The organism is Methylobacterium sp. BTF04 (genome assembly GCF_010692745.1).
Taxonomy (GTDB): Bacteria; Pseudomonadota; Alphaproteobacteria; order Rhizobiales; family Beijerinckiaceae; genus Methylobacterium.
The window spans coordinates 114,323-317,738 of the sequence record NZ_JAAHTB010000001.1; the positions used below are offsets into that span (position 1 = coordinate 114,323).

The 203,416-nt window shown below is 68.7% G+C and carries 194 protein-coding genes; 108 read left to right on the forward strand and 86 right to left on the reverse strand.

Features of this window, described 5'->3' with window-relative positions; genetic code table 11:
- The first annotated feature begins 138 nt into the window (after positions 1-138).
- From zapE to G3T14_RS00540, 4 genes are all read left to right on the forward strand, one after another.
- Complete coding sequence (gene zapE, locus G3T14_RS00525; protein WP_163639070.1) at positions 139-1,374, forward strand: cell division protein ZapE; 1,236 nt, start codon at positions 139-141, stop codon at positions 1,372-1,374.
- 428 nt (positions 1,375-1,802) lie between these two features.
- Positions 1,803-2,282, forward strand: coding sequence for a (2Fe-2S)-binding protein (locus G3T14_RS00530; protein WP_163639071.1), 480 nt, complete (start codon positions 1,803-1,805; stop codon positions 2,280-2,282).
- A gap of 17 nt (positions 2,283-2,299) precedes the next feature.
- Positions 2,300-4,636 carry a xanthine dehydrogenase family protein molybdopterin-binding subunit gene (locus G3T14_RS00535; RefSeq protein WP_163639278.1) on the forward strand — a complete coding sequence of 779 codons (2,337 nt, stop codon included), beginning with the start codon at positions 2,300-2,302 and terminating at the stop codon, positions 4,634-4,636.
- A gap of 205 nt (positions 4,637-4,841) precedes the next feature.
- Positions 4,842-5,222, forward strand: a complete 381-nt coding sequence (locus G3T14_RS00540) for a hypothetical protein (protein WP_163639072.1) — start codon at positions 4,842-4,844, stop codon at positions 5,220-5,222.
- Positions 5,223-5,305: 83 nt separating this feature from the next.
- On the opposite strand, the gene G3T14_RS00545 is transcribed toward G3T14_RS00540, so the two are convergent.
- Both G3T14_RS00545 and G3T14_RS00550 read right to left on the reverse strand, forming a co-directional pair.
- Positions 5,306-5,539, reverse strand: coding sequence for a hypothetical protein (locus G3T14_RS00545; RefSeq protein WP_163639073.1), 234 nt, complete (start codon positions 5,537-5,539; stop codon positions 5,306-5,308).
- A gap of 256 nt (positions 5,540-5,795) precedes the next feature.
- Positions 5,796-6,017 carry a hypothetical protein gene (locus G3T14_RS00550; RefSeq protein WP_163639280.1) on the reverse strand — a complete coding sequence of 74 codons (222 nt, stop codon included), beginning with the start codon at positions 6,015-6,017 and terminating at the stop codon, positions 5,796-5,798.
- Positions 6,018-6,450: 433 nt separating this feature from the next.
- Between G3T14_RS00550 and G3T14_RS00555 the strand changes: the two genes are divergently transcribed.
- The 5 genes from G3T14_RS00555 (at position 6,451) to G3T14_RS00575 (ending at position 11,334) form a co-directional block, all read left to right on the forward strand.
- The gene (locus G3T14_RS00555; protein ID WP_163638975.1) at positions 6,451-6,588 is read left to right on the forward strand and encodes a hypothetical protein; all 138 of its coding nucleotides are present in this window, start codon (positions 6,451-6,453) and stop codon (positions 6,586-6,588) included.
- A gap of 931 nt (positions 6,589-7,519) precedes the next feature.
- Complete coding sequence (locus tag G3T14_RS00560) at positions 7,520-8,488, forward strand: sulfate ABC transporter substrate-binding protein (RefSeq protein ID WP_204262549.1); 969 nt, start codon at positions 7,520-7,522, stop codon at positions 8,486-8,488.
- Between the two features lie 69 nt (positions 8,489-8,557).
- Positions 8,558-9,412 (forward strand): sulfate ABC transporter permease subunit CysT, encoded by an 855-nt coding sequence (gene cysT / locus G3T14_RS00565; RefSeq protein ID WP_163639074.1) that lies wholly within the window; start codon positions 8,558-8,560, stop codon positions 9,410-9,412.
- A complete protein-coding gene (gene cysW / locus G3T14_RS00570) occupies positions 9,405-10,283 on the forward strand; it encodes a sulfate ABC transporter permease subunit CysW (protein WP_163639075.1) in 879 nt (292 codons plus the stop codon). The genes cysT and cysW overlap by 8 nt, the downstream gene beginning before the upstream one ends.
- Before the next feature lie 4 nt (positions 10,284-10,287).
- On the forward strand, positions 10,288-11,334 hold the full coding sequence (locus G3T14_RS00575) for a sulfate/molybdate ABC transporter ATP-binding protein (protein ID WP_163639076.1): 1,047 nt from the start codon (positions 10,288-10,290) through the stop codon (positions 11,332-11,334).
- A 73-nt stretch (positions 11,335-11,407) separates the two neighbouring features.
- Here G3T14_RS00575 and G3T14_RS00580 read toward each other — a convergent pair whose 3' ends face one another.
- From G3T14_RS00580 to G3T14_RS00590, 3 genes are all read right to left on the reverse strand, one after another.
- Complete coding sequence (locus G3T14_RS00580) at positions 11,408-11,926, reverse strand: hypothetical protein (protein ID WP_163639077.1); 519 nt, start codon at positions 11,924-11,926, stop codon at positions 11,408-11,410.
- Positions 11,927-12,079: 153 nt separating this feature from the next.
- Positions 12,080-12,520, reverse strand: a complete 441-nt coding sequence (locus G3T14_RS00585; RefSeq protein WP_163639078.1) for a hypothetical protein — start codon at positions 12,518-12,520, stop codon at positions 12,080-12,082.
- A gap of 87 nt (positions 12,521-12,607) precedes the next feature.
- Positions 12,608-14,002: a chromosome partitioning protein ParA gene (locus G3T14_RS00590; RefSeq protein WP_163639079.1), complete on the reverse strand. Its 1,395-nt coding sequence runs from the start codon at positions 14,000-14,002 to the stop codon at positions 12,608-12,610.
- Positions 14,003-14,413: 411 nt separating this feature from the next.
- Here G3T14_RS00590 and G3T14_RS00595 point away from each other — a divergent pair, with 411 nt between their 5' ends.
- Together G3T14_RS00595 and G3T14_RS00600 are read left to right on the forward strand one after the other, a co-directional pair.
- Complete coding sequence (locus G3T14_RS00595; protein WP_163639080.1) at positions 14,414-14,974, forward strand: DUF4337 domain-containing protein; 561 nt, start codon at positions 14,414-14,416, stop codon at positions 14,972-14,974.
- A gap of 68 nt (positions 14,975-15,042) precedes the next feature.
- The gene (locus G3T14_RS00600) at positions 15,043-15,549 is read left to right on the forward strand and encodes a phosphate-starvation-inducible PsiE family protein (protein ID WP_163639081.1); all 507 of its coding nucleotides are present in this window, start codon (positions 15,043-15,045) and stop codon (positions 15,547-15,549) included.
- A gap of 44 nt (positions 15,550-15,593) precedes the next feature.
- Here the strand turns inward: G3T14_RS00600 and G3T14_RS00605 are convergent, their stop codons facing one another.
- The gene (locus tag G3T14_RS00605; protein ID WP_163639082.1) at positions 15,594-17,081 is read right to left on the reverse strand and encodes a discoidin domain-containing protein; all 1,488 of its coding nucleotides are present in this window, start codon (positions 17,079-17,081) and stop codon (positions 15,594-15,596) included.
- 371 nt (positions 17,082-17,452) lie between these two features.
- Complete coding sequence (locus tag G3T14_RS00610) at positions 17,453-18,928, reverse strand: glucan biosynthesis protein (protein WP_163639284.1); 1,476 nt, start codon at positions 18,926-18,928, stop codon at positions 17,453-17,455.
- A gap of 224 nt (positions 18,929-19,152) precedes the next feature.
- Here G3T14_RS00610 and mdoH point away from each other — a divergent pair, with 224 nt between their 5' ends.
- On the forward strand, positions 19,153-21,072 hold the full coding sequence (gene mdoH, locus G3T14_RS00615; RefSeq protein ID WP_163639083.1) for a glucans biosynthesis glucosyltransferase MdoH: 1,920 nt from the start codon (positions 19,153-19,155) through the stop codon (positions 21,070-21,072).
- A 25-nt stretch (positions 21,073-21,097) separates the two neighbouring features.
- Here the strand turns inward: mdoH and G3T14_RS00620 are convergent, their stop codons facing one another.
- Both G3T14_RS00620 and G3T14_RS00625 read right to left on the reverse strand, forming a co-directional pair.
- Positions 21,098-21,523, reverse strand: a complete 426-nt coding sequence (locus tag G3T14_RS00620; protein WP_163639084.1) for a hypothetical protein — start codon at positions 21,521-21,523, stop codon at positions 21,098-21,100.
- Between the two features lie 108 nt (positions 21,524-21,631).
- Complete coding sequence (locus G3T14_RS00625; protein ID WP_163639085.1) at positions 21,632-22,795, reverse strand: aminotransferase class V-fold PLP-dependent enzyme; 1,164 nt, start codon at positions 22,793-22,795, stop codon at positions 21,632-21,634.
- 161 nt (positions 22,796-22,956) lie between these two features.
- On the opposite strand from G3T14_RS00625, the gene G3T14_RS00630 reads away from it, so the two are divergent.
- Entirely contained in the window at positions 22,957-23,475 is a 519-nt protein-coding gene (locus G3T14_RS00630; protein WP_163639086.1) for a TspO/MBR family protein, read from the forward strand.
- A gap of 4 nt (positions 23,476-23,479) precedes the next feature.
- Here G3T14_RS00630 and hemA read toward each other — a convergent pair whose 3' ends face one another.
- Positions 23,480-24,778 carry a 5-aminolevulinate synthase gene (gene hemA / locus G3T14_RS00635; protein WP_163639286.1) on the reverse strand — a complete coding sequence of 433 codons (1,299 nt, stop codon included), beginning with the start codon at positions 24,776-24,778 and terminating at the stop codon, positions 23,480-23,482.
- Between the two features lie 326 nt (positions 24,779-25,104).
- On the opposite strand from hemA, the gene G3T14_RS00640 reads away from it, so the two are divergent.
- Both G3T14_RS00640 and murA read left to right on the forward strand, forming a co-directional pair.
- The gene (locus G3T14_RS00640) at positions 25,105-25,341 is read left to right on the forward strand and encodes a hypothetical protein (protein ID WP_163638976.1); all 237 of its coding nucleotides are present in this window, start codon (positions 25,105-25,107) and stop codon (positions 25,339-25,341) included.
- 166 nt (positions 25,342-25,507) lie between these two features.
- Positions 25,508-26,797, forward strand: a complete 1,290-nt coding sequence (gene murA, locus G3T14_RS00645; RefSeq protein WP_163639087.1) for a UDP-N-acetylglucosamine 1-carboxyvinyltransferase — start codon at positions 25,508-25,510, stop codon at positions 26,795-26,797.
- Between the two features lie 39 nt (positions 26,798-26,836).
- On the opposite strand, the gene G3T14_RS00650 is transcribed toward murA, so the two are convergent.
- Positions 26,837-27,142, reverse strand: a complete 306-nt coding sequence (locus tag G3T14_RS00650; RefSeq protein ID WP_163639288.1) for a hypothetical protein — start codon at positions 27,140-27,142, stop codon at positions 26,837-26,839.
- Positions 27,143-27,505: 363 nt separating this feature from the next.
- Here G3T14_RS00650 and G3T14_RS00655 point away from each other — a divergent pair, with 363 nt between their 5' ends.
- From G3T14_RS00655 to G3T14_RS00670, 4 genes are read left to right on the forward strand one after another with little or no spacing between them, the layout of a single operon-like run.
- A complete protein-coding gene (locus G3T14_RS00655) occupies positions 27,506-27,970 on the forward strand; it encodes a DUF2948 family protein (RefSeq protein ID WP_163639088.1) in 465 nt (154 codons plus the stop codon).
- A complete protein-coding gene (hisD, locus tag G3T14_RS00660) occupies positions 27,970-29,265 on the forward strand; it encodes a histidinol dehydrogenase (RefSeq protein ID WP_163639089.1) in 1,296 nt (431 codons plus the stop codon). Before G3T14_RS00655 ends, hisD begins: the two co-directional genes overlap by 1 nt.
- A 7-nt stretch (positions 29,266-29,272) precedes the next feature.
- Positions 29,273-29,755 (forward strand): UPF0262 family protein, encoded by a 483-nt coding sequence (locus G3T14_RS00665; protein WP_163639290.1) that lies wholly within the window; start codon positions 29,273-29,275, stop codon positions 29,753-29,755.
- 34 nt (positions 29,756-29,789) lie between these two features.
- The gene (locus G3T14_RS00670) at positions 29,790-30,254 is read left to right on the forward strand and encodes a low molecular weight phosphatase family protein (protein WP_163639090.1); all 465 of its coding nucleotides are present in this window, start codon (positions 29,790-29,792) and stop codon (positions 30,252-30,254) included.
- Here G3T14_RS00670 and G3T14_RS00675 read toward each other — a convergent pair.
- Positions 30,232-31,098 (reverse strand): C40 family peptidase, encoded by an 867-nt coding sequence (locus G3T14_RS00675; RefSeq protein WP_163639292.1) that lies wholly within the window; start codon positions 31,096-31,098, stop codon positions 30,232-30,234. The two genes, G3T14_RS00670 and G3T14_RS00675, sit on opposite strands and share 23 nt — an antisense overlap.
- A gap of 239 nt (positions 31,099-31,337) precedes the next feature.
- Here G3T14_RS00675 and G3T14_RS00680 point away from each other — a divergent pair, with 239 nt between their 5' ends.
- A complete protein-coding gene (locus G3T14_RS00680) occupies positions 31,338-31,667 on the forward strand; it encodes a hypothetical protein (protein ID WP_348645179.1) in 330 nt (109 codons plus the stop codon).
- A 48-nt stretch (positions 31,668-31,715) separates the two neighbouring features.
- On the opposite strand, the gene G3T14_RS00685 is transcribed toward G3T14_RS00680, so the two are convergent.
- From G3T14_RS00685 to G3T14_RS00695, 3 genes are all read right to left on the reverse strand, one after another.
- On the reverse strand, positions 31,716-32,399 hold the full coding sequence (locus G3T14_RS00685; RefSeq protein WP_163639092.1) for an SDR family oxidoreductase: 684 nt from the start codon (positions 32,397-32,399) through the stop codon (positions 31,716-31,718).
- 170 nt (positions 32,400-32,569) lie between these two features.
- Positions 32,570-33,280 (reverse strand): MgtC/SapB family protein, encoded by a 711-nt coding sequence (locus G3T14_RS00690; protein WP_163639093.1) that lies wholly within the window; start codon positions 33,278-33,280, stop codon positions 32,570-32,572.
- Positions 33,281-33,326: 46 nt separating this feature from the next.
- Positions 33,327-34,226: an alpha/beta hydrolase gene (locus G3T14_RS00695; protein WP_163639094.1), complete on the reverse strand. Its 900-nt coding sequence runs from the start codon at positions 34,224-34,226 to the stop codon at positions 33,327-33,329.
- 279 nt (positions 34,227-34,505) lie between these two features.
- Between G3T14_RS00695 and G3T14_RS00700 the strand changes: the two genes are divergently transcribed.
- The 10 genes from G3T14_RS00700 to panC all read left to right on the forward strand — a co-directional run bounded on the left by G3T14_RS00700 (position 34,506) and on the right by panC (position 43,594).
- Positions 34,506-35,519, forward strand: coding sequence for an AAA family ATPase (locus G3T14_RS00700; RefSeq protein ID WP_246732823.1), 1,014 nt, complete (start codon positions 34,506-34,508; stop codon positions 35,517-35,519).
- Positions 35,520-35,527: 8 nt separating this feature from the next.
- Entirely contained in the window at positions 35,528-36,460 is a 933-nt protein-coding gene (locus tag G3T14_RS00705; protein WP_163639095.1) for a DUF58 domain-containing protein, read from the forward strand.
- Positions 36,461-36,526: 66 nt separating this feature from the next.
- Positions 36,527-37,021 carry a DUF4381 domain-containing protein gene (locus G3T14_RS00710; protein WP_163639096.1) on the forward strand — a complete coding sequence of 165 codons (495 nt, stop codon included), beginning with the start codon at positions 36,527-36,529 and terminating at the stop codon, positions 37,019-37,021.
- A gap of 4 nt (positions 37,022-37,025) precedes the next feature.
- Positions 37,026-38,054: a VWA domain-containing protein gene (locus G3T14_RS00715; RefSeq protein WP_163639097.1), complete on the forward strand. Its 1,029-nt coding sequence runs from the start codon at positions 37,026-37,028 to the stop codon at positions 38,052-38,054.
- Positions 38,051-38,980 (forward strand): VWA domain-containing protein, encoded by a 930-nt coding sequence (locus G3T14_RS00720; RefSeq protein WP_163639098.1) that lies wholly within the window; start codon positions 38,051-38,053, stop codon positions 38,978-38,980. The genes G3T14_RS00715 and G3T14_RS00720 overlap by 4 nt, the downstream gene beginning before the upstream one ends.
- Entirely contained in the window at positions 38,980-39,873 is an 894-nt protein-coding gene (locus tag G3T14_RS00725; RefSeq protein ID WP_163639099.1) for a tetratricopeptide repeat protein, read from the forward strand. Before G3T14_RS00720 ends, G3T14_RS00725 begins: the two co-directional genes overlap by 1 nt.
- 83 nt (positions 39,874-39,956) lie before the next feature.
- Positions 39,957-41,201, forward strand: a complete 1,245-nt coding sequence (locus tag G3T14_RS00730; protein WP_163639100.1) for a BatD family protein — start codon at positions 39,957-39,959, stop codon at positions 41,199-41,201.
- Positions 41,202-41,253: 52 nt separating this feature from the next.
- The gene (gene bla / locus G3T14_RS00735) at positions 41,254-42,150 is read left to right on the forward strand and encodes a class A beta-lactamase (protein WP_163639101.1); all 897 of its coding nucleotides are present in this window, start codon (positions 41,254-41,256) and stop codon (positions 42,148-42,150) included.
- 80 nt (positions 42,151-42,230) lie between these two features.
- Positions 42,231-42,644, forward strand: a complete 414-nt coding sequence (locus G3T14_RS00740) for a hypothetical protein (RefSeq protein WP_246732824.1) — start codon at positions 42,231-42,233, stop codon at positions 42,642-42,644.
- An 89-nt stretch (positions 42,645-42,733) separates the two neighbouring features.
- Positions 42,734-43,594: a pantoate--beta-alanine ligase gene (panC, locus tag G3T14_RS00745; protein ID WP_163639102.1), complete on the forward strand. Its 861-nt coding sequence runs from the start codon at positions 42,734-42,736 to the stop codon at positions 43,592-43,594.
- A gap of 13 nt (positions 43,595-43,607) precedes the next feature.
- Here panC and G3T14_RS00750 read toward each other — a convergent pair whose 3' ends face one another.
- From G3T14_RS00750 to G3T14_RS00790, 9 genes are all read right to left on the reverse strand, one after another.
- Complete coding sequence (locus tag G3T14_RS00750; RefSeq protein ID WP_163639103.1) at positions 43,608-44,957, reverse strand: PHB depolymerase family esterase; 1,350 nt, start codon at positions 44,955-44,957, stop codon at positions 43,608-43,610.
- A 69-nt stretch (positions 44,958-45,026) separates the two neighbouring features.
- On the reverse strand, positions 45,027-45,452 hold the full coding sequence (locus tag G3T14_RS00755) for a CopG family transcriptional regulator (protein WP_163639104.1): 426 nt from the start codon (positions 45,450-45,452) through the stop codon (positions 45,027-45,029).
- A gap of 115 nt (positions 45,453-45,567) precedes the next feature.
- The gene (gene dnaQ, locus G3T14_RS00760; protein WP_163639298.1) at positions 45,568-46,296 is read right to left on the reverse strand and encodes a DNA polymerase III subunit epsilon; all 729 of its coding nucleotides are present in this window, start codon (positions 46,294-46,296) and stop codon (positions 45,568-45,570) included.
- A gap of 61 nt (positions 46,297-46,357) precedes the next feature.
- Positions 46,358-46,966 (reverse strand): dephospho-CoA kinase, encoded by a 609-nt coding sequence (gene coaE, locus G3T14_RS00765; RefSeq protein WP_163639105.1) that lies wholly within the window; start codon positions 46,964-46,966, stop codon positions 46,358-46,360.
- Entirely contained in the window at positions 46,963-47,817 is an 855-nt protein-coding gene (locus G3T14_RS00770; RefSeq protein ID WP_163639106.1) for a shikimate dehydrogenase, read from the reverse strand. Before G3T14_RS00770 ends, coaE begins: the two co-directional genes overlap by 4 nt.
- Entirely contained in the window at positions 47,814-48,788 is a 975-nt protein-coding gene (locus G3T14_RS00775) for a cation diffusion facilitator family transporter (protein WP_163639107.1), read from the reverse strand. Before G3T14_RS00775 ends, G3T14_RS00770 begins: the two co-directional genes overlap by 4 nt.
- Before the next feature lie 113 nt (positions 48,789-48,901).
- Positions 48,902-49,519: a Maf family nucleotide pyrophosphatase gene (locus tag G3T14_RS00780; RefSeq protein WP_163639108.1), complete on the reverse strand. Its 618-nt coding sequence runs from the start codon at positions 49,517-49,519 to the stop codon at positions 48,902-48,904.
- Between the two features lie 60 nt (positions 49,520-49,579).
- The gene (locus G3T14_RS00785) at positions 49,580-49,759 is read right to left on the reverse strand and encodes a hypothetical protein (RefSeq protein WP_246732841.1); all 180 of its coding nucleotides are present in this window, start codon (positions 49,757-49,759) and stop codon (positions 49,580-49,582) included.
- 134 nt (positions 49,760-49,893) lie between these two features.
- Positions 49,894-50,724 (reverse strand): pyruvate, water dikinase regulatory protein, encoded by an 831-nt coding sequence (locus tag G3T14_RS00790; protein WP_163639110.1) that lies wholly within the window; start codon positions 50,722-50,724, stop codon positions 49,894-49,896.
- Between the two features lie 518 nt (positions 50,725-51,242).
- On the opposite strand from G3T14_RS00790, the gene hemE reads away from it, so the two are divergent.
- The 3 genes from hemE (at position 51,243) to G3T14_RS00805 (ending at position 53,243) form a co-directional block, all read left to right on the forward strand.
- A complete protein-coding gene (gene hemE / locus G3T14_RS00795) occupies positions 51,243-52,340 on the forward strand; it encodes a uroporphyrinogen decarboxylase (RefSeq protein WP_163639111.1) in 1,098 nt (365 codons plus the stop codon).
- The gene (hemJ, locus tag G3T14_RS00800) at positions 52,340-52,780 is read left to right on the forward strand and encodes a protoporphyrinogen oxidase HemJ (protein WP_163639112.1); all 441 of its coding nucleotides are present in this window, start codon (positions 52,340-52,342) and stop codon (positions 52,778-52,780) included. Before hemE ends, hemJ begins: the two co-directional genes overlap by 1 nt.
- Before the next feature lie 112 nt (positions 52,781-52,892).
- Entirely contained in the window at positions 52,893-53,243 is a 351-nt protein-coding gene (locus tag G3T14_RS00805) for a lysozyme inhibitor LprI family protein (protein ID WP_163639113.1), read from the forward strand.
- Between the two features lie 7 nt (positions 53,244-53,250).
- Here the strand turns inward: G3T14_RS00805 and hisG are convergent, their stop codons facing one another.
- The 3 genes from hisG to hemH all read right to left on the reverse strand — a co-directional run bounded on the left by hisG (position 53,251) and on the right by hemH (position 56,584).
- Positions 53,251-54,234, reverse strand: a complete 984-nt coding sequence (gene hisG, locus G3T14_RS00810; protein ID WP_163639114.1) for an ATP phosphoribosyltransferase — start codon at positions 54,232-54,234, stop codon at positions 53,251-53,253.
- Positions 54,227-55,399, reverse strand: coding sequence for an ATP phosphoribosyltransferase regulatory subunit (locus tag G3T14_RS00815; RefSeq protein WP_163639115.1), 1,173 nt, complete (start codon positions 55,397-55,399; stop codon positions 54,227-54,229). Before G3T14_RS00815 ends, hisG begins: the two co-directional genes overlap by 8 nt.
- Positions 55,400-55,504: 105 nt before the next feature.
- Positions 55,505-56,584, reverse strand: coding sequence for a ferrochelatase (gene hemH / locus G3T14_RS00820; protein ID WP_163639116.1), 1,080 nt, complete (start codon positions 56,582-56,584; stop codon positions 55,505-55,507).
- A gap of 113 nt (positions 56,585-56,697) precedes the next feature.
- On the opposite strand from hemH, the gene G3T14_RS00825 reads away from it, so the two are divergent.
- From G3T14_RS00825 to G3T14_RS00840, 4 genes are all read left to right on the forward strand, one after another.
- Positions 56,698-57,651 carry a class I SAM-dependent methyltransferase gene (locus G3T14_RS00825; RefSeq protein WP_163639117.1) on the forward strand — a complete coding sequence of 318 codons (954 nt, stop codon included), beginning with the start codon at positions 56,698-56,700 and terminating at the stop codon, positions 57,649-57,651.
- Positions 57,652-57,794: 143 nt separating this feature from the next.
- Complete coding sequence (locus G3T14_RS00830) at positions 57,795-59,327, forward strand: bifunctional UDP-sugar hydrolase/5'-nucleotidase (protein ID WP_163639118.1); 1,533 nt, start codon at positions 57,795-57,797, stop codon at positions 59,325-59,327.
- Entirely contained in the window at positions 59,327-60,025 is a 699-nt protein-coding gene (locus tag G3T14_RS00835) for a uracil-DNA glycosylase (protein WP_163639119.1), read from the forward strand. The genes G3T14_RS00830 and G3T14_RS00835 overlap by 1 nt, the downstream gene beginning before the upstream one ends.
- A gap of 146 nt (positions 60,026-60,171) precedes the next feature.
- The gene (locus tag G3T14_RS00840) at positions 60,172-60,567 is read left to right on the forward strand and encodes a hypothetical protein (protein ID WP_163639300.1); all 396 of its coding nucleotides are present in this window, start codon (positions 60,172-60,174) and stop codon (positions 60,565-60,567) included.
- A gap of 25 nt (positions 60,568-60,592) precedes the next feature.
- Here the strand turns inward: G3T14_RS00840 and G3T14_RS00845 are convergent, their stop codons facing one another.
- The 5 genes from G3T14_RS00845 to G3T14_RS00865 form a co-directional block, all read right to left on the reverse strand.
- On the reverse strand, positions 60,593-62,314 hold the full coding sequence (locus tag G3T14_RS00845; RefSeq protein WP_163639302.1) for an HWE histidine kinase domain-containing protein: 1,722 nt from the start codon (positions 62,312-62,314) through the stop codon (positions 60,593-60,595).
- A 229-nt stretch (positions 62,315-62,543) separates the two neighbouring features.
- Positions 62,544-63,242 (reverse strand): tRNA (guanosine(46)-N7)-methyltransferase TrmB, encoded by a 699-nt coding sequence (trmB, locus tag G3T14_RS00850; protein ID WP_348645190.1) that lies wholly within the window; start codon positions 63,240-63,242, stop codon positions 62,544-62,546.
- A 94-nt stretch (positions 63,243-63,336) separates the two neighbouring features.
- Positions 63,337-64,515, reverse strand: coding sequence for a methionine adenosyltransferase (metK, locus tag G3T14_RS00855; RefSeq protein ID WP_163639121.1), 1,179 nt, complete (start codon positions 64,513-64,515; stop codon positions 63,337-63,339).
- 143 nt (positions 64,516-64,658) lie between these two features.
- Entirely contained in the window at positions 64,659-65,069 is a 411-nt protein-coding gene (locus G3T14_RS00860) for a helix-turn-helix transcriptional regulator (protein WP_163639122.1), read from the reverse strand.
- 123 nt (positions 65,070-65,192) lie between these two features.
- Positions 65,193-65,447, reverse strand: a complete 255-nt coding sequence (locus tag G3T14_RS00865) for a hypothetical protein (protein WP_163639123.1) — start codon at positions 65,445-65,447, stop codon at positions 65,193-65,195.
- 677 nt (positions 65,448-66,124) lie between these two features.
- Here G3T14_RS00865 and G3T14_RS00870 point away from each other — a divergent pair.
- The 7 genes from G3T14_RS00870 to G3T14_RS00900 all read left to right on the forward strand — a co-directional run bounded on the left by G3T14_RS00870 (position 66,125) and on the right by G3T14_RS00900 (position 77,116).
- Entirely contained in the window at positions 66,125-66,886 is a 762-nt protein-coding gene (locus G3T14_RS00870) for a DNA-binding protein (RefSeq protein ID WP_348645180.1), read from the forward strand.
- Positions 66,887-66,891: 5 nt separating this feature from the next.
- A complete protein-coding gene (locus G3T14_RS00875; RefSeq protein WP_163639124.1) occupies positions 66,892-68,400 on the forward strand; it encodes a M48 family metalloprotease in 1,509 nt (502 codons plus the stop codon).
- Positions 68,401-68,843: 443 nt separating this feature from the next.
- On the forward strand, positions 68,844-72,710 hold the full coding sequence (locus G3T14_RS00880) for a rhamnan synthesis F family protein (RefSeq protein ID WP_163639125.1): 3,867 nt from the start codon (positions 68,844-68,846) through the stop codon (positions 72,708-72,710).
- A gap of 365 nt (positions 72,711-73,075) precedes the next feature.
- Positions 73,076-74,344 carry an ATP-binding protein gene (locus G3T14_RS00885; protein ID WP_163639126.1) on the forward strand — a complete coding sequence of 423 codons (1,269 nt, stop codon included), beginning with the start codon at positions 73,076-73,078 and terminating at the stop codon, positions 74,342-74,344.
- 18 nt (positions 74,345-74,362) lie between these two features.
- A complete protein-coding gene (locus tag G3T14_RS00890) occupies positions 74,363-74,740 on the forward strand; it encodes a response regulator (protein ID WP_163639127.1) in 378 nt (125 codons plus the stop codon).
- Between the two features lie 19 nt (positions 74,741-74,759).
- Entirely contained in the window at positions 74,760-75,530 is a 771-nt protein-coding gene (locus tag G3T14_RS00895) for a DJ-1/PfpI family protein (RefSeq protein ID WP_204262528.1), read from the forward strand.
- 101 nt (positions 75,531-75,631) lie between these two features.
- The gene (locus G3T14_RS00900; RefSeq protein WP_163639128.1) at positions 75,632-77,116 is read left to right on the forward strand and encodes an amino acid permease; all 1,485 of its coding nucleotides are present in this window, start codon (positions 75,632-75,634) and stop codon (positions 77,114-77,116) included.
- Between the two features lie 10 nt (positions 77,117-77,126).
- On the opposite strand, the gene G3T14_RS00905 is transcribed toward G3T14_RS00900, so the two are convergent.
- The 4 genes from G3T14_RS00905 to G3T14_RS00920 form a co-directional block, all read right to left on the reverse strand.
- Complete coding sequence (locus G3T14_RS00905; protein WP_163639129.1) at positions 77,127-77,486, reverse strand: hypothetical protein; 360 nt, start codon at positions 77,484-77,486, stop codon at positions 77,127-77,129.
- A 330-nt stretch (positions 77,487-77,816) separates the two neighbouring features.
- A complete protein-coding gene (locus tag G3T14_RS00910) occupies positions 77,817-78,725 on the reverse strand; it encodes an MBL fold metallo-hydrolase (RefSeq protein WP_163639130.1) in 909 nt (302 codons plus the stop codon).
- Positions 78,726-78,987: 262 nt separating this feature from the next.
- Complete coding sequence (locus G3T14_RS00915; RefSeq protein ID WP_246732844.1) at positions 78,988-80,115, reverse strand: murein L,D-transpeptidase family protein; 1,128 nt, start codon at positions 80,113-80,115, stop codon at positions 78,988-78,990.
- A 306-nt stretch (positions 80,116-80,421) separates the two neighbouring features.
- Positions 80,422-82,968 carry an ABC transporter ATP-binding protein gene (locus G3T14_RS00920; RefSeq protein WP_163639132.1) on the reverse strand — a complete coding sequence of 849 codons (2,547 nt, stop codon included), beginning with the start codon at positions 82,966-82,968 and terminating at the stop codon, positions 80,422-80,424.
- 385 nt (positions 82,969-83,353) lie between these two features.
- Between G3T14_RS00920 and G3T14_RS00925 the strand changes: the two genes are divergently transcribed.
- From G3T14_RS00925 to G3T14_RS00940, 4 genes are all read left to right on the forward strand, one after another.
- On the forward strand, positions 83,354-84,169 hold the full coding sequence (locus G3T14_RS00925; RefSeq protein ID WP_163639133.1) for a class II glutamine amidotransferase: 816 nt from the start codon (positions 83,354-83,356) through the stop codon (positions 84,167-84,169).
- Positions 84,170-84,331: 162 nt separating this feature from the next.
- Complete coding sequence (locus G3T14_RS00930; RefSeq protein WP_163639134.1) at positions 84,332-85,069, forward strand: sigma-70 family RNA polymerase sigma factor; 738 nt, start codon at positions 84,332-84,334, stop codon at positions 85,067-85,069.
- Positions 85,070-85,305: 236 nt separating this feature from the next.
- Complete coding sequence (locus G3T14_RS00935) at positions 85,306-85,716, forward strand: DUF1236 domain-containing protein (protein ID WP_163639135.1); 411 nt, start codon at positions 85,306-85,308, stop codon at positions 85,714-85,716.
- A gap of 213 nt (positions 85,717-85,929) precedes the next feature.
- The gene (locus tag G3T14_RS00940; RefSeq protein ID WP_163639136.1) at positions 85,930-86,184 is read left to right on the forward strand and encodes a hypothetical protein; all 255 of its coding nucleotides are present in this window, start codon (positions 85,930-85,932) and stop codon (positions 86,182-86,184) included.
- Positions 86,185-86,209: 25 nt separating this feature from the next.
- On the opposite strand, the gene mscL is transcribed toward G3T14_RS00940, so the two are convergent.
- The 4 genes from mscL to G3T14_RS00960 all read right to left on the reverse strand — a co-directional run bounded on the left by mscL (position 86,210) and on the right by G3T14_RS00960 (position 88,899).
- Positions 86,210-86,638, reverse strand: coding sequence for a large conductance mechanosensitive channel protein MscL (gene mscL / locus G3T14_RS00945; protein ID WP_163639137.1), 429 nt, complete (start codon positions 86,636-86,638; stop codon positions 86,210-86,212).
- Between the two features lie 80 nt (positions 86,639-86,718).
- Positions 86,719-87,588: a CDP-diacylglycerol--serine O-phosphatidyltransferase gene (pssA, locus tag G3T14_RS00950; RefSeq protein ID WP_163639138.1), complete on the reverse strand. Its 870-nt coding sequence runs from the start codon at positions 87,586-87,588 to the stop codon at positions 86,719-86,721.
- Positions 87,589-87,601: 13 nt separating this feature from the next.
- On the reverse strand, positions 87,602-88,312 hold the full coding sequence (locus tag G3T14_RS00955; protein WP_163639139.1) for a phosphatidylserine decarboxylase: 711 nt from the start codon (positions 88,310-88,312) through the stop codon (positions 87,602-87,604).
- A 164-nt stretch (positions 88,313-88,476) separates the two neighbouring features.
- Positions 88,477-88,899: an organic hydroperoxide resistance protein gene (locus G3T14_RS00960; RefSeq protein WP_163639140.1), complete on the reverse strand. Its 423-nt coding sequence runs from the start codon at positions 88,897-88,899 to the stop codon at positions 88,477-88,479.
- Positions 88,900-89,115: 216 nt separating this feature from the next.
- Between G3T14_RS00960 and G3T14_RS00965 the strand changes: the two genes are divergently transcribed.
- Positions 89,116-89,733 carry a MarR family winged helix-turn-helix transcriptional regulator gene (locus G3T14_RS00965; RefSeq protein ID WP_163639141.1) on the forward strand — a complete coding sequence of 206 codons (618 nt, stop codon included), beginning with the start codon at positions 89,116-89,118 and terminating at the stop codon, positions 89,731-89,733.
- A gap of 60 nt (positions 89,734-89,793) precedes the next feature.
- Here G3T14_RS00965 and G3T14_RS00970 read toward each other — a convergent pair whose 3' ends face one another.
- A complete protein-coding gene (locus G3T14_RS00970) occupies positions 89,794-90,156 on the reverse strand; it encodes a cytochrome c family protein (protein WP_163639142.1) in 363 nt (120 codons plus the stop codon).
- Positions 90,157-90,463: 307 nt separating this feature from the next.
- Between G3T14_RS00970 and G3T14_RS00975 the strand changes: the two genes are divergently transcribed.
- Positions 90,464-91,897, forward strand: coding sequence for an FAD-linked oxidase C-terminal domain-containing protein (locus tag G3T14_RS00975; protein WP_163639143.1), 1,434 nt, complete (start codon positions 90,464-90,466; stop codon positions 91,895-91,897).
- A gap of 127 nt (positions 91,898-92,024) precedes the next feature.
- On the opposite strand, the gene G3T14_RS24610 is transcribed toward G3T14_RS00975, so the two are convergent.
- The 7 genes from G3T14_RS24610 to G3T14_RS01010 form a co-directional block, all read right to left on the reverse strand.
- Entirely contained in the window at positions 92,025-92,345 is a 321-nt protein-coding gene (locus G3T14_RS24610) for a hypothetical protein (protein ID WP_204262529.1), read from the reverse strand.
- Between the two features lie 36 nt (positions 92,346-92,381).
- Positions 92,382-93,176, reverse strand: a complete 795-nt coding sequence (locus G3T14_RS00985) for a peptidoglycan-binding protein (protein ID WP_163639144.1) — start codon at positions 93,174-93,176, stop codon at positions 92,382-92,384.
- Between the two features lie 172 nt (positions 93,177-93,348).
- Positions 93,349-94,047, reverse strand: a complete 699-nt coding sequence (locus tag G3T14_RS00990; protein ID WP_163639145.1) for a hypothetical protein — start codon at positions 94,045-94,047, stop codon at positions 93,349-93,351.
- Between the two features lie 31 nt (positions 94,048-94,078).
- The gene (gene rlmJ, locus G3T14_RS00995) at positions 94,079-94,924 is read right to left on the reverse strand and encodes a 23S rRNA (adenine(2030)-N(6))-methyltransferase RlmJ (protein WP_163639146.1); all 846 of its coding nucleotides are present in this window, start codon (positions 94,922-94,924) and stop codon (positions 94,079-94,081) included.
- A 10-nt stretch (positions 94,925-94,934) separates the two neighbouring features.
- Positions 94,935-95,579, reverse strand: a complete 645-nt coding sequence (locus G3T14_RS01000; protein WP_246732845.1) for a ribonuclease T2 — start codon at positions 95,577-95,579, stop codon at positions 94,935-94,937.
- Positions 95,580-95,599: 20 nt separating this feature from the next.
- Positions 95,600-96,067: a hypothetical protein gene (locus tag G3T14_RS01005; protein ID WP_163639148.1), complete on the reverse strand. Its 468-nt coding sequence runs from the start codon at positions 96,065-96,067 to the stop codon at positions 95,600-95,602.
- 132 nt (positions 96,068-96,199) lie between these two features.
- Complete coding sequence (locus G3T14_RS01010; RefSeq protein ID WP_163639149.1) at positions 96,200-97,225, reverse strand: extensin family protein; 1,026 nt, start codon at positions 97,223-97,225, stop codon at positions 96,200-96,202.
- A gap of 112 nt (positions 97,226-97,337) precedes the next feature.
- Here G3T14_RS01010 and G3T14_RS01015 point away from each other — a divergent pair, with 112 nt between their 5' ends.
- Both G3T14_RS01015 and G3T14_RS01020 read left to right on the forward strand, forming a co-directional pair.
- A complete protein-coding gene (locus G3T14_RS01015; protein ID WP_163639150.1) occupies positions 97,338-98,573 on the forward strand; it encodes an amidase in 1,236 nt (411 codons plus the stop codon).
- A 190-nt stretch (positions 98,574-98,763) separates the two neighbouring features.
- Positions 98,764-99,516 carry a methyltransferase domain-containing protein gene (locus tag G3T14_RS01020; protein WP_163639151.1) on the forward strand — a complete coding sequence of 251 codons (753 nt, stop codon included), beginning with the start codon at positions 98,764-98,766 and terminating at the stop codon, positions 99,514-99,516.
- A 40-nt stretch (positions 99,517-99,556) separates the two neighbouring features.
- Here the strand turns inward: G3T14_RS01020 and metW are convergent, their stop codons facing one another.
- Positions 99,557-100,237, reverse strand: a complete 681-nt coding sequence (metW, locus tag G3T14_RS01025; protein ID WP_246732846.1) for a methionine biosynthesis protein MetW — start codon at positions 100,235-100,237, stop codon at positions 99,557-99,559.
- 14 nt (positions 100,238-100,251) lie between these two features.
- The gene (locus tag G3T14_RS01030) at positions 100,252-101,463 is read right to left on the reverse strand and encodes a homoserine O-acetyltransferase (RefSeq protein WP_281409778.1); all 1,212 of its coding nucleotides are present in this window, start codon (positions 101,461-101,463) and stop codon (positions 100,252-100,254) included.
- Between the two features lie 263 nt (positions 101,464-101,726).
- Here G3T14_RS01030 and G3T14_RS01035 point away from each other — a divergent pair, with 263 nt between their 5' ends.
- The 4 genes from G3T14_RS01035 to G3T14_RS01050 all read left to right on the forward strand — a co-directional run bounded on the left by G3T14_RS01035 (position 101,727) and on the right by G3T14_RS01050 (position 104,632).
- Positions 101,727-102,575: a chorismate mutase gene (locus G3T14_RS01035; RefSeq protein WP_163639153.1), complete on the forward strand. Its 849-nt coding sequence runs from the start codon at positions 101,727-101,729 to the stop codon at positions 102,573-102,575.
- A 103-nt stretch (positions 102,576-102,678) separates the two neighbouring features.
- On the forward strand, positions 102,679-103,689 hold the full coding sequence (gene rsgA, locus G3T14_RS01040; RefSeq protein WP_348645181.1) for a ribosome small subunit-dependent GTPase A: 1,011 nt from the start codon (positions 102,679-102,681) through the stop codon (positions 103,687-103,689).
- Between the two features lie 13 nt (positions 103,690-103,702).
- Complete coding sequence (locus G3T14_RS01045; RefSeq protein WP_348645182.1) at positions 103,703-104,131, forward strand: hypothetical protein; 429 nt, start codon at positions 103,703-103,705, stop codon at positions 104,129-104,131.
- A gap of 51 nt (positions 104,132-104,182) precedes the next feature.
- Positions 104,183-104,632: a GNAT family N-acetyltransferase gene (locus G3T14_RS01050; protein ID WP_163639155.1), complete on the forward strand. Its 450-nt coding sequence runs from the start codon at positions 104,183-104,185 to the stop codon at positions 104,630-104,632.
- Positions 104,633-104,658: 26 nt separating this feature from the next.
- On the opposite strand, the gene G3T14_RS01055 is transcribed toward G3T14_RS01050, so the two are convergent.
- The gene (locus tag G3T14_RS01055; RefSeq protein ID WP_163639156.1) at positions 104,659-106,143 is read right to left on the reverse strand and encodes a diguanylate cyclase; all 1,485 of its coding nucleotides are present in this window, start codon (positions 106,141-106,143) and stop codon (positions 104,659-104,661) included.
- Between the two features lie 175 nt (positions 106,144-106,318).
- On the opposite strand from G3T14_RS01055, the gene G3T14_RS01060 reads away from it, so the two are divergent.
- Together G3T14_RS01060 and G3T14_RS01065 are read left to right on the forward strand one after the other, a co-directional pair.
- A complete protein-coding gene (locus tag G3T14_RS01060; protein ID WP_163639157.1) occupies positions 106,319-107,443 on the forward strand; it encodes a histidinol-phosphate transaminase in 1,125 nt (374 codons plus the stop codon).
- Positions 107,436-108,374 (forward strand): prephenate/arogenate dehydrogenase family protein, encoded by a 939-nt coding sequence (locus G3T14_RS01065; protein WP_348645183.1) that lies wholly within the window; start codon positions 107,436-107,438, stop codon positions 108,372-108,374. The genes G3T14_RS01060 and G3T14_RS01065 overlap by 8 nt, the downstream gene beginning before the upstream one ends.
- Before the next feature lie 96 nt (positions 108,375-108,470).
- On the opposite strand, the gene G3T14_RS01070 is transcribed toward G3T14_RS01065, so the two are convergent.
- The 6 genes from G3T14_RS01070 to G3T14_RS01090 form a co-directional block, all read right to left on the reverse strand.
- Entirely contained in the window at positions 108,471-109,559 is a 1,089-nt protein-coding gene (locus tag G3T14_RS01070) for a DUF2125 domain-containing protein (protein WP_163639159.1), read from the reverse strand.
- A gap of 221 nt (positions 109,560-109,780) precedes the next feature.
- Entirely contained in the window at positions 109,781-110,995 is a 1,215-nt protein-coding gene (locus tag G3T14_RS01075; RefSeq protein WP_163639160.1) for an MFS transporter, read from the reverse strand.
- A gap of 219 nt (positions 110,996-111,214) precedes the next feature.
- A complete protein-coding gene (locus tag G3T14_RS01080) occupies positions 111,215-112,879 on the reverse strand; it encodes a methyl-accepting chemotaxis protein (protein ID WP_163639161.1) in 1,665 nt (554 codons plus the stop codon).
- A gap of 385 nt (positions 112,880-113,264) precedes the next feature.
- On the reverse strand, positions 113,265-114,854 hold the full coding sequence (locus tag G3T14_RS01085) for an OmpA family protein (RefSeq protein WP_348645184.1): 1,590 nt from the start codon (positions 114,852-114,854) through the stop codon (positions 113,265-113,267).
- Positions 114,851-115,357 (reverse strand): hypothetical protein, encoded by a 507-nt coding sequence (locus G3T14_RS25520; RefSeq protein WP_348645185.1) that lies wholly within the window; start codon positions 115,355-115,357, stop codon positions 114,851-114,853. The genes G3T14_RS01085 and G3T14_RS25520 overlap by 4 nt, the downstream gene beginning before the upstream one ends.
- A 251-nt stretch (positions 115,358-115,608) precedes the next feature.
- Positions 115,609-116,655, reverse strand: a complete 1,047-nt coding sequence (locus G3T14_RS01090; protein ID WP_348645186.1) for a DUF2865 domain-containing protein — start codon at positions 116,653-116,655, stop codon at positions 115,609-115,611.
- 190 nt (positions 116,656-116,845) lie between these two features.
- Here G3T14_RS01090 and G3T14_RS01095 point away from each other — a divergent pair, with 190 nt between their 5' ends.
- Positions 116,846-117,337, forward strand: a complete 492-nt coding sequence (locus tag G3T14_RS01095; protein WP_246732849.1) for a CreA family protein — start codon at positions 116,846-116,848, stop codon at positions 117,335-117,337.
- Positions 117,338-117,376: 39 nt separating this feature from the next.
- Here the strand turns inward: G3T14_RS01095 and G3T14_RS01100 are convergent, their stop codons facing one another.
- Positions 117,377-117,742: a hypothetical protein gene (locus G3T14_RS01100; protein ID WP_163639164.1), complete on the reverse strand. Its 366-nt coding sequence runs from the start codon at positions 117,740-117,742 to the stop codon at positions 117,377-117,379.
- A gap of 310 nt (positions 117,743-118,052) precedes the next feature.
- Between G3T14_RS01100 and cysS the strand changes: the two genes are divergently transcribed.
- Complete coding sequence (cysS, locus tag G3T14_RS01105) at positions 118,053-119,432, forward strand: cysteine--tRNA ligase (protein WP_163639165.1); 1,380 nt, start codon at positions 118,053-118,055, stop codon at positions 119,430-119,432.
- Between the two features lie 138 nt (positions 119,433-119,570).
- Here cysS and G3T14_RS01110 read toward each other — a convergent pair whose 3' ends face one another.
- A complete protein-coding gene (locus G3T14_RS01110) occupies positions 119,571-120,173 on the reverse strand; it encodes a TIGR00730 family Rossman fold protein (RefSeq protein ID WP_163639166.1) in 603 nt (200 codons plus the stop codon).
- Positions 120,174-120,415: 242 nt separating this feature from the next.
- Between G3T14_RS01110 and G3T14_RS01115 the strand changes: the two genes are divergently transcribed.
- Both G3T14_RS01115 and G3T14_RS01120 read left to right on the forward strand, forming a co-directional pair.
- Positions 120,416-121,921, forward strand: a complete 1,506-nt coding sequence (locus G3T14_RS01115) for a LysM peptidoglycan-binding domain-containing protein (protein WP_163639167.1) — start codon at positions 120,416-120,418, stop codon at positions 121,919-121,921.
- Between the two features lie 97 nt (positions 121,922-122,018).
- Positions 122,019-123,956, forward strand: a complete 1,938-nt coding sequence (locus G3T14_RS01120) for an ABC transporter ATP-binding protein/permease (protein WP_163639168.1) — start codon at positions 122,019-122,021, stop codon at positions 123,954-123,956.
- A 55-nt stretch (positions 123,957-124,011) separates the two neighbouring features.
- Here the strand turns inward: G3T14_RS01120 and hisS are convergent, their stop codons facing one another.
- The 3 genes from hisS to secB all read right to left on the reverse strand — a co-directional run bounded on the left by hisS (position 124,012) and on the right by secB (position 126,758).
- On the reverse strand, positions 124,012-125,550 hold the full coding sequence (gene hisS / locus G3T14_RS01125; RefSeq protein ID WP_163639169.1) for a histidine--tRNA ligase: 1,539 nt from the start codon (positions 125,548-125,550) through the stop codon (positions 124,012-124,014).
- A gap of 87 nt (positions 125,551-125,637) precedes the next feature.
- A complete protein-coding gene (locus G3T14_RS01130; protein WP_163639170.1) occupies positions 125,638-126,120 on the reverse strand; it encodes a DUF3429 domain-containing protein in 483 nt (160 codons plus the stop codon).
- Between the two features lie 125 nt (positions 126,121-126,245).
- Complete coding sequence (gene secB, locus G3T14_RS01135) at positions 126,246-126,758, reverse strand: protein-export chaperone SecB (protein WP_163639171.1); 513 nt, start codon at positions 126,756-126,758, stop codon at positions 126,246-126,248.
- A gap of 450 nt (positions 126,759-127,208) precedes the next feature.
- On the opposite strand from secB, the gene G3T14_RS01140 reads away from it, so the two are divergent.
- From G3T14_RS01140 to G3T14_RS01180, 9 genes are all read left to right on the forward strand, one after another.
- Positions 127,209-127,928 (forward strand): Tim44/TimA family putative adaptor protein, encoded by a 720-nt coding sequence (locus G3T14_RS01140; RefSeq protein WP_163639316.1) that lies wholly within the window; start codon positions 127,209-127,211, stop codon positions 127,926-127,928.
- 13 nt (positions 127,929-127,941) lie between these two features.
- The gene (locus G3T14_RS01145; protein WP_163639172.1) at positions 127,942-129,135 is read left to right on the forward strand and encodes an MltA domain-containing protein; all 1,194 of its coding nucleotides are present in this window, start codon (positions 127,942-127,944) and stop codon (positions 129,133-129,135) included.
- A complete protein-coding gene (locus G3T14_RS01150) occupies positions 129,132-129,770 on the forward strand; it encodes a Smr/MutS family protein (protein ID WP_163639173.1) in 639 nt (212 codons plus the stop codon). The genes G3T14_RS01145 and G3T14_RS01150 overlap by 4 nt, the downstream gene beginning before the upstream one ends.
- A 232-nt stretch (positions 129,771-130,002) precedes the next feature.
- Positions 130,003-131,346, forward strand: coding sequence for a transcription termination factor Rho (rho, locus tag G3T14_RS01155; RefSeq protein WP_163639174.1), 1,344 nt, complete (start codon positions 130,003-130,005; stop codon positions 131,344-131,346).
- A 329-nt stretch (positions 131,347-131,675) separates the two neighbouring features.
- Positions 131,676-132,980 carry a tRNA uridine-5-carboxymethylaminomethyl(34) synthesis GTPase MnmE gene (mnmE, locus tag G3T14_RS01160; RefSeq protein ID WP_163639175.1) on the forward strand — a complete coding sequence of 435 codons (1,305 nt, stop codon included), beginning with the start codon at positions 131,676-131,678 and terminating at the stop codon, positions 132,978-132,980.
- A 104-nt stretch (positions 132,981-133,084) separates the two neighbouring features.
- The gene (gene mnmG, locus G3T14_RS01165) at positions 133,085-134,968 is read left to right on the forward strand and encodes a tRNA uridine-5-carboxymethylaminomethyl(34) synthesis enzyme MnmG (protein WP_163639176.1); all 1,884 of its coding nucleotides are present in this window, start codon (positions 133,085-133,087) and stop codon (positions 134,966-134,968) included.
- Positions 134,958-135,596 (forward strand): 16S rRNA (guanine(527)-N(7))-methyltransferase RsmG, encoded by a 639-nt coding sequence (gene rsmG / locus G3T14_RS01170; RefSeq protein WP_163639177.1) that lies wholly within the window; start codon positions 134,958-134,960, stop codon positions 135,594-135,596. Before mnmG ends, rsmG begins: the two co-directional genes overlap by 11 nt.
- Positions 135,593-136,441, forward strand: coding sequence for a ParA family protein (locus G3T14_RS01175; RefSeq protein ID WP_163639178.1), 849 nt, complete (start codon positions 135,593-135,595; stop codon positions 136,439-136,441). The genes rsmG and G3T14_RS01175 overlap by 4 nt, the downstream gene beginning before the upstream one ends.
- A 79-nt stretch (positions 136,442-136,520) precedes the next feature.
- Positions 136,521-137,417, forward strand: coding sequence for a ParB/RepB/Spo0J family partition protein (locus G3T14_RS01180; RefSeq protein ID WP_163639179.1), 897 nt, complete (start codon positions 136,521-136,523; stop codon positions 137,415-137,417).
- A gap of 109 nt (positions 137,418-137,526) precedes the next feature.
- On the opposite strand, the gene holA is transcribed toward G3T14_RS01180, so the two are convergent.
- The 3 genes from holA to leuS form a co-directional block, all read right to left on the reverse strand.
- On the reverse strand, positions 137,527-138,555 hold the full coding sequence (gene holA, locus G3T14_RS01185) for a DNA polymerase III subunit delta (protein ID WP_163639180.1): 1,029 nt from the start codon (positions 138,553-138,555) through the stop codon (positions 137,527-137,529).
- A 19-nt stretch (positions 138,556-138,574) separates the two neighbouring features.
- On the reverse strand, positions 138,575-139,084 hold the full coding sequence (gene lptE, locus G3T14_RS01190; RefSeq protein WP_348645191.1) for an LPS assembly lipoprotein LptE: 510 nt from the start codon (positions 139,082-139,084) through the stop codon (positions 138,575-138,577).
- Between the two features lie 185 nt (positions 139,085-139,269).
- A complete protein-coding gene (gene leuS / locus G3T14_RS01195) occupies positions 139,270-141,873 on the reverse strand; it encodes a leucine--tRNA ligase (protein WP_163639181.1) in 2,604 nt (867 codons plus the stop codon).
- A 270-nt stretch (positions 141,874-142,143) separates the two neighbouring features.
- On the opposite strand from leuS, the gene G3T14_RS01200 reads away from it, so the two are divergent.
- On the forward strand, positions 142,144-142,854 hold the full coding sequence (locus tag G3T14_RS01200) for a YggS family pyridoxal phosphate-dependent enzyme (protein ID WP_163639182.1): 711 nt from the start codon (positions 142,144-142,146) through the stop codon (positions 142,852-142,854).
- Positions 142,855-142,867: 13 nt separating this feature from the next.
- Here the strand turns inward: G3T14_RS01200 and G3T14_RS01205 are convergent, their stop codons facing one another.
- Positions 142,868-143,299, reverse strand: a complete 432-nt coding sequence (locus G3T14_RS01205; RefSeq protein WP_163639183.1) for a MarR family winged helix-turn-helix transcriptional regulator — start codon at positions 143,297-143,299, stop codon at positions 142,868-142,870.
- Between the two features lie 106 nt (positions 143,300-143,405).
- On the opposite strand from G3T14_RS01205, the gene G3T14_RS01210 reads away from it, so the two are divergent.
- Positions 143,406-144,716, forward strand: coding sequence for an MFS transporter (locus G3T14_RS01210; protein ID WP_163639320.1), 1,311 nt, complete (start codon positions 143,406-143,408; stop codon positions 144,714-144,716).
- A 16-nt stretch (positions 144,717-144,732) separates the two neighbouring features.
- On the opposite strand, the gene G3T14_RS01215 is transcribed toward G3T14_RS01210, so the two are convergent.
- Positions 144,733-145,269 carry a L,D-transpeptidase family protein gene (locus G3T14_RS01215; RefSeq protein WP_163639184.1) on the reverse strand — a complete coding sequence of 179 codons (537 nt, stop codon included), beginning with the start codon at positions 145,267-145,269 and terminating at the stop codon, positions 144,733-144,735.
- A 277-nt stretch (positions 145,270-145,546) separates the two neighbouring features.
- Between G3T14_RS01215 and G3T14_RS01220 the strand changes: the two genes are divergently transcribed.
- From G3T14_RS01220 to G3T14_RS01240, 5 genes are all read left to right on the forward strand, one after another.
- Positions 145,547-146,233: a response regulator transcription factor gene (locus G3T14_RS01220; protein ID WP_163639185.1), complete on the forward strand. Its 687-nt coding sequence runs from the start codon at positions 145,547-145,549 to the stop codon at positions 146,231-146,233.
- Between the two features lie 75 nt (positions 146,234-146,308).
- Entirely contained in the window at positions 146,309-146,803 is a 495-nt protein-coding gene (locus G3T14_RS01225) for a Crp/Fnr family transcriptional regulator (RefSeq protein WP_163639186.1), read from the forward strand.
- Positions 146,804-146,858: 55 nt separating this feature from the next.
- Complete coding sequence (gene dapD, locus G3T14_RS01230) at positions 146,859-147,704, forward strand: 2,3,4,5-tetrahydropyridine-2,6-dicarboxylate N-succinyltransferase (protein ID WP_163639187.1); 846 nt, start codon at positions 146,859-146,861, stop codon at positions 147,702-147,704.
- Positions 147,705-147,889: 185 nt separating this feature from the next.
- Positions 147,890-148,768: an alpha/beta hydrolase gene (locus G3T14_RS01235; RefSeq protein ID WP_163639188.1), complete on the forward strand. Its 879-nt coding sequence runs from the start codon at positions 147,890-147,892 to the stop codon at positions 148,766-148,768.
- A 132-nt stretch (positions 148,769-148,900) separates the two neighbouring features.
- A complete protein-coding gene (locus G3T14_RS01240) occupies positions 148,901-149,752 on the forward strand; it encodes a phosphatase PAP2 family protein (protein WP_163639189.1) in 852 nt (283 codons plus the stop codon).
- A gap of 184 nt (positions 149,753-149,936) precedes the next feature.
- Here G3T14_RS01240 and G3T14_RS01245 read toward each other — a convergent pair whose 3' ends face one another.
- Positions 149,937-150,689 (reverse strand): TerC family protein, encoded by a 753-nt coding sequence (locus G3T14_RS01245; protein WP_163639190.1) that lies wholly within the window; start codon positions 150,687-150,689, stop codon positions 149,937-149,939.
- A 193-nt stretch (positions 150,690-150,882) separates the two neighbouring features.
- Positions 150,883-151,809: a lipid kinase gene (locus G3T14_RS01250; protein WP_163639191.1), complete on the reverse strand. Its 927-nt coding sequence runs from the start codon at positions 151,807-151,809 to the stop codon at positions 150,883-150,885.
- A 354-nt stretch (positions 151,810-152,163) separates the two neighbouring features.
- Between G3T14_RS01250 and G3T14_RS01255 the strand changes: the two genes are divergently transcribed.
- The 4 genes from G3T14_RS01255 (at position 152,164) to G3T14_RS01270 (ending at position 155,848) form a co-directional block, all read left to right on the forward strand.
- Positions 152,164-153,042 (forward strand): hypothetical protein, encoded by an 879-nt coding sequence (locus G3T14_RS01255; RefSeq protein WP_163639192.1) that lies wholly within the window; start codon positions 152,164-152,166, stop codon positions 153,040-153,042.
- A 43-nt stretch (positions 153,043-153,085) separates the two neighbouring features.
- Positions 153,086-154,330 (forward strand): hypothetical protein, encoded by a 1,245-nt coding sequence (locus G3T14_RS01260; RefSeq protein ID WP_204262531.1) that lies wholly within the window; start codon positions 153,086-153,088, stop codon positions 154,328-154,330.
- A 94-nt stretch (positions 154,331-154,424) separates the two neighbouring features.
- On the forward strand, positions 154,425-155,417 hold the full coding sequence (locus G3T14_RS01265) for an SPFH domain-containing protein (protein ID WP_163639323.1): 993 nt from the start codon (positions 154,425-154,427) through the stop codon (positions 155,415-155,417).
- Positions 155,414-155,848 (forward strand): NfeD family protein, encoded by a 435-nt coding sequence (locus tag G3T14_RS01270; RefSeq protein WP_163639193.1) that lies wholly within the window; start codon positions 155,414-155,416, stop codon positions 155,846-155,848. Before G3T14_RS01265 ends, G3T14_RS01270 begins: the two co-directional genes overlap by 4 nt.
- Positions 155,849-155,942: 94 nt before the next feature.
- Here the strand turns inward: G3T14_RS01270 and G3T14_RS01275 are convergent, their stop codons facing one another.
- Positions 155,943-158,852 carry a phosphoenolpyruvate carboxylase gene (locus tag G3T14_RS01275; protein WP_246732851.1) on the reverse strand — a complete coding sequence of 970 codons (2,910 nt, stop codon included), beginning with the start codon at positions 158,850-158,852 and terminating at the stop codon, positions 155,943-155,945.
- 251 nt (positions 158,853-159,103) lie between these two features.
- Between G3T14_RS01275 and G3T14_RS01280 the strand changes: the two genes are divergently transcribed.
- Genes G3T14_RS01280 through G3T14_RS01290 form a run of 3 tightly spaced genes read left to right on the forward strand, consistent with a single transcriptional unit; the run spans position 159,104 to position 160,687 of the window.
- A complete protein-coding gene (locus G3T14_RS01280) occupies positions 159,104-159,367 on the forward strand; it encodes a hypothetical protein (protein ID WP_163639195.1) in 264 nt (87 codons plus the stop codon).
- Complete coding sequence (locus tag G3T14_RS01285) at positions 159,364-160,191, forward strand: hypothetical protein (protein WP_204262532.1); 828 nt, start codon at positions 159,364-159,366, stop codon at positions 160,189-160,191. The genes G3T14_RS01280 and G3T14_RS01285 overlap by 4 nt, the downstream gene beginning before the upstream one ends.
- A gap of 49 nt (positions 160,192-160,240) precedes the next feature.
- On the forward strand, positions 160,241-160,687 hold the full coding sequence (locus G3T14_RS01290; RefSeq protein WP_163639196.1) for a cupin domain-containing protein: 447 nt from the start codon (positions 160,241-160,243) through the stop codon (positions 160,685-160,687).
- Between the two features lie 46 nt (positions 160,688-160,733).
- Here the strand turns inward: G3T14_RS01290 and phbB are convergent, their stop codons facing one another.
- Together phbB and G3T14_RS01300 are read right to left on the reverse strand one after the other, a co-directional pair.
- Positions 160,734-161,462 carry an acetoacetyl-CoA reductase gene (phbB, locus tag G3T14_RS01295; RefSeq protein WP_163639197.1) on the reverse strand — a complete coding sequence of 243 codons (729 nt, stop codon included), beginning with the start codon at positions 161,460-161,462 and terminating at the stop codon, positions 160,734-160,736.
- 198 nt (positions 161,463-161,660) lie between these two features.
- Positions 161,661-162,842, reverse strand: coding sequence for an acetyl-CoA C-acetyltransferase (locus G3T14_RS01300; RefSeq protein ID WP_163639198.1), 1,182 nt, complete (start codon positions 162,840-162,842; stop codon positions 161,661-161,663).
- A gap of 316 nt (positions 162,843-163,158) precedes the next feature.
- On the opposite strand from G3T14_RS01300, the gene phaR reads away from it, so the two are divergent.
- Both phaR and G3T14_RS01310 read left to right on the forward strand, forming a co-directional pair.
- Positions 163,159-163,770 carry a polyhydroxyalkanoate synthesis repressor PhaR gene (gene phaR / locus G3T14_RS01305; RefSeq protein ID WP_163639200.1) on the forward strand — a complete coding sequence of 204 codons (612 nt, stop codon included), beginning with the start codon at positions 163,159-163,161 and terminating at the stop codon, positions 163,768-163,770.
- Between the two features lie 107 nt (positions 163,771-163,877).
- The gene (locus G3T14_RS01310; protein WP_163638977.1) at positions 163,878-164,120 is read left to right on the forward strand and encodes a hypothetical protein; all 243 of its coding nucleotides are present in this window, start codon (positions 163,878-163,880) and stop codon (positions 164,118-164,120) included.
- Positions 164,121-164,243: 123 nt separating this feature from the next.
- Here G3T14_RS01310 and rpmF read toward each other — a convergent pair whose 3' ends face one another.
- A complete protein-coding gene (gene rpmF / locus G3T14_RS01315; RefSeq protein WP_018046018.1) occupies positions 164,244-164,432 on the reverse strand; it encodes a 50S ribosomal protein L32 in 189 nt (62 codons plus the stop codon).
- 309 nt (positions 164,433-164,741) lie between these two features.
- On the opposite strand from rpmF, the gene G3T14_RS01320 reads away from it, so the two are divergent.
- The 9 genes from G3T14_RS01320 to G3T14_RS01360 all read left to right on the forward strand — a co-directional run bounded on the left by G3T14_RS01320 (position 164,742) and on the right by G3T14_RS01360 (position 172,089).
- Positions 164,742-165,140: a helix-hairpin-helix domain-containing protein gene (locus tag G3T14_RS01320; RefSeq protein ID WP_163639202.1), complete on the forward strand. Its 399-nt coding sequence runs from the start codon at positions 164,742-164,744 to the stop codon at positions 165,138-165,140.
- A gap of 168 nt (positions 165,141-165,308) precedes the next feature.
- Positions 165,309-165,935, forward strand: coding sequence for a ribonuclease D (locus G3T14_RS01325; protein WP_163639204.1), 627 nt, complete (start codon positions 165,309-165,311; stop codon positions 165,933-165,935).
- Between the two features lie 230 nt (positions 165,936-166,165).
- Entirely contained in the window at positions 166,166-166,936 is a 771-nt protein-coding gene (locus G3T14_RS01330) for a lipopolysaccharide-assembly, LptC-related protein (protein ID WP_163639206.1), read from the forward strand.
- A gap of 5 nt (positions 166,937-166,941) precedes the next feature.
- Entirely contained in the window at positions 166,942-167,736 is a 795-nt protein-coding gene (locus tag G3T14_RS01335) for an LptA/OstA family protein (RefSeq protein WP_163639208.1), read from the forward strand.
- Between the two features lie 86 nt (positions 167,737-167,822).
- The gene (gene lptB / locus G3T14_RS01340) at positions 167,823-168,605 is read left to right on the forward strand and encodes an LPS export ABC transporter ATP-binding protein (protein ID WP_246732852.1); all 783 of its coding nucleotides are present in this window, start codon (positions 167,823-167,825) and stop codon (positions 168,603-168,605) included.
- Positions 168,606-168,865: 260 nt separating this feature from the next.
- Complete coding sequence (gene rpoN, locus G3T14_RS01345) at positions 168,866-170,413, forward strand: RNA polymerase factor sigma-54 (protein ID WP_163639212.1); 1,548 nt, start codon at positions 168,866-168,868, stop codon at positions 170,411-170,413.
- A gap of 142 nt (positions 170,414-170,555) precedes the next feature.
- Positions 170,556-171,170 carry a ribosome-associated translation inhibitor RaiA gene (gene raiA / locus G3T14_RS01350; protein ID WP_163639214.1) on the forward strand — a complete coding sequence of 205 codons (615 nt, stop codon included), beginning with the start codon at positions 170,556-170,558 and terminating at the stop codon, positions 171,168-171,170.
- Between the two features lie 116 nt (positions 171,171-171,286).
- Positions 171,287-171,754, forward strand: coding sequence for a PTS IIA-like nitrogen regulatory protein PtsN (ptsN, locus tag G3T14_RS01355; RefSeq protein WP_163639216.1), 468 nt, complete (start codon positions 171,287-171,289; stop codon positions 171,752-171,754).
- 5 nt (positions 171,755-171,759) lie between these two features.
- Positions 171,760-172,089 carry a hypothetical protein gene (locus G3T14_RS01360; protein WP_163639218.1) on the forward strand — a complete coding sequence of 110 codons (330 nt, stop codon included), beginning with the start codon at positions 171,760-171,762 and terminating at the stop codon, positions 172,087-172,089.
- 45 nt (positions 172,090-172,134) lie between these two features.
- On the opposite strand, the gene G3T14_RS01365 is transcribed toward G3T14_RS01360, so the two are convergent.
- The 3 genes from G3T14_RS01365 to ftsE form a co-directional block, all read right to left on the reverse strand.
- Positions 172,135-172,842, reverse strand: coding sequence for a YdcF family protein (locus tag G3T14_RS01365; RefSeq protein WP_246732853.1), 708 nt, complete (start codon positions 172,840-172,842; stop codon positions 172,135-172,137).
- A 230-nt stretch (positions 172,843-173,072) separates the two neighbouring features.
- Positions 173,073-174,044 (reverse strand): ABC transporter permease, encoded by a 972-nt coding sequence (locus G3T14_RS01370; RefSeq protein WP_204262534.1) that lies wholly within the window; start codon positions 174,042-174,044, stop codon positions 173,073-173,075.
- The gene (ftsE, locus tag G3T14_RS01375; RefSeq protein WP_163639220.1) at positions 174,044-174,742 is read right to left on the reverse strand and encodes a cell division ATP-binding protein FtsE; all 699 of its coding nucleotides are present in this window, start codon (positions 174,740-174,742) and stop codon (positions 174,044-174,046) included. Before ftsE ends, G3T14_RS01370 begins: the two co-directional genes overlap by 1 nt.
- Before the next feature lie 161 nt (positions 174,743-174,903).
- On the opposite strand from ftsE, the gene G3T14_RS01380 reads away from it, so the two are divergent.
- The 5 genes from G3T14_RS01380 (at position 174,904) to G3T14_RS01400 (ending at position 178,226) form a co-directional block, all read left to right on the forward strand.
- Positions 174,904-175,749 carry a zinc-ribbon domain-containing protein gene (locus tag G3T14_RS01380; protein ID WP_163639222.1) on the forward strand — a complete coding sequence of 282 codons (846 nt, stop codon included), beginning with the start codon at positions 174,904-174,906 and terminating at the stop codon, positions 175,747-175,749.
- A 13-nt stretch (positions 175,750-175,762) separates the two neighbouring features.
- Positions 175,763-176,347, forward strand: coding sequence for a hypoxanthine phosphoribosyltransferase (hpt, locus tag G3T14_RS01385; RefSeq protein WP_163639224.1), 585 nt, complete (start codon positions 175,763-175,765; stop codon positions 176,345-176,347).
- A 148-nt stretch (positions 176,348-176,495) separates the two neighbouring features.
- On the forward strand, positions 176,496-176,861 hold the full coding sequence (locus tag G3T14_RS01390; RefSeq protein ID WP_163639225.1) for a response regulator: 366 nt from the start codon (positions 176,496-176,498) through the stop codon (positions 176,859-176,861).
- A gap of 53 nt (positions 176,862-176,914) precedes the next feature.
- Complete coding sequence (locus G3T14_RS01395; protein WP_163639226.1) at positions 176,915-177,949, forward strand: cysteine synthase A; 1,035 nt, start codon at positions 176,915-176,917, stop codon at positions 177,947-177,949.
- Positions 177,950-178,070: 121 nt separating this feature from the next.
- On the forward strand, positions 178,071-178,226 hold the full coding sequence (locus G3T14_RS01400; protein WP_163639227.1) for a DUF3309 domain-containing protein: 156 nt from the start codon (positions 178,071-178,073) through the stop codon (positions 178,224-178,226).
- A gap of 20 nt (positions 178,227-178,246) precedes the next feature.
- Here G3T14_RS01400 and G3T14_RS01405 read toward each other — a convergent pair whose 3' ends face one another.
- Positions 178,247-179,671 (reverse strand): serine protease, encoded by a 1,425-nt coding sequence (locus tag G3T14_RS01405; RefSeq protein WP_163639228.1) that lies wholly within the window; start codon positions 179,669-179,671, stop codon positions 178,247-178,249.
- A gap of 174 nt (positions 179,672-179,845) precedes the next feature.
- Here G3T14_RS01405 and G3T14_RS01410 point away from each other — a divergent pair, with 174 nt between their 5' ends.
- Entirely contained in the window at positions 179,846-185,167 is a 5,322-nt protein-coding gene (locus G3T14_RS01410; RefSeq protein WP_163639331.1) for an alpha-2-macroglobulin, read from the forward strand.
- Between the two features lie 64 nt (positions 185,168-185,231).
- On the forward strand, positions 185,232-187,295 hold the full coding sequence (gene pbpC, locus G3T14_RS01415; RefSeq protein ID WP_348645187.1) for a penicillin-binding protein 1C: 2,064 nt from the start codon (positions 185,232-185,234) through the stop codon (positions 187,293-187,295).
- A 7-nt stretch (positions 187,296-187,302) separates the two neighbouring features.
- Here the strand turns inward: pbpC and gltX are convergent, their stop codons facing one another.
- From gltX to G3T14_RS01430, 3 genes are all read right to left on the reverse strand, one after another.
- A complete protein-coding gene (gene gltX, locus G3T14_RS01420) occupies positions 187,303-188,649 on the reverse strand; it encodes a glutamate--tRNA ligase (protein ID WP_163639230.1) in 1,347 nt (448 codons plus the stop codon).
- Between the two features lie 40 nt (positions 188,650-188,689).
- Complete coding sequence (locus G3T14_RS01425) at positions 188,690-189,832, reverse strand: complex I NDUFA9 subunit family protein (RefSeq protein WP_163639232.1); 1,143 nt, start codon at positions 189,830-189,832, stop codon at positions 188,690-188,692.
- 194 nt (positions 189,833-190,026) lie between these two features.
- On the reverse strand, positions 190,027-190,743 hold the full coding sequence (locus G3T14_RS01430; protein WP_163639234.1) for a sulfate transporter family protein: 717 nt from the start codon (positions 190,741-190,743) through the stop codon (positions 190,027-190,029).
- Between the two features lie 217 nt (positions 190,744-190,960).
- Between G3T14_RS01430 and G3T14_RS01435 the strand changes: the two genes are divergently transcribed.
- Positions 190,961-192,274, forward strand: coding sequence for an NAD(P)/FAD-dependent oxidoreductase (locus G3T14_RS01435; RefSeq protein WP_163639333.1), 1,314 nt, complete (start codon positions 190,961-190,963; stop codon positions 192,272-192,274).
- A gap of 36 nt (positions 192,275-192,310) precedes the next feature.
- On the opposite strand, the gene G3T14_RS01440 is transcribed toward G3T14_RS01435, so the two are convergent.
- The 5 genes from G3T14_RS01440 to rlmN form a co-directional block, all read right to left on the reverse strand.
- On the reverse strand, positions 192,311-192,682 hold the full coding sequence (locus G3T14_RS01440; protein ID WP_348645188.1) for a hypothetical protein: 372 nt from the start codon (positions 192,680-192,682) through the stop codon (positions 192,311-192,313).
- Between the two features lie 188 nt (positions 192,683-192,870).
- Positions 192,871-193,656, reverse strand: a complete 786-nt coding sequence (locus G3T14_RS01445) for a lysophospholipid acyltransferase family protein (protein WP_163639236.1) — start codon at positions 193,654-193,656, stop codon at positions 192,871-192,873.
- A gap of 112 nt (positions 193,657-193,768) precedes the next feature.
- Positions 193,769-195,523 (reverse strand): gamma-glutamyltransferase, encoded by a 1,755-nt coding sequence (ggt, locus tag G3T14_RS01450; protein WP_163639238.1) that lies wholly within the window; start codon positions 195,521-195,523, stop codon positions 193,769-193,771.
- Positions 195,524-196,015, reverse strand: a complete 492-nt coding sequence (locus tag G3T14_RS01455; RefSeq protein WP_163639240.1) for a hypothetical protein — start codon at positions 196,013-196,015, stop codon at positions 195,524-195,526. It lies immediately after the preceding gene.
- Between the two features lie 168 nt (positions 196,016-196,183).
- The gene (rlmN, locus tag G3T14_RS01460) at positions 196,184-197,473 is read right to left on the reverse strand and encodes a 23S rRNA (adenine(2503)-C(2))-methyltransferase RlmN (protein WP_163639250.1); all 1,290 of its coding nucleotides are present in this window, start codon (positions 197,471-197,473) and stop codon (positions 196,184-196,186) included.
- 237 nt (positions 197,474-197,710) lie between these two features.
- Here rlmN and G3T14_RS01465 point away from each other — a divergent pair, with 237 nt between their 5' ends.
- Positions 197,711-197,953: a hypothetical protein gene (locus G3T14_RS01465; RefSeq protein ID WP_163639252.1), complete on the forward strand. Its 243-nt coding sequence runs from the start codon at positions 197,711-197,713 to the stop codon at positions 197,951-197,953.
- A gap of 21 nt (positions 197,954-197,974) precedes the next feature.
- Here G3T14_RS01465 and G3T14_RS01470 read toward each other — a convergent pair whose 3' ends face one another.
- A complete protein-coding gene (locus G3T14_RS01470; protein WP_163639337.1) occupies positions 197,975-199,858 on the reverse strand; it encodes a sigma 54-interacting transcriptional regulator in 1,884 nt (627 codons plus the stop codon).
- 262 nt (positions 199,859-200,120) lie between these two features.
- On the opposite strand from G3T14_RS01470, the gene G3T14_RS01475 reads away from it, so the two are divergent.
- The 3 genes from G3T14_RS01475 to G3T14_RS01485 are packed head-to-tail and all read left to right on the forward strand — an operon-like array spanning position 200,121 to position 203,315.
- A complete protein-coding gene (locus G3T14_RS01475; RefSeq protein WP_163639254.1) occupies positions 200,121-201,482 on the forward strand; it encodes a CmpA/NrtA family ABC transporter substrate-binding protein in 1,362 nt (453 codons plus the stop codon).
- Between the two features lie 12 nt (positions 201,483-201,494).
- Positions 201,495-202,337, forward strand: a complete 843-nt coding sequence (gene ntrB, locus G3T14_RS01480; RefSeq protein WP_163639256.1) for a nitrate ABC transporter permease — start codon at positions 201,495-201,497, stop codon at positions 202,335-202,337.
- 18 nt (positions 202,338-202,355) lie between these two features.
- Positions 202,356-203,315: an ABC transporter ATP-binding protein gene (locus G3T14_RS01485; protein ID WP_163639258.1), complete on the forward strand. Its 960-nt coding sequence runs from the start codon at positions 202,356-202,358 to the stop codon at positions 203,313-203,315.
- The last annotated feature ends 101 nt before the right edge of the window (positions 203,316-203,416 follow it).

Sequence of the window (203,416 nt, forward strand, 5' to 3'; positions counted from 1 at the left end):
ATCCCGCACCGGCGGCGCGGCAGACCCGGAACGGCTCCGGCAGGGTCCGGCAAGGTCTCTGGAACGGGGTTGTCGCGCGGCCGGTCTCACAAGCCCGTCCGTGGTCTCACGTCGCCCGTCTCCAAGGTTGTCATCGCCGTGCGCTCGCCCTCGCCTTCCGACTTCCAGCCGTCCGAGACTGCGCGCGCGGGCGCCGTCGCACCCGGCCCGGTCTTCGACCGCTACGAGGCCCTGGTCGGCTCCGGTGCCATCGAGCGCGACCCGGCGCAGATCCACCTGGTGCGGGCGCTCGACCGGCTGGTGCAGGATCTCGACCGCCGCCGCCGCGCCCGGAAGGGCAGCGCGCTCGGCTGGCTGTTCGGCAAGCGCGATGATGCGGCCGCGCCGCTGAAGGGCCTCTACATCTGGGGCTCGGTAGGGCGCGGCAAGACCATGCTGATGGACCTGTTCCACGAGGCCGCGCCCGGCCCCAAGCGCCGGGTCCATTTCCACGGCTTCCTCGCCGATGCGCACGAGCGCATCCACGCCCACCGGCAGGCGCTGAAGGCGGGCACCGCAAAGGGCGACGACCCGATTCCGGTGGTCGCCGACGCGCTCGCCGACGAGGCGACGCTGCTGTGTTTCGACGAGTTCACCGTCACCGACATCGCCGACGCGATGATCCTCGGGCGCCTGTTCGCCGCCCTGTTCAAGCGCGGCGTCATCGTGGTGGCGACCTCGAACGTCGAGCCCGACAGGCTCTACGAGGGCGGCCTGAACCGCGCCCTGTTCCTGCCTTTCGTCGCCGAGTTGCAGAGTCGCGTCGACGTGCTGCGCCTCGATTCGCGCACCGATTTCCGGCTGGAAAAGCTCGGCGGCGCCTCGGTCTACCATGTGCCGGCGGATGAGACGGCGGCCGAGGCCCTGGCGCGGGCCTTCAAGGGGCTCACCGGCAAGGCCAAGGGCAGGCCCGCCACGGTCCGGGTGCATGGCCGCGACGTGGCCGTGCCGGAAGAACTGGCCGGGGTCGCGCGCTTCACTTTCGCAGACCTCTGCGCGCAGCCGCTGGGGGCGTCCGACTACATGGCCGTGGCGAGGGCCTTCCACACGGTGATCCTGTCCGACATCCCGGTGATGGGCGCTGACAACCGCAACGAAGCCAAGCGCTTCATCACCCTGATCGACACCCTCTACGACGCCCACGTGAAGCTGGTCGCCTCGGCCGCGGCCGAACCGCAGGACCTCTACACCGCGACGGAGGGGCGCGAGGCCTTCGAGTTCGACCGCACCGTGTCCCGCCTCATCGAAATGCGCTCGTCGGACTATCTCGGACTTCCGCACGGAGCGGGTGATTCCGGTGCGTCGGGCGCGAGCACCGGTCTCGTCGAGACCTGAGCCGCAAGGCCCGGCAATGCGCGACCGGCGACACCGTCGGGGCGTACCAACCCACGGAATCGCCACCGAGATCACGCCCTTTCGCCAAGCCGTGCGCAACGGCACATCGAGCCCCCGGCCAAGGTCTGACCGACGCGGTCCCGGACGTGATCCTGGTTGCACCGCGGGACCCCGTCCGCTTAGTTGTATTTATTCCGAAGTACGGAGCATGCAGAGGGGCGGGGCAGAGCTTTCGTGCATCGCAACGGTTACCGGACGATGCGAACCGGACCCGCCGCGAAGTGAAGACCCGATCGATGCGGAACCGCGACGCGTTCGCCCGTTCCCAAAAACCCGACATGAGACTGAAGCCGGCCCTTCTCCGATGACGGATCGGCATATCGCCGGTCCCGACCGGCCCATGGCCCGATCCATGACAGGATACACCGATGATCAAACTCACCGTGAACGGAGCTGAACGCAGCTTCGACGGCGATCCCGACATGCCGCTGCTGTGGTACCTGCGCGACGAGGTCGGCCTCACCGGCACCAAGTTCGGGTGTGGGCAGGCCCTGTGCGGCGCCTGCACGATCCATGTGGGCGGCACCGCGATGCGCGGATGCGTCACCCCGGTCTCGGCGGCCGAGGGTCAGGCCGTGGTGACCATCGAGGGCCTGTCCCCCGACGGCAATCATCCGGTCCAGGTCGCGTGGCGCGATCTCAACGTCGCCCAATGCGGCTACTGCCAGTGCGGGCAGATGATGCAGGCGGCCTCCCTGCTCACCGATACGCCGAAGCCCACCGACGCACAGATCGACGAGGCCATGAGCGGCAATCTCTGCCGCTGCGGCACCTACCCGCGCATCCGCGCCGCGATCCATCAGGCCGCCGGCCAGGCTCCTGTCGCCAATACGGGAGAGCGCCTGTGATTCACGAAGCCAAGCTGATGGCCGAGCAGGCCACCCCGAACCGCGAGACCCCCCTTCTCGACACGGTGCCCGGCGCCCTGGCCAATGTCAGCCGCCGCGCCATGCTCGGCGGCATGGGCGCCCTCGTGCTCGCCCTGTCCTGGCGTGATCCGGCCAGTGCCGCGGAGAAGGACGAAGGCCCCAAGAAATACGGCGCCGACGCCATGCCGCATGGCTGGCAGGACGACCCGAAGGTGTTCGTCGCCATCGCTCCCGACGGCACCGTCACGGTGACCTGCCACCGCGCCGAGATGGGCCAGGGGGTTCGCACCTCCATCGCCTTCGTGGTCGCCGACGAGTTGGAGGCGAACTGGGACAAGGTGACAATCGCCCAGGCCTGGGGCGACGAGGCCCGCTTCGGCAACCAGGACACCGACGGTTCGCGCTCGCTGCGGCACTTCTTCCAGCACCTGCGCCACGCGGGTGCCGCCGCCCGGCTGATGCTGGTCCAGGCCGCCGCCAAGCAGTGGAACGTCCCGGTCTCCGAAGTTCGGGCCGAGAACCACGTCGTCACCCACGCCAAGTCGAAGCGCAGCCTGGGCTACGGCGAGATCGCGGCCGCCGCCGCCGAACTGCCGGTGCCGGCCCGCGAGAGCGTGGCGCTGAAGGAGTCGAAGGACTTCAAATACATCGGCAAGGGCAAGATCGGCCTGATCGACAACCGCGACATCACCACCGGCAAGGCGATGTACGGCATCGACACCCGTCTCGACGGGATGCTCTACGCGCTGGTCGCCCGCCCCGCCGTCTATGGCGGCAAGGTGGTGAGCTACGACGACACCGAGGCCCTGAAGGTCCCGGGCGTGGTGAAAATCTTCAAGATCGACGCGCCCGAGATTCCGTCCGAGTTCCAACCGCTCGGCGGCGTCGCCGTCATCGCGAAAAACACCTGGGCGGCGATGAAGGGCCGTGAAGCGCTCAAAATCACGTGGGACGACGGTCCGAACGCCGGCTACGATTCCGTCGCCTTCCGGGGCGAGCTGGAGAAGGCCGCGCGCGCACCCGGCAAGGTGGTGCGCAATCAGGGCGACGTCGACGGCGCCATGGCGAAAGCCAAGACCCGCGTCGAGGCCGAGTATTTCGTGCCGCATCTCGTCCAGGCCCCGATGGAGCCCCCGGCCGCCACCGTGCGGATCAAGGACGGTTTCTGCGAAGCGTGGGCCTGTACCCAGGCGCCCCAGGCGACGCATGATCGCCTCGCCAAGAAGCTCGGCCTCGCCACCGACAAGGTGCGGGTGAACATGACGCTGCTCGGGGGTGGTTTCGGCCGCAAATCGAAGCCCGATTACGTGCTCGAAGCCGCTCTGTGCAGCCAGGCCGTCGGCGGTGCCCCGGTCAAGCTGACTTGGACCCGCGAGGACGACCTCCACCACGGCTATTACCACACCATCTCGGTGGAGCGGATCGAGGCCGGCCTCGACGCCAAGGGCATGCCGGTGGCGTGGCTGCATCGGTCGGCGGCTCCCACCATCGGCTCGATCTTCGCGCCGGACCCCAAGCACGAACTTCCGTTCGAGCTCGGCATGGGCCTGACCAACACGCCGTTCGCGGTGCCCAACATCCGCCTGGAGAACCCGGCCGCGGATGCGCATGTGCGCATCGGCTGGTTCCGCTCGGTCTCGAACATCCCGCACGCCTTCGCGATCCAGTCCTTCGTGGCGGAACTCGCGCATGCGGCGGGGCGCGACCCGAAGGATTACCTCCTCGATCTCATCGGCCCCGATCGCAAGATCGACCCGACGAGCATCGGCGACGTGTGGAACTACGGCGAGGACCCGGCCCGCTATCCCATCGAGACGGGGCGCCTGCGCGGCGTCATCGAGGCGGCAGCCAAGGGCATCGGCTGGGGTCGCACGATGGCCAAGGGCACCGGACTCGGCATCGCGGGGCATTACAGCTTCGTCACCCACACGGCGGTGGCCGCCGAGGTCGAGGTGGGGGCCAAGGGCGAGGTCAAGGTCAAGCGCATCGACATCGCCATCGATTGCGGGCCGCAGGTGAACCCGGAACGCATCCGCTCGCAGATGGAGGGCGCTGTCGTCATGGGCATGGGTCTCGCCCTCTCGGCCGAGATCACGTTCAAGGACGGACGCGCGCAACAAAATAACTTCGACGGCTACGAGATCACCCGCATCGACGCGGCGCCGAAGGAGATCCACGTCCATCTGCTGCCGAACCCGAACTTCTCGGGGCCGCTCGGCGGCGTCGGCGAACCCGGCGTTCCCCCGGTGGCGCCCGCCATCGCCAACGCGGTGTTCGCCGCCACCGGCCGGCGTATCCGTCAGCTGCCGATCCGCGACCAGTTGAGCGTCTGATTCCAGCGGCGCGTCCGTCCCCTCGACGGGATGGACGCGTCTCCTGAACGACAACAGGGGAGCCGCTCCGTGCGGCTCCCCTGTTGTCGTTTGCGGCAACCGATTGCGCTTTTCTCGGAGCCAGCGCCGCCATCGGCGGGTTGAGAGGACGAGCGCCGCGTCGCGGGCGCTTCCTCCAGACGAACGACATTCAGGAACAGCATCGATGACGCGACATGCGTGGCTCGCCGCCGGACTTCTCGCCGCTTTCACCGTCCCTGCGCTGGCCTCCCCATGCGCGGACCGGCTCACGAAGGTCGAGAGTCTGGCGAAGGACAAATCCAAGAACGCCATCTCGGCCTCCACCGGCGGTCAGGCCGGGGCCGGCGCGCGCGGCGGCCAGGGTGTGACCGGAAACAGCGGCGCCGGATCGGCAGAGGCGGCCGCACCTTCCGAGAAATCGGCGGAAGCCGGCAAGGGCGGCGACCTCGCGATCCAGGCCAAGGTCGCCCTCGACGAGGCCCGCACCGCCGACGGCAAGGGCGACGAGACGGCCTGCATGGAGGCGCTCGGTCGGGCCCAGAAGCTCCTCGCCACCGCGCCCTGAACGGCGAAGGGGGCACCCTGTCGGATGCCCCCTTCGTTCATCGCACCAATGGCAGCGCCGCGAGAATGCGACGCCCTGCAATCTTACATGCGGTGCATCATCCGCTTCTTCATCATACGGCGGTGCATCATCCGCTTCTTCATCATGCGGCGCTCCATCATCCGGTCGTGCGTGGACATCATCCGCACCTGGGTGACGGGGGCAGCCCCGGCCTGGATCGCGGCAGGCCCGGCGGGCAGCGCCGAGGCCGAGCCGAGGCCGAGGGTCAGGCCGCCGAGCAGGGTGGCGGCCGCGAGGGCAAGCGTCGTCTTCGTCATGATTTCCGGTCTCCCGTCTCTCCGCTCAGGCATCGCCCTGCGAACGCCGAATCCTGACGATCCGAACCCTGGAGATGCACGTGAGCCGGCACGCATCCCATCGCAGGTGATGACGCGAGCCTGCAACGGCGGCATCGCCGAAGGCGCGAACACGCATCATCCGTCCCCCGCCGATGGAGCGCGGGGATGGGTCGGTTACGGACCGGTCGAGCGGAAAGTTTCAGGCGTCCCAGCCAATGGGGCGCCCCGCGATACGTCAGGCGGCCGCGTCGAGAGCGTGCCGGTTGCCGTTGATGCCGGCGCACAAATCGTCGATCTCCGCAAGATCGAGGGCCTCGCCCGACTCGCTCGCGATGGCATCGATCAAATGATCCTGCCGCGGATTAAAAGGATGGCCCTGTAAACGGTAAAATTGATAATAGCGCAAAGCTGCCAATACAGTGTTACGCTCCCGATCTGTCATTGTAATATTTTGCATATCGTCAGATCTCCCGCGGTCCGATGAAAATTTTCGGAAAACAACCGCTCTGCGACGCATTGAGCTTGGCGTTTGTAACCTCGGTTGGGCGGCTTCGTCCATCGCCGGAAACCCTTCGCTAACCATCCCGGGAAGCCCACGGACGGCGTCCGTGAGTCCAAGTCTTTGGCCGCATGGCATTTCCGCTGTGGCGGACCACCGGGACTTTTTTTTCGACACGGATCGCGGTCGATTGCCTTGACAGCCCTGCGATTTCTGGAAACGCGACCGAGCAGTGAAAAATGTTCTTAACCGTACTGCGGCATTGTTCCGAATGGACCGGCACGCCCATCCTGGGTGCGGCGCGGTCGGCGAGGCCGGAGTAACCGCTCATGCCCAAGATCCAGACGGAACGCGCCTGCGCGGGCGGAGCGGACCGGATCGGATCGGACCGGTGCCGCCACCGCTGAGTGCGAACATCCGTCGCCATCTCGGCTCGAGCCTGCGGAACTTCTATGCCGACACCCTGGTCGAACCGGTGGATGCACGGATCGAAGCGCTCATCGCGCAACTCGATAAACCGAAATCCTGACGGACCCCCGGGCCTTCGCCGCGCTTCCGCATCGCCGGACCCCGCTCTCGGTGGTTTTTGTCTGCTCGCGTTCATCATGACAGCGGTATTCTGGCTTTGGTTCGGGATTCGTCATGCGAAACGCATCGGAATCGCCTAAGAACCGCCAAGCTCAAACCATCAAGCGAAGCCATGACCGTTCTCGCCCTCGTCGTCGCCGGCAACATCCTCCTGGCGGCCGCCTTCTCGCTCGTCGCCGTGGTGGCCGACTGAGCCTGTCCGGATTCCCGCCGATCTGATTCGCCAGCAGGCGGTTCGCGATGACCGGCCAGGGGCTCTCCGGAGCCCGGCCGGGTGCGATGGCGCCATCGGCCCACGGAACCCCGTTTTCGTCGCACGGTTGAAGCGCGCAGTCTCCGGATTGCGGAGCATCGCCTCCCGGCTCTCCTCCTGCCATGGACGCGTCCGGGGCGGGGCCGCGCATGACCTCGCCGGACACGCGCCAGGTTCGAAGGCGAGGCGGCACGTCGATCCGTCCTTCCCAGGAGTATCGCCCGCGGCAGGATCGAAAAACGTTCTCTCTAACGAACGCGCCCACTATAAAACGATTTGCTCATCTGAGATCGGATCGGGGAATTTTGTTTCTATTTCCCGAAAATACCTCGGCTGAGACGTGTCGATCCTGAGAATTCGAACCAGCTTACGCTCTGACGGGTGTCGACCGAGACTTGACATCGTTCTGTAAAAAGAACGACATCGCCACGGGGATTGGCTCTCGCCGGCGGCGGCTCGGCCGCCTCCACGCGATGCACCGTTTCGGAGATGTAGGGTGAGCGACGACACTTTCAGCCAGACCGGGACTTCCCCCAAGGCCGGGTTCGCCCGCCGGACGCCCGGCTCCGCGCGCCCGAAATCCGTCGCCGCCCTGTGCCTGATCGGGTGCCTCGCCGCGATGCCGATGGCCACGACGGCCTTGGCCCAGACCGAATTGCTCAACGTCTCGTACGATCCGACGCGCGAACTCTACAAGGACATCAACGCCGCCTTCGTCGCGGATTGGAAGGCGAAGACCGGTGAGACGGTGGTGGTCCGCGCCGCGCATGGCGGCTCGGGCTCGCAGGCCCGCACGGTGATCGACGGCATCCCCGCCGACGTGGTGACCTTGGGCATCCCCTCCGACATCGACGCCATCGCCCGGCTGTCGAAGAAGATCGCGCCCGACTGGCGCACCAAGCTCCCCAACCAGGGCCTGCCCTACACCTCCACGGTGGTGTTCCTGGTGCGCAAGGGCAACCCGAAGGGCGTCAAGGACTGGGGCGACCTCGTCAAACCCGACATCAAGGTCATCACCCCGAACCCGAAGACCTCGGCCGGCGGACGCTGGAACTTCCTCGCCGCCTGGGGCTACGCCTACGAGAAGGAGGGCAAGGATGCCGACAAGGCCAACGCCTTCGTCGGACAGGTCTACAAGAACGTGCCGGTCCTCGACACCGGCGCGCGCGGCTCCACCGTGACCTTCGCGCAAAGGGGCCTCGGCGACGTGCTGCCGACCTGGGAGAACGAGGCCTACCTGGTGTTCGACGAGTTCGGCCGCGACAAGTTCGACGTGGTGGTGCCCCCGACCTCGATCTACGCCGAGCCGCCGGTGGCCCTGGTCGACGCCAACGTCGACAAGAAGGGAACCCGCAAGCAGGCCGAGGCTTATCTCCAGTTCCTCTACTCGGACGCGGCGCAGGCGATCTTCGCCAAGCATCATTACCGGCCGCTCAAGCGCGAGGCCGCCCGTCCCGAGGACCTCGCCCAATTGCCGGATCTGAAGCTGTTCAAGATCGAGGACCTCCAGGGCAACTGGGACGACATCCAGAAGAAGAATTTCGACAATGGCGGTCTGTTCGATCAGTTGAGCAAGGCCGGGCGCTGAGGCGCTTCCGTCTCTCCCCCGCCGGGGGGAGATGCCCGATCCGAGCATCGTGCCCGTCAGGACACCACCATGGCCCAATCCCTTCGCCCGCGGCGGCGTTTCCGCCAGCCGAGCGTGATTCCCGGTTTCGGACTCACCCTCGGCTACACCCTCACCTGCCTCGGGGTGATCGTGCTGCTGCCGCTGGCCGCCCTGGTGACGCGGGCCTCGGGCCTCGGCCTGTCGGGCATCTGGGATGTCGCCACCGATCCGCGGGTGGCCTCGGCCCTGCGCGTCAGCTTCGGCGTCTCGCTTCTGGCGGCGCTGACCGCCTCGGTGTTCGGGTTCCTGATCGCCTGGGTGCTGACCCGCTACACGTTTCCCGGCCGCAAGATCGTCGACGCGGTGGTCGACCTGCCCTTCGCTCTGCCGACCGCCGTCGCCGGCATCGCCCTCGCCTCGCTCTACGCGCCCAACGGGCTCGTCGGCGCCCAGCTCGCCAAGTTCGGAATCGAGGCCGCCTACACGCCGGTGGGCATCTACATCGCCATGGTGTTCATCGGATTGCCGTTCGCGGTGCGGACCGTGCAGCCGCTCATCGTCGAGATCGACCGGGAGATCGAAGAGGCCTCCGCGACCCTGGGGGCCACCCGCCTCCACACCCTGGTCCGGGTGGTGCTGCCGCCGCTGATCCCGGCGGTGCTCACCGGCTTCGCGCTCGCCTTCGCCCGCGGCGTCGGGGAATACGGCTCGATCATCTTCATCGCCGGCAACCTGCCCTACGTCTCCGAGATCGCGCCGCTGCTCATCGTGATCAAGCTGTCGGAGTTCGACTATGGCGGCGCTTGTGCCATCGCCACGATCATGCTGGGCATCTCGTTCGTGACCCTGCTCGCCATCAACCTGATCCAGGCCTGGAGCCGTCGGAGATTCGGCTATGTCTAAGGCGATCCCACACGGCGACATCGGCCGGCCGGCCAGCGTCGTCACCGAGGGCAGCCGCGTCCGCTGGCTGCTGATCGGAACCGCGATCGCCTTCCTGGCGCTGTTCCTGGTGCTGCCCCTGGTCACGGTGTTCGTGCAGGCCTTCGCCAAGGGCTGGGAAGCCTATCTGGCGGCCTTCACCGAACAGGATGCCCACGCGGCGATCCGGCTGACCCTGATCGTCGCGGCCATCGCGGTGCCGTTCAACGTCGTCTTCGGCATCATGGCGTCCTGGGCCATCGCCAAGTTCGAATTCGCCGGCAAGAACCTGCTGGTGACCCTGATCGACCTGCCATTCTCGGTCTCGCCGGTGGTCTCGGGGCTGATCTACGTGCTGGTCTTCGGCGCGCAGGGGCTGATCGGGCCCTGGCTCATCGAGCACGACATCCAGATCATCTTCGCGGTGCCCGGCATCGTGCTCGCCACGATCTTCGTCACCTTCCCGTTCGTCGCCCGGCAGTTGATCCCGCTGATGCAGGAGCAGGGCACCGCCGAGGAGGAAGCCGCGTTGACCCTCGGAGCGTCCGGTTGGCACGCGTTCCGGACGGTGACGCTGCCCAACATCCGCTGGGGGCTCCTGTACAGCGTGCTCCTCTGCAACGCCCGCGCGATGGGTGAATTCGGCGCGGTCTCGGTGGTCTCGGGCCACATCCGCGGCCTCACCAACACGCTGCCGCTCCACGTGGAGATTCTCTACAATGAGTACAACTTCGTTGCCTCTTTCGCCGTCGCCTCCCTCCTTGCCGGCCTCGCTCTTGTCACCCTCGCCGTCAAATCCGGCCTCGAATGGCGCTACAGCGCCGACATCGCGGCGGGCGCACGGGGGCATTGAGCCCGTGACCGGCTCCACGGCGATCCGCGTCGAGAACCTGTCGAAGACCTTCGACACGGCGGCGGTCCTGCACGACTTCACCCTCGACGTGCGGGCGGGCGAATTGCTGGCCCTGCTCGGCCCCTCGGGCTCGGGCAAGACCACCCTGCTGCGCATCATCGCCGGGCTCGACTTCCCCGATGCCGGCCGCATCGTGTTCGGCGCAGAGGACGCCACGAAGCTCCCGGTGCAGCAGCGCGCCGTGGGCTTCGTGTTCCAGCACTATGCCCTGTTCAAGCACATGAGCGTCGCCGACAACATCGCCTACGGGCTCAACGCGCGGAAACGCTCCGAGCGTCCGGCCAAGGCCGAGATCACGCGCCGCGTCGGCGATCTCCTCGACCTGATCAAGCTCTCCGGGTTCGCAGACCGCTATCCGAGCCAGCTCTCCGGCGGCCAGCGCCAACGCATCGCCCTCGCCCGGGCGCTCGCCGTCGAGCCGCGGGTGCTGCTGCTGGACGAGCCCTTCGGCGCCCTCGACGCCCAGGTGCGCAAGGACCTGCGCCGCTGGCTGCGCGAGATCCACGACCGCACCGGCCAGACCACGATCTTCGTCACCCACGACCAGGATGAGGCGCTCGAACTCTCCGACCGCGTCGCCGTGCTCGACAAGGGCCGCCTCGAACAGGTCGGCACCCCCGACGAGGTCCAGGAGGCGCCGGTCTCCGCCACCGTCCTGAAGTTCCTCGGCGACACCATCGAGGTCGAGGCGATCGCGCAAGCGGGCGAGGTCCGGGTCGACGGACAGCTCACCCCGGTAGTGGCCCCCGCCGGTCTCGTCGGCCCGGTGAAGCTCTATGCGAGGCCTTGGCAGCTCCAATTCGCGGAGGCCGATCGGGCCCATCTCCACGGCACCGTCCGCTCGTCCTACCGGACCCAGGGGCGCCAGCGCATCGAGGTCGACCGGCCCGGGGGCAAGACCGTCGTGGTCGAGGCCTCGGACACCGCCCGTCTCGCAGCCGGCCTCCCGGTCGGCCTGCGGATCGTCGGAGGCCACGTCTTTCCAAACTGAAAAGGCTTTCCGAACTGAAACGGTTTGCCGCGGATCGGCCCCGCGGGACCGTCGCCCCGTCCGAGGGGCGCGGTCAGCCGGCGGCGGACACCAGTCGCGACTGGAGGAAGCCGCCGATCTTCTTCAAGTAGAATTCCAGGCTGCGCGCCCGCCCCTCGGCCTCTTCCGCGCGGGACTGGGCCTCTTGCGCCCGGGTCTGGGCATGCCGTGCCGCCAGTTCCGCTTCCCGGCGGGCGAGACTGATCTCGCGGATCTTGAGAGTGGCGTCCGCGAGCTCACGCTGAGCGTCCCGGGCCTGCAACTCCCAGGTCGCCCTGTCCGCTCGGGCCTGCCGAAGCTCGGCCTGCATCTGCGTTCGCTCGCGATGGGTGAGTTGGATCAGGTCGAGGGCCTGGGCCGAGATCAGGTCCGCGCGCACGCGCAGGTCCTGCATCGATTCCACCGCCCGCTCGACGAGCCGAAGGGTGCGCGCGCCATCGCACTCTTCGGCCGCGTCCGCCGCGTCGGGCTTGTACACCGTCAGGACTTGCGTCTCGCGCACCGCCGGAAGCTGGATGAGATCGACCCTGTCGAATCGGGCACGCGCGGACATCGACGATCGAGGCGAGAGATCCGACACAGGACAGGCTCCGGCGAAACGAAAACGCCCTGGAGCGTTCTTGGGCGAGGTGAACCGGTCTCACCGCGACATCGACCCAGCCGCTTGCGAACGGAGAGCCGATCCGGTGTTCACGGCAGAACGGCGCTAGGGAACCGAGGTTTCGGCCCGCGGTGCCTTGCGGGTGAAGCCGTCCACCACTGCATCGTGCAACCGGCCCAGCCACTCTTCGGCGTCGCTGGCGCGCTTTTCGGCGAGATCGGCCCGGTTCTCGGCGGCCGCCACCTGCGCCTCGAGGAAGCGTGCACGCTCCACCGCCTGGACCACGGTGCGCCTGAGTTCCTCCTCCAGTTCGCTCTGGCGCTCCTCGCTGATGCGGATCGCGGCCGTGGCTTCGTGGATGAGATCGAGGGCCGACGACCAGTCGCGACGGCCCGCCGGGACGACCTCGCCCGTCGTGGGAAATTCGCGGGGGGCTTCCAGCGCGACCAAGGGCTCGCCGCTCGCGCGGCCGGCCTCGGGGCGCCCACGCAGGAGCCAGGCGGCGGCAGCGGAGGTCTCTCTCTCACGCACGGCGTTCTCGGTCATCGTCGGCATTCCTCAGAGTCTGCGTCCGTGTTCCGTCTCGGCGACGGTTCGGGCCTGTCGACCCGGCAGCGTTGTGCGTGCGGGCCGTCAGTTCGATTTGTCCGTCACCGCGAACGGCCTGACGTTGCTCGGCTCCGGCTGGGGGGCCGTCGCGGGCTCAGCGCGGTTGGCCGCTTCGTCACCCGCAAAAGAGCGGGCCGCACGCTTGAGCGCGTCGTGCTGCTTCTGGAGGGCGACGCGGCTCTCGCGCGCGATGTCGAGGGCGCCTTGCGCCATCTTGCGCTCGGAACGCTCGTGCTGGAGCTCCTCGATCAGGCGGTGGTTGACCACCTCGAAATCCGAGCGCTCGACCTCCTGGCGATGCACCAGGTGTTCGATCCGGTCGGACAGGCTCGCGACCCGCCCCGTGGCCTGCTCCAGCGCCGCATCCTTGGCGGCCATGGCCTTGGTGAACATCTCGCAGCGATGGTCCAGCTCGGAGCGCGCGCGCTGCATTTCGAGGAACCGCTCGGTCTGGCGGGCGAGGTCGGATTGGACGCTCTCCAGCCGGCGCTCCAGCGTCACGCGCTCGATGGACGATTCCTTGAGGCCGCGTTCGGCCGCCCGGCCGACCTCGTCGCGCTCCCGAAGCTGGTTGCGGAGCTGCTGGAGCATCTGGTCGGTGGTGGCGAGACGGCTCGTCGTCGCCTCCACCCGCATGGCGAGGCTCGCCCGCTCGGCCCGGTGGGTGGCGACCTCCGCCTCGTACTGGGCCTCGGCCTTCTGGCCGGCGGACGCCTCGTTCGCCAGTTGCTGTTCGAGGGTCCGGATGGTGGCGCGCCCGGCCTCCGCCTGCGTCTCGAACTCCTGGCTCCGGGCCGCGAGGTCGGCGAGCCGGGCCGCCTGGTCCTCGCTCACCACCTGAAGGCGCTGATTGTCCTGCTCCAACACGCTGCGGCTCTCGCGCAGGTCCTGAAGCTCGCTCTCCGCACGGGCCAGGGCCTGATCGAGGGACTTGGCCTCGATGCGCAGGGCCTTGCTTTCGCCCTGGAGCGCACGGGTCTGCTCCGTCTCGGAGAACAGGCGCCGCTCCAGGTTCTCGGCCGACAGGCTCTTGTCGCGCAGCGTGAGGCGCAGATCCTCGGCCGCCGCGTCCCGCTCCTGCAGGCTGGTCTCCAGGTGATTGAGCTGGATCGTGGCGGCGGAGAAGTCGTTCGTCACCGTCGCGAGGCGCCCCGTCATCTCGGCGATGTCGCGCCGCATGGTGGCCGCTCCGGCTTGCTCGAGGGCCAGCAGCGTCTCGACCTCGGAGATGCGGATCTTGGCCTTGGGCAGCTCGTCCGTGATCGCGATGATGGGTTCGAGGATGGCGGAGAAATCGCTCTGGAGCGACTTCAGCTCCTCGAGGCGGTCCGACATCTCGGACACGCGGAACCGTACGATCTCGTTGCGCTGGCCGATGGAATCCAGGGAAAAATCCCGCGTTTCGTTGATCGGGGTCAAATCTTCCGCGTCAGCAAACTTGTTATTGGTCGGAGGTATCTGATCTTTTAAAATAGTACGACCGTTATCAGTATCAGAACGCGCTCCAGCATCCTTCAACTCTCCGGTAGAAAATTTCTTGAAGGATAGCCATGCCATTACTGTGAGCCCACTGCCGCCCCCAACGCGACCTCTCGTCCTAACATGAGAAGTGAAACTCAACTCCATTGTCAACGCTGGGTTACGCTGGATTTTAATAATTTCTTTAAGCGTGCCTGATAAGTCGCCGGCGAATCGCGCCCGGCCCCGGCAGTTCCGACGGGCCACCGCGGGCCGCATTCCATGTGCATGCCATCTGCATGCCGGGCTGCCGCTGTTGCGTCCCCGGCCCCGATCGGGTGTGACTGCCGCCGTCGAATCGGGGGAGTCAGCATGTCGGGTGGTCACGGGTCGAGCGGGAATTCCAACAAGCGGGTCGCGCTGCTGATCTCGGTTCTGGCGCTGTTCCTCGCCCTCGCCGAGACCCTGGCCAAGGGTGCGCAGACCGACGCGCTCGGGGCCAATGTCGAATCCTCGAACCAATGGGCCTATTATCAGGCCCGCACCATCCGCGGCACGATCATCAAGACCGCAGACGAGACCCTGGCGCTGATCCCTCCCGATGCCGTGAGCGCGGAGGCGATCAAGGCCAAGCGGGCGGAATGGGCCAAGACCATGGCCCGCTGGGAATCCGATCCCGCCTCGGGCGATGGCCGCAAGGAACTGCAGGAGAAGGCGCGCCACAGCCAGGAGGTGCGGGATCTCGCCCTGCACCGCTACCACCACTACGAGTTCGGCTCGGCCGCCTTCCAGATCGGCATCGTGCTCGCCTCGGCCGAGGTCATCACCGGCATCGCCGCCCTGGTCTTCGCCGGTGGGTTCCTCGGCCTCGCCGGAATCGCCATGCTGGGCTTCGGGCTGTACGCCCCGCACGTTCTGCCGTTCTTTCACTAATCCGACCCGGGCGGGGCCCGCGTCCTGCCGACGACCGACCGTACCCAGCCGAAGGGGGACCGCGCACCATGGCACAGGATTCCGACAACGAAGGGCGCCTGACCCGATTGTCGACCTTCGTGTTCCTGCACACCGAACACGCGGTCTATGCCGCCCTCGGGCTCCTTCTCGCCACGACGGCGATCCTGGCGCTCATCGACGCCACGGGGCTGCTCATCGGGGCGATCCGAGAGCTCGGCGGTTCGGCCAAGCTCCTCGAGATCGTAGACCGGCTGCTGTTCCTGCTGATGCTGGTGGAGATCCTGCACACGGTCCGGGTCTCGATGCGGTCGGGCAAACTCACCTGCGAGCCGTTCCTCATCGTCGGGCTCATCGCCTCGATCCGGCGGGTGCTGGTGATCACCCTGCAATCCTCGGAGGTGATGCACGGTGTGCTCACCCCCGAGCGCGAGATCCTGTTTCGGGCCTCGATGATCGAGCTCGGCGTGCTGGCCGGGCTGATCCTCACCATGGTGATCTCGATCTTCCTGCTGCACCGCGCCCGCGACGACCAGGGGGTCGCCGGTCAGGAATAGGGGCGTCGCTCGGCATCGCGCCGGTCCGCGCGGCCGGACTGCGCTCAGACCGACTTGACCTGGGTGACGACGAGGTCCTCCGCCGGAAACTCGATCATCCTGCGTCGATGCTCCGGCGTGTTCCGCCATCCGAGGGTCTGATCGAAAGGCTCGCCGTGAACGTACGTTTTCATGTACGTCCCAGAGCCGTCGCGCACGCAATAGACCTCATCGATCGTCTTGATGGCTTCGTAGAGACCACCGATCTGCGGGTGAAGATAATGAAGCGTCTCGATGCGATTTGACAGGCGACAGGCGACGTAAGCAAAAGTTCCATGTCCGAGGACAAGGTGCTGTGCATCGAGCAGAGCCAGAAAATCTTCTTTCAACGATCCATTTTGAACCCGGTAGGGGATGCTCCTACCTTTCAGGTAGTTCTCTATGGCATTGACGCAGGGGTTCCCCCGATCTTCGAAGACGAGGCGAACGCACGTGGCCTTCTTATGCAGGATGAGATTTTCGATACACAGCTTGTAATAGGCGAGCGGCGGCTGCCGATAGCCGTAGGCGACGGGCTGGTCGCCCTCGAAGATATCGCCGGAGCGAAAGTGCACGGTAATTTCATTCGGCCGTTTCTCGTCCAGGCAATTTTCCGTCGACAGGAAATGCGGTCTGATGAACTCCTGCGCCAAGGCGGTGAGTTCCACCTCGTCTTCGGTCCGGAACGACAGGAAGCGCTCGAGGACCGGAGAAAAGTCATCGGAATCGAAATACGAGCCCGCCAGGAAAGTCCCCCTGAGGCGCATGTCGTCATGCGCCATCAAGGTGATGCCGCGCACCGTCACGGGCTGCTTGAGTTCGAACAACTCATGCCGCCCCAGTTGCACCACCTCCATGTTCGTTCTCAGGGCCAGTTGTATGGCGTGCAGATACTGGTGGAACAGATTTCCCAGCCTGCCGGAATACGTGACCCTGAGGCCTACCATCCTGAGATCGGAATCTTGACCGATATTATACTCTTCCAGATTGTATCCGCCAATACTTCGATTATGCGTAAGAAGATTGTAATTCAGACCGTATGTCTGGCAATATTTGCAAAACGTATGGTTTTTTCGAAGAACGTGGACTTGCACCTTTGAGAGATGCAAACACTCTTCCTCTTTCAGAGAAAGACGAATATACCGCGCAAGAATTTTGCTTTGTAGTACTTTCTCAAATGGACGACTCCGATCTCGTGAGTCAAAGTAGGTAAAGCCCGAATGGACGACCGTCCATTGATCCTTCTGTTCGGCAACTTCGATGCACAACGTGCGCGAGCGATCAAAAAAACCACTCTTGCGATTGAAGATCGTTATTCGCTCGATCGGATAAGCGTATCCGAGATCGACCTCCCACCAAGGGTTGGCTTCCACCTCCGTGTGGAACGCAAAATCGCAGTCCATGGCGGATATGACAGCGTCATTGTCGCGTCGGTCCTTCGACCAAACGGCATAGGAGCTTTGCCGACATGCACAGCCTTCAGCGACATTGATCGTCTGGTGATCGTCATTCATCTAAGATCGTCTCCAGCGTATTCGTCTTGCCGATTTTCCCTGGCACGTCGTGCTCCCAACCTATCGTCGCTACGCTCGCTATTCGGATTTTACTTCACACAATATTCTGTGGTCGCTTGACTTGTCATATAAATAAATCGCCTCTAAATTTATTAGGCATTTTATAATACTGATACGACAGACTACAAAAATATTACTGGCGGGCTTTATCAGCGATATAGTGTCATCGATCTCCTAGCAAAAAGACAAATGCGAGCCAAGAGTGCCACCCGGGCATGGTCCGAACGATCGGCCTCATCGAGGCCGGGACTGTGCTCGCGCAGGTTCGGCGCCGGGTCCCTGGAGTCGGCCTCGGCCCATCTCGGCGCCGGTCAGGCCGGCCTGTCCCAGGTCTCGGTGAGCGCCTTGCCGTTCTGGATCAGGCGGGCGCGCAGGATCGTGTCTCCGGCCGGCAACGGCATGGGCGGGCGCCATTCCACATAGAGGCGCCAGCCGCCGGTCTGGGGCACGAACTCCACCACCGGGTCGACCATCGTGCCGGCACTGGCGGACACGTCGGCGATGAGCGTCGCGTTCCGGTCGGTGGGCAGGCTCGGCCCTTCGAAATCGACGACGTAGAGGCGTCGTTCGGGACGCGGCGGCATGGTCGGGCGCAGGCGCTCGGCCGAGCCGACGCGGGTGGAGACCACCCGGGCGAACGCGCCCGGCATCACCGGGACCGGCTCGGCCCCTACCGTGGTCAGCGTGTAGCGCAGAGCCAGTTCCGCCCCGGCCGCGACCGGCGTGGCCGGTACGAAGGCCGCCACGATGTTGTCCATGTATTCTTCGCGCGACGGAATCTCGAAGAGCTGGACCGCACCCACGCCGAAACCCGCCTCCGGCGTGACCCATAAGCCGGGCCGGGCTTCATGCCGAGCCTGCACGTCGAGATAGGCGGCAAAGTTTCGTTCGCGCTGCAGCAGCCCGAATCCCTCCAGCGGATCGACGCCGAAGGCCGAGACCTGCGGCTGCGCCCGTCCGTTGACGAGGGGGCGCCATAGCTTGTCACCGCGGGTGGCGATGCTCAGCCCATCGGAATCGTGGACCTGGGGCCGGACATCGTCGAACGGCTCGGCCTGTCGCGCGCCCGGCCCGTTCTGCCCGTGCAGGAACATGCTGGTCAGCGGTGCGAGCCCGAGCCGCGCAATCGCCTGGCGCGAACACAGAGTGGCCTCCACCGCCATGACCGACGGATCGCCCGGCGTGATCGCGAAGCGATACGCGCCGGTGAGGCTCGGCGAATCGAGCAGTGCCAGCACGGTCAGGGTCCGCGCGTCGGCATGGGGCTCACAGATCCAGAACGCCGTGAAGTCCGGAAACTCCTCGGCGCCCGGGCCACCGGTGCGGATCGCGGCGCCACGCGCCGACAGGCCGTATTCCTGGCCGTTGCCCCGCAAGCGGAAATAGGACGCGCCGAGGAAGACCAGGAATTCTTCCTGGATAGCCGGCTTCGTATCATCGAATCCGTAGTGCACCCGGAAGCCGGCAAAGCCGAGATCCGGGGCGAAGGTCTGTCCCTGCAGCGTCGGCCCGAGGTCGAACAGGTCCGAGCCGTAGGCGATCCGGCGCGGGGGGCCTTCCGGGGGTTGGAGGTAGAGGTCGACGCGCTTGCGCTGAAGGAAGCCGCGATGGAACAGCTGCGCCGAGAAATGCTCCCCGAGGCGGGGGCTCGCCTGTGGACGGAAGGTGATCGCCCGGTAGGCGTCGTAGCTGAGGGCGGCGAGCGGCGCCGGCAGATCGTCGTCATGCGGACGATACGGGCTTGCCGCCAGTGCCTTCGCCTGCGCGACCACGCCGGCAAAGGTCATCGCCGCACCGGAAACGGTGTCCGCAGCCATCGTTCGGGCGGTATTCAGGTCGACGAGACTAGGCATCAGCATGCCCGCAGTCGCGCCCATCGTGGCTTGCAGGGCCGTCCGCCGCGAGATGGGGCCGGTTCCTCCGGATCCATCGAGACCGTCGCCGTCGCTCATCGGTTGCCTTTTCGCAATCGGGCCTCGGTGTCCCGCTACGCTCGAGTGTCACACGCCCCATGTCACAACGGTTGTTGCACGACGCCCCGGCGGTCGAAATCCCTTCCGGCGCGGGTCCGTCCGAAATGCGATCGAGCCCGGAGCGATCCCTGCTCGGCCGCCGGCTGATGCTGGCGCTGCCGCCCTTGGCCATCGCCGCCGCCATCGCCGCCCTGGCGGTGATGGCCTATGGCCGGCCGACCGGGCCCCTGGGCTGGAGCGTCCTCGTCCTGTTCGGCCTGGTGATGGCCTGGCAAGCGTTCGTGGCCTGGCAATACGTCTACGGCCTACTCGCCGTCCGGTTCGGTGACCGGGCGAAATCCGCTCTCGAAATCCGCTCGGCGCGCGTACCGGCCACGGCCTCCGGCCTCAGTCGGACGGCCGCAGTGGTGGCGATCCACGCCGAGGATGCGGTGGCGGTCTTTTCCGCTCTGCGCGTCATGGCCCGCTCGCTCCAGCGCGGCGGCGGCGACGGCTCGGACATCGACCTCTTCGTCCTCTCCGACACCCGTAACGGCGCCATCGCGGCGATGGAGGAGCACGAATTCGCCCGCATCGAAGCCTGGGCCCGGCAGAACGGCCCCGGCTTGCCGCGTCTGCGCTACCGCCGGCGCCAGGACAATGCCGGGCGCAAGGCCGGCAACATCGCCGAGTTCTGCAAGACCTACGGCACCGCGTACGACTTCATGATCGTGCTCGACGCCGACAGCCTGATGACCGGCTCCGCCATGCGCCGCCTGGCCCGGCTGATGGAGGAAAGCCCCAAGGTCGGCCTGATCCAGACCGTCAGCTACGCCACCGGCCGCGACACCCTGTTCGCCCGCATCCAGCAATTCGCCGTGCGCCTCTACGCGCCGCTGTCGATCCGGTGCCTGGAGACGTGGCAGGGGCCGGACGGAAGCTACTGGGGCCACAACGCCATCCTGCGGGTGGCGGCCTTCGCCGACAATGCGGAGCTTCCCGTGCTGCCCGGCAAGGCGCCGCTCGGCGGCGAGATCCTGTGCCACGACATCGTCGAAGGCGCCTTGCTGCGCCGCGCTGGCTGGGAGGTCTGCCTTCTGCCGGAGATGGGCGGCACCTGGGAGGAGATGCCGACGAACCTCGTCGACCTGCTCGGGCGCGAACGGCGCTGGTGCCAGGGCAACATGCAGCACCTGCGGGTGGTGCCGATGCCCGGCCTGAAGGCCGCCAGCCGCTGGCATCTGGCGGTCGGCATCCTGTCCTACATGGCCTGCCCGCTCTGGGTGGCATTCCTGGCGCTGGCCACGATCCAGGCTGCCGGCACCGGCGATCTCGGGCTGCTCGCCTATGGGCTCACGGGTTCGGGCGCCGCCGCCCATGCGCTGGCCGCTCTCGTCGTCACGGTGCTGGCGCTGCCGAAACTCCTCAGCCTCGGCCATGTCCTCGCCTCGTCGGAGCGCCGCGCGGCCTTCGGCGGAACCGGAGCGCTCCTGAAGAGCGCCGCCCTCGAACAGGTGGTCTGGGTGCTGCTGTGGCCGGTGATGACGCTGTTCGCGGCCGGTGCCGTCGCCACCACCTTCGTCGGACGGGTGGTGCGTTGGGATTCGCAGGTGCGCGACGACCGCAAGGTGTCGTGGCGCGAGGCTTGCCGGCTTCAGGTCGATACCCTCGTGGCGGGCGCGCTGCTCGCCGGCCTCCTCGCCTATGCGGGCGACCCCTGGCTCGCTGTGTGGATGGCGCCGGTGGCCCTCGGGCTGCTGTCGAGCCCCGCCCAGAGCGTGATCACCAGCCGCAGCGATCTCGGCCGGGCCGCCCAGGCGCGCGGCCTGTTCCTCACCTCGGACGACACCGACCGCGCCCTGGAACTCGTCGACCTCGCCCAGAGCCGGGGCGGCGGCACCTCCGATGCCGCCCGGGCGCGGTCACGGCCCCCGGGCGCACCCGTCGCCTGGATCGCCGACGAGGCCTCGGCGTCCTGAGGCACGCAACGTCTGCGTCTCGTGGCTACGGCTTGTTCAGCACATCGATTGGGTTGGTGCGCTGGGCCGGGCTCGGCTCCTTGGTGACGCTGCTCGGGGTCTGTGGGCTCGTGCGATCCCCCGATTGCCGCGGCAGGCCGGTGCCGCTTGCGAGTTCCAGGCAGGTCACCATCTCCACGTAGGACGGGAAGCCTCCGGCCTCGAACTGCTTCTCGCACTGGCTCTTGGCGGCCGGAGTGAATTCGCCCCAGCGGCGCTTGACCTCGTCATGCGCGGCGCGCTCCGAACGCAGACAGCCGTCCTGGCTCGCGGTGTCGCTGACGCTGGCCGAGGCCGCCGATTGGCAGGTCCTGGCGATGTCGAGGTCCGGCGGACCCTCGGCGCCCAGAGCGGGGGCGACCAGCATCATGAGGGCGAAGGCCCCGGCGAGGAGGGGCGTGCGATCGGTCATGACGGGTCTTTCCAGGTCCAGGGCGTGCCAAGTCTAAGGCGTGCCAAATCGAGAGGCTCGTGCCGACAACGCGAACAACGGCGCTTTGCCCCGTTCGTCGTGCGAAAATCATGCGGTGGCGTCGCGCAGGGCCCTATCGAGATCGCGAAACAGGTCGTCCACGTCCTCGATACCGACGGAGAGCCGCAGCAGATCGGGCGGGCAGGGCGAGTTGGCGCCCTCCACCGAGGCGCGGTGTTCGATAAGGCTCTCGACACCGCCGAGCGAGGTCGCCCGCTTCCACAGCCTGACCCGCGCCGCCGTGGCGATGGCGGCGGCCTCGCCCGCCGCCACCCGAATCGACAGCATGAAGCCGAAGCCGCCGGTCATCTGGCGCGCGGCCACCGCATGGCCGGGACAGTCGGGCAGGCCCGGATACAGCACCGAACCCACGTGAGGATGCGCCTGGAAGCGGCGTGCGAGATCGGCGGCCGCTGCCGATTGGGCCGCCGCGCGCAGGTGCAGGGTCCGCAGCGAGCGCATCAGCAGGTAGGCTTCGAACGGCCCGAGGATCGCGCCCCCGCCTGCGCGCAGGGAGACGATCCGTTCCCAGAACCCGTCCTGTACGGCGCCGGCCAGCACTCCGGCGACCACATCGGAATGGCCGTTGAGGATCTTGGTGGCCGAATGCATCACGATGTCGGCCCCGAGGGTCAGGGGCCGGGTGTGAACCGGGGACGCGGCGGTGGAATCCACCGCCAGCCGCGCACCGGCCGCATGCGCGATCTCGGCGGCGGCGGCGATGTCGGTGATGGTCCAGAGCGGGTTGCCGGGGGTCTCGATCCAGACGAGCCTGGTGACGCCCGGCCGCATCGCGGCGCGCAAGGCGGGCAGATCGTCCATGGCGACGAAATCGAGGGCGACGCCGCGGCGCGGCATCTCGGTCTGCAGCCAGCGGCGCAGGGCCCAATACATGACATGGGGCGCCACCACGTGGTCGCCGGGCTCCAGCGCCGAAAAGACGGCGGTGGCCGCCGCCATGCCGGAGCCGAACAGCAGGGCGCCGGCCCCCGCCGCCTCCAGCATCGCGATCACCGATTCGGCCTCGCGCACGGTGGCGTTGTCCGGCCGGGCGTAGGAATAGCCCGAGGCATAGCCGTTGTCGGGATCGCGCAGGAACGTCGTCGAGACGTGGAGCGGGGCGACCACCGCCTTCGTCACCGGATCGATCCGCCCCATCGCCTGTGCCGCGAGGCTTCTGGGCTGGAACGCGTCGGGGGTCTCGTCTGTCATACGGATTACACGTCCTCGTGAGGTCGGCGTTCTGCGGACCGAGCCTTAAGGTAAGGATCGCAATGTCTCCGAAGAGCATTCGCTTTCCAAAGAGCATTCGCTTTCCGAAAAGCGCCCGCGCCCGCCCACGATTTCAACAGACCGAGGATTTCGACAGACCCATGACATTCGCCACCCCTGTCCCCGAGAAGACCGTCCTGCCGGTCCCGGGCCGTCTCGCGGCCGCGATCCTGCCGGTAGCGCTCACGGCCTTCCTCGCCTCGCTGGCGACCGGGGCGAATATCGGCGGGTGGTACGCGGGCCTGACCAAGCCGGCCTTCAACCCGCCGAACTGGGCCTTTCCGGTGGCCTGGACGCTCCTCTACGCGATGATCGCGCTCTCGGCCTGGCGGCTGCTCGGCGCGCTCCCCCGCTCCGGGCCGAGCCGGCAGGGCTGGTGGCTCGCCCTGGCCGCCTTCGCGGTGCAGCTCGCGCTCAACGCGGCCTGGACGCCGACCTTCTTTGCGGCCCACGCGATGGGCCCCGCCGTGATCGTCTCGGCGGCGATGTTCGTGATGATCCTGTGGACGATCCGCCTGTCCTGGCGCTTCGACCGCGCGGCAGCGTGGCTGCTGGTGCCCTACGCCGCCTGGGTCGGTTTCGCGACCGTTCTGACGGCCGCGATCTGGCGCCTGAACTGAGGGGCTATTCGGCGGCCTCGACGAACACGGTGCCGGCGCGCGGCAGGTCGAGGGTGTCCCAGGTCTCGGCCAGCGCTGCGGTCAGCTTGGCGATCTTGGCGTCGTCGTGGAACGGCGACGGGGTGATGCGCAGGCGCTCGGTGCCGCGCGGCACGGTGGGGTAGTTGATCGGCTGGATGTAGATGCCGTGATGCTCGAGCAGGTGGTCGGCCGCCGCCTTGCACAGCTCGGCATCGCCCACCATCACCGGCACGATATGGGTCTCGGTGTGGAGTACCGGCAGGCCGGCGGCCTCCAGCGCCACCTTGGTGCGCGCGGCCTGGCGCTGATGCGCCTCGCGCTCCACCGCCGAGCGCTTGAGGTAGCGGACCGAGGCGCGGGCGGCCGCGGCGATGGCCGGGGGCAGCGCAGTGGTGAAGATGAATCCCGGGGCGTGGCTGCGGACCGCGTCGCACAGGACGCTGGTGCCGGTGATGTAGCCGCCGACGCAGCCGAAGCCCTTGGCCAGCGTGCCCTCGATCACGTCGACCCGGTGCATCACCCCGTCGCGCTCGCTGATGCCGCCGCCGCGCGGGCCGTAGAGGCCGACCGCATGGACCTCGTCGAGATAGGTCATGGCGCCGTAGCGATCGGCGAGATCGCAGATCGCGCCGATGTCGGAAACGTCCCCATCCATGGAATAGACGCTCTCGAAGGCGATCAGCTTCGGGCGATCGCCCGCCGCGATCAGCAGCTCCTCGAGGTGGGCGAGGTCGTTGTGGCGAAAGATGCGCTTCTCGCAGCCCGAATGACGCACGCCCTCGATCATCGAGTTGTGGTTGAAGGCATCCGACAGGATGAGACAGTTCGGGATCAGCTTGGCGATGGTCGAGATGCCGGCCTGGTTCGAGACGTAGCCCGAGGTGAAGACGAGGCCCGCCTCCTTGCCGTGCAGGTCGGCGAGTTCGCGCTCCAGATCGACCAGGGGCGAGTTGTTGCCGGCGATGTTGCGAGTGCCGCCCGCGCCGACACCGCAGCGCATCGCGGTCTGGGTCATGGCGTTCACGACGTCGGGGTGCTGGCCCATGCCGAGGTAATCGTTCGAACACCACACGGTGATCTCGGAGGTGCCGCCGTCGGGCTTGCGCCAATGCGCGATCGGGAAGCGGCCAGCGATGCGCTCGATATCGGCGAAGACGCGGTAGCGGCGCTCGCCATGCAGGCGGTCGAGGGCGGTGCGGAAATGGGATTCGTAGGCCGCACGACCGAGCCCCGGCTTGTGGGGGGCGGCATCGGTCTCGGCAATCTTGATCGTCGCGGGCATCCGGTTCACGGGCATCCGTCCTTCACGCTTGGGCTGACTGGCCGGCGGTGGGATCGCGGCCTTTGGCGGGATCGTTTCCATGCAGACCCTCTCTTGAGGACGGGGGCCTTGATGCAATCGGTCTCGTTGGTCGGGTTGCGGCACGCGCCTCGGCAAAGGGCTTCGGCACCGAGACCCGCGTATTTGCGCTGGTTCCTCCAGCGCGAATGAACGATACAGGCGAACTTGGAATTGGTTCAAGTCGACAACCGCATTCCTGCTCTGCGCCCTCTCGGACGGTGCCGCACAGCCGGCAATTGGCCCTGGCGACGATGGGTCGCGTACGCATGACTGACGGAACGAAGGCCAAAGATCCCCGTGCCGAGCGCCTCAAGGCGGCGCTGCGGGACAACCTGAGGCGGCGCAAGGCCCAGATCCGCGAGCGCGCCGGCGAAGGCCCCGCCAAGGGCGTCCCGTCCAACGATCCGCACTCTCAGGATCAGGAGCGCCGGGACGACGGCAAGAGCCCCGGGACGGACGGCAAGAGCCCCGGGACGGACGGCAAGAGCCCCGGGACGGAATGACGGGCGGTCCGGTGTGAGCCGGCTATCGCGATCCTCTTTCGGACAAAACTGCCGTATAGGCGGACCGCAAGTGCGCTGCGGGCGCGCCACGCGCCTCCGCGACTTTCCGTAAACGACATCGGCGCTGCGTCCTCGGGCGGTGCGGCACCAGGGCAAGGTTAAGACGATGGACCGCATCAACATCATCGGCGGCAGGCCGCTCCATGGCGTCATCCCGATCTCGGGCGCCAAGAACGCCGCCCTGCCCCTGATGATCGCCAGCCTGATGACCGGCGAGACCCTCGAGCTCGGCAACGTGCCGCGGCTCGCCGACATCAACGCGCTGCTGCGCATCCTCGGCAACCACGGCGTCGACCACATGGTGGTGGGCAAGCGCCCCGGCCAGACCACCGAGACCGGCCAGACCATCCGGCTCACCGCCTCGAACGTCATCGACACCACGGCGCCCTACGAACTCGTCTCGATCATGCGGGCGAGCTTCTGGGTGATCGCGCCGCTGCTGGCGCGCTTCGGCGAGGCCCGCGTCTCGATGCCGGGCGGCTGCGCCATCGGCACGCGCCCGGTCGACCTGCTGCTGATGGCCCTCGAGAAGCTCGGCGCCACCATCGAGATCGACGGCGGCTACGTGGTCGCCCGCGCCAAGAACGGCCTGCGCGGCGGCGAGATCCACTTCCCCAAGGTCACCGTGGGCGGTACCCACGTGGCCCTGATGGCGGCGGCCCTCGCCAATGGCTCGACCCTGATCGAGAACGCCGCCCGCGAGCCGGAGGTGGTGGATCTGGCTGCCTGCCTCACCAAGATGGGCGCGCGGATCGAGGGAGCCGGCACCCCGCGCATCGTCGTCGAGGGCGTCTCGCGCCTGCACGGCGCCCGTCACGACGTCCTGCCCGACCGGATCGAGACCGGCACCTACGCCATGGCGGTGGCGATGACCGGCGGCGACGTGACCCTGGAGAACACCCGCGCCGACCTGCTGCATTCGGCCCTCGACATCCTGTCGACCACGGGCGCCGAAATCACGGTGGGCACCGATACGATCCGCATCCGCCGCAACGGCGGCGGCATCGCCGCGGTCGATGTCACCACCGACCCGTTCCCGGGCTTTCCCACCGACCTGCAGGCGCAGTTCATGGCGCTGATGACCCTGGCCAAGGGCCAGTCGCACATCCGCGAGACGATCTTCGAGAACCGCTTCATGCATGTGCAGGAACTGGCCCGCCTCGGCGCCAAGATCCGGCTCGAAGGCGATCTGGCGGTGGTCGAAGGCGTCGAGCGGCTCAAGGGCGCACCGGTGATGGCCACCGATCTGCGCGCCTCGGTCTCCCTCGTCATCGCCGGCTTGGCGGCAGAGGGCGAGACCAGCATCAACCGGGTCTACCATCTCGACCGCGGCTTCGAGGCGCTCGAGGCGAAATTGGCGCGATGCGGCGCCGAGATCACCCGCGTCCGCTCGTGAGACCACGCGCGCCGGCCCGACAGGCCGGCGCGCAGATTGTCAGCCGCCGACGGCGCCGCGCTTGAAGCCGAAGCCGGGAATCTCGCAGCCGCACGGCGCATTGTAGGGCGCGGGCCGGGTGACGCAGTTGCCGCGCGCGGTGACGCAGATGCTGCCGCCGCGTCCGCCCCGCGGGCGCCGATCGTAGCGATCCTCGTCGTAGCGGCGCCGCTCGTAGCGGTCCTCGTCGTAGCCACGCTCGCGCCGCGGCCGATCGTAGTCGCCGCCGCCGTAATACTGAGCCTTGGCCTCGAAGGCGCCGAGGCCGGTGCCGATCGTCGCGGCCGCCGCGATCGCCAGGATGATGCGCTTCACCGTTCTATCCTCTTTCCCAAACATCGTGCCGACCACCAGACATCGTGCCGACCACCATGACTGCGTCGGGTATGAACACGGGCATAAGGTGCGCCCGATGAACGCCGCCTGAGGCCGGTCCGACACACCACGCGACTGCCGCAACTCCTTGCCGGAACCGGTCCGGGGCTTCAACGCGCAAGAGAACCGAAACTCGACCTGAACCGTGCGGCAGATCGGCGGATCGTGACGGTGCCGATCACGGTGCGGCGGTTGCCGTGGACCAACGGCCTCGCTACCTAACGCACGCACCCGTTTTCCAAACCCCGGTGCAAGCCAGACCGGCGTCCCGAACAAGAGCGCGACACCCCCATCATGGAGCTTCTCAAGCTCGCCGCCCTCGATGCCGAAGACCTCGCTATCGTCTCGGCCCATCTCCAGGACGCGATCCTGAAGGCCGACGATCTGGCCTACCTCGCCGACAGCCATCGCTTCGTGCTGGTGGCGCGGCGGTTCGACTGGTCGGCGGAGGCGGGAGCCCCCCCGCGGCGGCGTCTGACCGGGGTGCATTTCGAGCGGGTGCTCGGGGTCCGCACCCGCGGGATCGTGCCGGGCGTCGCTTCGGACACGCCCCTGAACCTCCTCGCCGTCACCTTCGCGCCCACCGAGGCGCCGTCCGGCACCGCCACCCTGGTCTTTGCCGGCAATGCGGCGATCCAGCTCGACCTCGAATGCATCGAGGTGCGGCTGAAGGACCTCGGGCCGGTCTGGGAGGTGGAGGGCCGCCCGGATCACGACGCCGTGGCGGCCGGCCGTGCCGCCGTCGAGGGACGTTCCTGATGGTCAACCTGGACAGCCGCGACGCCGATTTCGCCCAAAGCTTCGCGCATCTGCTCACGGTGAAACGCGAAATCTCGGAGGATGTCGACGAGACCGTGCGGGCGATCATCGCGGGGGTGATCGCAGGCGGCGACGCCGCCCTCGTCGACTACACCCGCCGGTTCGACCGGGTCGATGCCGGTTTCACGGTGGATTCCCTGCGGGTGAGTGCGGCCGAGATCGCGGCCGCCATCGCCGATTGCCCGGCCGAAGCGCTGGAGGCTCTGCGCTTCGCCGCCGCCCGGATCGAGACCTTTCATGCGGCCCAGGTGCCGGGCGACCACAGCGCCACCGACGCGCTCGGGGTCACCAGCGGGTGGCGCTGGACCGGCCTCGAATCGGTAGGCCTCTACGTGCCCGGCGGAACCGCGAGCTACCCGTCCTCGGTGCTGATGAACGCGATCCCGGCCCGCGTGGCCGGCGTGCCGCGCGTCGTCATGGTGGTGCCGATGCCGGAGGGTAAGATGAACCCGCTGGTGCTCGCCGCCGCCGATCTCGCCGGCGTCCACGAGATCTACCGCGTCGGCGGCGCACAGGCGGTGGCGGCCCTCGCCTACGGAACCGACACCATCGCCCCCGTGGCCAAGATCGTCGGGCCGGGCAATGCCTGGGTGGCGGCGGCCAAGCGCCGGGTGTTCGGACAGGTCGGCATCGACATGATCGCCGGCCCGTCCGAGGTGCTGATCCTGGCCGATTCCCACGCCAATCCGGATTGGGTCGCCGCCGACCTGCTGGCCCAGGCCGAGCACGACGTGGCGGCGCAAGCGATCCTGATCACCGATTCGGCCGAACTCGCCGCGGCGGTGGAGGCGGCCGTGGAGCGCGCACTGACCACCCTGCCCCGTGAAAAAATCGCCCGGGCGAGCTGGCGCGACTACGGTGCGATCATCGTGGTGCGGAATTTCGACGAGGCGGTGCCGCTGGTCGACCGGCTCGCCCCCGAGCATCTCGAGATCGAGACGGCGGATGCCGAGGCGCTGGCCGCCAAGGTCCGCAATGCCGGGGCGATCTTCCTCGGCTCGCATACGCCCGAGGCCATCGGCGACTATGTCGGCGGCCCCAACCACGTCCTGCCGACGGCGCGCTCGGCGCGGTTCTCGTCCGGCCTCGGCGTGCTCGATTTCATGAAACGGACCACGATCCTGCGCTGCGATCCGGCGGCGCTGCGGGCGCTGGGCCCTGCGGCCATCGTGCTCGGACGGTCGGAGGGCCTCGAAGGTCACGCCCGCTCCGTGGCGATTCGCCTGAATCTGTGAGGGCATGATGGCGGCTGTGGAGAAGGGCCCGAACCGGCTCGCGGCGGTGACGCTGGACGAGGATTCGATCGGCCGGGGCAATCCGGACCAGGAGCACGAGCGCGCCATCGCGATCTTCGACATCCTGGAGGACAACAGCTTCTCGATCCCCGGACGCGAGGGGCCGTTCACGCTCACGCTCGGGCTCGTGGAGAACAAGCTCTCCTTCGCGATCGCCCGCGAGGGTGGCGATCCGGTGATGACCCACCTCCTGTCGCTGACCCCGTTCCGCCGGGTGATCCGCGATTACGAGATGATCTGCGAGAGCTACTACAACGCCATCAAGACGGCCTCGCCCACCCAGATCGAGGCCATCGACATGGGCCGGCGCGGGCTGCACAACGAGGCTTCGGAAACCTTGCGCCAGCGTCTGGAAGGCAAGGTCGACCTCGACCACGACACCGCCCGCCGCCTGTTCACGCTGGTCTTCGCCCTGCACTGGAAGGCCTGACCGGCGTTCCCAACGAGCCCGAGGGCAGACCCGGATGGCGGACGAGGCCGGCCCGACGAAGAAGAAGCGTGTTCAGTCGGCCCTGTTCATGTGCAACTTCAACGCCGTACGCTCGCTGGCGGCCGAGGCGATCGCACGCCATTATTTCGGAAAATCGATCTACGTGCAGTCGGCCGGCGTTCGCCTCGGCGAACCCGCCGATCCGTTCATGGTGGCGGCCCTCGACGAGATCGGCATCGACGCCTCGCGCCACAAGCCGCGGACCCTCGCGCAGCTCGAGGAATGGGAGGGGCTGAATTTCGACCTCATCATCACCCTGGCGCCCGAAGCCCACCACGCCGCGCTCGAACTGACGCGCTCCAACGCGGTGGAGGTCGAGTATTGGCCGACCCCCGACCCGACCGTGAATCAAGACGGCACCCGCGAGCAGCGCCTCGACGGCTACCGCGACGTCCGCGACGGATTGATCTTCCGGATCAAGACGCGGCTGAAGGGGTGATCCGCCGGATTCCGGTCACCGGGCCGTAGCTCTTTTCCAGGATCCGGGCGACCGCCGCCTCCAGGGGTTCCACCGCCACCGCCATGTGGAAGCCGTTGGCGTGGATGAGCCGCGTGGCATCGAGCATCAGGCCGACATGCCCGCGCCAGAACACCAGGTCGCCGCGGACGAGGGGGACGCGGTTCGGTGGCACCGCGTCCCCCAGCCCCCGCTCCTGCTGGTCGGCGTCGCGCGGTGCGGAAATCCCCGCAACCGCGAGGCAGAGCTGCACCAGACCCGAGCAATCGAGGCCGAGGCTCGTGCGTCCGCCCCAGAGATACGGGGTGCCGACGAGGCGTTCGGCAGTGCCGGCGAAATCGGGCGCCACGACGTCGAGCCCGGCGCAATGGCCGGCAAAGACCCACTCGCCGGTGGGGAGGCGCAGATATTCCCCCGTCTCCGAGACCACGGCGATGCGGGCGCCGAGGGTCAGATACCCGGTGGCGGGCTGCTTCAAGTCGGGGCCCGGATAGAGAAAGGTGCGCAGAGCCGTGACGCGGTGACTGGGCGCCGGGTCGGCCGGGCCGAGAGCCGCTTCTTCCAAGTACCCGACATAGCCGTCATGGCCGAGCCGGACATAGGCGAAGCCTTCCTCGGCGTCGTAGAGGGTCACCGCGTCGCCCATCACCGCCTCGGTGTCGAGGCCGGCATCGAAGCGCGGCGACCGGCGCAACGGCGCCGACGGCACTACGACCCGGCGCGCCTCGCCGACGACGTAGCGGTCGGCTGCGACCCGGCCACGCAACCGGATGTCGGCGAGATCGGGACGCGCCGGAATCAGGCGTGGATCGGTGATGTCGAGCAGATCTGCGAGCATGGCCGGACTATCCGCTCTCCGCCCCCGGGCCGCAATTGCGTGGTATTCTGACGCATCACCGATCGGGGTCGCCCTGCGGCCTGCCGATTGCTTCGAGTCCACCCGCTGCGATCGGCCAAGACCTGCTCCCGCGCACTGCGCGCGACGCAACCGACGCCCGCAATTGATGCACTGCACAAAGCACAACGGCGGAGTATGGTGGTGGGATGCCCAGCGCGAGCCCTGTCGTGAAGAAGATTCCGAAATCCTTCCAGGATCTCCCGCCGATCCGGGTGCGCCGGGAGCCGCCGACGATCTCGGAGGCGGTGGCCGCCGCCCAGGATCTCGCCGACGAAATCGAGCATCAGGTGGAGATCGCGGCCGGTCTGATCGGCCTGCCGGCCGACGAGGTCCGGCCGCACGTGCTGGCCGCCGCCAAGGCCAAGCCGGACCGCACGCCGGAGCACATCTTGAGTGCGGGCAGCCCGAACCGGGCGCCCCGCACGGTGATCGTCGAGCGCCGCACCCGCCCACCCGTCATCGTGGAACGCCGCGGCCGTCCGCCGATCGGACGATAGGAACCGCGACCGCCCCGAATCACGGAGCGGTCGAAGCGCCGGCGTTCTCTACCAGTCCAGCGTCTTGCCGGTGTAGTCGACATAGACACACCCGGTCTGGCCGAGATGGCCTTCGAGCACGTCGGTCATGCCGGTGACGCTGGTGGGCACGTCGATATCGGCGTCGGCCCCGCCCATCTCGGTGCGGACCCAGCCCGGATGCATCAGCACCACGCCGAAGCCCGCCTCGCGGTGGCGAATCTCGAAGCTGCGGGCGAGGGTGTTGAGGGCTGCCTTGCTCGCCCGGTAGTTCTCCCAGCCGCCCGCCTCGTTGAGGCCGACGCTGCCGAGGATCGAGCTCATGAAGGCGACGAGCCCGTTCTGAGAGAGCCGGTCGAGGAACGCTTCGGCAAAGCGCACCGGGCTGATCGCATTGGTGAGATAGACCTGGGCGGCGACGTCGCGGGGCACCGCATGGAGCGGCTCGTGGGCCTGCGTCGCGACGCCGGCCACCACGAAGATCAGGTCGAAGCTCTGCCCGGACAGGCGCTGATGCAGGGCGGCCACCGCGGCATCGTCGTCGATGTCGGCGGTCGCGACGGTGAGCGCCGGCGACGCCAGGGCCGCGAGGCCCTGCGACGGCGAGCGCTCTGTGGCGGTGACCCGCCAGCCGCGCTTCAGGAAGGTCTCGACGAGGCCGAGCCCGAGGCCGCGCGAAGCCCCGACAATGAGCGTGTTCTTCTGGTCTGCCATGGTGTTGAATCCTCACGGACGGGATCGGGGACGGCCGGAGGCCGATGCCCGATCCCTGTGCGTCGGAAGGTCGGGCGGTGGGTGCCATGCGGCAATGCGGCGAGCTGCGCCCGGCGTGCGCGGGCGCACGGAGATCACGTCGACAGACTTGAAGCCGGCGGCCGGTGCGATCAGTCGGCGGTCTGCACCGACCACGTGGCGTGGACGACGCTCGGCGCGCGCGCCAGGGCTGACACCACCGCGTCGAGTTCCGCCGATTCCACCGCCGTGGCCACCAGGGTCGCCACCACCTCGACGGTGTCCTCGCCGCGTTCCACCACCTCGATTCCGCCGACCGGGTAGTTCGCCGCCTCCAGCCGCTCCACCAGGAGGTCGCGGGCCGGACCGGCCTCGTCGGCCTGCACCGTCACCTGGACCTCGTAGGTCGCCTCGGTCTGACTCTCGTCGATGGGCGCCCGGTTGATGGCGTTGACCAGGGGCCGCAGCAGGGTGTTGCCGGCCAGCACCGCGGCGGTGACGAAGGCCGCCTCCAGCGGGAAGTCGGCGCCCGCGAAGGCGCCGACGGCGGCGGAGCACCACAGGGTCGCGGCGGTGTTGAGGCCGCGCACGTTCATGCCCTTCTTCATGATCACGCCGGCCCCGAGGAAGCCGACGCCCGAGATCACGTAGGCCACGGTACTCACCGCCCCGCGCGACCCTTCCAGCCGCATGCCGAGATCGACGAAGGCCGAGGCGCCCACCGCCACCAGGACGTTGGTGCGCAGGCCGGCGGTGCGCTGGCGATACTGTCGCTCCGCCCCGATCAGGGTGCCGAGCCCGAAGGCGACGATCAGGCTGATCGCGGAATTGACGAATTCGGGAAGGGGCGTGAACGCGCTCATGAGCGCTTCAATCGCGGTCCCGCGTGACGGAACCGTGACAGCCCCGCTATCCGGCGAGGAAGCCGCGCAGGGCGTCCAGCGTCCCTTGCGGGTTCTCCTCCGCCAGGAAGTGGCCGGAGATCAGGTCCGCCGCCACGGCCCCGGGGGCGAAGGTGCGCTGCCAGGCGGCGAGCGGGGTTTCGGCGCTGCGGTCGAGATAGCCGTCGCCGGCCAGGATCAGCGTCGGGCAGGCGAGGATGCGTCCGTGCGCGAGATCGGCCAGATCCGCCTCGCGGTCGCGGGTCGCCCCGGCCCGGTAATCCTCGCAGGCGGCATGGATGCGCTCGGGCACGGCCCAGCTCTGACGGTAGAGATGGAGGGCGCCGGGGGCGAAGGCGGCCAGCGACGCATCATTGCTCCAGTCGCGCAGGAGCCCTTCGTGATAGCCGGTGGGATTGCGCCCGATCACGGTCTCGGGTTCCGGAGCCGGCCGGGCGAGGAAATCCCAGTGCGAGTGTTTGCCCGAGGCCTCGATCCGCTCCCACTGGACGAGGGTGGGAAGGATGTCGAGGAGGGCGAGCCGCGCGATCCGGCCCGGTTCGTCGAGGGCCAGACGATAGCCGACCCTGCCCCCGCGATCGTGCCCGACGAGACTGAAATGCACGTGGCCGAGATGCTCCATCACCGCCACGACGTCCTGCCCAAGGGTGCGCTTGGCGTAGGTCTCGTGGCGGGGATCGCTCGCCGGCGCCGCCGACCAGCCATAGCCCTTGAGGTCGAGGCAGACCACGCGGTGGGTGCGGGCGAGCGCCGGGGCGATCCGATGCCAGCAGGCATGGGTCTGCGGGAAACCGTGGAGCAGGAGGAGCGGCGGCGCCCCCTCGGGGCCGCCGGCACGGACGAAGAAGCGGCCGGCCGGCACGTCGATCCAGTGGGCGCTGAAACCGGGAAAGAGGTCCGTGGTCACGAGGCTGACTCCGCATCAGGCCGAGGTCGAGTCCCGCGCGGCCCCGTTTGGCGAAGGTCAACGCGCGAGCGAGGGCAAATTGCCCGACCGCCTTCGATGGTGCGCAATCGGGATTGACGGGTGCCCCGGGCAGCGGGCACACCGGAACGGATGTGGGTCCCTTAAGAGCCCGCCCCGGAAGGACACGCGCATGTTGCAGGACATCGTCGCTGCCGAAGGTCCGGCCTGGATGGGCCGGTCGGCCGCCGACCTTTGCCCCTCCTCAGGAGCCCTGTGCGCATGAGTGGAGCGACCCTGGCCGCACGTCCCGTCACGACGAGCGTTCCGCCATCCGACGAAGCCCTGCGCGCGCGTATCTTCGCCTTGCGCGACGGCCTGCTGCACGGCCTCATCGGTGCCGATGCGCTGGTGGAGCGCCTGCTGATCGGCCTGCTCACCGGCGGCCACCTGCTGATCGAGGGCGCGCCCGGCCTCGCCAAGACCCGTGCGGTCAAGCGCCTGTCGGACGGGCTCGACGGGAGCTTCGCCCGCATCCAGTGCACCCCCGACCTGATGCCGGCCGATCTCACCGGCACCACGGTGTGGCGCCAGGATGCCGGCGACTTCGAATTCCTGCCCGGCCCGCTGTTCCACTCCCTCGTCCTCGTCGACGAGGTGAACCGCGCGCCGCCCAAGGTGCAGTCGGCGCTGCTCGAGGCGATGGCCGAGAGCCAGATCACCGTCTCGGGCCACACCCACGCCCTGCCCGACCCCTTCATGGTGGTGGCGACGCAGAACCCCATCGAGCATGCGGGCACCTTCCCGCTGCCGGAAGCGCAGCTCGACCGCTTCCTGCTCCACGTGGTGGTGGAGATGCCCGACGAGGCCGCCGAGCGCCGCATCCTCGATCTCGTCGAGGGCGAACTGAACCACCATGCCGAGGCGATGGCGGTGCAGCTCAGCGTCGACGAGGTCCGCGCCGCCCGCGCCGCCGCGCTGTCGGTCTACGTCTCGCCGGCCCTCAAGGACTATCTCGTGCGCCTGGTGGCCGGCACCCGCACCGACGCGGCAGCCTCCGATCTGCGCGCGTCCATCGAGCACCCGGCCTCGCCGCGCGGCACCCTGGCGCTAATGCTCGCCGGCAAGGCGCGGGCCTATCTCCGGGGCCGCGACCATGTGATCCCCGAGGATATCGCCGATCTCGCCGCCGACGCGCTCGCCCACCGCATCGGCCTCACCTGGCGGGCCGCCGCCGAGGGGCAGACGGCGCGCGGCATCGTCTCCGGTCTCGTCCAGCGGGTCCGGGCGCTCTGAGCCCCACCATGGCGTCGTCCTCCGTTCCAGCGACCGATCCGACGCTGTTGCCCGGCATCCACCTCTCCGGGGAGGTGCTGATGGGCCTGCGCCACCTCGCCCGGCGCGGCACCGCACCGGGCACCCGCACCCTCGCCGGCCTGCCGGGCGGCATCGTCACCCGCCGGCGCGGGCGCGGCTCGGAACCCGACGACGTGCGGCTGTGGTCGGAGGGCGACGACCGCCGCCACATCGACCGCAACGCCACCGCCCGCACCGGCATCCTGCACGTCCGCACCCATCACGACGAGCGCGACCGCGCCGTGGTGCTGCTGGTGGATTTCCGACCCTCGATGCTGTTCGGCACGCGCCGCGCCCTGCGCTCGGTGGCGGCGGCCGAGGCGCTGGTCCTGCTCGGATGGCGCATCGTCGGGGATGGCGGCCGGATCGGTCTCGTGGCGGCGGGCCTCGGTGAGCCCGTGGTCTTGCGCCCCGCCGGTGGCGAGCGCGCGATGACGGCGGTGACCGGCGCCCTCGCCATGGCCCATGCCCGCGCCCTCGACGCCGCGGACACGCAGGATCCGCCGCTCTCCTCCGCGCTCACCCTGGCCCAGAGCCTGCTGCCCTCCGGCGGTCACTTGGTGATCGGCTCGGCCCTCGACGCCCCGGGGCCGGATTTCGAGCCCCTCCTCACCGCCCTGGCCGAACGCCTGTCGATCCGCCTCGTCCTGGTGAGCGATGCCTTCGAGCGCACCCGTCCGCCGGGCTTCTATCCCTTCGCCACCGCCGATGGCCGGCGTGGCACCGTACAGGCGGCCCGCACCGATACGGTTTCTGCCGCGAGTGCAGACGCCCGCCTCGTCGATTACGCCCGCCGCGGCATCGCCGGCCTGCGCCTGGACGTGGAGGCGAGCCCGGAAGCCTATGCGCCCCTGATGGAGCGGCTCGATGCGGTGCTGTAGCGTAACCGCCCTGTCCCTCGTCCCGCCGCGGAGCGGGTTTCGCTGCGCTACCGGGGACGTCACCGCGTGATCGCCGCCGATGCCCCGGCCAGCCTCGACCAGCTTCGCGGCCTGCATCTGCCCGCCCATGCCGCCGGTGCCGCGCAGGGCGAGGTGGTGCTCGCCATCGCGCTGGGGTTCGCCGCCGCCCTGTTGATCGGATTGTTCCGAATCCTGCGCAACCGGCAGAAGAACACGGTGCGTCGGGCGGCCTTACGCGAACTCGCCGCCACGCGCGCGCTGCCGCCCGATCGGCGCCTCGTCGCCCAGGCCCAATTGCTGCGCCGGCTCGCCCGTACGGTGCGGGGTGATGCGGCGGCCTCGGCGCAGGGGTCGGACTGGGCCGGCATCCTCGACGGGCTGTTCGCTACGGATTTCTTCACCCGCGGCGCCGGCCAGGTCCTGGCGAGCGGCCTCTACCGCCGCGAGACGCCTAAATCCGAGACTTCCAAACCCGAGACTTCCAAACCCGAGCTGATCGATGCCGAACTGACCCGCCTGTTCGCGCGGATCGGGGCCTGACGCCATGCCGAACTGGCTCACCGCCTTCGCCTCGACCTTCGACATCGCCAGCCCCTATGCGCTGCTTCTCCTGCCGCTCCCGCTGCTGGCCGCCCGGCTGCTGCCGCCGGAGCGGGTCGGATCGAGCGGAGCCCTTCGGGTGCCGACCTCCCTCGTCGCCCAGGCCACACGTGGTGACGGAATCGCGGCGCGCGGCCGGAGCCGGGGCTTCCTGGTCTGGACCCTGTGGATCGCCCTGGTGGTGGCGCTCAGCGGACCGCGCCTCGTGCTCTCGGCCCTGGCGCTCCCGGCCTCGGGCCGCGAGATCATGCTGGTCATGGACCTGTCGGGCAGCATGGAGCGGCGCGATTTCGCCATCGACGGACAGACCGTCTCGCGGCTGGCGGCCGTCAAGCGCGTCGGCGGCGAGTTCATCCGCCGCCGGGCCGGGGACCGCATCGGCCTCGTGATCTTCGCCAACGAATCCTACGTGGCGGCGAGTCCGAGCTTCGACACCGGCACGGTCGCCCGCGCCCTCGACGAGGCGACCATTGGGCTGGTCGGCCGTTCCACCGGCATCGGTGACGGCCTCGGCCTCGCCCTGCGGCGCCTGACGGCGACGCCGTCCGGAGAGGCAGCGGCCAAGGCCGACGTCAAGACCGACGTCAAGACCGCCAAGGTGGTGATCCTGATGACCGACGGCGCCAACAATGCCGGCCAGACCACTCCGCGCGACGTGGCGGCCCTCGCCAAGGAACTCGGCGTCACCGTCCACACCATCGCGCTCGGCCCCCGCGACGAGACCAATGCCGAGGGCGAGCAGGACGTGGTGGATACCGAGGCCCTGCGCGACATCGCGCAGATCACCGGCGGCCGGATGTTCCGGGTGAAGACCACCGACGATCTCATCGCCACCACCGCCGCCATCGACGCGATCGAGGGCGGCCGGGCCAAGGCACCTCCGGTGCCCCTGCGCAAGGACCTGTGGCCGTGGCCGGCCGCCCTTGCGTTCCTGTGCGGAGCCGGGCTGCTTGCCGCGAGGCGGGCCCGGTGAGCGCGCTCGATGCCTTCGCGCTGCTGCGTCCGTGGTGGCTTGCGGCGATTCCCCTCGTCGTGCTGCTGGCGCTCCGGGCCGCGTGGCGCTCGGCGCCCCTCGGCGACTGGGCGCGGGCGGTCGATCCGGGCCTGATGGCGCTCCTGGCCAAGCGCGGCGCGGTGCTGGGTGGGCGCCGGCAGGCGAACCTCGCCGCGGCGCTGGCGGCGGGATTCATCGCCGTGGCGCTCACCGGACCGGCGATCGAGCGGCCGGACGCGGTAACGTTCCGCAACCTCGACGCCACCGTGATCGTGCTCGATCTGTCTCGCTCCATCGCGGAGGGCGGCCGGCTCAAGGATGTGCGCCAGATCGCCGACGGGGTGGCGCAGGCGGCCGGCACCCGCAGCGTCGCCGTGGTGGTCTATGCCGGCGATGCCTATCTCGCCGCTCCGCCCACCACCGACCGGGATGCGCTCAGCCTCACCCTGTTCGCCCTCGACGGCGACACCGTGCCCGATCGCGGCAGCCATCCCGAGCGCGGTCTCGCCATGGCGCGCCGCACCCTCGACGAGGCCGGAATCATCGCCGCCGACGTGGTGCTGATCACCGACGGAGACGGGATCGGCGATGCCGCGACCCGCGAGGCCAGCGCCATCGCGGCCAAGGGCTGGCACCTGAGCGGCCTCTTCGTGCCCGCCGGCCCCGGCCTGCCGGCCGGTTCGCCGAAACCCGACCGCACCGCCCTCGAACGCCTCGTGAACGTGGGCGGCGGCCGGCTCGCCGACCTCGATGCTCCCGGGCCGGTACTGGACTCGGTGGGGGCGAGCACGACCCAGCATCTCACCGCGGGCGGCTACACCGTGCTGGCCTTCGCCGATCTCGGCCGTTGGCTGATCCTGCTGGCGCTGGTCCCCGCCCTCGTGCTGTTCCGCAGGAGCGCCTGATGACTATGCCTCTGCCTGCCTTCCCCCTCGGCTGGACCGTCTGGGCCCGGGCCGCCGGCCTCGCCGCCGCGACGGTTGGGCTCCTCGCCCTCGCGTCGGTGTCGCAGCCGCGCACCAGCCTGGGACGCACCCTGATGGGCCTCGGCCTGCCCGGTGCGGCGGCCGCCATCCTCGACGATCCCGCCTGGCGCGGACCGGCGCTCTACCAGGCCGGGCGCTACGACGAAGCCGCCGCGCTGTTTCGCGACGGCGGACGGCGCAACGCCTACAATCTCGGCAACGCGCTCGCCCAGGCCGGCGACTATCAGGCCGCCCTCGACGCCTACGACGCGGCCCTGCTCTACAATCCGCGCGATGCCGACGCCCAGGCCAACCGCTCGCTGATGGCCCGCCTCGTCGACGAGGGCGCCGGCGATCCGGGCAAGGGCGGCGGAGTCGCCAATGCCACCGCGACGGTGGGCGCGCGCTACAACAAAACCTCGAACCAGGACCCCAACGACGACACCCAGGCGACCTCCAGCGGCGAGGGACTCGCCGGCAACAAGGAGGGCGGAACCAGTTCCTCGACGCCGGGCAACAGCAAGGTGGCGCGGCGCGGCAGGGCCGAACAGCTGGCGGTGGATTCGGGCTCCGGCGAGGCACGCGGCTCGGCCAGCGATGCGGCCGGGCGCGGGCGCACCGGTGCGGGCTCGGCCATGGTCGCCGCGGCCCCCGAGAAGGAGGTACGCCGGGTGACCAAGAGCTTCGAGGCCCACGAGATCCGGCCCGACACGCTCTGGCTCCAGACCCTGCCCGACGATCCGGGCCGCTACCTCAAGCTGCGGCTGAAGGCGGAACAGGCCGTGCGGATCGAGGCCGGGACCGCGGTGCCGGCGGGGAGCAACCCATGGTGAGGACACAGCGACGCTTGCGGCGGCCGCATCGCATTTGTCGGGGAGGGTTCCTGCACCTCCTGGCGCTCTGCCTGAGCGTATCGATGCTGCTCGTGAGCGGGCGAGCCAACGCCGAAATCGCCCCCGGCGACCTCACCCTGACGGTGACGCCAGAGCGCAACGGCAATGCAACGCCGTTCTCCCGCGAGATGGTGCTGCTGCGCATCCGCGGCGTCTATCGCCAGCCGATCCTCCTGGAGGAGGTGATCCAGCCCTCGCTCGCCAATTTCAGCTGGACCCAGCTCGGGCGCGACGCCTGGTCGAAGACCCGCCTGCCCGACGGGCAGGTGGCGATCGCGTTCGACCGGGTCATCGCGATCTTTCCCCACCATCCGGGCGATTTCACCATCGAGCCGTTCATCCACCGGCTCACCGTCAACGAGGGCGGCCAGCGCGTGGTGGTGGACGTGGCCTCGCCGCCGGTGTCCCTGCCGGTGGCGCCCTGGACCAAGCCCACCGGCGGCCCCGACGCCAAGGAGCCGTGGTGGCTGCCGGCCAAGGACGTGACCATCACCGATTCGTGGAGTCCCGACCCGGAAACGGTGAAGCTCGGCGAGACCACCCGGCGCATCGTCACCATCGAGGCGCAGGGTCTCGTCGCCGAGGGGCTGCCGCCCCGGCCGATCCTGCGCACCCGCGGTATCCTCACCTTCGCCGGCCCGGTCACCCGCGAGACCGTCGTCACGCCCACCGGCCCGGTGGCGCGGGCGACCTACCAGTGGGACGTGCGCCCGGCCGTCACCGAGGTCATCCCCCTCGACGCGATCGTCATCCCGTGGTTCGACACGGTGTCGCGCACCCTGCGCGAGGCCGAGATTCCCGCCCGCCAGATCGGCGGCGGCCTGCCCGACCGGGAGGAGGACGCCAAGCCGATCGCGCCGGCCTCGACTCTGGTGGTGGTCGCTGCGGCCCTCGGCGCCTTCGGGCTCGGCCTCGCGCTGATCGGCTTCGGAGGGAACGGCCGCGCCCAGCGCCTGCGCCTTCCCGCCAAGAGCCGCCGCGCCCTGGCCCGTGCCGCTGCCGCGGGGGATGCCGCCGCGTTCCGGACCCAGCTCGGATCGGCGCTGCAGGCCGCCCCGGATCTCGGCCCGGCCTGGCGCACGGATCCGCGGATCGCGACCGGACTCGATGCCCTCGACCGCTCGCTCTACGGACGGGTCGACTCCCCACCCCCCGACCTTCCCGCCCTGGCGCGCCTGCTGGCGCGGCCGATGGCGCGCTCCGCGACGGCCGGTCCAGCGACACCGCGCCTGTCCGCTCTCGACGGCCGGACGAACGCCACGAACTGAGTCCAGGATCCCGCGCTTCGGCCGGGCCGACCGGCACAGGATTCGACAGGCGATGCGGATATTCTCCAACCGGCGAGCCATCCTGGCGTTCGGCGCTCTGCCCCTGCTCGCCGCCTTCGGGGCTGCGGCGCAAGACCGTCGCGAGGCCGCGCGCCGGCGGGTCGCCGCCATCGAGCACGAACTCGGCGGCCGCATCGGCGTGGCGGTTCTGGACGGTTCCGGTCCCGTGCTGCTGCACGGCGCCGACGACCCGTTTCCGCTGTGCAGCACCTTCAAGCTGCTGGCCACCGCCGCGATCCTGAAGCGGGTGGATGACGGTACCCTGCGGCTCGACCAGGAGATCGCCTACGATGCGGCCGATCTCACCGCCTATGCGCCCATCACCGCCGCGGCCCTGCGGGACGGTGGCGCTGGACGGATGTCGCTCGAATCGCTCTGCGCGGCGGCGATGGTCTGGAGCGACAACACCGCCGCCAACCTGATGCTCCGGACCCTGGGGGGAGCCGACAGCGGACCGGCGGCCCTCACCGCCTATCTGCGCGGGCTCGGCGATCCGACGACCCGTCTCGACCGCACCGAGCCGACCCTGAACACCGCGATCCCCGGCGACCCGCGCGACACCACCACGCCCGCGGCCATGGCGAAGACCACGCGCATCCTCCTCACCGGCGCGGCGCTGAGAGCCGACAGCCGCAACCGACTCGAATCCTGGATGGTCGCGGCCCGGACCGGCACCAAGCGTCTGCGCGCCGGCCTTCCGCCCGATTGGATAGTCGGCGACAAGACCGGCAGCGGCGACAACGGGACCGCCAACGTCGTCGCCATCCTGCGTCCCCCCGCCCGGCCGCCGCTCGTCGCGGCGATCTACATGACCGGCTCGACCCAGCCGCCCGAGACCCGCGACGCCGCCCATGCGGAGATCGGCCGGATCCTCGCCGCGGCACTGTGACGGCCTTCGGTAACCTTTGGTTCACCATAGACTGCCAAGCCTGGACAGAGCCGAGGCTGGGATCCTTGCGGAGTGGACCGATGAACCCTGGGCCGAGTCGGGCGTGGCGCAGCCGCGCCGCACGGGACGCGTGCCTCGCCGTGGCCCTGAACGCGTCGTTCGCCTTCGGTGGCGGACCCCTGGCAGCCGCCGACTTCGTCGAGGGATCGCGCGGCTACGGCAGGGCAGACAGTTCGAATCTCTCCGACGGACCGTCGCTTCCGCGTTACTTTCCGCGCGAGGGCGACGACACCGCCCCGCCCCGTCCGGCGCAACCGGTGCGACGCGTTGTCGGCTGCGTGCCGCGTCGCGTACCGATCCCCACCGATGCGCCGGGCGATCCGAGCTATGTCGGCTCGGCCTACGGCCTGGGCAAACCGAGCTATTACGGGTTCACGCCGCCGCTCGGGGTCGACGATCCCTATGGCCGGCCGCTGCTGCCCTATTGTCCCTGACGCAGGCCGACCCGGGACGCACCGGATTCTACTTTTTGCCGTCATTGCTCTAGGTCTGCGGCCCGCTCGATCCGTTCCGGAGCCCGCCCGTGTCGTCATTCCCGTCCGTCCCCGTCTTCGACGCGGTCGCGCCTCTGCAGGCGCAGGTGGCGGCATGGCGTGCCGGCCAGGAAAGACTCGTGCTGGTGCCGACCATGGGGGCGCTGCATGCCGGCCACCTCGCCCTGATGGCGCGGGCCCGCACCATCGGTACGCGGGTGGTGGCGAGCATCTTCGTCAATCCGACCCAGTTCGGCCCCAACGAGGATTTCTCGCGGTACCCGCGCAACACCGAGGCCGACCTCGCGCTGCTAGCGCAAGCCGGCGTCGATGCCGCCTATCTGCCCGAGGCCAGCGCGATGTATCCGGCCGGGTTCTCGACCCGGATCGAGGTGGCGGAGGTGAGCGAGGGCCTGTGCGGCGCCGTCCGACCGGGACACTTCTCGGGGGTCGCCACCGTGGTGACGAAACTGCTCAACCAGGTTCAGCCGGACGTCGCGCTGTTCGGCGAAAAGGATTTCCAGCAGCTCCAGGTGATCCGTCGCGCAGTGCGCGACCTCGACATCCCGGTCTCGATCGAGGGCGTGCCGACCTTGCGCGAGCCGGACGGCCTCGCCCTGTCCTCGCGTAACCGCTATCTCGGGCCACAGGAGCGGGCGCAGGCGCCGCGGCTCCACGCCGTGCTGGCCCGCATCGCCGAAGGGCTGGTCGCCGGCAAGCCGGCGGACCCGCTGGTGGCGCAGGGCCGCGCCGCTCTGGAGGCTGCCGGGTTCGGACCGGTGCAGTATCTCGAGGTGCGCGACGCCGACAGCCTCGCCCCGGTGCCGGATGTCTCCGGCGGCCCGGTGCGGGTGCTGGCGGCGGCCTATCTCGGCACGACGCGCCTCATCGACAACGTCGCGGCCGGATAAGACTTACCGGGTATCAGGCGAGCGGGTGCTCCATGAAGAAATCCACCATGGCACGCGAGGCGTCCGGTCCGCGCGGATCGGTGTAGCTGCCCGAGGAACTGCCCCCCGACCAGGCGTGGCCGAGGCCGCGGACCATCCAGCTCTCCACGGTGACGCGGCCGGTCGCGTCGGCGTAGCGGGTTCGGATGTAGGGAAGGCCGCCCGGGCTCGCCCCCTCGTCCGCCATGGGCTTGAGCCCGTGGATACCGGCCTGCACCAAAGCCTGCTCGCCGTTGCTCGGATGGACGGTGCCGTCGCTTTCGCCATGGAAGACGATGGTCGGCATGCGGATGTCGCCGGCATCACAATCGGCCGCCGCCACCGGCCCGAGACGCATGACCGTGAGGGCCGTGGAGACGTCGCGGGCGCAGCCCGCCGCCAGACCGGAATGGATGCCCACCGCCGCGTAGAGATCCGGATAGACCCGGGCGATGTTGGCCGCCGCCGCCGCTCCGGCCGAGAGCCCGGCGATGTAGACCCGGTGCGGATCGATGCCGTGCTCTACCATCACCTTGCGGGTCAATCCGGCGATGATGCCGGCTTCGCCCGAGTCACGGCCCTGGTCGCCCGGCTGGAACCAGTTCCAGCAGCGCTGGCCATTGGCCCGGCCGCTCTGGCCCGGATAGACGACGAAGAACCCTTGTGCCTCGGCCAAGGCGTTCATGGCGGTGCCGGCGGCAAAATCGTCGGGGGATTGCGAGCAGCCATGCAGCATCACCACGAGGGGCCGGTCCGGGCCGGCCTCGCTCGGAATGAACAGCTTGTAGTCGCGCGCGCCCTGGTCGTTGGCGAAGGCACCGTCGACGAAGGCGCCGCCACCCTCGGTGGCGACCGGCCGACCCGACGGGCGGGCAAAGCCGGTTCCCCGGAAGGCCTTCGTGCCAAGTCCTGTTCCGGCAAGTCCTGTTCCGGCAAGTCCCGCTCCGCCGAGTCCTGTTCCGGCAAATCCGGAGCCAGGAAGTCCGTTGCCGGCGCCGAGTCCGCCGCCCTTCAGGCCTTCGAGAACCGGGGCGAGGCCCTGGGTGACGGTCTCCACTATCTTGCGCAGACGCTCCGGCAGCACGGCAGCGAGGCCGGACTCGCTGGAACGCGGCGCGGTGTGCTCGCGCGGGGCGGACTGGGCGGTGGACGACGGGTCGTCGATCCGCTCGGCCACGAGATCGATGGTCTGGGGCGTCGTGCCGGAACTGTGCTGTGCCGGGGCGCCGCTCAGGCCCCGCTGCAGCACGACCGTTGCTTCATGCAGGCGGCCCGCGACGGTGAGGCGGGTCGCCTCCGCCATGTCGGCGAGGCGGTCCTGCATCCGGTTGTGTTGATCGCTCATGGGTTCGGTCGCTTTCAAGCTCGACGGGGGCGAGCGGTCCGAGGTCTGGGATGGGATGCGCAGCGACGCTCAGCGCAGGCGGTCGGCAAGGGCGGCCTTGACCGCCGGGCTCGCCTGAAGGCTGCCCAGCACCTCGATGGAGGAGATCGTCGCGCGGGCGAGTTCGGGTGTGACGTCGGAGGCGATGCTGGCCAGTCCGAGAACGCGGATGTCGAGGGACTCGCCGCGCGCCTGCGCGGTTTCGAGTTCGGCACGGTCGTAGCGGCGCAGACCGAGTTCGACCCCCTTCCGGGCGACGGACTGGCGGGTCACGTCGGCATGGCGCGCGATCTGGTTGCGCACCGCCGTCCGGATGAAATCGCTCCGGTTGGCGTAGACGCTCTCGGAGACCAGGAGATCGATATGGCCGAGGTCGACGTAGCCGAGATTGATCGTGATCTTCTCGCTGTCGCAGACCCGGGCCGGAGCCTTCTGTTTCTCGACGAGCTGCAACATCACACCCTCCCGCGACCATCCACGTGGATGGTATATGGGCGGCTCATGCTGCGTTGCAATATCGAAACGCGTGCATCGCAATAACGTGAGAAGCGGGCGTTTTGCGGGGAAGGCGTCAACCGGCGGAGCCGTCCTCTCCGAGATAATCCCGCCAGACCGCGTTGGGTCCCAGCGTCGCCAGGAAGGCGGCATGCCGGGCGGATTCGTCCGGCGTCAGGCGATGGCGCAGGGTGCGCGGACCGGCCGGGACACGCTCGGCCGCGAGGTCCGCCAGCGACGCAGGCACGCCGATCTCGGCGGCGGCGAGGCCGAGGCTGGTCTGCTTGCCGCCGAGCAGCTCGACATAGACTTCCGCCAGGATCTGCGCGTCGAGGAGCGCTCCGTGCTTGGTCCGCCGGCTGGTGTCGACGCCGTAACGCGCGCAGAGCGCGTCGAGGCTGTTGGCCGCACCGGTATGCTTGCGCCGGGCCATGTGCAGCGTGTCGACCACGTCGGCGAGGTCGATGGGAGGCGGGGCCGCCGCACCGAGACGGGCGAATTCCATATTGAGGAAGCCGACATCGAAGGGTGCGTTGTGGATCACCAGCGGGGAATCGCCACAGAACGCGAGAAACTCCGCGACGATGTCGGAGAACAGCGGCTTGTCGGCCAGCATGGCATCGGAGATCCCGTGCACCCCGAAGGCGCCCTGGGAGACGGGCCGGGTCGGATTGACGAGCTTGTGGAAGGACTTGCCGGTCTGGACGTGGTTGATCAGCTCGACGCAGCCGATCTCGATCAGACGGTCGCCGTTCTTGGCGTCGGTGCCGGTGGTCTCGGTGTCGAGAACGATCTCGCGCAGCAGCATCGGCGGTCTCCCGTGGGGGTGTCGGCGGGTCCCCAGCATCGCCGGGGATGTGTCGGGTTCAAGGCCGCAGACGGGCGACGAGCGCGGCGACCTCGGCCTGTGCGTGGGCGAAGCCGAGGCTGGTGTCGAGGACGAAGGTGGCGCGGGCGCGCTTGTCGGCATCGGGCATCTGCTTGGCCAGGATCGCCGCGAAGGCCGCCGCATCCAGGCCGGGCCGGGCGAGCACCCGGGCGCGCTGAACCTCCGCCGGCGCCGTGACGACGAGGACGGCATCGCAGGCCCGCTCGCCACCGGTCTCGAACAGGAGCGGAATGTCGAGGACGACGAGGGGGGCCTGTGCATGGGTCGCGAGGAAATCGCGGGCCGCCGCCTGCGCCAGGGGATGGACGATGGCCTCCAGGGCGGCGAGGCGTTCGGGATGTCCCAGCACCAGATCGCGCAGACGCGGCCGGTCCACCGCCCCGTCGGGGCCGAGACTGCCGGGAAACTCGTCGCCGATCGCCGTGGCGGCAGCACCTCCGGGCCCATAGAGCGCGTGGACGGCGGCATCTGCATCATGAACGGGGACGCCGCAGTCGCGAAACAGCGCGGCGGTGGCGGATTTGCCCATGCCGATCGAGCCGGTGAGACCGAGGACGAACGGCTTGTCTCGTGGGCGCGCGGTCATTGCGGACCGAGATCGGCGACGATGCGTGCCCGCAGGGCCGGGGTCACCGCGGGCTCCACCCCGAACCAGCGCGCGAAACCGGGGGCGGCCTGATGCAGCAGCATCCCGAGACCGTCGACACCGACGAGACCGCGCGCCCGCGCGCTGGCGAGAAGCGGCGTCTCCAGCGGCGCGTAGACGATGTCGGCCACCACGGCCTCCGGCGGCAGGATGCCGAGATCGATGGCGAGCGGCGGGTGGCCGACCATGCCGAGCGCGGTGGTGTTGACGAGGAGGCCGGCCTGGCTCAGCGCCACGGGCAGGTCCGACCAGTCGAGGGCCGCGATGCGGGCCGGATCGAGGGCGACCAGGGCTTCGGCCCGGTCGCGGGTGCGATTGGCGACAAAGATGCGGGAGAGCCCGCGCTCGATCAGTCCGACGACGATGGCGCGGGCCGCCCCGCCGGCACCGAGGACGAGGGCGGTGCCCCGGCCGCGTTCGGGCCAATCGGCGCCGAGGCTCTGGTCGAGATGCGCGATGAAGCCCGGCGCGTCGGTGTTGTCACCGCACAAGCGGCCCTCCGCATCGAAGAACACGGTGTTCACCGCCCCGATTTTCTGGGCGCGCGGGGTCAGGACCTCGACGAGCCGGAACGCCGCCTCCTTGTGCGGGATCGTGACGTTGCCGCCAGCGAACCCGTTCCGGCGCAGGCTCCGCAGGAAGTCCGGAAACGCCTCCGGGGCCACGTCGCGGCGGGTATAGGAGCCGTCGATACCGTATTCGGCGAGCCAGTGGCCGTGGATCAGGGGCGAGCGCGAATGCGCGATCGGGTGCCCGACGACGAAGGCCTGTGTCGCAGCGGCCCGGCTCACACCACGCACTCCTGCGCCAGGGTGCAGGCGGGGCCGTCGGCCTCCTCGATCTGCAGGGTCGCGTGCGCGATCCCGAAGGTCTTGCGCAGATCCTGCGCGAGGGCGAGCAGGAAGGCGTTGCCGGGGTGGCCGCCCGGCATGACGAGATGGGCTGTGAGCGCGATCTCGGTGGTGCTCATCGGCCAGATGTGGAGATCGTGCAGGGTGGCGACACCGGGCCGGGCGCCGAGGAACGTCCGCACCGCCATGGGATCGATCCCCGGCGGCACCGCCGACAGGGCCATGGTCACGCTGTCGCGCAGCAGGCCCCAGGTCGCCCAGACGATGAGGCCGGCGATGACGAGGCTGACCACGGGGTCGATCCAGCCGGCGCCGGTGAGCACGATGGCGAGGCCGGCCAACACCACCCCGAGGGAGACGGCGGCGTCGGCCATCATGTGCAGGTAGGCGCCGCGAATGTTGATGTCGCTGCCCTTGCCGGAGGCGAACAGCCAGGCGGTGATGCCGTTGATGACGATCCCGATGCCCGCCACCACCATCACGGTGACGCCGGCCACCGGCTCGGGGTTTGCGAGCCGGGTGATCGCTTCCCAGGCGATGGCGCCGGTGGCGACCAGCAGGAACACCGCGTTGAACAGGGCCGCGAGGATCGACGAGCCGCGCAGGCCGTAGGTGAAGCGCGCGCTCGGGGCGCGCTTCACCAGCACCGATGCGGTCCAGGCGACGAGGAGACCGAGGACGTCCGAGAGGTTGTGGCCGGCATCGGCCACCAGCGCCATCGATTGCGAAGCGAAGCCGTAGCCGGCCTCGATGATCACGAACCCGGTGTTGAGCACGATGCCGATGGCGAAGGCCCTGCCGAACGAGGCCGGGGCGTGGACATGGCCCCCGCCGAGGCCATGAGCGTGCCCGTGATCGTGACTGTGTCCATGATCATGGTCGTCGTGAGCGTGATGGTCGTGTCCGGCCATGCGGGTCTCCGTGATGCCCGATTCCTTTGGAGGCGAACCCGTTCCAGAACCGTCGGTCTTTGGTGTCGCGCCAACCTCTACCGGGAACCCGAATTCCCGTCTCGGGCCGCGCTCTAGAACGCGAGCAGCTGCCGGACCCGCAATCGGGCGAGCAGCGGGATCAGCGGGAGACCCAGGATGGTGCTGTGGTCGCCCGAAATCTGCGTGAAGAGATGGATGCCGAGGCCCTCGAGCCGATAGGCGCCGACGCTGCCGAGCACGTCGGCGCCCGCCAGAGCGACATAGGCCGCGATCGCCGCGTCATCGAGGGGTCGCAGGGTGAGATGCGCGGTCTCGACGAAGGTCTCGGGCACGCCGTCCGCGCCGATCAGCGCGACGGCGGAATGAAGGCGGTGGGTGCGTCCGGCGAGTTGCGCGAGATGGTGGCGCGCCGCTTCCGCATTCGCCGGTTTGTGAAACACCGTGCCGTCGCAATCGAGCACCTGATCGGCGCCGACGACGATCCGACCGGGTGCCCGGCCCGCCACCGCCTCGGCCTTGGCCCGCGCGAGGGCCAGGGCGAGCTCGGTTGGCGCGAGCCCACCGCACTCGGCCTCGAGCGCGCGCTCGTCCACATCGGGACTCTGGGTGTCCACCGGCAGGCCGGCGCTTTCCAGGAGTGCGCGTCGGGTCGGACTGGTGGAGGCGAGGAGCAGCGGCCGGGAGCCGAGCCAGAGAGCGGAGGGATCCATCGTTCCAGTGTCACGGATCGCAGCGGAACGACAAGGCGCGCTGGGCGGAGATCCCCTCCCCTACCGTCTCATGCTGCGGAAGCGGCAGGTGCGGCCGGTGTCGCGGTAGCCGGCCGGGCAACGGCGGACGCAGGCGCCGGCGGCGAATTTGAGAGGCGGCCGGCAAGCCTGTTTCACCTGATTGTCGCCGTACATGTAGGATTGCGCCGCTCCGGCGGAGGCGGTCGATGGCATGGCCATCGGCAGCGCCAGAGTGGCGAGAATCAGAGTCGCGCAGGCCAATCGCGGGGTCATGAGTGCTCCGGTCGAGGGATCAACCGTCAACCCGCTCCACCGGCTTTGGTTCGGACTCGGCACGCGTAAAGACCGCTACGTCAGGTGGCGATGAACTTGAGCCGGTGCTCGCGATGCAGGTCGAGGATGGCGGCCGCCGTCTCCTCGATGGAGCGGCGGGTGACGTCGATGGTCGGCCACCGGTGCTTGGTGCACAGACGCCGGCACGCGGCGATCTCGTCGGCCACCGCCGATCGATCGACATAGAGCGAGGAATCGTCGGCCTTGAGGCTCAGCAGCCGGTTCTGTCGGATCTGGACGATGCGTTCGGGGCTCGCCAGCAACCCGACGATCAGGGGCTTTCGCGCGGCTTCGAGGGCCGGCGGCACCGGCATGCCCGGCACCAGGGGGAAATTCGCCGATTTCAGGCCGCGATTGGCGAGGTAGATCGCTGTCGGCGTCTTCGAGGTGCGGCTGACGCCGACCAGGATCACGTCGGCTTCGTTGATGTCGAGGGGCAGGTTGCCGTCGTCATGCGCCAGCGTGAAGTTCATCGCGTCGATGCGCTTGAAATACTCGGCGTTGAGCATGTGCTGCGCGCCGGGCCGGGCGGTGGAATCGGCGCCGAGATAGGATTGCAGCAATGCGTGAACCGGCTGCAGCACCGACAGGCAGGGTGAGCCCGTCTCGCGGCAGGCCGCCTCCAGCCGCTCGGTGAGATCGTGGCCAACCAGGGTATAGAGCACGAGGCCCGGAGCCGCCTCGATCTCGGAGATCACCCGCTCCAGCTGCGGCCCCGAGCGCACCAGCGGATAGACGTGCTCGATCGCCGAGACGCCCTCGTACTGGGCGGCGGCCGCTCGCCCGACATTGATCAGCGTCTCACCGGTGGAATCCGAGACGAGATGGAGGTGGAAGTAGCTGCGGCTCATCGAAGGGCGGTCTCCTTCGGGCGAGGAGACAAGGACCACGCGGGTCTTGTCCACCGCGGCACGGTCAGGGGAGTCGATGAATGTGGATAAGCCGGCTCGCCATAGCGGTCCAGCGGCAGACCCCGCCGAGTTGTCGACTCTTGCGTCAACAGTCGATCGAACCGGCGTCGTTGAAACGCGGTTTTGGGAGAATCAGGGACCGAAGCGCGCATACCTCATGACCGGCAGCCGCAAGGCACTGTCGGTCATCGCCTATCCCAGACATTGGACCCAATCCGTTAAAGCCCTCTTAACGCCGTGGCGACGGGGACGCCCTGTGGACAGCTTCGCGCTCCCATCATCCAGCCCTCTAAAAGAAAAAACAGAGTCCTAGATTCTCTCTTTCCTTTTAGAAGGCCGGCATGGGGATCGAAGCGGAGCGAGTGAACGACCAACAGGGCAAGACGGGTTTTCGGGGTGAGACATCCGTCCCATCGGTGCTACACACCGACAAACACAAAGCGGCTTCGGGAGATCGGATGAGCCAGGGTGATGCAGCGGACCGGGTGGTCATGCGGGTGCTCGCGGGACAGGCGCAGAAGCGCCCCCCAGCCTGGATGATGCGCCAGGCCGGACGCTACCTGCCCGAGTACCGGGAAGTCCGGGCGAAGGCCGGCTCCTTCCTCGACCTCTGCTACAATCCCGACTTCGCCACCGAGGTGACACTGCAGCCGATCCGCCGCTTCGGTTTCGAGGCGTCGATTCTGTTCTCCGACATCCTCGTGATCCCGGACGCCCTCGGCCAGAACGTGCGCTTCGTCGAAGGCGAGGGCCCGCGCCTCGATCCCCTCGCCGGTCGGCCCGAATTCGCGCGCCTGCGGGAAGCCGGTGATCCGGCGATCTTTTCGCATCTGGCGCCGGTCTTCGAGACGGTACGGCGCTTGCGGGCCGAACTGCCGAACGAGACCACGCTGCTCGGATTCTGCGGCGCGCCCTGGACAGTGGCGAGCTACATGATCGGCGGACGCGGCACCCCCGATCTCGCACCGTCGCGCGCCCTGGCGCGGCACGACACAGCCCTGGTCACGGAGCTGATCGATCGGCTGGTCACGGTGCAGACCGAGTACCTCGTGCGGCAGCTCGAAGCCGGTGCCGATGCGGTGCAGATCTTCGAATCCCATGCCGGCTCGCTGCCCGATGCTTGGGGCGCTGACGAAAACGTCCCCCCGGAGGAAGCCGGGCGCGATGCCCTCACCCGCTGGTCGCTCGACCCCATCGCGCGGATGATCGCGGGAGTGCGGGCCCGCGTCCCGAATGCGAAGATCATCGTGTTCGCCCGCGGCTCCGGTCTCGACGGCCATGCCCGCGTGGTGCCGGAGACCGGGGCCGATGCGGTGGGCGTCGACTGGTCGGTGGATCTCGCAGCCCTGCGTGCCACGGTGCCGGCCACCACCGTGACCCAGGGCAACGTCCATCCCGATACGCTGATCGCAGGCGGCGCGGCCCTCGACGCGGCGGTGGACGGCGTGCTGGCGGCCACCGAGGGCCTGCCGCATATCTTCAACCTCGGGCACGGCATCACGCCGCAGACGCCCATCGCCCATGTCGAACGGATGCTGGCGCGGCTGCGCGGTTGATGGACCTCTACCTCTGGGTCAAGGCGCTCCACATCATCGCGGTCATCTCGTGGATGGCCGGGATGCTCTATCTGCCGCGCCTGTTCGTCTACCACGCCTCCCTCCTGCCCGGCCCCGAGACCCGGGCGCAGTCCGAGACCTTCAAGGTGATGGAGCGTCGGCTCCTCAAGGCGATCATGAACCCGGCGCTGATCGCCACCTGGATCTTCGGCCTGATCCTGGCCTGGCAGAGCGGCTACTACGCCGCCGGCTGGCTCCAGGCGAAGTTTCTGCTCGTGCTCGCCATGACGGGGATCCACGGCTGGCTCGGCCGCATGGTCAAGGATTTCGCCGCCGATCGGAATACCCGCGGACACAAGTTCTACCGGGTGCTCAACGAAGGCCCGACGCTCCTGATGGTCGTCGTCGTGATCCTCGTGGTGGTGAAGCCGGGGACGTAACCCGATCCTGTGATCCGTGGATCACGCGACGGATCCGGCTGGCGGAACCGATGCGCGCATGGCGCGTGATATCGGCTTAGATCCCTGCCGAATCGCCTCTCAGGAAGTCCCCATGCCGCCGATCCGCACCGCATTCCTGGCCGTGGTGTTTGCCAGCGGCCTTGCCGGCACGGCCGAGGCGGCGAGCTTCCCGTGCGACAAGGCCGAGGCGGCCGACGAGAAGGCGATTTGCAGCCATCTGGCGCTCAACGATCTCGACGTGGAGATGGCGACACGCTTCGAGATCCTGCGCGGGATGCTGCCCATGGGCGGCAACGCCAAGCTGCGCGACGACCAGGAAGCCTGGCTCAAGGAACGCCGGACCTGCGCGGCCGATGTCGTCTGTCTCAAGCAGGCTTATGAGGGCCGCCTGACGACCCTGCGGGCTGTCTTCTCGGAATTCGCCAAGCAGGGGCCGCTGTAGCCGGTCCTCAGGGCAACCGCGCCAAAAGCCGATCCATCAGCGGGTTGTCGGGCGTGAAAGCGTAGTCGATGCGCCGCACGCTGACGGAGCCGGCCCCGGCCTTCACCAGGGCATCGGCGAGATCGAACACCGCATCGACGGGGCAATGCAGCACCATCTCCCCGCCACGGCCCTCCGGGGCGCCGTAGGGCAATGCCGCATCGTGCAAAGCGGAGATGCCCGCCAGATCGATGTCGCCGTCATCGGGCATCGCCGCCCGGATCTCGCGGGTGGTGCGGGCGCGCTCCTCGGCCTGGATGCGACCCAGCACGGCCCGCAGGGCATTGCGTTGGCTCGTCCCCCAGGGCGCGTTGAGCGAGGCGACGAGGTTGGCCTCCGAGCGCAGGATGATCCCGTCGTCGAGGATTTTCAGGGCGTTGGCGGCCAGGGTCGCCCCCGTGGTGGTGATGTCGACGATGATCTCGGCCGAGCCCGCCGCCGGCGCGCCCTCGGTGGCGCCCAGGCTCTCGACGATCCGGTAATCGGCGACCCCGTGCTCGGCGAAGAACCGGCGGGTGAGGTTGATGTATTTCGTGGCGATGCGCAGGCGCTTGCCGTGCCGCACCCGCATCTCGGCGGCGACCTCGTCGAGGTCGCTCATGGCCCGGACGTCGATCCAGGCCTGGGGCACCGCCACCACCACGGTGGCCTGACCGAACCCGAGCGGCGTCAGCAATTCCACCTGACCACGGGCGTCGGGCAGCGACTCGCGGATCAGGTCCTCGCCGGTGATGCCGAGATGGGCGACGCCGCTCGCGAGCTGAGCCGCGATCTCGGAGGCCGAGAGATAGCGCACCTCGACCCCGGGCACGCCGACGAGCTTTCCGCGATAGTCGCGGGCGCCGGTGTTCTGCGCGAGCTTGAGCCCGGCGCGGGCGAAGAAGGCGGCGGCGTTCTCCTGCAGACGGCCCTTGGAGGGGACCGCGAGGACGAGGGATTCCGACTCAGCCACGGGACGTTTCCTCGGACGATTTGGCAGGGTCGGCCGGCACGACCCGCGACAGCCAGACGGCGCAGCCCACCGCCGGCACCGGAACGGGGCTGCCGAGATGCTGCAGCAGGCCGTCGTAGCGGCCGCCGCCCACCAGGGGCGAACCGCCTTGCAGCGCCGTCACCTCGAAGATGAAGCCGGTGTAGTAATCGAGGTTGCGGGCAAAGCCCCCGGAGAAGCCGAAGCGTTCCACCGCGAGTCCGCGGGCGGCCATGAAGCCGGTGCGCTCCTCGAACAGAGCCAGGGCCTCGTCGAGCGGCGGGTGATCGAGCCCGGCCGCGCGGATCAGGTCGCGTATGGCGGCGGCGGCGGCGTCGGGTTCGCCCGCGATGGCGCGGTAGCGCTCGACGATGGCGCGGTTCTGCGCGTTGAGGCCGGCGCCGCCACTCGCCTGAGCGGCGGCCTTCGACAGGAAGCGCTCGGCGATCTCACCGGCGCTGCGGCCGCCGACGCGGGAAATTCCGGCGATGGACAACACGTCTTCCACGAAGGCGCGCACGCCCTTGGGGTCCTGCCCTTGGATCGCCGCGAGCAGGCCCGCATGCGGATCCTCGGTGGTGGCGCCGTTGGTGACCTCGTCCAGCGAACGCCCGGCGGCGATGGCCCGCAGGGTCCGGCGCTTGGCGGCCGCCGGCACCGCGAGCGCATCGAGGAGGGCGTCGATCACGCCCATGTCGCCGAGTCGTACCGCGACGTCGCCGCGGCCGAGGCTGGCGAGTCCGTCGAGCGCGAGGCCCAGCACCTCGGCATCCGCGGCCGGGGTATCGGTGCGGCCGATCGATTCGATGCCGGCCTGCAGGAATTCGTCGGGCTCGTCACGGCCGAGGCGGAAGACCGGTCCGAGATAGCTGTAATCGGCGGCAGACCCGGCGCCGCGCGCGAGGTGATGACGGCAGACCGGAATGGTGAATTCCGGCCGCAGGCACAGTTCGGTGCCGCCCGCATCCTGTGTCACGAAGATGCGCCGGCGGATGTCCTCGCCCGACAGCTCGAGGAACGGCTCCACCGGCTGCAGGACGGGCGGCATGACGCTGCCGTAGCCGGCGCCCTGGAAATGGGCGAGCAGACGCGCGGCCCCCTGCGATTGTGCCCCGGCGATCGCGCCACCTGCCTCAGGTATCGTCATGGTCCGCTTAAAGCCCCGTGCGCGGGTCTAGTAGCAACCGGACCTGCGCTTGGCGACCGGCTTGTTCTTCAGGACCGGCTTCTCGGGGACCGGCGGGTTCGACGACTACACCCAGCCCTGCAATTCGCGCCGGACCACGGTCTCGATCACCTTGATCCCGAGTTCGCCGTCGTTGAGACACGGAATGTAGGCGAAATGCTCGCCACCATTGTCCTCGAAATAGTGGCGATTCTCACCGTCGAGTTCTTCCAGCGTCTCGAGGCAATCGGCGGAGAAGCCGGGCGCCACGATCGCCATGCGCTTGACGCCGCTTTTGGCCAGATTCTGCACGGTCTCGTCGGTGTAGGGGCGCAGCCACTCCTCGTTGCCGAAGCGCGATTGGAAGGTGGTGCGCATCTTGTCCGTCGAGAAGCCAAGGGCCTCGCGGATCAGACGGCCGGTCTTCACGCACTGGCAATGGTACGGGTCGCCCTTGAGGAGGTAGCTCTTCGGCACCCCGTGGAACGAGGTCAGGATCACCTCGGGCTCGAAGTCGAGCTTGGCCAGCCCCGCGCGGATCGAGGTCGCCACCGCATCGATATAGACCGGGTCGTCGTGATAGGGCGCCGAGACCCGCAGGGTCGGCTGCCAGCGCATCTGCATCAGCGCCTTGAACGCCTGGTCGCAGGCCGTGGCCGAGGTCGCCGCCGCGTATTGCGGATAGAGCGGCACCAGCAGGATCCTGTCGCAGCCCTGGTCGAGCAGCGCCTGGATGCGCCCCGCCATCTCCGGCTTGCCGTAGCGCATGGCCCAGTCGACCACCACCGCATCGCCCATCGCCGCCTGCAGGCCCTCGGCCTGACCGCGGGTGATGGTCTTGAGCGGCCCCTCGTTGCGCTCGTTGTTCCACACGCTGGCGTAGTCGCGGCCCTTCGGCCCCGGGCGTTTGGTCAGGATGATGAGGTTGAGCAGCGGCCACCAGATCAGCCGGGGCACCTCGATGACCCGGCGGTCGGAGAGAAACTCCTTGAGGTAGCGGCGCATCGGCCAGTAGCTCGTGCCCTCCGGCGTGCCGAGATTGGTCAGGAGCACACCGACGCGGCCCCAGCGCACGGGCGGATGCTCGGCGGGCAGCGGAGGATCGATCGGTTTGGTCTGGAGCGGCATGCTGTCCTGCAGGGACGTCGGTGCGACGCGTTCGGTCATCGGGTGTCCGTCTGTTCGGGCGCTTGCCCGTCGGGCGGTGAGGTTGTCTGGATCGGCATATCTATCTAGAGCAGGCAACCTGCCAGCGATGGTCCGATGGATAAGGGCGCGACATGCCGTCTCCCCGGTACTTCTTCAACCACTTCATGCCGTTCACCGGCTATCCCTATACGGGTGCCCCGACCGCCTGCAATCTCTGCGGATCGGCCGAGACGGTGACGGTTGCGGAAACCGACCGCCGGTTGAAGACGCTGAAATCCATCGCCTGCGCCCAGTGCGGCCTGATCCGCACCGACCCGATGCCGACCCCGGCCGAACTGGCGGATTACTACGCCACCGCCTACCGCGCCGATTACCAGCTCGCCTTCGCGGGCGGCCCGCCGCGCCACCACCTCAACCGTTCCGCCCGCGAGGCGGCTTTCCGGGCGACACTGTTGGCGCCCAAGCTGAAGCCGGGCGCACGCGTGCTCGATTTCGGCTCGGGCTCGGGCGAATTCCTCGCGGCGGCGCGGGGCCTCGGCTGCGAGGCCATCGGCGTCGAGCCCGGGCGCGACTACGCCACCTACGCCCGCACCCAGCACGGCGTCGAGGTGCTCGACGATGCCGATGACGGGCGTTTTCCCGCCGACCATTTCGATGTCATCACCACCCACCACGTCATGGAGCACCTGCGCGATCCGGCCGACGTGATGGAGCGTCTGTCGCGCTGGCTGAAGCCCGATGGGGTGCTGTACGCGGCGGTGCCCAACATGGCCGCCACCGGCAAGCCGCCGCACGAGCGCTTCCACTTCGCCCATGTCCACGGCTTCGTGCGCGAGACCTTCGACCTCACGGCCCGCCGCGCCGGCCTCGTGCCCCACCCCGATTACTGGCGCGAGGACACCACGGTGGTCTACGCCAAGACCAATGCGCCGATCGGTGCACTCGCCTCGCCGGGTCTCGCCGCGCGCCTCGCGGTGGACCTCAAGCCGATGCCGGCGGGTGCTTATCTGGCGTCGGGCGCCTGGCTCTGGCCGATGGTCCGCCGCAACGCCAAGGCCGTGCGCGACACGTTCGCGGCGCGCTGAGACTGCGAATCGTCGCGACGCCGTCCCGTCGGCCGGGTTTGCGCGCCGCAAAAACCGCATGCCCCATGCAACGATGTTGCATCGCCTTCACGCGGGCGCTCTATGGCTCCGGTGAGAGACCGCCGCCGTAGAGACCTCGCCGCATGCCGCGCCCCAATCGCCGCCAGACCCTGGGCCTCGGGCTCGGCGCCGGGCTCAGTGCCGGATGGCCCGTCACAAACGCTGCCGCCACCGAGACCGTGGCGCCCGAGCCGACCTTCACCCTGCTCCTGGTCAACGACGTCTACCGGATGTCGGAGGTGGACGGTCGCGGTGGCTTTGCCCGGCTGAATGCCATCGTGAAGGCGGAGCGGGCGCGCGGCGTGCCGCTGCTTTATGCGCATGCGGGCGACACGCTCTCGCCCTCGCTGATGTCGGGCTTCGATCGCGGCGCGCACATCATCGAACTTCTCAACATCGCGCCCCCGGACGTGTTCGTCCCGGGCAACCACGAATTCGATTTCGGTCCGACGATCTTCGCCCAGCGCATGGGCGAGGCGAACTTTCCGATGTTCGCGGCCAACCTGAGGGAGGCCGATGGTCGGCCGCTGCGGGGCCTGCGCGACCAGACCACGCTGACGCTCGGTGGCATCCGCGTCGGCGTGGTCGGCATCGCCCTCGCGAGCACGCCGGAAAAGTCCCAATCCGGCGACCTGCGCTTTTCGGCCGAGATCGAGACATTGACCCGGGAGGCGCTGGCTCTCCGCGCCGAGGGCGCGGACCTCGTGGTCGGAATCTGCCACACCGATCGCGCCACCGACGACGCCATCGTCGCGGCGCGCTGCGTCGACATCCTCCTGTCCGGGCACGACCACGATCTCGTCCTGCGCTACGACGGACAGACTGTGATGGTGGAATCGAGCTTCGACGCCCATTACGTCACCGCCATCGACGTCACCGCGACGGTGACCGGTTCGGGCAAGGCGCGCCGCGTCGATTGGCGCCCGAGCTTTCGCGTCCACGATTCCGCTGCCGTCACCCCGGACCCCGAAACCCTCGCGGTGGTGCACCGGATGGAAGCCGCCCTGTCGCACGAGCTCGACGTGCCGGTGGGCGTGACCCGCGAGCCCCTCGACAGCCGGATCGCCTCCGTGCGTGTCCGAGAGGCCAGTTTCGGCAATCTCGTCGCCGACGCCTTGCGGGCGGCCACCCAGGCCGATCTCGCGATCACCAATGGCGGGGGCATCCGCGGCAATCAGCTTTATCCGGCCGGCACGGTGCTGACGCGACGCGACATCCTCACCGAACTTCCCTTCGGCAATACCACCGTGCTGGTGGCGCTCGCCGGGGCGCAGATCCGGGCTCTCCTGGAAGGCGCGTTCGCCGATCTGGGGCATCCGGCCGGCCGCTTCCCGCAGGTTTCGGGCCTCGTCGTCACCGTGGATCCCGCCGCCCCCGTCGGCGCCAGGATCGTGTCCCTGACCATCGACGGCGCGGCGCTCGAGGCGGACAAATCCTACACCGTCGCCTCGAACAACTTCCTCTATGCGGGCGGCAACGGCTACGGCATCCTCGCCCAAGGGCGTACCCTCATCGGTGCGACGGATGGCAAGCTCGTCGCCAACGAGGTGATGGCCTACATCCGCGCCAATGCCCCGGTCGCCGTCGCGTCCGAGGGCCGCATCCTGGTCCGCTGATGACACCTGTTTCCGACGCGCTTTGCGACTTCATCGGGTCCGGTTCGCCCTGGGCCGCCCTGCCGTTCTTCACCGACGGCACGGCGCGCGCGGTGGCGGCCAGGGTCGATGCCCGCATCGCCGAAGGGGCCACCGTCCTGCCCGCCCCCGGCGCCGTCTTCCGGGCCCTCACCCTCACCCCGCTGCCCGCGGTGAAGGCGGTGATCCTCGGGCAGGACCCCTACCCGAAGCCGGGTGATGCCAACGGCCTCGCCTTCTCCTATGTCGGCCCCCGCCGCCTGCCGGCGTCCCTGAAAGTCATTCTTTCGGAACTGGCCGAACCCGGTTCCATCCCGCCCAGACCGGCCAGCGGTGACCTGACCGCATGGGCGCGCCAGGGCGTGCTCCTGCTCAACGCCGCCCTGACCGTCGAGGCCGGCACGTCCGGCGCGCATCTCCGCTACGGCTGGTCCGCCCTCACCGACCAGGCTGTGGCGGCGGTCTCGCGCAATCCGCAACCCACCGTGTTCCTGCTCTGGGGTGCCCAGGCGCGGGCGCGGGCCGCCCTCGTCGACACCAGCCGCCATTGCGTCATCGAGACCGGCCATCCCTCGCCCCTCAACCGGCAGCGTGATTTTGCCGGCTCACGACCCTTCCACCGGGCCAATGCCTGGCTCGTCGAGCAGGGTCGCGCACCGATCGACTGGACGCTCGCATAAGCCGCACGCGGAGTCCCTTGGTGGCGGAGAGGGATCGGCCTATCTCGGTCGTGGTTTTTAAGCGGGCCCTAAGAGTCTGCACCATCGAGGAAACGCCGCCCATGTTCTTACGCCATGTTCTCTCACCTCATGTTCTCGCACGTCCGATGCTCGCGCTCGGTCTCGCCATTGCCCTGCCCGTGGCCGCCCAGGCCCAGATCCGCAACGCGCCCGCTCCGCGCGCCCTCGAATTCGCCGCCTACATCTTCTCGGCCGCCAATGTCTGCGGCTACCGCATCGGCGTCGAGCAGTTCGAGGCGCTCCTGGAGAAGCAGAACGTGAAGGCCGCCGACGTCAGCCCGCGTGGGCCTTTCGGCGGCAAGGTCCAGACCATTTTCGCGTTGATGTCGAACCAGATGCAGCTCAACCGTGAACAGGCCTGCCTCGCGGTGGCCGGCGAGTACGGCCCTGAGGGCAATGTCGCCAAGAACGTCCTGCTGCCGGCCGCCCCCGCCGGAGCGCCCGACGCCGCACCGGCCGAGCCCGCCAAGCCGGCTCAGTAGCCGACCCCGTTCCAGGGCTTTCGGATCACGCTAGCGGATTCAAGGCGTCGTTGCGTTCGGGCAACGGCGCCAGCATCGTCAGGCGAAAACCGTCGGGCGCGTAGGTCATCGCCACCTCCGCCCGAACCTGTGCCGTCAGCACGCGCTGCAGCAGGCGCGAACCGAATCCCTGGCGCGTCGGCGGATGGACCACCGGACCACGACTCTCGACCCAGGCGAAGCGCAGGGTGCCGGCCGGGCCGCCTGGTTCGAGGCTCCAGGTGATCGCCACCCGGCCCTCCGGGGTGGACAGGGCCCCGTACTTGGCCGCGTTGGTGGTGAGCTCGTGGATCGCCATGCCGATGGGCACCGCGATCTCCGAGGACATGTCCACGGGGGGACCCTCGAGCTGGATGCGGGCGTCGGTGTCCTCCTCCAGGGCACCGTCCGCGTAGGGCTTCAGTTCGTTGGCGAGCAGGGTGCGCAGGGAGGCGGTCTGCCAGGTATCCTCGGTGAGCACCGAATGGGTGTGGGCGAGGGACATGATCCGCCCGACGAAAGCCTCGTAGAAGCTCTCGATGCTCGAGGCGGTGCGCGCGGTGGAGCCGACGATCGCCTGGACCGTGGCGAGCGTGTTCTTGACCCGGTGGTGCAACTCCCGGATCAGCAGGGTCTGGCGCTCCTCGGCGACCCGGCGCTCGGTCACGTCGGCGACCACCCCGATGAGCCGGCGCGGCAGCCGGTTGGTGGCGTCGCGCTCGAACCGGCCGGCCAGATCGATGGTGCGCCAGGCGCCGTCGCTCTTGCGGCGGATGCGCCCGGTGGCCTGGAGGGTGGTGTCCTCCTTGAGGGCGGTGAGGATGGCCGACCGGAAGCCCGCGCGGTCGTCAGGATGCACCACGTTCTCGAGGAACTCGCGCTTGCCGACGGCGCCGTCGCTCGCTTCGCGCCCGAAGATCGCGAACATCCGTTCGTTCTCCCAGATCGCGTGATCGTCGAGCATGTGCCACTCGAAGATGCCGAGCGCGGCGAGCGAGGTGGCGATGCGCAGCCGCTGCTCACCGTCGCGCAGAGCGTTGCGGGCCTGGACGCGGGTGGTGACGTCCTGGATCACGCCGACGACCCCGGTCGGTCGCCCGGCGCTTGCGGCGATCACCTGACCGCGCACGCCGATGCTGATCTCGACCCCGTCGACGGCGCGGCGCAGGCGACATTCCAGAGAGAGGGGCCGGCCATCGAGGACGGTGGCCCGGACCTGAGCCCGGATCCGTACCGCCTCGGCGGGGTCCAGCAGCTTCTTCAACGAGGCCCAGGTGACGGCGGCGCCGAGCGGATAACCGAGGATATGGGCGGTGCGGCGCGACAGCGTGACGAGGCCCTTGGCGAAGTCGAGTCGCCATTCGCCGAGGCCCGCTGCGGTGAGCGCGGCGCGGTTCTCCTCCGCGCGCACCAACTCGTCCGCGTCGACGGCGTCGACGACCAGGGTCTGGAGCGCCTTGCCGCGCGTCCCGTCAGAGACCCGGACCCGAACGTCGATGCGGCTGCCATCGGCCCGCTGCCAGCGGCGGATGCCGGCGGGGACGGAGTTCGCCCCTTCCCCGACCACGGACAGCGAGCGGCCCGCAAGCGACCCGGCTGCATGCCCGAGGAGAGCGCAGAGAAACGGGTTGGCGTCGCGAATCAGATCGGTGGCGACCTCGATGACGACGAGACCGATCTCCGCATCGTGGAACAGGATGCGGTGGAGGTCGCCGCCGGCCGGGTCCATCGTGCCGGCGATCGATGGCTGATCTAACCCGTCGTCCACTCCGCAACCTCGCTCAACGGCGCCGATCCCGGCGCCAGAGGATTTCCGAGCTCCCGCCGGGGCCGGATACAGTCGTACGTTATCAGACGACCGAACCTTGAGTGGAGCAAGGGCGGTACTGGATAGTTCGTTGTGACGACAGGCCGTCCTCTTGACGTCGAAAGTCTCGGCAAGAATCCGATCGTTCGCCTCAAGGGGCGGTGACCCGCCGGAACTCAAGATAGGTCGGGGGACGTCCCGCGACGAGAGCCTTGGCCTCGTAGCGGGTGCCCGGCCAGTCGGACCAGGGATCGGTCCAGGCCGCGGCGGTGTCGGCGGTCCAGGCGAGCGCGGGACAGCGCGCGGCGCGAACCAGGGTCCAGCCGGCGTAATCGTCGATGTCGCTGGCGAAACGGAACACCCCGCCGGGCTTCAGCACGCGGGCGATTTCGCCGAGCGACGCCTCCGAAACGAACCGGCGCTTGCGCTGCCGCCGCTTCGGCCAGGGATCGGGATAGAGCAGATAGACCCGCGCCAGGGAGGCATCCGGCAGCGCGGCGAGCAGTGCCGTGGCGTCCTCGTCCCAGACCCGGACGTTGCGCAGATCCGCCTCGTCCACCGCGCGCAGGAGCTTGACGACGCCATTGACGAAGGGCTCGGCCCCGATGATGCCGATCCGCGGATTGGCCGAGGCCTGGGCCGCGAGGTGTTCGCCGCCGCCGAACCCGATCTCAAGCCAGACCTCGTCCACCGGCGCAGGGAACAGGCCCGGCGGATCGAGCCGCGCGCCCTCGGGCGGCAACGCGACACGCAGAGCCGGCAACAGATCAGCCAGCCGTTGCTCCTGGACCGCGCGCAGGCGCTTGCCCTTGCGCCGGCCGAAGAAGGCGCGGTCCGCGCCCTCCACGATCGTCCCGTCTGCGAGAGTCCCGTCTGCGAGAGTCCCGTCTGGAAGCGTCCCGCCTGGAAGAGGCGGGACCGTGTCCCGCCCCGTCGTCATCGGGTCAGGCCAGGGCCGACTTGAGGCTGTCGGCGAGATCGATGCGCTCCCACGAGAAGCCGCCATCGGCCTCGGGGGGCCGACCGAAATGGCCATAGGCCGAGGTGCGCGCATAGATCGGCTTGTTGAGGCCGAGCTTCGTCCGGATACCGCGCGGCGACAGGTCGATGGCGTCCATCAGGATCGATTCGAGCTTGGCCTCGTCCACGGTGCCGGTGCCGTGCAGGTCGACATAGATCGACAGGGGCTTGGCGACGCCGATGGCGTAGGCGAGCTGGATCGTGGCGCGGCGGGCGAGACCGGCGGCGACGACGTTCTTGGCGAGGTAGCGCGCCGCATAGGCGGCCGAACGGTCGACCTTCGTCGGATCCTTGCCCGAGAAGGCGCCGCCGCCATGGGGGGCCGCACCGCCGTAGGTGTCGACGATGATCTTGCGGCCGGTCAGGCCGGCATCGCCGTCGGGACCGCCGATGACGAACTTGCCCGTGGGGTTCACGTGCCAGACCGTCTCCTCGGAGATCCAGTTCTCCGGCAGAGCCGCGAGGATGTAGGGCTCGACGATGGCGCGCACGTCGGCCGAATCGAGGGTCTCGTCGATGTGCTGGGTGGAGAGCACGATCTGGGTCACGCCGACCGGACGGCCGTTCTCGTAGCGGACGGTGACCTGGCTCTTGGCGTCGGGGCCGAGCTTGGCTGCGTCGCCCTGCTTGGCCTTGCGGGCCTCGGCGAGATCCTTGAGGATCCTGTGTGCGTAGAAGATCGGCGCCGGCATCAGCTCGGGGGTCTCGTCGGCGGCGTAGCCGAACATGATGCCCTGATCGCCCGCGCCCTCGTCCTTATTGCCGGACGAATCCACGCCCTGCGCGATGTCCACGGACTGCGCGTGCAGGTGGATCGCGACGTCGTTGTTCTTCCAATGGAAGCCCGACTGCTCGTAGCCGATGTCTCTGACCGCCTCGCGGGTCAGTTCGGTCAGGTGTTCGAAGGTGACGGAATCCGGTCCGCGCACTTCGCCGGCGATGACGATGCGGTTGGTGGTGGCGAGGGTCTCAACGCCGAGGCGCGCCTCCGGCATGACCGCAAGATACGCGTCGACGACGGTATCGGAGATACGGTCGCAGACCTTGTCCGGATGACCTTCCGAGACCGACTCGCTCGTGAACAGGTAGTTGGAACGTGGCACTGGCGGCCCCCCGGTTTCGGGCACGCCAGTGGAATGTGGCGCTAGACCCGGTCTGCTGAAGCCCGAGTGTTGGCAGCCGTGCCGGATACGGTCAAGACGGAAAAGCGGATAAATTCGTCAAAGAGAACGGATCGGATGATAAATCATCCACCGAGTTTTCGATCCAAGGCATGGATCGCTGCGGCGAGGTCGCGTCGGTGGTTCTCAGGGAAATGCTCGGCCACGTGCCGGGCGACCACGTCGACGAGTCCGTCCCAAGCGGTGCCTGCGACATAGGGCTGCTGCCCGGCATCGGTGAAGCCGTGCGGCTGGACGTCGTCGGTTCGCGCCATGCCGTCGAAGAAGTATTCCACCGGCACGCCGGTCATGCGGCTGAAGGTCTCGAGGTGGATCGCGCTGATCCGATTGGTGCCCTTTTCGTATTTCTGGAGCTGAGCCGCCGACATGCCGAAGCTCTGGGCGACGCGCTTCTGGGTCAGAGACGCTTTCTTACGAAGCTCCGCAATGCGCTGTCCCACATGCACGTCGCGCGCGTCGGTCTTCTGGCCTGCCATCGCGTTCCCATACCTTCCGCCTGCGCCCTTCGCCTGTGCGCCGGGCGTGCGCCCGCCAGAGGCTTGGGCAGAATGGGTAAAGACCGGGTTAACGAGGCGGGCGTGACTCGCCGTGTCGGCCGCTCAATGCACCGTCTCGTCGGAATCCGGGGCGAGGGTCACGGCTTCGGCGAAGGGAAATTCCAGCACCACCTCGCCCTCCGCATCGGTCACGACCAGGACCGCCCCGAGCAGGCGGGACGCCGTCTCGGCCTGCATCGCCGCCTGGGCGGTGTCACGGGCGACATCCCAGGCGTGGTCGGCATCGCGCAGCTCGGTGCCGGTGGGATCGGTGATGGTGTCGGCGCCGATCCGCGTGTGAAAGAAGTAGCGCGGCATGGCATGCAAAGCCTGTTGCGGGGCAAAATCCGACTGCCGGACCTGTCCGACATCGCGATGCGTCCGGCGTCGAACAAACAGTGGCGTCCCCGGCAGGGCTCGAACCTGCGACCCCAGGTTTCATCCCACTTCGGCTTCCGCCGCCGTACCCCGTCAGAGGTCCGTTCGTGGTCTGGACTATCCCTCCACCATGGGCTCCGTGGAGCCGTTAGGTGCCGCCCGTCTAGTCTCTACACCTTCCCGCACGACCCGGAGGGGCGATGCGGGCTTGGCTCGGGATTGGCAGGCCCGCACGAGGCGACCCTTGAGCTTTCCCCGAATTTGAGCGGATCCGCCGCGCGGTTTCCCCTCGCGACGCCCAATTGATCTAGGAAACCTGTGCTCTGTCCAGCTGAGCTACGGAGACTCACCGCGGGTTCCCTAGCATCATCGTGGGAGGCCGCCAACCGCGCTGTGACGATCTTGCCGCAGCCCGGCATGAAGCGCGTCGCGACCGGGCGCTTTCCTTGTCTGAGGCCCCGTCGCCGCGCCACACTGCGTTCTGCCTGATGGCGGGCGGGAGGCGGTTCGTGGACCACGCGCATCGGCAAGTGGCAGAACATCGGCGAGCGGCAGCACGGCGCGCCTGCGTCGGGCCGCTGCGCGTCTTCGCGTGCGCCGGATTCGTTTGCACTGTCGTGCTGGCGTTGGTCTCGGCCGGTTCTCCGACGCTGGCCGCATCCCCCGCCGCGCCACCGGAGTGCAGGACGTCGCTCGCCCGGGACGACGTCCTGGCCGGGGTGGGCGCGCGGGGCGAACTCGTTCTCGCGTCGGGCTCCCGCGCCGTGCTCGACGGCTTGCACTTGCCCGAGGCGCCGGACGCCGCGGCCGGCGCCGGCGCGTGGTTGGAGGGCCATCGCGGACGCACCCTCACCCTCGTCGCCCGCGGCGAAACCGACCGTTGGGGCCGCGCGCATGTGGATGCGACCACCGATCACTCCCTCGATCTTGCCGGTGGGCTCGTCGAGGCCGGCCTCGCCGCCGTCGCTGCCGGCGAGCGCGATGCCCTGTGCCGCCCGGCGCTGCTCGCCGTCGAAGCCGGCGCGCGCGGGGCTGGGCGAGGCGTCTGGAGCGCAACATTGCCGGAGGCCCGCGACGGGGCGGCCCTGCGCGCGCAGATCGGCCGGTTCGTCGTCGCGCACGGGCGCGTCCTCAACGTCGGCGAGCGCCCACGCCGGACCTATCTCAACTTCGCCCGGCGCGGCGAAGATGGGCTCACCGTAACCGTGTCGAAACGCACTTGGCGCCAGTTGCAGGAACGTGGTTTGAGTGCGACCGCGCTCAAGGGCCGGCGGGTCCGCGTGCGCGGTGTGGTTGAATCCTGGCGCGGACCTACCCTCGACATCGCGAGCGCGGACATGATCGAACTTCTGGACGAGGAGCGGGCGCCGCGGCGCTGAACGGCATGAACGGGGGCCCGACACCAGAATCCTGCCCGACCACCCGGCGCCCAACGCGCCGGGCCTTGGCGCGCGCGCTGCCGCTGCTGGCGCCTCTCGTGGCGCTCTCGCTCTCGGGCTGCATCGCCGACCAGACCGGCGGCGTGGTCCAGCCGGCGGTGCTGCGGGTGCCGCCGGAAGCGCCCCGCACCACGGGGCGCGAGCGCACGGCCTCGGATGCCGACCACGCCAAGCTCGTTGCCTCGTTCGGCGGCGAGTACAAGGCGCCCGCAACCCTCAAGCTCCTCACCGAGGTGACGGATCGGCTGGTGTCGGCCACGGAGCGGCCGGAGGAGACCTACGCGGTCACCCTGCTCGATTCTCCGGTGATCAACGCCTTCGCCCTTCCGAACGGCCGGCTTTACGTCACCCGCGGCTTGCTGGCGCTGGCCAGCGACACTTCCGAGATCGCCGCGGTGCTCGCCCACGAGATCGCCCACGTCACCCTGCGGCACGCCACGGCGCGGACCGAGCTGGCCCTGCGCTCGCAGCTGGTGAGCAAGGTGGTCGCCGACGTGCTCAACGACCCGGTCACCGGTGCGCAACTGCAGAGCCAGTCGAAATTCGCCCTCGCCCGATTCTCGCGCGAGCAGGAACTCGAGGCCGACGGCATCGGCGTGCGCACCCTGGCGCGGGCCGGCTACGACCCCTTCGGCGCCGGGCGTTTCCTGCATGCCCTCAACCGCACCACCGCGATGAAGACCGGCACCGGCATGGCGGGCGAGCCCGACATGCTGGCGACTCATCCGGGGACCACCGAGCGCATCACCCTGGTGACCCGCGCCGCGCGGCTGATCGGCGCGCCCGGCCTCGGGGTCGATGAACGGGCCCGGTACCTGGCTGCCATCGACGGGATCGCCTACGGCGACAATCCCGGTGACGGGATCGTGCGCGGGCGCCGCTTTCTGCATCCGGGCCTCGGCATCGCCTTCGAGGTGCCGGACGGTTTCACCATCGAGAACACCCGCAACGCGGTATTGGGGACCACCAACGAGGGCAGCCGCCGGCTGCTGTTCGACCAGGTCGAGAGCCATGACGGCCAGGGCCTCGAAGAGGTCCTCAAGGCGACCTGGAGCGACACCATCGAGGCCGGCTCCATCGAGAACCGCATGATCGGCGGCAACCCGGCGGTTACTGCCCTGTCACGGGGCAAGGACTGGACTTTCCGCCTGGCCGCGATCCGGGTCGGCGAAACCACGTTCCGAATGATCATGGCCGCCAAGGGCGCCACCGACCCCGACGTGCCGTTCCGCCGCTGGACCGAGAGCCTCTCGACGGTGAACCCAGCCGAGACCAAGGCCTTGCGGCCGTTACGGATCCAGGTGGTGACAGCGACCCCGGCCGACACTCTCGACGCGCTGGCGCGGCGCATGCTGACCCCGGACCGGGCGCTGGATCGCTTCTTGGTGCTCAACGGCCTCGAACGCGGCGCGACCCTGCGGGCCGGCCAGGGCTACAAGCTCGTGGTCGAATAGCTCGAAGAGCGGGCTCTCGAAGCCCATCGCTTGAGTCATACGCTGTGCTGGGCCGGGTCAAACGCGGAAGAGCGCTGGGCCTGCGCCAACTTCAATTCTGGTGATTTCGAATGGGCTGCCCGGAGGAGATGCCGGCTGTGGTGGCGGTTTGACGTGGCGGTTTGAGTTTGGCATGCGTTCGGCGACGCCCGTGGCGGCCGCGAGGGGGCTGTGGCCCGATCCTCCCGATCTCGTGGGCCCGACGTCGCTCGATTTTGAAACGCGCAACCGGACCGGGTGAGGCATTCCCGCGTGCGTATATCCAGTTGTGCGCCGTCCAGAGACATAAACTCATGCAACGATGCGCCGGAGCTCTCCATGTCCTATAAACATAATTTTCAGATAACTGATGCTATATACTTATAAATTAGTAAAATTATCTAAATACAGAGCGGAGATTTTTCGTGAAGAATAAAATCTTTGATAAAGCTTCCGATCTGATAAAAAGTATTTATCCCAAAAGAAAATCAGGCGACAAGCGTCTCAACAAGATTCGCGGGTTTATCGATGCGGAATGGTACAGAAATACATACTCCGATATAGATTTTGATCTGATCGAACCGGCAGCGCATTATCTGACCGTCGGAGCGCAACAGGGCCGCTGGCCACATGCACTCTTCGATACGGATTGGTACATTCAGCAAACACCCGAACTCCAAAACAGCACCCTGAATCCGCTTCTCTATTTCCTTGAAAATAGCGATCAAAGTACAAGTGCTCATCCACTCTTTGACGGGAAGTGGTATCTGGAGAAATATCCCGACGTCAGGGTGAGTGGCCAGAAAGCACTGAAACATTACATTCGGCATGGGGCGAAAGAGCGTCGTAGCCCCCACCCGCTCTTCGATGTCGAATCGTATTACTTGCATAATACGGACCAGTATTTCGATAATCCCTTGATGCATTATTTATCGGGACAGGGCACCCATCCACATCCTCTCTTCGATGAGGTCTACTATCGCCAGCAGATTGGCACTCTGGATTTTTACAATACCCCTTTGTTGATGCACTTCGTCGTGCGCGGTGCGGCGGCGGGATACAATCCGAATCCGTTCTTCGATTGCGCCTGGTATATCAGTAATCACGAAAATCTGCAGGAAACCGGTGAGAACCCGCTTGTCCATTTTCTCCGTGCCGGCGTGCAGGAAGGCCGCGATCCGCATCCGCTGTTCGACCTGGATTGGTATCTCTTCGCAAACCCCGATGTCGCGCGCAGGGGCGTCAATCCGCTGCAGCATTTCCTGGCTTCCGGACAGGGGGAGGGTCGGCGGTGCCGTCCGGCAGATGCGACAGATGAAAACTGCGCCGTCCTAGACATTCCCTATGAAATTCGGCGAAGCCCGACCAACCTCAAGAACCGCGACGTCTGCGTCTTTGTTACGTATTCCCGCGATGGGGTGATCGCTCCTCATACGCAGATCTATGTCGAGGCGCTGCAGGCCAACGATGTGGATGTCGTTCTCACGATCGTTACGGATGGTCTCGACAGAGAACTGCCGTCTTTTACAGAGACGGTCGCCGGCCTCGTCGTGCGGATCAATCACGGTTGGGATTTTGCTGCCTGGGCGACCGTTCTATCCGCTATTCCGGAGGTATGGCTTGCCAGATCTCTCATCCTGACGAACGATAGCATCTTCGGCCCCACCGATGCGGATCGCTTCCGAATCCTGATGGACCGGGTGCGCAGCAGTAGCGCCGACGTCATCGCACTCACGGACAGTCATCAGGTGCAACCACACCTGATGAGCTATTTCAGTGTTCTCAAAAACGAAGCATTAAAATCTAAAGTAATTCGTAGTTTTTGGAATAATATACGCAGTATTCGCAATAAACAAACAGTGATAAATCAGTATGAAATAACTTCCCTTTCATTGGTTAACGAGGCTGAACTCAAACACGAGGTCTTTTTTCCGACCAAAAAGCGCTTCGATCGTGCACGGAACCCGACCCTCGAGAACTGGCGCGAACTGCTGGAGAGTGGCTTTCCTTTCCTTAAGGTGCAGCTCCTGAGGGATCGCTTGACCCAATCCGATACGTCGGGTTGGCAGACCCTGATTGCTGGAAATGCGACGTTGCGGACGGCCATCGCCACATACCTCGAAACATCGCGCGGCCAGAGCAAGATTCTCGTCGACAATCGGCCGGTGCCCGGCCCCCGCAAGCGGTTCAAGCGCAGCAAAGGCCTGACGACGTTTTATGGCGCTGTGCAGAGCACGCGACCGACAAAGCGGACCGATCTATGCCTGGAAGTGCCTTTCCGCGCACCCGTCGATTCGGCCGCGTTGCCGGCCAAGGTCGCGGCGCTGGTCCACATTTTCTATCCGGACATGTGTACCGAGATTCGCGTAGCGCTCGCCAACATTCCCACGCAGGCCGACCTGTTCATCTCGACTGATACGGCCGCCAAGAAAGTCGCGATCGAGCAAAGTTTCCTCGGCTTCGCCGGCGATGTCACCGTCACGGTGTTTCCAAATATCGGCCGCGATGTCGCGCCGATGATCGTGGGGTATTCATCCGTCTTCGAGAACTATGACATCTTCCTCCACATTCATTCGAAACAGTCTCCGCACGCTACGCGCTTGGCGGAGTGGCGGCCGTTTCTCATCGATAACCTCCTCGGATCGCCCGAGATCGTCTCCTCTATCCTTGCATTGCTGACGCAGACCGAGGTCGGCATCGTCTTCTCCGATCATTTCGAACCGGTTCGCAGCCTGCTCAACTGGGGCGGGAACTATGATCGCGCGCGGCACCTTCTCGGCCGGGCCGGCATCGACATCAGTAAGGATCTCGTGCTCGACTTTCCGTCGAGTTCCTTTTTCTGGGGCCGGTGCGATGCGATGCGCCCCCTGCTTGATCTTGGACTGGACTGGAAGGACTTCGACCCTGAAGCCGGGCAGGTGGACGGGACTCTCGCCCACGCCATCGAGCGCTCGATCCTGTATCTGGCCGAGTCGCGAGGCTACTCATGGGCGAAGGTCGGGCGGTCGGGTCACGTCTTGGCCAGCCGGCTCGTCCCGGCCTGGAATGCAAAGGACGTCTCGCGGATCCACCAGCGTCTGCTCGGCAATCGCCTGCCGCCACTCGCCGACCGCAGTCTGACATCCGAACTCATTTCAATCAGCACCAAGCCGGATCGGCAGACGACGCGTCCGCGGTTCAACCTGATTATCCCGACGCTCGCGCCAGAGCATATCTTTGGCGGTATCACGACGGCCGTTCGGATCTTCGAGGAAATTTCCGTATCGCTCGGGTCGGATTACGATCTCAGGATCATCTGTCAGTCCCTGCCGCTCGACCTCCATGCGATGATCGGGTTTCCGGAATACAGGCTGGTGCCGATCGGGACGAAGGACGATTATCCAAAAGTGATCGTCGATGTAACCGATCAGGAAAGTGGCGAGCTCAGTATTCGGGAAGGAGATATATTCTTTGCGACCGCTTGGTGGACGGCTGTCGTGGCGTTCGATTTTCAAAAAAAGCAGAAAACCTATTTTGGCCAGGAAAAGCGTGTAATTTACCTCATTCAAGATCACGAACCAGACTTCTATGGCTGGTCGGCGCAGTATGGTCTCGCCCAGCAGACATACAGCCATGGCGCGAATATGATCGCTCTCATCAATTCGGAGGAGCTGTCGTCGTTCATGACCGGCATGTATCAGATCCACGATGCGTACGTGGTCCGCTTCAAACTCAATCCGAAGATCGGCAAGAGTCTGAAGCCGATGCCGCGCGAGCGGATCATCTGCATCTACGGACGGCCTGGTACGCCGCGCAATGCCTTCCCGCTCCTCTGTGCCGGCATCAACCGCTGGCAGCAGAATGATCCCGAGCGTGCCCGCATCTGGCACATCGTGGCGGCGGGAGAAACTTTCTCTTTGGACCTCGCGGGCTCGATCGCGAACCTGTCCGTTGCCGGCAAGCTGACCCTCGATGCCTACGGCGAGCTTCTTTCCAAGGCCTCTGTCGGCATCTCGCTGATGCTGTCCCCGCATCCGAGCTATCCGCCGCTCGAAATGGCCTCGGCCGGACTCCAGACCATTACCAACGGGTTCGCCTCAAAAGATCTTTCGCTGAGAAGTCCGAATGTAATCAGCATTCAGCACGTCACTGCCGATGCGCTCGCAACTGCCCTGGAAGAAGCGGTAGCGCGCGCCGAGGAAGGCATCGGCCAAGTTGTCGGCGGATCTCCGATTGCGGAGTTGCCGTGCCCTATCCCCGATTTTGACGCCGCCACGCTGGCACAGCGAATCCGTGGCATGACTGCGGTCTGATATCGCCACGCTTTCGAACTGGGGTGATGAGGGTAATCACCTTCGTTCGGATGTGGCAGCGGGTAGGGGCCATCGTGAAGATTTCTGGTCGGTGCCGACAAGCCGGTGACGGTGATGCTCCGGGATGGACGGTGGTTTCAGTCAGGGCGTCCGACGCCGTGGAACGCACAAGACCAGCCCCGGCAGCCATCCGGTTGTGGGCAATATCATCGCCCGCAACACATTGATCCGTAACGGGTAAACACCGACCTGTGACCTCGTAGCCATTACCCCGCGGGGCAAAATCCGCCATCCTGGGCGAATCCTTCCGGCGTCCGCCACGACCACCATCGTGGGACGAGACCGGATTCGCGTTGAGACGGCCCATGTTCGATACCCTCGCGAGCTTCCTCGACCGGACGAGTCTTTCGCCCCACGGCATCTGCTTGCTCTGGCGGCCGGAATTGATCTGGACCCATGTGGTCTCGGACTTCGTGATCGCGCTCGCCTACTTCACCATCCCGGCGGCACTGGGCGTCTTCGTCACCCGGCGCCGCGACGTGGTGTTCGGGTGGATGTTCTGGGCGTTCGCACTCTTCATCTTCGCCTGCGGCACCACGCACCTCTTCTCGATCTGGACCCTGTGGGTGCCGGATTATGCGGCCGAGGCCGTGGTGAAAGCGCTCACCGCCCTCGCTTCTCTGGTGACCGCGGTTTTGCTCTGGGTGCTCCTGCCGAAAGCGCTCGCCCTGCCCTCTCCCGAGCAGCTGCGGCAGGCCAATGCCGAACTCGTCGCCCGGGTGGGCGAGCGCGATGCGGCGCTCGCCGCCCTGCGCGAGGTGATCGCCGAGCGCGACAAGGCCGAAGACATGCTGCGCCAGACCCAGAAGATGGAGGCGATCGGCGCGCTGACCGGCGGCGTGGCCCACGATTTCAACAACCTCCTCGGCATCGTCATCGGCAATCTCGATCGGATCGAGCGTACCTTGCCGGATGTGAGCCCGGCACGGCGTTCGGTGCGCAACGCGCTCGCCGGAGCCGAGCGTGCCGCCGCCCTCGTCCAGAAGATGCTCGCCTTCGCCAGGCGCCAGCCGCTGCAGCCGATTCGCCTCGACGCCAACCGGCTGATCGGCGATCTCGGGGAGCTCCTGCACGGGGCCCTGAATGCGCCCGTACCCCCGGTACTGGACCTCGCGCCCGATCTCTGGCCGGTCCGGGTCGATGCCAACCAGCTCGAAAGCGTGCTGCTCAACCTCGCGGTCAACGCCCGGGACGCCATGCCGGGCGGCGGCCGGACCACGATCCGCACGGACAATCTGCCGGCAGCACAAGCCGCCGCGATTCCCGCCCTGTCGGCGATCGACCACGTCGTGGTCAGCGTCGCCGATACCGGCTGCGGCATGGATGCGGAGACGATGGCGCGCGCCTTCGAGCCGTTCTTCACCACCAAGGGCGTGGGCCAGGGCACCGGTCTCGGCTTGAGCCAGGTCTTCGGCTTCGCCAAGCAGTCCGGTGGCCATGCCGAACTCGACAGCCGCCTCGGTCACGGGACCATCGTGCGCCTGTACCTGCCGCGTGATGTGGCGGAACCGGCCCCGGTCGTCGCGACCCCCATTCCCGAGTTGCTCGGCTTGGCCGCCCCGCGCTTCGCCTGATCGGAGATCCCCACCCCGATGAACGCCACGTCCGCTTCGCATATCCTCGTGGTCGAGGACGAGCCGCTGCTGCTGGAAGTCGTCTCCGCCGATCTCGAGGATGCGGGCTTTTCGGTCACGCAGGCCGCCACCGCCGAGATCGCCTTCGCGTTGCTGCTCGGCGGGGCCGCCATCGACCTCCTGTTCACCGATATCCGCCTGCCCGGTGCCATGGATGGCTGGCAGCTCGCCGAAGCCGCCCGGGCGTTACGCCCCGGTCTGCCGATCATCTATGCCACCGGCTTCTCGCAGACCGCGCCCCGTCTCGCCGAGGGCGCCATCTTCTTCACCAAGCCCTATCGGGCCGCAGCGATCATCAAGGCCATCCGCAGCCTGGGCGCCGGCCACGCCGCATGAGGCGAGGGCCGTCCCCAGCATGAACCGTCGGGAATTCACCGCTGCCGCCCTGGCTGCCGGGGCACTCGGCCACTCCGCAGCACCGGTTCGGGCCGCCTCTGCCGATGGGGCGGAACCTGTGCGGATCGCGATGCTGCTCTATCCCGGCATGACCGCCCTCGACGTGGTCGGGCCGCAGGTGCTGCTCGCCGGTATCGCCGGCGACAGCCTCCATCTCGTGGGCGCCGCTGCCGGCCCGGTCACGAGCGACACCGGCCTTCAGATCGTCGCGACCAAAACCTTCGAGACCTGCCCGCACGCGCTCGACGTGCTGTTCGTGCCGGGTGGCGACGGCACGCCCGACCAGATGCGCGACGACGCCACCCTCGCCTTCCTGCGCGACCGGGCCTCCTCCGCCGCCTGGGTCACCAGCGTGTGCACCGGTTCGCTGATCCTCGGCGCCGCCGGCCTGCTCGACGGCTACCGCGCCACCTCGCATTGGTGCGTGCGCGAGACCGTGCTGCCGCTGCTCGGCGCGATCCCGGTGAACGAACGGGTGGTGTTCGACCGCAACCGTGTCACCGCCGCCGGTGTCTCGGCCGGGCTCGATTTCGCCCTGGCGCTCGCAGCCCGCCTGCGGGGGGAGGACGATGCCAGGACGAGCCAGCTCGTGGCGGAATACGCGCCCCAGCCCCCCTTTGCTGCCGGCACGCCGGAGACGGCCGGTCCGGAGATCACCGCCAAGGCGTGCCGAATCCTCGAAGGGCTCGCCACCGGCGCCCTCGCTGCGGCGCAGGCGCGACGGGGCTGAGGCGGGCTCCGGCCGTATGGCTGGTGCGGAACGGGATTTGCGATACCCTTCAACGCAGAGGCGTGGGACGGACGTCCCACGCGCCGACAGTGAGATGATGCATGGCCGGTGGTTTGGCGGACGACCTGATCCGGACGAAGTCGCTGGAGCGGCTCAATTCCGACGCGGAGGGCGGTGAGAACAAGCTCGAACGCACGCTCGGGCCCTGGAGCCTGATCGCGCTCGGCATCGGCGCGGTGATCGGCGCGGGCCTGTTCTCGCTCACCGGCATCGCGGCGGCCGAGCATGCCGGCCCCGCCGTGGTCATCTCGTTCGCCATCGCCTCCATCGCCTGTGCCTTTGCGGGCATGTGCTACAGCGAACTCGCCGGGATGATCCCGGTGGCGGGCTCGGCCTATACCTACGCCTACGCCACCATGGGCGAGTTCGTGGCCTGGATCATCGGCTGGGATCTGGTGCTCGAATACGCGGTGGGGGCGGCCACGGTCTCGGTGAGCTGGTCGAGCTACGTCACCCGGTTCCTGCGCGACAGCCTGGGGCTCAACCTGCCGGCGAGCCTCGTCCATTCCCCGTTCGAGACCTACAAACTCGCCGACGGAACCATGGCGCACGGCCTCGTCAACCTGCCGGCGATCCTCATCATCGTGGCGGCCTCCGCGCTCCTGATGATCGGCATCCGCGAATCGGCCCGCGTCAATGCGGTGATCGTCCTGGTCAAGCTTGCGGTGGTCGCCGTCGTGGTCGGGGTGGGCCTGTTCTACATCAAGGCGCAGAACTACGTGCCGTTCATCCCCGAGAACACCGGCACCTTCGGCGAATACGGCTGGAGTGGGATCATGCGCGGGGCCGGCGTGGTGTTCTTCGCCTATGTGGGCTTCGATGCCGTATCGACGGCGGCCCAGGAAGCGAAGAATCCCCAGCGCAACATGATGATCGGCATTCTGGGCTCGCTCGCCATCTGCACGGTGATCTACATCGCGTTCGCCGGCGTTCTCACCGGCCTGGTGCATTACGACCAGATGAAGGGCGACGCGGCGCCGGTGAATACCGCCATCGCGCAGACGCCGTTCCCGTGGCTGCGCAGCCTCGTGACGCTCGGCGTCATCGCGGGCTTCTCCACCGTGATCCTGGTGCTGCTGCTCGGCCAGAGCCGGGTGTTCTATTCCATGAGCCAGGACCGGCTGCTGCCCGGCTTCTTCTCGAAGATCCATCCGACCTGGAAGACGCCCTACCGCTCGAACCTGTTCTTCATGGTGTTCACCAGCGCGCTCGGCGGCTTCCTGCCGATCAGCCAGCTCGGCCACATGACCAGCATCGGGACGTTGCTGGCGTTCATGCTGGTCTGCACTGGCGTGATCATCCTGCGCCGGACCCAGCCGGACGCGCGGCGCGACTACCGCACCCCGCTGGTGCCCCTGGTGCCGATCCTCGGCATCCTGAGCTGCTTTGCCATGATGGTGTCGCTGGACGGCGAGACCTGGTTGCGCCTGGTGGTCTGGCTCGTCATCGGCCTGGTGATCTACTTCACCTGGAGCCGCCGCCACAGCCGGATCGGCCGCGAGGAAGCGGGACAGCGGGTGGGGTGAGGCGCCGCCGTCAGGTGCGCCAGATCCGGTGCCGGACGGCGGCGTTTCGTGCATCGTCCTCCGCGGCCGGGATACCGACCAGGACCCGGGCGGGGGTGGTGTAGACGAGGTGGACCGCGCCCGACGACACCCCGCCGCACCCGATACAGACCGCATAGGTCCAGCGCTGCCACAGATCGGTGTTGCGCTTGTCGACCGCTCGCTGCCGAAGCCGCGCCTTGTCGATGAAGCCCTTCAATTCCAAGGCCTTGGCGTCGCTCGTCGGGTCCAGCTTCTGTGCGGGCGCCGGTCTTGGCCGGGCAGGCTGCTGTGCCGAAACGGGACCGCCGATGAGCAGCAAAGTTCCCATACCGTAGACCCATGCACGCATGTGAAGCTCCTGAGATTTCAGAGCGCATTCCCCAGTTGCGATGGCCTACGAAGACGCAGTTCGAAAAGTTTCACGCCGGTTCGACAAATCGAAAATTTTCTGCTCGGCCCCGGAGCGATCCTGAATGCTACCGGTCACTTGGACTGATCACTGAAGAATTTCGATCCAGAGTCGTTTTCGGCCGACAGACCGAATGATTGCTGACATTTCAAATCGTCGGATCGGTTCGCACAGCAGAGTCGGGGCGATGGACAGGATCGTTCTACGACCGTGCGCGTGTCGTCCTGCGATCTGCAGTGCAGCCTGTCCAGGATGGCTGCGGAGAACCGATCAGGCCGTCAGCGCGAGCGCCGGTGCAGCGATCCGGGCCGGGGCGCCGACGGCGACGGTCTGGCGCTCGCGCGCGATGAAGGCCGTGGGCATGATCGCCTGCATCTCGGCCTCGACCTTGCGCAGCATCGCATCGGTATGGGCCGGGTGGAGATGGATGATCGCCATCGCCTTGACCCCTGCGGCCTGGGCCAGCTCGGCGCCCTTCTGCCAGGTCGAATGGCCCCAGCCACGGCAGACCGGGTACTCGCAGTCGGTGAACATGCCGTCATAGACCATCAGGTCTGCGCCGCGCACGAAGTCCAGCAGGGCCGGATCCGGCCACGGATCGGAATGCTCGATGTCGCTGATCACGCACAGGCGCCGGCCGGCATGGTCGAAGCGGTAGCCCACCGAGCCCTGCGGATGATTGAGCAGGATCGTGTCGACCTTCGATCCGTCGGCGAAGGTCAGGGTCTCGCCGGCCTTGAAGCCGTGATGCGCGAGCCGGCACGGCAGGATGTCGAGGGTGACGGGAAACAGCGGCGGCGAGAACAGACGGTCGAGGGTTTGGGTCGCGCAGGCACCGTCGAGGTTGCCGCACCAGGTGTTGATGGTGCGCTCCGGGTCGAGCACCACTGGTTTGAAGAACGGCAGCCCGGCGGTGTGGTCGAGATGGAGATGACTGAACAGGAGATCGATCTCCTTGGGCAGCGCACTGGAGACTTCGTCGCGATAATGCCGGCCGCAGGCGTTGAGCCCCGACCCCGCATCGAGCAGGAACAGGCGGGTCCCACAGCGAATCTCCATGCACGGCGTCGAGCCGCCGAACTCGACGTAATCCGGGCCGCTGACCGGGGTCGAGCCGCGGACACCCCAGAAGCGCAGGGAAAGGCCATCGTCCGCGTGCGAACCATTCGACACTGTCATCGCTCGATTACCAATTGCCCGATCCGCGAGGGTCGGGAACCCCTTCGTCGCGCCGCAGCGCTTCTCTCGTCTCAAGGACGCCAATCTCCGCAAGGATGTCGATCCTCGCAAGTCGGCGGGTGGCATGGTGCCGGAATCGAAGTGGAGCAAGCCTTGAGGTAGTAAGCCGGGTCTGCACCCGATGTGCGACGACGCACATGGCTTGGGGTCCGCTGACATGGTCGAGCCCCGCCGTGGCCGCGGCGCCACGGGGCGGAATGCGTCATCGCTGCGCGACGATCTCGACTGCGGGCGGAACCGCCGGGGGGGACACAATCCCCGACAGGCTGGCCCGTATCAGGCGCGGCAGCGTGTCGGCATAGGCGGTGAGAAGCGGTGCGAACCGCGCCGGCGCGGTCTCGTAGGCGGGCACGAATCCCGGCATCCGCGTGAGCCCGAACGCCGAATCGGGGGCGATCCAGCGCGACCACACCGCCTGCGCCACCTGAACCGGCGCCGGACGGTGGCGGGCGGCGATCACCACCACCTCCTGCCCGGCATAGGCCAGGGCCTCGGGCCGGCTGACATCGCCGAGTGGGACGCCCTTGGCGGCGAGGGCGGCCCAGAACGCGTGCTGGCCACCGTCGGAATAGGTGGTGCGCACGGCCGCGCTCCCATCATCGACGAGGCTGGCGATTCGCGCCTCCTCCTCGGCCCGGCGGGTGCGCACCAGTGCCTCGCGGGCGGGGTCCTTCGCCGGGGCGAAGGCGTAGCGCCCGTCCGCCACGGTGACGACGGGCTCCTCGCCCAGCGCCTCGAACCGGTCGGAGCCGGCCTTCAGCTGACGCCAGAAGTCGATATTGGGATCGGTGCGGTGGCGGGCCATGTTGAGCGCCGTCATCCGGAACGGATAGGACTGGAATTGGAACGCCGTCTGCCCGCCGCCGAAGGCGTCGCGGGCGATGGCGTAGATTTCACCCACCACCGCATCGGTCATGGCAAAGCAGCCCATGGACGAGCACACGCCGTGCACCATCACCGCCGAGCCGGTGGAGCCGTGGGCTCGGTCGTAGGCGTTGGGATAGCCGACGTCGAAGGAGAGATAGTAGCTCGAATTCGGGTTCATCTGGCGCTGGGGCACCGTGTAGAACCCCTCCGGGGTCTGGCGGTCGCCGGTCTTGCGCTTGGGGCCGAGCTGGCCCGACCAGCGGCAGATCGGGAAGGTCTTCACGTGGACGAAGCGGCCGCTGGCCGCCCGCTTCCAGACCTCGATCTCGCTTTCCTTCTTGTAGGCCCGGAACAGCACCGGCGCCTGGGCCGTGGTGCCGCGCGCCTGCATCAGCGCCAGGGTGGCGGCCGGGATCGGCGCGAAGGCCTTGCCGGTCTCGGCCGAAGCCTGAGCCGCGAGCAGGACGCCGCAGACGAGCAGGCCGTAGCGCGTGAACGGCGCGCCTCTATCGGCTCGCACAGTTCGCTTGACGGGCAAGTCTCGCTGGACGGGCAAGGTTCGCTTGATGGGAAAGACCATGCGCGGCCCGAGGATGAGCGACCCGTCCGGCAACGCCGCCGACGCCGTGCAGGATGCACGCGCCCTTGCGTATCGCATCCCAATGGGGCCGCAATAGGGGGCGCGGGAAAACCCGAGGGATTTGGCTCCGCGCGTTTTTCTCCCGGTCGCGCCCACTCGCCCCCGCAAAGCCGGAGGGTGCCGGGCGGCTCACGCCGCCACGACGGTATTGCGTTCCACCCGCAGAACCGCATCGAAGGGGGCGTCGTCGCTGAGCGCCGCGGCGTCGGGCAGGCAGACGATGAGACCGCGCCCGGCGAAGGAGCCGCGCAGGGCGGTCAGGCGGGGCTGGATTTCCTCTGCCTTACGGTCTTCCAGCGCGATGGCGATCACCGCGATGTCGGGCCGGCGCACCAGGCAGCGGGCGAGATCGATGGCGATGCGCTCGCGCGAGCCGATGGCGTTCTCGCCGAGACTGGCGCCGCCGCCGCCAAGGCCCGGCTCGACCCGGCTGTCGAGTCCGAGCCGGTAGACCGTCGGTTCCAGCCCCTCGTCGGCGAGCACCCGGCGCACCAGCGCCCGCACCCGCGCCTCGGCGCCGGCTTCCTCGCCGTTGATGCGGCCGAACAGGATGTTTTCCTCCAGGCTCGCCGCGGCGGTGAGCGTGCCCGGATCGTAGAACTCGACATGGGCGCGCAAGGAGGCCGGCATCAGCTTGGCGAAGGATTGGCGCGCCGCCACCAGACGCTCCTCGAAGGCCGGGTCGACGAGGCCGAAGCGATGCTTCGTCTCGCTGTAGCGCAGGGCCAGACCGATCAGGCGCTTGCGGTCGCGCTGGCCCGGGCCGCCGCGGCGCCAGCCCTTGGCTTCCGGCTGGCGCCCGACCAGATCCTCGAAGAAGCCGCGCTCGGAGGCCGGGAACAGCGAGAACGCATCGAAGAGCGGATGGTCGTCGGGCAGATCGGCGAAGATCTCGACGAGGCTGCGGGCGACCTGCAGGCCGATTTCGGTCAACGACCGGGTGAGGTCCTCGGCCTCCAGCACGGCGCGCAGGTACGGATGGGCGGCGATGCGCTCGGGGGCGAAGGCCGGGCCCACCGCCTCGCCGAACAGGATGTTCTCGCCCACCGTGGCCTGGTGGTTGTAGCGGGCCGGATCGAACGGCTCGACGAGGCGGCCGACCTTGTCGGCGGCCAGGGCCGCACGCACCGCCCGGCGGGCCGCCACCACCGCGCGGGCCACGTCGGGCTCGGCCACCGGATCGACGGTGCCTTCGAGCCCGCGCGCATACACGAAGGCATCGAGGCCGATCATCGACAGGGTGGCGACGAGATCCTCGGCCGACGGCTCGGAGCCGGCGCCGTACAGGATGTTCTGGCGCAAGGTGCCCTCGATGAGGATCGCCTCGGCGCCGGCGAGCGCGATGCGGCGGGCGCGTTCCTCGGCGGAGAAGCCGCGAAGCTCGATGCCCGCATAGGTGACCGCGCCGGCGGTGGGCTCGAGCTGGCCCGCCAGGACCGCCGCGAGCGCCCGCGCGCCGCTGCCGCGCTCGCCCAGGATGGCGACATGGCCGGGCATCGGCAGGATCACGTCCACGGCGGCGAGGCGCTCGCCGGTGGCCGGGTCATAGGCGCCGACCTCGCGCGCCACGAGGTCGCCGCCCTCGGGGAAGACGGCGTTGTGGGCGGGACGGGGCGGGCTGCGGCCTTCGAGCAGCGGCAGGGCCAGGGCGACGGTGCGGAAATGCGGACCGACGTCGGCGTAGACACGCCCGAGACGCAGCGCCACGGCCAGCGCCACCACGGCCAGCGCGAAGCCGCCGCCGGCGGCCAGCAAGGCGCCCGGCGCCACTGCCGGCGAGACGCCGTCGCGCCCGCGCCAGAGGGCGACGGCTACGACGATGGCCGGCAGCAGGATCCCGAGCGCCATCGAGGGCGCACGGGCATAGGCGAGGGCCGATTCGGAGGATTCCAGCGCGTCGCGGGCGGCCTTGCCCTTGGCGGCCAGCCGCGCGCGCTCGAACGCCGCCGCCCCGTGGGCGCGCACCGCCGGCATCCGGCGGATGAGGTCGGCCAGCGCCCGTTCGGCGGTGGCGCTCACCCGCGTGCGCAGGGCGGACCGGTGTCGCGCCCGCCGCAGGATCAGGGCGCGGGCGAGGCCGGCGGCGAGGAGCCCCACCGCCACTGTCGGCACGAGGCGCGGCGCCGCGAGGCCGGCCAGGACCAGGGCGAGCAGGATGGCGCCCAGGGCCATTGCCGGAACGAGCAGGCCGAGGCCGAACAAGGTGTCGAGGCGGCCGAGCATCTCGCCCAGCGCCTGGGCCAGGGCCCGCGCCTCGTCGCGCGCGCTCGGGGGCGCTTTGAGGATCGCCTCGGTGATGCGGGCGTTGAGGCGGGCGACGGTGCGGGTCTGGGCGATGAAGCACAGCCGCGCCACCGCCCAGCCGAGTCCGGCCGAGGCGACGGCCGCCACCGCAAGGCCGAGGAAGGCAGCGCGGACGAGGTCGGCTGCGGCGAGCGGCCAGCCGGCGAGCAGCACCAATGGACCCTCGGTGGCGGGACGCCATGGCAGGGTGGCGGCGATGCGGAGGAAAGCGCCGCCGCCTGCGGAATCCTGCACCAGCACTCCGACGAGGTCGCGCAGGCACACCAGCGCCAGGAGCGCGAGCGGCCCACCGAGCCCGAGCGTCAGCCCGATGGCGGCCGCGTGTGCGCGCGGGGCGGACCGCCAGGTGAAGACGATCGGATCGCGGTCCATCGGCATCTCTGTCCGCACGCCCCGCATGGCCGGGGCTCGACAGGCGGCTTAGAGGATCGGGACGGACGGTGGAAGCGTGGCGGCGCACGCCGGGCGACCGGGGCATCGCCCCGTGTGACCGTCCGATCCGAGCCGATCGGCGGGGAACCGCAGGGACTGCGGTGGTCTTTCACCCTGGCTGGGTCCGTCTCATGCGGAAGCGCGTCGGCGCCGACGGCGTTCTCACGGACGTCGCAACGGGCTCTATCTTATTGCTTTCGCATGAGATTATCGAAGAAAACCCGATTCCACTTCTGCGCCTCATGCGCTAGACCTCGAAGCGCGCGTGATCCGCGATCTCCCGGCCGTCCCGGCCGCCCCTCAGCGAAGCACCCCCGAAACCCCCATGTGCGAACTGCTCGGCATGAGCGCGAACGTGCCCACCGATATCCGGTTCTCCTTCGCGGCCCTGGCGCGACGCGGCGGCGAGACCGGGCCGCACGCGGACGGCTGGGGCATCAGCTTCTACGAGGGGCGGGGTGCACGTGCCTTCCACGAGCCGGAGCCGAGCGCGCAATCCGAACTCGCCAGGCTGCTGCGCCGGACCCCGATCAAGAGCCGCATTGTCATCGCGCATGTGCGCAAAGCCAATCGCGGCCGGGTCAACCTCGAGAACACCCACCCGTTCAGCCGGGAATTGTGGGGCCGGCGCTGGACCTTCGCGCATAACGGCCAGCTCAAGGGCGTGAAGAAGTGGCCGCTCACTTGGTTCAAGCCGGTGGGCTCCACCGACAGCGAATATGCGTTCTGCTGGATGCTCGATCAGCTGCAGGCGCGCTGGCCGGACCTGCCGAGCCCGTCGCGGCTCGACCGGGCGGTGGCGGACCTCTGCGCCGAACTCAACGGGCTCGGCGTGTTCAACATGCTGCTCTCGGACAGTCGCACCCTCTACGCCCATTGCGGCAAGCGCCTGTGCTACCTCACCCGCTGCGCGCCCTTCGGCACCGCCACCCTGGTGGACGAGGATTGGCGCGTGGATTTCGCGCAGGAGACCGGGACCAACGACGTGGTCACGGTGATCGCCACCAAGGCGCTGACCCGCGACGAATGCTGGACCGATGTCGAGCGCGGCCACGTCCTGTCCCTGCGCGACGGCGCGGTGCGCATCCTCAAGCCCGGCGGCACGGTCCCGGTGCGGGTGCCGCTCCCGTGTGGCTGTTGATGGGATGTGGCTGTTGATGCGACACGGGACGCAACCCTGACGGTTAACCGCCGGGATGCGTGTCCTGATGGGATGCGCTACAACGCCCCGACACGACAGGTCTCGCGCGGGCTTCGACCCTGCGCTGCCTCTCTCCCGCGATCGATCAGAATACGACGAGCCATGACACGCGACGCGACCGAGACTGCCCCCGAGACCGACACCACGGCGGATGGCCGCCCCAACCTGTCGTCCAACATCCGGACGCATCTGGGTGAGCATCTGCGGACGGTCTACGACCGGCTGCCTACCGACGAGCAGCCGGGCCGGTTCGCCGAACTCATCGAGAAGCTCGAAGCAGCCCTGCGCGCGCGGGGCGAGGCGGTGGAGCCGGAATTCCGCAACGGCCTGCTCGCCGCCGTGCCGAGCCTGCGCGCCTTCGCCCTGTCGCTCACCAGCAACCCGGCCCGCTCGGACGACCTGGTCCAGGACACCCTGCTCAAGGGCTGGCAGCATCGCGCCCGCTTCCAGCCGGGCACCAACCTGAATGCGTGGCTGTTCACGATCCTGCGCAACATCTTCTACTCGGACCACCGCAAGCGCGTGCGCGAGGTCGAGGACCAGGACGGGTCCTATGCCGCGCGCCTGGCCACGGCCCCGCACCAGGGCGACCGCCTCGACGTGGAAGACCTCCAGACCGCGCTGGCCAAGCTGCCGCCGGATCAGCGCGAGGCGCTGGTGCTGGTCGGCGCCGAGGGCGTCTCCTACGAGGAGGCCGCGGCGATCATGGGCTGCAAGGTCGGCACCGTGAAGAGCCGCGTCAGCCGGGCCCGCGGCCGCCTCGCCGAGCTCCTGGGCTACGACGAGGAAGACCTGAGCTCGGACCGCCTGATCCAGTCGGCAATGCCCAAGGACGCGTGAGTCCGGTTTCGTCGCCAGCGGCGACGTCCGGCGTGGGTTCTCGGTCCTGATCGGCAGGGGGCAATCGCAAGCCTCTGAAAAGCCGAGTGATTGCGGTAGCGTAACCGCATCGCGACACGTCAGTGATCATCCGGCCCTGGTTTTTTTGGCATCCCTTTCGGCGGGTCGCACGTTGATGCCCTGAACCCGGCAGCGCCTCACGGCGTCGCGGGAAACCCGTTCAGGAGACCCGAACCATGACCATGAAGACCCTTCTGGCCGCCACGGCCATCGCCCTTAGCCTGCCCCTCGCCGCCCAGGCCCAGGGCCTCGTCCGCGGCGCCGAGCGCGGCGCTCAGGACGGTCGCGATGCTGCCGGTCCGCTCGGCGCCATCGTCGGTGGTGCGGTCGGTGCGGCCACCGGCACCGTGGGCGGCATCCTCGGCATCGACGACCGTCCCCGCTTTCGCCAGTACGTCGACCGCGAGCGGCACTCGTCCTATGCGTATGACGGCGACGTCCGCGTCGGCACCGTCCTGCCTGGGTCGGGCGTGAGCTACTACGACGTCCCGTCCGAGTACAACGCCCGCGGCTCGCGCTACACCATCGTCAACGACCGCACGGTGCTGGTCGATCGCAGCGGCCGGATTCTCGAAGTCATCGAGTAGTCGAAATCGTGGTGTTTCCGCACCTGATATGACAAAGCCCCTCGGCGAAGCCTTCGCCGGGGGGCTTTTTATTTGACCCGTTTGCGCAGCGATCGATGTACGATCGAGAAATTCATCGATGGTATCGGCACGCCGTGCGGTAGGTTCGGCAACGCAAGCCCGATTCGGCCGTTGGACATGCTGCTTCAGGAGCATCCACCAGGAGAATCCACGATGAGTCCAGACGAGACCTCCACCGACGCGGCGCTGCCCGAGCCGGTGCGCGACCATCTCGGCCAGCAATTGCGCTCGATCTTCAGCACCGGCGAAGCCGTGCCGCAATATCTCGGTGATCCGGTGGTGCCGGAGATGTTCGAGCCGCAGATCAAGCGCCTCGAGGTCCGCCTGAAGACCCACGAAGAGGGCACGGATGCGGTGGAGCACGCCCTCGAGGGATTGCTCGGCGATCTCGTCCCGCCCAAGGCGTGATCCGACTCCGCCGAGCGGATTCCGATCAGACCGTCGGGCGGGTCGCGAGAAGATCGCGGATTTCACCGAGGATCTTCACGTCGGCCGGCACTTCCGCCACGGCCTCGGGCTTGGCCTCTTCCTGCTTCTGAAGCTTGTTCATCGAGCGGATGACCAGGAACAGCACGAAGGCGACGATCATGAAGTTGAGCGCCACGGTGATGAACTGGCCGTAGCCGATCACCGCGCCCTGCTTCTTGGCGTCGGCGTAGGCCGCCCCCTTCTGTACCGATGACGAGAGCGAGAGATAGTAGTTCGAAAAGTCGAGGCCACCGGTGACGGCGCCGATCATCGGCATGAAGACGTCCTGGACCGCCGACGTCACGATCGCCCCGAAGGCCGCGCCGATGATGACGCCGACCGCGAGGTCGACGACATTGCCGCGCAGCGCGAACTTCTTGAATTCTTCCAACATCTATGGCTCCGCCCGGTCCGATCTTCCGAATCGCTGGGTTCAACGTAGGGAATGCCGCAGCGCGGCGACAGGCCGGCGGCTCAGCTGTCCACGGCGCGATCGTGCTCCGTGCCCTCGGCGTCGTCGTCGTCGTCCGGGATGGCGGTCGGCGCGGCACGCTCCTCGGCCTTGGCCCGGCGCCGGTACTGCGCCGCACCGATGGGCAGGGTCACCAGATAGCCGACGCTCGTGGCCACCATCGCCTCGAACGGGAAGCTGATGAGCAGGCCGAAGGCCGCCACCACGACGAGGAAGATCGGCAGCACCGCCTCGCGGGGCACCCGCTTGCCCACGGTCTTGCCGGAGAAGGTCGGCACCGTGGACACCACCAGGAGCGCGATGCACAGCATGTAGCCGAGCACCACCGGGGCGGCCCAGCGCTCGACCGGCAGGCCGAGGAAATGGAGATAGAGCGGCAGCAGCACCGTGAGCGCACCGGCCGGGGCCGGCATGCCGACGAAGAAATCCTTCTTCCAGGCCGGGCGATTGGGATCGTCGAGCATCGCGTTGAAGCGGGCAAGACGCAGGGCCATGGCGATGGCGAAGATCAGCGCCACGATCCAGCCCACCGCACGCAGCTCCTTGAGGGCGAAGCCGTAGAGGATCAGGGCCGGGGCGCAGCCGAAATTCACGAAGTCGGCGAGCGAATCGAGTTCGGCGCCGAAGCGCGACGTGCCCTTCAGCATCCGCGCCACCCGGCCGTCGATGCCATCGAGGAAGGCGGCGGCCACGATGGCGATCACGGCCGGCTCGAACTTGCCCTCGAAGGCGAGCCGGATCGCGGTCAACCCGAGGCAGAGCGCCATCAGGGTGATCATGTTCGGCGCGATCATCCGCAGCGGCACCGGCTTGAACCGGCGCGGCCGGGGCTCGTTGGCGTCGGGCGCGAACGGCGGGAACAGATCGTCCATGCGGCCAGCCTCCTCAGATGCGCCGGAAGCTGCGCTCGGGACCACCGCCGAGATCGGCCAGTACCGTCTCGCCGGCCACTGCCTTCTGGCCGAGCCCCACCAGCACGCGGGTGCCGACGGGCAGGTAGACGTCGACGCGCGAGCCGAAGCGGATAAGGCCGAAGCGCTCGCCGACGTTCAGGGTATCGTTGGCCTGGACCCAGCCGACGATGCGGCGCGCCACCAGGCCGGCGATCTGCACTACGCCGATCCGGACGGGGGCGCCCCGGTGGGTGGTCTCCATCACGAGGCCGTTGCGCTCGTTGTCGTCGCTGGCCTTGTCGAGCTCGGCGTTGAGGAACAGGCCCGGCGTGTAGTGGATCTGGCCGATCCGGCCCGTCACCGGTACCCGGTTCACGTGGCAATCGAACACGTTCATGAACACCGAGATGCGCAGCATCAATTCCTGCGGCAGGTCGAGTTCGGGCGGCGGCAGAACGGTGGAGATCAGGTTCACGCGGCCATCGGCCGGGGACACCACGAGGCCGTCGCCTACTGGCGTCACGCGCTCGGGATCCCGGAAGAAGTAGCACACCCACAGGGTGAGGATCAGGAAGATCCAGCCGAAGAACTGGGCGAAGTAGCCGGCGATCACCGTCAGCACGATGCCGATGAGGATGAAGGGATAACCCTCCTTGTGGATCGGCACGAGCGTTCGGCGGATCGTCTCGAAGAGATCGGACATGGGTCTCCAGACTGCTTGTCGTCGGAAGGCGCCACCGGGGCGCCTTCGGGCAGGCGCCCCTCTTAAGGCACGCCGCGCCCCGCGTCATACGGTTTTGGTGCGCAGGCATGCGGGTTTTCGCCCGTCGACACGGCCACGGGACCGCGCCGACGGACAGATTCGGCTCAGGCGGCCGAGATGTCGACCTGGATGTTGCCGCGGGTGGCGTGGGAGTACGGGCACACCACGTCGGCGCGCTTCACCAGGTCTTCGGCCACCGCATGGTCGAGGCCCGGCAGGGTCGCCTTGAGGGTGACCACGAGACCGAAGCCGGTGCCGTCGTCGCGCTGGCCGATGCCGACAGTGGACTCGACCTTGGCGTCGTCGGCGATCGTCACCTTGTCCTTTGCGGCGACGAACTTGATCGCGCCGAGGAAGCAGGCGGCGTAGCCTGCGGCGAAGAGCTGCTCGGGATTGGTACCGGAGCCACCGCCGCCGCCGAGTTCCTTGGGCGTCGACAGCGTCACGTCGACGACCTTGTCGTTGGTGGAGGCGTGGCCTTCACGGCCGCCGGTGGCCTGAGCGTGGGCGGTGTAGAGAGCTTTCATGACGTCGTCTCCGAGCAAAGGGGTGACAGGGGATTCGCCTGCCGGTCGATTGCGCACAATGCAGTTCCATTTCGCATGAAACTCGATTGCGCACAATCATGTTTCCTCGTTGCGCGCCTCGATCGTGCGCAATATGAGTCAACTCTAAGATAGGAATGTGCGGCCGGTGGTTCACCCTATCCGGCCGCAGATCGAAGTGAAGAGTGGAGCCAAGGCATGTCGGGCCGGCAGCAGAACCGGTCCGGAGACGACGTCCGGACCTCACAGGATATCGAGCGGACCGTCGCGATCGCGTCCGGCGACGTTCAGCGACAGAGCGCGCAGAGCCTCGATGCGCAGCTGTGCTTCGCGGTCTACGCCGCCGCGCACGCTTTCGGGCGTACCTATCGCACGCTCCTGGCCGGCCACGACCTGACCTACCCGCAATATCTCGTCCTGCTGGTGCTGTGGGAACATGACGGCAGCACCGTCAAGGAGATCGGCAACCGGTTGTTCCTCGATTCCGGGACGCTGACGCCGCTCCTGAAGCGGCTCGAGGCGTCGGGCCATGTCCGGCGCGCCCGCGACCGGGCGGATGAGCGCCAGGTGAGCATCCTCCTCACGCCGAAAGGCCGGACTCTGCAGGGCCGGATGGAATGCGTGCCGGGCGACGCCGGCGGCCTGACCGGCCTCGATCTCGACGGCCGGCGGGCTCTGCTCGATATCCTGGTGAACTTGCGCGGCGCGCTGCATGCGGGCCCGGAGGAGGCCATTCGGAACACTGCCAAGGCCGATCCCAGCGCGAAGACCACCAAGAAAAAAGCCGCCCCCGCCAGAGCGGGAACGGCATCCTGAACGGACCGGCCCGTCGAAGACGCGCCGGCCGGATCGGCCTGAGGCTTTAGCCTCTGAGATTCAGGACTTGGTCTTGAGGTAGGCGATGACGTCTTCGACCTTCTTGGGATCCTTGAGGCCGGGGAAGATCATCTTGGTGCCGGGCACCTTCTTCTTCGGGTCGGTCAGCCATTCCGTGAGGTTGGCCTCGTCCCAGGTGATGCCGGAGGCCTTCATGGCCGCGGAGAAGGCGTAGCCATCGGCACCCTCGCCGGCCTTCGAGCCGACGACGCCCTTCAGGGTCGGGCCGACGCCGTTCTTCTCGAAGTTGTGGCAGGACTTGCACGGCGCGAAAGCCTTTTCGCCGGCGGCGGCATCGCCCTCAGCCTGTGCGGAGATCGGGAGCAGCATCGCAAGCGCGGCGCCGAGGATGAGATGACGCATCGTGTGTTTCCTCCGTGGAGCGGCTTTAACCGCCTGGGCTTATGGCAGAGCTTACAGGTTTAGAACAGGTCGAGACAAGAACGTGCGAACGTTCGTGACGCGGGCTGCGGCGAAAGGAAGCTTTTCGCATGACGTCTGGTTCCGCCCCGGGGCGACCGCGACGAACCGGATGCGCCGGCCCCCGGTTTGCCCTAGAATCCTTTTCCAAGATGCTGCCCACCCCTCGGCCGTCCGTCCGCCACCTTTCCTTTAGGCGACTGTAGCTGAGCGGTTGCTGAAGCGGCGATACGTCCGGAGGAATGTCCCCATGTCGATCGCCTTTCCCGTGCCCGATGCCGGCATCGTCGCCCGCCGCGATGCGATCATCGCCGGCCTGGCCCCGCTCGTGGCGGCGGAAGCCCTGGTGACCACCGAGGACGAGCGTCGCGCCTTCGAGACCGATGGTTTGACCGCCTATCGTAAGATGCCGCTGGCGGTGGTGCTGCCCTCGACCACGGCCGAGGTCTCGGCGGTGATGGCCTATTGTCATGCCAATGGCGTGCGCGTGGTGCCGCGCGGGGCCGGCACGTCGCTGGCCGGCGGAGCCATCGCGCAGGAGGATGCGGTGATTCTCGGCGTCGCCAAGATGAACCGCGTTCTCGCCGTCGATTTCGCGAACCGGACGGCGCGGGTCGAGTCCGGCATCACCAACCTCGCCATCTCGGGCGCGGTCAGCCACGAGGGCTTCTTCTACGCGCCCGACCCGTCGAGCCAGCTCGCCTGCACCATCGCCGGCAACATCGCGATGAATTCCGGCGGGGCGCATTGCCTCAAATACGGGGTGACCACCAACAACCTCATGGGCGTGACCCTGGTGATGAACGACGGCACCGTGGTGGAGATCGGCGGCGAGCACCTCGATTCCGGGGGCTACGACCTGCTCGGACTGATCTGCGGTTCGGAAGGCCAGCTCGGCATCGTCACCGAGGCCACCGTGCGCATCCTGCGCGCCGCGGAAGGGGCGCGTCCCGCCCTGGTCGGGTTCTCCTCGGTGGAGGATGCCGGCGCCTGCACCGCCGCGATCATCGCCGCCGGCATCATCCCGGTGGCGATCGAGTACATGGACCGCGAGGCGATCCTGATCACCGAGGATTTCGCGCAAGCCGGCTATCCGCGCGACGCCGAGGCGATGCTGATCATCGAGGTCGAGGGCTCGGACGCCGAGTGCGCGGCGATGCTGGGCCGCATCGAGGCCATCGCCAGCGACTTCCGGCCGACCAGCATCCGGGTCTCGAAATCGGAAGCCGAATCCGCCGCGATCTGGAAAGGCCGCAAATCCGCCTTCGGTGCCACCGGCCGGATCTCCGACTACATCTGCATGGACGGCACTATCCCCACCGGTCAGCTCGCGCTGGTGCTGGAGCGCATCGGCGCGATCTGTGCCGAAAAAGGCCTGCGCGTCGCCAACGTGTTCCATGCCGGCGACGGCAATCTGCACCCGCTGATCCTGTTCGACATCAACACCCCCGGTGAGATGGAGAAGGCGGAGGCGGCCGGCGACGAAATCCTCAAGCTCTGCGTCGAGGTCGGCGGCTGTCTCACCGGCGAGCACGGCGTCGGCATCGAGAAGCGCGAATTGATGCGCTTCCAGTACAAGCAGGACGACCTCGATCAGCAGATGCGGGTGAGGAACGTCTTCGATCCCGGCTGGCTGATGAACCCGGCCAAGGTCTTCCCGCTGGAGGGCCGCGTGGCCGCGTGAGGCGGGGTTGTCTCGGCGATCGGGCCGGGGTCCGCCATCGCGCATGGCAAAACCCTCGCGCACGGCGGTCCGGCCAACCGATCCGCAAGACGGGCGCTGTTCGATGGCCTCGGAACCGGGTCTCGGGTCAGTGGGATGGCGACGGTGCCAGGAGGCCCGCGAGCGCACCCACGGCCGCCGAGCCGAGGGCGATCAAGCCCTCCGGCGCCGGCTTTTCACCGGCATAACCCAACAGGATCAAGCCGATGGCGACGATGATGAGCACGCCGCCGAGAAATCCGACCACCATCCGATAGACCCACTTGTCCCCGGTCAGGGGAAGCGCCTCCTTGGCCGCTGCGGCGGCACTCCGCAAAACCTCTCCAGGGTCCTGCTTGAGCTTGGCGACGGTATCCGCGTCGCCCAGGACCGCGTTCACCAGAAAATCCGCCGATCTCGCTTCAGCCATCCTCGCCTCCTCCGGCGTCCCCTCGAAAGCAGCCGCTCACGGAATGTCCGGCGCCGATTGCCGCAAGCGGGTCAGCGTAGCGTCGTCGACGATTCCGGTGATCTTCAGTGCGTTGCGCCGCTGAAACTCCATCACCGAGGCCCGCGTCGCGGTACCGAAGATGCCGTCAGCCGCAATCTCACCCGAGATCGCCAAGGCGAGCCGACGCTGTACCTCGACCACCTCTGGGCCGCGATCGCCGAACTCCACGACGCTGTCCTGCACGATTGGTGTCCTGGAGATCAGCCGGCCGGCCTTTTGCCATTCGCGGATCAATTGATCCGACGCTTCGAAGTGCATGGCATCTTCAGTCGGAAAGGCGGCGCCCCAATAGAAGCCGTGCTTGTTGAAGATCGGATAGATCGCGAGCAATCCGCGCTGCGCCCGGCCATCGCCGCGTTTGTCGAGTACGCCGTCGATCGTGAGATCGATGGCGGTTCCCCAGGAGTGGTTGCTGATGGCGCTCGCGCTGCCGCGCACGTAGCGGCAGCACAACATGCCCATGTTACCCAATAAGTCGTGGATGTCGGGATGCTCGTCTTTCACCTCCAGAAAGATAGCGCGGAGCGTGTCGACGGCCGGCTTCAGTCCTTTTGCCTTGAATGGCCCGACATCCTCACGAACCACAAGCTTGATGAGATCGGGATTGGTCGGGTCTAGGCAGTCGCTCGTGTAATGCGCCCTTGGGCTGCCGAGGACTTCGAGCATCGTCGCATTTCTGGCGCCGCGGAGCTTACCGTTCAGCTCTCGACGCGCTGCGTCCAGGGGAATGGTTTCGGTCCATTTTGACATGGAATCACTTCCGAGACTCGTTGCGTATCACTGCCGCAACCCATTCTCGGATTATCACCATAGGTTATATAATATCGCAATAATTAACTTGAGATTGTCTTTAATCTATCCAGAGAGAATTTGGGCGGTCTGATCAATCGCGGGCGTCGTCGTGTCCTCGGCGCCGACGCGATCAGTCGGATGAGACGTCCGCTGCTGGAGTATCGCCGCGCTGGGCGATCCAGAGCACATGACGGCTGCCTTCCGGCTTGCGCGCCGAAAAGCGAATCTCCTCGACGGAGAAGCCGCACCGGCGCAACCGTGCCTTGAACCTGCGATCGGGCCCGCCCGACCAGACGGCGAGGATGCCGCCCGGCCGAAGGGCGTAATGCGCCCGCCGGAGTCCCCACGCGTCGTAGAGGCGGTCGTTCTGCCGCCGCATCATGCCCGCGGGCCCATTGTCGACGTCGAGGAGGATCGCGTCGTACTTGGCCGGGCCCGACTGGATGAGGCGGTTCACATCCGCTTCGACGAGGTCGACCCGCGGGTCGTCGAGGCTCCCACCGAAGAGATGCGTGAGCGGCCCGCGCGCCCAGGCGATCACGGCCGGCATCAGTTCGGCGACCACCACCTCGGCGTGGAGACCGAGCGCGTCGAGGGCGGCGCGGAGGGTGAAGCCCATCCCGAGACCACCGATGAGAAGTCTCGGAGCGGCGTGATCGCGAAGCCGCGCGCAGGGCATTGTGGCCAGGGCCTGCTCCGAGTCGCGGTCCCGGTTGGTCATCAACTCCGCCGTCCCGACCCTGATCGAGAAGGTATCCCCCTGACTCAGGAGCTGCATCGGCGCTGCGCCGCCCGGGATCTCCGCGCTGTCGATGAGGGTCCAGGGCATGACCGGGCCATCCCCAGCCGCGAAGGGGGGCTTAGGCTTGCGCACCGAACGCCTCGCAGCGGAAGGCGCCATAATCGGTGCGGGCCAGCCGTTCGGCCAGGGCCGGCAGGAACAGCATCGCCTCCTCGGCAAGTGTCCAGGGCGGGTTGATGATGAGAAGGCCGTTGCCGTTGAGCCGCGTCGGGTCGGGTTCGGAGACCAGCAGGTCGAGGCGCAAGGCCGGGCGCGACAGCGTGCGGTGGAGCTCCGCCACCACGCGGTCGACATTCGCCACGTCCTTGATCGGGTACCACGCCAGGTAGGTCCCGGTGGGCCATTTGGCGACCGCCTTGATCAGCGCCGCGCCGAGGCGGTCGATCTCGCCGAGTTCCTCGTAGGGCGGGTCGATGAGCACGACGCCGCGGCGCTCGGGCGGCGGGATCAGCGCGGGTAACGCGACCCAGCCGTCGCGATGCATGACCTTGGTGCGCGAATCCTGATTGTAGCGCTCGCGCAGGATTTCGGCGTCGGCGGGGTGCAGCTCGACGAAGACACCCTTGTCGGTGGAGCGCAGGAATTCGCGGATGATGGCCGGCGAGCCAGGATAGGTGTCGGCCCCGTGGCGGGCCTGCGTGGCGGCCACCGCCGCGCGATAGGGGGCGAGCAGCGTCTCGACGGCCTCCGGGAACAGCGTGTCGAGCCGGCCCCATCCGTCCGCCGCCTCGCCGGTGCGCCCGGCTTCATCCCCGGTCAGGTCGTAGAAACCGAGACCCGCATGGGTGTCGATGGCCCGGAACGGCGTGGCCTTGGCCTGCAGGTGCGTGAGCACCCGCGTCAGCACGAGGTGCTTGAGGACGTCGGCGAAATTGCCGGCGTGGAAGGCGTGGCGGTAGTTCATGCGGCGGCAATCAGCGCGCGGCGTCGATGGCGATCTCGCCCGCGCGGCAATTCTGGCGCGCCACCTCCGGACAGGGGGTGAAGCCGCGCAGATCCTTGGAGAAGCAGATTCGCACCTCCTGCAACTGCCCGCGCACGCAATTGATCGACATCATGTCCGGGCGCAGGCCCCGGTTGGCGGCCACGAATTGCCGGGCGATCTCGATGGGCGCGGCGCGGGTGGCGCCGGTGAGGCCTTTGTAGGCGTCGGGAATCGTCACCGCCTCGCGGGCGGCCCGCGCCGCGCGGAAATACGACATCGGGTCGAGGCCCGAGCAGGTGCCGTGCTTGCGCCATTCGTAACGGGCGAGGCCCTCGCTCGGATAGACTTCGCCGGCCGCCTCGATGGCCTGTCGCGTGGGAGACCGCTCCACCGCCGAGCAGTTCGACGGATATCCGCGGGTGTATTGCGGCCACAGCCCGTGGACGACGAAGCCGAGGCCGCGTCCGGGACGGCACTGGCCGTTGGCCTCGCGGCGGGCTCCGTCGCTCTCGCAATAGGTCGGCGACCACGACAGGGCGAGCACGTAGAAATCGAATTCACCCGGCGCACCGCGCTGGTCGTAGCCCTGTGCGGCCGCGCCGCCGGCGGCACCGACGAGCAGGGCTCCGGCCAGAACGGCCTTGGCGACGAAGCTCACGGACGGGCTTCGCGGCAGGCCGTGGCGTAGGCGTAGGAGCGGTTGCGGTCGAGGCCGTGGACACAGAACTCGATGCCCCAATCGGCCCCGATGATGCCGAGCCCGTCGCGCACGGAGTAGTCGACCTTGCGGCGCAGGCCGTCCGAGGTGGTGGCGACGGCGCTGCAATAGCGGCGCGGGTAGTAATCGAGCCCCCAGGGGCGCCAGGCCGTGCGCTCGATCTGCTCGTAGCGCACGATGGTCAGCGCCGAATTCCAGAACTTCGCCTCCTTCTCGGCGAAGTGCGAGGACAGCCGCTCGAGCACCTCCGGGGCCTGGCAGCCCGGAATATCGGCGTCGAAGTTGAACTCGCGCTCCTCGGCCGGCGTGACCTCCTCGCGGCCCGAGCGGGCGAGCGCGGGCTGGAGGGCGGCGGCCAGAACGAGGGCGGCCGAGAAAGTGGCGGAGAGGAGATTCGGGCGCATGCCGGCAATCTTATGCTGGAGTCCGTCGGTTGCGCGGAACGATGGCCGCTGGCCCCGCGGAGTCAAGCGCGCGGGCCGCATCCCCGTCGGTTTGATGGCCTCTGCGCTGTGCGGGGCACAGTGGTAATCCGCTCAGTAGATCGGTCCGGACAGGTCGGGCGCGGACAGCGACAGGGGCTCGGCGCCATAGCCCGGCGTGAAATCCTCCTGCGGCAAGGCGGTGGCGACGCGGGGCGCCGGCGGACGCGACGCCATGGGGCGAGGCGCGGCCGCCGCGTAGGCCGAAGCAGCCTGTGCGGGGGCCGGGGCGCGCGCAAGCTGAGAGGGCGCACTGCGGCTGGGGACCTGGCGCGAGGACATCGGGGTGACGCCGTAGGGATCGTCCTCCTCCACGTCCACCGGCGCCTGCGGCGGAGCGGGCAGGTGTTCGGGGGGACGTGGCCGCGAAATCGTGCGCGCGGCGGCGTCGGCACCGAGCTGGGGCGTGAACTTGATCAGCGGCTGACAGATACGGCGCAGGCCGCGCGGATCGTGCCGGGCGAGATCGACGTGGATGTGGTCGTAGTGGAACACGTTGGAGCCCGGTGCCAGCACCGTCGAGAACCGCTGGCACGCCCCCAGGAAGACTTCGCGCAGGAAGCCCTGCTCGGCTTCGGTGCCGCGCCAGCCGCCCTTCACGGTGATGACGTAGCCGTCGGCGAGCTTGAACGACATGATGTCGACGGCATTGCCGAAGGAATGCTCGGAGAGCTTGGCGCCGGCCTGGTTGTTGCGCCCGCGGCAGGCATAGGTGCCGGCGTTGATCTCGGCCACGGGCTGGCCGAAATACAGCGCGGCGGCCGGCTGGATCGTGTCGGCGAGCCAAGCCTCGGCCTCGGCGAGCGCCGGGCAGGCCAGGGTCATGCGCTGCTTGAGCAGCACGCTGCCCTTGCCGAGCCGTGTGATGCGGTAGGGCTGCAGCATGCCGCACACGCCCGGCCCGGAAATCTCCTTGACCGGCGTGACGAACTCGGTCGCCTCGACAAGGCCCTTGGCGTTGCAGGCCTGTTCGGTCTGGTCACGCCAGGGATCGCGCTGCTCAAACTTGGTGAGCGCACAACCGGTGAGCCCGGCGCCGACGAGGGCAAGGGCGGAGAACGCGAGAACGCTACGCAACATGACGACGACAATGCGGGGCGTTGCGTAAACGCTTGGTCAACGCTGTCGCGACGTCGCCACTTCCTGTGGAGACGTGTTGACAGATCGCGCCCGCCATCTGACTCCACGGACCATGCTGTCACTCGTCGATCTGCGCACCCGCATCGCCTCCGGCGCCCTCACACCATCGGACGCCGTCCGCCTGGCGCAGGACGCGATCGCCGCCCGCGAGCCGGAGATCGGTGCCTTCGTCTGCCGCCACGATACTCCGGTGGTGCCGGATCACGGCCCGCTCGCCGGAATCGCAGTCGGGGTGAAGGACGTCATCGACACCGCCGACCTGCCGACCCAGATGGGCTCGGACATCTATGCCGGCTGGCGCCCGCGCGGGGATGCGGCCATCGTTTCGCGGCTGCGGGCGCTCGGCGCCGTGCCGTTGGGCAAGACCACCACCTCGCCGCTCGCCGGCCCGGACCCGACCGGGACCGTGAACCCGCACGACCCCAACCATACCCCCGGCGGCTCCTCGGCGGGCTCCGCGGCGGCGGTCGCGGCCGGGATGGTGCCGCTGGCGCTCGGCACCCAGACCGCGGGCTCGGTGATCCGCCCGGCGGCGTTCTGCGGTGTGGCCGCGATCAAGCCTTCGTTCCGGCTGCTGCCGACGGTGGGGATGAAGACCTATTCCTGGGCGCTCGACACGCTCGGCCTGTTCGGCGCGGGAATCCGCGACATCGCCCACGCCCTGGCGCTGCTCGCCGACCGGCCGAGCATCGATCTCCAGTCCGACGCGCCGGCCGCCCCCCGCATCGGCATCTGCCTGCAGGACTTCGCCGGCGCAGCCGACCCGGACGCGCTGTCGGCGCTTCAGCGCGCGGGTCTGGCCGCCGAGGCGGCGGGGGCGATCGTCACCGATCTCGTCTTGCCGCACGCCGTGGCGGCGGCCTGGGGCTGCCAGCCGGTGATCCAGGAATTCGAGGCGCGGCAATCCTTCGCCTGGGACTACGCCAACCACCCCGACGCCCTCCCCCCTGCCCTGAAGGCGCGCCTCGACGCGGCGCAGGACTTCCGGGCGTGCGACTACGACGACGCCCGCCGGACCGCGCACCGGGGCCGCCGTGCCCTCAAGGACGTGTTCTCGGAGGTCGACGCGATCCTCACCCTGTCCGCCCCCGGCCGCGCCCCGGCCGGCCTGTCCTCCACCGGCGACCCGCGCTTCAACCGGCTGTGGACCCTGATGGGCGTGCCCTGCGTCAACCTGCCGGTACCAGGCGACGGCCTGCCCCTCGGTGTACAGATCATCGCCCGCTTCGGCGACGACGGGCGCGCCCTCGCCGTGGCGCGGATGATCGAGCAGGGCTTGGCGGGGTAGAACGGCTAATCCCGGCGCGGACGGTGGGCTTCGAGGATCGCACGCCACCGCTCCTCAGAAGAAAGTCTTCTGCTATCGAACTCCTATGACCGGCCTCGTGACGCACCGCCGAGTGCGCTCGGTCTCCCACCGCTTGAGCCGGCTCGCCGCTCGCGCTATCGCCGCCACTCCCTCATGATCGGCCGCCCCGATGCGTTCCTGGAAACAGGCTGTGGCCCGGGCCTTCGACGGGGCCGAGGGCTACGATCGCGCCGCGGTGATCCAGGCGGTGGCGGCCGAGCGGCTGGCCGTGCGCATCGCCGCCGCGCCTTTGCCCCCGGCGCCCCGCATCCTGGAGATCGGGTGCGGCACCGGTCTGCTGACGACGGCTTTGCGCCGGCGGCTCACGCCGTCCTGCCTGATCGCCTCCGACATCGCCCCCGGCATGGTCCGGCGCTGCGCGAGGCGGATGGGCGCCGAGGTGCAGGGGCTGGTGATGGATGGCGAGCGCCCGTGCCTCGCCCAGGGCTTCGACCTGATCGCGTCGAGTTTGGCGGCGCAATGGTTCGAGGATCTCGACGGGACCTTGGCGCGGCTTGCCGGATTGCTCGCCCCCGGCGGCTTGCTTGCCGTGGCGACCCTGGCCTCGGGGACGTTCCACGAGTGGCGCCGGGCGCATGCGGCCCTCGGCCTGGAGGCGGCGACGCCGACCTACCCGGCCCTGTCGGCGCTGCAGGCCCTCGCGATCGCGGAGTGCACGGTGGCGGCGTCGAGCGAGCCGGTGGTGGAGAGCCATGACGACGGCGGCGCCTTCCTCACGGCGCTCCGGGCTATCGGCGCGGGGACGCCGGGTTCCGCCGCACCACTGTCGTCGGGGGGCCTGCGGCGGGTGCTGCGCCGGTTCGAGGCCGACGGCGCGCAGGTGACCTACGAGGTGGCGACGCTGCTCATCCGGCGCAGGTGACAGACCTGTCGGGTCTCTACCGGCGACGCCTGGCCGATCCTCAGCGCGGTGCGCCGTCTCCGGGCTCGCCCCGGCTCAGCAAAAACACCCCTTGGGCGCCCATTACGTTCCACACCCACCACGGCATCGCGAATCGCATCGGCCGGCCCCGCGCGTTGAGTGCCGTGGCCTTCTCGATCTCGGCGCCCACCGTCCGGCACAGGCCGACGAAGTCGCGGATGGTGCAATGGTGGATGTTCTGGGTCTCGTACCAGGCCTCCGGCATCAGCTCCGTCACCGGCATCCGCCCGCGGAACGCGAGTTCGGCGCGCACCCGCCAATGCCCGAAATTCGGGAACGAGATCACCACCTGCCGGCCGATGCGCAGGAGATGTTCGAGTACGATGCGCGGATTGCGCGTCGCCTGGATGGTCTGGGACAAAACCACGACGTCGAAGGCGTCGTCGGGATAGTTCTCGAGATCGGTGTCGGCATCGCCCTGGATCACCGGCAGGCCGCGGGCGAGGCAGGCGTTGACGCCCTCACGCGAGAGCTCGATGCCGCGCCCGTCGATGCCGCGCCGGTCGCGCAGCAACGCCAGGAGGGTGCCGTCGCCGCAGCCGATATCCAGCACTCGCGCGCCCGGCGCCACGAGGCCGAGCACCACGAGATGATCGATGCGCGCGCCGCCGGCCTCGCCGCGCGGCAGCAGGGCGGCGACGTCCCAGGGCGCCGGAGACAGGTCGCGCAGAGCCCTCACAGGCCGCGTGCCCTGGCGGCGGCGTCGATGAAGCCCTGTGCGGCGTTGAACATCACCGGCTCGTCGAGGAGGAAGGCGTCGTGGCCCTTGTCGCTCTCGACCTCGACGAAGGCCACTGCCGCCGAAGCGGCGTTCAGCGCATGCACGATGGCGCGCGAATCGGCCGTCGGGAACAGCCAGTCGGAGGTGAAGGACATCACGCAGAAGCGGGTCCGGGTGCCCTTGAAGGCGTTGGCGAGCACCCCGCCCTGGTCGGCGGCGAGATCGAAATAATCCATCGCCCGGGTCAAATACAGGTAGGCGTTGGCGTCGAAGCGCTCGACGAAGCTCAGCCCCTGGTGGCGCAGATAGCTCTCGATCTGGAAGTCGGCGTTGAACGAGAAGGTCGGGGCCGAACCGCCCTGGAAGCGGCGCCCGAACTTGCGGTGCAAGGCCGGCTCCGACAGGTAGGTGATGTGCGCGCCCATGCGGGCGACGCCGAGGCCCTTGGCCGGCCGCGTGCCGGCCTCCAGATAGCGCCCTTCCGCCCAGGCCGGATCGGCCATGATCGCCTGCCGGCCGACCTCGTGGAAGGCGATGTTCTGCGCCGAATGCCGCGCGCCGGTGGCGATGGGCATCGCGGCGAACACCCGTTCGGGGTAGCTCGCCGCCCATTGCAGCACCTGCATGCCGCCCATCGAACCGCCGATGCATAGGAACAGGTCCGCGATGCCGAGCCGGTCGAGCAGCATCGCCTGAGCGCGGACCATGTCGCGGATGGTGACGAGGGGAAAGTCGAGCCCGTAGGCACCCCCCGTGGCGGGATCGATGGAGGCCGGCCCGGTGGAGCCCATGCACGAGCCGATGACGTTCGAGCAGACGACGAAGTAGCGGTCGGTATCCACCGGCTTGCCCGGCCCGACCAGGGTCTCCCACCAGCCGCGCTTGCCGGTCACCGGGTGTGTGTGGGCGAAATGCTGGTCGCCGGTGAGGGCATGGCAGATCAGCACGGCATTGGAGCGCGCCGCATTGAGGGTGCCGGCCGTCTGGTAGGCGATCTGGAACGGCGCGAAGGCCACGCCCGCATCCATCGCCAGCGGCTCGTCGGCCCCGAAAAGCGCCACCTGGCCCTTCGGTTCGAGCCCCCGGCGCACGTCCGCTGCCGGCGCCTCGGTGCGGTCGGTGTCGGCGGCGCCGGGCGCCGTGGTCAGATCGAGCGACGTGGTCATGAGGCGTTCGTCGGGGGTTTTCGCCGGTTCGCCGTCGCGGGTCCGGCGGGTTCTGACGATGCAGAGGTCTCGGAAGATGGAACGGGGCGCCCCGGAAGCCGGTGGCGCCCGCGGAACTGTGAGGACCGGAGGTAGTGTGTGGGCCCGCCAGCGTCAACGAAAGCCGATGGCGCGGCGCGAGCCGGTGTTGCGGACTGGTCCTTCTCGGCGAGCGGTCGTAGACACGGCGTGACCTCCGCCAGAACATTCGCAAAAGACCCCGCATGCGCTTCACCACGCGACCCGCGCCGCCGCTCGACAATCTCGGCGATCTGCGTGCCGAGATCGACCGGATCGACGCCGAGATGCATGCCCTGCTGATCCAGCGCGGCACGATCATCGACCGGCTCATCGCCGTGAAGGGCACCTCGGCCAGCGGTTCGGCATTCCGGCCGGGGCGCGAGGCATCGATGATGCGGCGGGTGGCCGAGCGCCATCGCGGCCTGCTGCCCCTCGATACCGTGGAGGGCATCTGGCGCGTCATCATCGCGACCTTCACCTGGGTACAGGCGCCGTTCTCGGTCCATGCCGACGTCTCGGCCGGGGACGCGCCGATGCGCGATTCCGCCCGCTTCCACTTTGGCTTCACCGTGCCCTACCGGCCGCATCCCACCTGCGCCTCGGTGATCGAGGCGGTGGCGGCCTCGCGCGGCGATCTCGGCATCTTCCGCCTCGGCGAAGGCGCCCCCTCGGCCGAGGCGCCGTGGTGGGAGGGCCTCGTCGGCGAGGGCCGCCCGAAGGTGATCGCCCGTCTGCCCTTCATCGAGCGCCCGGCTCACCCGGCCGGAACCCCGGTCTTCGTGGTCGCCAAGCCCCTCGACGATCCGGCTGCCGCCCAGCGCGACTGGGTGCTGCACGCCACCCGGGTCGCGGCCTGGGGCGCCGACGCCACGCGCTCCCTGCAGGATCTCTACGGCGAGGTGGTCGCCACCAGCGCCGACGGCTGTCGCCTGTTGCTGGCCGTGCCGGGGGGCGTCGGCGCCAAGCAGTTGCGCGAGACCCTCGAGCGCGCGGGCGCGGCGCCCATCGCCCTCGACGAGATCGGCAGCCACGCCGCGCGTTTCCGGGTGTGAGCGCCCTTCACCGGCCCGTATCCCCCACGGCCGACCCGCTTGGGCCGCCGGCCAGGCCTTCCCCGTCATGTCGCGCGACGCCAGCGCGGAATTGGGCTCAACCGTGACAGATCCTTCCGACGATGCCGTCTCGCTGCCGGGGCTCGGCTGGTCCGATTTCTTCGCGGATCAGTGCCGCAGCGACGAGGCCGATTTTGCGCGGGCGCGGATCGCCACGGTGCACCGCGCCCGCATGAGCGCGATGGCATCCACCGGGCCGATCCGGCTGATGCTGCCGGTCCACACCAACACCGGCGATTTCGCGGTGGGCGATTGGGTGCTGGTCGAGCCTACGACACTGACCCTGCACCGGCGCCTGGAACGCCGGACCGTGCTGGCGCGGCGCACCGAGGGCTCCAAGATCCCGCAACTGGCCGCCGCCAATGTCGATACGCTGTTCATCGTCACCTCGTGCAACGCCGATTTCAACCCGGCCCGGCTCGAGCGCTACCTCGCCCTCGCCAACCAGGCCGGCACCGAACCGGTGATCCTGCTGACCAAGGCCGACACCGCCGACGATGTCGACGCCTATCGCGCGCAGGCGGAGAGCCTTCAGCGCGGGCTTGCCGTGGTGATCGTCAATCCCCGTTCCGGCGAGGCCGTCGCTGCGCTCGAACCCTGGTGCGCGGCCGGGCGGACGGTGGCGCTGGTGGGCTCCTCCGGCGTCGGCAAGTCGACCCTGGTCAACACCCTGGCGGGCGACGCGCAGGACGCGCCCCAGGCCACCGGCGGCATCCGCGAGCACGACGCCAAGGGGCGCCACACCACGACGTCACGCTCGCTCCACGCCATCGCCGGGGGCGGCTGGGTAATCGACACGCCGGGGATGCGCAATCTCCATGTCAGCGATGCCGCCGAGGGGATCGAGACGCTGTTTGCCGAGATCACCGAACTGAGTCCGCTGTGCCGCTTCCGCGACTGCACCCATGCGCACGAGCCCGGCTGCGCCGTGCAGGGGGCGGTGGCGGACGGGACCCTCGACCCCGAGCGCCTCGCCCGCTGGCGCAAGCTCTTCGTCGAGAATCGCGAAAACACCCCGGTGGCGACCGGACCGCGCGGCAACAAGAAGCGTTGAGCCGGCCCCGGCTGTGACGGCGCTGCCGCCCCTCGACCGCGACCGGTTCGCCAAGTGCCGGATGCTGATGGCCCGGGGGGCGACGCCGGGGGAGCGTGCGGCTGGTGAGGCCGCCGCCACGCGCGTCGCTGCCGCCGCCGGCCTGACACTGAGGCAGGCGCAGGCACTCGTCGACGGCCGGCCCGCGCCCGGAGCGGCCCCGCGCCCTCCGCCAACGCACGCGTGGGCCGAGCCGAAGCCGAAGCCGCCGCCCGTCTCCGTGGAGGAATTGCGGGCCCAGAAGCTTGCCGCGGAAGCCCGCCAGCGCAAGATGGCCGAACGCGAGGAGCGGCGGCTGCGGGCTGTCTATGCCGAGCAGGCCCGGCACAGCGCCCGCGAGCGCGCGGCGCAGGCGGACCGCGACCGGGAATGGGCCGAGGCGCGGGCGCGACGCGGGACCTGATCGCTGGGTCTTGCGCGCGATGATGTCGGCAACGGATCGGGAGACTTCGTCTTGGGCAGCCGCTACGGGCTGGAAATCCGCGCAGCGCAGGCGGCCGATGCCGCCGGGCTGGCGCAACTGCTGGCCGAGGCCGGGCGGCCGCAGCCGGCCGAACGACTCGCGGACAGCCTCGATGCCCTGCGCGCCGGGCACGGGGTGGCCCTGATCGCGCTGGAATGGGGACCGCCGAGTGGGCTCGTCGTGCTGCATTGGTACCGCACGCTGGAGGAGGTTCGCCCCGTGGCGCAGATCACGACGCTCCTCGTCGGGCCGGAGCAGCGCCGGCGCGGCATCGGGCGGATGCTGCTCAAGGCGGCGTCCCAGGCCGCCCGCAACGCCGAGTGCGACACGCTCCAAGTGCTGGCGCCGCCGGATCGGCCCGATCTGCAAGGATTCTGCGTGGCCACCGGCTTTGCCGAATCCGGCACAAGCCTCGTCCGCCCCTTGCGCAAGGGGCGGTAGCGCCACTTTTCGAGAATCGCGATGCCCTATACCGCGACCTGAAGCGCGAAAGGGCCGCCCTGGTGTTCGACGAACCCGGCGACGCCCGCAATCGCGGCCAAGCCGCGCTGCCGGTTCTTGGCCCGATAGAGCGCCTGATCGGCCCGTTGGACCATGTCGCTACGGCTTTTCGTTGTCTTGTCGCGCAAGCAGGCACCGATGGTGGCCGAGACCGCGATGGACGCGCTGTCCGTCGTGACGCTGTGGCGAAGGTCGAACAGCAGGCGCCGCAGCAGTCCTTCGAGATCCATGAGGAGCGTCGGGCTGGTGACCACCAGGACGAATTCGTCCCCACCCAGCCGGGCGGCGAAGCTGTCGTCGAGAGACGGCGCCTGCAGCCGGGCCGCCATCAGCCTCAGCACCGCGTCGCCGGTGAGATGGCCGCACAGGTCGTTCACCGCCTTGAAGTGATCGAGATCGATGAGCAGCAGCGCGAAGGCCTCCTGCCTGTCCCACGCGACCGCGAGCTTGTCGTCGAGGAACTGGTTGAACCGGCTCCGGCTGGCGAGCTTGGTCAGCTCGTCGGTATGGGCGGTGTGGCGCAGGGCCTGTTCCATCGCGTAGCGCGCGGTGACGTCCTGAAACACGCCCACCAGGGCCACCGGTACGCCCTCGCGCACCTCCAGCTCGGCCATGCTGCGCACCCGCAACTGCTTGCCCTGGGCGTTGATGAAGTCGGTCTCGAAGTCGAACGGCTCGCCGGTGGCGATGGTGCGCGCCACGGCACTCTCGATGCCGGGGCGCGCTTGCGGCGGGTAGAAGTCGAGCGCGGTGGTGAGTGACGGGGTTCCATCGGCGATCGGGACCCCATGAATCGCGTAGGTCTGCTCCGACCATTCGGGACGGCTGTCGGCCAGCGAGAGCCGCCACGAGCCGATATTGGCCATGCGCTCCGCCTGCCGGAACTGCCGGTCGGTGCGGTCGAGCCGCTCCAGGGTGCGGCGGCGGTCTTCGGCAAGACGCGCCAGGGTCAGCGCGATGCCGCGGGCATCGAGCAGGGCTTCGGCCAGGTGCGCGAGATCGCGCATGACCCGCTCCTCGGCTTCGTCCAGGGCTCGCGGCTGGGGATCGATGACGCAGAGCGTGCCGATGGGAAGGCGGCCGACGCCGGAGGCGTGCTGAGCGCGGATCGGCATCCCGGCATAGAACCGGATGTTCGGAGCACCGGTCACCAGCGGGTTGGTGTCGAAGCGCGGATCGCACGTGGCATCCGGCACCACGAGGATGTCGTCGGCCGCTAGCGCATGGGTGCAGAAGGCCTGGCTGATCGGAGTCTGGCTGATGCCGAGGCCGCGCTGGGCCTTGAACCATTGGCGGGTGTCGTCGATCAGCGAGATGAAGGCGCTCTTGCAGCCGAGCATCCGCTGCGCGGTCGCCACGATGGTGTCGAACTCGCGCTGGGGCGGCGTATCCAGGATTTCGAGGCTCGCGAGGGCGGCGAGCCGGTCTGTCTCGGAGGTGGCGTCACGCATACGAAGAGCAATGGGACGCCAGAGTTAACAAGTCTTCAAAGTAATGCTCCTGATCTCGCATTCGTTATCCGGCATTCGCCCGTGCCTGCGAACGTGGCCCCGGCCCGCCTCCTGCTCGTCAAGGGGGCGAAGCTTTGTTAGACGGGCCGCTCGCGATCACCCCCGGCCTGTTCCCATGTCCTCTGCCTCGCCCGTCTCCGCCCGTCCGGTACCCCGCCCCGGTGTCCTCGCCATCGAGGCCTACGTGCCCGGCAAGTCCGGCACGCCCGGCGCGCACAAGGTCCACAAACTGTCCTCGAACGAGACGCCTTTGGGCGCGAGCCCGAGGGCCGTCGCCGCATTGCAGGAGGCCGCCGCCCGGCTCGAACTCTACCCGGACGGCACCTCCGCGCGCCTGCGTGAGGCCATCGCCGCGCGCTACGGGCTCGACCCCGCCCGCATCGTCTGCGGCGCCGGCTCGGACGAGCTGCTGTCGTTCCTTGCCTACGCCTACCTAGGCGCGGGCGACGAGGGCATCTTCTGCGCGCACGGCTTCCTGGTCTACCGGATCGCGATCCTGGCGGCCGGCGGGACCCCCGTGTTGGTGCCCGAGCGCGACCTCACGGCCGATGTCGACGCGATGCTGGCCGCCGTCACCCCGCGCACCCGGATCGTGTATCTGGCCAACCCCAACAACCCCACCGGCACCTACCTGCCGTTCGAGGAGGTGCGCCGCCTGCATTCCGGGCTGCCGCCCCATGTGCTTCTCGTCCTCGACGGCGCCTATGCCGAGTACGTGCGGACCAACGATTACAGCGCCGGCCTCGAACTCGTGCTCGACGCGCAGAACGTGGTGATGACCCGGACCTTCTCGAAGATCCACGGCCTCGCCTCCCTGCGCATCGGCTGGATGGTGGCGCCGCCCGAGGTGGTGGATGCGGTCAACCGCATCCGCGGCCCGTTCAACCTGTCGGGGATCGGCATCGCCGCCGGGGCGGCGGCCATCGCCGACGAGGCGCATGTGGCCGCCGCCATCGCCCACAACACCGAATGGCTGTCCTGGCTCACGCAGGCGGTGACGCAGCTCGGGTTCACGGTGACGCCGAGCGTCGCCAACTTCCTGCTGATGCATTGCCCCGAAGGTCCGGGCCGCTCGGCGGCGGAGGCCGACGCGTTCCTGACCGCGCGCGGGATCATCGTCCGGCGGGTGTCGTCCTACGGTCTGCCCAACGCCCTCCGGGTCACCGTGGGCAGCGCGGAGGCGAACCGCGCCTTCGTCGACGCCCTCACCGCCTTCGTGAAGGGCGATGCGCGTGCCTGAGATCGACACCCTCGCCATCGTCGGCCTCGGGCTGATCGGCTCGTCCATCGCCCGGGGCGCGCGACAATACGGGCTGGCGAAGTCCATCGTGGCGATCGACCGCGACCCGGCGGTGCTGGAGCGCGTGCGCGCCCTCGGCCTCGCCGACAGCGTCACCGATGCGGTGGCTGAGGGGGTGGCGAATGCGGATCTCGTCATCCTGTGCACGCCGGTGGGCGCGGTCGGCGCCGTCGCCGAGGCGATGGGTGGGGCGCTCAAGACCGGCGCCATCGTCTCCGATGTCGGCTCGGTGAAGGGCTCGGTGGTCGCGGCGGTGTCGCCCCACCTGCCCGAGGGCGTCGCCTTCGTGCCGGCCCACCCGGTGGCCGGGACCGAGTATTCCGGGCCCGATGCCGGGTTCTCGACCCTGTTCTCCGGACGCTGGTGCATCCTCACCCCGCCCGAAGGGACGTCGCCCGAGGCGGTGGCGCGGGTGCAGGCGTTCTGGGAAGGGCTCGGTGCCATCGTCGAGTCGATGACGCCCGAGCACCACGATCTCGTGCTCGCCATCACCAGCCACGTGCCCCACCTCATCGCCTACAACATCGTCGGCACCGCCGCCGATCTGGAGGAGGTCACCCAATCGGAGGTGATCAAGTTCTCGGCCGGTGGATTTCGCGACTTCACCCGCATCGCCGCCTCCGACCCGACCATGTGGCGCGACGTGTTCCTGACCAACAAGGACGCGGTGCTGGAGATGCTCGGGCGCTTCAACGAGGACCTGGCGGCGCTGGCCCGCGCGATCCGCTGGGGCGACGGCGACGCCCTCCACGAGCTCTTCACCCGCACCCGCACCATCCGCCGGGGCATCGTCGCCCTGGGCCAGGAGACGGCGGAGCCCGATTTCGGACGCGGCCGCCCGAGTGGAACCCCGGTGTCGAAGCCGGACTGACCTTTCGTCAGGTCACGCTGCCGGCCGCCGGGCTCGCCTGCGAGGCGCCCCGGACGACGAAGGGGAGCGGCAATCTCCGCTTCCGTCGTCGGACGATCAATACAGCGGCGGCACCCGGACGTTCGGGATCGGCAGAGGCCCCAGCATCAGACGTCCGTCCGCCAGGCGTAAGGGGGGCAGCGCCTTGAGCGGCACCTCGCCGGGCGCAGTAGCGTCGGGGGCGGCCTGGGCCCGGCGCCCGCCGCCGAGGAGCTGGCCGACGAGGTTGCCGATCAGCGCGCCGCGCTCTGCTCCGAAGCGCTGGCCCATGACCTGACCGACGAGCGCTTCGAGTCCGGCCGCCCGGATGTCGAGCTGGCCTTGCGGCCGGTGGGCCGCGTCGAGATCGATCTGCCCGTGGGCCTGGAGCCGGCGGTTGCCCTTGGCGAGCGACAGCAGCGCCACGTCGAGGCTGCCCCCGGCCTGGCGCCATTCGTCGAGTTCGCGCGCCACCGTGCCGGTGCGCAAGGTCGCGGCCTGATTGACGGTGGCATCCAGGGCGAGGTCCGCCGGGTCGGCATTGCCGAGGAAGGCGTCGGCCATGGGCACCGCGACCTGGGTCAGGCGCAGGCTGGTATCGACTGCGCCGTCCGTGGCGAAGCGTCCGGGCGTCGGGCGGGCGTGGAACTCGAGATGCTTGGCGGCGAAATCGAGCGGATCGGGAGCCGCGCCTAGGACCGTGCCCTTGATCGCCTCCACCACCAGCGACGCCCGCACGAAACCGTCGGAGGCGCCGTGGAAACTGCCTTCCAGCGCGGCCCAGTCCACGTCTCCGGTGAGGTCGCCCTGCTCCACGTGGAACGGGCCCTTGGCCTCCAGGATGCCCTGGCGCGGCTGGTAGACCTGAACCACCACGGTGATCGGCCCGAGGGTGAACCGACTGTCGGCACGCGCGAAGGCCAGCGCGGCGCAACGCAGCTCGATCCGGAACGGGAAGCCGGTGATCGTGCGGTCGGCGCAGGTCCAGGTCCGGCCGGCGGCCGCCTCGCTGGCCACCCACCCATCCATCTCGGAGGCCGCCTTGCCCCGGACCCAGAACCAGCCGGCGGACCAGGCCACCACCACGATGGCCAGGAGGATGAAGGGGAGGAACAGGCCCGTGCGCGAGGGCCGCCGTCCGGGGGACGGGTCCGAAATCTGCGCCATGCGCGTGCCGTTTCCTTGAGTCGTGTCCGGATCACCGGGGCGCGGTCTCGCCGACGCCGCGCCCGGGCGCAAGGCTTGTCAGGGTCTCCGCGGCGAAAGCATGGCGGTGGCCGGACCGTCGGGTGCATCGCCGCGAAACGCGGACCCCGCTTTTGGGGAAAAGCTGACGCAATTCCAACAGACGCGAGCAGCGGACCGGAGACGATGTCCTATGCGATGCCCTAGGAATCGGTCCTGACAAGCGGCGGTAGGCGCGACAGGTGGAGCGCGATGGCGAACGCCAAGCCGTAGAGGGTGGCGAAGAACACCACCACGCCGGTCCAGCCGGAATGGGCGAAGAACCAGCCCCCCGCCGTCCCGAGTACGGACGAGCCGAGATAGTAGAGGCACAGGTACACCGAGGAGGCCTGGGCCCGGTCGCGCAGCGCCCTGCGCCCGATCCAGCTGCTCGCCACCGAATGCGCCCCGAAGAAGCTCACGGTGACGAGGACGATGCCGGCGATGATGAGCACCAGATTGTCGGACAGGGTGAGGGTGACGCCGCCCAGTCCGAGCAGGATCGCGAGCCACAGCACCTTGCGCCGCCCGAGGCGACTGGCGATCTCGCCGGTCATCGCGGACGAGATCGTGCCGAAGAGATAGACTACGAAGATCGCCCCGATGGCGGTCTGGCTCAGGTTGAACGGCGGATCGAGCAGGCGAAAGCCGATGTAGTTGTAGACGCTCACGAACCCGCCCATGAGCAGGAACGCCTCGGCGAACAGCCACGGCAGGCCTGGATCGCGGAAATGCTGGCCGAAGGTGCCGGGGACTTGCCGCCAGCGCATGCGGTTGGCGACGAAGCGTTGCGAGGGCGGCAGGGTGACCCAGAAGGCGACGGCCGCAAACAGCGCCAGCACGCCGATGGTGCCCAATCCCCAGCGCCACGAGGCATGGTCGGCGATGATGCCGGCGATGAGCCGGCCGACCATGCCGCCGAGCGCGTTGCCGCCGATCAGGAGCCCCATCGACAGGCCGACGGCACGCCCGTGCATCTCCTCGCTGACATAGGCCATCGCCACCGCCGGCAGGCCGCTGGCGGCGAACCCGGTGAGCGCGCGCAGGGCCAGGAAACCGTGCCAGCTCGGCACCAGCACGGCGATCAGGGTGAGCAGCGCCGAGGCGAAGAGCGAGGCGACCATGACGGGCTTGCGGCCGATGACCTCGGAGAGCGGGCTCACCACCAGGAGCGCCACCGCCAGGGTCGCGCAGGGCAGCGACAAGGCGAGGCTGCTCTCGGCGGGCGAGACGTCGAACGCATCGGCGAAGACCGGGAGCAACGGCTGCACGCCGTAGAGCACGGCGAAGGTGGAAAACCCCGCCGCCGCCAGCGCCAGGGTGGTGCGACGGAAGATCGGCGTCCCGGCCTCGATCAACCGGTCGCTCGCCTCGTTCATGCCGGCTCCTGTGGGGGCGGCGCCCGGCGGAAGGATCGCGATCCTTGGCAAAGCACCGTCCCGAGACGGCCGCGGCGCGGTGACGGCCGGTGGAAGGCGGCCCGGCTGCGGCCCGATGAGGGATGCGGCCGGTATACAGGCCCTGGCGTCAAGGCGAAATCGCCCGGCGCCGGTTCGGCAGACACACTGGGCGCGCCGTCATCGCGCCCAGTGTGTCTCTCAGGCCGCCCGGACGGTGGCCAGGAAGCGTTTCACCTCGCCGTTGAGCTGTTCGGACTGGCGCGAGAGTTCGGAGGCCGAAGCCAGCACCTGCGTGGCCGCGGCGCCCGTCCCCTCGGCCGCATCGGCGACGCCGGCGATGTTTTGGGTCACCTCGCCGGTGCCGACGGCCGCCTGGGCGACGTTGCGGGCGATCTCCTGGGTCGCCGCGCCCTGCTCCTCCACCGCCGCCGCGATCGAGGTCGACACGCCGCTGATTTCCTGGATGCGCGTGGTGATGCCGTCGATCGCCGATACTGCTTCGCCTGTCGACCTCTGGATGTGACCGATCTGGGCTCCGATCTCCTCGGTGGCGCGGGCCGTCTGGTTGGCGAGCTCCTTCACCTCGGCGGCCACCACGGCGAAACCGCGGCCCGCCTCTCCGGCCCGCGCAGCCTCGATGGTCGCGTTGAGCGCCAGCAGGTTGGTCTGGGCCGCGATCGTCGAGATCATCGCCACCACGTCGCCGATCTTGATGACGGCATCGCTGAGGTTCTTGACGCGGTCAGCCGTCCGCTCCGATTCCGCCACGGCGAGCCGCGCGAGATGAGCCGATCCGTCGACTTGACGACCGATCTCCTGGACCGACGAGCCGAGCTCCTCGGCGGCGGCCGCGACGGTGCCGACATTGGAGGCGGCCTCCTCGGCTGCCGCAGCCACGCTACTCGATTGGCTGGCGGTCTCGGTGGCGGTCCCGGCCATGCTTCGTGCCGTGGCCTGAAGCTCGGTGGCCGCAGCGCCCACCCGGCCGACGATGTGGCCCACAGCACCCTCGAATCCATCGGCCAGGGTCCGCATCGCCTGGGCGCGCTCGGCGGTGACGGCGAGGTCGCGGACAGTCTGGTTGGCGCGCGCGCCTTCCGCTTCGCGCAAGCTGTCCCGGAAGACGGCGAGCGTGCCGGCCATGGTGCCGATCTCGTTGCGGCTGTCGGCGTAAGGGATCGCCGCGCCGAGATCGCCACCCGCGATCGTCTGCATCGCCCCTGTGATTCGGCCGAGCGGCCGGATCACACCGAGGAGCACGAAGGCGATGCCGGCGAGGCCCATCAGGACGGTGCCGCCAAAGACCAGGGACGTCATCCACAGGGCGCTGGAAAAGATGTCGGCCGCCTTGGCGGTGGCGTCGTTCGCACCCGTATTGTTCAGGGCGACGTCCTTCTCGATGATCTCCAGCGCTGCGTTGAACTGCCCGCGGCTGCGATCGAAGATGGCGGCCATCCGGGACTTGTCGCCGGAGGCGGCGATCAGCTCCTTCCGGGACCGGTCATAATCCGCAAGGTGCTGCACGGCCCCTGTCCAGAGCGCCTGCTCCTCGGGACTGCTGATCAGCGGCACGTAGGTGGCAATGGCCGCCTCGAGGGCCTGGGCGCGGGCCGCTTCCACCGTCTTCAGTTCGGCCAGCGAATCGATGCCGACCATGTAGCGCGAATCGACGATCCGCAGCCGGGTGAGCGCGTATTTCACGTCGCCGAGGGCTCGGACGCTCGGGAGCCAGTTGGTGGCAATGTCGAGGGTGCTTCCGTTGACCGATTTCAAGCTGGAGACGGCAAGCCATCCCTGCAGACCGAGACCGCCCATGAGGAGGCAGAGTAGCGTGATCAACGTCGATTTGAGAGAAAAGCGCATGTCGTGATCCGTGCGACGTAGCCATACGCCTGGCCCGCGCGACGCAGGTAGGCGACCGTCACCGGAGATTGGATGCAATAACTTATGATCCCGTTACGCATTGCGCTTTCGGGTATAGCCGCCACACTAATTAGTATATTCGTACGCTTTCGTTCTTTCGAACTTCATCGCCGGCCGGTGTCTCGACGGTCAGGTCTTGACCGGTCTTGGAAACGACCCGTCCCGCAGGACGTCGCGTCGAGCGAGCAGCGGTGTCGATGCGCCCCTCTGCCGGACGCGACATGGCTTATTCCGCTGCCCAGCGGATTTCGCAGGACTGAACTTGGGGCGACTCCGCCGGGGCGTTGGCATCGGCGCCACGCCGACGCCCCGGAGCCGATCGGGTCTATCGCGGCGGCGGAGCCGCCTGTCCCTGCTGCTGGATCAGCGGGGTGATGCGGCGTACGGTCACACGCCGATTTTCCCGCGATGCGCTCTGAGTGTTCACCTTCAGATACTGCTCACCATACCCCTGAGTCGTCAGGTTCTCCGGCGGCACCTGGAAGTTCTGCGTCAGGACCGTTGCCACCGACTGGGCACGCCGGTCCGACAGCGACAGGTTGTCGACATCGGTACCCACCGCGTCGGTATAGCCCTCGATGAGGAAAACCTCCTGCGGGTTGGCGTGGATCGCCTGATTCATCGCGGCAGCGATGGTGGACAGGCGGGCGGCCTGATCCGGCGTCACCGTGAACGAGCCGGTCTCGAACGTGATGGTGTCGATGTCGACGCTGCGCATCCGGGCGCGCAACTGCGGGCTGTAGCGCACCTGATCCAGCGTATAGCGCCGGTCCACCGCCACCACCGGCGGCGCCGATAGCGCCTCGTAGACGGCCCGCTCGTCGGCACCGTTGTAATCCACCACGTAGCGCTCGCGCGGGATGCGGATGTCGGGCGGCGGCAGATCGACCACGTCGTCGTAGATCGGCCGGCGCGGCCCGCTGAAGCTGTTGTCGATGATCACCACCTCGCGGCCATCGCGGAAGCGACGGGAGCGGCGCACGAGCCGGCCGTCATCGTCCACGATGGTAACGATCTGCTCGCCACCCGGCCGGTCGAGATAGGTGATGGTGTCGCCGCCGCGGCGCTCGCTCCGATAGGCGCCCCGGTCGAGGTCGCGGAACCGCTCGTTCTCGTCGTGCCGGATGAAATAGGTGTCGCGGTCGCGCACGATGATGCGGCCCGGCTCGCGGATGTAAGTCCGGCCGCCTTCCGAGAACTCGCGCCGGTCGCGCCGGACCTGATCGTAGCTGCTCACGTCGTCGGTATCGCGAAACCCGCCCGGGACGTAGCCGGGCCGGCCAGGCGCGTTGAAGCCCTCACGCGGACCGCCGCGCTCGAAGGCGTCGCGGCGGTCGCGGTCCTCGCGGCGGTCGTCGCCACTGCGCCGGTCGAAATCGCCGGGCCGGTCGGGGGGGCCGGACCGGTCGTCGCCACGTCGGCCATCGCCACGAGGACCGTCGTCGCGGCCCCCGGGAAGACCGGGGCGGTCGGGCTGAAGACCCGGCTGTCCGGTACCGGGAACACCGGGAGGCGTCGGGACCAGACCAGGACGTCCGTCGACCGGCCTGCCGTCACCGGGCCTGCCGTCCGGACGACGGCCGTCGCGATCGGCACCGGGCGGTCCGTCGCGGCCATCGGGTCCCTGGGCGCCGGGCGGGGTGAAGGGGCGGCCGGGGACGCCCGGGCGGGCGTTCGGCGGCGTCGCCGGCGCAACCTGTCCATTCGGACCGGGTGCGGCCTGGCCGGGCACTGCTTGCGCGGGTGCGGGTTGGCCGGGTGCCGTTTGCGGCTGGCCGGGCGGTATCGGCCGGTTGGGTTGCGCCGGACCGGGCACGGGCGGGATCGGAGGCGTCGGTGTAGTGGGCGGGGGCGGCGGTGCCTGCCGCTGTGCCGGCGCGGCATCGGCCGGCCGGCGGCCGGGCTCGGGTGTCACCGCGCGTTCGGGGCTACGCTCGGCCGGCGCTTCGGCTCCCGGCCCACGACGACCCGGCTCGGGTGACCGACCCGGAGCGGGATCGGGCGCGCGATCACGGGCTGCGGGCGGTGCGGCACGCTCGGCCGGGGCTCGCTCCTGACGCTGGATCTCCTGACGCTGCGGATCGGGGCGCGGTGCCTCCTGCCGCTGGACCGGACGCTCGGCGGGTGGGCGCTCTTCGCGCGGCTCCTGGCGGGGAGTCGGACGTTCCTGGCGCGGCTCCGGCCGTTCCTGGCGCGGCTGCGGCGGTTGCGGCCGCTCCTGACGGGGCTCCGGGCGTTCCTGTCGGGGTTCGGGCCGCTCTTGGCGGGGTTCGGGTCGCTCGCGGGGAGCAGGAGGCGCCGCGCGCTCGGCTGGAGGGCCGCGCTCAGGCCGTGGCTGTGCGCCGGGGGGTGGACCACCGCGCGGCTCCCCACCGGCACCGCCCCGAGGGCCTTCACCGCCTCGAGGTCCTTCACCACCCCGTGGGCCCTCTCCGCCCGGACCGCCTTGCGCCACCTGGACTTCGCTTGCCGTCTCGAATCCCGGCCGTGCCGACGACGGTCCCGAGAGGACCAAGGCCGGCAGGATCGTGCCGGTCAGGAGGAGCAGGCGGGACGTCCGCATAGGGGGCACTCACGGTGGTTGATGAGGCCTTCGGAACAGGATGCGGGCGATATGGTTCCCGTTTTGGTGCGCTTTGGCGGAGGGATGTCCGGGCGCCCGACGTGGCTCAGGGCGTCACGGCCCGCCCCGGAACCACGAAAAGATTGGGTGCGATGATCCGGATCGGCTGGCGCTCCTCGGTGGCCGTCAGGGCCGGAGCGGGATCGAGGGCGGGCTCGGCCACGGCCCCGGTCTCGGTGGTGACGAGACCGGTCCGGGTGGCGGCATCGGCGGCCAGGACGGCGGCGGTCTTGTCGGCGCGGCCCACCAGGGTGAGCCGGACCTTGGGGCGCGACAGCGCCTCGGCCTGCATCGGCGTCACGAAGATATCGCCCCTGTGGCGCACCATCATGCTCTCGGCCTTCACCAGCGACTGGGCCCAGCTCTGGCCCTCGCGCTTGCACGAGCAGTTCGGGGTGAAGCTCGTGCGGAACTTGAAGGCGTTGGCGAGGGAGACGTAGGCTTTGGAGCCCTTGAGGGTGGCGGCGTGCTTCAGGGCCTCGTCGCCGTAGGGCATCGAATAGGCGCTCGCCTCCGCGCCGGGGCACAGGGCCTGGCACAGCTCGTCGGCGCCCTCGCGCCCGTCCGGGAGGTTCGACATCGGGAAATAGGCCCCGTCGCAGGTGCGCACGCAGACCACCTGAGCCCCGCCGCGCGCGCGCGGCTCGCCGATCACACCGTCGAGGACGCGCGAAGCCGTCCGGTCCTGGACGCAGGCTCCGGCAACCGCCTCTGTGAGCTGGCGCCGACGGGCTGCCGTCACCTCACCGTTCTCGGCCCCGTAACCGGCATTGAGCGCGCGGATGCGCTGCTCCACCGCGCCGCATTGGGGGGGACGCGAATCGAAGAACAGGAACCGGCCGCCCTCGCAGCTAAGGGTGCGGTAATACGCGTTGAGGCGCCCGATCTCGTTCTGGAGCGCGCGCGCCGTGCTGGCCCCGTCGCTCAGGCCCGCGAGTTCCGAGCGGTAGCGCAGGCACGTGGCGGATTGCGTCTGCGCCTGCACCGTCCCGACGGACAGGAGAAGGCCGGCGAGAGCTCCGACGAACGTGCGGATCAGGGGGGAGATCAGCGGCATGGCCTGACAGCAGCGGGTGGAGGGGTCGTCGCGCATCGTGTGTGGTCCCGCGGGAAATCCTGCGAGACGCCGCGACGCAGCGAAGCAATTCATTTTCTACTCGCCCTCGTCGCGCAGCGACAGCCATCCCACATGCGCCCGGGCAACTCTCAAGGGTAATGATGCGATGATGTGGCTTCGGGGTCTCACAGGGCGGGTGCTCATGCGCGGAATCGGGTTCGCGGCCATGGGAGCAGCCGCCGGTTTCGCCCTCGCGTCGGGGCCGGCACGGGCCGAGGATGCCGACCGGATCTTCGACAAATCGACGGTGTGGCGTCCGCTGACACCCAACGACAAGCTCGTGGTCTACGGGATCGACGATCCGAGCGTGGCGGGCGTGGCCTGCTGGTACACCCAGCCCGAGAAGGGCGGCATCAAGGGTACTCTCGGGCTGGCCGAGGACGTGTCCGACATCTCGCTCGCCTGCCGGCAGGTCGGCCCGGTCCAGTTCAAGGGTCCGTTGGCCCAGGGCGAGGTGGTGTTCAGCGAGCGCCGTTCGCTGATCTTCAAGTCGATGCAGATCGTGCGCGGCTGCGACGCCAAGCGCAATACGCTGATCTACATGGTCTACTCGGACAAGGTGATCCAGGGCTCGCCCAAGAACTCGACCTCGGCCGTCCCCTTGATGCCCTGGGGCACCGAGGCTCCGCCCAAATGCGCCGACGCCCTCAAGAAATAGATGTGCGCCGCTTGCTCTGAATAGGAGACCGCCCGGTGCTCAATCCTGGCAGGTGATCCGGATCGGGCGCTCGGCGGCCTTGACCACCGGGGCGTCGGGAATCGCGCCGGTATACTCGTCCTGACCGGCGGTGCCGAAGGAGGCGGCCGCCGCGAACCCTTGCGCCTCGCACCATGCGTCGGCGACCACCTGGCCGCAGGCACTCTCGCCGCTCGTCAGGCAATCGCCGACGCCGTAGCCTTCGCTCGCTGGGATCAGGAAGGTCTTCTCCATCTGGGACGAAGCCTTCTCCACTTGAGACGAAGCCTTGGCCGGACCCTCGCCGTCGCCGGCGGCGAAGGCGGATGACGCGGAAACCAGGGTCAGGGCGAGCAGAGCGCCGAGTTGGACGGCCGGACGACGCATGGGCGAGACCTCGTGACGGGGATTCGATTTTGCGAAAACTTCAGGGGTTCGGGTAAACAAACCCTTTCGAAGCCATGCCGCCTTCGCCGCGGTTCGGTTCGGCGGCGTTGGCGAATTGCTCATGGTTTCGAGGTAGCCCAGGCAGGCTGGCAAGGCCGTCGCCCGCGTGCAACACGGAACCTCGGCGGCCCTGCCACATCTGAGGCACGGACCGTGGCGGCTGCGGGAAAAGCCGCGCCGGACCAGTACGATAAGGCACGATCGGCGGGCCGCCCCCAGCGGATCCGATCGAGGGACGAGGGACGGTTTCATGGCGCCGATGTTGCGGCTGTACAACACGCTGACCCGGCAAAGGGCGCCGTTCGTACCGATCGATCCGTCGCATGTGCGGATGTATGCCTGCGGCCCGACGGTCTACGACGCGGCTCATATCGGCAACGCACGCCCGATCATCGTCTTCGATCTGCTGTTCCGGCTGCTGCGCCACCTCTACGGCGACGCGCACGTCACCTACGCCCGCAACGTCACCGACGTGGACGACAAGATCAACGCGCGGGCGGCGGAGCGCGGCATCACCATCCGCGAACTCACCGACGGGACGCTCGCGGCGTTCCACACAGATATCCGCGCACTCGGCGTGCTGATGCCGGACGACGTGAACCTGGCCGGCGCACGCCCGCGCTTCGTCGAGCCGCGCGCCACCGATCACATCGCCGAGATGATCACGATCATCGAGGGCCTGGTGCAGGCCGGCCACGCCTACGTGGCGGACGGGCACGTGCTATTCGACGTGCCGTCGATGCCCGAGTATGGCGGTCTATCGAAGCGCCCCCTCGACGAGATGGAGGCCGGCGCCCGCGTCGAGGTGGCGCCCTACAAGCGTTCGCAGCTGGATTTCGTGCTGTGGAAGCCCGCGAAGCCCGGCGAGCCGTCCTGGCCCTCGCCTTCGGGCATCGCCGAGCCGGGGCGTCCCGGCTGGCACATCGAGTGCTCGGCCATGTCCTGGAAGCACCTGGGACGGACCTTCGACATCCATGCCGGTGGCATCGACCTGATCTTCCCCCACCACGAGAACGAGGTGGCGCAGTCGCGCTGCTGCTTCGGCACGGACGTGATGGCCAACGTCTGGCTGCACAACGGCTTCCTCCAAGTGGAGGGGGAGAAGATGTCGAAGTCGGTGGGCAACTTCATCACCATCCGCGACGTGCTCAAGGACTGGCCCGGCGAGGTGGCGCGGCTCGCCATGCTCAAGACCCATTACCGGCAGCCTATCGACTGGACCCTTCGGGGTCTGGAGGAGGCCGCCCGCACCCTCGACCGCTGGTACGGGATCGTCGGCGACGTCGCCGCCGATGCGGCGATCCCGGCGAGCGTGCTCGAACCGCTGACGGACGACCTCAACACCGCCTCGGCGCTGGCCGAACTCCATCGCCTCGCCGATCCAGCCGCCCTCAAGGCCGGTGCGAACCTGATGGGATTTCTCGATCAGACCAAGTCGGCGCGCGACCAGGGCACGATCCGCGCTGCCGGAGTGGACGTAGCGACGGTGGAGGCCTTGATCGAAGCCCGGCGTGCGGCGCGGGGCGCCAAGGACTGGGCGGCCTCCGACCGCGTGCGCGACGAACTGTTGGCGATGGGCGTCACCGTGAAGGACGGCAAGGACGGCACAACTTGGAGCGTGGCCCCCTGACCGGGCGCTCCGTCCCGTCCTGGCGAGAAGGTGGGTGCGATTGGGCGACCGGCGATCTGCAGAGGCCGGCGGCGCCACCCCTCCCGGGATGCCTCCCCGCATGAGCGTCGGGGCGAGGCGCTTCTCCGAAAACCGCTCTCAGAACCGCTCGGTCACGAACGCCTCGGCGGCGGGTGCCGGTTCGGCGTCCTGCGCAGCGGCGCGCAGCAGGTCGACCACGTCGGCGGCCTCACTGGTGACGAGGTAGCTCAGATCGAGCCCCGCGCGGATGAAGCCCTGGTCGCGCATGTGGTCGAGCAGCGTGAGCAGCGGCGTCCAGAAATCGGCCACGGAGAGCAGCAGGATCGGCTTCCTGTGCTGGCCGAGCTGAGCCCAGGTGAGCTGCTCCACCAGCTCCTCCAATGTGCCGATGCCGCCCGGAAGCGCGACGAAGGCGTCGGAGCGCTCGAACATCAGCCGCTTGCGGGTGTGCATGTCCTCGACGACGATGGTCTCCTGGATTTCGTCGAGCATGCGCTCGCGCGACTTCAGGAAGTCGGGAATGATGCCGGTGACGTGGCCGCCGTTCTCGATCACCGCGCGGGCCACCGTGCCCATCAGACCGACATTGCCGCCGCCGTAGACCAGGCCGATGCCGGCCTGCGCCAGCGCCTTGCCGAGCGCCTCGGCCGCCGTGGTGAAGGCGGGATCGCCGCCGAATCCCGAACCACAATAGACGCAGACCGTCCTCACCGGAGCCATGCGGCATCTCCCTCGACGGCCGCAACGTCGGACACGCGGCCGGACGGAGACGGAAAGCCCCCGTCATCCACGAGCCAAAGTGCTGATTTCACGGGTGATCCGGCCGCAAAGCGGCACTGGCGATTTGGTGTTCCGGTCATGTTCGTTAATATGTCGCCGTCAATTGGCGGTTTGTCGACACGGCAAACCGGATCTCGGCCATGGACGGCCTGAGACGCTGTTGCGCGAGGGAGTGGAGCGTCATGAGGGCGGAGTTGCGACGGAGCATCTTCCTCGCCTGCGTGGGGCTTCTGGGCGGCTTCGCCCTGGTCGTGGCCCTGTACGGGGCCAGCACCCTGTTCAAGCATGGCTTCGGATCGTCCGCAATCCGAAGCCTGTCCGATCCTACCGCAGTGCCGCAGCGGGATGGCGAGGCGGAAAGCCCGCCCGGGGAGGGGGCTCAGGCCGAGCCGGGAAAGCCGCCGGGAAAGGCCAGCGCGTCGAATCCAGTGGGCGGGGAGCAGACGGCCGGAGCGTCGGCGGCCAACGCCGGCGATCCGCAAATCCCGACCTTCGACATCATCCGCGTTGAGCCGACGGGCGAGACCGTGATCGCCGGGCGCGCTGCGCCCAACACCACCGTCGAGCTGTTGCGCGACGATCAGCCGATTGCCCGCGCGCTTGTCGATCCGTCGGGCCAATTCGCCATCGTGCCCCCGGCCCTGCCCACCGGCAGCAGTGAGATCACCTTGCGGGCCACCGGTACCGACGGCCAGGACCGCACCTCGCGGGAGAGCGTGCTGGTGGTGGTCGCTCCCGGCCGCGATACCAAGCCCCTCATCGCCCTGACCGCACCGGACAAGCCCACCGTGGTTCTGTCCCAGCCCGATCCCGCGGGGACGCCCGGTAGCCGGCCCGATCAGGCCGGGGTGAAGCCCGGCCCCGCGCTGGCGGATGCCGAATCGGCGTCCGGGACGGCGGCGGTTAAGATCGTCAGCGTCGAGGCCGAGGATGGCGGCAAGCTCTACGTCACCAGCCGGGCGCCCCCCGGCGCGACGGTACGGCTCTACCTCAACGACACCCTGGTGGCGCCGGGCAGCGTCGGCGCGGACGGGCGGGTCGCCTTCACCATCGGACGCGGCGTCCAACCGGGAACGTACAAGGTGCGGGTCGATCAGGTCGATCCGGTCTCGGGCAAGGTGAAGACCCGCTCCGAAGTGGCGTTCACCGTCCCGGCCAAGCCGGGGCTCGCCAAGCCAGAGCTCGCCAAGCCCGTGGCGGGCAAACCGGCGACCGACAAATCCGTCGCCGCATCGAAGCCCCTCGCCCCGTCGAAGATCGTGACGGCCCTGGCTGAGCCGAGTCGCGACGCGCCGGTCGCAGCCTCGCCCGCCCGCCCGATCGCGTCGGATGCAGGCGCAGGGGGGCCGGCTCCCGGACCCGCATCGAATTCGGGCCTCGCGCCGTCCCAGCCGACACGCGATGCGACTCTGCAGGCGGCCCCTAGCCGGGCCCCTGGCCCGGCGCCGGCCACCGGAGAGACGCCCCGCACCGTGTTCGTGCCCGAACTCAACACCGCGCGGATCACCCGGGGCGACAGCCTGTGGCAGATCAGCCGGCGCATCTACGGCAAGGGCATGCGCTACACGGTGATCTTCGACGCGAATCAGCCGCAGATCCGAAACCCGGACCGGATCTATCCCGGCCAGATCTTCGTACTGCCCAGCGATGGCACCGCGGCCGTGCCGCAGGCCGAGAAGCGGGGCTGAGGCGGACGCAGACCGCCTCCGCGTGGGCCGGCGACTGTCGCGACGCGCCGACGGCGCCTATATCGCTTCCAAAGTAGCCGCACCCGAGACGCTCTTCATGAATCCCGATCCCGCCCCCGGCGTGAGCGGCGGCCCAGTGCCGCCGACGCGTCCCGGTCTCGTCGCCACCTATCGCCGCCTGTGGCCCTATCTCTGGCCCTATGGCCGGCCCGACCTGCAGCGACGGGTGTTTCTCGCCTTCGGCCTGCTGATCGTCGCCAAGTTCGTGACCATGGTGACGCCGTTCACCTTCAAGTGGGCCACGGACGCGCTGGTGGCGGTGATCGACCGTAAGGACGGCGTCCCGGCGAGCCTGCCCACCGGCCTCCTCGCGGCCCCGATGCTGCTCATCGGCCTCTATGGCCTGTCGCGGATCGCCATGGCGGGCCTGACGCAGGTGCGCGACGGTCTGTTCGCCAAGGTGGCGATGCATGCGGTGCGGCGCCTGGCGCTGCAGACCTTCGAGCACATGCACCGGCTCTCGCTGCGCTTCCATCTTGAGCGCAAGACCGGCGGCCTGACCCGCGTGCTGGAGCGCGGCCGTGGCGGCATCGAGGAACTGTCGCGCCTGATGGTGCTGACCCTGGTGCCGACCATCGTCGAGTTCGCCCTCGTCATCGGCGTTCTCGCCTACGAGTTCGACTGGATCTACTCGGCCGTGGTGTTCGTGATGGTGGCGGCCTATCTCGGCTTCACCTGGAAGGCGACGCAGTGGCGCATCGAGATCCGGCGCCGGATGAATTCCTCCGATACCGACGCCAACACCAAGGCGGTGGATTCGCTGCTCAACTTCGAGACGGTGAAGTATTTCGGCGCCGAGCTTCGGGAGGCCGAGCGCTACGATGGCTCGATGGCTAAGTACGAAAAGGCCTCGACGCAGACCTACGTCTCGCTCGCGGTGCTCAACGCCGGGCAGGCGGTGATCTTCACCATCGGCATGACGGTGGTGATGTGGCTCGCCGCGCGGGACATCATGGCCGGGCGCACCACCATCGGCGGCTTCGTGTTGGTCAACACCATGCTGGTGCAGCTCTCGATGCCGCTCAACTTCATGGGCATGATCTATCGCGAGATCAAACAGGCGCTCATCGACATCGACGACATGTTCCTGATCCTGCATCGCAATCCGGAGATCGCCGACAGGCCTGGAGCGACGCCGCTCACGATCACGGCCGGCACCGTCCGGTTCGAGGATGTGCGCTTCGCCTATGACCCGAGCCGTCCGATCTTGAAGGGCGTCAGCTTCGAGGTGCCGGCGGGCCGGACTGTGGCCATCGTCGGCCCCTCGGGAGCGGGCAAGTCGACCCTGTCGCGCCTGCTGTTCCGCTTCTACGAGCCGCAATCGGGCCGCATCCTCATCGACGGGCAGGACATCGCGCAGGTTCGCCAGAATTCCCTGCGGGCGGCCATCGGCATGGTCCCGCAGGACACCGTGCTGTTCAACGACACCATCGGCTACAACATCCGCTACGGCCGCTGGGACGCCACCGAGGCGCAGGTGCGCGAGGCTGCGTCGTTGGCGCAGATCGACCGGTTCGTCTCGGCCCTGCCCGAAGGCTACGACACGCCGGTGGGCGAGCGCGGCCTCAAGCTGTCGGGCGGCGAGAAGCAGCGCGTCGCCATCGCCCGCACCATCCTGAAGGGGCCGCCGATCCTGGTCCTCGACGAGGCGACCTCGGCGCTCGATTCCTTCACCGAGCGCGAGATCCAGGACGCCCTCGATAAAGTGAGCCAGGGCCGCACCACCCTGGTCATCGCGCACCGGCTCTCGACGGTGGTCAACGCCGACGAAATCATCGTGCTCGACCGGGGCGTCATCGTCGAGCGCGGCCGGCACCAGGACCTACTCGACCAGGGCGGGGTCTATGCGGCGCTGTGGAGCCGCCAGCGCGAGGCCGACGCGGCCCTGGCGATCCTCAAGCGCGCCGAGGATGAGCGCATCACGACGAAGGACGCAGCGGCCGACCGGACGAAGGAGCCGGCTCTGGCCGAGTGAGGGTCGCCGCCGAGCGTGCTTCCGCCGCCGGGCCCATCAGCCCGGCGGGCGCGCTTCAGAAATGCCGCGCCAGCACCTCACGCACCCGCGCGACCAGTTCGGCCTCCGGCACCGAGAATTGGGCCGGCCGGGCGGCTTTCCACTCGGCATTGCTGGCGATCCCCTCGGCCGCCTTGGCGCCCTCGATCAGATCCTTGATCTGGACCTCGCCGGCCTCGCGCTCGTTGGAGCCCTGGATGATCGCGCATGGGGCGCCGCGCCGGTCGGCGTATTTCATCTGCGCCTTCATGCCCGAGCCGCCGAGATAGAGCTCGGCCCGGATGTTCTCGGCGCGCAACGCCGCGACGAGGCGCTGGTAATCGGCGATGTTTTCGCGGTCGAGCACGAGGACCACCACCGGGCCGGGTTTCTTCGTGCCTTCGAGAAGTGGGCTCTTGATGAGCTGCAGCGCCGAGAACAGGCGCGAGACGCCGATGGAGAAGCCGGTGGCCGGCACCGGTTCGCTGCGGAAGCGCCCGACCAGGCCATCGTAGCGCCCGCCGCCCGCCACCGAGCCGAAGCGCACGGTCTGGCCCTCGTCGTTGACCACCGGGAAGGTGAGCTCCGCCTCGTAGACCGGGCCGGTGTAGTATTCGAGGCCGCGCACCACCGAGGGGTCGGCCCGGATGCGGTCGAAACCGTAGCCGGCGGCCACGCAGAGCCGCATGATCGCGTGAAGCTCGGCGATGCCCTCGCGGCCGGTGACCGAGTCGCCGACGACATCGTTCCAGGTGCCGAAGAGCTGTTCCCAGAACGCCATCCGGTCGGCGCCGTCCACCGGGTTGGATTGGAACGAGACGTAGGCGAGGATGCGGTCCACCGCCGCCGCGTCCAGGCCGGCGCCCTTGGTGAAGTCGCCGCTCTCGTCCTTGCGGCCGTCGCCGAGCAACTGGCGCACCCCGTCGGCACCGAGCCGGTCGAGCTTGTCGATGGCGCGCAGCACGGTGAGGCGCTGGCCGGCCTTGTCGGGGCCGGCGAGGCCGATGGCCTCCATCACGCCGTCGAGGACCTTGCGGTTGTTGACCTTGATGACGAACTGGCCGGCGAGCCCGAGCTTCTCGAGGGTATCCGCCATCAGCATGCAGGTCTCGGCATCGGCGGCCACCGAGGCGGCGCCGACGATGTCGGCATCGAACTGCATGAACTGGCGGAAGCGCCCCGGACCGGGCTTCTCGTTGCGGAAGACGTAGCCGGCGCGAAAACTGCGATAGGGCTTGGGGATCGAATCGAAATGCTCGGCCACGTGCCGGGCCAGCGGCGCGGTGAGGTCGTAGCGCAGCGAGAGCCAGGATTCGTCGTCGTCCTGGAACGAGAACACGCCCTCATTGGGCCGGTCGAGGTCGGGCAGGAACTTCCCCAGTGCCTCGGTGTACTCGACGAACGGGGTCTCCAGCGCCTCGAAGCCGTAGAGCTCGAAGCTCTGGCGGATCGTCTCCAGCATCCGGTGCTGCGCCGCGATCTCGTCCTCGCGCCGGTCGACGAACCCGCGCGGCAGGCGCGGCTTCAGGGTGTCGGCCTTCTTGGGAGAATTCTGGGACGAATCGGCCTTGGCCATGGTGATGATCGCTTCGCGTCGGTCTGTCGGGGTCGTGCGGGCTCTATCGCGGGGGGGGCAGGGCGGCAAGCGCAGGCCGATTTCGGCTCAGAGCTTGAGGGCGAGCAGGCCGACCAGGCTCAGGATCGCGATCGGTATCTGCAGCGGCGGCAACGGGCGCAGGAACGGCGGCGCCTCACCGCGCCGCGCCGTCACCGGATCGAGGATGGCGACCCCGGTGAAGCCGCCGATGAGCAGGACCAGCGCCGGGACCGACTGGCCGAGGGCCGCCATCACCAGCGCGAGGAAACCGAGGCCGAACAGGCCGAGCGTCGTGGCGATCACGACGAATGTCGGACCGCCCTCGGTGCGGCCGCCGACGCCGTGGCGCACCCCCGACAGGAACATCAGGATCGCGCAGGCCCAGAGGAGCGTCAGGTAGAGGATCGCGTCGCCGAGATCGTCGCGCAGCCACCACGCCGCGGCGGTCCCGGCGGCGAAGGGCAGCATCGGTCCGTAGGTGAACACGCGGCTCGACCACGGCGCGCCGCCGGGTGCGGTCAGGCGGATCGTGCGGTCGGCATCCTTCATCGGGTGATTCCTTGTTGATCGCCGCCCGGGCTGTGCGTCGAGCACGCGGTGCCCACAGAAAAACCCCGGCCTGCCGGCCGGGGTTCGGGTCGTTCCAACCTGTGCGGCGGTGCCGAAGCGGCGTGTCAGGACGCGAGTGGTCCGGTCTCGCCGCCCTGGGCCTGCGCTTCCATCGCCTTCTGGCGGTAGAGGCCGACGAAGTCGATCGGGTCGATGTACAGGGGCGGGAAGCCGCCGTTGCGCACGGACTCGGCAACGATCTGGCGCGCGAACGGGAAGAGCAGGCGCGGGCACTCGATCATCACCGCCGGGTGGAGCTGGTCCTGCGGGATGTTGCGCATGCGGAAGATGCCGGCATAATTCAGCTCGAATGCGAACAGCACCTCGCCGTTGATCTTGGCGTCGCCTTCCAGCGTCAGCTCGACTTCGAAATCGGCCTCGGCGATTTGCTTGGCGTTGACGTTGACCTGGATGCTGATCTGCGGCCCGGTCTCTTGCGGCTGGAGCGAACGCGGGGCATTCGGGTTCTCGAAGGAGAGATCCTTGGTGTACTGGGCGAGCGCGTTGATCGCGGGGTTCTGGTCCTCGGTCTGCGCCGTGGCGCCACCGTTGCCGTTCGGTGCCGGAGTATCGGCCATGGCGTTCGTCCTCCTCAGGAACTTGCGAGCGCGGCCGTGGAATCGAGTGGCGTTGTCGCGGGTCGGCCGGCGCGAGAGCGCGCTATCATGCCCGTCCGGCGCGAACAAGCACGGCACCGGCCGGGCGGCCCGACCGCCGCGTCGGGGTGCCGCCTTGCCTTTCCACGCATCCGGCGATTGCCTAAGCCTTGTGGGGCATCGTCTGGAACCGGTGAGGGGTGCGCCCCATATCCCCGTCACATCGTGGGTGACGGCCTTTTGATGACCCGGCTCGATACTTGCGCCGCACTCGGCTAAGAGCACCTCGCGAAACGCCCTCTGCGCCGGCTTGGCCAAAGGACAGCTCCTGATGATCGGACGTTTCGTGAGAGGCTCTTGGCGCAATGTGACGGGATCGGGAGCCCCCCTTCGAACAAGCGTTTTCGTGCGACGGCCACGATCGGATCGGTGATGCAGGACTCCTTCGACTTGACGACCCTGATCTTCCTCGCGCTCGCGGTCTTCGTGATCTGGCGCCTACGCTCGGTCCTCGGGCAGAAGACCGGTGCGGAGCGCTCGCCGTTCAAGCCGGTGGACCGGAGCCGCACCGAACCACCGGCGCGGGCGGAGGGCGACAACGTTGTGCGCCTGCCCGGCGCCGACCGCGCCCAGCCGCAGGCCGACCGGGCGGCGAAGCCCGAGGCGCGCGATTGGCGCGGCATCGCCGAGCCGGGTTCGGCCATCGCGAACGGCCTCGAGGCGGTGGTGCAGGTGGAGCCGGGCTTCGACCCGCGTGGGTTCGTCGAGGGCGCCAAGAGCGCCTACGAGGCCATCGTGATCGCCTTCGCCAAGGGCGATCGCAAGACCCTGCGCAGCCTGCTCTCCCGCGAGGTGTGCGAGGGCTTCGAGCGCGAGATCGATGCCCGCGAGGCACGGCGCGACGTGGTGGAGACCACCTTCGTCTCCCTCGACAAGGCCGAGATCGTCGCCGTCGACGTGAAGAACCGCGTGGCGCAGGTGACGGTGCATTTCCTGTCCCACCTCATCACCGCCACGCGCAATGCCAGCGGTCAGGTGATCGACGGCAGCGCCGAGGCCGTCGTCGAGGTTCCCGACGTCTGGACCTTCGCCCGCACGCTCGGCACCCGCGACCCGAACTGGCAGCTCGTCGCCACGGAAGCCGGCGCCTGACCCCTATGGTTTCGTGACCGGTCCAGCCTCCCGGGCTCGCGCGACGCTCGCGGCCCTGAGCCTCCTCTGCACTGCCCTGCCCGGCTCGGCCGCTTCCGCGGCCGAGCCGTTTCGCGTCGGCGCGGCCGTGCTGGAGCCGGTGGACCTGCGCCTGCTCGCCGGTTTCCCCGGTCCCGATCCGGTTGCTGCGCTCGACGCGTTCCGGCGCACCTGCGCGGCGCCGCCGGTGGCGATGGCCGCCGCCGTTACCGGCTCGGCCGAGGATCTCGCCGCCGCCTGTACCCGCGCCGCGGCGATCCCGCCGGATGGGGCCGGCGCCTTCTTCACCGAGCGTTTTTCCGCCTACCGTGTCGTCGTGCCGGCCTCTGGCGATGCGCCCGAGAAGCGCAAAGGTTTCCTCACCGGGTATTTCGAGCCGGAACTCGACGGCGCAATGGAGCCTGGACCGGGCTTCACCGCACCCGTCCTCGCCCGTCCCGACGACCTCGTGAGCTTCGCCCCCGGCGAGACCCGACCCGGCCTCGACCCGGGCCTGCGGGCCGCGCGCCAAAGCGGCGCGGGTTTTGAGCCCTATCCCGACCGGGCGGCCATCGAGGATGGGGCGTTGGGCGCCCGCGCGACACCGCTGCTGTATCTGCGCGATTTCGTCGACCTGTTCGTGCTCCAGGTCCAAGGCTCGGGCCGGGTGCGCCTGCCCGATGGCAGTGCCATTCGGGTGCTCTACGATGGGCGCAACGGCCGGCCCTACACATCCATCGGCAAGCTCATCGTGCAGGAGGGCCATCTCCCCCTCGAAGGGCTGACTCTGGCGCGCTGGACCGGATGGCTACGCGCGCATCCCGACCACGCCCGGCGCCTGATGCGAGCCAATGCCGCCTATATCTTCTTCAAGCTGAGCCCGATCGCCGACCCGGCGCTCGGACCGCCGGGCGCGGCCGGCGCAGCCTTAAGTCCGGGCCGCAGCCTCGCGGTGGATGCCAATCTCTGGCGCTACGGGCTGCCGTTCTGGCTCGAGGGCCCATTGCCGGGGCCCCCGGATACCGGCCGGCTCGTGGTGGCCGCCGATACCGGCTCGGCCATCGTCGGCCCGGCGCGCGGCGATCTCTACCTCGGAACCGGAGCGGAGGCCGGAATCCTCGCCGGGAACCTGCGTGACGCGGTGGGCTTCGTCGTGCTGCTGCCGAAGCCGGCTGGGCACGCACCATGAGGCCGCCCCGACGCGCCCGCGGCCTCTCGGGCGAGGACGCCTATCTGTGGGGTGAAATCGCACGCCTGATCATCCCGCTGCGCGGCAGAGCGATGCCGGGCAAGCCCAAACCTGTCGAGACGAAGCCCAACGAAATCAAGGCGAATACGCCTCCGGCCCCGAAGGCGATGGGCAAGCCGCCCAGCCCGGTTCCGTCGCCGAAGCCCGCGCCGCCGGCAAAGCGGATCATCGTGAAACCGGTGGCTCCCGCCCCGGCCTTTCCGCCGCCGGTGGCGCTGCCGCCGCCGCCGCTGGCCCCTGGACTGGAGCGCCGCGTGCGCCTCGCCCTGCGCCGCGGCGCGCTACAGGTCGATGCCCGGATCGATCTACACGGGATGTATCAGGCGCAGGCGCATGACGCTCTCATCGGGTTCCTGATGCGCGCCCGCGCCTCCGGCCACACCCATGTCCTCGTGGTCACCGGCAAGGGCGGGCTCGGCTACGACGACGCCTTCTCGGAGCGCGGTGTCCTGCGGCGCAGCGTGCCGCACTGGCTGCGCGCTTCCGACTTGCGCGGCGTCGTCCTCGGATTCGAAGAGGCGGCCCGCCACCATGGCGGTGCCGGAGCCCTCTATGTCCGCCTGCGGCGACGCTGAGTTTGGCGGCGATTTATCTCGGGGACTTGAGAAACCCCGAAAAACGCGATAACGATGTCCTCCCTCCTAAGTTACGCCGTTCTGCATCCCGTGAGCTCATAGGCTCCCCAAAGACGATGCGCGGAGCCGTTTTCCCCAGATGGCCCGACTGACAGGTGCCGCAAAGGCGCCCGGCGATTCAAACTCCCCGTTTTCCGCCTGTTTTCGTCCTTCCGTCGGTTTTGAATCTCCCATGACGTCACCCTATGACTCCCTCGATCCCATGGACGCCCCGGCGGACGGCAGCATAGCTGCCAGCGACCTCGACGGAATGCGCGAGGTCAAGCTCCAGGACCTCAAGTCCAAGACTCCCACCGAGCTGACGGCCTTCGCCGAAGAGGTCGAGGTCGAGAACGCTTCGACCATGCGCAAGCAGGAGCTGATGTTCGCCATCCTGAAGCAGCTCGCTGCCAAGGAAGTCGAGATCATCGGCGCTGGTACGGTGGAAGTGCTGCAGGACGGCTTCGGCTTCCTGCGTTCGTCCGAGTCGAACTACCTGCCGGGCCCGGACGACATCTACATTTCACCGACCCAGATCCGGCGCTTCGGTCTGCGCACCGGCGACACGGTGGAGGGCCCGATCCGGGGGCCGAAGGACGGCGAGCGCTATTTCGCGTTGCTCAAGGTCAACACGATCAACTTCGAGAACCCGGAGAAGATCAAGCACAAGGTCCATTTCGACAATCTGACGCCGCTGTTCCCGACGCAGCGCTTCAAGCTGGAACTGGACAATCCGCCCAAGAAAGACTTCTCGCCGCGGATCATCGACATCGTCGCCCCCATCGGCAAGGGCCAGCGCGCGCTCATCGTGGCGCCGCCGCGCACCGGCAAGACCGTGCTGATGCAGAACATCGCCCAGTCGATCACCATCAACCATCCGGAATGCTACCTCATCGTGCTGCTCATCGACGAGCGCCCCGAGGAAGTCACCGACATGATCCGCTCGGTGAAGGGCGAGGTGATCGCCTCCACCTTCGACGAGCCGGCCACCCGCCATGTGCAGGTCGCCGAAATGGTGATCGAGAAGGCCAAGCGCTTGGTCGAACACGGCCGTGACGTGGTCATCCTGCTCGATTCGATCACGCGCCTCGGCCGTGCCTACAACACCGTCGTGCCGTCCTCCGGCAAGGTGCTCACCGGCGGTGTCGATGCCAACGCGCTGCAGCGGCCGAAGCGCTTCTTCGGTGCGGCCCGTAACATCGAAGAGGGCGGCTCGCTCTCGATCATCGCCACCGCGCTCATCGATACCGGTTCGCGCATGGACGAGGTGATCTTCGAGGAGTTCAAGGGCACCGGCAACTCCGAGATCATTCTCGACCGCAAGGTCTCGGACAAGCGCATCTTCCCGGCCATCGACATCACCCGCTCGGGCACCCGTAAGGAAGAGCTGCTGGTTACGCCGGATTCGCTCAAGAAGACCTACGTGCTGCGCCGCATCCTCAACCCGATGGGCGTCACCGACGCCATCGAGTTCCTGATGGACAAGCTGCGCCAGACGAAGAGCAACACCGATTTCTTCGACTCGATGAACACCTGACCCGGGTGAGCTCTGAACTTAGGCATCATACTGTTCTTGCTTGATCGTGTGGGCGGGAGTGATCCCGCCCACACGATCATCCTGAGATACTGCGTAGCCGCCTCGACTTCGACCTCCCGTTCGCGGTGCCGATTCCTGGAGCCCTCCTTCGAGGCCTTCGCTGCGTTGCGGCGCCTCAGGATGAGGGCGCGCTTGGGGCAGGTTGACCGTATAGGGGTAGGCAAACAAGCCTTTGAAAAATATAGACGAATTCCAAAGCTAACTAACTGATTTGCCGAATAATAATTATTCGAGGCCCACCCTCGACACGCCGTTACGAGGCCGATGGGATGACCGACCCGACCACGATCTTCGCTCCCGCCAGCGGGATCGGTCGTGCCGCGGTCGCGGTGATTCGGATCAGTGGTCCAGCCGCCGGCCCTCTCCTCACGCATCTCGCAGGCCCCCTCCCCGCTCCCCGCACTTTGTCCCTACGGACCCTGCGCGCGGCCGACACTGGCGAAATCCTCGATCGAGCTTTGGTCGCCTGGATGCCTGGTCCGAAGACCTTTACCGGCGAGGACATGGCGGAACTGCATCTCCATGGCGGCCTCGCCGTACGCTTGGGCGTGCTGACGGCACTAACGGCCTTTCCAGGGTGCACACCTGCTGAGGCCGGTGCCTTCACGAAGCGGGCCTTCCTCAACGGCCGTATGGACCTCACGCAGGCCGAAGGCATCGCCGACCTGATCGATGCAGAGACCGAGGCCCAACGACGCCAGGCCATGCGGCAGCTCGACGGCGCGCTCGGGCGCTGCGTTGCCGATTGGCGGACCCGTCTGATCGATCTCCTGGCGGGAATCGAAGCCGCTCTCGATTTTTCCGACGAAGGCGACGTCGACGCTGCAGCTCTCGACGCGGCCCTGTTCGGCAAGGCTCGTACCCTGCGGGACGAAATCGCCCACGCGCTGTCTGATGGCCGTCGCGGCGAGCGCCTGCGCGACGGGTTCACGGTAGTGCTCGCCGGGCCGCCCAATGCCGGCAAGTCGACTCTGCTCAACGCCCTCAGCCGCCGCGACGCAGCGATCGTTTCGGAAACGCCCGGCACCACCCGCGACGTGATCGAAGTGCGGTGCGATCTCGATGGTTTACCGGTGGTCCTCGTCGATACCGCTGGCTTACGTGAGGCCCTGGATCCCATCGAGGCCGAGGGTATCCGGCGCACGCGCCAGCGCATGGAACACGCGGATCTCATCCTGTCCCTCACCGCAGCCGGGTCTCAGCCGGCCACCGCTCTGGTGTCGCCAGACGCCTTGAGCGTGCGCACGAAGTCCGACCTCGATGACGCTCCGGCGGATGATGGTCTGAGCGTTTCAGCGCTCACCGGCGCAGGCCTCGACCGGCTTCTCGAGGCCATCGCGGTTCGCGCCGCCTCCATGACCGGTGGCGATGCCCTGGTGACGCGCGAGCGACATCGCGCTGGCCTGACCCGCTGCCGCGATCATCTCGACCGTCTGTTGCAGGGGGCCGACCTGCCGGAACTGGCCGCTGAGGATCTGCGCCTCGCTGTCCGTGCCCTCGGTGAAGTCGCTGGCGCGGTCGGTGTCGAGGAGATCCTCGATCGCCTGTTTTCGGGATTCTGCATTGGCAAGTGAGGTGGAAAACGAGGCGCGGAGCCCCGTTCGTTTCACGTGAAAACAAGTGGTCGAATCAGCTTCCTCCGTTGACGGTATGGCGCAGGAACACGTACGTCCTCACCATGCGCAACGCAGTTTCTTCCTACGACGTCGTGGTCGTCGGTGGTGGCCATGCCGGTGTCGAGGCAGCCGCTGCCTCGGCTCGCATCGGCGCCCGCACGGCCCTCGTCACCCATCGAGCCGCGACGATCGGCGCGATGTCCTGCAACCCGGCAATTGGTGGGCTCGGTAAGGGCCACCTCGTGCGCGAGGTCGATGCCCTGGATGGGTTGATGGGACGCGTGGCGGATGCCGCCGGCATCCAGTTTCGTCTTCTCAACCGACGCAAGGGGCCAGCCGTACGCGGGCCCCGTACGCAAGCCGATCGCAAGCTCTACGCCCGCGCCATGCAGGACGCGATTGCGGAGACCGCCAACCTCGAGGTGATCGAGGGTGAAGCCGCCGATTTGGATATCCGCCATGGGGCGGTGGCCGGTCTTCACCTCACTGATGGCCGCACCCTCCCCTGCGCCGCCGTGGTGATCACCACCGGCACGTTCCTGCGTGGGTTGATCCATATCGGCGAGATACAGACACCGGCCGGCCGTATGGGCGAGGCGCCCTCGATCGGTCTGGCAACCACCCTCGATCGCCACGGCTTCGCACTGGGGCGGCTCAAGACCGGGACGCCGGCCCGGCTCGATGGTCGCACCATCGACTGGTCCGGGCTGGAGATGCAGTCGGCCGATGACGATCCGGTGCCGTTCTCGACTCTGACCGATCGCATCACCACGCCCCAGATCCAGTGCGGAATCACCCGCACTACGAAGGCCGTGCACGATCTGATCCGGGCCAACCTGCATCGCTCGCCGATGTATTCCGGCGGTATCGCCAGCCGGGGGCCGCGCTATTGCCCGTCCATCGAGGACAAGGTGGTGCGGTTCGGCGACCGCGAGGGCCACCAAATCTTCCTCGAACCCGAGGGTCTGGACGACCCGACCGTCTATCCCAACGGCATCTCCACGGCGCTGCCCGAAAGCGTGCAGGGCGATGTGATCAGACTGATACCGGGGCTCGAACACGCGACGATCCTGCGGCCGGGCTACGCCATCGAGTACGACTATGTCGATCCGCGCGAACTCGATGCGAGCTTGCAGTCCAAGCGCCTGCGCGGCCTGTTCCTAGCCGGCCAGATCAACGGTACCACCGGCTATGAGGAAGCGGCCGGGCAGGGACTGGTGGCGGGTATCAATGCGGCGCGCCTCGCCGGCGGGTCTTCGATGACGGTTTTCGACCGAGCGGAATCCTATCTCGGTGTCATGATCGATGATCTCGTCACCCATGGGGTCAGCGAGCCCTATCGCATGTTCACCTCCCGCTCGGAGTACCGCCTCTCCTTGAGGGTAGACAATGCGGATGAGCGCCTGACTCCGCGCGGGCTGGCCCTTGGCTGTGTCGGAGCCCGGCGGACTGATAGTTTCGCGCTATCCCAGGAGGTGCTGCAGACGGAGCGGACGTGCCTCGACAGCTTGAGCCTGACGCCGAATCAGGCGCAGGCTCACGGTATCGCACTCAATCAGGACGGTATCCGTCGCAACGCGTTCCAGCTCCTGTCCTACCCGGACATCGATTGGGGTCGACTGGCAGCGGTCTGGCCGGAGCTGGCAGCGGTCCCACCGCGTGTGGCCGACCGGCTTTGTACCGACGCGACCTATGCAGTCTATCTCGATCGCCAGCAGGCCGACATCGCTGCTTTTCGGCGGGATGAGGCCGTCACGCTTCCGGTTCGACTCGACTATGCGGCGATCCCCGGCTTGTCGAACGAGATGCGGTCCAAGCTGGAAAGCGTGCGGCCCGGCACGCTCGGACAGGCGGCGCGGATCGAGGGCGTCACTCCCGCCGCTCTCACCCTGCTCGCCGCCCACGCCCGGCGCGGCGGCCGCTTGGAGACCGCACATGTCGGATAAGGCCGCGCGCCAGCGTCTTCTTGCCGAGATGAATGTTTCACGTGAAACAACCGAGCGCCTCGATCTCTATGTCGAACAGCTGCGCCGTTGGCAGGCCATCCAGAACTTGGTCGGCCCGGCCACCCTTTCCGAGGTCTGGACCCGTCATATCGCCGACGCGCTTCAGCTGCGCGCCCTTGCGCCGGATGCCAAAAGCTGGCTCGATCTTGGATCGGGAGCGGGCATTCCGGGCCTCATTCTGGCTATTGCCGGCCATGACCGACCCGGCTTCCATGTCGATCTGATCGAGAGCAATTCCCGCAAATGCGCCTTCCTCACCGAGACGGCGCGGCTGACCAAGGCACCGGCGCGCGTCCATGCTGTGCGGATCGAGGATGCCATCGCGGCGCATGTGGGAGCCGACGTCGTCTGCGCACGCGCGCTCGCCCCGCTGCACCAGCTTCTGACTTGGGCCGAACCGCTGTTGACAACCGGCACCATCGGGCTGTTTCCGAAGGGGCGTGATGTCCAATCCGAATTGACCGATGCAGCGCAACGGTGGAGATTCGTCTACGATCTTGTTCCGAGCCGAACCGAGTCGGAAGCGCGGATCGTCCGCGTCACGGCCCTATCCCGCGTGGATTCATGACAACCGATCCGACACACCTTACCGCGGCCGGCATCCAGCCGGAGCGGCCCCTGCGGATTCTTGCCCTCGCCAACCAGAAGGGCGGCGTTGGCAAGACCACGACGGCGATCAATCTCGGCACGGCATTGGCTGCCATTGGCGAACGTGTTCTGGTGCTCGATCTCGATCCGCAGGGCAACGCCTCGACTGGGCTCGGCATCGACCGGCGTCAACGCAAGGTGTCGACCTATCACGTCCTTGCCGGTGAAGCGTCGCTTGCGGACGCCTGCATTCCGACTGCTGTGCCTCGGCTGATGATCGCCCCCTCGACCATGGATCTCCTCAGTCTGGAGATGGAGATGGCGAGCGCACCCGATCGGGCGCACCGCCTGCGCAACGTCCTGAAAGATGTCGGCGCAAGCGGCGCCACCGAGGGTGTGTCCTATATCCTGATCGATTGCCCGCCTTCGCTGAACCTCCTGACGATCAACGCGCTGGCGGCGTCTGACGCCGTGCTTGTCCCCCTGCAATGCGAGTTCTTCGCCCTCGAGGGCCTGAGCCAGTTGCTGCGTACGGTCGAGCAGGTGCGTGGTGCTCTCAACCCACGCCTCACCATCCAGGGCATCGTGCTGACGATGTTCGATCCGCGTAACAACCTTTCGGCACAGGTGGTGGCCGACGTGCGCAGCTTCATGGGCGACAAGGTCTACGAGACCATGATTCCGCGCAATGTCCGCGTGTCGGAGGCGCCGTCGCACGGCAAGCCGGTGCTTCTCTACGATCTGAAATGCGCGGGCTCACAGGCCTATCTGCGGCTCGCCTCGGAGATCATCCAGCGTGAGGGGCGCCTGCCGGTGGCGGCCTGAGCTCGCGATGCGGAGCGCTCCTGCGCCCTCCGCATCGATTGACAATGACACGAAGCGTAACGGAGTCGAACGGTTGGCGATGGCGGATGATGTGGTGCGGCCCAGGCTCGGACGTGGTCTCGCGGCCCTGATCGGTGATTTCGGTGACGAGGGTGGCGGGGCGAACGCGTCACATGCGCAGCGCAAGGTCGCCGTGGAGTTCCTGCGTCCGAACCCGCGCAATCCGCGGCGCCGTTTCGCCGAGGCCGATCTGGAAGAACTCTCAGCCTCGATCAAGCTGCGCGGCATCATTCAGCCCATCGTGGTCCGGGCCCTGGCCGGCGTTCCGGACACCTATGAAATCGTGGCGGGTGAGCGCCGCTGGCGGGCCGCTCAGCGCGCCGGTCTCAACGAGGTGCCGGTTGTCACTGTCGAGATCGACGACCGCACCTCGCTCGAATACGCCATCCTCGAGAACGTCCAGCGCACCGATCTCAATGCCATCGAAGAGGCCGCGGGATACGAGCGGCTGATGAGCGAGTTTCAGTACAGCCAGAGTGAGCTCGCCGAGATCCTCGGCAAGAGCCGCAGCCACCTCGCCAACACCCTGCGCCTGCTGCAGCTGTCCCCCGCCATCCAGGACCGTGTGATCGCCGCTGAGATCACCGCCGGCCATGCCCGCGCGTTGCTCGCGGTACGGGACCCGGAGGCCGTGGCGCGGCGGATCGTGGCCGAGGGTCTGTCGGTGCGCGAAGTCGAAGCTCTTGCTTCCGCAGAGATTCCCGAAGGGGATGGCCCCCGCCCCGGCCGCCCGCGTCGCGTCGCCGAGAAGGACGCGGCGATTCGGACCTTGGAACAGGCGATGGCGCGGGCGCTCGGCGTCAACGTGTCGTTGAAATCCAAGGTCGCGGGTGCTGGCGAGATTCGCATCCGTTACGACACGGCGGACGAGTTGGAGGCCCTGTGCCGCCGGCTGGAGATTCCCTCCGGCGCATGACGCGGTCGCAGCCCGTCACGACTTTCCGATCGTGACGGTGACGACAGACCATCATCGCCCCAGGGTGGAAGATGGCCGGCTATGGTGATCTGACCTGCTCCAAACCCCGTCAGCGCCGGCGCGCGGCCTCGGAGGCGATCCTCAGCAACGTACTCGACGCGTGGGCGTGGGAGAGTTCCGGGTCCGAGCGGCGGCAGGCGAGCACCGCCTCCTGCAACAACTGGATCGCCCGCTGGAGGGCAGGGGGCGCCCAGCGGGCCAGTTGCGTCTCGACGGTGGCCTTGCGGCGGAAGTGCAGGCCGCGCCAGTTGGTAACCATCATGCTGGCGCTCTGCCCCTCCCCGGCCAGCCGCGTGCTGAGCAGGGTCAGCGCGTGGCGAAGGGCCGAGCCGAGCATCACCGACGGGTCCATGCCCTCATGGCGAAAACGACGATAGTCGCGCTCGACATCGCCGGAACGGCCGGAAAAGGCCGCGTCGATCAGGGTATTGAGCACGCTGGCGGCGACATCGCTCACCACCGCCTCGACATCGTCGAGGCTGACCTGATCCTGTCCATGCGCGTAGAGCGCAAGCTTCTCGATCTCGGACAGGCTGGCTCCGCGATCGCCGCCGAGACTCACCGCGAGGATGTCGCGGGCCTCTCGGGTGATGCGCAGGCCCTGCTCCTGCAGGGTCCGGTCGATGAGATCGCCCAGAGCCCGCTCGTCGTCGGGGTAGCACGGCAGCGCCAGTGCGCGCGTCGACTTTTCACAGAGCGTACGAAGGGGTGCGGACTTTCCGAGATCGCCGGCTTCGACCACGATTCGCGCGTTGGCGATTTCACCCTTGAGGGCGGCCTCCACTGCCGGTGCGTAGTTGCGGCTCCCCGAGCGGACCCAGATCGTCCGCGTTCCGCCGAACAGGCCCACGGTGCCGGCCTCGTCGAGGAGGCGGCCGGGATCCTGCGCGAGACTGTCGCCGTCGATTTTGACGAGACCGAACGGGTCGGTGGGATCGGCGACGAAGCTTTCGGCGAGGCGCTTGGCCCGTTCGAACACCAGCCCGGTATCGGGACCATAAACCAGAAGAACCGCCATGCGCGGGTCGGGCCCGCGCCGGATCAACCCATCGACGTCACCGGCCTTGACGGCTGTCATCGCGCGGCCTTGTGAGCGGTCAGGGCTTCGTCACCAGCACCGAGGCGATGCGGGTCTTGATCTGCTCGGCGAGGGTCTTGGCGAGCCGGATTTCGGCGTCACGCGCCGCCCGCAGCGAGGCGAAGCGCTGCACCGAACGATCGTAGGTCGCCGTCGAGGTGGCGACACCCTCGCTGATGATCTTGGTCCCCTCGAGATTCTCTAGGGAGTATTTCACGTTGGCGATGATGGTGCCGGCCTCGGCGCGGCCGGTCTGGGACGACACGATCGGGGTCTGCACCGTTTCGCTGCCCTGCATCTTCAGGCGGAAGCGCTTGGTCGAGGGTTGGCCCGAGCCATCGAGATCGAAGATCAGCTCGCTGCGCAGGTAATGCCCGATGCGCTCCTGGCCGTGGGCCATGGTCACGTCGTCGATCTGAACCGAGGCGAGCAGGGCCGCCATCGGCTCGCCCGAGGCGGTCGGGCCGTAGAGCGGGCGAAAGCAGGCCGAGAGGTTGAGCGCGAGCGTGACGACGAACGCCACCTGCACGGCCTTGCGTGCCCGCCCGAACCGGGCTGTCGTCGTTGCCAAACGCATCATCGTTCGCTGCCGTCCCGAAAGCTGCTCAGGTTCGCTGTCTACGGTGAACCTGAGCCTCGCGTCACCCTACCGGACCCAAACTTTACGTTTCCTCTCCGGCAAGATGATGACCCACCGGAGGCGTTTTTGCCGGGTCAGACCACCAGGTTCACGATCCGGCCCGGTACCACGATGACCTTCTTTGGCGTCCGACCTTCGAGCGCCTTCTGAACCGCATCGTCGGCCAGCACGAGCGCTTCGACGGCGGCGTTGTCGGCGCTGCGCGGTACGGTGACGTCCGCGCGCTTCTTGCCGTTGAGCTGGACGGGGAGGGTGACCGCGTCCTCCACCAGCAAGGCACGCTCGGCCTCGGGCCAGGGGGCCTGGGCGACGAGGCCTGTGCGACCCAGCGCCGACCAGCATTCCTCGGCCAAATGCGGCATCATCGGCGCGATCAGCTGCGTCAGGATGCCGGCGGCTTCCTGGGCCGCCTGCGCCGAGACGGTGCCGCGCAAAGCCTCGTCGAGGGCATTGGCCAGGGTGTAGATGTGAGCCACGCAGCGATTGAAGCGTAGGCGCTCAACATCCTCTTCCACAGCGGCGAGGGCCTTGTGTGCCGCCTTGCGCAAAGCGGCGTCGGCGGGCCTTGCGCCGCCCGTCACGCCTGCCGCCAGGGAGACGAGGCGCCAGACGCGCTGAACGAAGCGTGCCGCGCCTTGGACCCCGTCCTCGGTCCAGATCACGTCGCGCTCCGGTGGGGAATCCGAGAGCATGAACCAGCGGGCGGTATCGGCGCCGTAGCTCGCGATGATGTCGTCCGGGTCGACGACATTTTTCTTCGACTTCGACATCTTTTCGATGGCGCCGATGCTGATCGGATCGCCGGTTTTCACGTGAAACGCCTGCCGCCCGGAATCGTCTGCGACGATGCGAATGTCGGCGGGCTGGACCCAGGCGCCGACCGCATCCTTGTAGGTCTCGTGGACCACCATCCCCTGCGTGAACAATCCGTCGAACGGCTCGGACACGCCAGACCAGCCGGTCGCCTGCATCGCCCGCATGAAGAAGCGGGCGTAGAGCAGGTGGAGGATCGCATGCTCGATGCCACCAATATACTGGTCGACGGCAAGCCACTGATCGACCGCCGCGCGGTCAGTGGGTGCGTCCGTGAGCCAGGGCGCGGTGAAACGGGCATAGTACCAGGACGAGTCGACGAACGTGTCCATGGTGTCGGTCTCGCGCCGCGCCGGAGCCCCGCAGGTGGGGCAGGGGACGTTGCGCCAGGCGTGGTCGCGCTCGAGCGGGTTGCCGGGCACGTCGAACGATACCGTATCCGGCAGCTTCACCGGCAGGTCTTCCACCGGCACCGGCACCGGCCCGCAAGTGTCGCAATGGATGATCGGGATCGGGCAGCCCCAATAGCGTTGGCGCGAGACGCCCCAGTCCCGCAACCGGAACTGCACTTTTCGGGATGCTATCGGGTTACCGTCGAGGGTCTCCTCCTCGAGGCGGTTGGCCACTGCCTTGAACGCTTCGTCAGTGGTCATGTCGTCGAGGAAGCGCGAGTTGATCATCCGGCCATCGCCATCATAGGCGGTGTCGGTGATCACGAAGCTCATGGCGTCCTGATCCTCCGGGCAGACGACGGGGGTGTTGCCGAGGCCGTACTTGTTCGAAAAGTCGAGGTCGCGCTGGTCGTGGGCCGGACAACCGAACACCGCACCGGTGCCGTATTCCATCAGCACGAAGTTGGCGACGTAGACCGGCAGCAGCCAGGACGGGTCGAGGGGATGGCGCACCGTCAGTCCGGTGTCGAACCCGAGCTTTTCCGCCGTATCGATGGCTGCCTGTGCCGTTCCCGTGCGTCGGCATTCCTCGATGAAGGTCTGTAGGGCGGGGTTGTTCGCCGCAACAGCGGCCGCGATGGGATGGTCCGCGGCCACCGCCAGGAACTTCGCCCCGAACAAGGTGTCGGGACGCGTGGTGTAGACCTTCAGCTCGGGCGCGACACCGGCCGGCGGCGCATCGAGAGCGAACCGGACCTCCAGCCCCTCCGAGCGGCCGATCCAGTTCTTCTGCATCACCCGGACCTTCTCCGGCCAGCGCTCAAGCCCGTCGAGGGCATCGTAGAGGTCTTGCGCGAAGTCGGTGATCTTGAAGAACCACTGGGTCAGTTCGCGCTGCTCCACGAGGGCGCCCGAGCGCCAACCGCGCCCGTCGATGACCTGCTCGTTGGCCAGCACGGTATGGTCCACCGGGTCCCAGTTCACCTTGGCCGTGCGGCGGGTGACGAGGCCCTTGTCGAGAAAGTCGAGGAACATGCGCTGCTGGTGCTTGTAATAGTCGGGATCGCAGGTCGCGATCTCTCGGCTCCAGTCGAGCGACAGGCCCATGGATTGCAACTGGCCGCGCATCGACGCGATGTTGGCGTAGGTCCACTCGCGCGGGTTGACCTTGCGCTCCATGGCGGCATTCTCGGCGGGCAGGCCGAAGGCGTCCCAGCCCATCGGATGCAGTACGTTGAAGCCGCGCGCGCGCTTGTAGCGCGCCACCACATCGCCCATCGCATAGTTGCGCACGTGGCCCATGTGGATGCGCCCGGACGGGTAGGGAAACATCTCCAGCACGTAGTATTTCGGGCGGTCGTCGTCGTTGCGGGTCTGGTAGATCGCGGCGTCGTTCCACGCCTGTTGCCAGAGCGGCTCGGTCTCCTTGGCGTTGTAGCGCTCAGGGTGCGGGGGGCGGGCAGGTTGGGTCATGGCCGGGCGCCGTTCGATGCAGGAGACAAGCGGGCGGCGTGGCGACGCGCCCGGCACAGGGGTTGGCCGCCGGACTACCACGGGACGTCCTCCGGTCAACACGGACAGGTTCAGGACGGCCGTGAGCGGAGCCTCGCCTTGCGGACCGTGTTCGGAATGGTAGAGCATTTTCCAGCGCAGCAAGCCGGGCGTTGCCAACACTGCGCGTCCCCCGAAAACATGGACCCGGTCCCACGGCGATCCATCCCCCGACACCCGACACGAGGCACCATGGCCGACGCCACATTTCCGAGCGCTCACCCGTCCGCCGCCGCGGTGCTTGGCGGGCTCGACACGGTGCGCTCCAAGATCCGCCAGGCGGCGGAGGATGCCGAGCGCGATCCTACCTCGGTCAGGCTGGTCGCCGTCTCCAAGTTGATCGCGGCCGAGGGCATCGTTCCGGCGTTGGAGGCCGGGCACCGGGTGTTCGGCGAGAACTATGTCCAGGAATCGAAGGCCAAATGGCCCGCACTCCGTGAACGGTTTCCGGACGTGGAATTGCACCTCGTCGGCCCGCTCCAGTCCAACAAGGCCCGCGAGGCGGTGGAGCTGTTCGACGTGATCCACGGGCTCGACCGGCTGTCGCTCGCCGCCGCCCTCGCCAAGGAGATTGAGCGTAGCGGGCGCCAGCCGAAGCTTCTGGTCCAGGTCAACACCGGTGACGAGCCGCAGAAGGGCGGTGTCTCACTATCCCAGGTCGACGTGCTGCTCGCCGCGTGCCGCGACACCCACGGCCTCGCGATCCAGGGCCTGATGTGCATCCCGCCCGCGGACGCGCCACCCTCGGCGCATTTCGCCCTGCTCGCGCGCATTGCCGAGCGTCACAACCTGCCGATCCTGTCGATGGGGATGAGCGCGGATTACCCGGCCGCGATCCAGATGGGCGCGACGCATATCCGGGTCGGCACCGCGATCTTCGGCGAGCGGCCCCGGAGGGATTAGGCGTCCTCCGAGATCAAGTGGGAACGGTCGCGACCAACCGCGCCAGGGCGGCACGCAGGGTCTGTGCGGCTTCCGCTCCATAGGCGGCTTCGAACTGCTCCTGCGCCTGTCGCCAGAACGGCGCTGCTGTCACGAGCCGGGCTTGTCCGGCTTCTGTAAGGCTGAGCGCTCGGGTGCGCCCATCGGGACCGGGGCCGATCCTCACCAGCCCGTCGCGCTCAAGCGGGCGCAGGGCACGGCCCATGGTGGTGCGGTCCATCACCATGGCGTCGGCGAGGGCATGGATCGAGACGGGTCCGAGCCGCCCGAGCCAGTTCAGCAACGAGTATTGCGTGGTGCGCAGACCGGACGGCGCGAGGTGCCGGTCGTAGAATTGCGTGACCTGCCGCGCACCCTGCCGCACCGCAAGACAGTGGCAGATCACGGTCTGTGCCGGCTCCGTCATCGCGCGTCCCTCGCCAATACGGCAAGAGATATCGAATCATCGACTTGTGTAAAGAGCGCATATGCGCCTATTAGGCGATCACGCAACATTCGTGGAGCGGGGCGGCATGGTCGCGCAGCATTTCACACCTTCCGACGCCGTGGCCGCGGCGCTGGCGCGGCGGCACATCCACTACGGATGGGTGGTGGCGGCCGTCACCTTCCTCACCATGCTGGTGACGGCGGGCGCCGTGGGTGCGCCGGGCGTCCTGATCCTGCCGCTCCAGAAGGAATTCGGCTGGGATACCGCGACGATCTCCTCCGCCCTGGCGATCCGCCTCGTCCTGTTCGGATTGATGGGGCCGTTCGCCGCCGCCCTGATGAACCGCTACGGGCCGCGCCGCATCGTCCTGATCGCGCTCACGCTGATCGCCGGCGGCCTCCTCGCCTCGCTCGCAATGACCGAGGTCTGGCACCTCATCCTGCTCTGGGGCGTGGTCGTCGGCATCGGCACCGGGCTCACCGCCCTGGTTCTCGGGGCGACGGTGGCGACGCGCTGGTTCTCGCATCGGCGCGGCTTGGTGGTCGGCCTCCTCACCGCGAGTTCGGCCACCGGCCAGCTCGTGGTGCTGCCGCTGCTGGCGAGCCTCACCGAGCGGTTCGGCTGGCGTGCGTCGCTCCTGCTGATCTGCGGGCTCCTGCTCACGGCGGGGCTCGCCGTGCTGACGCTCATGCGCGATCGCCCGGAGGATCTGGGTCTGGCGCCGTATGGCGAGACGGTGTCTGCGGGTCCGCCCGCGGTGCCGGCGCCCGGTGGTGGCGGAGCGATCGAAGCCTTGCGCGATGCAGCCCGCACGCGCGTGTTCTGGGTGCTGTTCGGGACGTTTTTCATCTGTGGCGCCAGTACCAACGGCCTGATCCAGACGCATTTCATCCCGCTTTGCGCCGATTACGGCATCGGGCCGGTGCAGGGGGCGAGCGTGCTGGCCGCCATGGGTGTGTTCGACTTCGTCGGCACCGTGGCCTCGGGCTGGCTGTCGGACCGCTACGACAACCGCTGGCTCCTGTTCTGGTATTACGGCCTGCGCGGGCTCTCGCTGCTGTTCCTGCCGTTCTCGGACTTCTCCTTCGTCGGGCTGTCGCTTTTCGCTGTGTTCTACGGCCTGGACTGGATCGCCACGGTGCCGCCCACCGTGCGGCTCACGGCGGCGCGGTTCGGGCGGGAGCGGGCGAATCTGGTCTTCGGCTGGGTGTTTGCAGGGCATCAACTCGGAGCGGCGTCCATCGCCTACGGCGCCGGCCTGTCGCGCACGGCCCTGTCGAGTTATTTGCCGGCTTTCTTTCTGGCCGGTCTCCTGTGCCTGGTCGCTGCCCTGGCGATCCTGACGTTGACCGGAAAGCCTTCTGCGCAAACCGGAGCCATGCCGGCGAAGGTGTAACGGCCGGCCGCGCGTCTCAGCCGATCCGCAGGCGGGTCGCCGGGCCGATCCGGCGCAGCAGGCGGATCAGATCCGGCTTCGCGAGCGCGATGCAGCCCTCCGTGGGGAGGTAGCCCGGCCGCGCGCAATGGAGGAAGATCGCCGACCCGCGCCCGGGCCGGATCGGGCCGCGATTGTAGTCGAGGTCGACCACGAGGTCGTAGAGCCCGTCCTCCCGCCACAGGCGCTCGGCGCTCACGCCGGGGCAGGGTAGGGGCAGGGGACGATTGTAGCGCCGGTCCCGCGCGTCGTCGCACCAGCCGTCCTCCCGCCGGGTCGCCCGTAAGGGGAGGGGCGTCCCGGGTCGCGCGGCATAAAGGTCCGGCCGGTAATAACCGGCGCGCAGCCGGAAGCTGCCGCGCGGCGAGGCCCCATCGCCCTCGCGTTTGTGCCGGGTCATGCCCGAGCGCCCGAGCGCGCAGGGGATGACGAGTGGGCCGGCCAGCAGCTGGCCGCGGGTCGGGTCGCCGACGAGCGGGCGAACGCGCAGGTGCCGAAGGGTGGTTCGTTTCATGGCGGCCCTTATCATGGCCGACCTTATCGCTCCGTCCAAAGCGGCAGACCACCTCGGCGTTTTTGTTCGGCACTCACGAAACTTTCAGGCCTGCGGACTCGTATGTGCTGGCGATAAGATTGCATAAGCTTCCACGAGCCCATGTTCCGGCGCAGAAAACGCCTTACGTTGTGCTTCTTCCCTTTCGGGCCTGTTCTGGCCCGACATCCTCAAACCAGTTCGCGGGATACACGCCCTACGGCGCGATTCCGTTCGTTGCGTGAAAGTCCTTCGGTCGATGCCCAACACCCATCGCCTGCTCATCTGTGACGACGACGCCTCGCTGCGCGAGACGCTGATCGAACAGCTCGACCTGCACGAGGAGTTCACGACCTTGGGCGTGGCGGATGGGGCGAGCGCCATCGCGAGCGTCGCCGATGCCCGCATCGATTTGGCGGTGATGGATGTCGGCCTGCCGGACATGGACGGGCGCGAAGCGGTGCGGGCCATGCGCCGCAACGGCTATCGCGGACCGGTGATCATGCTCACCGCCCAGGATTCCGAGGACGACACGGTGGAGGGCCTGGAGGCCGGTGCCAACGACTACGTGACGAAGCCGTTCAAGTTCGCGGTGCTGCTCGCCCGCATCCGGGCGCATCTGCGCAGTCACGAGGCGAGCGAGGATGCGGTCTTCCAGATCGGTCCCTACACCTTCCGCCCCGGCGCCAAGCTGCTGGTGGGGGAGCGTGGCTCGAAGCTGAAGCTCACCGAGAAGGAGACCGCGATCCTGCGTTTCCTCTACCGCGCCGGCCGCGAGGTGGTGGGCCGCGACACGCTGCTCGCCGAGGTGTGGGGCTACAACGCGCAGGTGACCACCCACACCCTCGAGACGCATATCTATCGCCTGCGCCAGAAGATCGAGCCGAACCCGGCGCTGGCGGCGATCCTGGTCACCGAGGCCGGCGGCTACAAGCTGCTGCCGTAGCCGCCTTGGATCGATGACGGGTCGCCGTGAGTTGAGGCTCGCTGCTGCCAGTGACGCGCGGAGCGGAGGGACGTCTTGGGGCTCGACGACGACATCGCCATCCTGAGCGCGGCTCCGTTGTTCGGCTTCCTCGGCCGGGACGCCTTGCGCCTGCTCTCCTTCGCCGCCGAGCGCCGCAGCCTCATACCCGGCGTCCGGCTGTTCGCACGTGACGAGCGCTCCGATGGCGGCTTCGTGGTGATGTCGGGCACGATCGCGCTGGCGCCGCGCTTTCCCGGTCCCGGGGTCGAGCCCGTCACCGTGGGCCGCTCGGGGCTGATCGGACGCCTCGCGCTGTTCCTGCGCGGCGAGCGTCCGTGCGACGCCCATGCCGTCACATCGGCCGAGGTCATCCGCATCACCCCGACCTTGATGCGGCGGGTGCTGGAAGAATTTCCCGACGCCGCGCAGGCGATCCATGCCGAGCTGTCCGACGACCTCTCCGTCTTGGCGCACGACCTCGATGAGGTGCGAGCGCGGTTCGACCGCATCACCGCCCCGACGCCGCGGGACGGCCAAGCTCCGAGGTGACAGGGCCGGCGGGCTTTTGTAAGCACAGGGCTCTCCATCACGCCCGGAAGCCGACATGTCCCACGCCGACCTCGCCACGACCATCGAGACCGCCTGGGAGGCGCGCGCCGACATCGACACCTCCACCAAGGGCGCCGTGCGCGACGCCGTCGAAGAGGCGCTCGACCTCCTCGATTCCGGCAAGGCGCGGGTGGCCGAAAAGGCCGAGGGCGGCGACTGGCAGGTCAACCAATGGCTCAAGAAGGCGGTGCTGCTGTCCTTCCGGCTCAACGACATGGAGATCATCCATGGTGGCCCGGACGGGGCGAACTGGTGGGACAAGGTACCGTCGAAGTTCGAGGGCTGGAAGAAGAAGCAGTTTCGCGAGGCGGGCTTTCGTGCGGTTCCCGGCTGCTTCGTGCGCCGCGGCTCCTACATCGCGCCGGGCGCCGTCTTGATGCCGTCCTTCATCAACCTCGGCGCCCATGTGGGCGAGGGCACGATGGTCGATACCTGGGTGACGATCGGCTCCTGCGCGCAGGTGGGCAAGAACTGCCACATCTCGGGGGGCGCCGGTATCGCCGGCGTGCTCGAGCCGCTGCAGGCCAATCCGGTGATCATCGAAGACAATTGCTTCATCGGCGCCCGCGCCGAGGTGGCCGAGGGCGTGATCGTCGGTGAGGGCAGCGTGCTCTCGATGGGTGTCTATATCGGCGCCTCCACCAAGATCATCGACCGCGCCACCGGCGAGGTCATGTATGGCCGTGTGCCGCCCTATTCCGTGGTGGTCTCGGGTACCACGCCCGGCAAGGATCTGCCGGACGGCTCGCCCGGCCCGGGCCTCTACTGCGCGGTCATCGTCAAGCGCGTCGATGCCGGCACACGCTCCAAGACCGCCATCAACGAGCTGCTGCGCACCTGAGCGAAACGCGTCGGCGCCTGGGATGAGGCCCCGCGTCGCATGGCTTTTCGGGCTGCAACGTCCACCTCCGGGTGGGCGGTTGCAGTCTCCCGAGTCGCATCGACGGCGCCGAACCGGACTCCGCGTTTCTGGCCGATACGCGGGCGCTAAGCCGAGAGAATGGTAAGCCGAAGAGACCGCGAGCGATGATCGAACCGGCCCACGCCTCCCGCAATCTCGTCCTGAAGATCGCCGGGCGTGGTGTGCCCACCCCCTGCGACGTGGTGGGCAGCGGGCCCGAGGCCCTGCTGCTGCCGGCCCTGTCGTCGATCTCGGCGCGGGCGGAAATGCGGGCACTCGCCAAGGATCTGGGCCTCGACCATCGCTGTCTCGTGCCCGATTGGCCGGGCTTCGGCGAACATCTGCGCGCACGCGTGCCGATGAATCCGGCGACCATGCACGCCTTCCTCGACGCCCTGCTCGCCACCCTGCCGGGCCCTTACGCCATTGGGATCGCGGCCGGCCACGCCGCCGGCTATCTGGTTGCGGCGGCGACCCGACATCCCGGGATGTTCGCGCGCCTCGTACTCGTGGCACCGACCTGGCGCGGGCCGCTGCCGACGGCCATGGGCCCGGAGCGCGCGGGCCTGTTCGCCGGCATCCGCCGCGTCGTCGAGATGCCGCTGATCGGCGATGCGCTCTACCGCATCAACATCAGCCGCCCGGTGATCGGCAAGATGATGCGCGCCCACGTCTATGCCGATTCCGCCCACGTGACGCCCGGCGTGATCGCCGACAAGCATGCGATCACGCGCCAGACCGGAGGCCGGTTCGGCACCGCCGCCTTCGTCACCGGCGGCCTCGACCCCTACGACACACGCAAGGACTTCCTCGCTCTGTTCGAGGATGACGGCCTGCCGCCGATCACGGTCCTGCGGCCGGAGCGGGCGCCCCGCCGCTCGGGTGCCGAGATGGACGCGCTCATCGCCACCGGCCATGTGGCGCGCGCGACGATTCCCGGCGCGCTGAGCCCGCATGAGGAATATCCGGGCGAAGTCGCCGCCGCGATCCGCGACACGGCCTGAGCCCGAGAAGGGCTGACGCCAAAGGATGTCGGTCGGCGTTCAGGTGTCGCCTGCCATATCTCCGTTGCACGGGAACCGTATGGAAGCGCACCGCTTCCTCCTGGCAGCACTCGAGAGATTCCAGAGACGCCGATGGCCCGCCTGACCCTCGTCTTCGCCCTCCTGGCCACCGCTGCCCTACCCGGATCCGTTCAGGCCGAAGACAGTCCGGCCAAGCCGTCCTCGGCGCCCTCCGTCGCCACGACCCCGGTGGTACCCGGCAAGACCGCACGCGCGCCCTACCTTACCGACGCGAACGCCCCTGATACCACCGCGATCCTGCCGCCGCCGCCGCGTGGCCAGTCCGCGGCCGAGGCCGCCGACAAGGCGGCCTTCGTCGCCACGCGCGCCTTGAAGGGCACGCCGCGCTGGGACCTCGCGACCATCGACGTCGCCGATGGGGCCTCGGCGATTCTGGAGGATTTCTCGTGCGTGCTCGGCCAGCGCATCGACCAGTCCCGTGCCCCCGCTCTGATGACGCTGCTGGAGCGGACGCGCCTCGACATCTCCCGGGCCACCCGCGCGCCCAAGGAGCATTATCGGCGCCTGCGCCCGTTCGTCGGCAACGATTCCGAGATCTGCGTGATGCGGACGTCCGAGCTCGGCAACGCCTACGGCTTCCCTTCGAGCCATGCGACGCAGGGCTGGGCCTATGCCTCGATCATGGCGTCGCTGATGCCCGAGAAGGCGACGCAGTTCTTCCTGCGCGCCCGGGCCTATGGCGAAAGCCGCGTGGTCTGCGGCGTCCATTGGATGACCGACATCCAGGCCGGCCGCACCGCAGCGAGCGCCGTCTTCGCCGCGCTGCAGGGCGACGCCACCTTCCGCCAGGACCTCGACCGGGCGCGGACGGAACTCGCCAAGCTCGTCGCAACCGGCGGTCCGGCCCCCGATCAGGCCGCCTGCGCCCGGGAGGATGCGGCATCCAGGGAGCCGATCCTGTAGGGGCGGCTCGGTCTCGACCGAGGTCCCAGACCGGATTTCACTGCCGAGCCCGCCTCCCGGCGATCCCGACCTCTCATCGCAGGCTCGCTACCCCGACGCACAAGGGCTCGACCGGCATCCCGGTCGAGCCCTTCTTAATGGTGCGATGACACTCCCGGCGACCGCGTCGGGGATGCGGGTCGGTTCAGACCTTGGCCGCCAGGTCGCCCTGCTTGGCCCGCCGGCGCCGCCGGGCCAGCATGTTCAGCCCCTCGACCCCGGCCGAGAACGCCATGGCGGTGTAGATGTAGCCCTTCGACACGTGCGCCCCGAAGCCCTCGGCGATCAGCGTCATGCCGATCATGATGAGGAAGCCGAGCGCCAGCATCACCACCGTCGGGTTGGCGGCGATGAAGCGCGAGAGCGGATCGGCGGCGAGCAGCATCACTGTGACCGCGGTGACGACTGCCACCACCATGATCGGCACGTGTTCGGTCATGCCTACCGCCGTGATGATGCTGTCGATGGAGAACACGAGGTCGAGGACCAGGATCTGGCCGATGGCGGCGGCGAAGCCGAGCTTCACCCCGGTGCTGGTCGCATCCTGCGGATCGGGATCGACGGTGTGGTGGATCTCCTTGGTGGCTTTCCACAACAGGAACAGGCCGCCCCCGATGAGGATCAGGTCACGCCAGGAGAAGCCCTTGCCGAACACCGCGAAGACCGGCTGCGTCAGGTGGACGATGTAGGCGACGGTGCCGAGCAAGCCGAGCCGCAGGATGAGCGCCAGGCCGATCCCGATCCGGCGTGCCCGGTTCTGTTGGTCGGCCGGCAGCTTGTTGGTGAGGATCGAGATGAAGATGAGATTGTCGATGCCGAGCACCACCTCCATCACGATGAGGGTGGCGAGCGCGGCCCAGGCGGTCGGGTCGGCGGTGAGTTGAAGGATGCTGTCCACGGACGGTGCGTCTCGACGGTCGGGCGCGACCCCTGCGGAGGTCGAAGCGCCGGGAATTGAAAAGGCGGAACAGGCTCCGCCCGAGGCTCTGTGCTGGCAAGTCCGGAGCCCGCTGCGTTTTTCGGGCCATCCCAAGCAGGCTCTCTCTCCGTGTCTCGGCGTGGTCGTGTCGGACAACCGGATTCGCCTGTTCCTAGACGGCGTCGGCGTGTCCGGTGACCATCGTTCCGGGTCGCTTTTTGGGCGCCGGCGAGAAGATTCGCACCGCCCTGGGAATGACCTTGAAATGGGCGGGCGTGTGGGTCGACAACTCGCCGTCGGTATTCACCGGGCGCGGTTTTTTGGTCCTGACCAGGATTTCCGTGGTGCTGAACGCGCGCACGTCGGCGGCCTTGCCCTGTGTGCCCTTGCGCAGGGCCGGCAGCAGCGCCAGCAGCCGCCACCAATGCGCGACCTCGAGGCTGTAGAAATCGAGCTTGCCGTCGTCGACCGTGGCGGTCTCCTCCACGGTCATGCCGCCACCGTAATGCCGGCCGTTGCCCACCGAGACCTGGATGGTGGTGACCTTCTCGGTGCGTCCGTCATGTTCGAGCGTGACGGTGAACGGCCGCATCCGGCGCAAGACCCGGATCGCCGCGATGCCATAGCCGAGCGTTCCCCAGATCTTCTTCGATTCGGCGGTGAGGTCACCGGCCAGATCCGCCGAGAAGCCGATGCTGGCCACGTTGAAATAGTAATGGCCGTTGACGCAGCCGAGGTCGGCCGGCCGAGCCTCCTCGGTGGTGATGAGGCGGGCCGCCTGAACGGGATCGACCGGAAGACCGAGCGAACGGGCGAGATCGTTGGCCGTGCCGAGCGGCAGGATGCCGAGCGGGAGCTTGGTCTCGACGAGAGCGGGGGCCGCCGCGTTCAGGGTGCCGTCGCCACCGCCGAGGATGACGAGGTCGCATTCCGCCGCATGCCGCTTGATGACGGCCGTGCAATCGGGATCGCCCGGCGGCTCGAACGGCTCGATACCGCCGCTGCGCAGGGCATCCCGCACCGTATCGAGTGAGAACCCGCCATTGCGGGCATTGGGATTGACGAGGAGAAGCCCGCGGCGGGCCGGGGCACCGCTCATCGGGCGCCTCCCACTACGGCACATGGCTCGGGCTCGAGGAGAAACGTCACGGGTGTGTCACCCTCCGGTGCGTTCGCGCCGCGTCAGCGCAAAGGCAGAGAAGGGGTCCGACATCACGGTCAACGCCTCGACCGTCAGAGGGGCCCGGACCCAACGACACCGAAGGTGGGGGGTGGCCCGGGGATGGCAAGGGCCACGCTTGCGCAGAATTTCGGCGAACAGGCTGAACCACTTCGCGGATCGCCGTCGCTGCGACGGGATTCAGGGAAACTTAGCAGCCTCAGGCGACGTTCATGTGGTCGAGCCCGCTCGATTGGACAGCGCCCTTCCGCTGCGACTTCCGGTGATGATTTCATGCGCTACGGTCTGTCTTCAGTCTGCTCCGCCGCGCTGATCGGCGTCGCCCTGTCCGCCGGTGGGGCCATGGCGCAGGCGCGGCCGGGCTGGGTCGATCCCCCGGCGCGGATGACCCAACCCGAACCCCTCCCACCCGAGACCGTGCAAGGGTCATCGCAAGGTTTGGCCCAGGGTACGGACCAGGACCCTTCGAAGCCGGTCCCAACGCGCAACGAAGCCGCCGCACCCGAGTCACCCGGCAGCGGGGGCATGGCGAAACGCTCCGAGCACGCCGCGCCCCGGATGCTGGGTACTGAGCCGGCGCAGGATAGTGCCCGGGGGCCATCCCGCTCCGCGAGCCGGATGGCCACGCGCCGGAGCCATCGTCGCCTCGCGCAGGGGCCGGCCATCATGCCGGCGACCCCGCCGCCGGGCGCGTCCGAGGCCCGCTTCCCCGAATGGGCCAGCGCCGCCCAGCGCCTCACCGGCGACTATCTCGCCACCGTGTCGGCGCCCGGCGACGCGATGGTGGCGACCGCCCCGCGCTTCTACGCGGAACGCGTGCGGTTCCACGGCCGTACCCTGTCGCTGGCGGCATTGATCGCCGAGAAGCGCCAGTTCGTCCGGCGCTGGCCCGAGCGGCGCTATGCGCCGCAGAGCGGCAGCATGCACACCGCCTGCAACGCCCAGACCGCCACCTGCATCGTGCACACGACCTTCGACTTCCGGGCGGAGAGCCCGAGTCGCGGCGCCCGGTCGCAAGGTGTGTCCGAACTCGTGCTCACGGTGAGCTTTGCCGGCGACCGGCCGCTCATCGTCGGTGAGGCGAGCCGCGTGCTGCGCCGCTATGGACCCGGGCCACTCAGCGCTATAGCGGGCACACGCCGCGGCGCCTGATCGCGCCAGTCCTCCCGTCATTCCTTCCGGAGTTGCCAGCATCTTGGACGAAAGGACCCTGCCCCCTCCGGCAGCCGACGATGCGCGGGACGCCCTGCGCCGGCAGATCGCCGATGCGGTGGCGCATGCCGGGGTGTTCCCGGTGGCCCGCCGTACCGTCGAACTGCTGCTGGACGCCGCCACCGAACCGAGTCCCGAGGCACCGGGATATCGGGCGATCGACCGTGCCGGACTGCCGCGTCCGCCCGTCGAGACCGATCGTCCTCTGACCCTGACCGACCTGATCGCGGAGTTGCGCGGCAAGCACCCGGCCCTGTTCGTCCCAGTGGAGCCCGTGCCGGAGGTCGCCACCTCCCTGGAAACGCCGGCCGCTTCGTCCCCGGACATCAAGGCGGCCACGGGGCGCTTCGTCGATGCGCAAGCGCTGCGTGTCCGCGCGCTCTTCGCCCGCTCCATGGATCGTAGCCGGGCCATGGCGGCCACCGCTGCGGAGGCTTGGACGCAGATGCGTCCGCGCCGATCCGCTGCGGCGATCGCCGAGACCGGTATGCCGGCGAAAGACTCGCCACCCGCATCGCCGGCTCAAGCCCTTTCGGGTTCTGCGTCGGCGAGCGGCCCCCGCCCCGGAGAGCCGGTCCGCGAGACCGCCCAGGATTCCGTCCTCCAGGCTGGCGGTCGGCAGGCTCGCGGTCGGTTGACCGATTTGGTCTCCCGCATGCGGGAGGGGGTGCACGACCGCACCATCCTGCGCGATGCGCTGGACCGGCGCGCTCTGGCCATCGGCCTCGGCGCCCTCGTCATCGTCGGCTTCGCCGTGGTGCTCACCGGCCGGAGCGGGGAAGAGGCGACTCCTCCTGCCCAGACCGCGGCGCAGGCTCCGGGCGCTGCGTCGACGTCGGGCAATCCCGCTCCGGGGGCGCCTGAGGATACCAGCCCTGCTCCGGTGGAGGAGGCGCCCAAAGTCCTCCAGGCCAACGAGATCAGCGGCCCGGCCGAGGTGATCGACACGGCGACTCTGCGGGTCGGCGGCAAGCTCGTGCGCCTGTTCGGGGTCGAGTGGGTACGCGGCGGGCAGGCCGACGAACTGACCCGCTACCTCGCCGGCCGCAGCGTCACCTGCCAGCCGGTGGCCGGCAGCGAGGCGCGGCTCTGCGCGGTGGACGGCCGCGACCTCTCGGAGGTGGTGCTGTTCAACGGCGGCGGCCGCGCCTCGTCGGAGGCGACCCCCGATCTCGTCGCGGCCGAGGACCGGGCTCGCTCCGAGCACCTCGGCGTCTGGGCGCGATAGGACTTTCGAGCGACCTCGGGATTGCCCTAGAGTTGCTGCCGGCATGCGAGACAACCGCCGGCCGGTCTCAACGCAACGCGTGACGGGGACGATGATGGATCTCTCGATCGGCTTGAGCGTCGCGGCGGTGGCTCTCGTCGCGCTCGTGGTGGTGACACTCGGGATCGGCATCAACATCGTGCCGCAGGGCCACGTCTTCACCGTGGAACGGTTCGGCAAGTATCATCGCACCCTCGAATCCGGACTGGGTCTCATCGCCCCTTACGTCGAGCGGATCGGCCGGCGCGTGAACGTGATGGAGCAGGTCATCGAGGTGCCGAGCCAGGAGGCCTTCACCCGCGACAATGCCGGGGTGAAGATCGACGCGGTGGTGTTCTACCAGGTGCTCGACGCAGCCCGAGCCTCCTACGAGGTCTCGAATCTCGAAGTTGCGATGATGACCCTGACCATGACCAACATCCGCACCGTGGTCGGGTCGATGGACCTCGACCAGTTGCTCTCCCTCCGCGACGACATCAACGAGCGGCTCCTGCGCGTGATGGATGCGGCGGCCTCGCCCTGGGGCGTGAAAATGACCCGCATCGAGATCAAGGACATCCTGCCGCCGGCGGATCTGGCCGGCGCCATGGCGCGTCAGATGAAGGCGGAGCGCGAGAAGCGCGCCTCGGTGCTGGAGGCCGAAGGGCACCGGCAGGCCGACATTCTGCGCGCGGAGGGTCGCAAACAATCCACGATCCTGGAAGCGGAGGGGCGCAAGGAGGCGGCGTTCCGCGATGCCGAGGCGCGCGAGCGCAGCGCCGAAGCCGAGGCGAAGGCCACCGGCCTGATCAGCGAAGCCATCGCGAAGGGCGACATCGCGGCCGTGAATTTCCTGGTGGCCGAAAAATACGTGGAGGCGGTCAAAGCCATCGCCACCGCGCCGAACCAACGGGTGGTGGTGGTGCCGATCGAGGCCGCGGCCCTGGCCGGAACCCTCGGCGGCATCGCCGAGATCACCCGCAGCGTGTTCGGCGACGGAACCGCGCCGCGCAAGCCGGCCCCGCGCAAGAGCTCGGGATTGCCCCCCGACGTCGGAGCTGCATCGTGATCGTCGACCTCCTCGACCAGATCGGGCCGTCCTGGACCTGGGTCCTCGTCGGTCTGGCCCTGATGGGAGCCGAACTCGCGCTTCCGGGCGTCTTCCTGCTCTGGTTCGGCCTTGCCGCCCTCGTCACCGGCCTGGAGATCGCGATGATCCCGATGCCGTGGCAGGCCCAGCTCGTCATGTTCGCGATCCTGGCCGTGGGGTTCGTGGTCCTGGCGGTCCGGCGCCAGAAGGGGCAGCCGAACGCGCTCAACCGCGGGGCACACGGCCTGATCGGCCGCGAGGTCCGCCTCGATCAACCCATCGCCGACGGCCTCGGCCGCCTGCGCATCGACGACACCCTGTGGCGGGTGGCGGGTGCCGACGCCCCCGAGGGCGCCCGCGTCCGCATCACCGGCGTCGCGGGGACGGTGCTGCTGGTGGAGCCGGCCTGAGCGGGCCGCGCCGCCGAAGATTCGGTGTATCGCCATGAGGCGCGAAAGGCCGCCTTTCCCAACCCTTTCCCAAATGGGAGAGGGGGCCTGGCGCTTATCCGAAAGCGCCCACCTCGTGCTGGATCATGCCCGACAATTCGCGCACCCGCATGAAACAGCGGCGGATCGGCTCGAACAGGGTCTTGTGCTCGGCCTCGTAGGTGCCGACGTCGCGCGGGCCTGCGGGCTCGCCGAAATTGAGGCCCAGGGTCGGGTCCGGTGTGATCGGGAAGATGTCCTCGAGCATCGTCAGGCAGCCGTCGACGTCGAGGCGCAGGAAACGCTCGATCAGCGCCTCGCGGCTGATGCCCGATTGCGGCCGGAAGCCGGGGATGTGGACCGCCAGGAACCAGATCCGGTGGATCAGCGCCAGGCGGATCGCGTGCAGCAGGGTGAGGCGCACCGACATCTTGCCGAGATCGGGGGCGGCGCTCTGCAGGCTCAGCCAATCGGAGGTCAATCGGCCGAACAGGCGGCGCAGGTCGGGTGCCAGACGCAGGTTGTCCAGGGCGCCGGCGATGACGACGAGCTCCTCCCGCCGGGTGTCGCGCTGAGTCCGACGTGCCCGCTCCAGCCACACCGCCGGATCGAGGGTGTCGATATAGGCGCGCAGCACGTCGAGATCGGCGACGCTGGCCGCGTGCTGAACGAGGCGGAAGGCCCGGGAGAACCGCACCGAGTCGCGGCGCATGTCGCGGAACAGGTCGGGCGCCCGGCCGGCGGCCCGGCCGACCCCGTGAAGCGAATTGGCGAGGAAGCCGAGTTGTTGCAGGATCGCGTTGTTGGGAATCGCCCGCATCTGGCGCGGATGGGTGATCATCGTCGGGCCGCCCCCGTCGGTCTGGCGCGCCACGGGGCGCGATCCGGTGCGGTCGAGGAGGCCCGGACCGAAGGTGCCGAGGAGCGCGGCGTAGCCCGGATCGTCCACCAGGGTTTCCATGTCCTGGCGCACCACCGTGAAGAACTCGGCGGCGAAGTCGGTCTCCGCGTAGATCGGGTCGTCCGCCTCGTCGGCGCCGCTGGCGGCCTCCGACAGCACGTAGTCGGCGAAAGTGTCGTCGTCGGCGACGTCGAGGGCGAAGATGTGTTCGGCGATACGCTCCACCGTCGCCTTGGCCAGCGGCAGGGTCCCGAACATCAGGTAGCCGTCCGAGCCCTGGAAGCTCGATTCCAGGCGGACCTTGATCCCGGCGGCGCGGTTGCGGCGGCGGGCATCCTCGGGGGCGAGATAGGCGAGACGGTCACGCAACGAGGTCGGATGCGCCCCCCGGCCGATGGATTCGCCGTGGGTGTCGAAGATCGCGAGTTCGACACCGGTGAGGTCGTTCTGCACCATCAACTCGGTGATGCGCAGGCGCAGCCGCTCGATCCAGAAGCTCGCGGCGAGCTGGCCGACATAACGGCCGGAATCGGAATAGCCGAACTGCACCGTGAGCCGGCCGATGCGCTTGAGGTAGGTGCGCCAATGCGGGTTGCGCAGCGCGTCGTCGAGGACGCGGATACCCTGTTCGAGGGCCGAGGCCGTCTCGAACAGGGGCGTGATCTCGACCTTGTCGGCGATGCCGTAATGCCGCGCGAGCCAGAGGGCGGCGAGCAGGGTGTAGCCGGTTTCTGTCTCGGCGATGAGGAAGCGCACGGGATGCGTGCCGTCCACGTGCTTGAGGATCTGGGTGATCGTCATCATCAGCCGCGCGGCCGAGGCCCGTTCGGCGGCCAGCGCCCCGAAATCGACGTCCACCGCCTGCACGTCGTTGAGCAGGGCATGGATGGTGGAGAGGTGCGAGCGGCGCTGCGCCGCGTCCGTGGGCTCGCCTTCGAGATCGGTGACCCGGCGCACGGCATTGTGGATCTGGCTGGCATTGAGCCGGAAATGCGGAAGCGCGTTGGACAGCCCATGCGTGGCGATGCCGGAGCGCAGGATCGCGATGGTGCGCTTGTCCGCGTCGGATTCGACGCCGCCGATCGCACCCGCGAGGCCGGCGAGGATCGCGCTGGAATCGGTCTGGGCCCGTTCGCGCTCGATGATCAGGGCCAGCGCGAAGCGGTGCACCGATTCGAGCGAAGGTTTGGTGCCGAGGCGCGGGGCCACGGCGAGCTGACGATTGACGGCGGCGAGGGCGCCCGCGGTCAGGTCGCGGACCACCTTGGTGGCGTCCACCTGGGGCAGCTCGCGCATCACCCGGTCGAGCTGCATCCGCTTCGATTCGAGGCGGTAGCGCACGGTGTCCCACCAACCGATATCGGTCCGCCCGTCGGTGTCGCAGCCGACCCAGCTCGCGATGGCGAAGGGCTTCGGCACGAGCTCGGTCCAGCGATCGGGCCAGCGCGCGCGGGCGGCATCGAGCAATGCGGCGTTGAAGGCATCGAGGGCCGAACGGCCGTGATTGGCCGCGATGCAGGCCTGATCGAATTCGTCGTCCAGGCTGATCCTGGCGTCGGGCCGGGTCGATAGCGCGCCGGCCTTCTCCAGAAGTGGCAGGCGTGCGGCCGGAGCGGCCTCGGTGGCGGCCTGGGCGATCAGGGCCGCCACCGCCTTGGGCATGCCGAAGGTCGGGTGCGCGGTGAACACCACGGCGAACCCGGTGCGACCGACGAGATCGCGGAATGTCTCGAAGTCGCCCTGGCGCTGCGGTATGGCGGCCACGAGCCGTGGCGCCATCATCGTGCCGGGATCGGCCGCGTCGTCGCGGTCGAGGCCGACATAGCCACGCAGCCGCTCCGCACGGGCGACCAAGGACTGGGTTCGCAGGCGGACGAACAGCCCGTCGAGATCGTCCTCAACGATCTCTCCTCGGTCGAACCGCCGGGTGATCGCCAGCGTCACCGCCAGAACGGGATTGCGGAAGGGGTCCTCCGCCGCCTGCTCGCGGGATTCCTCGATCAGCCCGAGCAGGTCGCGCTCCAGGCTTTCGGGGTCGATCCCCTCGGAATCCCGGACGGCGACGGCTTGGCTGCGGTCATGCATGCGCATCGATCGACCTCGGGTTGGATGAAGAGAGCGGCAGAGCGTCATACGGCAGGCAGACGACGTTCAGGCGATGGTCTCCGAAGACCCCGCCGGACTGTCCCCTGGCGCATCGTCGCGCCGAGGGGGCCGGTCGAGCGGCAGGCTCGGATAACGGTCTTCACGAAGCAAGGACCGTTCCGGCTCCGAGGCTGCAAATTCCCGCGCGATGGGTGCAACCGGGCGCGTCCTCGGCTAACGCTGACGGCGTCATGGAAACAACCCTGATCCTGTCCGCCCTGGCGGTCCTCGTCCTTTCCGGAATCCTGGTCGCGACGATGGTCGCCCGCTCGCGGCGTCCCGAACTGCGCATGGCGCGGGAGGAGGATCTGGCAGAAGACGGTGAGGAGATACTGATGCGCAGCATCGAGCCCCCCCGGATCAGCCCGATCGACCGCTCGGCGCCGATCCTCGACATCGAACCCGTGGTGGAGCACGACCCCGTGCGCAAGCTGCCCGGCGGACAGGACCGATGAGCCGACCGCACCGCCTGTCGGCCGCCTACTTGGCGGTGATGACCGCCATCCTGATCCCGGGACAGGGGATGCTGGGGCACCCTCTGGGATATGGCGCGGCGACGGCTCAAGAGGCTCCGGCCGCCGAGCCTGTCCTCACCGAAGAGGCGGCGCCCGCAGCGAAACCGAAACCGAAACCGAAACCGAAACCGAAACCGGCGCCGAAGAAGAAGCCGGTACCCAAAAAGCCCGCCATCGCCGCGGCGCCGGCGGACGTGCAGCCTGCGCCGCCCCCGGCGGCCGAGAGCCCGGCGCAGCCGGAATCGGCTCCGACCTTCTCGGCCAACCTGCCCGGACTCACCGTCGTCTGCGAGGGAAAAGCCGCTCTCTACGAGGGATCCAAGGACGTCTCGGTCTGGGTCACGCGCACGGGCGTGATCGCCGTGGAGAATCCGCTGCGGCCGCTCACGCCCGAGACGACACGGGTGCTCCAGGTCGTCATCGCCGGCAAGGTCGCCACCGCCTACGGCCCCGACCTGTTCGCCTTGCGCCGCGGCGGCAGCCCGGCCGCGCTGGAATCCGCCACCGGCGGCCCGGTGCGGTGGGACGCCGCGGCGACGGCGCTGCCCGACACCCTCAACATCGTCTCGGAGACCGGCAAGCCCCTGGCGCAGCTTCCGTTCCAGTCCTGCGGCGCCGCCCCGGAGGTTGCCGCGCCCAAGGCGGTTCCGAAGGCGGCCAGGGCCAAACCCAAGGCAAATGCGCCTGCGAAACCCGCGGCGCCCAAGGCGCCGCCCGGTATCGGCCTGCCGCAGGGGGCCTTGTCCGATGGAGTGCTCCAGTGAAGGGCACCGAATCGGACTGCGCCGAGCGTCGGAGGGGAGGTTGGAACTCATGAACACAGGCACCGACGCGACGGCGGCGCAGATCATCGCCCGGCTCGGCCTCGTGCCGCATCCCGAAGGCGGCCACTATCGCGAGACCTTTCGCGATACCCGGACCGTGGAGGGCCGGTCGGTGGGGAGCGCGATCTACTACCTGCTCGATGTCGGCGAGGTCTCCGAGTGGCACCGGGTCGATGCCGCCGAGATCTGGCATTGGCACGCGGGAGCACCGCTGGTGATCACGACGAGCCCCAATGGGCACGATGCCACCGCGGCTTATCTCGGCCCCGACCTCGCGCGGGGTCAGCAGCCGCAGATCGTGGTGCCCGCCGGGCATTGGCAGACGGCGACGAGCCTCGGCGCCTGGACGCTGGTCGGCTGTACGGTCTCACCGGCCTTCCGGTTCGAGGGCTTCGAGATGGCTCCGCCGGATTGGCGGCCGACGCCGCGGTCGTAAGGCAGCCGGCCCGGCGCGTCCGAGGGACGCGCCGGGCCGGGGATGCTCAGGCGATGTACTGGCCGCCGTTGATGGTCAGGGTCGAGCCGGTGACGAAGCCCGAATCCTCGGCCGCGAGATACTCGACGGCGCGGGCGATCTCCTCGGCCTCACCGAGGCGGCCGACGGGGATCGTCGCGATGATCTTGTTGCGGATGTCCTCCGGCACGGCCATCACCATCTCGGTGGCGACGTAGCCCGGCGCGATCACGTTGACGGTGATCCCCTTGGACGCGCTTTCCTGCGCCAGCGCCTTGGCGAAACCGATCACGCCGGCCTTGGCGGCGGAGTAGTTGGTCTGGCCGGCCTGGCCCTTCTGGCCGTTGATCGACGAGATCAGGATGATGCGGCCGAAGCCGCGCGTGCGCATGCCGTCGATGACCGGCCGGGTGCAGGTGAACATCGAGTCGAGGTTGGTCTTGATGACCGCCTGCCACTTCTCGAAGGTCATCTTGTGGAAGGCACCGTCGCGGGTGATGCCGGCATTGTTCACCAGGATGTCCACCGGACCGACCTCGGCCTCGACTTGGCGGATGCCGGCCTCGCAGGCGGCGAAATCGCCGACGTCGAACTTGAACACCGGGATGCCGGTCTCGGCCTTGAAGGCGGCGGCCGCCTCGTCGTTGCCGCCGTAATTCGCGGCGACCTTGTAGCCCTTGGCCTTGAGGCCCATCGAGATGGCGGCACCGATGCCGCGCGTTCCGCCCGTGACGAGGGCAACACGTTCCTGAGCCATGGTATTTCCTCCGTTTTTTTGAATTTTTGCGATTTTTGGGTCGTTCGATCGTCGCGCGGATGTAGCCGGTCGGTCTTCACCTGCGCGACGCATTTAAATTTGCGACGCCGCTCAAGATTTCTCGAACCGCGCTGTTCGGCAATTCGAGATGTCTTGTCGTGACGGAGATGTCTTGTCGTGACGATTGAGCGAGTCGGATCAGACCCGCTCGATGCACATGGCGACACCCATGCCGCCACCGATGCACAGGGTGGCGAGGCCTCGCTTGGCGTCGCGGCGCTTGAGTTCGTGCAGGAGCGTGACGAGGACGCGGGCGCCCGAGGCACCGATCGGGTGGCCGATGGCGATGGCGCCGCCATTGACGTTCACCTTGGCGGTATCCCAGCCCATGTCCTTGTTCACGGCGAGCGCCTGGGCGGCGAAGGCCTCGTTGGCCTCGACAAGATCGAGGTCGGATGGCGTCCAACCTGCCTTTTCGAGGGCCTTCCGCGAGGCGGGGATCGGGCCCGTGCCCATCACCTTCGGGTCGACGCCGGCGGTGGCCCACGAGACGATCCGGGCTAGGGGCTTGATCCCACGACGCTCGGCTTCCGAGGCCGACATCAGCACGATCGCGGCGGCGCCGTCGTTGAGGCCCGACGCATTGGCGGCGGTCACGGTGCCGTCCTTGGAGAAGGCAGGCTTGAGCTTGGCCATCGCCTCCACGGTGGCGCCGTCGCGGATGTACTCGTCGGTGTCGACGATGGTGTCACCCTTGCGGCCCGGGACGGTGACGGGACAGATCTCTTCCTTGAAGCGGCCTTCCTTGCGGGCGGCCTCGGCCTTGTTCTGCGAGTGCGTCGCGAATTCGTCCTGCTGCTCGCGGGTGAGCTGGAAGGCCTGGGCCACGTTCTCGGCGGTGGTGCCCATGTGGTAGCCGTTGAAGGCGTCCCACAGGCCGTCCTTGATCATGGTGTCGACGAGCTTGACGTCGCCCATCTTCTGGCCGCCGCGCAGGTACTGCGCATGCGGGCTGAGCGACATGGATTCCTGGCCGCCGGCCACGATCACGGTGGCGTCGCCATTGGCGATCTGCTGCATGCCGATGGCGACGGTCCGCAGGCCCGAGCCGCAGACCTGGTTGAGGCCCCAGGCCGTAGCTTTCTCGGGGATGCCGGCTTTGATCGCGGCCTGGCGGGCCGGGTTCTGGCCGGCGCCGGCGGTGAGGACCTGGCCGAAGATCACCTCGTCCACGTCGTCGGGGGAGACGCCGGCACGCTCGAGGGCGGCCTTGATCGCCACGGCGCCGAGGTCGTGGGCCGGGACCGTGTTGAACACCCCGCCGAACGAGCCGACGGCGGTGCGTGCCGCGCCGACGATGACGATATCTTCTGCTGCCATGGTGACGTTCTCCTCGTATCGGCCGACGCTGCCTTTGCGCTCCCGACCGGGGGAGCGTGCGCGCTTCTTGCCGTTCATCGGATGAAAGCCCTCGACTTACCGAAGTCAAGCCGGAGTCTGAGACGTTTTGCGAGGCGAATGGGCCATCGTCATTCCGCGCATGGCACTATTCTGCGGGGATGGCGGGCAGATTGCTGTTTTCGTCGGCAGGAGAAAGCTTTAAGGTCGAGCGTGCGCGCGGAGAGACCCTCCGACGTTGTTGCAACGTTGCGGGGATCGCGTGCTGGCAGGATCGCGTCGGGAGAGGCCACGACAGATGGCGGATAACGGTAAGTCCAATCACACCGTCATCAAGAAATACGCCAATCGGCGCCTGTATCACACCGGGACGTCGACCTACGTCACCCTCGAGGATCTGTCGACGATGGTGCAGAACGGCGAGGATTTCCTCGTCTACGATGCGCGCTCTGGCGACGACATCACCCGTTCGGTGCTGACGCAGATCATCTTCGAGCAGGAGAACAAGGCCGGCGACGACAATCTGTTGCCGGTGGCGTTCCTGCGCCAGCTGATCCGGTTCTACGGCGACAGCATGCGCACGATGGTGCCGAGCTTCCTCGAATTCTCCATGGCCAACTTCGCCCGCGACCAGGACGGTCTGCGCGAGAAGATGACCCAGAGCTTCGCGCCGGCGGCGTTCCAGACCGCTCTGGAAGAGCAGGTGCGGGCCAACATGAACTTCTTCGGCGATGCCATGAAGATGTTCACCGCCTTCGGCACCGGGCCGCTGTCCGGGATGGGAGGCCATCCCGCCGCGGGATTGAAGCCCCCCCAGCCGGCTCAGGTCAGCGGCGGTGGCGATCTCGACGATCTCAAGCGCCAGATGGCGGAGATGCAGTCGCGCCTCGAGGATCTCGCCAAGAAGTAGAGCGTCCGATTCGCCCGCCGGGGTCGTCCCAAAACGAAAGGTTGACGAACCGTTAACGTCGGCCCAACTCTTGCGCATCTTGCCGTGTTTCACGCGGAATGGATGCGATGCGGCGGATTGCGACGGACGAACATCCCGAAACGGAACAGGTCGACCCTGGCCGCGACCTCGTGATCATGTCGGGGTCGCCGCAGGAGCCACGCTGCGGATGGCGTGTGGCGCGCAGGCCTGATTCGGGGTTCCTGGCTCAGCTCATCGTCAGTGCCGATCCGACCCTCAGGGCCTCGCGGATCGAGCGCACGCGTTCGGCGACCGCCCGCTACGCAGAGATGGCCCGGCGTCGGGCCTGACGCCGATCCCGCTCAAGAGCAAAACCGCTCACATCAAAACGAAAAAAGCCGCGCCCGCAGGATGCGAGCGGCGGCCTTGATTCTGGCAGCGATGGCGACCGCGGAGACGCGATCGCGATGCAGTCAGGCCTCGGCGGACTTCACCTTGAGAACCTGACGGCCGCGGTACATGCCGGTCTTCAGGTCGATATGGTGGGGACGACGCAGTTCGCCCGAATCCTTGTCGGCCACATAGGTGGGGGCCTTGAGGGCATCGGCGGACCGGCGCATGCCGCGCCGCGAGGGGGAGGTCTTTCGCTTCGGAACGGCCATGGGAGGGTCCTGACTTAACGATAAAAAGGCGCCTGGGCGGCTCACCGCGAAGGGATCGCCTCGGCACCGCGTTCAAACGGATATTCGAGACCGGCCTTATAGCCGCACCGACGTCCGATGGCTAGAGCCCACGCGACAGGACTTGGAGCATACCCGAACTCCGCTCGCCAGCGCGATAGCACGTGACGGGCCAGTGCATAATCCAAACAAAAGCTGGCCGCAGCGTTAAGCCGCGGTTCAAATGGATTTTCCTAAGTCTTCGAACGCTGGCGCGGCATCGAGACTGCGTCATCGACCCGGGAGTTTCCCATGACCTCTTCCCTTCTGCGCACGCTGGCCGTGCTGAGCTGCTTTGCCGCCGTGCCCGCGCTGGCGCAGTCGCCGAGCCCGGCCGCCCCGATGATGAAGCCCGCACCGGCCGTGCCGGCGCCGTCCAACCCGACGCCGCCCAGCGTCATGCCCCCCAAGGCACCGGCCGCCGCTGCCAAGCCGGCCGAGAAGGCCGCCACCGAGAAGGCGACCCTGCTCGACCTCAACAGCGCCACGCCGGCCGAACTCGATGCCCTGCCGGGCATCGGCGCCGCGCGCTCCGCGGCGATCGTCAAGGGCCGCCCCTACCGGGGCAAGGACGAACTCGTCTCGAAGAAGATCATCCCGCAAGGCGTCTATGACGGGATCAAGGACAAGATCATCGCCAAGCAGAAATAAGCGATTGACCTGACAGACTGGTCTCGGGCGCGCACAGGATCACGAACGTGTTCCGGACGTGCCCGAGACCTAAGCAAAGGTGCCAAGCCGGTACCCTTGTCGGCGGTTGGCGCGAATGTTACGGGCCGCCTGACCGACCCGAAAATCTGATCCGAAGACCCGCACCCCATGGCGCCCCAGCCCTTGATCCGCGTCCATCGCGGCGATCTGCCCGCCGGTTACGTGGCAGGCCCTGCCATCGCGATCGACACCGAGACATTGGGGCTGAACCCGCACCGGGACCGGCTCTGCGTCGTACAGATCTCGCGGGGCGACGGCAGCGCCGACGTGGTGCAGATCATCCCCGGTGCCGACGCGCCCGACAACCTCCAACGGGTCCTGGCCGATCCAGGCACCGTCAAGATCTTCCACTTCGCCCGATTCGACCTCGCGGTGCTGTTCAATGCCTTCGGGGTGATGCCGGCGCCGGTCTATTGCACCAAGGTCGCCTCGAAACTGGCGCGGACCTACACCGACCGGCATGGTCTCAAGGACGTGGTCCGCGAACTCGTGGGTGTCGATCTCTCCAAGCAGCAGCAATCCTCCGATTGGGGCGCCGACACCCTCAGTCAGGCGCAGGTAGACTACGCAGCCTCCGACGTGCTGCACCTCCATGCCGCCCGCACCCGCCTCGATGCGATGCTGGCCCGTGAGGGTCGCACCGAGATCGCCCAGAGCTGCTTCGACTTCCTGCCGACCCGCGCCCGCCTCGATCTTGCCGGCTGGCCCGAAACCGACATCTTCGCGCACACCTGAAGTCGGCCGTGCGCCGCCGCACATCGGCATGAGACGAACCGCGCGAAGCGTCGCGTCCCGCGCCGGCTGCGATTGATCATTCCTCAATGCTCTGGCCATAACATCGGCCCGGCCACAACTTTGCCACCGCCTGCGCGCATCCGGCGATCCATCCATGCCGGAGGCAAAGGTCTAGGCGACCGAAGTTTTCCGGGCGACGTTTTTTCCGGGCGCAGTGTTTCAGGAACGCCATGCAGGTGGTCGACGCCCTCGCAATCAACGGCTCCGCCGGCCCCCGCGCCGACGCGCTCCGGACCCGTGCCCATGCCCGGGCGCGCAATCACAGCGCACAGGTCCGCCGCCTGCGCCGGCTGATCCCGCTCGCCGCCGGATCGGCAGTGGTGGTGCTCGCCGTCGCCACGTTGTTCAACCCGTTCGGACACATCGTGCCGGGCGTCAGCTTCGGTCCGGTCAGTCTCTCGGGCACCAAGGTGAAGATGGAGAGCCCGCGCCTCTCCGGCTTCCGCAAGGGCGACAGGGGCTACGAAGTCACCGCCACAGCCGCGTTCCAGGATGTGCGCAAGCCGAGCCTCATCGAACTCCAGGCGATGAAGGGCCACCTCAACACCGACGACAAGGGCGGTATCGCCCATCTCGAAGCGGCGTCAGGTCTGTTCGATTCCGCCCGCGAATCACTGGGCCTCGAGACGGACATCCGCATCTGGACCGACAAGGGCGAGGAGATTCGCCTCAAGACGGCGGATGTCGATTTCAAGGCCGGTACCGTGCGGTCGAACGAGGCAGTGGCCGTCACCATCCCGAGCGGCACGGTGGCGGCCGACACCCTCGACGTCACCGATAGCGGCCACATCATCTCCTTCATCGGCAACGTCCACACGGTGCTGCACGAAACCGACAAGCACGAGGCCGACAAGGCGCCGACCGCCGACAAGGTCGCCGATGCCGCGGCGCGCATCCGCACGACGTCGGCCGAGCCGTCCGACGGGGATGTCCGCCGGTGAACCGCATGCGCCTGACGAAGCCTGCCGCCTGGATCGCGGTGTCTGCGGCCGTGCTGGTACTGGCCGGGCCGGCGGCTGCGGAGACCGCGCCCAAAAAGGACAAGCCGGCCTCGGGGCTCGGTAATCTCGGCGGTGGCGGCAAGGAGCCGATCAAGATCGATGCCGACCGGCTCGATGTGTTCGACCGCGAGAACAAGGCGATCTTCGCCGGCAACGTCGTGGCGGTCCAGGGCGACAGCACCATCCGCTGCTCGACCATGACCGTGCGCTACAAGCGCGCCAAGGACGCGAAGAGCGACACCAAGGGCGACGCCAAGTCCGACAAGGGCGAAGCCGCGAAGGACGGCGCCGACGACGCCAAGGCTGCGCCCGAGAAGACGCCGGCCGCAATGGGCGAGAACGGCATTCAGCGTGTGGAATGCGCCGGGCCGGTGACGGTGGTGCAGAAGGACCAGGTCGCCACCGGCGACAACGCCGTGTTCGACCAGGAAGCCAAGCGCATCGTGCTCACCGGCAATGTCGTGCTGAGCCAGTGTCAGAACGTCACCCGCGGCTCGCGCCTCGTCTACGACATGAACACCGGCCGGGCGAACATGGACCCGGTGGCGGGAGGCCGCGTCTCCGCTCTGTTCGTTCCGCAGAAGGAGGGCGAGGCCAAGGGGGCGGGCAAGGGTTGCGCGCAGCCTGCCGCTGCCGCCAAGGCGGCGCCCAAACCTTCCGACGCCAAACCTTCCGACACCAAGCCGTCCGAGGCCGTGGGCGACAAGCCTGCGGCCAAGCCGCGGGCGCAGGCGAATTGAGCGTCGCCCTCCAGGCGCCCGGTGCCGAGGCGTCCCAGGCCGCTGCCCCGGCGCCATCGCTGCAATCCACGTCGTTCCTCGGGCGCCTGTTTCGCCGCGGGTCCAAGGCGCGCGACACCGCGGTGGATACCGCCGATGGCGGCGGCCCCGGCATCCTGTCGGTGCGCGGCCTGCGCAAGAGCTACGGCGCCCGCACCGTAGTCCATGAGGCGGGCCTGACCGTGCGCAACGGCGAGGCGGTGGGCCTGCTCGGGCCCAATGGTGCCGGCAAGACCACGATCTTCTACATGATCACCGGCCTGGTCTCGGCCGATCGCGGGTCGATCAGCCTCGACGGCCTGCCGATCACCCACCTTCCGATGTACCAGCGCGCCCGCCTCGGCATCGGATACCTGCCGCAGGAGGCCTCGATCTTCCGCGGCCTGTCGGTGGAGGACAATATCCGCGCGGTGCTCGAAGTGGCCGAGCCCGACCGGAAGGAGCGCGAGCGCAAGCTCGATTCGCTCCTCGAAGAGTTCGATATCGCCCGCCTGCGCAAATCCCCCTCGATCGCGCTGTCGGGCGGCGAGCGCCGTCGCTGCGAGATCGCCCGGGCGCTGGCCTCGTCGCCGTCCTTCATGCTGCTGGACGAGCCCTTCGCCGGTATCGACCCCATCGCGGTGGGCGATATTCAGGATCTGGTGAAGCATCTCAAGCAGCGCGGCATCGGCGTGCTGATCACCGACCACAACGTGCGCGAGACGCTCGGCCTCATCGACCGCGCCTACATCGCTCATTCGGGCCGCATCCTCACGGAAGGCACGCCCGACGAGATCGTCGCGAATGCCGACGCGCGGCGGCTCTACCTCGGCGAAGATTTTCGCCTGTAGAGCGAAACGGCGCGCTGTCGCACAGCCCCGGAAAACCTTTGTTATCGGACACCTGTCACGCTGGCGCGCAACGCCAGGACTGTGACGTTCCGGATCCGTGCACAATTCGCATGCAGACAACCGTCATCACGCTTTGACGCGCAGCCGCGATGGCGCTAGACCTGGATTGGCAAAAAAGAAGCAAGATTTATGCCTAAACCCGGATCGCGGTAGCGCGCGCTACTGGGCGGGGGCGCGACTCGGGCAATCGGGGCACCATCATGAGCTTGCTGCAACGGCTGGAAATGCGCCAGGGCCAAGCCCTGGTGATGACGCCTCAGCTTTTGCAGGCGATCAAGCTTCTCCAGCTCTCGCAGCTCGATCTCGCCGCCTATGTCGATGCCGAACTCGAGCGCAATCCGCTGCTGGAGCGGGTGGAGGGCGAGGCGGAATCCGAGCGGGCTCCCGCGGAGGCGCCACCGGACAATGCGAGCGACGGGGACGGCGAGTTCGACGGCGGCGAGGAGCCCTGGATCGCCACCACGCTCACCGCGAGCAGCGCCGAGATGGAGAGCGCTCTCGATACCCGCCTCGACAACGTGTTCGCCGACGAGAACCCGAGCCACGCGCGCGAGGCGGCCTCCGGCGATATGCTGTCGCTGACGCCAGCCCCCTACGGCAATACCGGCGGCAGCTTCGACGGGGACGCCCCCGATTTCGAGGCGACGCTCACCTCCGAAACCTCCCTGCGCGAACATCTGGCCGCGCAGCTCGATCTCGCCACCCGCGATCCGGCCGACCGCCTGATCGGCGGCTTCCTCATCGATGCGGTGGACGACGCCGGCTATTTCCGCGAGTCCATCGACGCGGTTGCCGAGCGGCTCGGAACCTCCCTCGACAGCGTCGCCCGCATGCTCAAGCTGGTGCAGAGCTTCGAGCCCGCCGGCATCGCCGCGCGCGATCTCGCCGAATGCCTCGCCCTGCAGCTGCGCGACCGCGACCGGTTCGATCCGGCGATGCAGGCGCTGGTCTCGCGCCTCGACCTGGTGGCCAAGCGCGATTTCGCCAGCCTGCGCCGCCTATGCGGCGTCGACGACGAGGATCTCGTCGACATGCTGGCTGAGTTGCGCCGCCTCGATCCCAAGCCCGGCCGGGCCTTCGGCACCCGCGCCGTCGAGGTGCTGATCCCGGACGTGTTCGTGCGGGCCGCCCCCGACGGGTCATGGCTGGTGGAGCTCAACGCCGAGGCTTTGCCGCGGGTTCTGGTGAACCAGAGCTACTATGCCCGCGTCTCGCGCGGCGCGGCGGCGGACGGCGACAAGGCCTTCCTGTCGGAATGCCTCCAGACCGCCAACTGGCTCACCCGCAGCCTGGAGCAGCGGGCTCGCACCATCCTGAAGGTCGCCTCCGAGATCGTGCGCCAGCAGGATGCGTTCTTCCTGCACGGGGTGGCGCATCTGCGCCCGCTCAACCTGAAGACCGTGGCCGAGGCGATCGGCATGCACGAATCCACCGTCTCCCGCGTGACCTCGAACAAGTCGATCGGCACGAGCCGCGGCACGCTGGAAATGAAGTACTTCTTCACCGCCGCGATTCCGGGTGCGGCCGGCACCGCCTCGCATTCCTCCGAGGCCGTACGCCACCGCATCAAGCAACTCGTCGACGGCGAGGCACCGAGCGACGTGCTCTCCGACGACGCCCTGGTTCAGCGCCTGCGCGACGAGGGTATCGACATAGCTCGCCGCACCGTGGCGAAGTACCGGGAATCGCTTCGGATTCCCTCTTCCATCGAACGCCGGCGCGAGCATTTCGCGTATGCGGTGCGGTGAAACCCCGAGCGTGGCGGGCCGGGTCTCCGGCCGGTCCCGGTCGCGCGATACGGCCTCCGTCGACCCCGCTCCCGATTCCGTTGACTTCTCTTCGCGAGGCTCCTTAACTCAGGCCCCGAAAGCAACGAAATCCGGAGGGATCATGGGGTCATTGCGCGTGACAGGCCACGGCCTGGACCTGGGCGAAGCCTTGCGGGGGCGTGTCGAGGAGCGAATGGCGGCCACCCTCTCGAAATATCTCGACAGCCACATGACCGAGACCTGCTCGGGCCACGTCACCCTGCGGCGGGACGGGACCGCGTACCGTACCGATTGCGTGCTGCACCTGGTCTCGGGGCTGACGCTGGAAGCCTCGGGGGCTGCGCACGACGCCCATGCGAGCTTCGAGCAGACCGCGGACCGCCTCGAAAAGCGCCTGCGCCGCTACAAGCATCGCCTCAAGGATCACGGCGCGGCCGCCCACGAGGGCGCGACCGTCCAGGCGGCCTATGCGGTGTTCGCCGCGCCCAGTGACACCGAGGCCGACGGGTACGACGACGAGGACGCGGATGAGGACGACGTCTCCCATCCTCCGGTGGTGGCCGAGAGCACCAAGACCCTGAAGCGCCATTCGGTGAGCGAGGCGGTCACCGCCCTCGACCTCACCGGCGCCCCGGTGATCGTGTTCGTTCATGCTGGCACCGGACGCATCAACGTCGTATACCGCCGCAGCGACGGGGCGATCGGCTGGGTCGATCCGGCCGAAGCGGGCGCCTGAGCGCCGGCCGGGAACAGAGATCGAACCCGGTCGATTGACTTCGCGGGCCGCACGTGGCCCGAACTTTCAATCAGCGGTGGCCATGCCGGCCGCCGCCGACGGGGCGATGGTCCTACATGCCAGTGCTGGAATTCCTCAGTCCGGATTCCGTGGTGCCATCTCTGCGTGCCCGCGCCAAGAAGCAGATTCTCCAGGAGCTCAGCGCACACGCCGTGCGCCAGCTGCCGGCGCTCGACGAGCGCGAGGTGTTCGAGACCCTGCTCCAGCGCGAACGCCTCGGCTCCACCGGCATCGGCGACGGGGTCGCGATCCCGCATGGCAAGCTGCCCGGCCTCGACCGGCTGTTCGGCTTGGTCGCCCGCCTGGAACGCCCGGTGGATTTCGACGCGCTCGACGGCCAGCCGGTGGACATCGCCTTCCTGCTGCTCGCTCCCGAGGGCTCGGGTGCCGACCATCTCAAGGCGCTGGCGCAGGTGGCCCGCCTGTTGCGCGAGCCCGGCATCCTGGAACGCATCCGCGCCGCCCGTGATGCCAGCGCGCTCTATGCACTCCTCACCCACACTTCGGCGTCGCAGGCGGCGTGAGCACGATGCCGCGCCGCATCCTGTCGCTTGCCGCTTGCGGCATCGGACTCGCCATCTCGCCGGTGCAGGCCGGGCCCTCCGACGTCGCCTGCGCGCGCGACGTGCTGGTGGCCAGCTCGATGCAGCGCCAAGCCCTCGACCAGCTCGAACAGGCGGGCGGCGACGATGCCGACCGCTGTCGGGTCTGGCGCCGCCACGTGGAGACCATGCGCCGCGTCGCCAGCGTCTATGGCCGCTGCCTGTCGGGTGCCGACCGCAGCGAGCGCTTGGCGCAAGTCCAGAGCTCAGAGAAAGAGTTTTCGGGGCTGATTCGCGTTCGCTGCAAGGGGCTCTGAGGGCGTCACCGCCCGGCTGGTCGGCGGCACACGGGAACCCTGAGCCTATTGCTGCCCGCGCAGGAGCAACGGTTCGGCCACCATTCTGATCGGTTTACCGCGCCCGATCAGGATCGCGGCGCGCGAGCGCTCGGGGTCGTGCTCGAAGCGGGTTCGGACCCAGGCCACCAGGAACTTGAGATATTCGGAGGCGAGGAGCTTGGCCGAGGCCGGGTGCCGCCACCAGCGATCCGCATCGAAGCCTTCGCCGACCACGGGGTGGGGCACCACCCGGTCGTCGCCCATCAGGGCGTGGTCGAGTTCCACCAGGGTGCGCGGCATGTGGTAGTTCGAGGTCACCACCGCCACTGTGTTGAAGCTATGCTGGCGCATCCAGCGCCGGGTCTCGATGGCGTTGCCGATGGTGTTGCGGGCCCGGTAATCGAGATCGACGCAGCAATCGATCCAGTGGCGCTGGGTCGGGTTGAGCCGTGCGATCTCGTCGCGGCTGGTGCGCTCGTTGACTCCGGTGATGAGCAGGCGCCGGCCGAAGCCGTTGGCCAGCAGGTCGATGGCGTCGCCGATGCGCTGAGCCCCGCCGGTGAGCGCCACGATGCCGTCGGCACGCTCGACCGGAATACGCTCGTCGCGATCGAGACAGGCGGCGAAGGCGAGGAGGCCGGAGAAGAGAGCGACGCCGCCGAGTCCGGCCAGACCGAGAAGGCCACGCAAAGTGCGGCTGAGGTCCCGTTTCGCGGATCCGCGCGCGACCATGGCCGTCCGGGATGCCGGCTCGGCCCAGGCCCAACCGAAGGCCTCCGAGGGCTTCATGGTGCCGCTGCGTGACATCCGCGTCGTCATACTCCGCCAGGATAGCCCCGATTGGGGCAGCGACGAGGCAAGCATCTCGTACCCGAAAGGTTCACAGGTGGTTAACGGCCGCCCTCGTGCCGGTCCATCCGCCCGCGGCCTCTGCCCGGTTCCGGGCAAGGGCGGTGATTGGGTCAGGCAAGGAAGCGGCGCACGGTCAGCCGCGAGACGATCCCGGTGACCACGGAGGCGATGACGCCGATGAGGAGTACGCTGGCATAGCCACGCCAACCGATGTGGAAGGCACCGAACAAGGCCTCGATCTCCTCGCCGGCCGGCCCCGAGCGCCAATTGCGGGCCACCAGCCCGGCGAGCGCGAAGGCGACGAGCGCGGCACCCGAGCCGATGATACCGCCGCGCAGGCCGAGACCGAAGAAGCGGCGCTGGAAGGCGCGGGCGATGAAGTCGTCGTTGGCGCCGACGAAATGCAGCACCTCCACCACCTCGCGGTTGCCCGCCATGGCGCCGCGGGTGGCGAACACCACCGCGAGCCCCGTGGCGATGAGGACCAGGGCGACGATACCGATGCCGACGCCCACGAAGGTGTTGGCCATGGTCGAGAGCCGCCGCAGCCACAGGGCATGGTCGTCGAGGCTCGCGACCCCCGGCAAGGCCTCGGCGAGATTGGTGCGCAGCTGTTTCAGGTCGGGAGTGGCGGCCTCGGCGAGGGTCAGGGTGACGAGGCGCGGCACCGGAAGGTCGGAGAGGTCGAGGCCGCTGCCGAGCCAGGGTTCGAGCAGGCGCTCGGCCTCGGCCTTGGTGAACACCCGTGTCTTCGCGATGCCCGGAACCGCCTTGGCCAGGGATTCGGCGCGTCCGACATCGGCGTCGATATCACGACCGGGACTCGGGCGGACCTGGATCGTCACCTCCTGCGCCACGGCGCCCTGCCACTGATCGGCGCTCGAGGCGACGATCTCCGCCGCCCCGGCGCAAAGGGCGGCGAGAAACGTCAGGATGGCGATGACCGCGGCGAGCGCGCGGCTCGCCTGCGAATCGGTGGGAACCAGGGGGGCGTTGCGCCGGAGCGTCGACGGCAGTGGTGCCGGCACCCGCTGCGGCGGCACGCTCGGCGGGGACACCCGTGGGGACGCGGTCTCGGCCATTACGCGTCCACCCGCAGGCGGCCCTCGCCGAGAACCAGCCGGCGGGCGTCGACGAGGTCCATCAGGGCGAAATCGTGGGTGGCGATGAGGACCGAGGTGCCCAGGCGGTTGAGCTCGATGAACAGCCGCAGCAGGCGCCGGCCGAGGCCGGGATCGACGTTGCCAGTGGGCTCGTCGGCCAACAGGAGTTCGGGGCGGGCGATGAGCGCCCGCGCGATGGCCGCGCGCTGCTTCTCGCCGCCCGACAGCAGCGGCGGCAGCACGTGCATGCGCTCGCCCAGGCCGACCCAGCGCAGCAATTCCACGACCTCGGCCCGGTAGCTGGTCTCGGCCCGGCCCTGGACGCGCAAGGGAAGCGCCACGTTCTCGTAGGTGGTGAGGTGATCGAGCAGTCGGAAATCCTGGAACACCACGCCCATGCGCCGGCGCAGGCCGGTCAACGCCTCGCTGGAAATGCCGCTGACCTCCTCGCCGAACACCGAGACCAGGCCCCGCGTCGGGCGCACCGACAGCAGGATCAGGCGCAGCAGCGTGGTCTTGCCGGCCCCCGACGGGCCGGTGAGGAACTGGAACGAACGCGGCGCGATCTGAAAGCTCACGTCGCTGAGCACCTCCGGCCCGAGGCCGTAGCGCATCCCGACGCTTTCGAATTGGACCACCGGCTCCTCTGTGCCGGAGAGAAGGGAGTCCGTGTTCACCCGATCCGCCACACGCACTCCATCTTTCGAATCGCCCGCCCGGTCATCTGGATCGAAACGCCGTCCGCTTCACGGAGCGTTAACCGCGCTGCGCAAAAACCGTTTGAGTCTTTTTGCACGAGCCGGCAACTGCCGATCGAGACCCGGGGCGCCGATTCGCCATGCTGATCGTCTGCCCGTCCTGTGCAAGCGAATACCAGATTCCCACCGACCGTGTCGGGGCGGATGGGCGCTCGGTGCGTTGCGCCGCCTGTCGCGAGACCTGGTTCATCGGCCCCGACGAAGTCTCCGCCGCTCTCGAAGCCGAGATGACGGAGATGATGATGGCGGCCGCCGGGCCGGGCGCGGCCGAGGGCCGCGCTGCGGCACAGACCGCCCTCGACGCCTGGGAATCGGCCCTGACGGACGGCGCAGAGCCGGCCGAGAGCCCGGTTGCGGATGACCCGTCCGCCGCCGCCCGTGCCAAGACCGCCAAGCGCGCCGCATCGAAAACGGCCAAGCCGTTCCTGCGCCGCATCCCGCCGGCCGCCATCCTGGGGATCGCGGTGACGGGCGCCCTGGCCGTCGCCCTGATCGGCCGGACCCCGCTCGTCCGCCTGGTGCCGCAGAGTGCGGGGCTCTACGCTCGGATTGGCCTGCCGGTGAACCTGCGTGGGATAGAACTGCGCGACGTGGTCGCCTTCCAGACCCCGGGGGAGGGCGGGCAGCTCGTGGTCGAAGGCGACCTCGTCGGAACCGCCTCGGGCGGTGCGACGGTGCCGCCCATCGAGGTGGAGGTCCGCGACGCGAACGACCAGTCGCTGTATCGCTGGAGCATCGCGCCGCCGCGCCCGGCGATGAAGAACCGCGAGACCGCCCGCTTCCGCGCCAGCCTGTCGGCTCCGCCAATCCAGGGACGCGCGGTGCAGGTGCGTTTTGCTGCCGATGCGAAGGTGCCCGAGACCACCGCTTCGACGGCGATGGACGCGCCTGAGGTCAAGACCGGTGTCAGAACCGGACACCCGTGATATGGAACGCCCTATGACGAGCGATATCAAGACGACCGATTCCCGCCGCGTGCGTGTGCTCTTCGACGAAACCGCCATTGCCCGGCGCACCGAAGAACTCGCCGCCGCCATTGCCGCCGCCCGCCCCGAGAACCTTCTGGTGGTGGCGGTGCTCAAGGGCAGCTTCATGTTCGCCGCCGACCTGCTGCGCGCCCTGCACCGGGCCGGGCTGGAGCCGCAGGCGGAGTTCGTTCACCTGTCGAGCTACCGCACCGCCACCGTCTCCTCGGGTCAGGTCGAGATCCTGCGCGACGTGGAGAGCGAAGTGCGCGGGCGCGACGTCCTGCTCATCGACGACATCCTCGAATCCGGCCGGACCATCGTGTTCGCCAAGGATCTTCTGATGGCGCGCGGCGCCAAGCGGGTGCTCACCGCGGTGCTGCTGGAGAAGCCGGGCAAGCGCGCGGTGACCATCGACGCCGATTTCGTCGGCTTCACCTGCCCCGACGTGTTCGTGGTCGGCTACGGCATGGACGTGGCGCATGCCTACCGGCAGTTGCCGTTCGTCGGCCTCGTCGATTACGACAGCCGCGAGCCCGACCTGTTCGGCGGCACCTGAGGTACGTAACCGTATTGGCCCGATGTCCGAAACGTCCGTACCTGTACGTTTTCCGAGACAATCGACACGTGCAGGGCTCCGCGTCCCTTGACAGGCGCGGCGCGTCCTTGCGTGACTGAAATCCCCCATCGAGAGAACCAGACGAGAGATGGCGCGCATCCTGCTCGTGGATGACGAAGAGACGGTTCGCGGGTTCCTCAAGCGGGGCCTCGAGATCGACGGGCATTCCGTCGTCACCGCCACCGACGGGAGCGACGGCCTCGACCGCCTCACCGAGGCGGATGGTGCGTTCGACCTGATGCTCACCGACATCCGGATGCCGCTGATGGACGGGATCGCCCTGGCGCTGGCGGCCAAACGCGACTTTCCCGATCTGACGATCCTGCTGATGACCGGCTTTGCCGATCAACGCGAGCGCGCGCGCGGCCTCGACGCCATCGTCACCGATGTGTTGACCAAGCCGTTCTCGCTCGCAGACCTGCGCTCCACCGTGAACCGGGCTCTGAGCGCCTGACGCAGGACCGCGTCCCGCCGACGCTGCCTGCCATCGAGAGGCATCACCGGCCGATGAACGTCCAGCCCGACATCCTCTCGGCCATCGGCGGCACGCCGCTGATCCATCTGAAGCGTGCCTCGGATGAGACCGGCTGCACCATCCTCGGCAAGGCCGAGTTCCTCAATCCCGGCCTGTCGGTGAAGGACCGCGCGGCGCTGTCGATCATCCGGGATGCGGAGGCGCGCGGCGCGCTTCGGCCGGGCGGCACCATCGTCGAGGGGACGGCCGGCAATACCGGCATCGGCCTCGCCTTGGTCGCGGCGGTGCGCGGCTACCGCACGGTCATCGTCATCCCGGAGACCCAGTCGGCGGAAAAGAAAGAGACGCTGCGGCTCGCCGGCGCCCGCCTCGTCGAAGTCCCGGCGGTGCCGTACGCCAATCCGAACAACTACGTCCATGCTGCCCGCCGACTGGCCGAGCGACTGGCGCAGACCGAATCCGGCGGCGCGTATTTCGCCGACCAGTTCGACAACCTCGCAAACCGGCAGGCCCACCTGGAGACCACCGGCCCCGAAATCCTGCTCGCCACGCGCGGCGTCGTCGATGGTTTCGTCTGCGCGGCCGGCACCGGCGGTACGCTGGCCGGAACGGCCGCCGCCCTGCGCGCAGCCAAACCCGGCGTGCGGATCGCGCTCAGCGATCCGGAGGGCTCGGCGCTCCATTCCTATTACACCACCGGCACGCTCAAGGCCGAAGGCTCCTCGATCACCGAGGGCATCGGACAGGGCCGTATCACCAGGAACCTCGAAGGTTTCACCCCCGATCATTCCTTCCGCATCGCCGATGGCGAAGCGCTCGCCATCGTGTTCGGATTGATGCGCGAGGAGGGGCTGAGCCTCGGCGGCTCGTCAGGCATCAACGTCGCCGGGGCGATCCGGCTCGCCCGCGACATGGGACCGGGCCACACCATCGTGACGATCCTGTGCGATGGCGCGGCGCGCTATGCCTCGAAGCTGTTCAATCCGGGTTTCCTGCGCGAACGCGGATTGCCGGTGCCGGGCTGGTTGGAGGCCGCGCCGGACAATCTGCCCGATTGGCGCGCCTGATGCGGAATTTGCCGGCAAATCGCCGATTTGACGCAGGCGCCATTGAACGGAATCGGCTCAAGGGCGTTTCAACGGTCAAGCTCAAGCCACATCGGTTGGGCACGAGCCGGAGTTCCCGTCCATGACCCTGACCACCATCCTTATCATCATCCTGATTCTCGCGGTTCTCGGCGGCGGCAACTTCCTCGGCGGCGGCGCCTATCGCGGCCAGAGCTTCGGCCTCGGCGGTATCCTCATCATCATCCTGATCGTGCTGCTGGTCACCGGGCGAATCTGACCGCCCAGTGCGGGCGCTCGTCACGGCCGGCACGTGATGCCGACGACGGCGCCCGCCAACCCCGCAGCTGCGGCCCCGACCGAACCCGTCCGCATCGATGCCGATGCGGGCGGGTTCGCGATTCCGGCCTGTGCCAGGAAGGCGCCGAGGGCGCCGACCGGCACCAGACCATAGCTCGCGGGCGGCACGATCCCCGCCACGAGGCGGGGCGCGGCCGGGAACCGCACCACGAGGCCCGCGAGGGCGCCCGTCCGGTCGAGAACCGGGGCGCCGCCGGCCCCCGGCTGCAGCGGTGCGATCACCCGGTTTCCGTCCGATCCGGCTTGGCCCGGCGCCACCGAAACACCCTCGGCATTCGCCCCCAGCACCATAAGGTCGTCTCCGGCGGCCGGCGAAACGGCGCGTAGAGTTGGCGTGATCGGGGTCATGCCGGGCAGACGCCCTGTCTCCAGCAGGACGAGGTCGCGGGCCGCGTCGCGCGTGGCGATGCGCGCCGGACTTCCGCCGACGCTCGGCGTGGCACAGCCGTCCAGTGCCGATGCGCTCGTCAAGACGCGCCCCGGCCCGACGACCAATCCGGTCGCGGTGGGAGCGGATGGCGTGGGGAGGACGGGTCGCACCGGGGCGACTGTCGCGATAGGGCCCGAGGGCACGGTTGGAGCCGCGCTCACCTCGGGAAACGGCACGAAGCTGTTGGCGATGGCGATGACGAGCTTGTCCACGTCCACCGACAGCACTTTGTCGTAGCCGATGGTCAGGCCGCGCAGGCCGGCCTCGCCGGCGGCGTAGCGGATGTAGGACTTGCCGGTGGCGGTCTCCGCACTGACCACGAGGAAGTCCGGCCGCTGAATCTTGTAGGTCACGCGCCGGTCCGGACTCGGTGCGGTGATCCGCGCGAACACCGCGTCGAGCCCGGTCTCGCCGGCGGGAAACGATTTCGTCTCCACGGTGATGCGCCCATCGGCGCTCTGCCAGCGGGTGCCCCCGGGCTGGGGCGTCCGTTTCGGCAGCAGGCGTTCGGGCACGCCGAGGGTCGCACCGCTGGCCGCATCCGGTTTCACGACGAAGCGCGCCGCGCCGCGGGCCGCCTCGCCGGCCTTGAGGAGAGTGGCGCGTCCGGCCGCGTCGGGCGGTCCGGCGCTGCCGTTGCGCTTGCCGTAGGCCAGGAGCGCATCGTAGGTGCGCCGTCCGAAGGTGCCGGTGACGACGCTGTTGTAGTCGCCGGTCCAGATCAGGGCGTCCTGCAATCCCTTGCGCTCGGTCTCGGGCAGCGCCTCGAACGCGGCCTTGGCCGTCTCGAAGGCCGGATCGGGCGCCGTCGCCGCCGGCTTCGGCTTGACCGGTGCCGGCGGAGCCTGCGCGCCGGCCGAGCCGATCATGAGACAGGCCGCGAGCGCCATTGCGCCGTGGCTGCCGATCCTACTGATTCGGCGGTGATGCGCCATCGTTCACGCTCTCCGGGGAACCGCGCCCAGCTGTGGCAGAGCCGTCGCCGGAATTCCAGAGAGTCGGCGTCCGGTCCGGTGCTTATCGCCGTTGCGGGCGAGACGCGAGGTGCTACGGTCCGGCAACGCACCGGCAGGCCTTGAGTCGGCCGCCATAAGAAGACGGGATCGATGATGTCGGGATCGACCAGACTCGGGCGCTCGGCCAGCTGCATCGCCGCTGCCCTCCTCGCCGGATTCGTCGGGTTTGCGGCCACCGCCGAGGCGCAGACGAGCCCCGGCAAGGCCGCCCCGTCCAAAGCCGCCCCCGCCAGACCCGGCAAACTCCTGAAGACCTTCCAGCGCGACGATCTCGCCAGCGACGGCGTCCGTCTCGAATCCGCTCTCAAGGCCGAGGCGGGTACGGCCGCCTTGCGCCCGGCCGCCAAGGCGCGGGCCGAGGGCGACGCGCTGGTGGAGGCGGAGAAGCCGGCCGAGGCGCTCAAGCCCTTGAGCCTCGCGGTCGTCGCCGAGCCGAGCGACCCCGACAATTGGCTCGCCTATGCGCGCGCCGCCAGCACCGTCGGCAATAGCGAGGCCGGAGACTACGCGAGCCGCCTGCGCCTGCGCCGCAATGCGCGGGCCGCCGCCTACCAGGGCTACCTGCGGGCGACCGCCGCCCCTGCCGAGGCGGAGGCCCTGGCGACGTTGGGCGAGGTCTATGCCGACGAATCCGAATGGCGCCCGTCGCTGGAGGCCTATCGCGCCAGCCTCGCGCTCGCCGACGAGGCCGGCGTGCGCGAGACCTACGAGGGTCTGCGCGCCGAGCACGGCTTCCGCATCCTCGACTACAAGGTCGATTCGGATGCCGCCGCTCCGCGCGTCTGTTTCCAGTTCTCGGAGGGGCTCGCGGCGAAGGCCGACTTCACCCCCTTCGTCGCGGTCTCGGGTGCGGCCAACGCCGCCGTCACCGCCAGCGGCCAGCAGATCTGCGTCGATGGCCTCAAGCACGGCGAGCGCTACGCCTTCGTCCTGCGCCAGGGGATCCCGTCTGCGGCCGGGGAGACGCTCCTCAAATCCGCCGATTACGAGGTCTACGTCCGGGACCGCTCGCCTCAGGTGCGCTTCACCGGCCGCAACTACGTCCTGCCCCGCAGCGGACAAGCCGGAGTGCCGCTGGTCTCGGTGAACGCGCCCAAGATCGACGTCGAGGTTCTGCGCGTCGGCGACCGCGGCCTCCTGCCCTCGCTGCGCTCGGAAGATTTCCTGTCGCAACTGAATGGTTCGACGGCAAAGACCATCGCCGATCAGAAGGGCATCCGGGTCTGGAAGGGCGTGCTCGACACCGCCAAGGCCGACCTGAACCAGGAGGCCGTCACCGCCTTCCCGGTGCTCCAGGCGGTGGGTAAGCTCGAGCCCGGCATCTACATCATGCTGGCTCAGGCGAGCGGGGTCGCCGGCACACCGGACGAGGAGGGCGGCTACGAGCAGCAGGCCACGCAATGGTTCGTGGTCTCGGACCTCGGTCTCACCGTGTTCAAGGGCCGTGACGGGGTTCACGTCTTCGCCCGCTCGCTCGCCTCCGCCGAGGTGGTGGCCGGGGCCGAGATTAGGCTGGTGGCGCGCAACAACGAGGTGCTGGCCACCGCCAAGACCGACGGCCAGGGCCACGTGGCGTTCGCGCCGGGCCTCGCCCGCGGGGAGGGCGGCATCGCGCCCGGTCTCGTGGTGGCGCAGCTCGCCGACGATTACGGCTTTCTCGATCTCAATCAATCCGCCTTCGATCTCACCGATCGCGGCGTGAAGGGTCGGCCGCAGCCCGGCGCCGTCGAAGCCTATGTCTTTCCCGAGCGCGGGGTCTACCGCTCGGGCGAGACGGTGAACCTCACCGCCCTGCTGCGCGATGCGCAGGGCGTCGCGGTGCCGGAGGTGCCGGTGACGCTGGTGGTGAAGCGCCCCGACGGCGTCGAATATCGCCGCACGCAAGTCGCCGATGCGGGGCTGGGCGGCCGCGGATACCCGCTGCCGCTGATGGCCGGCGCGATGCACGGCACGTGGCGGGTGGCGGCCTATACCGACCCCAAGGCGCCGGCGATCGGTGAGGCGAGCTTCCTGGTGGAGGATTACGTCCCCGAGCGCCTCGACGTGACCCTGTCCAGCGCGACCCCGACATTCACCAGGGGCGCGCCCGCCACCATCGCGGTGGCCGCGCGCTATCTCTACGGCGCACCGGGCGCCGGCCTCGACGTCTCGGGCTCCGTCCTGGTGCAGCAGGCCGCCACCAGCGGCATCAAGGGCCTGGACGGCTTCTCCATCGGCCTCGACGACGAGCGCGTGGAGGCCGCGTCCGCCGAGATCGAGGCCCACGCCACCACCGACGCGAAGGGCGCCGCGACCCTCGTGGTGCCTGTGCAGACCCTCAGCGCTCCGCGCCCCGTCGAGGCCAAGATCACGCTTCAGGTCGGCGAGCCGGGGGGGCGGGCACTCAGCCGCAGCCTCACCCTGCCGATCCTGCCCGAGGGTCCGGTGCTCGGCATCCGCAAGACGTTCTCCGGCGACCTCGCCGAGGGCGGCACCGCCGGGTTCGACGTGGTGATGGCCGCCCCCGACGGGCAGCGCCTCGCCCAGGCCAATGTTGCCTGGACCCTGCAACGGGTCGAGAAGAACTACCAATGGTACCGCGAGGGCGGGCGCTGGTCGTTCGAGCCCGTCACCAGCACCCGTCGCATCGCCGACGGAACCCTCGACCTGAAGCCCGACGCACCGGGCCGGGTCGCCGCCAGCGTGACCTACGGCACCTACCGGCTTGAGGCGAGCGTGCCCGGCCGGCCCGCCGCCGCCGCGAGCGTCACCTTCACGGTGGGCTGGGGCGGCGGCGAGACCGCGGATGTGCCGGACCTACTCGATCTGCGCCTCGACAAGCCGGCCTATGCGGCCGGCGAGACCCTGCGCGCCCGACTCCAGCCGAAGTTCAAGGGGCAGGCGACGCTGGCGGTGGTGAGCGACAAGGTCCACGCGCTGCTCACCGTGGACGTGGCCGCCGGGGGAACCACCGTCGACATTCCGGTGAAGGCCGAATGGGGGGCGGGCGCCTACCTCGTCGCCACCGCCTACCGGCCCCTCGATCAGGCGGCCAAGCGTCTGCCCGGCCGCGCGCTCGGTGTGGCGTGGTTCGCGGTGGACAAGGACAGCCGCAGCCTCACCGTCACCGTGGACGCGCCGGCAAAGACCCGGCCGCGCGAGACCCTGACCCTGCCGATCCAGCTCGCCGGGCTGAAATCCGGCGAGGAGGCGCGGGTCACGGTGGCGCTGGTCGATGTCGGCATCCTCAACCTGACGCGCTACGAATCGCCCAATCCCTTCGGCCACTTCTTCGGCCAGAAAGCGCTCGGCCCCGAGATCCGCGACGTCTACGGCTACCTCATCGACGGCATGCAGGGCACTCTCGGCGCCATCCGGTCGGGCGGTGATGGCGGCGCCGGCGAACTCGCCGATTCGCCGCCGAGCCAGGCCCCCTTGGCCCTGTATTCCGGCCCCGTCACCGTCGGTCCCGACGGCAAGGTGAGCGTGAGCTTTCCCCTGCCGGCCTTCAACGGTACCGGCCGGGTCATGGTCACCGCCTGGAGCAAAGCCAAGGTCGGCGCGGCCCAGGCCGACGTGATCATCCGCGATCCGGTGGTGCTCACCGGCACGCTGCCGCGCTTCCTCAACGTCGGCGACCGCTCGCGCTTCCACGTCGCCATCGACAACGTCGAGGGGCAGGCCGGCGACTATACGGTGGATCTCGACCTGGCCGGGCCGGTCCTCGTCGGGGCCGAGGCGGTGCACAAGACCCTGCGGCTGGAGGCCGGGGCCAAGGGCGCCCTGGTGATTCCGCTCACCGCCGCCGGCCCCGGCCTGGCGCGCCTCGACGTCAACCTCTCCGGACCCGGCATCACCGGCAGCGTCGGCCAGAGCTTCTCGCTCGCCATCGGCCCGGGCACCGGCGCCCTGGCGCGCCGCTCCGTGCGGCCCCTGGAACCCGGCGCCAGCGTGTCCCTGACCAATGAGCTCCTCGCCGACATCCTGCCGGGCACGGGCGCGGTCTCCGTCTCGGCCTCGAACCTGGCCGGCATCGACGTGCCGGCCCTGCTCCAGGCCCTCGACCGCTATCCCTATGGCTGCTCCGAGCAGACCGTCAGCCGGGCGATGCCGCTGCTCTACGTCAACCGGCTCGCCTCCCTCGACAAGCTGGGGCTCGACGATCAGGTCGACGAGCGCGTGCGTGCGGCGATCGAGCGGGTGCTCGCCCGCCAGAATTCCTCCGGGGATTTCGGGCTGTGGTCCACGGACGGATCGAGCGACACTTGGCTCAACGCCTATGTCACCGACTTCCTCACCCGTGCCCGCGAGCGCGGTTTCGCCGTGCCCCAGACCGCGTTCTCCAATGCGCTCGACCGCCTGCGCAACACCGTGGCCAACACCACCGAGGTGCGGGACGGCGGCATGGACATCGCCTATGCGGCCTATGTTCTGGCCCGCAACGGCCGGCCGGTGATGGGCGATCTGCGCTACCTCGCCGACACCAAGCTCGGCGACTTCGCGACGCCGCTCGGGCGCGGCCAGATCGCGGCGGCGCTGGCGCTGCTGGGCGATCGCGGCCGGGCAGCCAAGGCGTTCGAGGGGGCGGTGGCCGCCCTGAAGACGCCTGTCGATGCCGCAGCCTACCGGCCGGATTACGGGTCGCGCCTGCGCGACGGCGCCGGCCTGCTGGCGCTCGCCGCCGAAACCGGTCTCGCCCGCGACAGCGTGCAACCGCTCGGCGCGGTCATCGCCCAGGAACGGGCGAGCGGGCGCACCACCAGTACGCAGGAGAACGCCTGGATGGTGCTGGCGGCGGAGGGCCTGTCGAAGGAGGCCGAGGCTCTGCGCTTCACCGTCGACGGCAAGCCGGAGTCGGGCGCTCTCGCCCGCCTCTATCGGGGCGCGACGCTGGAGACCAAACCCGTCACTATCGTCAATGCCGGCAGCACCACCGCACAGGCGGTGATCAGCGTCACCGGCAACCCGATCGCGCCCGAGCCGGCGGAATCTCATGGCTACACGGTGGAGCGCAGCTATCATCGCCTCGATGGGTCGGCTGTGGATCTCGCCCAGGGCGTGCGCCAGAACGATCGCCTCGTGGTGGTGCTGAAGGTGACGGAGGCCAAAGCCAGCGCCGGCCGCCTGCTGCTGGTGGACCGCCTGCCGGCGGGCCTGGAGATCGACAATCCGAAGCTGCTCGATGCGGATGCGCTCACCGGGCTCAGCTTCGCCAAGTCGGACGTGACGCCGGTCCATACCGAGTTCCGCGACGACCGCTTTATCGCCGCCTACGAGCGCACACCCGAGCAATCGGCCTTCTTCCGCGTGGCCTACACCGTGCGCGCAGTCTCGCCGGGCACCTACGTCCACCCGGCCGCCACCATCGAGGACATGTACCGCCCCGATCGCTTCGGCCGCACCGGCTTCGGCGCGGTGGTGGTGAGCGCGAAGTAGGGCGGTGGCAGCACCGCGCAGAGGCGCGTCTGCCTCCCCCAGAAAGGGGGGAGGCTTTCGCCGAGTGGTCGTTGCCGTTGCCGTCGCGGTCCTCGCCAGCGCGAGCGCCGGTCTCGCCCTCTGGCGTTTCGTCGCCACGCTTCCACCGCTCGACCTCACCCAGGCGGAAGCCCGCTCCACCGTGGTGCTGGACCGGGATGGACAGCTCCTGCGCCCGTTCGCCACCCAGGACGGGCGCTGGCGGCTGCCGTTGACCGCGGCGCAGGTCGATCCGCGCATGCGCGCCATGCTGATGGCCTACGAGGACCAGCGCTTCCTCCAGCATCCCGGCATCGATCCGGCCGCGAGCGTTCGCGCGGCGTGGCAATGGCTGAGCCATCGCCGCATCGTGTCGGGGGCCTCCACCCTGTCGATGCAGGTGGCCCGCTTGGTCGAGCCGCGGCCCGAGCGGTCGCTCACCGCGAAACTCCGCCAGATGGTGCGGGCGGTGCAGCTGGAACGCCGGCTCGGCAAGGCGGGCCTCCTCGACCTCTACCTCGCGCTCGCGCCCTATGGCGGTCCGGTGGAGGGCCTGAGGGCGGCGAGCCTCGCCTATTTCGGACGTGAACCGGCGCGGCTGTCCTTCGCGGAAAGTGCGCTGCTGGTGGGCCTGCCGCAGGCTCCCGAGGCGCGCCGGCCGGACCGTTTCCCGCAGCGCGCCCGCGCCGCCCGCGACCGGGTCCTCGACATCGTCGCCGCGCGCGGGGTCATCACGGTCGCGGAAGCACAAAGCGCGAAGGCCGAACCGGTCCCGACCGCGCGAAGGCCGTTCCCGATGGTGGCGGCGCATGCCGCCGAAGCGGTCGTCGCGGGCGATCCCGCCGCGCGGGTGATCCGCCTCGCCATCGACGGCCGGCTGCAGGCGAGCCTCGAACAGCTCGCCGCCGAGCGCGCCGCTGCCATGGGACCGGGCATCTCGGCGGCGATCCTCGCCCTCGACAACCGCACCGGCGCGGTGATCGCGCAGGTCGGAAGCCCCGGCTATCTCGATACCACCCGTTCGGGCGCCATCGACATGACCGGCGCCATCCGCTCGCCGGGCTCCGCCTTGAAGCCGTTCATCTACGCGCTCGCCTTCGAGACCGGCCTTGCTCATCCCGAGACCCAGCTCGACGATCGGCCTGTTCGCTTTGCCGGCTACGCGCCGGAGAATTTCGATCTCGGCTTCCAGGGCAGCGTGACGGCGCGGCGGGCGCTTCAGCTCTCGCTCAACGTACCGGCGGTGGATCTGCTGGAAGCCGTGGGGCCGGCCCGCTTCATCGCCCGGCTGCGTTCGGCCGGTGCCCGCATCGACCTGCCGCGCGATACCGCGCCGGGCCTGCCGGTGGCGCTGGGCGGCCTCGGCATCACCCTCACCGACCTCGCCCGCCTGTTCTCGGGGCTATCACGGCAGGGTCTCGTGCCGAACCTCGTGCGCCGGCTCGACGGGCCGGCGCAGGTATCGCTCGCGGAAGGCCGCATCACCGAGCCGGTCGCAGCCTGGTACGTCGCCGATACCTTGCGCGGGGCGCCGCCGCCGGAGAACGCCCTGCCGAACCGGATCGCCTACAAGACCGGCACCTCCTATGGCTATCGCGATGCCTTGGCGGTGGGCTTCGACCGCCGCGTCACCATTGCGGTCTGGGTGGGCCGGCCTGACGGCAATGCCGTGCCGGGCCTCGTCGGACGGGTGGTTGCCGCGCCGATCCTGTTCGACGCCTTCGCCCGCTACGGCGGCGAGCCGGAGGCGGTGGCAAAGCCACCCGAAGCGCTGGTGACCACCACCGCCGGACTGCCTCCGCCCCTGCGCCACATCCGGCGCGACATCCCCAAGACCCTGTCGGCGGCGTTGGGCGGCGCGCTCAAGATCGCCTACCCGCCCGACGGTGCCCGGATCGATCTCGGACTGGCGGAATCCGGCCCGTCCACAAGTCTTGCCCTCAAGGCGCTCGGCGGCGTGCCGCCGCTCACTTGGATGGTCGACGGCCTGCCGGTGGCCGGCAGCGCCCGGCGCCAGTCGGAATGGCGGCCGGAGGGCGCCGGCTTTGCCCGAATCTCGGTGATGGACGCGTCCGGCGCCAGCGACAGCGTGCTGGTCCGGATCGAATGATCGGCATTCAGGCCGTCAGCCGCGCCAGCACCGCGTCGCGGCCGATGAGTGGCAGCAGGCCGGCGAGATCGGGCCCGTGCTCGAGCCCGGTAAGGGCGAGGCGCAGCGGCATGAACAGGGCCTTGCCCTTAGTGCCGGTCTCGGCCTTCACCGCACCCGTCCAGGCCTTCCACGTCTCCGCGTCCCAGGGCTCGGACGGCAGCAATGCGGCGGCGGCGGCGATGAAGCCGGCATCCGGGATCACCGGCTCCACAGGGCCGGCGACCACTCGCCACCAGTCGCCGGCTTCGGCAACCTTGGCGAGGTTCGGCCGGACCGCCATCCAGAACGCCTCCGCCCGCTCGGGCGGCACGCCCTGCGCTGCGAGTCGGTCGCTCACTTCAGTGAACGGCATCGCATGGACGAGGCGGGCGTTGAGGCCGTCGAGCTCGTGCGGATCGAACTTGGCGGGCGCGCGTGAGATGTGGGCGAGGTCGACCAGACCGGCGAGTTCGTCCAGTGAGGCCACCGCCCGCACCGCCTCGGCCGAGCCGGTGAGCACCGCGAGCGAGCGCACGGCGCCGGGCTCGTAGCCGGCTTCGCGCAGGCCCCGCAGGGAGAGGTGGCCGAGGCGCTTCGACAGGCCCTCGCCATCCGCCGTGGTCAGGAGGTTGTGGTGGCCGAACACCGGCACCGGCTGCCCGAGCGCTTCGAAGATCTGCACCTGCACGCCGGTATTGGTGACGTGGTCCTCGCCGCGGATGACGTGGGTGATCCCCATCTCGGCATCGTCCACCACGGAGGGCAGCGTGTAGAGGTAGCTGCCATCGGCACGGATCAGCACCGGATCTGAGAGCGAGGCGCAATCGACATGCGCCTTGCCGCGCACGAGGTCGTCCCATTCGACGGTGCGGGCCTCGAGCTTGAACCGCCAATGCGGCGTGCGCCCCTCGGCGTGCAGGGCGGCGCGGTCGGCTTCGGTGAGGTCGAGGGCGGCGCGATCGTAGATCGGCGGCATTCCACGCCCGAGCTGGCGCCGCCGGCGGCGCTCCAGCTCCTCCTGCGTCTCGTAGCAGGGGTAGAGCCGGCCGATAGCCTTGAGCTGCGCTGCCGCCGCATCGTGGATCGCCACCCGGTCGGACTGGCGCGCGAACAGGTCGGGCACGATGCCGAGCCAGGCGAGGTCCTGTGCGACGGCCTCGGCGAATTCCGCCGTGGAGCGCTCGCGGTCGGTGTCGTCGAGGCGCAGCAGGAAGCGGCCGCCGCGCGCGCGGGCGAACAGCGCATTGAGCAAGGCCGGCCGGGCATTGCCGATATGCAGGTAGCCGGTGGGGGAGGGCGCGAAGCGCACCAGGGGGGGCGTGTCCGAAGTCATGCCCGCCCTCTAGACCATTTCTTCCGGCGAGGGGATGGGGTCAGCCGCGGGTGCCCCAGCGGGTGCCCATCCGGCTCGGCAGCGTGGCATCGGGGCCGAGGGCCGGACCGCTCGGCTTGGCCGGCTTGTAGGGCTCGGGTGCCAGGGTTTCGGGCACCTCGCTCTCGGACGGGCCTTCGGGCTTGGAGAACTGTCCGGCCTTGCGGAAGCGCCAGAGATAACCCGGCACCACCGCCTCCATGGCGGTGGGCCGCAGGCCGATGCCCTCCAGGGTCCGCCCTTCCGCCTTGGCCGCCTCGGAGACGACGTTGTCGTTCTGCAGCAACGTCACCTGGTCGCGAGTGAGCTTCAGCGACGCCGGCAGCAGGCCGAGGGTCAGTGTATCGACGATCTCCAGCGCGCGGGCCTGGAGCATCGCGGCCGGGCGCGGCAGGTCGAGCACCGTACGTTTGCGCAAGGTGACCTTGAGCATGTAGCGCACCAGGGCATCGAGGGTTTCGACTTCGGGCCCACCGAGTTCGTAGATCTTGCCCGCCGGCACGCGGCCCTCCACCGCGCGGGCCACCGCCTCGGCGACGTCGGCGACGTAGACCGGCTGGAACCGGCTCTGCGCACCCGCCAGCGGCAGCACCGGCAGTGCGCGGGCGAGGGAGGCGAAGCGGTTGAAGAAGCTGTCGCCGGGGCCGAAGACCAGCGAGGGGCGCAGAATCACCGCATCCCCGCCGGCCTCGAACACGCGGGCCTCGCCCTGGGCCTTGGTGCGGGCATAGACCGAGGCCGAATGGGCATCGGCGCCGATGGCCGAGACGTGGACGAGGGGGGCTCCGATGGCGGCGGCCGCCCGCGCGATCTCGCCGGCCCCGTCCGCCTGCAGCTTGAGGAAGCTCTGCTTGCCGGTCTCCTGCAGGATGCCGACGAGGTTGACCACCACGTCCGAGCCCTCCACCGCGCGGACGATGGAGTCTGGATAGCGCAGGTTCGCCTGCACGGCGACGATCTGGCCGACGCGGCCCAGGGGCTGCAGGAACAGCGAGAGGTCCGGCCGGCGCACGGCCACGCGGATACGGTAGCCGCGCTTGGCCAGCGCCCGCACCACGTGGCGCCCGAGAAATCCCGAGCCGCCGAATACGGTGACGAGCTGGGCATCGGGGCGGGTGAGGGGGAGGGTCTCGAAGCCGGTCATCGCTCAAGGTCTCGAAAAGCGGCCCCGATGCGCCCTGCCGTGTCCCCGATCGGGGCACGGGTCCGCACCGGTCCTTGCCTGATGCCGGCCTGGTACGACCGACGCGCCTTATCTAGAGCAGAACGTGCCCGCGCGGGAGCGGCGCATTTCCAGAAAATGCGACAGGTACGGCTCGATCGTCGAGCCGGCACCCTTCAGGATAACCGACTCGGCGTCTCCTGCCCGATCGCGGGGTGGCGCCGGCTCAGGCCCTTGTGGACGTGGACCATCAGGGCGATGCCGAACAGCGGCGTCAGCAGGTTGAGCACCGGCACCACCATGAGGCCGGCGAGCAGCGCGCCCGCCGCCATGGTGGTGAAACCGTAGTGCCGCCGCATGGCGCCGGCCTCCGGCATCGGCCGGAAGCGACCGGCGGCGAGTTCGAAATACTCGCGCGACAGCAGGTAGGCGTTGGCGCCGAAGAACGCGATGAGGTTCACTCCGGGCACGAAGAACAGGATCAGCGCCACCAGGTTCACCAGCAGCGCGAGGCCGGCAAAGCGCAGCGCGTAGAGCATCGCCTTTCCGAGCGGCAGGGCGATGCCCGGCGCATCGTTGGGAAAGTCGGTGCGCTCGACGATCTCGGCCGCGTCGTCGAGGAAGTAGCCCGCCACGAGGATCGACACGGCCGGCATCACGTAGGCAAGGCCGACGAACAGCCCGGCCCCGGCGAAGAACACCGCCAGGGTGTCGAGGAAGGGATAATCCACCGAGAGGTGATGGTTCGACAGGAACCAGCCGATCGCCTTGGTCAGCGCGAACCAGATCACCACCAGGAGTCCGAGGGTGAGCGCCAGCGATTTCCACAAGATGGCGCGCAAGGGCGGCGAGAACACCTGTCGGAGGGCGGCGAAGGCGGCCTGGATGAGCATGCCGTTCGATCCTGTCGTCTCAGCGGAAAGCCTGCGGGCGCCGCCCCCGCGCGCCCCGTCGACCCGAGGTTCTGGCGATGCCGGCGGGCGAGCGCAAGTCCGGGGCGTGCGGATCGCCCACCGCCACTGGTGCAGGTGTCGCCCGGCGCCGCTCTCTGGTAGGTCGGCCTCCACCCCGAGGACCGGTACGAGACCGCTGCCCATGAGGACCCCAGCCATGCGGATTGCCGCGACGCGTCCCGAGCATGAGCGCCTGCCGCCGAGTATCGCGCCGCGCCTGGCTCCGCTGCCGGCGGACCCGGAGGTGGTCGTGGTGGGTGCGGGGGCTGCTGGAATCGCGGCGGCGCGCCACCTCGTCGCATCCGGCCTACGGGTCGCGGTGCTCGAAGCGCGCCCCCGGGTGGGCGGACGGGTGGTGACGGCACATCTGCGCGGCCACGCGATCGATCTCGGCGCGCATTGGCTGCATGCGGGGCCGATCAACCCGCTGGTGCAGCTCGGTGCGGAGCGGGGCGAACCCCTGCGCATCGCCGCGCAGGAAAGCCACGTCTTCGTAGCGGGCCGGCCCGGCCGGCCGGCCGAGCAGGCCGCCCTCGGCCGCGCCTTCGCCATCGCCGACCGGGCCATGAGCAACCAGGCCGGCTGGGATGCGCCCGATCGGCCGGCAGCGAGCGCCCTGCCGCCGGGGCTCGGGCCCTGGGGCCGACGGGTCGCGCTGGTGCACGGCCTCGTCTCGGGCCGACCGCTCGAAGAGGTGTCGCTGCAGGACTTCCCCAGCATGGAATACGGCGACAACCGTTTCATCGCCGGGGGCTATGGCGGCTACCTCGCCCGCCTGGCGCAAGGACTGCCGATCGCCCTCGCCACCCCGGTGACGCGGATCGATTGGTCCGGCCCCGGCGTCGCCGTCGAGATCGCTTCAGGCGTAATTCTGCGGGCCAGGGCGGTGATCGTGACGATCCCCACCATGGCGATGCGCGCCCAAGCCTTGTTCCAGCCGGTCCTTCCCGCCGCGATGGCCCAGGCGATCGACGGGTTCAGCACCGGCATCTACGAGCATGTGGTGCTGCATTGGCCGTCGAGCCCGTTCCGCGGGGCGGACCGAATCGCCAGCGTGATCGGCGGGCGCCACCGGCCACCGGGCCTGCTCACCCGCGTCGACGGCACGCCGTTCCATTATTACGAACTCGATGCGCCCACGGCTGCTGCCCTCGATGCCCGGGCGGTCGGGCCGGACGGTGCCCGGCGTCTCGTCCGGACGGCGCTCGCCGCGCATTTCGGGCACCGGGCCCTGCACGACCTCACGATCCCCATCGTCAGCGAGTGGCGGCACGATCCGTGGTCGAAGGGATCGTGGGCGGTGGTGCCGCCCGGCCATGCCGGGGCGCGCCAGACCCTTCAGGCGGATGTGGACGGTAAGATCTGGTTTGCCGGCGAAGCGTTGTCGCGCCTGCAATGGGGCACGGCCGGCGGCGCCTATGCCGAGGGGCTGCGGGCCGCAGAGGCCGTCGCGGACACCCTCACAGCCTAGGCGCGGAACGAGGCCGCCGCGGCCGCGAACACGGATTCAGTTGATGCTATCGGCCATCCGCTCGACGGCGAGATCGGCCACGACGGCGCGGCGCTCGGCCTCGTCCTCGGCCAGACGATGGACGTGCATCTCGGTGGCGCCCTGGTGGCGGGCGCGGGCGATCCAATTGCGGGCCAGGCGCTCGCGCGGGCTCTCGCCGGCAGTCGCCACGGAAATGAGCTCGCCGATCCCGGCCGCATCGCGACGGACGGCGATCACCACCGCCTCGCCCATGTCGTCGAGTTCGAGCTCGGCCAGATCGTGGATGCCGACGACGTAGCGCCGGCCCGAACGGCCGCGCCAGGCGCTGAGCACCAAGGCGGGCGTGCCCCGCAATCCGGCGGTGGTCCTCAGGCGTTCCTCGTGCACTTGCCGTCTCCGTGCTCGATCGTCCGTCCGGTCGCAGAGTGCGACCGCCCAGGACAGCGTTCTCTTGTTCGCCATTTGTTCCAGAATAATCTTAACGGTTCGTTGGCGTCAAGAACGACGCCGTTCTGGTTCCGGCGGAGAGAACGAATCGAGTTATCCACAAGCAGTCCACAGGCGGCCGGCCCCGCTCAGGCGGTGCGCGAGCGATCCCGGTCGGAGGCCGGCTCGGACTCGGGCAGCGCGAGGCCACGGGCGGTGAGATCGGCACGGCCGGCGGCCAGCAACAGGTTAGAGGCGGTCTCGATTCGGTCCTGGACCACGTCGAGGAACCGCGTGCGGTCGAGGCCGTGCGGGATCGACGGCAGGAACTCGATGATCGTCGTGCCGGGGCGGCGCACGAGGCTCCGGCGCGGCCAGTGCAAACCGGTATCGAGCGCGACGGGCACGCAGGGCACTCCGAGGGCGGCGTACAGATGGGTGATGCCGAGCTTGTAGGCCGGCTTCGCGCCGGGGGCACGGCGGGTGCCCTCGGGGAAGATGATGAGCTGGCGGCCATTGCGGATGGCCTCGGCGGCGGCCTCGTTCATCGCCCCCATGGCGCGCGCGCCCTTCGCACGGTCGATGGCGACCATGCCGGAGCGCGAGAGGTACCAGCCGATGAGCGGGATCCAGAGGAGTTCGCGCTTGAGGATGTAGGCGAAGTCCGGAAACACCGTGACGAGGGCGAGCGTCTCCAGGGCCGACTGGTGCTTGGCCGCCACCAGCACCGCGCCGGGGGGGATGGTCTCCAGGCCGCGGAACTCGACGGTGATGCCGCCGATCACCCGCAGCAGCCACAGGGTGATGCGACCCCACATCTGCGCCAGCCGGATCACGCCGCGGCGGGAGACCAGAGTCGGCAATCCGCCCACCGCGATGAGCGTGGTGACGCAATAGAACGCGATGTTGAACGCAATGGAACGGACGATGAGCATCGGCAACCCGGATGATGCGCCCGCAACCGCGCGCGACCCGTGTTCCGTGTAGCGCGGGCCGTTCGGTCGCACCATCCGCCGGGACGCGGAGCAGGCGACGCCCCGCGCAGCGTCAATAGCCTTCGGCGAGGGTTCCGCGTTGGCGCGGATCGGCGGCGCCGGCGAGAAGTCCGTCCGCCGCCATCACGGAGTTGGCCGAGCCGGAGGTCGATCCGACCACGACCTTGTGGCCGCGGGCCCGCAGCAGCGCGATCGTATCGGGGGAGAGGCCCTCCTCCGCCATCAGCGCGTCGGGCCGCCACTGGTGGTGGATGCGGGGCGCCGCCACGGCCTCGGCGAGATTCATCCGGAAATCGAGCACGTTGACGATGACCTGCAGCACCGTGGAGATGATGCGGCTGCCGCCGGGACTGCCAGTGACGAGGATGAGCCGATCACCCTCGAACACGAAGGCGGGAGTCATCGACGACAGCGGGCGGGCGCCGGGCGCCACGGCGTTGGCCTCCCCGCCGACGAGGCCGTAGGCGTTCTGGGCGCCGGTCTTGGCGGAGAAGTCATCCATCTCGTTGTTGAGGAGAACGCCGGTGCCCTCCGCCACGAGGCCGAGGCCGTAGGAGAAGTTCAGGGTCGTGGTGTTGGAAACCGCGTTGCCGTCCCCGTCCACGACCGAGAAATGCGTGGTCTGGTCGGATTCGTAAGGGAGCGGATCGCCGGCCTTGATCGCATCGGCTGGACGGGCGTGAGCCGGGTCGATGGCCGCCCGCAGGGTCTCGGCGTAGGGCTTGGCGGTGAGGCCCTCCACCGGCACGTGGGTGCGGGCCGGGTCGCCGAGCCAGGTGGCGCGGTCGGCATAGGCCGGCTTCATCGCCTCGGCCAGGGTATGGATCGCATCGGCGCTGCCGGCCCCCATGCGGGCGAGATCGAAGCCCTCCAGGATGTTCAGGATTTCGATGAGGTGGATGCCGCCCGAACTCGGCGGCGGCATCGAGACGATGGCATGGCCCCGATAGGTGCCGCGCACCGGCTCGCGGACCACCGGCCGGTAGGCGGCGAGATCGCCGGCCTGCATCACGCCGCCGGCCTGCATCACGCCGCCGGCCTCGCGCACGGCCGCCGCGATGCGCTCGGCGATGGGGCCAGCGTAGAAGGCGTCGGGCCCGAAGGTGGCGATCGCCTTCAGGGTGCCGGCGAGGTCGGACTGGACGAGGCGCTCGCCCCGCGCCAGCGGCCGATCGCCGGCAAAGAAGATCGCCCGGCTCGATGGCCAGCGCCCGAGGAGGCCGGCGGCGCGGGGCAGGGAATCGGCCAAACCGCCATCGACGGCGATGCCGTCGCGGGCCAGCGCCTCCGCCGGGGCGATGAGCTGGGCCAGGGTCAGCCGGCCCGAGCCGTAGAGGCGGTGTGCTTCGGCCAGCCCCCGCACGGTGCCGGGTACGCCGACCGCCTTGCCGCTGCGGGTGGAGGCGGCCCTGTCGGGCTCGCCTTTGGCATCGAGGAACATGTCGGGTGTGGCCGCGACCGGTGCGGTCTCGCGATAATCGATCGCCACGCTCTCGTGGTCTTCGGCGTGGTGGATCAGCATGAAGCCGCCGCCGCCGAGATTGCCCGCCCGCGGCAGGGTCACGGCCAACGCGAAGCCGACCGCGACGGCGGCATCGACGGCGTTGCCACCGGCCTTGAGGATGTCGACCCCGATGCGGGTGGCCCGCGCCTCCTGCGACGAGACCATGCCGTGGGCCGCGATCACCGGCAGCAGGCGGGCATCGTCGGCCTGGATCGGCGGCAGCTCGGCCACGCCTTCTGCGAAGCAGGGCGGGCTCAGCGCGATGAGCAGTGACAGGGCGATCGGAAGCGAGCGGCTGCGCATTCACACGGCTCCGTGGCGATGGTCCCGGCGGCCGGCGATCAGCCAATAGATCAGGCCGGACGCCGCCCCGGTGAGAAACAGGATCGCGGTGATGCGGCCTTCGAGACCCAGCGCCGCAACGCTCCCGCCGGTGCGCGCCGCGCCGCGCGCGAGCCAGGGCACCAGGGCGGTGAGAAGGCCGGTACCGGCGCCGTACCATATGGCGGAGCGCCAATTCAGTGTCTCGCCGAGAACAGCGATCAGGACCGGTGGCACCACCAAGAGCACGAACAGGGCGCGGGCGAAGGCGACCCCCGCGAACAGCAGCGTCTCCGGGCCGATGCCCGAGGCGAGATCGTTCAATCCCGAGAACAGGCCCACCAGTCCGAGCTGGCCGAGCACCTCCCGCGAGACCGGATCGAGAAGCGCCCCGAGGCCGAGGATCGCGGCGCCGCACGGGATCGCCAGCAGAAGCGCGAGGCTTCCGACGAAGAGGCGACCGATAAACCTCATGCGGATGGTCTCATGGCGAATGCGGATGATCGCAGCGGAGCGGGGGCGCGGTGCAAGCCATAGGGCCGGTCCGACAGGGTCGGCCCTTTCATTTGCCATCGCCCCCTTCTGGAAGGAGACGGCTCCAGGCGTGGCTCAGTCTTCCGAACTGCGCCTGCGAAGACCCGATCAATCCTCGTCGCCGTCGTCGCCCCCGGCATAGACACCCTCGGCGCCGATGCCGTCCTCCAGCATCATCCGGGCGCGGGCGCGCAGCTTTTCGGTCTCGCTCTTGAGCTGGCCGCAGGCAGCGAGGATGTCGCGTCCGCGCGGCGTCCGCACCGGAGACGCGTAGCCGGCTTCGTAGACGATCTCCGAGAAGCGCTCGATCCGCTCCCAGTCGGAGCATTCGTAGATGCTGCCGGGCCAGGGATTGAACGGGATCAGGTTGATCTTGGCCGGGATCCCCTGGAGCAGGCGCACCAGCTCGCGCGCATCCGCATCGGTGTCGTTGATGCCCTTGAGCATTACGTACTCGAAGGTGATGCGCCGGGCGTTGTTGAGGCCGGGATAATGGCGGCAGGCGGCGAGGAGCTCGGCCAGCGGATACTTGCGGTTAAGCGGCACCAGCGTGTCGCGCAGGTCGTCGCGCACGGCGTGGAGCGAGATCGCCAGCATGGCATGCGCTTCGGTGCCGAGCCGTTCCATCTGCGGCACGACCCCGGAGGTCGAGACGGTGATGCGCCGGCGCGACAGGCCCAACCCCTCCTGATCGGCCATGACGCCGACGGAATCGATGACGCTGTCGACGTTGTAGAGCGGCTCGCCCATGCCCATGAAGACGATATTGGTGACGGGCCGGCGGGTCTCGTCGGCACCGGGCGCCGTCGGATTGAGCCCGGCCCAGTCGTCGAGATGATCGCGCGCCACCACCACCTGGGCGACGATCTCGGCCGCCGTCAGGTTGCGCACGAGGCGCTGGGTGCCGGTGTGGCAGAACGAGCAGGTGAGCGTGCAGCCGACCTGGCTCGAGACGCAGAGCGTGCCGCGGCCGCGGCCGGGAATGTAGACGCACTCGATCTCGGCGCCGCGATTGTGGTCGTGCTTGCCGGTGGGCGCCATGCGCATCAGCCACTTGCGGGTACCGTCGCGCGACACCTGCTCGGTGATCACCTCCGGCCGGTCGAGGGTGTAGGCCCGCGCCAGATCCGCCTTGAGGGTCTTGCTGACATTGGTCATCGCATCGAAGTCGCGCGCCCCGCGCACGTTGATCCAGTGCCAGACCTGGCCGACGCGCATGCGCTGCTCACGCTCGGACACGCCGATGTCGGCCAGGCGCGCCTTGAGGTCGACGCGGGTGAGGCCGACGAGCGACGACCGGCCGAGCGGCGTCGCCGCCGGCTCGAAGTCAGGGATCTTCTCGATTGCAGGACCAGCGCTCGCGTCGCGCCGGGCGGTGTCGAACGACGCCGTCGCCATGATCTGTCTAACCTTCGGACTTGGAATCGTTTGGATATAGGGGATTCGCGCGTGGAACGCGAATGCAGGCTCGGCTCACTCGGCTTCGATCGCCACCGCCCGCCGCCTCGGGCGCGGGAGTTCGCGCGTCGCGGCCCGGTTCGCGCAGGCAGGTCGCACCGGCTACAGGGTGCGATTGCTCTGGCTCCCCCCTCTGCAACCCACCCTAACCTGTGATAAGCGGAAGGCATGAAGCCCGTGAGTCGCTGCGTTCGGACCATCGAAACCGCATTCGCCGCCACGGGACCGTCGGCGTCCCGGAGCATCGATGCTGCGCTCGACGAACTCGAAGCGCATTATCCGCGCGTGAGCGAGCGGGTCGTCGCACTGGAAGCGGTGTTCCAGGCCTTCGCTGCGCGTCATCGGGGGAAGGGTGACGCCTCCGGCGGCACCCTTATTTCGGCCCTCGTCGATCGGCGCCAGGATCGGCTGATCCTGTGATCCTGAGCCCGGGGCAAGCTCCTACTTGCGCACCAGCCCATATGCCTTGATCCGCGAGGCCAGGGTCGTCGGCTTCACCCCCAGCATCTCGGCCGCGCCCCCGGCGCCAAACACCCGCCCATTGGTGAGCGCGAGGGCCGCGGCGATGTCGGCCTTGTGGCGGGCACGGCGCTCCGCCTCGGTGATGGGGGCGCCGGCCAGCACGGCCGAGGCGGGGACTTCGACGGACCGGACGTCGTCGGCCTCCGGCAGGTCGAACCGCAGGCGGCCGCGCACCGCCAGGATCGCGGCGCGCTCGATGATGTTTTCGAGTTCGCGCACGTTGCCCGGCCAGTCGTAGCGCACGAGGCGGCGGACATCGCCTTCGGTGAGGCGCAGGTCCGGCGCGTTGAGCCGCCGCATGACGCCGCGCAAGACATGCTGGGCGATGAGGGGGATGTCTTCGGGGCGCTCGCGCAGCGGCACCGCCGAAACCGGAAAGACGTTGAGGCGGAAATACAGGTCTTCGCGAAACCGGCCGCGCTTCACCTCGGCCTTGAGGTCGCGGTTGGTGGCGGCCACCAGCCGCACGTCGACGGCGCGGGTGCGCTCCTCGCCGATGCGCTCGAACTGGCGCTCCTGCAGCACCCGCAGCAGCTTGCCCTGGAGGTCGAGGGGGATCTCGCCGACCTCGTCGAGGAACAGGGTACCGCCATCCGCCAGTTCGAAGCGCCCGACGCGATCCCGCAAGGCGCCGGTGAAGGCGCCCTTGGCATGGCCGAAGAACTCGCTCTCGAACAATTCGCGCGGGATCGCCGCGCAGTTCACGCGGATCAGTGGCCGGTCGCGGCGGCGGCTCGCCTCGTGGATCGCGCGGGCGATCAGCTCCTTGCCGGTGCCGGATTCGCCGGTGACCAGCACGGTGGCGTCGGTGCCGGCCACGAGATCGACCTGCCGCAGGGTCGCCTCGATGGCGGGGGATCGGCCGATGATGCCCTGGTGGTGGCCGCCCTCGCGGATTTCCTCGCGCAAGTAGGCGTTCTCGAGTTCCAGGCGCTCGCGCAGGGAATCGACTTCCGCCAGCGCGGTCCGCAGGCGCTCGTCGGCTTCGCGGCGCTGGCTGATATCGCGAAACACGATGACCGCGCCGAGGAGGCGGCCCCGGTCGCGGATCGGCGTCGAGGTGTATTCCACGAAGAACGGCGTGCCGTCGCGGCGCCAGAACACCTCCGTATCGACCTGATGCACGACGCCGTCGCGAAACGCGGCGTAGATCGGGCAATCGTGGTGCGGGTAGTGGCCGCCGTCGAGATGGCTGTGGTGGACGGTGGCATGCATGTCGCGCCCGACCAGGTCGCTGGCCTCCCAGCCGAGCATCCGTTCGGCCGCCGGATTGATGAAGGTGGTGATGCCGTCGGCATTGACCCCGTAGATGCCCTCGCCGGCCGCGCGCAGGATGAGCTGGTTCTCGCGTTCGATATCGCGAAAGATCCGCTCCATGCGCTGCCATTCGGTGAGGCCGGCCCGCATGTGCGCGTCGGCCTCGGTATCGACCAGTCGGCGGCGGCGCTCGTCGAGGTCGAACAGGCTGACGAGGATGTGGCCCGGCGCGTCGGCCAGAACCGCTCCGCTGTATTCGAGGTGGAGCGTGTGGCCGTCCGCATGCAGCGGCGTCAGCGCATGGGTCCAGTCGCGCCCGCGGGCCTGGACGGCCTGGGTGAAGACGATGAGGGTCGGCACCTGATCGGGATGGAGCGCGGTGACGCGCATGTCCCGCAGCACTTCGCGCGGATAGCCGAGCAACCGGAATGCGGCCGGGTTGGCGTCCCGGATCGCATCGGCCACGGGATCGAGCACCAGCATCGCTTCCGGCGCGCCGGCGAAGGCCGGGCCGTAATCGGTCGGGGAGAGGGATCGAGGATCTATCACGATGCTGCGGCCTCCCCCGAATCGATCCGGAGACGCGAGGCGGAGCCCGGATGCAGGTCAATGGTTCGCGCTTCGACGCGCCGCGCAATCCCTGACTACGAAATCTCGTTTAGGGTGTCACGAAAAATCGTAGTCTACGAAAACCCGTAGTTTGCGTCGGAAACGCTAAGCCGCTGATGCATATCGAAAAACAGAAACTCTCAAATCTGGCACACCGCTTGCGGAAACGGTCCCGACCCCGAGGGAAGGCATCCGCGACATGGCGCTCTTCGACGATCCGTTCAACGCCCGCCTGACGCTCAAGCGCGGCGGATGCTCCTGCGGCGCTCATGGCAGCCAGGCCGAGCACGAGGCCGCAGCTCCCAGCGGCGACGCGCAGATGAACCGCGTGGTGGAGAGCGCGGTGATGCGCGCTCTGTTCCCGCAGGACGCCCAGCGCCGCGCCTTCCTCAAGAGCGTGGGGGCCGCCACCGCGATCGCCGCGGTCAATCAGTTCCTGCCGACCGGGTTCGCGGCCGAGGCCCTGGCCCAGGCCGGTGCCCCGGAGAAGAAGGCCCTCAAGATCGGCTTCATCCCGATCACCTGTGCGACGCCGATCATCATGGCCTCGCCGATGGGCTTCTATGCCAAGCAGGGGCTCGACGTCGAAGTGGTGAAGACCGCCGGCTGGGCGGTGATCCGCGACAAGACCCTGAACAAGGAATACGACGCCGCGCACATGCTGGCGCCGATGCCGATCGCGATCTCGCTGGGGCTCGGCTCGACGCCGACCCCGTACACGATGCCGGCGGTGGAGAACGTCAACGGCCAAGCGATCACGCTGGCGATGAAGCACAAGGACCGGCGCGACCCCAAGGACTGGAAGGGCTTCAAGCTCGCGGTGCCGTTCGACTATTCGATGCACAATTATCTGCTGCGCTACTATCTCGCGGAAGCCGGCATCGACCCCGACACCGACGTGCAGATCCGCGCGGTGCCGCCGCCCGACATGGTGGCGAACCTCCGCGCCGAGAACATCGACGGCTTCCTCGCCCCCGATCCGGTCAACCAGCGCGCGGTCTATGACGGGGTCGGCTTCATCCACCTCCTGTCGAAGGACATCTGGGACCGGCATCCGTGCTGCGCCTTCGCGGCCTCGCAGGATTTCGTGACGCAGACGCCCAACACCTACGCGGCTCTCCTGCGGGCGATCATCGAGGCGACGGCCTATGCCTCGAAGGTCGAGAACCGCCGCGAGATCGCCGCCGCCATCGCCCCAGCGAACTACCTCAACCAGCCAGTAACGGTGGTGGAGCAGGTTCTCACCGGCACCTATGCGGACGGTCTCGGCGGCGTGAAGAAGGTCGCCGACCGGGTCGATTTCGACCCCTTCCCCTGGCAGTCTTTCGCCGTGTGGATCATGACCCAGATGAAACGCTGGGGGCAGATCAAGGGCGACGTCGATTACGAGGGCGTCGCCAAGCGGGTGTTCCTCGCCACCGACGCGGCCCGACTCATGCAGCAGAACGGCATGACCCCGCCCACCGCCACGACCAAGTCCTTCTCGGTGATGGGCAAGGTGTTCGATCCGGCCAAGCCGAAGGAGTATCTCGACTCCTTCGCGATCAAGCGCGCGATCTGAGGGGCGACGTCGATGCCGCGCGCCTCCCTCAACCTCCGGGCGGCCATCGTGTCGCTGGGCCTGCTCGCCCTGTTCCTCCTCGCCTGGCACCTCGCGGTGAGCGGGCGGGGCGCGACCCAGGCGATGGACCCGGAATACGCGGCGCTGATGGGGGCGAGCGCCACCACCGGCAAGTCGGCGATGCCGGGTCCGCTCGATGTCGCCGCCACGATCTGGGGCCACCTCAAGGATCCGTTCTATGACCGCGGCCCCAACGACAAGGGGCTCGGCATACAGATCGCCTACTCGATCGGCCGTGTCGCCCTCGGCTACGGCCTCGCGGTGATCGTCGCGATCCCGGTGGGATTCCTCATCGGCATGTCGCCGCTGATGGGCCGGGCGCTGAACCCCTACATCCAGCTCCTGAAGCCGGTCTCGCCGCTGGCCTGGATGCCGCTCGCCCTGTTCACCATCAAGGATTCGGGGCTGTCGGCGATCTTCGTGATCTTCATCTGCTCGCTTTGGCCGATGCTGATCAACACCGCCTTCGGTGTCGCCGGCACCCGCAAGGAATGGCTCAACGTCGCCCGCACCCTGGAGGTCGGCCCCCTGCGGCGGGCCGTCACGGTGATCCTGCCGGCGGCGGCGCCGACGATTCTGACCGGCATGCGCATCTCCATCGGCATCGCCTGGCTCGTCATCGTGGCGGCCGAAATGCTCGTGGGTGGCACCGGCATCGGCTACTTCGTCTGGAACGAGTGGAACAACCTCTCGATCACCAATGTGATCACCTCGATCCTGCTCATCGGTGTCGTCGGCATGGTGCTCGACCAGGTGCTGGCCCGCGCGCAGGCCCTCGTGACGTTTCCCGAATAGATTTGCCGGAGTGAACGGATGAACGCGCTCACGCCCTTCGCGCAGGTTACGCCCGTCTCGACCACGACGTCCCCCAGCCTGGAATCCGCGCGCATGTCGGACGACAAGTTCATCTCGATCGAGGGCATCGCCCGGCGCTATCCGGCGCCCGGCGGAAAACAGACCACCGTGTTCGAGAACCTGTGGCTGCCGATGAAGCGCGGCGAGTTCGTGTGCATGATCGGCCATTCGGGCTGCGGCAAGACCACGGTCCTCAACATCCTGGCCGGGCTGGAGGCGCCCACCGAGGGCGTCGTCATCGCCGCCGGCCAGGCCATCGAGGGGCCGAGTCTCGACCGCGCCGTGATCTTCCAGGGTCACGCCCTGCTGCCGTGGCGAACGGTTCTGGGCAACGTCGCCTACGCGGTGTCGTCGCGCTGGCGGAAAGCCCCGCGGGCGGAGATCGAGGCGCGGGCCAAGAAGGCGATCGCCCTGGTGGGGCTCGCCGGTTCCGAGCACAAGCGGCCGTCCGAGCTGTCGGGCGGCATGAAGCAGCGCGTCGGCATCGCCCGGGCGCTCGCCATCGAGCCGAAGATGCTGCTGATGGACGAGCCGTTCTCGGCCCTCGACGCGCTCACCCGCGGCACCTTGCAGGACGAGGTTCGCCGTATCTGCATCGAGACCGGCCAGACCGTGTTCATGATCACCCACGACGTCGACGAGTCGATCTATCTCGCCGACCGGATCGTGCTGATGACCAACGGCCCCCACGCCAAGGTCGCCGAGATCGTCGAGAACCCGCTGCCGAAGGACCGGTCGCGCACCGAGTTGCACCGGCAGCCTGGCTACTACGCCCTGCGCAACCACCTCATCGACTTCCTGGTCGCGCGCTCGAAGACCCTGCGGGACGCGATGCCGGCCGGCTACGACCCGCGCCATCCGCCGGTGGTGCGCCTCGCCCTCACCGAGGCCGATACCGCCGCCGCGGCCCTCGGCTGACCTCCTCCACCCTTTCACACCAAGAACGATACGGGAGACACACAGCCATGAAGCGCGAAGACCTCACCGAGAAGCTGCTCGACATCAAGCGCGAGAAGGGC

Coding starts and splice junctions, on each gene's coding strand:
- G3T14_RS00530 (WP_163639071.1), top strand. CDS start 1,803: ATGATCAAACTCACCGTGAACGGAGCTGAACGCAGCTTCGACGGCGAT.
- G3T14_RS00535 (WP_163639278.1), top strand. CDS start 2,300: ATGGCCGAGCAGGCCACCCCGAACCGCGAGACCCCCCTTCTCGACACG.
- G3T14_RS00540 (WP_163639072.1), top strand. CDS start 4,842: ATGACGCGACATGCGTGGCTCGCCGCCGGACTTCTCGCCGCTTTCACC.
- G3T14_RS00545 (WP_163639073.1), bottom strand. CDS start 5,539: ATGACGAAGACGACGCTTGCCCTCGCGGCCGCCACCCTGCTCGGCGGC.
- G3T14_RS00550 (WP_163639280.1), bottom strand. CDS start 6,017: ATGCAAAATATTACAATGACAGATCGGGAGCGTAACACTGTATTGGCA.
- G3T14_RS00560 (WP_204262549.1), top strand. CDS start 7,520: ATGCCGATGGCCACGACGGCCTTGGCCCAGACCGAATTGCTCAACGTC.
- cysT (WP_163639074.1), top strand. CDS start 8,558: ATGGCCCAATCCCTTCGCCCGCGGCGGCGTTTCCGCCAGCCGAGCGTG.
- cysW (WP_163639075.1), top strand. CDS start 9,405: ATGTCTAAGGCGATCCCACACGGCGACATCGGCCGGCCGGCCAGCGTC.
- G3T14_RS00580 (WP_163639077.1), bottom strand. CDS start 11,926: ATGTCCGCGCGTGCCCGATTCGACAGGGTCGATCTCATCCAGCTTCCG.
- G3T14_RS00585 (WP_163639078.1), bottom strand. CDS start 12,520: ATGACCGAGAACGCCGTGCGTGAGAGAGAGACCTCCGCTGCCGCCGCC.
- G3T14_RS00595 (WP_163639080.1), top strand. CDS start 14,414: ATGTCGGGTGGTCACGGGTCGAGCGGGAATTCCAACAAGCGGGTCGCG.
- G3T14_RS00600 (WP_163639081.1), top strand. CDS start 15,043: ATGGCACAGGATTCCGACAACGAAGGGCGCCTGACCCGATTGTCGACC.
- G3T14_RS00605 (WP_163639082.1), bottom strand. CDS start 17,081: ATGAATGACGATCACCAGACGATCAATGTCGCTGAAGGCTGTGCATGT.
- G3T14_RS00610 (WP_163639284.1), bottom strand. CDS start 18,928: ATGACCTTTGCCGGCGTGGTCGCGCAGGCGAAGGCACTGGCGGCAAGC.
- mdoH (WP_163639083.1), top strand. CDS start 19,153: ATGTCACAACGGTTGTTGCACGACGCCCCGGCGGTCGAAATCCCTTCC.
- G3T14_RS00620 (WP_163639084.1), bottom strand. CDS start 21,523: ATGACCGATCGCACGCCCCTCCTCGCCGGGGCCTTCGCCCTCATGATG.
- G3T14_RS00625 (WP_163639085.1), bottom strand. CDS start 22,795: ATGACAGACGAGACCCCCGACGCGTTCCAGCCCAGAAGCCTCGCGGCA.
- G3T14_RS00630 (WP_163639086.1), top strand. CDS start 22,957: ATGACATTCGCCACCCCTGTCCCCGAGAAGACCGTCCTGCCGGTCCCG.
- hemA (WP_163639286.1), bottom strand. CDS start 24,778: ATGCCCGCGACGATCAAGATTGCCGAGACCGATGCCGCCCCCCACAAG.
- G3T14_RS00640 (WP_163638976.1), top strand. CDS start 25,105: ATGACTGACGGAACGAAGGCCAAAGATCCCCGTGCCGAGCGCCTCAAG.
- murA (WP_163639087.1), top strand. CDS start 25,508: ATGGACCGCATCAACATCATCGGCGGCAGGCCGCTCCATGGCGTCATC.
- G3T14_RS00655 (WP_163639088.1), top strand. CDS start 27,506: ATGGAGCTTCTCAAGCTCGCCGCCCTCGATGCCGAAGACCTCGCTATC.
- hisD (WP_163639089.1), top strand. CDS start 27,970: ATGGTCAACCTGGACAGCCGCGACGCCGATTTCGCCCAAAGCTTCGCG.
- G3T14_RS00665 (WP_163639290.1), top strand. CDS start 29,273: ATGGCGGCTGTGGAGAAGGGCCCGAACCGGCTCGCGGCGGTGACGCTG.
- G3T14_RS00670 (WP_163639090.1), top strand. CDS start 29,790: ATGGCGGACGAGGCCGGCCCGACGAAGAAGAAGCGTGTTCAGTCGGCC.
- G3T14_RS00685 (WP_163639092.1), bottom strand. CDS start 32,399: ATGGCAGACCAGAAGAACACGCTCATTGTCGGGGCTTCGCGCGGCCTC.
- G3T14_RS00690 (WP_163639093.1), bottom strand. CDS start 33,280: ATGAGCGCGTTCACGCCCCTTCCCGAATTCGTCAATTCCGCGATCAGC.
- G3T14_RS00700 (WP_246732823.1), top strand. CDS start 34,506: ATGAGTGGAGCGACCCTGGCCGCACGTCCCGTCACGACGAGCGTTCCG.
- G3T14_RS00705 (WP_163639095.1), top strand. CDS start 35,528: ATGGCGTCGTCCTCCGTTCCAGCGACCGATCCGACGCTGTTGCCCGGC.
- G3T14_RS00715 (WP_163639097.1), top strand. CDS start 37,026: ATGCCGAACTGGCTCACCGCCTTCGCCTCGACCTTCGACATCGCCAGC.
- G3T14_RS00725 (WP_163639099.1), top strand. CDS start 38,980: ATGACTATGCCTCTGCCTGCCTTCCCCCTCGGCTGGACCGTCTGGGCC.
- G3T14_RS00730 (WP_163639100.1), top strand. CDS start 39,957: ATGCTGCTCGTGAGCGGGCGAGCCAACGCCGAAATCGCCCCCGGCGAC.
- bla (WP_163639101.1), top strand. CDS start 41,254: ATGCGGATATTCTCCAACCGGCGAGCCATCCTGGCGTTCGGCGCTCTG.
- G3T14_RS00740 (WP_246732824.1), top strand. CDS start 42,231: ATGAACCCTGGGCCGAGTCGGGCGTGGCGCAGCCGCGCCGCACGGGAC.
- G3T14_RS00750 (WP_163639103.1), bottom strand. CDS start 44,957: ATGAGCGATCAACACAACCGGATGCAGGACCGCCTCGCCGACATGGCG.
- G3T14_RS00755 (WP_163639104.1), bottom strand. CDS start 45,452: ATGTTGCAGCTCGTCGAGAAACAGAAGGCTCCGGCCCGGGTCTGCGAC.
- coaE (WP_163639105.1), bottom strand. CDS start 46,966: ATGACCGCGCGCCCACGAGACAAGCCGTTCGTCCTCGGTCTCACCGGC.
- G3T14_RS00775 (WP_163639107.1), bottom strand. CDS start 48,788: ATGGCCGGACACGACCATCACGCTCACGACGACCATGATCATGGACAC.
- G3T14_RS00780 (WP_163639108.1), bottom strand. CDS start 49,519: ATGGATCCCTCCGCTCTCTGGCTCGGCTCCCGGCCGCTGCTCCTCGCC.
- G3T14_RS00785 (WP_246732841.1), bottom strand. CDS start 49,759: ATGGCCATGCCATCGACCGCCTCCGCCGGAGCGGCGCAATCCTACATG.
- G3T14_RS00790 (WP_163639110.1), bottom strand. CDS start 50,724: ATGAGCCGCAGCTACTTCCACCTCCATCTCGTCTCGGATTCCACCGGT.
- hemE (WP_163639111.1), top strand. CDS start 51,243: ATGAGCCAGGGTGATGCAGCGGACCGGGTGGTCATGCGGGTGCTCGCG.
- hemJ (WP_163639112.1), top strand. CDS start 52,340: ATGGACCTCTACCTCTGGGTCAAGGCGCTCCACATCATCGCGGTCATC.
- G3T14_RS00805 (WP_163639113.1), top strand. CDS start 52,893: ATGCCGCCGATCCGCACCGCATTCCTGGCCGTGGTGTTTGCCAGCGGC.
- G3T14_RS00815 (WP_163639115.1), bottom strand. CDS start 55,399: ATGACGATACCTGAGGCAGGTGGCGCGATCGCCGGGGCACAATCGCAG.
- hemH (WP_163639116.1), bottom strand. CDS start 56,584: ATGACCGAACGCGTCGCACCGACGTCCCTGCAGGACAGCATGCCGCTC.
- G3T14_RS00825 (WP_163639117.1), top strand. CDS start 56,698: ATGCCGTCTCCCCGGTACTTCTTCAACCACTTCATGCCGTTCACCGGC.
- G3T14_RS00830 (WP_163639118.1), top strand. CDS start 57,795: ATGCCGCGCCCCAATCGCCGCCAGACCCTGGGCCTCGGGCTCGGCGCC.
- G3T14_RS00835 (WP_163639119.1), top strand. CDS start 59,327: ATGACACCTGTTTCCGACGCGCTTTGCGACTTCATCGGGTCCGGTTCG.
- G3T14_RS00840 (WP_163639300.1), top strand. CDS start 60,172: ATGCTCGCGCTCGGTCTCGCCATTGCCCTGCCCGTGGCCGCCCAGGCC.
- G3T14_RS00845 (WP_163639302.1), bottom strand. CDS start 62,314: ATGGACCCGGCCGGCGGCGACCTCCACCGCATCCTGTTCCACGATGCG.
- G3T14_RS00860 (WP_163639122.1), bottom strand. CDS start 65,069: ATGGCAGGCCAGAAGACCGACGCGCGCGACGTGCATGTGGGACAGCGC.
- G3T14_RS00865 (WP_163639123.1), bottom strand. CDS start 65,447: ATGCCGCGCTACTTCTTTCACACGCGGATCGGCGCCGACACCATCACC.
- G3T14_RS00875 (WP_163639124.1), top strand. CDS start 66,892: ATGAACGGGGGCCCGACACCAGAATCCTGCCCGACCACCCGGCGCCCA.
- G3T14_RS00885 (WP_163639126.1), top strand. CDS start 73,076: ATGTTCGATACCCTCGCGAGCTTCCTCGACCGGACGAGTCTTTCGCCC.
- G3T14_RS00890 (WP_163639127.1), top strand. CDS start 74,363: ATGAACGCCACGTCCGCTTCGCATATCCTCGTGGTCGAGGACGAGCCG.
- G3T14_RS00895 (WP_204262528.1), top strand. CDS start 74,760: ATGAACCGTCGGGAATTCACCGCTGCCGCCCTGGCTGCCGGGGCACTC.
- G3T14_RS00900 (WP_163639128.1), top strand. CDS start 75,632: ATGGCCGGTGGTTTGGCGGACGACCTGATCCGGACGAAGTCGCTGGAG.
- G3T14_RS00905 (WP_163639129.1), bottom strand. CDS start 77,486: ATGCGTGCATGGGTCTACGGTATGGGAACTTTGCTGCTCATCGGCGGT.
- G3T14_RS00910 (WP_163639130.1), bottom strand. CDS start 78,725: ATGACAGTGTCGAATGGTTCGCACGCGGACGATGGCCTTTCCCTGCGC.
- G3T14_RS00920 (WP_163639132.1), bottom strand. CDS start 82,968: ATGGACCGCGATCCGATCGTCTTCACCTGGCGGTCCGCCCCGCGCGCA.
- G3T14_RS00925 (WP_163639133.1), top strand. CDS start 83,354: ATGTGCGAACTGCTCGGCATGAGCGCGAACGTGCCCACCGATATCCGG.
- G3T14_RS00930 (WP_163639134.1), top strand. CDS start 84,332: ATGACACGCGACGCGACCGAGACTGCCCCCGAGACCGACACCACGGCG.
- G3T14_RS00935 (WP_163639135.1), top strand. CDS start 85,306: ATGACCATGAAGACCCTTCTGGCCGCCACGGCCATCGCCCTTAGCCTG.
- G3T14_RS00940 (WP_163639136.1), top strand. CDS start 85,930: ATGAGTCCAGACGAGACCTCCACCGACGCGGCGCTGCCCGAGCCGGTG.
- mscL (WP_163639137.1), bottom strand. CDS start 86,638: ATGTTGGAAGAATTCAAGAAGTTCGCGCTGCGCGGCAATGTCGTCGAC.
- pssA (WP_163639138.1), bottom strand. CDS start 87,588: ATGGACGATCTGTTCCCGCCGTTCGCGCCCGACGCCAACGAGCCCCGG.
- G3T14_RS00955 (WP_163639139.1), bottom strand. CDS start 88,312: ATGTCCGATCTCTTCGAGACGATCCGCCGAACGCTCGTGCCGATCCAC.
- G3T14_RS00960 (WP_163639140.1), bottom strand. CDS start 88,899: ATGAAAGCTCTCTACACCGCCCACGCTCAGGCCACCGGCGGCCGTGAA.
- G3T14_RS00965 (WP_163639141.1), top strand. CDS start 89,116: ATGTCGGGCCGGCAGCAGAACCGGTCCGGAGACGACGTCCGGACCTCA.
- G3T14_RS00970 (WP_163639142.1), bottom strand. CDS start 90,156: ATGCGTCATCTCATCCTCGGCGCCGCGCTTGCGATGCTGCTCCCGATC.
- G3T14_RS00975 (WP_163639143.1), top strand. CDS start 90,464: ATGTCGATCGCCTTTCCCGTGCCCGATGCCGGCATCGTCGCCCGCCGC.
- G3T14_RS24610 (WP_204262529.1), bottom strand. CDS start 92,345: ATGGCTGAAGCGAGATCGGCGGATTTTCTGGTGAACGCGGTCCTGGGC.
- G3T14_RS00985 (WP_163639144.1), bottom strand. CDS start 93,176: ATGTCAAAATGGACCGAAACCATTCCCCTGGACGCAGCGCGTCGAGAG.
- G3T14_RS00990 (WP_163639145.1), bottom strand. CDS start 94,047: ATGCCCTGGACCCTCATCGACAGCGCGGAGATCCCGGGCGGCGCAGCG.
- rlmJ (WP_163639146.1), bottom strand. CDS start 94,924: ATGAACTACCGCCACGCCTTCCACGCCGGCAATTTCGCCGACGTCCTC.
- G3T14_RS01005 (WP_163639148.1), bottom strand. CDS start 96,067: ATGCGCCCGAATCTCCTCTCCGCCACTTTCTCGGCCGCCCTCGTTCTG.
- G3T14_RS01010 (WP_163639149.1), bottom strand. CDS start 97,225: ATGTTGCGTAGCGTTCTCGCGTTCTCCGCCCTTGCCCTCGTCGGCGCC.
- G3T14_RS01015 (WP_163639150.1), top strand. CDS start 97,338: ATGCTGTCACTCGTCGATCTGCGCACCCGCATCGCCTCCGGCGCCCTC.
- G3T14_RS01020 (WP_163639151.1), top strand. CDS start 98,764: ATGCGTTCCTGGAAACAGGCTGTGGCCCGGGCCTTCGACGGGGCCGAG.
- G3T14_RS01030 (WP_281409778.1), bottom strand. CDS start 101,463: ATGACCACGTCGCTCGATCTGACCACGGCGCCCGGCGCCGCCGACACC.
- G3T14_RS01035 (WP_163639153.1), top strand. CDS start 101,727: ATGCGCTTCACCACGCGACCCGCGCCGCCGCTCGACAATCTCGGCGAT.
- G3T14_RS01055 (WP_163639156.1), bottom strand. CDS start 106,143: ATGCGTGACGCCACCTCCGAGACAGACCGGCTCGCCGCCCTCGCGAGC.
- G3T14_RS01060 (WP_163639157.1), top strand. CDS start 106,319: ATGTCCTCTGCCTCGCCCGTCTCCGCCCGTCCGGTACCCCGCCCCGGT.
- G3T14_RS01070 (WP_163639159.1), bottom strand. CDS start 109,559: ATGGCGCAGATTTCGGACCCGTCCCCCGGACGGCGGCCCTCGCGCACG.
- G3T14_RS01075 (WP_163639160.1), bottom strand. CDS start 110,995: ATGAACGAGGCGAGCGACCGGTTGATCGAGGCCGGGACGCCGATCTTC.
- G3T14_RS01080 (WP_163639161.1), bottom strand. CDS start 112,879: ATGCGCTTTTCTCTCAAATCGACGTTGATCACGCTACTCTGCCTCCTC.
- G3T14_RS01090 (WP_348645186.1), bottom strand. CDS start 116,655: ATGCGCGACGACCCCTCCACCCGCTGCTGTCAGGCCATGCCGCTGATC.
- G3T14_RS01095 (WP_246732849.1), top strand. CDS start 116,846: ATGGGAGCAGCCGCCGGTTTCGCCCTCGCGTCGGGGCCGGCACGGGCC.
- G3T14_RS01100 (WP_163639164.1), bottom strand. CDS start 117,742: ATGCGTCGTCCGGCCGTCCAACTCGGCGCTCTGCTCGCCCTGACCCTG.
- cysS (WP_163639165.1), top strand. CDS start 118,053: ATGGCGCCGATGTTGCGGCTGTACAACACGCTGACCCGGCAAAGGGCG.
- G3T14_RS01110 (WP_163639166.1), bottom strand. CDS start 120,173: ATGGCTCCGGTGAGGACGGTCTGCGTCTATTGTGGTTCGGGATTCGGC.
- G3T14_RS01115 (WP_163639167.1), top strand. CDS start 120,416: ATGAGGGCGGAGTTGCGACGGAGCATCTTCCTCGCCTGCGTGGGGCTT.
- G3T14_RS01120 (WP_163639168.1), top strand. CDS start 122,019: ATGAATCCCGATCCCGCCCCCGGCGTGAGCGGCGGCCCAGTGCCGCCG.
- hisS (WP_163639169.1), bottom strand. CDS start 125,550: ATGGCCAAGGCCGATTCGTCCCAGAATTCTCCCAAGAAGGCCGACACC.
- G3T14_RS01130 (WP_163639170.1), bottom strand. CDS start 126,120: ATGAAGGATGCCGACCGCACGATCCGCCTGACCGCACCCGGCGGCGCG.
- secB (WP_163639171.1), bottom strand. CDS start 126,758: ATGGCCGATACTCCGGCACCGAACGGCAACGGTGGCGCCACGGCGCAG.
- G3T14_RS01140 (WP_163639316.1), top strand. CDS start 127,209: ATGCAGGACTCCTTCGACTTGACGACCCTGATCTTCCTCGCGCTCGCG.
- G3T14_RS01150 (WP_163639173.1), top strand. CDS start 129,132: ATGAGGCCGCCCCGACGCGCCCGCGGCCTCTCGGGCGAGGACGCCTAT.
- rho (WP_163639174.1), top strand. CDS start 130,003: ATGACGTCACCCTATGACTCCCTCGATCCCATGGACGCCCCGGCGGAC.
- mnmE (WP_163639175.1), top strand. CDS start 131,676: ATGACCGACCCGACCACGATCTTCGCTCCCGCCAGCGGGATCGGTCGT.
- mnmG (WP_163639176.1), top strand. CDS start 133,085: ATGCGCAACGCAGTTTCTTCCTACGACGTCGTGGTCGTCGGTGGTGGC.
- rsmG (WP_163639177.1), top strand. CDS start 134,958: ATGTCGGATAAGGCCGCGCGCCAGCGTCTTCTTGCCGAGATGAATGTT.
- G3T14_RS01175 (WP_163639178.1), top strand. CDS start 135,593: ATGACAACCGATCCGACACACCTTACCGCGGCCGGCATCCAGCCGGAG.
- G3T14_RS01180 (WP_163639179.1), top strand. CDS start 136,521: ATGGCGGATGATGTGGTGCGGCCCAGGCTCGGACGTGGTCTCGCGGCC.
- holA (WP_163639180.1), bottom strand. CDS start 138,555: ATGACAGCCGTCAAGGCCGGTGACGTCGATGGGTTGATCCGGCGCGGG.
- leuS (WP_163639181.1), bottom strand. CDS start 141,873: ATGACCCAACCTGCCCGCCCCCCGCACCCTGAGCGCTACAACGCCAAG.
- G3T14_RS01200 (WP_163639182.1), top strand. CDS start 142,144: ATGGCCGACGCCACATTTCCGAGCGCTCACCCGTCCGCCGCCGCGGTG.
- G3T14_RS01205 (WP_163639183.1), bottom strand. CDS start 143,299: ATGACGGAGCCGGCACAGACCGTGATCTGCCACTGTCTTGCGGTGCGG.
- G3T14_RS01210 (WP_163639320.1), top strand. CDS start 143,406: ATGGTCGCGCAGCATTTCACACCTTCCGACGCCGTGGCCGCGGCGCTG.
- G3T14_RS01215 (WP_163639184.1), bottom strand. CDS start 145,269: ATGAAACGAACCACCCTTCGGCACCTGCGCGTTCGCCCGCTCGTCGGC.
- G3T14_RS01220 (WP_163639185.1), top strand. CDS start 145,547: ATGCCCAACACCCATCGCCTGCTCATCTGTGACGACGACGCCTCGCTG.
- dapD (WP_163639187.1), top strand. CDS start 146,859: ATGTCCCACGCCGACCTCGCCACGACCATCGAGACCGCCTGGGAGGCG.
- G3T14_RS01235 (WP_163639188.1), top strand. CDS start 147,890: ATGATCGAACCGGCCCACGCCTCCCGCAATCTCGTCCTGAAGATCGCC.
- G3T14_RS01240 (WP_163639189.1), top strand. CDS start 148,901: ATGGCCCGCCTGACCCTCGTCTTCGCCCTCCTGGCCACCGCTGCCCTA.
- G3T14_RS01250 (WP_163639191.1), bottom strand. CDS start 151,809: ATGAGCGGTGCCCCGGCCCGCCGCGGGCTTCTCCTCGTCAATCCCAAT.
- G3T14_RS01255 (WP_163639192.1), top strand. CDS start 152,164: ATGCGCTACGGTCTGTCTTCAGTCTGCTCCGCCGCGCTGATCGGCGTC.
- G3T14_RS01265 (WP_163639323.1), top strand. CDS start 154,425: ATGGATCTCTCGATCGGCTTGAGCGTCGCGGCGGTGGCTCTCGTCGCG.
- G3T14_RS01275 (WP_246732851.1), bottom strand. CDS start 158,852: ATGCATGACCGCAGCCAAGCCGTCGCCGTCCGGGATTCCGAGGGGATC.
- G3T14_RS01280 (WP_163639195.1), top strand. CDS start 159,104: ATGGAAACAACCCTGATCCTGTCCGCCCTGGCGGTCCTCGTCCTTTCC.
- G3T14_RS01285 (WP_204262532.1), top strand. CDS start 159,364: ATGAGCCGACCGCACCGCCTGTCGGCCGCCTACTTGGCGGTGATGACC.
- G3T14_RS01290 (WP_163639196.1), top strand. CDS start 160,241: ATGAACACAGGCACCGACGCGACGGCGGCGCAGATCATCGCCCGGCTC.
- phbB (WP_163639197.1), bottom strand. CDS start 161,462: ATGGCTCAGGAACGTGTTGCCCTCGTCACGGGCGGAACGCGCGGCATC.
- G3T14_RS01300 (WP_163639198.1), bottom strand. CDS start 162,842: ATGGCAGCAGAAGATATCGTCATCGTCGGCGCGGCACGCACCGCCGTC.
- phaR (WP_163639200.1), top strand. CDS start 163,159: ATGGCGGATAACGGTAAGTCCAATCACACCGTCATCAAGAAATACGCC.
- G3T14_RS01310 (WP_163638977.1), top strand. CDS start 163,878: ATGCGGCGGATTGCGACGGACGAACATCCCGAAACGGAACAGGTCGAC.
- rpmF (WP_018046018.1), bottom strand. CDS start 164,432: ATGGCCGTTCCGAAGCGAAAGACCTCCCCCTCGCGGCGCGGCATGCGC.
- G3T14_RS01320 (WP_163639202.1), top strand. CDS start 164,742: ATGACCTCTTCCCTTCTGCGCACGCTGGCCGTGCTGAGCTGCTTTGCC.
- G3T14_RS01325 (WP_163639204.1), top strand. CDS start 165,309: ATGGCGCCCCAGCCCTTGATCCGCGTCCATCGCGGCGATCTGCCCGCC.
- G3T14_RS01330 (WP_163639206.1), top strand. CDS start 166,166: ATGCAGGTGGTCGACGCCCTCGCAATCAACGGCTCCGCCGGCCCCCGC.
- G3T14_RS01335 (WP_163639208.1), top strand. CDS start 166,942: ATGCGCCTGACGAAGCCTGCCGCCTGGATCGCGGTGTCTGCGGCCGTG.
- rpoN (WP_163639212.1), top strand. CDS start 168,866: ATGAGCTTGCTGCAACGGCTGGAAATGCGCCAGGGCCAAGCCCTGGTG.
- raiA (WP_163639214.1), top strand. CDS start 170,556: ATGGGGTCATTGCGCGTGACAGGCCACGGCCTGGACCTGGGCGAAGCC.
- ptsN (WP_163639216.1), top strand. CDS start 171,287: ATGCCAGTGCTGGAATTCCTCAGTCCGGATTCCGTGGTGCCATCTCTG.
- G3T14_RS01360 (WP_163639218.1), top strand. CDS start 171,760: ATGCCGCGCCGCATCCTGTCGCTTGCCGCTTGCGGCATCGGACTCGCC.
- G3T14_RS01365 (WP_246732853.1), bottom strand. CDS start 172,842: ATGGTCGCGCGCGGATCCGCGAAACGGGACCTCAGCCGCACTTTGCGT.
- G3T14_RS01370 (WP_204262534.1), bottom strand. CDS start 174,044: ATGGCCGAGACCGCGTCCCCACGGGTGTCCCCGCCGAGCGTGCCGCCG.
- G3T14_RS01380 (WP_163639222.1), top strand. CDS start 174,904: ATGCTGATCGTCTGCCCGTCCTGTGCAAGCGAATACCAGATTCCCACC.
- hpt (WP_163639224.1), top strand. CDS start 175,763: ATGACGAGCGATATCAAGACGACCGATTCCCGCCGCGTGCGTGTGCTC.
- G3T14_RS01390 (WP_163639225.1), top strand. CDS start 176,496: ATGGCGCGCATCCTGCTCGTGGATGACGAAGAGACGGTTCGCGGGTTC.
- G3T14_RS01395 (WP_163639226.1), top strand. CDS start 176,915: ATGAACGTCCAGCCCGACATCCTCTCGGCCATCGGCGGCACGCCGCTG.
- G3T14_RS01400 (WP_163639227.1), top strand. CDS start 178,071: ATGACCCTGACCACCATCCTTATCATCATCCTGATTCTCGCGGTTCTC.
- G3T14_RS01405 (WP_163639228.1), bottom strand. CDS start 179,671: ATGGCGCATCACCGCCGAATCAGTAGGATCGGCAGCCACGGCGCAATG.
- G3T14_RS01410 (WP_163639331.1), top strand. CDS start 179,846: ATGTCGGGATCGACCAGACTCGGGCGCTCGGCCAGCTGCATCGCCGCT.
- gltX (WP_163639230.1), bottom strand. CDS start 188,649: ATGACTTCGGACACGCCCCCCCTGGTGCGCTTCGCGCCCTCCCCCACC.
- G3T14_RS01425 (WP_163639232.1), bottom strand. CDS start 189,832: ATGACCGGCTTCGAGACCCTCCCCCTCACCCGCCCCGATGCCCAGCTC.
- G3T14_RS01430 (WP_163639234.1), bottom strand. CDS start 190,743: ATGCTCATCCAGGCCGCCTTCGCCGCCCTCCGACAGGTGTTCTCGCCG.
- G3T14_RS01435 (WP_163639333.1), top strand. CDS start 190,961: ATGCGGATTGCCGCGACGCGTCCCGAGCATGAGCGCCTGCCGCCGAGT.
- G3T14_RS01445 (WP_163639236.1), bottom strand. CDS start 193,656: ATGCTCATCGTCCGTTCCATTGCGTTCAACATCGCGTTCTATTGCGTC.
- ggt (WP_163639238.1), bottom strand. CDS start 195,523: ATGCGCAGCCGCTCGCTTCCGATCGCCCTGTCACTGCTCATCGCGCTG.
- G3T14_RS01455 (WP_163639240.1), bottom strand. CDS start 196,015: ATGAGGTTTATCGGTCGCCTCTTCGTCGGAAGCCTCGCGCTTCTGCTG.
- rlmN (WP_163639250.1), bottom strand. CDS start 197,473: ATGGCGACGGCGTCGTTCGACACCGCCCGGCGCGACGCGAGCGCTGGT.
- G3T14_RS01475 (WP_163639254.1), top strand. CDS start 200,121: ATGGCGCTCTTCGACGATCCGTTCAACGCCCGCCTGACGCTCAAGCGC.
- ntrB (WP_163639256.1), top strand. CDS start 201,495: ATGCCGCGCGCCTCCCTCAACCTCCGGGCGGCCATCGTGTCGCTGGGC.
- G3T14_RS01485 (WP_163639258.1), top strand. CDS start 202,356: ATGAACGCGCTCACGCCCTTCGCGCAGGTTACGCCCGTCTCGACCACG.